The sequence below is a fragment of the Nocardia thraciensis genome (genome assembly GCF_054782435.1).
The window spans coordinates 1-228,391 of the sequence record NZ_BAAGSM010000033.1; the positions used below are offsets into that span (position 1 = coordinate 1).

The following is a 228,391-nucleotide window of genomic DNA, read 5'->3' on the forward strand; positions in this document are numbered from 1 at the left end:
ACCGGACGCAACCCGGTCCCATGCTCATGGCAAACCGGTGGTCCCTTCAGGCTGGCAGCCGACAGTAGAGCTGGCCCACGTTCTGTGTGCTCCTCCACGGGGGGTCGTCGTCGTGACCAGAGCGATCGCCAAGACTTGAGGCGCTCGGCGATTGGCTGATAGTGCGTTGGGTGGGCTCGATGGGCCTTCCTCCGTCATTGCCGATGGACGGAGCACAGCCCGGTCCCCATCCGCCCGCGATCACGGGCCCAGGCAACCTAGCGAACCCAGTCCCACCCAGCGGCACAACCACTTATCAGGGCGCGGCCGAGCCAGCCAGAGGGCTGACACACTGGGTCGCACGTGACGACCGGCAACCTACGAGCTTCCCTGCAAGATCGAGCGAACTATGCGGCCATCACAGCGCGAAGTCGGCTTCGATCACTAACCTGCCGACAAGAAGATGCTGGTCGGTCCTGTTCCCATCTATATCGCGCCCCGCCGAAGGCACGGGAGGGAACTGCATTCGAGCAGTTCGAACGCAGTACTTGAAATCATGAAGGAATTGAGCTGACAAGAACCCCCAGGTTACGTGTCGCAGGTTCGAATCCTCGGGGTTGCTGACAGTCGGCACCGCGGGTGGACGAGTTGGCCGTGCCGGTCATCCAGCTCACGGACGACCCCGCGGATCCGGAAGCTAAGGGTTGGGGTCGATGTAGAGGGATTGGATCAGGTCCAGCATTTCGGCGTGGTACAACGCGTCCGGGCGGTGTGTGAGCGGGGTGAGGTGCCCGTGCACCTCCAGGGCGACCAGTCCGTGCATTCGCCCCCACATGCGCAGTGCGAGAGCCAATACCGCGGGCGGCAGGTCGGGAAACTGCGCGCGGGTGCGGTCGACGAGGACATCCTCGTAGTCGGACCACGAGGTCTCGATCGTCTGTGTTGCGGCGGCGCGCGGCCACACTGCCGCCGCTAGGCCGACGAATCCGGCGCCGACTCGGCAGGCGGCCTCGGCTGCGGGTCCATCGTGCGGTCGTCGGTAGCCCGGGACGGCGTCGGCGTAGATCAGCCGGAACCCCTCCGGGTTGGTGATGGCCCAGTCACGAAACGCCTGTGCCCACGCCATGATTCGTCCGGCGGCATCGGACTCCGGCACACCATCGCGCGCGGTCTCGAGTTGTTTGCGCAGGTCTTCGAACACCTGCGCGCTCAGCGCGGTGAGCAGGTCGTCGCGGCTGTTGTAGTAGGAGTACAGCCCGGCCGGGGTCATGCCCATCTCCCGTGCGATGGCGTGCAACGTCACCGCGCCCGGCCCGCCATCCCTGAGCAGTCGTATCGCGATCGCCTCGATCTCGTTCGTGGTCTGTGCTCGCAAACGAACTCGCCGAGTCGTCGTCTCGCTCACGGTTGACACTCTAGCCCACCGAGTCGAACAAACCACGCGACGACAGAACGGCATTTAGTTGCTAAATGGCATGTGTGGCGGCCCAATCGAGCGCTCCGAGCGCCCCGTACTGGGATTCACATCGTTACAGGTCTCAGCGACAATGGAACGCGCGCTGCCGCAGCGAATCGGACCATTCCGGAAGGGGTCCCGAATTGTTCGACGCAGGTGGCCCAACGGCGCCGATAGCCTCGCCAGGACAAATTTCGACCTGGCGCTATGGCCACAGCGTGGGAGCAGCCATCGACCATCGCGCGGACCGCCTCGCAAACTGAGGTCCATTGGCCGAACCGGAGCCATGCTCAGTGCACCCGGCCCTTCGTGTTGGTGCCGCACTCCAGCAGGACTCGGGGATCTGCCGATGAGCGCTGTCCTCGAATTCGGCGAATTTCGGCATGTCTGCGCGTTCAGGCCAATGGTCACGGATCCACTTCGGCGATGAGGGGAGTCCATCGCCCAGGGCGAGGGCGCGTCGGCGCCGATTTCCCCAGTGCCGATGGCTGTCGGCGAGCCGCGCGATCCCGAGCGTGATCGCGGAGTCTGCGGAGAGGCTATGGTACGTCAAGGTGGGCGTCCCGTTGTGCTCGCCTGTCTCGGGCCAGGCTTTGGATCTGCCCTGCATGGATATCGTTCACCCACTCCCAGCCGGATTTGGCTGAGGGACCGAGCCGTGGATCGTCGGGAATTCGGCCGTCCCGCAGGGCATGAATGTACGCGCGGTCCTGGTCGATCCGCGCGCGTACCAGATCAGGTCCGCAGACAGAACCGTGACCAGGGATAAGAACATCGACGTCGCCTGCCATGTCCTCGAGCAGCCGCAGCCCGACCAGGTAGTCCTCAATCGGGTCGTTGGTATTGCTCGAGTCGTCGAGCATCGGGATCAGGACATCCGACAGCATGTCGCCGGCGACGAGAACCCTGCGTTCCTCGATCAACAGCCCCGCATGGCCCGGGGCATGGGCTGGATGCTCGATGATCCGCACTCGAGGACCGTCCCACGGAATCTGCACCGTTGTGGCGGGCAGACCGGTAATGAGGCCGTACAGGTCCAGCGGTATGTCCTCGGCGATCTCCAGCGGTAGCCCTTCGGTGACGCGGGCCTTCCAGTTCGGGTTCGACAGCACATCTCGCATGAACACCGCGCAGCGGGCGGTGCCGTATCGGGGCGCGCGGCCAAGTTCGGCGTGCCAGAGCACGTGGTCCCAGTCGGGGTGCGTCGCGAAGCCCGCTACAACAGGCTGGCCCAAGCCGCGAAGATCGCTTGCGAGGCAGGCCATTTCGCCGCCCGTAATCCCGGGGTCGACGAGCAACACACCAGCCCGACCTTGCACGACAACGGTGTTGTTCTGGAGTAACTCGCTCTGGTGGACCAGTACGCCCTCCGCAACCTGCGTCAGCATGTGGTTCCTTCCGCCTGGGCCACCGCGGCCGTTGCCCGGACGCTCGTGCCGACCGGAGGTCGTGTCTCCCGGATCCGTGCACGCCGCCGCTGTGTTTCTACGGCCATCTCGACAGCTCTCCCCGGTCCGGCTATGGTGTGCGTCACACGCTACTACATGGCGTTAGGTTAGTTAATGCCATGCAGTAGTTCGATATTCACCGGAGTAGGTCAGCTGGACGGTAAGAGGGGCTGGTTGCCAGATCGTGTGCCGTGCAATGACTTTCGGTGACCTTCGATCGGCGGGCCCGTCTACCGGTGTAGCGGGCACTGTGTGCCGGCGTGACGAGTGGAGGTACTCCAATGACCGGGACCGAACCGCCGTCATGTCGACGAGGTCGACCTGCACATCGCGCCGATCCTGCTCGGCGACGGTATCCGGTTGTTCGACAACCCCGCGCGCTGATCTCCTTGTCCCAGACCGACAATAGGCCATCGTGCCGTCCGCTCCAGCAGACTGCCAGTCGGATCGTGGTCGGCATCGACCGATGGATGTGCGCCGGAAACTGTTCCGAACGTCGGCCTTCCCGGCCGGTCGTGCCATCGTCGTCGCAATCCGGCGCCAGCGATAGCCCGCGCGGTGAACCTCCCGCTTGCTGAATGGCATCTACTAACTGAACGCCATATAGTAAGGTGTGGGGCACGTGACAGACCGCCTTCACGAAAGCCTTGTGGCAGCGCATATTTCGCGTTTGTGTTCTCGTGCAATGCGATGGTTTGTCGCTGGGGCGGCGGGCTGCTGTCGCCGTGCTGAACCGAAGGGGATCGGACAATGTCGATGCGGTGGGGCGCCGAGGTAGCGCGAAGCGGGCGGCAGGTCCAGCCGATCGGAGCACTCGGCGTCTGGGCTATCACCCTGGTCGCGGGCGCCGTCGCCATGATGTTCGTCAGCACGGTCTCCGACTGGGTCACTCTCGCCGACTTCGAGCGGAGTTGGGAAGAACGGCAAACGACACGCCAGGAGTGGCGATCCAACAGCTGGATCACCAACGGCGGACAACTGATACAACTGGCAGCGGGAATCGTGTTCATCACCTGGCTGTGGCGCGCCCGCAGCAATGCCGAAACACTATGCCGCGCACGGCATCGACTCCCCATCGGCTGGGTGATCGGCGGCTGGATCTGCCCGGTGGTCAACCTCTGGTTCCCGCACATGATCGTGGCCGACGTGCTGCGCGCGAGCGACCCGCGAACACCGGCCGACGAGTCCACCCTCCGAGGCCGCCCCGCCGGGCCGCTGGTCACCGTATGGTGGCTGTCCTTGGTAACGGGCTCGGCACTCGCATTCCTGGCCCTGATACTGAGCGTGCCGACAATACGAGTCGAACAGACCGGTGACTACCTCATCTACGGATCCGCCCCACTGGGCGGATTCGGCCTGATCGCAGTGAAACTGTTCCAAGCGATCGCAGCCACGCTCGCCGCACTGTGCCTGGCCACCATCATCACCCGAGTCCGACGCTGGCAAGAAAACCGCACCAACCACCAATCCGCTCACCCCGGTAGCAGCCCGGCACCGGCGACACACAACCCAACCACCGCACCGGCAGCGACGACGCCGACCGCTGAGGTCACCCCACAATCTTCACCCGATCATCGAGTCCCCCAACCCGACTCGGCGCCGGTCAACGAGTCCGGTACACCCGCGGCCGAGCCGACGGCGCAGATCCTCGCGGCGCCGACAGCGGATGCGGTCGGCCGAACAGGTCCTTCGCACGGGGTCGGTCGAGAGCGAGCAGGCGAGGGGGCGCCGTCGGCCGGTGCGGAATCGCCACCATCAGTGGCTCGTGCCGTGACCGCGTTCGGCCCACTGCCCGAGGCAGCGGTCAGGGATGTGGGAGCGCGGGTCGCCGCGAGGCTGGCCGGAATTCACGCCTTGGGTCTTGTGCACGGCGATCTGCGTCCCGACACGGTGTATCTGTCCCCGGAGGGCCCGCGGCTCGGCAAGGCACGTCCCCGCGAGGAGACATCCGGGTTGCGCCCTGCCGATGACGTGGCGGCGCTGGCTACGGTGCTGGTGGTCGCCTCGACCGGACACGGGCCGTTCGAATCCGGTGGGCTGGAGGCGATCTCACCCGAGGTGCGGTTCCTGCTCGCCGCGTGTATGTCCGACGATCCCCACCTTCGGCCGACCGCTGCCGAACTGGCGCAAGCCCTGACCACTGTGGCTCCGCCAGCTGCCGCAGCGCCAACGCCGGAGCCCGGGCTGCAGCCGATGCCCGGCGCGTCGACCGCGCAACGGGTTCGTCGGCGCACCGTGTTGGCCGCCGGTGGGGTCGGGGCGGGTGTACTCGGCGCCGGTGGTCTCCTCACCGCTCTGGCAGTCCGGGAACGCACGCGGCCGTCGACTCCGCCACCCCCGCCGGGCTCCGTGCTGTGGAAGACCGATATCGGCGCGATGATGACGGAATTCGGATCCGATATCCCTGAACGCCCTGCGGTGCTGGGGAATTCGGTGTTCGCGGTGAGCGTCGACGGCACGGTGTTTGCGCTCGACGCGGCGACCGGTGCGGTGCAGTGGAAGGCTGGGATAGGCGGACGGTTCAGCCATTCACCGGTCGCCGCGGGCGGTAGAGTGTTCGTACACACCGGTTCTCGCGGTGTTATCGCACTCTATGCCGCCTCCGGTGTGGTCGCCTGGGAGGCTCCCGACTACGGTTCCCCGGTCTATACCGACGGCACGCTTGTCTTCACCGGCAGAGACGATCTCGACAAGAATGGCTTGGCCGCGCTGGATGCCGCGACCGGGACGGAGCGGTGGGCAGCGCTGGACGGACGCCGATACTCCGCGCGCACGATGGCCGTCGCCGACGGGCTGCTCGCCGTGCCCACAGATGACAGGGTGCTGTGCGTATTGAACTCCGCGACCGGCAGTCTTCGATGGCAAGTCCCGGACGTGGGCGCCGCCGACCCGACCCCCGTGGTCGGGGTCGGGCGGGTCTTCACATCCCAGGCCACCAAGGCCTACGTCTACGACGCCGCCAGCGGCGCCCCGTCGTGGGAGAGTTTCGACGCCGACTTCGAAGCCGCCACCGCCGCCGGTGACGGCCTCTATCTGCTGCGCCTCGACCGTGTCAGTGCGCATGCCGCGGCTACCGGCGGCCTTCGCTGGCAGGTTCAGGATGACGGTACCCGGCTGGAAAATATTGCGGTGGTAGGGAACTCGGTATTCGTCACCGGCGACCGGCAACTGCGCGCCCTCGACGCCGCGACCGGTGCGGAAAGGTGGCGCTACGTCAATCCATTCAAACTCTCGGCAGCGGCCATCAGCAACGGAATCGCGTATCTGATCGGGGACGACCGTCACATCCACGCCATCCGAACATGATGCCACGTACGAGTTGAGGAGAGCGTAGATGTCGGCTGGATCTGACGAGGGCGCCGATACTGTGAGACCGGTTGAGCCAGACCGTGGTTCGCCGTCGGCAGCACAGCTCATAGCTGAACGCGGCCCGCTTCCCGAAGCGACAGTCCGGTCGATCGGGACCCACCTCGCAGAGGACCTGGTGAGCATTCACGAGCTGGGTTTGGTTCACGGTGGCATCCGCCCGGAAACGGTGTACCTGAACCCGCAGGGCCCCCGGCTGGGCACCGCTCGCTCCGCCAGCGAAATCGGCGCTGCGGAAGCGGGCGACGATATCGCCGCGTTGGCAGCGGTGCTGGTGTTGGCCGCGACCGGCCACGGTCATTCCGAAACCGGCGGCCTGGACGCAGTCTCTCCCGAACTCCGGTTCTTGCTGGGCGCCTGTCTGTCCGCGGACCGCAACCTCCGGCCGACTGCCGCCGAGCTCGCACGGGCGTTGTCCGCTCGGATCCCCGACGCTCCGCTCGGACCACCGGCGCCACTGCCATCATCCGATACGGCCACACCGGCAAGAAGCGGGTTGAGTCGTCGCACGCTACTGACGGGTGCGGGCGTCGGCCTGGGTGTGCTCGGTGCTGGTGGGCTCATTGCCGGTCTCGCCGTCCGTGAACGCAGCCGCGAGTCGGCTTCGCCGCCCGGAACCGTGTTGTGGAAGACCGATATCGGCGCCGCGATGAGCGACATGAGCGATCGCGATAAACGTGAGCCGCCCGCTGTTCTGGGAGATTCGGTGTTCGCGGGAAGCGTCGACGGCTCGGTATACGCCCTCGATACGGCCACCGGTGCGGTGCGCTGGCGAACGCCGATCGGGCAGGACGCACCGATCTACGCCCCGATCGCGGCTGCCGGCAGGGTGTTCGTCTCGCATTCGCTGCGAGGTCTGTGCGCACTCGACGCTGCAACCGGGGCGATCCTGTGGGAGAAGGACGGTTACTACGGCCGCCTCGCCACCGACGGGACGCTGGTTTTCAGCCGGGGCCCGAGAAGTTATCGAGGAGTCAATGCCTGGGACGCTGCCTCGGGGGCGCTGCGGTGGGTCGCGATCCCCGACCGTGGGACCGACATGTTGGCGCCCACCACTGCCGACGGACTGCTCGCTATGACAGGTGATCACTTTCTGTACATGGTCTCCGTTTCCACGGGTACGTTGCTCTGGCAAACCGGTCCGCCAGGCTTGTACTTCAGCGGCGCCAATAGGCCGATACTCGGGGGAGGGCTGGTTTTCGCCTGGTCGAGTGGTGCTCATCAGGTCTACGACGCGCTCGGTGGCGCGCCTCGGTGGGTGGGCGTCAAAGAGCCGTTCGACGATGTCGTTGTGGTCGGGGATACCGCCTTTCTGATGGGTCGGAGCGTCGAGGCGCGTATCACCGGAACCGGAGCGGTCCGCTGGAGCCATCCAATCCCTGAGTCCAAAGCGCTTGCTGTGGCCGCAGATACGGTGTTCGTCACCCTGACCAGGCAGCTACGCGCGCTTGATGCCGCCACCGGCGAGGAAAAGTGGCGGTACAACCACCCAGTCGAACTGTCCAGAGCGGCGATCGCGCACCGCACCGCATACCTGATCGGCGACGACCACCACATCCACGCCATCCGAACCTGAGCAGCCAGCGAGCATTCGGCCGTGACCCCGGTTCATGCGGCCCGCCAGTCACCGTGACCTGTAACACGGCGTGGTGACGTCATTGTCCGAATGCCCACGTCACCATATGCGGGAACTCTTCTCGCCAGAACGAATCGCCGTGCGCTCCGGCTCGCTCGGTCATGACGACGTCTGTGCCGGCGTCGTGCAGCGCGGTCGCCCATCGCGTCGCGTTTGCGAGGAAGAACGGTTCCGACGTACCACCGACGAAGTACCCACGTGGAAGCGGATTCGGCAGCACCGCGGGAGGCTGGTAGCCAGCACCTGGCGAGGCGCAGAAGACCACACCGTAGACATCGGGATGGCGAAGCCCGAGGGCGAGCGCCAACTCTCCACCCGCCGAGACTCCGAACACTGCGGTGCGCTCGTGGGGCAGCGCTACCGCGAACCGCCACCTTGTCCACCGACGGACGTCCTCGACGAAGAACCTCTCATGTGCTGCGAACCGGTCCGGGTTGAAGCCCGGAGAGTACTCGTGGAGCCGGAGCGTCTCATCGGCCAGCCGGTGAATACCGACGACCATTGTCGACGGCACGTCGACTGCTTCGAGAAGTTCTCCCCAGCGCGAGATCATCTGACCGTCACCGGCGAACACGATCGCCTCTGGCGGTTCGGGAGGGACATACACCGTGACCTGCCGTCCGCCATCGAAATCGAACATCTCGGTAACGAAATCTCCTGAGACGTCGCCGACTATATGGTCATCCACAGTCGATATCCGACCGCCGAAAGACGGGGATGTCAATTGATGCGGGATCGGTGTTCCAGGCGACCTCCGTTCCCGAAGGTAGGCCTGGGCTGTCGGAGGGTTTCGGTGGGGTGATGTCGGCGGGGCGTTCGAGCAGCTTGCCTTGTAGCACAGGGCGCGCCGGCGCGGACGAGCCTCGGCGGCCGACTGTCGCGACCGACCACGCTCCACATCCCATGCCAACGCCCGACTCGGTCACTTACGGAACCGATGGTCGGACACGATGCCGTCTGCGAGATAGTCGAGAACTGCCGTACCGACCTCGACTGCTGTGTGACTATGCCGTCGATGTTTCACGCGGAGCTGCCGTAGAGGCCGCGTCGAGTTGCTCGCGCTCGAGGGCGGTGGCGACCGCGGTGCCGATGCGGCACAGTGCCGCCAGATCGTGCGGCTCGAGCTCGTCGATCAGGTATTGGCGAACCGCGGCGACGTGCCCCGGAGCGGCCGCCACAACCGCTTGGTAGCCGGCCTCGGTGAGCATTGCAACGGTGCGTCTGCCGGAGCCGGGAACGCGGGCCCTGGTGAGCATTTCGCGCTTCTCCAGCCGCGCAGCGACATGCGACAACCGCGACAACGACGCCGCGGTCCGCGCGGCCAGATCGCTCATCTGCAGCGTGTGATCAGGCTGTTCGGACAGGACCGACAGCACCATGTACTCGAAGAAGGTCAGCTCGGCCTCGCGTTGCATCCTCGCGTCGAGGGCAGCCGGCAAGCTGATCATGAGCGCGGAGTTGGCCAGCCACGCCGCCCGCTCATCGTCGTTCAGCCATCGCGTACCGGCATGCGGTTCAGCGGGTTCCCCTGCGCTGGAAACCTCTTCAGCCGCCGTTCCCGCGGCCGCCGGAGTGTTCCGCGGTCGCCGGCCTCGTTGCCCATTCGTGCCAGCTGCCGTACTCGCCATGGGGTCAGCTTAGCCGGACTTCTTGACAGGTCAAGTTTTAGGGTGTAGTTCTTGATTCATCAAGTTCTTCGCGCTGCCAGCTGATCACGTAACCCGTCGGCGGCGCTGTGTGTCGCCGGAGCCGTTACCCGTCTGTCGGCGGCACCGAAATCGGTTTCGTACCGGAGTGCGGAACCTGCGAGTGGATCCAGGAAGGGACAACCCGATGCAGTTCACATCGCTGGGCGGGATGGAGGTCTCGCGCATCGGCCTCGGAACCATGGGGATGTCGGCGTTCTACACCGGCGCCGGCCGGGACGAGGCCGAGTCGATTCGTACCATTCGGCGCGCCGTGGATCTCGGCGTCACACATCTGGACACCGCCGAGGTCTATGGGCCCTACCTCAACGAGGAATTGGTGGGTCGCGCCGTCAAGGGCCGCCGGGACAATGTCGTTCTCGCGACCAAGTTCGGCCTGATCTCACACACCGGCCGCCCGGGCCCGGACAGCACACCGGCCAGCCTCAACGCAGCTGTCGATGGGTCGCTGCGCAGGCTCGGAACCGACTACATCGACCTGTACTACCAGCACCGGGTCGACCCCGACACTCCCATCGAGGAGACAGTGAGAGCGTTGAGCGAGTTGGTGGCCGCGGGCAAGGTGCGCCGTATCGGGCTCTCCGAGGCAGCCGCGGCGACGATCCGCCGGGCCCATGCGGTTCATCCAGTGGCAGCCGTCCAATCCGAGTACTCGCTGTGGACCCGGGACCCCGAAACCGAAGTGCTACCCACATTGCGGGAGCTCGGGATCGGTTTGGTCCCCTACTCGCCCCTGGGGCACGGCTTCCTCACCGGTCATATCCGCTCCCTCGATGGCCTCGACGCCGCCGACTGGCGTCGCACCAACCCCCGGTTCACCGGTGAAAACCTCACGCGCAACCTGCGCATCGCCGATGAGGTACGCGAAGTCGCCGACGACATCGATGCCACGCCCGCACAGGTCGCGCTGGCCTGGTTACTCGCACAGGGCGACGGCATCGCACCTATCCCGGGGACCACGCGTGTCGACCGGCTCGAGGAAAACAGCGCCGCCGACGGTATCCGGCTCACCGCCGATCAGATCGCCCGGCTGAACAACCTGCCACCTGCGTCCGGTGAACGACATGCGGAGCCCGACATGGCAGCCATCGACCGTTGAAAGTGTGCGGCTGCGTCCCGTCGCCGCTGTCGGCGGCCTGCGCGGCTCGCTCGTGCGACCCGCGCTCAGACGGTCTCGGAGCCGACGTGGGCGCAGCTCAGCTCTGTCCGCGCGGTGATACCGAGCTTGGCGAACACGTTGCCGAGATGGTGACCCACCGTTCGGTGGCTGATCCGCAACTGGGCGGCGATTTCGCGATTCGTCAGCTGCTCGGCGGCCAATCGGGCGACCCGCTGCTCTTGGGCGGTGAGTCGGTTCACCTCCCTGACGTCCGGGCTGCCCCGGCTTCCCGGGGGGCCGGTGAGGTCGTGCTCGCGCTGGGCACGGCGGCGCAGCGGCTCGGCCCCGAGCCGATCGAACAACTCGGCGGCGCCCGCGAGCTGGATGCGCGCGTCGGTCCGCCGACGGGCGCGCCGCAACCACTCGCCGTAGAACAGTTGCGCGCGAGCGTGCAGAAGCGGGTTCGACCGGGCATCCGGCACGTCCAGCGCGGCCCGGAAGGCACCCTCGGCACCGGGACCGCCGAGGAGCGCTCGACCGGTATGCGCGGCGGACCGAGCCCACGGCGCTCCGGTGCGCCGAGCCCAGGCTTCGAGTGCCCGCACCCGTTCATCCGCGATCTCGTGTCTTCCGATGTGCACTGCTGCCTCGGCGGTGTCGAGAGCGGCCAGCAGCGCATAGGTCGAGTGCGCCGCGTCATGCCCCGGCTCGGCCAGTCGGATCAGGATTTCCAGCGCATCTTCGGGATGCTCGTGGAACAGGAGCGCCATACCGTGGTTCCAGTAGGCGGCCGCGCTCAACGCTCGAACACCCTGTGGGAGTGAAGTATTCAGAGTGCGGGCGGTGACCTCGGCGACCACACGCTCGTCACCACGGGCGGCAGCGAGCCAACCCAGGCAGTTGCGGCATTGGGAGGCGATGTGATCGGCGCCCATATCCTCCGCCAGCCGCAGCCCTTCGATGGCCGATGATTCTGCTTCTGCCCAACGACCGGCGAAGTTGTCGAGCATCGCGGTCCGCGCCAGCGCGCCGGCGAGCCGGGCATGCTCGGAAGTGCGCCGCAGATAAGGGATTCGGCGGCGCAGCGCATCGCCCATCGGCCTGCCGATACCCCAGGCCAGCCCGAGTGGTGTCGGCGGAAGCAACCGCAACATCGTGGCCCGGGCCCGCGCGACCATATCCTCGGCATCGGGCACAGCGGCCGATGCCGAGGCGACGGGTACGTCGTCACTCCACCAGGTCAGCACAGCGGGTAACGCGGCCCGATTCGCCGTGTCGAGCCCGAGCGACAGCTCGGCCGCCCGGGCCTGCAGATCGCCACGCCCGGCCGACCAACCGGCGCGCATGGCCATCGTGCCCAGTTCCAGCGCCGTGTCCGGATCCGCTACCCGAGCCATATCGGTGATCAAGTAATGGTGCGCCAGCTCGGGCATACCTCGGGCGAGTTCGATGACGCCTCGCAAGCCCTGGCTACGCCGGGCGATATGAGCGCCGGGCGCCAGCCGTTGCGCGTCATCGAGCAGGCGCTCGGCGGTGGCCACCCGCCCGGCATCCCACGAAACCCGCGCCGCCGCAGCGAGTCGTTGGGACGCGTCGAGCGGTGCGGGCGAGAGTTCGGCGGCGCAGCGCAACGCCCGTACCGCCGCAGTCGTGTCCCCGCGGAGCCGGGAGCGCTCCGCGGACCGTTCGAGCAATATCGCGACGTCCTCGTCGCGGTCATGCGCCGCGGCGGCGAGGTGCCAGGCGCGATTCTCCGCATCGTCCGGCAGCGACGCGGCCAATGTACGGTGTGCCCATCGTCGTGCCGCGGGACCACACCCTTCGTAGACAGCTGCGCCGACGATGGGATGCCGGAACCCGACTCGGTTGCCGGCGACGTGGAGCAGACTCGCGTTGGTCGCCTCCTCCCAGGCGGCCTCATCAGCCCCCGAAGCACAACCGGCTCGCTGCACCGTGAGCCGGTCGCCGTGGTCCTCGGCCGCCGCGAGCACGGTCAGCAGCTGAGCCGCGGGGCTGAGAGCCTCGATCCCCGCGCGGAAGGCCCGCTGCAGGCGGGGTCCGACAAGTCGGCATTCGCGATCCTGCCGGCACTCCGGGTTGTCGCGGGCACCCCCGAACACGGCCAGTTCCTCCAACGCCAGGGGATTGCCGCCCGCCTGTTCGACCATATGCTGAACCGTCGGCCTGTCGGTGTAGGGCGCCACGGTCGTCAGAAGCTGCCGTGCGCTCTCGTCGTCGAGGCCCGCTACCCGCAGATCGGGTATGCCTTCCCACGGCCGGGTAGCCGGGTCACTGTGATCGGCGAGCACGACAATCACGGGATCGGCCCATGCTCGCCGAGCGACAATTCCCAGGCACAGCGCGGTGTCCTGATCGAGCCACTGCCCGTCGTCCACCACGACGAGCACAGGCTGCTGTTCGGCAAGCCCGCCGAGTAATGCGAGCACAGCCGAGCCGACCAGCAGCCGGTTCACCGGCCCACTGCTCGACGCGAGCGCATCCCGCAATGCCGCGGCTCGACCCGCCACCGACGACTCGACGTGACCGGCCAGCGGCCGCAGCAGTCCGTGCAGCCCTGCAAAGGCCAGATCCGACTCGGGCCGGGTGGCTCGATAGCTCAGCCGGAGAAGATCCGCAGCCTGATCGTGAATGTATCGCAGCAGGGCGGACTTTCCGATACCAGGCTCGCCCCACAGCGCGAGCGCGCCACCGGTCCCGGCGCGGGCCCGCGAGAGAAGTTCGTCGAGAACCGCGACTTCGTCTCGCCGCCCGAACAATTGCGCCGAGCCTGCCGGTGGGGGAACTCCGCCAGTGCGCCCGCCGAGGGTATGCCCTGTCACGCCGCGCGTTCGGACCGGACGAGCTCGCGGGCTCGCGGCGCGACCTCATGGCCGAAGAGGTCCAGGTCAGCAGGGTCGTCGGAGGCCAGGATGAATCCGGAAATTCCGTACTGGAGGGCGAGGTCGGCGATGTGTTCAGCCCAGTCACCGGGAGTTCCGTCGAACATGCCGCCGCCGGCGCCGCCGGTGAACCGGCCGCTCAGGTTGAGCGTACGGGTGACCGCGGTGGGCTCGCGACCGGCGGCGGACGCTGCCTCGTCGATCTGCTCGTTCATCGCCTCCAGTGCTGCGGGGCCGGCGGGCAGGTAGCCGAGCGAGGGCAACCAGCCGTCGGCGATCCGGCCGGTCAGTCGCAGCATGCGCGGCTTATAGGCCCCGATACGTATCGGTATCGGGTGGGCGGGCGCGGGTCCTCGCTTCGCGCCCGCCACGGCATAGAACTCTCCCCGTAATTCGAGCGGGCCCGTCTCGTCGGTGGCCCACAGCCCGCGGATCACCCCGATGGCTTCCTCCAACGCCCGTACGGCGTCTCCCGGCGCAAGCCGCCGGCCACCCATCGCGACGATGCCGTCCCAGAACGCGCCGGCACCGATACCCAGCTCGATCCGTCCACCGGTGAGCCGGTCCAGGCTCGCGGCGGCGCGGGCCAGCACCGCCGGGGGGCGCAACGGAAGACTCAGCACATTGCCGCTGATCCGGATTCGTTCGGTGCGCGCCGCAACGTACGACATCAAGGTCCAGGTGTCCTGGAACGCCGCCTGGTACGGGTGGTCCTGAAAGCTGACGAGGTCGAGCCCGGCCCGCTCGGACGTCAGGGCCAGCTCGACCGGCGCCTGGGGCGGGCGAGCGACGGGGGTGATGAAGCTGCCGAACCAAAGGGCGTGGCCGTAGTCGGTCATCGGTCTCTTCCTCCTGAGGTATTCGCCGCGGGAGTGAGGGCGAAGTTGTCGCCGAACACACCCTCGGGGTCGTAAACGGTCTTGAGCTCACGCAACCGGGACAGAGTTCGTGGGGGCCATGCCTCGGCGAGACGTCCGGGCCGGAGGCTGGACTCGAAGCTGATGTAGAGACCATCGAGGAAGGGGCGCAGGCGGTCCCATGCCTCGTCGACCACCTCGTCGATACCGCCCATCACCACGAGCGAGAAGTTCGCGTCGCGGTGAGCGTAGGCGGTGGCATCCGTGGGGATATCGGCGACGGCCCCGCCGACCGAGCGGAGCTGGAACCATCCGATTGCACCGCTGCGGAGCACGCGGCCAGCCGCCGCGGCGAACTGCGGGGTGATGTGCCGGAGCAGACCGCTACGGGAGACCGGTTCACCGTGCGAAACCGGTGCGTCGTCGCTCGCGTTGTCCATCACGCCCGCATAGGACGAGATAACGACGTCCTGGGCATACAGTGGCGAGATCGCCGCCAGCGGCTCCAGCCGAGCGAGTACCGTTTCGCGATCCGCGGCGTCGACCATGGTGCGACTCAGCGCCAATGCCGGTCGGCCGGCCCGCGGAGGGGGCACGATGACGAAGCTGGTGAGGTCCCGCGGTGAGTTCTCGACCACGCGACCCCACTCGACGAGATAGCGTTCGAGGTCGCTCGCGTCCTGAGCGAGCTGGGCGAATGCGACCGGTCCGACTTCGTCGGCCTCGAACTCGAACGCGGTAACGATCCCGAAGTTCGCCCCCGCGCCCCGAACAGCCCAGAACAAATCCGAGTTCTCCGAATCGCTGGCCCTTACGGCCGAGCCGTCCGCGAGCACGATCTCCACGGCACGCAGGCGGTCGATGGTCAGCCCGTGCCCGCGCGCGAGGTACCCGATTCCCCCCGCCGTGGCGAGGCCCCCCACTCCGACGCCGCCGTAATCGCCCGAGCTCAACGCCCAGCCGTGCGGCTCCAGCGCGGCCGCCACCTCGGCCCAGCGCGCCCCCGGCCCGATGCGCACTCGCCGCGTCTTCTCGTCGAGCACCTCGATCGTGTTCATCAGCGATACATCGATGACGATTCCGCCGTCGTTGGTGGAACGTCCGGAGATTCCGTGTCCGGCACTTCGGCGAGACAGGGGTACGCCGGGGTGCCGACGGGCGAACGCTACCGCCTGTGCCACCTGCTCGTTCGTCTCGCAAGATGATCCCGGGCGCGCCGCCCCGAAGGTATCCGGACCGCAGCCGCGCATAGGCCAAGTCTCCGGGCTCGACAACCTCGGCCATTTCCGATGGAACGCCGTCGTAGTCGATCCCGGGACGACGCCTGGCAAGCGCTGCGGATCGGCGTACCCGTGCGCTCGACCACTCGGGCGGCAGGGCTGCCGCCGTGGCCGCCCGCAGGGCGGGAACGACCTCGGTCGCGAACGTGACCGCGACGCCTCGATCGGCGGTGTCGAGCACAACCGTGCCCACTCCGTGTTCGACGACGAGTGGCAGCAGATCGGTCACCCAGTCGGCGGCGGTGCCGGTGAATATGCCTGTGCGCTCCCCGAAGTCACCTCGGATCGTCACCCTCCTGCGGATCTCGCGGGGATCGCGACAGGCCTCCCGCGCCGACTCGTCGATTACCCGGTTGCCCGCTGCCAGTGCGGCGATATCCTGCCCGCTCGTCGACCATTGGTCAGCTTGCTCGCCCACGAGCCGCAACACATTTCGGTCCTGGCCATCCACGACGATCGGCACGTCGTGGGCGGGTGCCGACTTCTGCGCCCCAGCGAGCCGGTAGAAGCGGCCGGCGAATCGGCCGAGGCCGCGGTCGAGGACATTCCACAGCTCGCGGACGACGTGGATCGCCTCGCCGAGTGCCGCGTCGGTGTCCTCGGCCGGCCACCCCGCCTCGCGCCCCGGGCTCATCGTCGCGGAGTCGGCCGAGGCCGGGTCCGCCGGGAGAATCAGATCGACTCTGCCTTCGCTGAGGTGGTCCAGGCTTGCGACGGCCCGGGCGAGCATCGCCGGTTGGCGGGTCGGCATTGCTTCCACCGACAATCCGAGCGAGCTCGTGGTCGCTGCAATCCACGACGACACGGTCCACGGCTCGAGGTCGGAGCCGTCGGTGGTGCCGGCCGGAACGACGAGCAGATCCAGCCCCTGCTGTTCGGCAAGGCCCGCCCATTCGACCGGACAGCCTCCGCGACCCGCGTCGGTAGGCATCCGCAGCCCGAATTTCAGGCGGTGTCCGTAGTTCACAGCGCGTCATGTCGGGCGGGGCGTGTGTTCATGACAGAAGGGTGCACACCAACAGCCACGGACAACAAGTGGGAGGTGACCTAGTCATAAAAACTGACTCGCTCTGGTATTCTTGCCGAATGGCCAGTCCCCAACCGTCCGGCGAATCCTTCACTCCCCCCGGCCAGAATCGGCCGGACACCTACGAGCACATCGACGACGACGTGTGCCGCAGTTTCCAGCGGTCGGTCGAGCTAGTGGGCAAGAAGTGGACTGCCGCGGTGCTCTTGGCGGCGATGCGGGGGGCTCGCCGGTTCATCGATTACCGCTCACGGATCACCGGAATCTCGAATCAGCTACTGTCCCAGCGTCTCCGCGAACTCGAGGGCCACCAACTGATCGAGCGAGTCGTGGTGCCGACGACACCGGTCCAGATCCTGTACCGGCCCACCGAACGAGGCGCCGACCTGATGCGTGTTCTGCACCCCCTCGTCGAGTGGAGCGCCACGAACGAGGAATGAGAATGCGTCCCAGCTCGTGACCTCACCTGAGCGGACGAGCGTCAAAGGCCTCCCGAGGGTCTACCGCACAATCAGCTCTCGCCGCTCACGCACCCAAATGAACACGATTCGGGAGAGTGGCGGATCCGGTGACCGATTCGCGGTTGACGGATGATCTTTACCCTCGAATCGAGTCCGGCGCCCGAACTCATCGGGCTCGGCCGCCACGGACCGCGCCCGGCTCGGTGACCTGCGACCCGGACGGCGTCTTGGCCGACAGCTTCTCCCCACCCGTCCCGTGACCCGGATGTGAGCACACGATGACCGACTACGGACACGATCCGATCTTCGGCTGCTTCGTCACCCCCGCCGCGCGGCCGCCGCAGCGCCCGGTCGAGGTCTCGGTCGTCGCGGAACGAGCCGGGCTCGACCTCGTGACGCCGCGCGCACCCAGCGAATCCGGATCTGCGCCCACGTGCTCAACCTGCCGTTGCGCCCGCCCTCGGTCCTCGCCCGCGCCGCCGCGAGCCTGGACCTGCTCAGCGACGGCCGAGTCGAGATGGGCCTGGGCGCCGGCGCGTTCTGGGCATTGATCAGTGCCCCGCTCGGGCGCGAACGAGGAGACGAAAAATGTCCATGTCCGGCGGACGGCAGATTTCGAGAGGAGCGGTTATGAGTGGTGTGGTGCGGCTCTACCGGCATGGTGGCCCTGACCAGCTCGTGTACGAGACCGAAGCGGTGCGCAGCCCCGGTGTGGGAGAGGTGCTCCTGCGTCAAGAGGCCATCGGCGTCAACTTCGTGGATACCTACTTCCGCAGCGGCGCCTTCCCGCTCCGCGCTCTGCCCGCCGTGCTCGGCGGCGAAGGCGCCGGCGTCGTCGAGGCGGTCGGTCCCGAGGTGTTGCTGGTCGCAGCAGGCGACCGCGTCGGCTACTACTTCTCACCCGGTGCCTACGCGGCGAAGCGCCTGATCGCCGCGGCGGACCTGATCCCGCTTCCCGCGGATATCCCGGCGCGAGAAGCTGCCGCACTGCTCGCCAACGGGCTCACCGCATGGGGGCGGCTGCACCGGGTGTACCACGTCGAGCCCGGCAGCGTGGTCCTGGTCAGCGGAGCGACCGGCGGGGTCGGCTCGGTACTCGCGCCGTGGGCCGAGCATCTCGGTGCGACGGTCGTCGCGCTCGTCTCATCGCCCCCTCGCATTTCTGCCGCACGTGCGCTCGGCCTGCAGCACGTCGTCGTCGCCGGTACCGGCGAACTGAAGAAGACGATCGACGAGCTCGGCGCCGGCGTGGACGTGTTCTACGACACCGTCGGACGCGCTACCTTCGCCGAGGCGGTGTCCGTTCTCCGCGACGGCGCCACCCTCGATCTTCTCGGTGCGGCATCCGGGCCACCGGAGCTGGACACCGCAGACCTGAAGCGCAGGGGCATCACCCCGACGCAGTCGCCGGCCGCCAAGTACCTACCCGACCGCGCCACGGTGCTCACCGCGGCCGGCGACCTGTTCGCCGCCTGGCATGCCGGGGTTTTCCGAAACCGCCCGATCCGGACCTATCCCCTGTCCGAGACGGCCTCGGCCCACCGGGACCTGGAAGCGCGCATCTCCGAAGCCGCAATCGTCCTCCTGCCGGAGAGCAGCGCCCGATAGCCCGGGCGCGTCGCGCGGGCCGCGAAGCCATCCGGGTAGCGGCCGGCTCGCGGGCTTGAGTATGCCGCTGCGGCACAGTGTTCGATCAATACGTAATCGAGTGCAGGAACCGAGCGAACTGGAGACCGAGCATGACCGGAGACCCGACCGACCAACGGCCTGAGCTGATCGATATCGAAAGGTTCTTCGCCGACCCGCAGTTCGCGAACCCCTCGATTTCCCCCGACGGCACCCGCATCGCCTACCTCTCCCCACACCGGGGCCGACGTAACGTCTGGGTCCGCGGCGTCGACCAGACCCATGACGATGCCGTCCCGGTCACCCACGACACCCGACGCGGGATCACCACCTACTACTGGAACGACGACCCCCGCTGGCTGCTCTACCTGCAGGACACCGACGGAAACGAGGACTGGCACCTCTTCCGCGTCGACCTCGACGACCCCGGAGCGCCCGCCGTCGACCTCACTCCGCTGGACCCGGGTTCGCGGGCGCTGGACGCGGAACCGCTGCCGTCGGTACCCGGCAGTGTGCTGGTGACGATGAACCGGCGCCCGCTGTTCTTCGACACATTCCGCATCGACGTCGCCACCGGCGAAACGACCCTGCACCTCGAACAGGACGATCCGACCGCCGCCGTCCTGCTCGACCGCCGCGGTGAACCCGTATTCCACACCGTGCTCGCCGCGGACGGCACCGTCGAGATCTCCGCGATCGACCCCACCGGGGAGAAGCGGCCACTGCGCCGGCTCGGTGGCGCCGAACACCCGATGGGTGTCTACCCCCAGCAGGTCACGGCTGACGGGAAAGGACTGCTGGTCGGGTCCTTCCAGGACGGCGACGACCTGCGGTTGGTCCGCATCGACCATGAGACCGGGGCGGACACCGTCGTCGCCGCGGTCGACGGCCACGACCTGGATATCAGTGGGATGATGCTGCCTGGCGTGCTCCCGCCTCCTGTCCACAACTATCGGCGTACCGGCGAAATATTCGCCGCCCGCTTCGTGGCCGACCGATCCCATATCGAAGTCCTCGACCCCCGATTCGCCGAAATCTATGCCCAGTTGCGGAAACTGTCCGACGGCGTGCTCGGCACCTTGTCCGGCGACGACTCGGGACAGCGCTGGATCGCCACCTTCGTCCACGACCGCGACCCCGGTGTCACTTGGTTCTACGACCACACCACCGGCGAGGCCCGGTTGCTTTTCCGTGCCTACCCCGATCGCGACCCGAATACCCTGGCCCGCATGCAACCCGTCGATTTCCCGGCCCGCGATGGGTTGCACCTGCACGGCTACCTCACCCTGCCGGTCGGTGCCGAGCCGCGGAACCTTCCGCTGGTGCTGGCGGTGCACGGCGGGCCCTGGTACCACGACTCCTGGGGGTACAGCCCGGACGCGCAGTTCCTCGCCAATCGCGGCTACGCGGTACTGCAGGTGAATTTCCGCGGCTCGCTCGGCCACGGGAAACGCCACGTCACGGCCGCGATCGGTGAATTCGCCCGTGCGATGCACGACGATCTGATCGACGCCGTCGAATGGGCCGTGGACCGCGGCTACGCCGATCCCGACCGCCTCGGCATCTACGGCGGCTCCTACGGCGGGTACGCGGCCCTCGTCGGCGTCACCGTCACGCCGGACCGCTTCGCCGCCGCTGTCGACTATGTCGGCGTCTCCGATCTCGCCAATTTCCTGCGCACCCTGCCGCCGTTCACCCGGGCCCTCAGCGTCAACAATTGGTACCGCTACGTCGGCGACCCGGACATCCCGGAGCAGGAAGCCGATATGCTCACCCGGTCCCCGATCACCATGGTCGACAAGATCCGCACCCCGCTGCTGGTCGCCCAGGGCGCCAACGATGTCCGTGTTGTCCGCGCCGAATCCGACAATATCGTCGCCCGGTTGCGCGAGCGCGGTGTCCCGGTCGAATACTTGGTCGCCGACGACGAGGGACACGGCTTCGAGAACCCGGAGAACCGGATCATGCTGTATCGCGCGATCGAACAGCACTTCGCCCGCTACCTCGGCGGCCGCAGCGCCGACCGGCCCGAACCGCTCGCGGTGAGCAAAGACCTGGCCAGGTGACAGCCGCCGCGCCCGGAGTCGGCGACGGCGCGGCCGCCCTGCTGTTCGGATGTGTTCCTAGAAAGTCACATCCTTGCAGTTCAGAGCACCTTAAGGCCGAGCACCTCTCCCGGGTTTCAGAGATGGGAGTTCATTCGGTCGGGGCGGGACAGATGCTGCCGATGACCTGTTTCAGCGGCCCGTCTGATCGCTTCGAGCACCCGGTGGCGATCGAGTGCGACCGCGAAGTCCGGCGCATTGGCGGTTCCGTCGCGGAGGTCGGCGGCGAACTGGGCGTAGAGGCGGGCGACTCCCGCTGCGGGTGCGTCGAGTTGCAGGTCGGGAGCCGCATAGGCGGGAGGGACCTGTAGCACTTGGACAGGCTCGCTGCCGCGGCGCAACGTGATGGTGAAATCGGTGAAATGGATGTAGCCCGACGCCGACTCCACACGCAGACTGCCCTCGGTGCCCTGGATCTCCCATACCGTCGCCGAGCCGGCAGACTGCCCGCCGCTGTAGTGCAGCGAGGTGACGATCGCGCCTTCGAGAACGCCGGCGACGACGATCTCATCTGGCGCGTCCCTCGGCAGCGACGCGCCATCGGAGAGGCGGACGCCGTCACCGCGCTGGTTGGCCACGACGGCGGACAGACTCTCGAACGTGCCGAGCACGCGCGCGAGCGGTTCGAGCCCGTGGCCGAGCATGATACTCAGCAGCGTGGCGCCATGCTTTGCGCGAGCCATATACTCGACCGGCGGGTCATATCGGCCGACCCACATGTCGTCGGCCAAATGCGCTCGGATGCTCGTGCTGAGCGGCTTGCCAATCACGCCTTGCGCGATGAGGTCGCGAAGGAAGAGGATCGGCGGGTGCAGGCCACCCTGCAACCCGACAACCGTCCGCAGCCGCCGCTCGCGGGCAAACCCCTCCAGCGCTTCGGCTTCCGAAAGGTTTCTTGCGAGAGGCCATTCGCAATAAACCATCTTGCCCGCGGCCAGCGCGTCGGAAACAATCTGCTTGTGCTCCGGCACCTTGACCGCAACCACCACCAGGTCGACCTCCGGTCGCACGACCAGAGCCTCATGTGTGTCGAAGGCGAGATCGGCGCCCAACCGACGAGCGGTCGCGTTCGCGCTCTCCATACGAGTCGTACTGACGGCGCGGATCTGGAATGCGTCGAGCGCCTGCAGCGCCGGGACGTGAGCAATTCCGCCCCAGCCCCGATCGGCACTAGCCCCGATAAGGCCGACGCCGATCCGGGTATTTTCTGAATTCAGCATATAGGGTGCTCCTGCCTTGTGCAGCCCCGGCAAATGCTCCCCGGACTGCGTCACGATGATTCGTTTCCGGACAAAGGCGTGGACACTCGAGCTCACCATGGCGAGCGAGCAATAATTGCCGTTCGCGTAGCGACCGCGGGGTTTGAGCCCGAGTGACCCAGGCGCAGGTTTACACCTGAGCCCAGTGGGCCTCGAGTTCGCGCGCGACATCGGCCGGACGCTCTATCATCGGCCAGTGCGAGCTGCGCAGCTTGAAGACGGCACGTGCGCGTGTGGCATTACCGAGCTCGTCGGCGAAGCGGTGCGGAAGAAACGGATCGTCCAGGCCCCAGATCACTAGCGCTGGTGCGGTCACGTTGCTCAAACCTGGCTTCCACTCCGCCCCGACCTCGATCGCCGAACGGTAAAGGGCGAGAATGCTTGCTCTCATAGTGGCATCGAGATGCCGGACCGATTCGTTTGCCGCGTCGCGCGGCATCTGCGCCTCGTTGAGGCTTGCTGCGAACGCCTCGAGGTCGAGGTCCGCCATCCATTGCTCGCCCTCGCCTGGCGTTTGCCAGATCTTGGCAAGATAGTGCCACGGATACTCCGGATCGATCGGTCCGCTGATGCCTGTCCATGTCCGCACCAGATCCGGTCGGAGAGACGCGAGACGGCCCGTGAGCAGAGACCCCCAATCATGACCGACCAGGTCGACGGGTTCGCCGATTTCTTCGATCTTCTCAATAAGCCAATCGAGATACTCTTCTTTCGTCGACGTGAATCCCGCTGGTAGGGGTACGCCAAACCCGGGGAGATCGATCGTCACAATATCTTCGCGTTGAAGATAGGAACGGACAGTGTCCCAAAGCCGGTGGGTATCAGGTACACCATGAACGAGGACTGCAGGCATTTCGGATTCTCCAATTGATTGTTGTCGTGGTTGAATGGCCGGTCGGCCGAGTCAGGGAAGGAGGATGACTTTGCCGTGGGTGTGGCCCGTGGCCATACGCCGTGAGCCTCAGGAACCCTTCAGCGGGTCCGAACCTATGCCGGCCGCCCGTGCCCGCGGATCGGTCGCCGTATCCGTCACGGCAGTAATGCACGGCGCCTCAGCGCCGCAGAGCGAACTGACGCGCCAAGTTCCGCTCTTAAAACTTGACGCGTCAATAAGTGGGTCTAGGATGTCCTCAGGGCTCCGACTCGGGGAGTCCACAGCCGCAGTCGCGGGCGCTGCGCCCACCGATGCCGGGGCTGTGCACTACACGACGACGACAACCCGGGAGTCGACGATCATTTCGACCGACGCGGGAGCGATGGCCGTCGAGGACGGCATTTTCAAGATCAAGGCATCGAGCGGGGAAGTGCTGGCCGGAACGGAGCTGTCGTTCCGCGTGGACGACTTCGTGTTCCCGATCGCCACCGAGATTCGCGACCGGACCGCCACTTTGACTCCCCGGTTCGATCTCGCCCACGCCACCTATAGGCCGGTGGCCCTGCCCTATGAGGATCAGGCCCCGTTCAAAACCCCCTACGATCGCGAACTGGCCGCCTGGTCTCGCATGACCAGCACCATCAGTGCGGGAGCCACGATCGGAACTCTCGTCGGCGGGATCGCCGGTGGCGCCGTGGGCTGCGTGCTCGGTGGTATCGCGGGCGCGACCGTGGCCGCCGCCACCATCGTCGGCATGTTCGGGCCCTTCGTGCCCGCGGCGGTGGTCGGCTGCCTCGGCGGCATCGTCGCCATCGGCGCGCTGGGCACCCTGGCCGGACAGATCCTGGTCACCGCCCCCGTGGCGATCCTGGCCGCGGCGCAATACTTCACCACCATCAACCAGCCGTTCATCCCGGCGCCGGGTAAGTAACAACGCAGGGCGCAACTGCACCGAGGGGTGGCACAGTCACGCGGTGCCACCCCTCTGTTCTGAAAGTTGTTGCCTGCGTTGACAGGTGGAGTGTCCCCCAGCGGAGCAGCGGTCGGTGGGTCGACTCGGCGCTGCCGGGAAAGCCCGCCGATCGGCGGGGCGGAAACCGAAACCTGACGGATGGTCCGCCGCCCGCCGCGGCGGCGACATTGTCCGTATGACCTCGACCAAGCCGCCGCAGGAGATACCTCCGCTGCCCGCAACCCCGCCCGAAGACGCCGCGCCGGGGCCCTCGACAGCGCGGCTGGTCGGGGTGGACCTGGCCCGGGCGCTGGCGGTGTTCGGCATGTACACCGTGCACGTCGGGCCCCCGCTGTCGGCCACCGACGGTGTCGGCAGTTGGATTCGATACCTGGCCGAGGGCCACTCCTCGGTGCTGTTCGCCACCCTCGCCGGGTTCTCACTCCTGCTGATCGCCGGGAGGCGGAAACCGAAGACCGGCCTGGCGGGCCGACAGGCGAAAGCCCGGATCGCGATCCGCGCTCTGATTCTCATCGCGATGGGCACCGCCATGACGATGGCCTACGGGGACGTGGTGATCCTGGCCATCTACGGCGTGTTCTTCCTGCTCGCCCTGCCGCTGGTCCGGCTGAGCGCCAAAACACTCGCGCTCGTCGCGGCCGCGCTCGCGCTCGTCACACCGCAGCTGGCATTCGTCCTGAGACCACTACTCACCGAACCGATCCGGCAGAGCATCGACGCCTACGACCCGCTCGAGAAGCTCAGCGGCGTAGGCGTGCTCGATCTGCTGCTCACCGGCATGTACCCGACGATCACGTGGATGCCGTTCGTCATCGCCGGCATGGCGCTGGCCCGCCTCGACCTGGCCGCCACCGCGGTGCGGGTGCGGGTGGCCGCACTCGGCGCCGCCCTCGCCCTGCTGGCATATGGCATGTCCCGGCTGCTGGGCGGTCCGGACGCGCTGAAGAGTATGGCGGAATCCATGCCGGGTAGCGATGCGTTGCCGCCCGCGGCGGGCAGCGGGGCGTTCCCCTCCCAGGGAGCCTCGTCGCTGTTGCTGGCCGGACCGCACAGCGGCACGACATTCGACATCGTCGGCAGCGTGGGCGTCGCGCTCCTGGTGATTGTGGGCGCGCTGGCAGCGATGAACAGACTGGCGTGGCTGCGACGCCTGGCGACGCCGCTCATCGCCGTGGGCGCCATGTCCCTGACCGCCTACGTCGGCCACTTCGTCGCCATGTCCGCGCTGTCCATGTCCGCCGGGCCCGGCGGCGACCACCAGACCTCCTGGGTGCCACTACTCGTGCTGATCCTCGCAGTCACCGTGTTCGCCACACTCTGGTCCCGCTACTTCCGACGCGGACCCCTGGAATACCTGCTCAACACCGCCACCAAACCCGCGAAACACATCCGCTGAGCCCTCCCTGCCGGGTGACGCGCCGCATGCGTCACCCGGCCTACTCGTCGTTCAGGACGTCGAATGCCAACAGCCCGAACACAATCGAGGTCGTCCCGCAGGGCCGACCCGCCGACCTCAGCGGACCGCGGCCCGTTCCTCGATCCGCAGCGCGCGCACCAGTTCGCGGACAGCTCATCGGTTTCCACCAGCTCGGCATGCGAGCCCTGGGCGCGAATACGGCCGTCCTGCAGCACCACGATGTGGTCGGCGTCGACGACCGTCGAAAGCCGGTGCGCCACAGTGATTACGGCACCCACCTGCGCCCGCTGACGGATGCACTCGTGAATCGCTGTTTCGGTGATGCCGTCGGCATGCACGGTCGCCTCGTCGAGCAGCAGCACATCGGGTGCACCGAGCAGCGACCGCGATGCGCTGGCGTAACGGTGACACGCGCTGTGCCTGATTCACAGCGCATCTCCGATTCTGCGGGCTCGTTGTCCGCGGAGGAACCCGCCGAGTGGAGGTATCCACTCCCGCCGATGGCGGGGTCGAGTACCGTACGAATGGGCGGTGAAACATCGAATAACGTTGGCGGACCGCCGAATTGCCGGTGCATTGCGGGATCGCTGCCGATCTGCACGTGCACCGACACTGTGAATTCAGCCGCGTGGCAGCCGCAGTTCGACGCGGAAACCACCATCGCCGGTGCGACCGCAGTCCAGTTGTCCATCCAGCAGTTCCGCACGCTCGGCCAGCCCGATGAGACCGTGACCCGATCCGGGCAGCGGAATCGCGGTCCGGGTGGGCGGTGTGTTCGCGACGACTACACCGAGCCGGTCCGCCTCGGCGAACAAGCGGACTTCGGCGGTGGCGCCGGGGGCATGCTTGCGGACGTTGGTCAGCGCTTCCTGAACCGTCCGATAGATCGCGCGCTGTGCCGCGCCGGTGATGTCGGCGGGCAGGGCGCCGGTCAATTCCACTGGCAGACCGCTGGATTCGATGAGTGTGTGCAGGTCCGCCAGCGTCGGCTGGGGTGTGAGCTCGGTGCTGTTGCCGCCCGATGCCCGCAGCAGCGTCACCAGATGCCGCAGTTCCTCGAGCGTGGTGACACTCAGTTCCCGGATCGTGCGTGCCGCATCCCGAGTGCCGGAATCGGGTGCGCCGACCATCAACGCCCCGGCCCGCACGGCGATCAGACTGACCTGATGGGAGACGACATCATGCATCTCCCGGCCGATCTGCGCCCGTTCACGGGCCAGCACGGCCTGCGCGTGCAACCGTCGTTCGTGATCACGCGCCTCTTCGATTTCCACCAGCCGCTGCGCGAGTTCGTCTCGTGCGCGCACCAATTGGCCGAAGAAGACCGGTGCGACGGCCTGCCCCACCGCGTACGCGGTGTAGGCGATGGCGTCGGTGCGCAACGGCTCCGCGAACGGGCTCGGCACCGCGATCGCGACGGCGACCACGGCCGCGCAACCCAGCGGCACCACTCGATCGGCGGACTGCTTCGCCACGGTGTAGAGGGCGATCGCGGGCGCGACGACGATTTCGGTCAGCGCCGCCGCCGGCAGCGTCAACACGAACGCGAGCAACGGCCACCGTCGCCGGAAAACCAGCGCGGCACAGGCGATCACGGCCATCCCAAGATCTTCGGGCTCACGATGAGCGCTGCCCAGCCATGCGTCGACCACCGCGATCGCCACCAGTGCGGCGTCGCTCAGCCACCGTGGTGGCCACCCGCGCGGCATCATCGTTGCTCGGGTGACCCGGTGAGCAGTCCGGCGCGCTGCGCTACCAGCGCCGCCTGCACGCGGCTGCCGACCCTCAACTTGGTCAGGATCGCGCTGACATAATCCTTGACCGTTCCCACGCTCAGAAAAATCCGCTGGCCGATCTCCGCGTTGGACAACCCCCCGGCCAGTAGCACAAGCACCTCGCGTTCCCGGTCGGTCAGAGCATCGACGCGCGCGACCTCGGCGTCGGAGGCGGCCATTCGGCCCAGCGCGTTGTCCGCGTGCAGCAGCGTCGCGGCCGCCTTCGGCGACATGACCACACCACCCGCGGCCAGCGTGCGGACCAGTTGCGGCAGCTGGTCCGGCTCTGTGTCCTTCAACAGGAAACCCGCCGCACCGGAACGCAAAGCGGTGACGATGTATTCATCGGTGTCGAAGGTCGTCAGCATCGCCACCACCGGCGGCTCGCTCATCGCCCGCACCTCGCGCAGCACGGCCAGCCCGTCCACCTCCGGCATCCGGATATCCAGCAGCACCACATCCGGACGCTGTGCACCGATCAGCTCGACGGCACCGCCACCCGCGCTCGTCCCCACTATCTCGATATCCGGCGCCGTCCCGAGGATCGACTCGAACCCGGACCGCACCAACGCCTCGTCATCGACGATCACCACCCGAATCATGCAATGACCTGCTTCGCTGTCGTATCGAATGTGCCCGTGCTGAACCACGCACGACGGTACAACCCCAGGCTCATCAAAGACTCCGGTCTCGGCAACACGCCGAGTGGCGATCGAATCCAGCCGAACGACGCATCGTTCCAGCCACTCGGCGGATTGTTATCTGTACCGCTCATGCTGATTACAACCGCAGGTCTCACATTCGAGTCGTCGTGGTTGACAATTCCCGCCCAGGCGATGTCTTCGGAAAATTGGCGACGGCAGACCGCCGGGCTCCCCCAACAGGCCGAAACACAGCCCGCCGTTCCGCAGGAACATGAACCGTCCCGGGTTTGGGCGCGGTCCAATGCATAGCGCCGGGGGTGGTGGGTAGTGCGTGGTTGTGGCACGAACGCCACAGCAAGCGACACCTGATGATCGTGAAGGAGGTTCAGCAATGGCTGACCAGAACAATCCCGGTCAATTCGGTAACCGCACGGACACCGAGGAGCAGGCCAGCCGCGGCGGCCAAGCCAGCACCGGAAGCTTCGGCGAACGCAACGCCGCCGACCCGCACGAGGCGGGTCGCAAGGGGGCCGCTGCGCAGCCCACCGAGGCCAAGTCTCAGGGCGGGCAGCACAGCCACGGTGGCCACTGACGGCCGTAAGGCCGCACTACGACGGCTATAAGAGCCGAACACGATGCCGGGCGGCGTCTACCGCCCGGCATCGCCGTGCTGAATCTATTTCTGTGTCGCCGCCTAGCTCACGGAAGGCCTGCGCCAATCGTTGGACGTTGAACGCTCGATCGCCAGCTGAACTTATGTGTTTACGCACCCGCGCATGTTTAGCCCGGTGTCAGGGGGTATTGCGCGGGGGTTACTCGTTTGGGCGGTGCGCTCGCACTCGGATCCGTGTGGAGGAAATGTGTCGCAGGTGACCATCGGCGTACTGGCCGACCCGGATCTGCCGGCGCGGCTCGCGCAGCATCTCGCCGATGACCTGCCGGAGGCGTTGCACGATTGTGGAGGAGACAATGCGACATGGCAGATCGAGGTCCTGGGCGACCCGTTCGAGGCGATGCACCCCGGCGACGACTATCTCATCGACAAGGCGCGCCACCATGTCCGCGACACCTCCTGGGATCTGGCACTGTGCCTGACCGACCTGCCATTACGCGACGATGGGGGCGTGATGGTCGCCACCGTCGACAGCGAACGTCACGTGGTGCTCGTCTCCGTGCCTGCGCTGGGCGGCCTGCGGCTGCGGCACCGGCTGACCGAGCTCGCATTGGCCGTCATCGGCGCGGTCCGGCAGCGACACCGGGTATCGGACGATATCTCGGAGATCCTCGCGGCCCGGTTACCGCGGGGTATGCGCGCTCGGCCCGGTGACGCGACCGGCGAAATTTACGTGCACCGCGCTCGACTGCCGGGCGTCGCCACGTTGCTGGCGGGCATGGTGCGTGCGAATCGGCCGTGGCAGTTGATTGTCGGGTTGTCCAACGCATTGGCGGGTGCGCTGGCCGGCACGGCCTTCGGCGTGCTCTATTCCAGTATCTGGCTGTTGGCCACCGCGCTCGGTCCGGTGCGGTTGACCGCCGTCACCGTCGCCGCGCTCACGACCCTGATCGTGTGGACCATTGCGGGACACAGCCTGTGGGAGCGGCACGTCCCCGGCAGGCTCCGACCGCGCGACCCCGACCGCGCGCTCCGCAATGCCGGCACCCTCACCACCGTCGCGGTCGGCGCCGTCACGTTCTTCACCGTTCTCTATCTGCTCGCGCTCGCCGCCGTCGCGGTGGCGATCCCACCCAGCTATCTGGCAACCGTATTGGCGCGTCCAGCCGAGGCGCGGGACTACTTCACCATTGCGCTGATGGCCACGGTGCTCGGCACCATCGCAGGCGCGGTCGGGTCGGGTCTGGAGGACGACGTCACCGTCCGCAAGGCCGCCTACGGGCACCGCGAACTCGAACGCCGCCGCCGCGCCGAGCAGCTCCGCGACACCCCGGATCCGTGACGAGACGACCGTCCCCGCTCCGTTCCGCCGGATGGCAGCAGACCCCGTCGCGACTGCGGGAGTTCGCCCCGGGTGTCGATGTGCGGCTACCCGGCGGCCGATGCGTCAACCCTCGCCCGGCCGGGGCCCGGATCCCGGTCGGTGCCTTCCTCGACCTCGTCGAACTCGAAGTGCAGCGATTCGACGCAGCGGTCGAATTTGCGTCTCATTTCCGATTCGCTGTCGGCGCCGATGAAGATGTCCGCCAATTCGTAGCTGTAGCTGTCCTGCGCGGGAAGTCCGGACAGTCGTATCCCCTCGGCGGGCACCACATCGATGGTCACACCGGGAATCTCGCGTTCCAGCCGGTCGATTTCATCGCCGGTGGGGACGCGTGTGACGCGGGCGTCGGAGAACTTGCGGTAATACCATTTCGCGGCGATCTTGTAGCGGCCCTGGCCGCGCGGCAGAGCGGGGTCCAGCCCCAACCCCAGCCGGATCATGCAGTGGTGGTTGGGTATGCCGTCCACGGCTGCGAACAGTTCGGCGTGGGATTGGGAATGCCGTGCGTTGATCTCGAGCACCGATACCCGGCCGCTGTCGGGGTCGCAGAAGAATTCGATACTGAACATGGAGTTGTTCAACCCCATCTGCGTGATGATACGTTCTGAGATGTCGAACATCCGGGCCACCGTGTCGGGCGGCAATTGGGACGGATACTGGTGTCGCAGGAAGCAGGCGGTATCGGGATAGTTGACAGAGTCCAGGGCGCCGTTGAGGACGACTTTTCCTTGGTGCACATACCCTTCGGTGGCCGCCTGCACTCCGGCGAGCGTCTCCTCGGCCAGGCAGGCCTGGCCGCCGACCTCCGCGATCTCTCTGGGCAGCTGGATCTGATCGAGAATGAATTCGAACGGCCTGCCGACCCGGGCCACCCCCTCGCGAATCCGGTCGACGGCCTCATGGAATTCGCCGTCGTCGTGGACATGGAAGGCCAGCTCCGAGGAGAAGGATTTGACCGGTTTGAGCCACACCGGAAATTCCATGCCGCTCGGCAACCGGGGCTCACCCTCTAGGTCGACGATGCCGAAACGTGGCAAATCATCGAGTACCTTGCTTTGTTCGAGCCGACTCCAGTATTTGTGCTCGCACTTGACCACCGCTTCGAGTTCGGTGCTGGGCAGGCCGAGCGGTTTACACAGCATGGGGACGAGCGCGGTGACCGGGAAGTCCCAGTAGCCGACGATAGCGCCGATATCACCGTCGAATGCGTCTAGTATCCCCTGCGCCTTGTGGAGCAGGTCCTCGACCGGGATCTCGCCCTCCTGGCACTCTTCCACACTCAGCAGAGGGTGGTACCGGAGCTTTCCGGCTCCGGGAATCTGTTCCAGGGTGCGGAGATTGCTCTCGTCCAATGCGATGACGAAGATGTCGGTGTTTTCCATGGGCCTATCTCGCTTCCTGCACAAGCCTGGTCAGTTGCTGCATCGCGTGTCGTGCTTCCGGGATGTCGGAGAGGAGCCAAGCGTGGAACATGCCCTCGTATTCGAAGTAGTCGAGGTCGACGCCTTCGTCCGCGCAGCGCGCGCGAAAGCGGCGAGCGTCGGCGAGCAGCACATCGCGGGTGCCGATGAACAGGCTCAAGCGCCCCGGCGTAGCAGCGGGCGCGAACAGCGGGCTGATCGCCGGATCCGCGCGGTTCTGCCCGCCCGCGTACAGCCGTCCCGCCTCGGCCAGGCCCGCGACGCCGAGGTAGGGGTCGCGGGGGTCGATGTCCTCGGCCGCTGGATCGGACATGGTGACGTCGAGCCACGGCGAGATCATCACTACTTCCTTCGGTCCTGTCTCGCCCGCCGCGGCGATCGTGCGTGCCAGCACCAGCGCGAGCGCTCCGCCGGCCGAATCACCCATGAACACCTTGTTTTCCGGGGCGGTGGCGGCGAAAGCCCGGTCGTGCGCGGCGGTGACCATGGGGACGGTGTCGCCAGGATGGTGGTGCGGCGCGAGCGGGTAGAGGGGCACGGTGACCGTACACCCGGTCCGGTCGACCAAGCGCGACAGGAACTTCCAGTGATCGCGCTGGATCTGATGCACGTACGCGCCGCCGTGCAGGTAGAAGACGTGCCGGGAACTGCTGCCGTGCCGGGGACGGATCGTGAAGACCGGCCGTCCGTGCACCTCCCACTGCGTCACCCGATGACGTCGGCCCAGCATCACCGGCGGCCTGTCCCGCCGGGGCCGCTGGCTTCCGGCGATGCTGTGGCGCAGCGCTTCCGCGGAGGCGAAGGTCCGCTTGGCGCCGGTCAGCCGCAGCGCCGTGATCAGCATCCGGGCCCGGAGGCTGAGCGTCCCGGACTCCCGATCCGTCTGTCGCTGGATGTCAGACATGGTCACGAGGGATCCTCCGCTTCCAGTTCCGCGAGTACGTGCGCTGCTCGCCCTCGAACCCGTCGAGTTGTGCGTGCACAACGAAATCCGTTGGCGTGCAAGTGACGTGAGTGCGAGTTTCGGTTCTGGTCAGCCAGTCGCCGCGGGAGAAGGTCATCGACCACAGGGTTTCCGCTGTGGCGGAACAGAAGTCGTCGGCCTGCCAGCGGTAGTGTTCGCGCACCCGGCGGTCCACCAGCAGGTCGTGCTCGTCGAAACGCACCAGCCCGGCGTCTTTCACGATGTTGAGCGCCGAGTGGTAGTCGATCAGATCGCGAGATACGGTCCATTTCTGTTCGCCGGGGGTGATCTGGCTGGTGGGCATCGGCTCCGAGCCCTCCGGAGGACCGAACGGCTGCGGCGGGATCTCGTCGGACTCCGCGACCGGCCGGATCGGCAACCGGAGACTGCTGCCCTCGGTATGGACGGTCAACCGCGCAGGCTCCGGCGGCGGCCACGCCAGCGGCCAATACGACGACGACACCGACAACCGGATCCGGTGCCCGGCGGGAAAGGCCTGTGCCACCGCGTTGAGCTGCACGGTGACGCGGTACCGCTCGCCGGGTTCCACCGGACGCGGCTCGTCATGACCGTTCCGATGGGTCAGATTGAGCAGGCCGTAGGTGACGCGGGTCGCCCGGCCGTCGGGGTCCACGTCGGACAATCTGGCCGCGACCATGGCGACCGGTTTGTCGGCGGACACCTCGAGGATCACGACGGGCGCGCCCAGGATTTCGCAGCGCTCGGTCAGCTCGCCGGTGTCGAACACCAGTGAGCCGCCGTCCTCCTCACGCTGGTCGTACGGGAGATCCGGCGGTGCGCTGTAGGACGCCCACTTCCCGGCGAACTGACCCACCGACAACGGCGACTCCAAACCCAGATCCGATGCCGGTAGATCTTCCCCAGGACACCCGATCCGATATCTGGCCAGCGGATACTCGACGGTCCGCAGATGCGGCGAGGGCCAGCTCGGTTCGCCGACCCACCGGCCGGGCCGGTCCTCGTAGGCCGTCGACGGTGGCACGCTGTCCTGCATCCAGGTGTAGAGCATCGGCCCGTCCATCACACCGTTGTCGATATCCCGCAGCCAGTGGTCCCACCAGCGCACCACCTCCTGGAGGTAGCCGATGGCCGGGCCCGGCTCGCCCAGGTGCGGATACTTGTGCGACCAGGGACCGATCAGTCCCTTGCGTGGCACGTCCAGATGCGCGAGCAACCGGACGACCGCGTTGGAATACCCGTCGGCCCACCCACTCGAGGCCAGCACCGGGATCTGGACATCGGCGTAATCCTCACACACCGACGCTCGCCGCCAGTACTCGTCGCGACGCTGATGCTCGAGCCAGTTCGCCGCCCACAGGCTGCAGTTTTCCAACCGCTCGAACCACATCTCGCGCCAGCGATCGCCAACCAGCGCGGGATCGGGCGGCAACGTGCTGTAGGCGAACATGGTCGCCGACTCGGCGATATTGTCCGACAGCAGCGCGCCGCCCATGTAATGCATGTCGTCGGCATAGCGATCGTCGGTGAACGACGAGATGACGATGGCGCACAAGCCAGGCGGCCGCCGCGCCGCGACCTGCAGGGAGTTGAACCCGCCCCAGGAGATCCCCATCATGCCCAGCCGACCGTCGCACCACGGCTGTTCGCCCATCCACGCCAGGACATCCTCGGCATCGCGATGTTCCTGCTCGAGATATTCGTCGGCGAGCACGCCCTCCGATTCGCCGGTGCCCCGCAAATCGACTCGCACACAGGCGTACCCGTGCGCGGCCATGTACGGATGATGGATCGAATCACGCACCGCGGTGAGATCCCGTTTGCGGTAGGGAATGTACTCCAGCACCCCCGGAACCGGTTGGTCGTCCGCGGCGGTCGGCCGCCAGACCTTGGCCGCCAGCCGTGTCCCGTCCGCCATCGGGATCCACACGTGTTCGTCCACGGTGACCTGCCGAGGCAGCGACGTTACCGTCCGCATCCGCTTCCTTTCCGTGGGGGCGCGTATCCGCTCGGCTACCCGTTCGTCGGCGGGCTACACAACGCCGCCTACATCGCCGGTTTCGCGCCCGTTGCGGGCTCGCGCTCGGAAAGGTTGTCGCACAACAGTTCCGGCGACGACCGCGCGATATCATCGCTGGGTACGCATTCGTTTCGGGAGTGATACGAACCAGGTGCGCTTTCCCGCCGGTCGGCGGGCGTCGGGCGGGCGCTGCAAACTTGGATTCAGGGTGTCGGGCGGAGTACCTCGCGGCTTTGTGTGGCGGCGCGCAGGATGCTTTCGCTGAAGAAGTCGCTGAAGCGGGCCATGTCCTCGAGGCGCGTGCCGGTGGGGGTGTCGCTGCCGAAGATGTCGACGCCCTGCCGCGTGATCTCGGCGAACTGGGCCATTCGGCGGGCGCTGTCGATCGTCGACTGGTACCAGACGTTGTTGTCGACGATGTAGCGGACGCGTCGGCGTTCGTCGGATTCTCGGCGGACGAGACCCTGGCTTTCCAGGAATTTGATCGCCTTGGAGACCGAGGGCGGGCTGATCTGGAGGCGATGCACGAGTTCGGATGCGGTGAGGCTGCCCGCGTCGGATGTGAACAGGCAGGTCAGCACCCGGGCCATTGTTCTGGACATGCCCTGCTGGATGAGCAAGGTGGTGAAGGTTTCCTCGTAGTGGCGCACGGCTTCGGCGTCGCGGCCGTGGCCCGGCGCCTGCGGCCGCCGCTTGCGGGGGACGGTCCGGGCGCGCTGGTGAGCGCGGCGTTCGGTGGCGCGTTGGGCCAGGTCCGCGCGGTAGGCCGTGGGGCCGCCGTTTCGCATCACCTCACGGGTGACCGTCGAGGTCGGGCGGCCGAGGCGGCGGGCGATCGCGGCGTAGGAGAGGTTCTCGGTCAGTCCCAGTGCGATCTGCTTGCGGTCGGCCTGGGTGAGCCTGCCTCCCGACATCGCGATCTCCTCGGTGCTCATCGTGCTGGTCCTGATCGCTCACGGTAGCGACGTCCGATCGTTCATCGCAACGAGGTCAGGTGATGCGTTGCGTTAGCTCCACGGCCATCGCAACAAATTTACGGTGGTTAGCTGGGTTTATATGGTTATTTCGCCGAGCAATTCGTTGCCCATGTTTGGAAAGCTACGTAGCGTTTCGACTGTCAGGAAATCGGACCCCCCAGCGCGAGACCCCAAGAGCTACCAGGAGCAGGACAGATGACGCACGACAGCATTTCCCCGACCGATTCGGTCTGGACCGGCATGGTGCCAGTCGATGACACGGCCCTGGCCGTCACCGACACCGGCGGGCACGGGGTCGCGGTGCTCTACGTCAATGGTCACGTCGCCAGCCAGCGGAACTGGCGACGCGTGATCGCCGAGCTCGGGCCGCAGTGGCGCCACCTCACCTACGATATGCGAGCCCGCGGCAAGTCGAAGACCTCGGCGGACTACTCGTTCGCCGCCAACGTTGCCGACATCGACGCGGTTCTCGCGGCCAGAGGAGTGCACCGGGCGGTACTGGTGGGCTGGTCATACGGGGCGTTCGTCGCGGCACACTGGGCCAGCCGCAACCCTGATCGCACCGTGGGCGCGGTCTTGGTCGACGGCGCGCAACCGCACGACTGGATCGATGAGATCGATATCGAGGGCATGCGCAAGATGTGGCGGCGGTTGAGTTGGGTGCTGCCGCTGCTGCGCCCGCTCGGGATGGCTCCGCGGATGACCGCAGAACAGATGGCCGACAGCAACATCGAGGCCGGGGAGATCGCACGCGAGCGCGAACTGGGGCCGGTGCTGGACAACATCACCGCCCCGACCCGGTATGTGAACGCCTCGGGCGCATCGTTCGGCAGCAAAGGCGACGAGCAGGAACGCATCCGCGCCAGCCTGTACGAAGTCGTCGAACGCAACTCCAACATCGAGATCCACGCGAAAGTGCACAGCAACCACGGCAGCATTCTGCGCAAGGACTTCCCCACGATCGCCGAGGCAGTCCGAGTGGTGGCCAGTGCGAAGTAGTCCCCCATTCTCAGCGAAAGCTCCTGTTGGGCACGCATCCGCGCAGTCGCCAAATCCCTGGCACACGAGCTGCACTGGCTGCCGGACTGCTGGGCATTCTCGGCCTCGCGGGCGCCAGGTTCTCACACCGGAGGTGAAAACTCTTGGGCATCGCGGGTCGTGCGCTCGCGCAGCGAGGTGTGGCCGACGGTCCAGTTCTCGAGCAGGTGCCGATCGAGGCGGTCTTCGAGCAGGTTGGTCGCCTGGATGCCGAAGACGATCGATTCGGCCAGGGCGGGCTCCTGTTTCAGCAGGTCACCGAGCACATCTCGGCGCATGACCTGTTCGTGCACCGCGTCGGCCTCGACGTGCTCGCTGTAGAAGCGCACACAGGCCGGGTCGGCGCCGAGGCTGCGCAGCAGCTCGACCATCCGCCGGGCCGCCGGTGGCGAGGTGATCTCGACCGTCGCGAAATGTCCGACCAGCGCGCCCCGCCACGACCGGTGCAGGCCGAACAGCGACATCATGTTGACCAGCGCCAGCATCGGCGCCGGAACCTCATCCAGATAGTGCAGGTAGCCGGGCCGCAGACCCGCACCGGCGAGCAGGTCGGCGAACAGTTGCGCGTGCACGCGGTCGCCGCGGCCGCCGCCGAACTCGTCGAATTCGACAGCGACCAGAGCCGCCTTGGCGTGCCCGCGCAGCCGGGGAATCACCCACGCGTATGGGTCGGCCTCTTTGAGATGGTAGATCGACCGGTGCACGAAATATTCACGCACATGCCACCATTCGCCGCTGTCACGCAGGAACTTGCCCACTCCGGCGACCTCCGCGGGCGCGGTGACCAGTCGGCCCAGCTCGGTGTCGAGGTCATCTCCTCCGGCGACATCGTCGTGGAGCGCGGCCAGGAAGGGCGCCTCCAGCCGGGCTCGCGATCGCAGCACCCGCGGGTCCCATTCCAACCCGGGATCCACCGACCGGAAGCCGTGGTAGTGCAGCTCGTAGCACAGCTGCAACGCCAGCTGCAGATCTTCGCCGTACGGGTCAGTCCCGGCGACATCCACTCCGGCGCAGTCACTTTCGCCACGCAGCAGGTCCAGCACCCCGCGGGACAATGGTCCTCGCGGCGACGGCAGGAGGGGTGCGATCGGGTCGAGGTCGGCGGCCATATCGATCATGCCCAGGACCCCGTGGCGGCCGCGGAGTCGGAGACGGTGAAGTCGAGCCCGAAGTTGTTGAAGGTCAGGGGAAGCGGCTTGTCCGGAGTCGGTCGCGGTTGTGAGCGGAGCCCGAATTCGAGCCGGGACAGCAGTTGCGCCAGATATGTACTGGTGACGAAGAGGACGAGATTTCGCCCCGGACAGACGGCCGGGCCCGCGCTGAACGGCACAAGCTGTGGGTACCGCTCGGCGGTGCCGTCGAGCCAGATCTCGGGGGCGAAATCGTCCGCGAACGGCAACAGATCCGGATCGCGGTGGAAGGCGGGCGCGGTGATCAGCACCGTCGCGCCGGGCGCGGTGGCGAACCGGTCGGCGCCGTCGCGCCAGGAGGTCTCGGCCGTGAGTTCCCGCAGGATGACGGGTGTGGTCGGCCACAATCGCACCGACTCCAGGACGCACGCCCGCAGATACCGCCGCAGGCCGGGCCGGTCCGGATCGGCGGCGTCCTCCCTCGCCTCGGCACGGTGGCGCGGATGGGTCGCCAGCACCGCCAGCGCCCTCGTGACGGCGATACCCGCGGCGTCGAACGCGAACAGCCAATGCGGAATCTGACCGACCGGATCGACCGCGCCGCGACTGGGCGCGCGCGCCAGTTCGCCTGCGAGACTGTCGGGTTCGGCGTTCTCGACATAGCGGCTCAGCCGGGCGGTGAACCTGTCCCGGCGCCGGCGCCGCGGCGGCACCAGAAACGACCAGTTCGCGGCCGAACGCAGCCGCCACAGCTCGTCGGTGAGCGCATGATCGTCACTTGCCGCGGCGCCGAGTGTCAAGCGCCGGACCAGTTTCCACCACGCGGTCGTGAACCGCGCGGCGTCCACGTGCCCCTGCCGCAGCACCGAATCGGTGAACTCGCGCGCCTCCTCGGCGACGATCTCCGCGAACGGATCCGCCAACCGGTGCATCGGGGAGCCGGTATCGAGAGCTGCCTCGTTCAACGCGCGGCGTTGTTCGCGCATCGGACCGTCGGAGACCAGCACGCCGTGCGGCTGGAACTGCCGCAGCGCCGCGACCTTCTCCCGGCTGGCCGGGTGGAACGGCGTCGGCGCGCCCCGCAGCACGGTACCGACGTCCTCCGGATCGAGGACGACGATCACCCGCCGACCGGGGAGTGCCAATTCGATTGGGCCGCTGCCATATTCATGTCGCAAGCGGCGGATCCGCGTCAGTGCCCGGCGATCGGCCTGCGTTCGCTCGAGTAGTCCCATCACGGGCCGTCGGCGGGCGATCACACCGGATGCGACCGCGGCGAATCCGAGATCGGCGAGGACGGCTCCGGCACGCGGTCCGGTGATCCTGTGGGCGGCACTCATCTCTTCCTCCCGGCTCGTTCGCTTCAATGGCCCTGCTGGTCGGTCAGGGCCAGGCCCTCCTTCGCCTTGATCCGCCGATGTTCCACCGCAAGCCAAGCCACACCGGCGATCCCGCATACCGCGGTGGCCACCGCCGCGGCGATCGTCCGCCCGGTGAAGCCGTACCCGGCCGCGGTCAAGGTCGAGGCCAACGCGACGATGGCCAACGCGCACAGCACGATTCCCGGCATGTTGTAGCCGTCTTCCAGGCCTTCGCCCGCGTGACCGCGCGTCGTGCGCGCCTGGTCCGGGAAACGTACCGGTTCCTGGACGGGCCGCTGTATCACAGACAATCTCCCCGCATCCTGCGGCATCTCGCGCCTCCGTTCGCCGTCTACGACCGCGGCGGCACACCTACCCGCGCCCACGGCGTCGAGACCCCATGGCAGCGGCGCCGACCGCGACCCTTCACCACGCGCATACCCGCCATCCACGGTCCAAACCGGCGTACCGCGCGGCGGATTAACCAAGCCGATCCGGGTATCCGCCGAACATGATCGTTCTTCGCGCACCCGGCGTGTACAGACCGCAAGCCGATACCGCTCTGCTGATGCGGGCAATCACAGCCGCCGCCCTGCCGAGCGGCGGACGCGTCCTGGACGTGTGCACAGGGACCGGTGCCGTCGCATTGCACGCGCTCCGGACCGGCGCGCAACACGTCACCGCTGTCGATGTCTCACGGCTGGCCCTGCTGTCGGCGTGGCTCAACAGCCGCCTGCGCGGCGTGCGGATCGAACTGCTGCACGGCGAGTTCACGCGCGTACTCGCGCGCCGCCGCTTCGATGCGGTGCTGGCCAACCCGCCCTACGTGCCCGGTCCCAGCCCCGTGCCGTCCGATGGCCCGACCCGAGCCTGGGAGGCGGGCCCGACCGGCCGGTCGGTGCTCGATCCCCTCTGCCGTACGCTGCCGAACCTGCTGACCCGGCGCGGAACGGCACTGATCGTGCACTCCGCACTCAGTGGCCCGGACCAGACGCTGCACCGGCTGCGTGCCTGCGGCCTGAAGGCCGCGATCGTGGCCCGGGAGACGACCGGTTTCGGCCCGGTGCTCAGGGACCGCGCGTCCTGGCTGGAATCGGCCGGGCTGATCGAGCCCGGCCAACGACACGAAGAGCTGGTGGTCATCCGTGCCGACCGAACACGCTAAGTATCGCCGCGTCACCCTGACCGAGAACGGCCCGGCATTGATCGAGGGTCCCGTGGAACTGGTCACCGCCGACGGCACCACGATCCGCTGCGACCGCTTCCTGGTCGCCGTATGCACCTGCCGCCGCTCGCGGATCTACCCGCTGTGCGACACCAGCCACCGTCGACGGCGCCGGACCGACGACCGCCGATGACACCGCGAGGCCGACCGCGCCGAACCGCGCGACGGAAGGAAGGACCACGATGGCAACGCTCACCGCTTTCGCACTGGTGTGCACGTTGAAACAGTCTCCGCAGCAATCCAGCAGCGTCCTGATCGCCGACCAACTGCTCGACGAATTCCGCGCACACGGAGTGACAGCCGAATCGGCACGCGTCGTCGATTACGCCGTGCACCCCGGCATCACGGCCGACGAGGGGAACGGCGACGAGTGGCCGCAGCTCCGCCGCCGCATTCTCGAGGCCGACATACTCCTGGTCGCCACCCCGACCTGGGTCGGTCACATGTCGTCCATCGCCCAGCGCGTCCTGGAGCGGCTCGACGCCGAACTGTCCGACACCGACGATCAGGGCCGCCCTCGAACACTGGGCAAGGTCGGCGCCGCGGCGGTGGTCGGCAACGAGGACGGCGCCCACAAAGTCATCGCCGACCTCTTCCAGGGGCTCAACGACATGGGCTTCACGATCCCGGCCCAAGGCGCCACCTATTGGAACGGGGAGGCCATGAGCGGCACCGACTATCTGGATCTGAACGAAATCCCCTCCGCCGTGAAATCCACCAACAGCGCCCTGGTCCGCAACGCGGTCCACGCGGCCCGGCTGCTGCGCTCCGACCTGTACCCTCCCTACAGCTGACGAGCCGCGCCGAGGCATAGCAATTCCAGCGCCTGCAGTGCGGTTCGGTCCACCACCTCACCCGGCGTACCCGCGAATCGGCGATGCTCCGTGCGGGTACCGGCGTCCGTCGCGACGGCGAACCATACGTGGCCGGGAGGTTCGCCGTCCTGGCTCCCGGGACCGCCCACCCCGGTGACGGCCACGGCGATATCCGCCCGCATCAGCGATCGCACTCCCCGCGCCATCGTCGCGGCCGCTTCGGCGCACACCGGCGAGCATTCCGGCATGCCCAGCACCCGGCGCTTGACCTCGGTGGCATAGGCCACCACGCCGCCCCGAAACCAGTCACTCGCCCCGGACGCTGCTCCCAGCGCCGCCGCGATCCGTCCCGCGGTCAAGGATTCGGCTACCGCCACGGTCAGGCCCGACCGGCCGACGCACTCGGCCAAGTCGCTGCTTCGCGCCAGGTGTTCCATATCCAGCGCGTACCCGATCTCGTCACGACTACCGGAACCGTCGAGTCCCGAGCGCGTCGGGTCGGGCGCGACTATCTTTCGTCCGGGCCCCGATCACGGTCGTGAACGGTGAGCAGCAGATGGTCGAACCGGGTGCGCTGCTGGGCTGTCGGACCGCCCGCGACGCAATTCATATCGTGAACCAGCCAGGTCGCCAGGTCCCGCAGCTTGGTGTTGGTTTCCTGGGAACGCCAGCGCAGTACCCCGAACGCCTGCCCGGCACTGATGTCGTAGACGAACATCAGCACACCTTTGGCTTGCTCGATGACCGCACGGGCCTCGATGAGTTCCGGCAACGTCTCGTCGAGGGTCTCGCGGCGGTTGTCGTCGAAGGCCTCGGTGAGATCGATGTAGTACCCGAGCGTGCCGACGGTGGCGCCCGCGTCGTCGAGGAGCCGCCCGCCGACCACGAGCACGTCCCTGACCAGGCCGGTGGTATCGACGATGCGATGGCGGCTGCAGAACGGTTCACCGGTCTCGACCGCCGTTGTCAGTGTTGCCTCGACCCCGGCGCGGTCGTCGGGGTGTTTGTGCGACAGCAGCAACTCGGTGGTCGGTTCGACCTCCCCCGGCGCGTAGCCGTGCAGAGCCGCCACCTCGTCGGACCAGACCCAGCGCTGATCGGCGAACCAGAACCGGAATTCCCCGATCCGCTGCAGCCGACCCGCGGCCACGCGCTCGACCGAGCCGTGGGACGCGGGGGCTCCGCCAGCGTCTTCGATCACCAGCCCAGTATTGCGCCCGACCTCGCCGACCGCTACGTCGGCTCACGGCCGACCGGCGGTGTCGATCCCCAGCCCTCCTGTTCGTCGGAGTCGCGCTACCTCATATCGAGGTAGCGGCGGCTACTGCTCGTCTCCTGCCTCGTCGGCGGCGGCCGATGCCTTGTCCAGCTCCTTGCGCAGCCGGGCGGCTGCCGCGTCGTCACCCGCGTCCTCGGCGGTTGTGATGTCCTGACGGAGCTGGGCGACGATGTCCTGGAATGCCACGAATACCACCCCTTTCTATACGGCTTACGTACTGCGGATGTCCCGTCACCCAAGATCGAAACCCGCAGACGACCGCCTCGGTCAGCGGAAGTACGGGTAGTCCTGCACCCAGTGGAACCCGCGGTTGCGGAGGGTGAAGCTGTCGAGGTCCAGGCGGTCCAGGGTGATCACCACCGCGCGATCGTGCAGGGTGCCGCGCAGCGCCAGCCGGTCGGGGGCGGGGCGCTCGGCGGACAGTCGAGCAAAGGGTGGCCCATCCCCAGCTGCCCGGCGGTTCGCATCGACCGTGGTGAGCTCCAGCTGCCCGCCGGGGAGGAAGACGGCTCGCGCTCGCACGAGTTCACCGTTCATCCGCTGATAGGTCGCGTCCTCCGGATCGTCGAAAACGATTCGCTGCCAACGGTTCTCGTCGGTCGTCAGCGGCGGCACGGGCTGACCGTCGAGGGTGAAGTCACGAACGTCCCAGATACCGTACAACTCCGACTTGGGGCTCGCGGCGCCGTACTGGTCCTGCCAGATCACCCAGCGGTCGTACCCGTCGCCCAGCGCGACCGAGAGGCACAGCGCGATCTGACACCAGAGCGCGACGCGGTTCTTCCGAGCGTCGGCGAACAGCGCGGGCGGCGTCAGCGGCGCACACGCGCGTTGCCGCAAGAAGACATCGGCCAGTCGCGGCAGGTACGGGGCCAGCAGGACCAGGCTGATCAGCAGCAGATGCGCGGCGAGCAGCTTTTCCGGGATATCGAACGTCATGTTCATCAACAGGATTTGGGCGGTACCCGCCAGGCTGACCACGGCGCCCAGCACCGCGGTCCGGGGTATGAACAGCAGCAGCCCGGCCACGACTTCCACCGCGCCGAGGGCCATCTCGTAGGGATACGAGCTGCCGACCTGTAGCCACAGCACCGAGGCCGGGCTCAGCTCGCCGTACGGCTGCAGCAGCTGCGCCAGCGTCGGGCCCGGCATCTGGGTGGGAATCAGCTTGGCGAATCCGAACGACAGCATCTGCCCGCCCAGGCACAGCCGCAGAAGCAGCGTGCACCATGCCAGCAGTCGAGGATGCGCGGTCCGACGGTCGAGGAACGTCCACACCGCGGTCGCCACGACCGCCACGACCAGGATCACGAGCACCAGCACCCACATCGCCGTCTGGTCTCCGGCTCCCGAATCCTCGTGCAGCACAGCGTCGGTCCCGAAGAACGTGCTGCCCACCCAACCGGTTACCGGATCGGTCAGGGTGAAGAACCACGGCCCGCTGTGCTTGCGCACCCAGCGTCCGAGCAGGCCCAGCAGCGCGAACGGGATAAAGGGAACGAGCAGACAGAACAGGCCGAAATAGATCGTGCAGAAGCGGAACGCGATTCGCGTCGACGGATGCCAGTTACGTTGTGCAACAAGGGTCTCGACTGCCGTTGCCGATCGATCGGGGCTCATGCCCACAAGTCAAGGCGGCGGCCCGTTGCCGACGTGTATGCGGTTTTCGATATGCCGCCGATATGCGCGTCATCCGCCGGTTCGCAGCGTCGCGGCGGGCAGTTGCGCGGTAACCCGCAGCCCGCCGCCGGGCCTCGGGGTGAGACCCAGCGCCCCGCCGTGCGCGCGGGTGATGCTGTTGGCGATCGCCAGGCCGAGGCCGACACCCGCGTGGTCGCCGTGAACGCGTTCGGTCCCGCGCTGAAACGGCTCGGTGAGCGTGGAAACAACAGCGGGACCGAGCTTCTCGCCAGTGTTCTCGACGGTGAGCACCACCATGTCGGACCGCGCGACGGTCGTGATCCACGCGGCTCCGTCTGCGGGCAGATTGTGGACGATCGCGTTGTGCACGAGGTTCGTCACCAGTTGCAGCAGGAGCGCGTGTGAACCCACGGCGATGGCGACCTCGCCGGAGGCCTCGAGGCGGACGCCCCGCTTCTCCGCGAGCGGAAGCAGCGTCTCGGTGGCTTCCTCCGCCAGCAGCGACACGTCGACGGGTTCCCGGCTGAAGGACCGCCCGTCGGCGCGGCTCAGCAGGAGCAGTGCCTCGGTCAGGTTGATCGCCCGGGTGTTGACGGCGGAAAGGAGGGCGAGCAGTTCCCGGGTGTCGCGGTTCGGGTCGTTGTGGGCCACATCGAGCAGCGTCTGCGTGATCGCGAGCGGAGTGCGCAGTTCGTGCGAGGCGTTGGCCGCGAATCTCCGCTGTTCGGCGCTGTGTGCTTCGAGCCGTGCGAGCATCGTGTCGAAGGCGTCGGCGAGTTCGCGCAGCTCGTCCTGGCGCCCCGGCAGCCGGATCCGGTGGGCCAGCGATCCGTCCGCGGCCGCGCGGGTGGCGGCCGTGATGCTCGCCAGCGGCGCGAGCATCCAACCGGCCAGCAACCAGCCCCCGGCGAGCCCGACCACCAGCAGCAGGATCAGCACGATGACCATGAACGGAGCGAAGCCGCGCAGCAGCGCGCGCTTATCGATCCAGAGGCTGCCGGTCGCATTGATCGCGTCGGCGGGTATGAATTGCAGGTAGAAGACGCATACGGCGACGAACAGCGCCATACCGACGATCACGATGAACGCGGCGTAGCTGAGGGTGAGTTTGAGGCGAACGCTCAAACCCGGGGCTCTGTTCACGTGTCCGCCGCCAGGTGGGGCTCGTCCCCGATGATCAATACGCGCATGCTCTCGATGCTAGAAACTCGTACATATCGCCGACGTACCGAAAATCACCTACGCCCCGGCAACACGACGGCGCCTTGACTGGCAGCGTGAACAGATATTCGACAGTACGAACCAGGAACCGCCGCCGGCTCGGCTTCGCCGCCCTCGGCCTGGCCGTCGTGACGGCGGCGATCGCGGGAATTCTCTTCCAGCACCGTGGCGCGACGGCCGAAGGCTCCCTCCCGAGCGGCGTATCGGTGTTCGACGACCGGTATCCCGGCGTCGCCAACCTCGACCCCGAGTTGCTCGGGGCCCTGCGCGAGGCGGCGGCGGATGCCGACGCCGAGGGCGTCGAGTTCTACGTCAACAGCGGCTGGCGGTCCCCGGAGTATCAGAACCAGCTGCTTCGGAAGGCTGTGTCCGAATACGGCTCGGAACGCGAAGCCGCTCGCTGGGTCGCCACCGCCGAGACCTCCGCCCATGTGGCCGGGCAGGCGGTCGACATCGGGCGCACCGACGCGGCCGCCTGGCTGGACGAATACGGCGCGCGATACGGCCTGTGCCGAATCTACCGAAACGAGCCCTGGCACTTCGAATTTCGCCCCGAGGCGATCGACTCCGGGTGCCCCCTCATGTACGACGACCCGACGCACGACCCGAGAATGCGACAGCGACCATCGCAGCGGAACGCGACCGTGCCCGAGTCGGCAGACCGTGTGCCCGGCGACGCTCCGGACCACTGGGCGGTGGCGTCGGCCCCGGTGATGTGGGAATAGTGGGATGGATGGCCAATGGCCCTACCACGCCATGCAGTTCCGCACCGACGTCTCCGAGCTGTTGGAATCCCCGACAGCAGAACATATTTGACCATCGATGCGCGGCACCGATGAATTTCGTGTGGATCCGACGTCGATACCGCTGAGTACACCGACTGCGGTGGCCTGTGCCTGGACCGTTCCAGCGGGAGCAAACACACGGAGGCAACGATGAGCGTCGACAACCCCACGCACGAGCGAACGGGCGCGCCCAGGGTGTCGGTGGCGGGGGCGAGTATCGCGGGGCCCGCGCTGGCCCACTGGCTGCACCGGCGAGGGGCCGAGGTGACCGTGGTGGAGCGGGCTCCGGAACTGCGTCCCGGTGGGCAGGCGGTGGACGCGCGCGGGCTGACCAAGGAGGTCATCCGGCGAATGGGCCTGGATCCGGCGGTGCGCGCGGCCCGCACCCGGACCATCGGCGCACACACGGTGGACGGTGACGGGAACGTGCTGGAGACATACCGCGTGGACGACGACGGCGGCGACGGGTACATCGCGGAGATCGAGATCCTGCGCGGCGACCTGTCGCGGATCCTCTACGACGACACTCGCGACGATGTCGAATACATCTTCGGCGACCGGATCGCCGAACTCGCCCAGGACCCGGACGGGGTCGACGTGGTCTTCGCGGGCGGTGCGCGGCGGCGCTTCGAGCTGGTGATCGGAGCGGACGGACTGCATTCGGCCTTGCGCGCCATGGTTTTCGGGCCGCACGAGCAGTTCGTCCATCACCTCGGGCACGTGCTCGCCTTCTACAGCGTGCCCAACGAGTTCGGCCTGGACGAGTGGCTACTCGAGTGTCAGGACCGGGAGTCCGGGCGCTCGGCGCTGTTGCGACCCATCCGGGACGCCACCCGCGCGATGTCCATGTTCTACTTCGCCTCCGCCGAGTTCGATGTCGACCACCGCGACGTCGCGGCCCAGAAACGCCTGCTCCGCGAGCGGATGGACGGCTTCGGCTGGTTGACCGAGGGGATCCTCGCCCATCTGGACGACACCCCGGACTTCTACCTCGACCAGGTCGCCCAGGTCGTGATGGATCGCTGGTCGACCGGCCGGGTGGGGCTGCTCGGCGACGCGGCGTTCAGCTCTTCTCCCATGTCGGGCCAGGGCACCGGCCTGGCCCTGGTCGGCGCCTACGTGCTGGCCGGGGAACTGGCTGTCGCCGGGTGGGATCCGACGACCGGGTTCGCCCGCTACGAGGCGCGGATGCGCTCGTTCGCCGAGGCCAACCAGGAGATCGCCCGATTGAATGCCCGCACTCGCGACATCCCCGGGCCGGACGCCGAGCCGAGCCCCGACTTCACCGGAGAGTGGTTCGCCGAGCTGATCGAGCGCGCGATCAACGGCGTGGAGCTGCCCGACTACGCGGCGGTACCGGATTCCGGAGCCCCGGCCGCACCGCTGGTCGACTCCACGACCGGGCCGTAGGCGGCGCATCGGCCGGGTCGCGCCGTTCGATGGCGGGCAGTCGCTGCTCGCGCCGGGCCAGGATGATCATAACCGAGGGAAAGAGCAGGTCGCAGACCAGAACTCCGCCGGTGTTACCGGGAGCGTGGTCGCCGTGGGCGAACCATTGGTAGACGTGGCCGATCAGCGCACCCCACAGGAATATTCCGGCGCCGAGGCCGATAGTGACGCGCTCGCGGGCGGTGGCCGAGGACGAGGCGGCGCGGAAGCCCATCACGGCGAGCCCGAGGTTGGCGAAGGCGATCTCGAACTGGAACGGGGACGGGGTGAAGCCGATCGCGGTGGCCATGGCGCCGGGGGCGGTGAGGAACGCGATCAGTATCCAGACCAGCGGAAAGGCGGATTGGGCGGCGTAGGGCATCTCGTTCACACCAATGAGTCTTTCATGGTTAATATTAACTCATCAAGACTCTCCAGGGGTTACCGGGACGGTTCGAGAAGCTTGGCCAGCAGCGCGGTGTCGCGCAGGTAGCGCTCGTACGGGAAGCCCGCTTCGACCAGGGCGTCGCGCAGTTCGTCGTGGAGCGGTTTTCCGCTGGAATGGAAGGCGGCGCGGCCCGCCTCGGTGGTGCCGACCAGTCGGCGCCGCCCGTGCGCGGGGTCGGGGTCGACCCGCACGAATCCGGCCGCCTCCAGCGGGCGCAGGGCCCGGCTGACGGCCGGATCGGATACCGACAGCGCCTGTGCCAGCTGATGCTGAGTCACCGGCTGGATATCCTCCAGCGTCCCCAACAGCCGTATCTGGCTGTAACTCAGCCCGCCGGAGTCGTCCACGCGTCGCCGCGTGGCCTCTCCGAGCAGGAATACCACGCGATGCAGCAGGTCGCCGAGTCCGTCATCCACGGCGCGAGAATACCAGTGTCTTGACCGGTTAATATTAGCCGCGCAACCCTTTCGGCCGGGCGGCCACATATCACACCGCGGCCCTATTCCTTGTCATACCAAGGGATTACATTCAACGAGAAATCGGCCGGTAGCTTCGGTCCATGACGACATCGGCCTTGGTTCCAGAGTCAGTTGCACGATCGTCGCGGCGGGGGGCCGAGGGTGATTACGCCCGACTGCTGCGCCGGATCTCCGGGGCTGGGCTGATGGAGCGGCGGCCCTTCTACTACGCGGTGCGGCTCAGCCTCGTCGGGTCGGCGTTCGTGGGTGGCTGGGTGGCGTTCTTCGTCGTCGGGGACTCGTGGTGGACGCTCCTGGTGGCGGCGGTCATGGCCGTGACGTGCGCTCAGGTCGCCCTGGTCATGCACGATGTCGCGCATCGGCAGGTCTTCCGGCTCCGGCGGCCGACCGAGATCGTGGGCCGGGTCGTCGGCAACGCCGGGATCGGGCTGGCATACGGGTGGTGGCAGGACAAGCACACCCGGCATCACGCCAATCCGAACCACGAGGAGCTCGACCCCGATGTCGCGCCGGACATTCTGGTGTGGTCGCGGCGGCAGGCGCGGGCCGGTCGTGGCCTGCCTCGGCTGATCGGGAAGGCGCAGGCGTTCCTGTTCTTCCCCATGTTGCTGCTGGAGGGCCTGAACCTGCACGTGTCGGGCGTCCGCGCGCTCACGAAGCGGTCCGTCAAACACCGCGCGCTGGAGGGCGCGCTGCTCTTCGGCCACTTCGCCGCCTATCTCGCGGCCCTGTTCGCGATCCTGCCCGCCGACAAGGCCTGTGCTTTCCTCGTCGTCCATCAGGCACTGTTCGGCCTGTACATGGGCTGCATCTTCGCGCCGAATCACAAGGGCATGCCGACCCTGACCGGCGACGACCGCCCGGACTACCTCCGCCGACAGGTGCTGACCTCTCGTAATGTGCGGGGCGGCGTGCTGATCGACATCGCCCTCGGCGGGCTCAACTATCAGATCGAGCACCATCTGTTCCCGAGCATGCCCACGCCGAATCTCCGTGCCGCCCAGGCGATCGTCCGCGACTACTGCGCCGAGATCGGCGTCCCGTACCACGAGACGGGACTGCTCGCCTCGTACCGCGAGGCGCTGCAACACCTGCACCGCGTCGGCGCACCCCTGCGCGGTGAACAGCACGTCGGGTGAGCAGACCGGCCGGCTCTCACCCCACGAAGAAGCCGACGAGGGCGTCGGCGATTCGGCCGGGGGCGTTCTCCGTCGGAATGTGGTCCGCCTCCGGGATGCGGACGAGCGTGGTGTGCGGGATCTCGCGCGCGAACTTCTCGGCGTACTCCACCCGCTCGAAGCTGTCGTCCTCGCCCCAGATCAGCAGCTTGGGCGTCATCGACCGCCGCAGCGCGGGAACCAGGTCCAGCGTGTAGCGGCTGTCGGCGGCGCTCGCCAGCGCCAGCCAGGAGCGGCGGACCCGCGCATCGGTCCACGGGTCCACGTACTCGGCGATCAGCGACTCGGTGGCGGCGCCGGCGAGCGCGGACGTCACCGCCTGCCGCCGGGCGGTGAGAATGTCGTCGGCGGCGGAGCTGTCCCGGAAACGCGCCACGTGCGGTGCGGGCCAGGAGTCGTAGGACACCGAGTTGACCAGGGCCAGCCGTGAGATCCCCAGCAGCTCATGGGCGAGCAGGTGCTGGGCGACGGCCCCGCCGATATCGTGCGCCGCCACGGCGATCGGCCCGCAGATCGGCAGCGCGGCGGCGAATCGCACCACCCACTCGGCCAGGGCGGGGACGGTGGCCGTCTCCACTGTGAGCTCCCCTCCCGATCGGCCCAGCCCGGGGAGGTCGACCGCGACGGGCCGCAACCCCGCCGCCGCCAGACGACCCAGCACCGGTTGCCACACCCGGCTCCAGTACGTCCCGTGCAGCAGCAGCACCGGCGGGCCGCCCCGTCCCGCGGTCAGGTAGCTGGCCGGGTGGCCGTCGACCTCGACCGTGGTCCTCCGCACGCCCGTCTCCGTGGTTCCAGTCATGAGACCACTGTGTCCAAGGCCCCGCCCACCGGCCAAGTGGCCGAAAGGACATGTTCCATCAATTTTCTGCCACACTCCGGCGTCGGGCTCTGTCAGCGGTCGTATCAGGTCGGCATCAGGGCCGTATCAGCCGGGCCCGCGACAGTACTGCCATGAACAGCACAGCAATTGCGGCCTCCGGGCTGCGAAAGACGTACGGGGACAAGATGGTCCTCGACGGCATCGACCTGAATATCGGCGCCGGTTCGATCTTCTCCCTCCTCGGCCCGAACGGGGCGGGCAAGACCACGACGGTCAACGTGCTGACCACGCTGCTGCGGGCCGACGGCGGCACGGCACGCGTCGCCGGGCACGATATCGCGACCGAAACCAAGGCGGTGCGCGCGGCGATCGGCGTCACCGGTCAGTTCGCGGCGGTGGACGAACTGCTGACCGGGGAAGAGAACCTCCAGCTGATGGCGGACCTGCACCGGCTGCGCGGCGGCGACAGCAAGCGCGTGGTCACCGAACTGCTGGAACGATTCGATCTGGCGGAGTCGGCGCACAAGCGGGCCGCGACCTACTCCGGCGGCATGCGCCGGAAGCTGGACCTGGCGATGACGCTGGTCACCAAGCCGGACATCGTATTCCTGGACGAACCGACCACCGGACTCGATCCGCGCAGCCGCCGCACGATGTGGGAGATCGTGCGGGACCTGACCGCGGGCGGCGTGACGATCTTCCTCACCACCCAGTACCTCGAGGAAGCCGACCAACTGGCCGATCGCATCGCGGTGCTGGACCAGGGCCGCATCGTCGCCGAGGGCACTCCCGAGGAGCTCAAGCGCCGCGTGCCGGGCAGCCACGTCCGGCTCCGATTCACCACCGGCGCGGAACTGGATGCGGCACAGCGGATGCTGCCCGGCGCCACCCGCGACGACGAGGCCCTGGCGCTGCGCGTGCCCGGCAACGGCGGCACGAAATTCCTTCGCCACCTGCTGGATCGGCTCGCCGAATGCTCGCTCGAGGCCGAGGAGGTCTCGGTCCACACCCCCGATCTCGATGACGTTTTCCTTTCCCTGACCGGACACTCGACCACGGAGGTTGTCGAAAAATGAGCACCATCACAGCGTCCCTGGCCGATTCGTCGATCATGTTGCGGCGCAACTTCAAACACACCGTCCGGACTCCGGTCACCCTCTTCAACGCCGCCCTGATGCCGGTCGTGATGATGCTGATCTTCGTGTACGTCTTCGGCAGCGCCTTCGATGTCGGCGCGGACTACATCGACTACGCGACACCGGGCATGCTGCTGCTGGCCGTCAGCTACGGGTTGTCGGGCACCGCGGTCTCGGTGAGTTCCGATATGGCGAAGGGCATCATCAACCGGTTCAAGGTCATGGACGTCTCCCGCGGAGCCGTGCTGACCGGACACGTCGCGGCCACCATCGTCACCAACGCGGTGGCCGTCGCGGCCGTCATCGGCGTGGCCTTCGCGCTGGGGTTCCGGCCGTCCGCGACCGCGCTCGACTGGCTGGGCGCGATCGGCGTCATGGCCGCGACCTCGTTCGCGGCGGCGTGGCTCACGGTCGCGGCGGGTATGGCGGCGAAGACCCCGGAGTCCGCGGGCATGGCCGTGGTGCCGCTGATCATGCTGCCCTTCCTGAGCAGCGCGGTCGTCCCGGCGGACAAGATGGGGCAGGGTGTGCGGCAGTTCGCGCAGTACCAGCCCTTCACGCCGATCATCGAGTCGCTGCGCGGGTTTCTCGGCGGCCAGCCCTCGGGCGGCTACACCGCGGCGGCGCTCGCCTGGTGCGCCGGGTTCGCCCTCGTCGGCTATCTGTGGTCCCGCGCCACGTTCAACAAGCGAGCGTAGCCGCGACCAGCTCGTGTGGATCCGCCTTCGCACCCTCCGCCATCGCCTCGGTGAAGCTCGCTTCGCCGAGGCGATGGCGTGCTGTCCGCTCGATCCGCGCCCAGTCCGGCAGGGAACGATCGGGCAGCCCGCGGACCTCGGTGGACGCCGCGAGCAGCCGCACGGCCTGCCGGTCCTGCTCGGCGCGCAGCGCCAGGTCCGCGATCCCGACGAGGACCCGGGCCGTGAGGGGTGCGAAACCCGCCTCGGTGGCCGCCCGGAAGGCCGCGGCGTGGTGCTCGCGGGCCTCGTCGAGATCGTCCGCGACGTAGCCGAGCAGACCCCGGACCTGCGCACGGACGTTCGCCAGCTCGGAATCGTCGCCCAATATTGTTGTCGCGGTATCGATTTGGCGATACACCCGCTCGGTGTCGCCGCTCCAGCGGGCCAGCTCCGCCTTCTCCAGGGCCAGCATGGCCAGGGCGCTGGGCCAGGCGGCCCGACCCGCGTAATGCTCCGCCTCGGCCAGAGCGGCGGCGCTCGACTCCGGGTCGTCCAGCAGCCGGTACAGCTGCGCCTGCCGCGATCGAATCCGAGCGACGTCCTCGAGCGTGCCGACTGCGGTGACCACCGTGATCGCCTGGTCGAAAAGCTCACAGGCGGCGGCGAATTCGCCGCGCCCGGCAAGTCGATCCGCCAGTTCGGTCAGCGCGAACGACATCCCCCAGCGCTCGCCGAGGGCACGGAATTCGGTGAGCGCCGACTCGAGATATTCGTCCGCCGCCTGTCCGTCCCGGCCGACCACGATCCGCATCCGGCCCATCTGCAGGCGGGCCAGGGCGCGCACCCAGGGGTCGTCGTCGGTGAGCTGTGGTTCGAATGCGGTCAGCATCGCGTCCGGGCCCTCCAGCAGGCGTTCCAGCGCGCCGATCAGGCCCATCGTCGGGTGCCGGGCCGCGCTGTGCCGGTCGAAGCGGGATGCCTTGCGGATCCAGCCCTGCAGCTGGTTGGCGTCGTTCGGGCCGGAGGACAGGAAGTGCACCACCAGCGCGTACACGGTGGCCCGGGTCTCGTCCTCCACCTCGCCGGGCAGTTCGGCGGCCGCGGTGATCAGCTCCAGGCCCTCCGCCTTGTGCCCGCCGAGCCACCAGTACCACCCGGCGGCGCCCGCCAGCCGCATCGCCTCGGCCGCCTCGGCCGCCGCGATCGCGCCGCGCATCGCCGCGGCGATGTTGTCGTGCTCGGCGCCGAGCGTGGCAAGCCACCGCACCTGCTCGGCGCGGCGCAGGTGCGGTTCCGCGGTCGCGGCGAGATCGGTGAAATACGAAAGATGCGCTCGGCGTGCGAGTTCCGCCTCCCCTGACTCCGCGAGCCGGTCCCTGGCGTACTGCCTGATCGTGTCGAGCATCCGATAACGCGGCGCGGTACCGTCGTCGACGGCGAGCAACAGCGATTTCTCGGTCAGCGCGGTCAGCAGCTCGAGCACCTCCCACTGCTCGACCGACGTATTGCCCTCTCCCCCAGGCTCTCCCGGCCCACTCGCGGTGTTCGGCCCACCCGTGATCGGACTGCCGCCCGCACTGGCCCCGCCCCCCGGTCCCTGGGGGCCGTTACCCGCTGCCGCGCAAACCCGTTCTGCCGCTTCCAGACTCGCGCCGCCGGAGAAAACCGCGAGCCTGCGCAGCACCATGCGTTCGGCGTCGGTGAGCAGTTCCCAGCTCCAGTCGACGACCGCCCGCAGCGTCCGGTGCTGCGGGATGGCGGTGCGGCTGCCGCCGGTCAGCAGGCGGAACCGGTCGTCGAGGCGGTCGGCGAGCTGTTCGAGGGACATGGTGCGCAGCCGGGCCGCGGCCAGTTCGATCGCCAGCGGAATCCCGTCGAGCGCCCGGCACACGCGGGCCATGGTCGCCAGTGCGCGGGGATCGGCGCCGAGATCCTTGCGCACCGCACCGGCGCGGTCCCGGAACAGCGCGACGGCCGGTGCGGCCGCGATCTCGGCGGGGTCGGCGGTCGCGGCGGGCAGCGCGAGCGGCGCGACCTGCCATAGCGCCTCGCCGGTGATGCCGAGCGGTTCGCGGCTGGTGGCGAGGATCCGCAGCCCCCGGCATTCGCCCAGCAGCCGGTGCGCGAAGGCCGCCGCGGACTCGATCACGTGCTCGCAGTTGTCCAGGATGACCAGCGTCTCGCGGTCGCGGATGGCCGCGATCAACCGGTCGATCGGTTCCGCATCGGGCGATCCGCCGAGCAGCGCGTCCCGGAGGCCGAGCGCGGCTAGCGCCGACTGGGCGAGATCTCCGTGCGCGCCGACCGCGGCCAGTTCCACCAGCCAGGCCCCGTCCGACAGGTCGTCGAGCATGGTGCGCGCGGTTTCCAGGGCCAGCCGGGTCTTCCCGGACCCGCCCGGCCCGGTCAGCGTGGTCAGCCGATGGGCGGCGATGAGTTCACGCACCACCGCGATATCGGCGCGCTTGCCGACGAAGCTGGTCAGTTCGGCGCGCAGGTTCGTGCGGCGGTCTTCCTTGCGCGCACCCACCTCGCCGCGCAGCAGTGCGACGTGCAGTTCGGACAGCTCGGGCGAGGGGTCCGCACCCAGCTCGTCGGCGAGTGCTTCGCGCGCCCGCTCGTACACGACCAGCGCCTCGTTCCCGCGGCCCGCCGCGCCGAGCGCGCGCATCAGCGCCGCGACGAGCCGTTCCCGCAACGGGTCCCGGGCCACCAGCTCGGTCAGCTCGGAAACCAGCTCCGCGCCCCGGCCGAAACGGATCTCCGATTCGTACCGATCCTCCGTCGCGGCCGCGCGCAGGCCCTCGAGGCGGGTGATCACCGCGTCGAAGGCCTCGCTGTCCTGCACGCCGACGTCCTGCATGGGCGTACCGCGCCAGAGGTCGAGCGCCTCGCGCAGCAGCGCGGCCCGGTGCGCGTCGCCCCCGCCGCGGGCCTGCTCGAGGAGCTGTTCGAACCGCACGGCGTCGACGGCGCCGGGCGCCACCGTCAGCCGGTAGCCGCCCGCCTGGCCGTCGAGCGAACCGTCGGGCAGCAGCCGCCGCAGCCGGGATACCAAGGCCTGCAGGGCATTCGCCGCATCGGACGGCGGCTTCTCACCCCAGATCCAGTCGACCAGGGTCGTTTTCGGGACCCTGCGCCCGGGTTCGAGCGCGAGCGCGACCAGCAGCGCCCGCAGCCGGACTCCCGGCACCTCGATCGCTCCCCCGTCCTCTGCTCGGATGTCGAGCGGTCCAAGCATTCCGATCTGCACCGACCCATTCTGCCGCAGCGCCGTCCGCTGGTGTCAGGTGCGTATCAGGGCGGTATCAGCGGGGTTGGCGACAGTACTCGCATGAACAGGGAGATCCGAGTGGACCGTGAGCGCTGCATCGGCTCCGGGATGTGCGTCATGACCGCACCCGAAGTATTCGATCAGAGCGACGAGGACGGCCGGGTGCTGTTGCTGGACTCCACGCCCGCGTCCGACCGGGATGCGGCAGTCCGCGAGGCCGTCCTCCTATGCCCGTCCGACGCGATCAACCTCGTCTCGAAGGCCTAGAACCCTATTCCGGCCGGTGGGCCGGACCCCTTATCCCCACTATTCGAACAGGAGAATCCGATGACTGCTCCCGTCCCCCACGGCCTGCCCGTCGAACGCACCGCGGGTCCCTTCAATCCTCCAGCCGAGATCAGCCGCCTGCGCGACGCCCGACCGGTCAGTCCCCTGATCTTCCCCGACGGCCACGAGGGCTGGCTGGTCACCGGCTACGACGAGGTCCGCAAGCTGATGGCCGATACCCGGTTCAGCTCCCGCCAGGACATCGGGATCGTCCACTCGGTGGAGGACAACCCGGACATGCCCGTGCAGACCGAGCCGTCCCCGCAGATCCCGGGCCTGTTCGTCGCCATGGACCCGCCGGACCACACCCGGTTGCGGCGCAAGCTCATCGGCGCCTTCACGGTCAAGCGCATGAAGCAGCTCGAGGAGCACATCGTCGAGATCACCGAGCGGCGGCTGGACGAGATGGCGCGGCTGGCCCCGCCGGTCGATCTGGTCACCGAGTTCGCGCTGCCGGTGCCGTCGCTGGTGATCTGCGAACTGCTGGGCGTCCCGTACGAGGACCGGGCCACCTTCCAGGTCAACTCCGCCAAGTTCCTGGTCCGGGAGCAGTCGCTGGAGGAGAAGATGGGCGCCTACGGCGCGATGACCACCTACCTGGCCGGACTGGTCGTGAGCAAGCGCGCCGAACCCGGCGAGGACATCCTGTCCGACCTGGCCCGCGACGAGGACCTGAGCGTCGAGGAGCTGACCGGCATCGCGTTCCTGCTGCTACTCGCGGGTCACGAGACCACCGCGAACATGCTGGGACTGGGCGCCTTCGCGCTCCTGGAGAACCCCGAGCAGCTCGCCGAGCTGCGCGCCGACGCGGAGCTGGTCCCCGAGGCCGTCGAGGAACTCCTGCGCTATCTCTCGGTCGCCGACATCTTCTACCGTTACGCGACGGAGGACATCGAACTCGGCGGGGAGACGATCGGCAAGGGTTCGACCGTGGTCGTCTCGCTGCTGGCCGCCAACCACGACCCGCGCCGCTTCCACGAGCCCGACGCCCTGGACATCCATCGTCGGGCGCGCGGCCTCGTCTCCTTCGGCCACGGCATCCACCAGTGCCTCGGACAGCAGTTGGCCCGCATCGAGATGCGCGCCGGATTCGCCGGTCTGGTGCGCCGGTTCCCGACGCTGCGGCTCGCTGTGCCCGCCGACGAGGTGAAGCTCCGGACAGACATGAATATCTATGGCGTCCACGAACTTCCGGTCACCTGGGCGTAACCGTTCCGGTAGCAAATCAACCCGAATCGCAAGGAGCACAAGCCATGTCCACGTTCACCACCCCGGAGCCGATCGCCCTCAGCGTCGAGGTGCTGTCCGGCACCGTCACCGTCATCGCCTCCGACCGCGGCGACACCGTCGTCGACGTCCGTCCGGCCGACGCGTCCAAGAAGGGCGACGTACGCGCCGCCGAGCAGACTCGCGTGCATTTCCGCGACGGCGCCCTGACCGTACGAACGACGAAGGACTGGCGGACCCACACCCCGTTCGGCGGCAATCCGACGATCGAGGTAACCATCGAGGTCCCCACGGGCTCCCGGCTGAAAGCCACCACCGCTGTCGGCAGACTGCTGGGCACGGGCGCACTGGGCGAGTGCGACCTGGAGGTCTCCGCCGGAGACATCATCCTCGAACGCCCACTGGACTCGGTCACCGCGAAGGTCGCCAAGGGCGACATCCGCATCGGCGAGGCCACCCGCGGCAACCTGCTCCTGGAAACAATGATGGGCGAACTCGAGGTCGGTATCGCCCCGAGCAGCGCGGCCCGGCTGGAAACCAACGCAACCTACGGCACCGTACAAAACCGAATGGGCCCCGTCGCCCGCACACAGAATAGCGGCGAGACCGTGCACGTCCACGCACGAAACGCCTACGGCAACATCATCATCCACCACACCACCACCGTCTAACACACCACGGCCCGTTCCCGGGCCGCCGCGATCCTCATGGGCCATGATCGGGCCGTTCATCCCGCCGTCGCGATCGGGGGTACGCCTCATCCGAACCTCTCGGCGGGAGACGCACACGCGTCGTTGTATTCGGTCGGAATACCAACGGCGACGAACAAACTCGGGCCATTGGAGAAGAGCAACGCTGTCGTCGGAGAAGGTCAGCTGAATCGATTGGACCGCATCCGCGAACTTCTCCGGCAGCGGTAGTTGACCTGCTCGCGGATCGAGCCCACCCTTTTCGACAGCCTTGGCGCCTACCTCTTGTGGGGTCAGTACGCGCGCCCGGAGTCCGGTCGGATGTGGCGAGCATCCACCAGGGCCTGGTAGGCGGCGCGTTTGCGTGGGCAGTCTTCCCGGCGGCAGGTCCGGTGCTGTTGCATGGCGCGGTGGGCCTGCGGCACGGTGAAGGGCCGGCCCGGCGCGGTGTGCGTGTAGGTCACGATCTCTCGTGTGTTCGTGGGCGCCTCGCCGAAATCGTCGGTCTCGTCGTCAAAGTCGTCGCGTAGCAGTACTTTGACCACCCCGCCGAAGATCACGACGACGGCGATGAGGACCAACCAGACAGTGGCGGTGTTCATGGCTGTCCGACCTGACAGGGGAACATCGTCCAACGGGCGAAACTCATTCGGGGTGTGATGGTTTCGACGTCGACGATACACATCAGCGTTCCGGTTCGGAGGGCGTGGCATGAGTGGCATGACAGTGGCATCTGGAGTGCACTCCGCCCTCCATCGAGCCCCGTGGCGGCGCTAGTGGCATTGGGGTGGCATCGTGCGCACATGAGCGCGGCGGGGGCGTGGTTGGTGGCAGGCTTGGTGGCATGTCGGTGACCACGGGAACACTGATCAGACAGTTGCGTGTTGCTAAGGGTTGGAGTCAGGGCAAGCTGGCCGGCGAGCTGTCCAAGGTGTCGGGGTGCAACATGACCCGCGAATACATCTCGCGGCATTGGGAATCGGGCAAGACCGAGCCGTCTTGGTTCTGGCCGAGTCATCTTGCGACGGTGCTGGATTGCCCGCCGGAGCTGTTGGAGGCGGATGTGAACCGTCGCGAATTCTTATCGCACCTTGCCGCTACGTCGGTAGCGCCGGTCGTGGCGTCCGATCTTCTGTCGCAAGGGTTTTCGACGCGACTGCATTCGACCGGCCCCAGCGTGGAGGCGTGGGAGGGAAAACTAGCCCAGTACGGCACGGATTACATGAGCCAAGGAGCGGCGCAGATACAGCAACGCCTCGCCGCTGATCTGGTTGTGCTGCAACAGCAGTTGGACTCGCCACGCATGTGGGCCGTAGCGGCACGGCTGATGACCCTGTTCGCCAAGACGTATCCGGGTAGCGATGGAAACAAGGCGATTTCCTGGTACCGAATGGCCGCCGAGGCGGCCGACCGATCCGACGACGCGAACGTACGGGTGTGGGTGCGGGGCCGAGCGGCTATAGCGCTCGGCTACGAAGGCGCTTCGCTACCTGTGGCGCACCGGTTCGCCGATCAAGCTCTAGCCATCAGCGACCGGCACAGCCTCGGGCGTTTGAACGCGATCTGGGGAAAGGCGCACGCGACAGCGATCCAGGATGATGTCACGACGGCGCGACAGCTGATCGACACCGGGCGACGCGAGTTCGACGTGTCCTACAGCGAGGAACAAACATCGGACTACGCAGTGCCCTGGTGGCGCGTGAACGTCTTCCTGAGCCTTCTAGCGGCGCGCATCGGTGACGAGAAGATCGCAGTACAGGCGCAGGTCGACGCCGGTCACGACCTCCCGCCTGAATTGCCTCGATTCGCGACCCATCTAGAGATGCACCGCGGCCTCATGCTGGTTCGTGCCGGAGACCGTGAACAAGGGGTGAGGCTGGCCCGCGCCGCACTCGACGCCCTACCGCCTGAGAAGCACTCGCTGACACTCCGGATGCTGATGGAGGAGATCGCGGGGCCGGAACGCAACGGCGTGACGTAGCCCGGGATACGCCCACAGCGGCCGGTGCGGATATCGAACCCGCTCAGTCGCTTCCGGGCGGTACGGCGGGATAGAACACGCAGTACATGCGTAGTTGGGTGTCGGCGATGATGGTGTGGCGTTCGTGCTTGTCCAGGAGATACATGGTGCCCGGAGCCAGGGGGTAGGTGACATCGTTGTCGCGGTCGAGCAGGGTGCCGGTGCCTTCGATCAGCCAGACGGCCTCGACGTAATCCGGGTAGTGCAGCGGGGTCTCGGTGCCGGGCGCGACCGTTGTCTCGTGGTAGGAGAATCCGACCTGGTCGTCGGAGAGGATGATTCGCTTCGAGGTCCAGGTGTCGGTGTCCACCTGGCGGTCGGTTCCGGTGATGTCAGCGGTGGTTCTGACGATCATGGTCGGCTCCCTTCTCCACGGTGTGCAGGAAGTCCAGCAGTTCGTCGACGGCCCGGCGGGCCTCGGGAATGTTCTTCATGATCCAGTTGTGCGGCATGCCGGGATATTCGCGCAGATCGACGGGCACGCCCGCGAGATCACCGAGTTCCTTGATGCGGCGGGCGTCCGGCAGCAGGATGTCGCGGTGGCCGATGAAGACGACGACCGGGGCGAGCCCGGAGAGGTCGGCGAAGGCCGGGCTGACCTCCGGATCGTCGAGCGCGCGCTCGCCCGCGTACCACCGGCCCGCCTGTTTCAGGCCCGCTACGCCGAGCTCCGGGTCGCGGTCGTCGAGGGTCAGCGAGAGCGGGTCGTCGGTGGCCAGATCGATCCACGGGGAGAACAGCGCGAGGGCCGCGGGTTGCGGCTGACCCCGCTCGCGCAGGTGGCGGGCCAGGGTGAGCGCGAGGGTGCCACCGGCCGAGTCCCCGAACACGATCCGGTTCCGAGCCGCGGCATCCGCCATGACCTCGGCGTACGCCTTCTCGATCATGGGGATGGTGGACCGGTGGTCGTACTCGGGCGCCAGCGGATACATGGGCATGGAGTAGGTGCACCCGAGCCGGTCGATCATTCTGGCCGCGAAGCGCCAGTGGTGCGCCTCGGGCGCCTCGACGAAACCGCCGCCGTGCATGTGGAAGATGTGCCACGGCGACGCGGGTCCGCCCGCGGGGGTGAGGGTGTAGACGTCGTGATCGTCGATCACCCGGCGGCTGACCTGGTACGAGTCGGTCACGCGCCGGGGCGGACGGGAGCGTTCGGGCGCTTGATGTTCCGGTAATCGCTTACGCATGACGGCGGGCTCGGCGTAGAACCGCTTGTTCCGCTGCCACCGCATCCGCGCGATCACCGCCCTCGCACGCCATGACGGCATAGCCCCTCCTTCCCTGCGGCGGCCACGATCTTCGGCTACCCGCTCGACCGCTGCGCAATCATCGCCCCGCCGATGCCCCGTCCGCCGACCATTGCCTGTGGCCGGAAGTACGGATACGCTCTCCACAGTCAGTGAACAGTCGTGCACTATTAGAGATCGACTGGAGCGTGAAGATGAGTCGACAGGGGACCGAGGTCTGGTCGGATCTGGCGCGTCGCTGCTCGCGGGCGATGACCGAGGAGGCGGGCTGGGCCTCGGAATTCGCCCGTGAGGTGAAGGCGGCCACGGCGATTCGCCTCCGGCGGGCGAACCGCTCGGCGTGCCGGGCGGCGGCGGATGTCGAAGGGGAGTTGCACGACCTGAATCGGGAGATCGTGGCGCTGGCCCTGGGCGCCCTGCGCGCACGGTCGGATCGGCGCCGCCGAGTACGGCACGGATAACGGTGCACAGCTGTGCACCATTGGTCGGTGACCCGCCGAAATCCGGCCGGTTTCCGGCGGGTCACCGATCTTCGGGGATCGAGAAGTGCTTGTATGCGTGAATCGGGTATGCCGGGTGTGGCATGCCGATATTCATGCGGTACAGCACAATCCGAGGAGATTCGATTATGCGTAGATCCCGCTTCATCCACCGTTTGGCCGTGACGGCCGCCGCCGGGCTGGTCGTGGCCGGTCTGGCGAGTGCTCCCGCCGCCGCGGATCCGGCGCTCGAGTTCACGAGCGCCGTACAGCACCTGCGGACGGCGGCCGCCGGTAACCCGGCCGCCGAGCAGGCGGTGGACCGATTGATCGCGTCGGCGCCGGGCGCCGTCGACGTGGCCCTGCCCGCGCAGCCGTTCCAGATTCCGGCGCAGTCCGATATCGGCCGCGGCGGCGGCCCCGGCGTCTACGGTTCGGGAATCGCGCTGGGCCTGGACGGATTCCGGTTCGGGTTCTTCGGCGGCCCCGGCACCATCGCGCCGAATCAGGCCGGTGCGAAGCTCGAGGTGGTGTGGATCAATCTCGCCAACTTCCGCAGCGGAACCAATCTGCTCATCGAGCACAACGACGTCCCCGTGGATACCACCATCCGCACCGCGGTCCTGGATCCCGGCCCCGGCCCGGTCGTGGCAGCGGTCTACGGCACGCTGTGGCACCGCTGGTCGGTGCCGGTGAGCGATGCGAATCCCGATGGTTTCCAATATCAACTCGGCACCATCTCGGTTCCGTCCTTCGGCGCCGTCTACAACTGATACCCCCGACAGTGGCGGCGCCCGGCCCTTCCGGTCGGGCGCCGTCACGGCATTCGAGGGCCGTCGTGCGGCTGCGCCGCGGCTACCCTTCTCGGGTGTCCCCGACGTTCATCCCCGCCCGAACACTCGCCGCGCTCTGCGTCTCAGCGCTGACCGCGGCGCTCGCAACGCTGGCGACCGCACCGGCCGCCACCGGCGAGACATCCGGCGGCCCAGGGGAATTGGTATCGATCACCGCACCCGCGCCGGAGGCCACCCCGCGGATGCCACGGCCCTCGCGCTGTATTCGGTGTCCGGCCTGCGAACTTCTTTCCCGCAGTTGGATATCGACGCCTACCTGACCGACGCGGGCCGTTACTGGGTGGACCGTTCCGAGCAGGTGTGCGATTCCGAGCTGGCCGACGAATTCGCCGCGGCCCCGATCGTTCTCGGGGACATGTTCGCACAACCGTTGGCCGCCTTGCCCGATGCGCCCAGGCTGTTGCGCGAGCACATGGGGATCCCGGTCACCGGCTACGACCGGCCGGTGTTCATCGGGCAGGGCTGGTTCGACACGCAGTCTCCCGCACCCGGAACCCTCGCCGTCGCGGCGCAGATACGGGCGAACGATCAGCCCGTCACCCTCCGCACCTACCCCGCCGACCACAGCGGCACCCTGCGGCCGTCCCTCGCCGACTCGATACCGTTCGTCCGCCGGATTCTCCCGCCGGGCCGTCCGTAGCCCGCCGTCACACAGACGAACCGACTGCGGGACCGTACCGCGCGACATACGCGTCGATCTCGGCGAGGTATCCGTCCCGCCGCGCCTGCGCAATCCACGAGGCCCGGAAGGAGTTTCGCGCCAGTTCCGCCAAGCGGTCGGTGGAGAGCCCGGCGTGCTCGGCCAGGGCCAGGTAGTTGTCGGCGGCGTAGGCGCCGAAGTAGGCGGGATCGTCGCTGTTCACGGTGACGAGCAGGCCGCGCTCCAGCAGGCCGGTGATCTCGGCGGCCTTCATCTGCGTGGTGACGAAGGAATTGGAGACCGGGCAGCAGGTGAAGGCGACGCCCCGGGACTCGGCCAGTTCGACCAGCCGATCGTCCTCGACGATATTGGTGCCGTGGTCGAGGCGGTCGACGCCGATGTCCTCCAGCGCCTGCCGGATGTGCTCGACCGAGTTCTGCTGGTCGATATCGCAGTGCATGGTCAGCAGGAAGCCCTCGCGACGGGCCCGGTCGAAGACGGCCGCGAACTTGCTCGGCGGATTCCCGCGCTCGTCGGAATCGAGGCCGACGCCGAGGATCCAGTCGCGGTAGGGCAGCGCCTCCAGCAGCGTCGCCATCGCGTACTCGGCCGAATAGTCGCGCAGGAAGCAGAGGACGAGTTCGGCGGAGATCCCGAACTCTCGCCGGGCACGCACGATCGCCGAGCGGTACCCGCCGATCACGGTGCCGAAGGGCACGCCGCGGCCGGTGTGGGCCTGCGGGTCGAAGAACATCTCCACGTGGCGCACGCCCTGGGCGTGGGCCCGGCACAGGTATTCGTAGGCCAGATCGTGAAAGTCCGGCGCCTGCCGCAGCACCCGCATGGCCGGGTAGTAGACCTGGAGGAACGAGGTGAGGTCGTGGAAGTCGTAGGTCTGTTTCACCTCCTCGACCGTGCGCTCCGGCAGCTCGATGCCGTTGCGGCGGGCCAGCCGGAACTTCAGCTCCGGTTCCAGCGTGCCCTCCAGGTGCAGGTGCAGCTCCGCCTTGGGCAGGCCGCGCACGAACTCCGCGAGATCACTCGGCATACCCTCCATGATCACCCATCGCACCGGAATTCGTCGCATATCGCGAGGTAGGACCGGAACTGTCCGATATGGTGGTCAGCATGGGTTCATGACCGAACTCTCGCTGCGTGCCTTGAACCGGACCCTGCTGCTGCGGCAATTCCTGACCGAACGGGTCTCGATGCCCGCGGTCGATCTGGTCCGGCACCTGGTGGCCGTGCAGGGGCAGGAGCCGAACTGGCCGTACGTGGGCCTGTGGGCGCGGCTGACCGGATTCCGGCACGAAGACCTCGAATCTCTGCTGCGGGACCGGAAGGTGGTGCGCTCCACCATGATTCGCCGGACCGTGCACCTGTCCACCGCCACGGACTTCCGCTGGCTGCACCCGACGATGCAGCCGTACGTCGAAGCGATGCTGCGGATGCCCTACTTCTCCGACGAGATCGCGGGGATGGATCTCGACGAACTGGCCGCCACCGGCCGGGAACTGCTGACCGGAACCACCCCGACCCGGCGCGAACTGGGCCGCTTGCTGGCCGAGCGGTTTCCGCGGCGGCGCCCGGGACGCCTCGCGCAATCCGTCGGCGTGCTGATTCCGCTTGTGCACGTGGGCGATTCGGGCGATTGGGGCAGGTGGCGCACGCGCTACGTCTCGGTCGCCCTGGCCGAGGAGTGGATCGGCGAACCGATGGCATCGCTGCCGCAGCCGGAGACGATGGTGCTGCGCTACCTGGCCGCCTTCGGCCCGGCCAGCGTCGCCGACATGCAGGCCTGGGCGGGAGCCACCCGCCTGGCCGAGGTGGTGCGGCGCCTGCGGCCGCGGCTGCGGACGGTCCGCGACGATGCGGGCCGGGAGCTGTTCGATCTCCCGGACGCACCCCTGGCCGACCCCGAGCTGCCGGTGCCGGTGCGGTTCCTGCCCGCCTTCGACAACGCGCTGCTCGGCCACAGGGATCGCCGGCGGATCATCAGCGACGAGGACCGCGCCCGGATCAACAGGGAGGCCTCGGCCGGTGTGCCGATGTACCTGGTCGACGGATTCGTCCACGGCCGTTGGGATTTGGACGGGTCGACGCTGCGCATCACGCCGTGGCACCCGCTGTCCGCCGACGACGAGGCCGCGGTGCGGGCCGAGGCCGAGCGCCTGCTGCGGTTCGTCGCGCCCGATGCCGGGACGATCGCGCTGGGGTCGGCCCCCAGGGCGTCTCGGTGACGTTCGCGACATGGCGAGCAGCCAGGCCGTTCATCTACTATTTACGTACGTAGATAGTAGATGCTCAATGGCGAGCAGAAAGAGGCGAGTCCCATGGCACGAGTTCCTCGCACGATCCTCACTCTCTCCGCGGTCGCCGCGCTGGCGACGGCGGGCCTGGGCCTCGGGGCCGGAGTCGCCGGGGCGGACGTCAGGACCTCGGGGGCCCGGCCTGCCGCGGCCTGCCTCTGGGACGGCAACGCCCACGCCACGGGATCGACCGTCGTCGCGGGTGGCAGCGACTATGTCTGCGGCACAGACGATCTCGGCGCCTACTGGTTCGGCGGTTCGCCTACCGACCGGCCCGACACCGTGACGTCGCCCGGTTCGCGCACGGATCCCGCCGGGCGATTCAGCCCGGGCGCCCGGCAGCCCGGCACCAGCTACAACGACTACTGCGTCGGCAGTCAGCTGATCCCCGGCACCGAGGACGTGTTCCAGGTCGTCCGGGCGCGCGACGGCAGGCCGTTCTGGAAGGCCGCCGCGCCGATCTCGCAGTGGCGCTTCGATTCCGGAGCCGCCCGCCCCGAGCCGACCTGGCGCACGCCCGCTTCCTGCTACGAGGACAACCTGATCTGATCGGGCACCGCCCCGGCGGGTCAGCGAGCGCGGTTCAGCTCGCCGAGCAGCCGCCAGGTCCGGCGCTGATCCTCCGGAGTGGTCAGATCGGTCTGGGAGAACACCACATCCGTCGCACCGGCGGCGAAATATTCCTTGATGCGGGCCGCGACCGATTCCTCGTCGCCGATCACCACCAGCTCGGCGGCCCGGGACACCCCGGACAGTTCGCTCATGCGGGCATAGGAGGGGATGTCGTCGTAGAACGCGGTCTCCCGGGCGGCCGCCTCGCGTGCCCGATCCACGTCGGCGGTGACGACACCGGGCACCAGGGCGACAATGCGCGGCCGGGCCCGGCCCGCCCGTTCGGCGGCCCGGACGATCGGCGTCACGACGTGCTCGCCCAGCGCCCGCGGACCTACGAGGAACGGCAGGGTGCCGTCGGCCAATTCCCCGGTGGCGCGCAGCGCCTGCGGACCCATCGCGGCGACCAGCACCGGCGGTGGCGGCTCGGCGCCCGCCACGGTCGCGGGCATCGGGGTCGCCGCCGTCACCGTTTCGCCTCGGAATTCGGTTGTGCCCGTGGTGAATACGTCGTTCAACACGGTCAGGAACTCACGCAGCCGGGCGATCGGGCGGTCGAAACCGACACCGAACACCGGCTCGGTGAACTGCGCCGCGCCCAGGCCGAGGCCGAGCGTGAACCGCCCCCGCGCCGCCGCCTGGGCGGTCTGCGCCGCGCTCGCGATCAGCAGCGGGTGCCGCGCCGAGATCGGCACCGCGGACGTCCCCACCTCGAGTCCGGGAACCTCGTGCCCCACCACCGCGGACAGCGTCACGGTGTCGTGCGAGAACAGCTGGCCGAACCACAGCGAACTCAGTCCGGCCGTGGCGATCTCCCGCCCGACCGCGACGGCCGCGTCCACGGCGTTGTCGGAGGCATCGAGCGGGGCGGGCGACAGCGCGATTCCGATACTCATTCCCCCGCCAACCATCGGGACCCGAGACGGGATTCCGGCAGGACCGATTTCCGCTGATCGAGCCGGACTATCCGGCACCTTCCCGCTGCTCCAGCCCCACGGCTTCCAGCAGCTCCCGCCGGTCCTGTACCAGCCGCGGATTATCGGCCGCGGCGGCCTCCATCAGATCGGCCAGGCCGTCCGCCAGCGCGTTGAGCTTCTGCTGCACCGCGGCGTCGGACCGACGCTGGGTGTTCTGCAGCAAGGCCACCAGCAGGAACGTGATCACGGTGGTGACGGTGTTGATGATCAGCTGCCAGGTGTCGAGATCGGTCAGCCAGATCGTCGGCGCCCACAGCACCACGATGAGGGCGCAGACCGTGAAGAACCATGCCTGCGACACCCGGCCGGCAACCACCGTGGCGAACCTGTCGAAGACCCGAGGGCCGGGGTCCGACTTCGGACGGCAGGACGGCGTCTCCGTGCCGAGAGTTGTTGTCCGACATCGTTCCTCCTGCTTGTCGCGGGATCCGCGCCCTGCTCGCACGCCGCGGCGGACGTTGCCGAGGTACCCGGGCCACGGCGCGCGAAACGCACTCCGATTGCTCCGCGTGTGCTCGAGATGCATCGCCATTGGCGCACCGCTAGTTTCGGTGGGGACGTTTTTGCCCTGAACCGGTCGCCCGGTTCGCCTAGCAGTACTGCCTGATGGAGGAAACACCGTGCGCATCCTGCTGGTCGCCAGCGCATTCAACAGCCTCACGCAGCGGGTGCACACCGAGTTGCGGGACCGCGGACACCGGGTCGGTGTCGAGTTGGCGCTGGGTGACGATCTGCTGCGCGCGCGGGTGGCCCAGTTCGGACCGGACCTGATCCTCGCCCCGATGCTCACCACCGCGATTCCGGAGGACATCTGGTCCGCGCACACCGTGCTGATCGTGCATCCCGGGCCGATGGGCGATCGCGGCCCGTCCTCGCTGGACTGGGCCCTCAGCGAGGGCGCGGCGGAGTGGGGCGTCACGGTGCTGCAGGCGGTCGCCGAGATGGACGCGGGCCCGATCTGGGCCAGCGAACCCTTCGCGGTAGGGCCGCACGGCAAGAGCCAGCTCTACCGCAACGAGGTATCCGACGCGGCGGTGCGCGCGGTGCTGCTGGCGGTCGAGCGCTTCGCCGACGGCCGGTTTACGCCCGAGCCGCTCGACTACGACCGACCCGACGTGCGCGGGCGGCTGCGCCCGTACCACCACCAGCGCCATCGCCGCATCGACTGGTCGGCCGACGACACCGCCACCGTGCTGCGCAAGCTCCGCGCCGCCGACTCCCAGCCCGGCGTGCTGGACGAGCTGTTCGGGCGGGAGTTCTTTGTCCACGGCGGGCACAACGAGGACCGGCTGCGCGGCTACCCGGGCACGATCGTCGCCACCCGCGACGGCGCGATCTGCCGGGCCACCGTCGACGGCGCGGTGTGGCTGCCGCAGTTGCGACCGCGCCGCACCCCCGGTGGCCCCGTGACGTTCAAGCGTCCCGCCACCGACGCGCTCGGGCCCGACCTGCTCGCCGGGGTGCCGGAGGTCGGGGTCACGCCGTTCGAGGCGGCCTCCCGCGACACGTGGTCGGAACTGCGCTACCGCGAGCACGGCGAGGTCGGCTACCTGGAATTCGCGTTCGCGGGCGGGGCGATGAGCACCGGCCAGTGCCGCCGCCTGCTGGCCGCCTACCGGCAGGCGTGCGAGCGTCCGGTGGACGTGCTGGTACTCGGCCCGGACCGCGACTTCTTCTCCAACGGCATCCACCTGAACGTGATCGAGGCGGCCGACGATCCGGCCGCGGAGTCCTGGCACAACATCAATGCGATGAACGACCTGGTCGAGGCCATCCTGACCACCACAGACAAGCTGGTGATCGCCGCGGTGGCCGGGAACGCCGCCGCCGGTGGCGTGATGCTCGCGCTGGCGGCCGACGAGGTCTGGTGCCGGGAGTCGGCGGTGCTGAATCCGCACTACCGACTGATGGGCCTGCACGGATCGGAGTACTGGACCTACACGCTGCCGCGCCGGGTCGGCGCCGAACAGGCGGACCGCCTGACCCGCGAGACTATGCCGGTCGGGGCCCGCGCGGCCGGTCGGCTGGGCCTGGTCGACCGGGTCGTCTCCGGCGGACCGGCCGAGTTCTGGAACCGGGTGCGCGGCGAGGCCGAGAACCTGGCCGCGGCGCCGGAGTTGGCGGACCGGCTGGTCACGAAGAAGCGGCGCCGCGCCGCGGACGAGGCCGCCAAGCCGCTGGCTGCCTACCGGGATTACGAACTGGCGCAAATGCGCCAGAACTTCTACGGCGAGCACGAGCCGTACCATCGACTGCGGCGAAACTTCGTGCACAAGGTGCGTCCCCAGGTCACCCCGACCCACCTGCTCGCTTGAGCCGATGCCCCGGCGTTGCGAAGCTTGCACAATGCAATCCCCAAGATCCACCCACTTGAACTATCGTCCGGTAACGGATTGATTACCGCTTTTGCCCCACTTGGAGAACGCAGTGCTGGAGCTCGACCATTTCAACCACGGCCTGTTGACACCCATCCTGGCCTATCTCATGTCTTTCATCGGCTCCGTGCTCGGCCTCCGCTGCGCCGTCCATGCCCGCTCGTCTCGCTGGCCCGGCGGCTGGCTGGTCGCCGCGGCGGTGGCGCTGGGTGGTTGCGGCATCTGGGTCATGCACTTCACCGCCATGCTCGGGTTCTCCATCCAGGGGATGACGCTGCGCTACGACGTGCCGCTCACGCTGCTCAGCGCGGCCATCGCGATCGTGGTGGTGTGGATCGGGCTGTCCATCGTGGTGCGGGTGCGGCGCGAGATCCTGGCCCTGCCGATCGGCGGCGCCATCACCGGCGTCGGGGTGACGGCCATGCACTACCTGGGCATGTCGGCCATGCACGTGGGGGCGCACGTCGAGTACGACATCACGCTGGTCGCGCTGTCCGTCGTGATCGCGGTGGTGGCGGCGACCGCGGCGCTGTGGTTCATGCTGCACGTGCACGGCTTCGGGGCGACGCTCGGCGCGGCGGTGATCATGGGCCTGGCGGTGTGCGGCATGCACTACACCGGCATGGCGGCCATGAGTGCCCAGCACGGCAACCACGGCGCGGTGACCAAGGGCGTCGAACCGGTGCAGCTGCTCACGCCGCTGATCATGACCGTCACGCTGATCACCATGATGTTGATCGTGCTGGTCGGCCTCGCCGAGGTCGACGCCCCGTCCCGGCGCGACTCCGACGCCGACGAGGAAGCGCTGGTCGACAGCGGCCGCAGTTGGCCGCGCCTGGACCCGTACTCCGAGGCGCCGAGGCCGGCTCCGGCCCCGCAGCAGCCGGTTCCCACGGCGGTCAGCTTGCGGGCCGCCAGCCGCGCCGCCGACCACCATCCGGGCGGCTCGCCGCGGTAGCGTGACCGAAATGCCCAGTGCCGCATAGCCCTCAGCCCCGCCCGGTGTGAGGGTGGGCGGAGGGCTGTGCTGAAATCACTGTGGACGCGTGATGGACAGCGACAACGAAGGTCACTCCCGATGGGCAAAGTGTGGCGCCGCAGGCAGCCGGACGACGACTACGGCCTGCTGGTGACCGTGGCAACGGTCTTCGACGAGGTCACCGCCGCCGACGTGCGGCAGTTGCTGCGCGAGCACGGCATTCGGTCCACCCAGGCCGGGACCGGCCGGGGCCGCCACCGCAGGCGCATCCTCGTCTTCCCCGAGGACGCGGGCCGCGCCTACGACGTGCTCTTCCTCCACACCACCTGAGCACACCCTCGTCACTCCGCGCGCACGCCCAGCTCATTATTTCCGCGCGCACGCCCCGCCCACTATTTCCGCGCGCACGCTCAGCCATTTTTTTCCACGCGCACGTCCAGCCCATTATTTCCGCGCGCACGTCCGGCCCATTCTTTCCGGCGTGCTCTTGGCCGGAATCCCCTCTCGCACAGGCGTACTCACGTCCCTCGGCGCGAATCCCGCCCGAGTTCGGCGAGCCGGTGCAGGACGGGTAACGCGGACGACAGCGCGCGGCGTTCCTCGTCCGACAGGTCGGCGAACAGCGGCCGCAGGTGTTCGACTCGGTCGGCACGGCGCGCCGCACCGATTCGCCGCCCCGCGGCGGTGATGTCCACCAGCGCGGCGCGCCGATCGGTGGGGTCCGGGCGGCGATCCACCAAGCCCTCGCGCTCCAGCCGCCCGATGAGCTGGGTCAGTCCGGGCTGGCTGATCTGCTCGGTCTTCACCAGGTCCGACAGGCGCATCGGCCCAGCGGAGGCGAGGGTATCCAGCACCGACAGCGTCGTGAACGACAGCCGTTCCGCGGTGGGCAGCCGGATATAGAAGCGGTTGAAGTTCTCGAGCGCCGTCGCGAACACGTCGACATCCAGGTCGTCGGAGGTGTCGTCCATGCTCGAAATATATCCGATACTTATATAAATTACTTATGTATACTCCGTGTCGAACCCTCGAATCACAGCGGGAGCCACGATGAGCCGACACACGAGCGCCACCCACGTCTCCGAGCCGGGATCTTTTCCGTTGCGGCCCACACCGATTCACGTTACCGACGAGGTGCTCGACGACCTGCGGCAGCGCCTGGCGCTGACCCGCTGGCCCGAGGACGCCGGCAACGAGGACTGGTACTACGGCGTGAACCGCGCCTATCTGCAGGGCCTGGTCGACTACTGGCGCACGGAGTACGACTGGCGGGCCGCCGAGGCGCGCATCAACGCCTACCCGCACTATCGGGTCGAGATCGACGGCGTGCCCATTCATTTCATGCGCCGCCCGGGCGCCGGGGCGAATCCGACACCGCTGATCCTCACGCACGGCTGGCCGTGGACGTTCTGGCACTGGTCCAAGGTGGTCGACCCGCTGGCCGATCCCGGAGCGTTCGGCGGCGATCCGGCCGACGCGTTCGACGTGATCGTCCCGTCGTTTCCCGGGTTCGGATTCTCCACTCCCCTGCCGGGCCGCCCTGACATGAACTTCTGGAAGGTGGCCGACCTGTGGCACCTGCTGATGACGCGGACGCTCGGCCACGCGAAGTACGCCGCCGCGGGGTGCGATGTCGGTGCGCTGGTCACCGGGCAGCTCGGGCACAAGTACGCCGAGGAGCTGTACGGCATCCATATCGGCTCGGGCCTGAAGCTGAGCCTGTTCAACGGCGACCGGGCGTGGGATTACAGTGGCGGGCAACCGATTCCGGAGGGTCTGGCGCCGGAGGTGCACGAGCGGATCCTCGAGTTCGACCGCCGCTTCGCCGTCCATCTCGCCGCGCACATGCTCGACTCCAGCACGCTGGCCGTCGGGCTGTCGGACTCGCCCGCCGGAATGCTCGCGTGGATCCTGCGGCGCTGGAAGTCCTGGAGCGACAACGGCGGCGACCTCGAGAGCGTCTTCGGCGCCGACGAACTACTCACGCACGCAACGATTTTCTGGGTGACGAATTCGATCGGGACCTCGATCCGCACCTACGCCAACAACAACCGCTATCCGTGGGCTCCGTCGCACGATCGGTGGCCCGTGATCGAGGCGCCCACCGGAATCACCTTCGTCGGCCACGAGAATCCGCCGGGTGTCACGACCGATCGCCGGGTCGAGCACTTCCTGGCAAGTGACCGAGCCGCCTGGTACAACCTGGTCAATCCCACGGCCCACGATCGCGGCGGCCACTTCATTCCGTGGGAGCTGCCCGGCGAGTGGGTCGACGATCTGCGCCGGACCTTCCGCGGGCGGCGGTAGCGCGGTCAGAAGCGGCGGGCGCCGCTGGCGGGCATCTCCGACAGGTCCGACATCACCACGCCGGTGCTGTCGGTGCTCGCGTGGATCACCTTGCCGTCGCCCGCGTACAGAGCGGAGTGGCCGCCACCGTAGAACGAGACCAGATCGCCGCGCTCGAGTTCGTCCAATCCGACCGGGGCGCCGGTAGAGAGCTGCCCTTGGCTGGTGCGGGGCACGTCGACACCAGCCTGGCCGTAGGACCACTGCACCAGGCCCGAGCAGTCGAAGGCGTCCGGGCCCGCCGAGCCGTATCCGTAGGCGGCGCCGAGCTTCGATTCGGCGGCCTCGACCGCGAGTTCGCCGCGGCTCTTTTCGGACCTGGCGGCCGGGGCCGCGGGCGCTCCGGGATCGTTCATTCCCGGGGCGGGGAGCATCGAACGAATATCGACTCCCGGGAGGGCCGACTGTAGGCCGTTCACCATTCCGGTAGCCACAGAATTCGGATCGGCCACATTATCGGGAATGCCCGCCGATTCACCCTCGTCGCGAGTCGAAATCATTGTTCCCGGAATTTCCGCTGGTGTCTGTACCTCGATCGATCCGATTCCCGGAACGGACACCGGCTCCGCCGGTGCCTGTCCCGTGGTCAACAGTAGGGCGCCCAGCGCACCGAGCACGACCGCCAGCACCCACCACAGCATCCGCCGCAGATAGCGGATATATCGGACTTCGTCGGTTCCAGTCATGATGCGGTCCTCCGATCCTCTCATCGAGAGCCGAGTGGCCCTCGAACAAGTTCGAAAAACTTCACCGTGCACTTACCAAGCGGATCCGAGGTGCCATGATTCGCCCGCCGCAATACGAATGCAAGGAAATAAGATGGATAAAGTGATAACAAGCCGATAAACAATCGGTAACCAACAGATCTCGAAGAAATGCCCCGCATCGGATTGTTTTCCGATGCGGGGCATTTATATTCGAACTCAGACGGTGATCTGCTCCTCGATCTCCGCCGCCACCGTGCGCAATTTCGCGGCGAATTCCCGGGCCGCGGCGGGATCACCGATGGAGCCCTCGACCACCCGGCGCGTCAGGGCGGCCAGCCGGGATTCGACGGTGCTGAACAGATCTACCGGGGATGCGGGCCGATCCTCGGACACCTCACCGCGCACCCATGCCTGCAGCCGCCGCACCGCCTGATCGGAATCGAAACGCTCGGGCAGCACGGCCACGGCCTCGCGCAGCTTGCCCGCGGTGATTTTCACCTCCGCGGCCGCGAGCGTGGCGTAGACGGTGACCGCGGCCTGTTCGCCGTGCGATGCCGCCACCGGCAACAGCTCCCGGATCTGGCCCTCGTTGATGCCCGGCGCCATCGGATGCAGCTTGGCGGCCAGCGGCCACGCCCGAATCAGCTTGTGGGCGTAGGAGCGCTGCATATCCCACCGCTGCTCGACATAGTCGTCGAAGGTGGCGTAATCGCTGCGGTACAGCCGCCCGTCGCGCACGATCTGCAGCGCGCGACCGGCCGCCCAGAACGCCAGGCGCAGCGTGCCGATCGAACTCTCACAGGCCGACAGCTGGGCCTGCTCGCCGTCGCTGAGCGGCCCGTCACCGGCGGCGGGCAGCGGCATGGTCAGCACGTTCTCCGCCGGGCCCGCACCGGCCGGGACCACGGTCAGGTTCCGTTCCGACCGCCGCCATTCGGCGTCGCGCAGCGGCGAGAGGGGCGGAGTGTGCTCGGCGGTGTCGGCCAGCGGATCGACGGCGACGGCCGCATTGCCGACGGACTTGCCGCCGATCATGGATTTCCTGCGTTGCGGAGCCATCAGGCGGGCACCTCCAGCGCGACGCGGGAGGGGCCGACCGATTCGTCGCCCACGTGCCGATATCCACCCAGATCGTGCGGTGGATTCTCCGCGCCCTCGCCGACTTCCCCATCGGCGGCCTCGCGGTACCACTTCCACGCACTCACATAGGATTCGAAGACCTCGTATCCGGCGTCCTCCCCCTGCCCGCGCTGGGCGCGATATTCGGTGGAGACGTTGACGCCCAGTGTCACCACCAAGGGCTTCGGCAGGTCCAGTGATGCGGCAGAATTCGTCACGAACGTTCCTCCTTTGGTGAGGAGAGCAGCACTGTGCACCGACCAGTCTTACACGGATGTCATTCGAAGCCGCAGATTCATGCACTGCCTCTCCCGGTGTGTGTCCAATTGGACACGCCCCTTCGGGACCGAGCCACAACGCGCACCTCTCGACGCCTACACCGACTGCTCCCGCTGTCATTCCGGACGTGCTAGAGCAGGGCGTTGAAGGTAGTCAAGGAAGTTGTCCATTGTTGCTCTAGGCGGTTGCCTCGCTACAGTGGCACCGTGCATCGAATCTTCAAGTCCACTCCGCCCCCCGCCGCCTGAGCGGGGTGGTTCACGAGCCGGGCGGTTGTCTGCCGCGCGGCCGTTCCATAGCACCGGATGGTCGGATCACCGAAGCATCGGATCACCGTAGTCGCTGATCGCAGTACCAGCGCGCGCCCGATAGCGGTACCGACAGCAACTGCCCCGCGTCGTCGTCATCCCTTCCTTCGACGCAGGAGCACCATCACCATGTCTGTGGACACCGTCGCGCCCGCGCGCGACCGATCCGCGGCGGCCTTGATCGCCGCCGGAATCCTCTGGGGCACCGGCGGTCTCGCCGGATCCCTGCTAGCCGACCAGGCGCGGCTGCATCCGCTGTCCGTGGCGGCCTACCGGCTGCTGCTGGGCGGCGGGCTGGCCGTCGCGCTGCTCGCCGTCTCCGGCGGCCTGCGCGCGCTGCCGCGCACCCGAGCCGCCACCGGCCGGGTCCTGCTGACCGGCGGGCTGCTCGGCTGCTTCCAGGGCAGTTATTTCGTTGCCGTGCACTATCTCTCGGTCAGCATCGCGACCATGGTGACCATCGGGATGCTGCCCGTGTTCGTGGCGCTCGGCGCGGCGGTGCGCGATCGGCGGCGGCCCGCCGCGATCACCCTGCTGTCCATCGGCGTCGCGGTGACCGGGCTGGTGCTGCTCACCTGGTCGCCGGGCGCCGGTGCGGGCGGCTGGCGTCTGGGGGCGGGTATCGCCTTCGCCCTGCTCGCCGCGGCCGGATTCGCGACCCTGACGCTGATCACCACCACGCCCGTGCCCGGCCTGGACCCCTTGCGCACCACGGCATTCGGCATGCTCACCGGCGGCCTGCTGCTCACTCCGGCGGCACTGGGGTTCGGCATGGCGCTGCCGATGCGCCCGAGCGTGCTGCTCACCGCGGCCTACCTCGGCAGCGCCCCGACGGCCATCGCCTACACCGCGTACTTCCGCGGGTTGCGCACCGCCGCACCGGTTTTCGCGGCGCTGGCGGCGCTGTTGGAACCGCTGACCGCGGCGCTCCTGTCGGCACTGCTGCTCGGCGATCGGCTCGGTGGCCTGGGGTGGTGCGGCGCCGGTCTGCTGATCTGTGCCCTCGCGATCAGCTACCGGCGATAGCCGAAGTCCGCACCGGCAGCAGGTCCCCCTCATTTCGGACCTGCTGCCGGTGCGGCTGCTCACCGAAGCCAACGAGTACCTCCAACTCAGGGGGTCGCCGGGGACAACGGGGCCTCCAGTTCAGGAGACCGTTGGCGAATCCGTCGGCTCGCCTCCCCGCGCCAGCAGGGAGTGGCGGCGGCTGTAGCCGAGGTAGATGACCAGGCCGAGGGCGAACCACACCGCGAAGCGGGCCCAGGTCTCCGGCTTCAGGTAGGTGATCAACCAGATCGAGAAGCCGATGCCGACCAGCGGCACGATCGGCATGAGCGGGGTGCGGAAGGTGCGGGGCAGGTCGGGCTGCCGGTAGCGCAGCACGATCACCGCCGCGCACACCACCACGAACGCCAGCAGAATGCCGATATTGGTCAGCTCGGCCGCCTCCGCGATCGGCAGAAACCCGGCGATCAGCGCGGAGATGATGCCCGCGATCCAGGTGATGCGGGTCGGCACGTGGCGGGTCGGGTGGGTCTTGGCGAACCACTGGGGCAGCAGGCCGTCCCGGCTCATCGAGAACCAGATGCGGGTGACGCCGAGCATGAAAGTGAACAGCACCGTCATGATGCCGACGATCGCACCGGCCGCGATCAGGCTGCCCAGGCCGGGCAGCCCGACCGACTCGAACGCCGACGACAGTCCGCTCTTCGGATTGATCTCCGTGTACTTCTGCATGCCGGTCAGCACCAGGCACACCAGCACGTAGAGCACCATCGAGATCGCCAGGGAGATCAGGATCGCCTTGGGCAGATGGCGTTTGGCGTCCACCGACTCCTCGGCCGCCGTCGACATGGCGTCGTAGCCGAAGACCGCGAAGAACACCGTCGACGCGCCGGTCACCGCCCCGCCGAAACCGAACGGGAAGTACGGGCTGTAGTTGCCGTTCTTGATGTAGAACGCGCCCGCCACGATCACGATCAGCACCACCACGACCTTGATGCCGACCACGACGGTCTCGAACCGCGCCGCCGCCTTGATGCCTCGGGTGAGCAGGAACGCGATCAGCAGGCACAGCAGCGCCGCGAACAGGTCCACCTTGTGCCCGGCGCCGGTGCCCGGCGCGCCGAGCATCCACACCGGCAGCGTGACGTCCAACTGCTCCAGCAGGAACGAGATGTACCCCGAGATGCCGATGGCCACGACCGCGACGATGGCGGTGTACTCGAGTAGCAGATCCCAGCCGATGAACCAGCCGACCGGTTCGCCGAGCACCGCGAAACCGTAGGTGTAGGCGGATCCGGCCTTCGGGATCAGGCCCGCGAACTCGGCATAGGACAGCGCCGCCGCGGCACTGGCGATACCGGCGATGAGGAACGAGATCAGGACGGCGGGGCCGGCCTTCTCGTTGGCGACCGCACCGGCGAGGGAGAAGATGCCCGCGCCGATGATGCCGCCGACACCGATGGCGGTCAGCTGCCACAGGCCGAGGGCCCGCTGCAGGCCGCCGGAGGGCTCGTCGTCGATCAGCTCGATGGGTTTGCGGCGGAAGATCTCCCGCATCGCTGAACTAGCTGGCATGTGGTTGCTCCTTGTACTACCGGTTCGGGGCAGTGTAAATGTGAGCGATAACACGCCTGTTGTCCAGCTCCATGAATGAACGTCGCGGATTTCATTCGGCCGAACAAAGCCGGAGGGCGGGCGGGGTATGCATCCGGCGGGCGGCTCAGGCAGGTTCGCTGCCCCCGCCGGCCATCGGACCGTCCACTGCCGGACTCACCGCGCACCTCCCGCGGGTATCGCCGCGAGGGCCACCGTGATGTTGTCGCTGCCCCCGCCGTGCAGCGCGACCTCGACCAGGTCGCGCGCGGACCGCAGCGGCGCCGACGCGGTCGCGACGGCGGCCAGCCCGGCGGGATCGGGCAGGTAGTTCCACAGTCCATCGCTGCACAGCAGCAGCGCACCCGGCCCGCGCACACGCAGCGAGTGCACGGCCGTCTCGGCGGGAACGAGCTCGGAATCGGCGCCGAGCCAGCGCATCAGGGCGTGTGCCCGGGGATCCCGCATCGCGGTCTGCTCGTCCATGCCGCCCGCGTCGACGAGCAATTGCGCGTAGGAGTCGTCGGCGGTCAGCCGTCGCGAGGCCACGCTGTCGCCGGGGCCGTCGCCGCGCAGCCAATATGCCCGGCTGTCACCGACACTCGTCACAGTGATCTCGAATTCCCCGCCGCCGCAGGCCTGTAGCACCGCCGCGACGTAGGTGCACGAGGGCGAGTGACCGTCGGCGATCGACACCCCGCGTACCGCCTCGAAAGCGGCCTCCAGACCGTCGATCACGGCCTCGGCCGCGGTGCGGTCCGCGGCGAGCGCGGCCAGGCAGGCATCGACCCCCGTGCGGGCGGCCGTGCCTGATGCCACCTGCGGGTCGTCGGAGGTCGATACGCCGTCGCACACCGCGATCACGATCGTGGGTCCGGAGGCGTCGTCGAGGACCGCCGCCGCGACCGCGTCCTCGTTGCGCGCGTGCGCGATTCCGCGATCGGTGATCAACTGCACCACGCCCAGATCGGCCTCGGCGCGGTCGGGCGGCCGGTGCCGTGCCCCGCAGCCCGCGCAGTAGCGGTCGTCGAAATCCGTTCGGCCGCACTGATCACAGGCGGCCGCCGGGTCGATCGCGAGATCGGGCAGCGCGGTCCGGTGCACGGCCAGTTCGCGGCCACACTGCTCGCAGAATCTGTCGGCCGCCCCGATGCGCTGCCCGCATCCCGGACAGTGCAGCCCGGTTACCAATTCACCCACAAGCACCCCATTCCCTGCGTGGCGAAGTCGGCGCCTTCACAGCGCCGACCTCGGACGGATCGCGTTGGCGCGGTCGAGAAGTTCGAACCGCGCCCACATGTCTCGGCGACGGTCAGCACACGCATCGGCCTCGCCTACCCCGTGTAGCGGGGAGTCGGGGCTCCCGGGGAGGGGCCGAGCGCGTCGAGGTGTTCGGCGTAGAGGCGCTGCCAGGAGCCGTCCGCGCGCAGCCGGTCGAGGACGCCGTTGACGAAGCGCACCAGATCGGGCTCGCCCTTGGGCACCCCGACCGCGTAGTTCTCGAACCCTAGGCCGTCGCCCACCACCTGCAGGTTGCGGTCCTGCTCGGCCAGCCCGATCAGGATCGACTCGTCGGTGCTGATCGCGTCCACCTGGCCCTGCTGCAGCGCCACCAGGCAGTCGGTCCAGTTGTCGACGCCCAGCACCGTCGGCCGGTTCGACAGCGTGAACAGCGGCCGGGAGGAGTTGGAGCCGAAGGTCACGCACACCCGCCTGCCGCTCAGGTCGGACAGCCCGCGAATGCCGGAGGTCCGCGGCGCCAGGATCCGTTGCGCCGCACGGTAGTACACGCTCGAGAAGTCGACGTCGCGGCGCCGCTCGCAGGTCACGGAGAAGGTGCGCACGACGAGGTCCACCTGCTTCTGCTGCAGGGCGGGCACCCGCTCCGCGGTCGACAGCGAGCGCAGCTCGATGCGATTCGCATCGCCGAACAGCTCGCGCGCGATCTCGCGGGCCAGGTCGATATCGAAGCCTTCCAGCTGCCCGGTGGCAGGATTGCGGAATCCGAACAGATAGGTGTTCTGGTCGACGCCGACGGTCACCCGTCCCTTCGCGAGGATCCGCGCGAGCGCCGAATCCGGCGGCAGCGCACCGGATCGCGGGCCCGGCCGCAGGCTGGCCTCCGCATCGCACCCGCTGTCGGGAACCATCGGGTTCGTGATCTCGCGGGCCTTCGGCGGCAGCGGGTTGACCGGGGACACGGGACCGGAGCGCGGCACGGCCGCATCCGCACCACAACCGGCCAGCAGCGCCACCGCGGCGACGGCCAGTACCGCCCACAGTGCCCGCCGGTGCGGGTTCGGCAGGGCGCTCACAGGAACTCCTTCAAACGCGGCCAGAGCCCGGCGACCACCCCGGCGGCCGCGACGACCATCAGCGCCAGTGTGCCCACGGCGGCGCCGATCCAGGCGTCTCCGGCGGAGTCGATCTGTTGGCGCAGTTGCACCCTGGACCCGTCCAGCCCGGCGCGCAGCGAGCCGTCCAACTCGGCGAAGCGCAGGGCCGAGGACTCCGGCCCGGTGCCGATGGCCTGCTCGACGGCGGCCGGGTAGTTGGCCGCGTTGTAAAACTCGAGTTGTCGCTGGTGACCGGCCGACCATTGCGAGAACTGCTGCTGCATGGGCGAATTCGGCGCGGAGACGCTCGCCAGCTCGTCACGCAGCCGCGCCGTCTTGACCTTGAATGCCTCCTCGGTCTCCTTGGTGTCGCCGCGGGTGATCAGTTCCAGGGTCTCGTCCGTGCGGGCCTGCTGCGCGAGAATCCGCGCCTGCGCCAGATTTTCGCTGCGCGCCGCGGGCCCGCCCGAGCCGGTGTCCACCGCGTTGTGCGAGACGACGGCGGCGATCAGGATCCACAGCAGCACCAGCGCGGCCGCGGCGGCGCCGGCCACCACGCCGAGGTTGTAGCGGCGATTGGTGCGCCGCAACAGGATTCGGGATACGAAGACGGCACCGACGATGGTCACCACCAGCAGGATCAGCGAGAACCACGGCAGGCCGGTGATCGCGGGCTGGTCGGCCCGCAGCGCGGCATGCCGCTGGTCGGTGAGTTTCGCGGCGCTGGGCAGCAGGGAACTCTGCATCAGGCCGGACGCCTCGCGCAGGTAGGCCGAGCCGACCGGGAAGCCCTGCCGGTTGTTGGCCCGGGCGGACTCCACCAGGCCGGTGTACGCGGGCAGGTCCGCCGCGATGCGCGCGGCCACCTCCCGGGTGTGCGCGTCGCCCGCGGTCGCCGTCGCCAGCGCATCGGCGGCATCGGCCAGCGCCTGCTGGTACTGCCCTCGGATCTGCGGCGATTCGATGCCGCCGGACAGGAATGCGGTGGCCGCCGAGGCGTCGGCCGCGGACAGCGCCACATACAGCCGCTGTGCGGCATCGGCCAGCGGTTCCGAACGCTGCAGGGCCGCGTCGCGCCGAGCGGTCTTGCCGCTCAACTCGTTTGCGCTCACCAGGCCGGTGACCAAGCACAGCAGGACAGCCGCGAGAGCGATGGCGACAATCGCACCGGGCGTCGTCGCGGCGAATCGCCGCAACCATTCCGCGCCGTTGCGGACCGTCGCCGGTAGGCGAAGTCCCAAACTCCCTCCCCCTCATCCTTGTCACGCGAGGCACCGGGCGTTCATCCGACGCGGAGAGAGGCAGCGCGAATATCTCTCGGCGTGCCCGGCGGTCGCGCCGGAGTCTCGAACGCGATCGTACGGGAGCGGAATCCGATTCGCTGCTCGATCGCGGCCGCACCGAAACCGAGACCGAATGGCAAGAAGATCGCCACCATTTCGGCCCGCAACGCGCCGGATCCGGCGTAGAGTACCGAGCTGTCTTCCGAGCCCACTGCCGTGGCTCGATCCTCTTTTACGAACTGTCAGGGTGAGAGCGATGCCCTTTCTGGACCGCCGCGAAGCCGGGCGACGGCTCGTCGAACGCCTGCGCGCATTTCGCGGTCCGGACACCGTCGTACTCGGGTTGCCGTGCGGCGGTGTGCCGGTCGCGTTCGAGGTCTCCTCTGCGTTGCGTGTGCCCTTGGATGTCGCGGTGGTGTGCAAGCTCGAGGTGCCCGGCCGACCGCGGCTGGTCTTCGGTGCCGTCGCCGAATCCGGTGCGCGCGTGGTAGACGACGATCTGGTGGTGCGCGCGTTCATCACCGCGCCGGAACGGGCGCGGGTGGAACGCCAGGCGCGAGAGACGGTGCTGCGCAACAGCGCTCGACTACGGCGCGGTCGCCGGCCGATGCCGGTGGCCGGGCGCACCGTGATCCTCGTGGACGACGGGGTGACGACCGGGAATGCCGCGCGGGCGGCGTGCGAGGGGGCGCGGGCACAGGGCGCGGCACGGGTGGTCTTCGCGGTCCCGGTGGGATCCTGCCGCCCGATCCGGGCCCTGGCGAGCTACGCGGACAACGTCGTCTGCCTGGAGACGCCGGCGCTGTTCCACACCCTCGGCCAGTGGTACCGCCACTTCGACGAGGTCCCCGAGCAGACGGTGCGCGAGCTGCTGAACCGCGCGGCCGACCAATTGCGGGACCAGCCGCCCACCGAGCCCATCAGAACCTCCTGAAACAGGTTCTAGACACTTTCGACGATTTGTCTTATCTTCGAGACATGCAAGGCAATGTGTCTCACGCGGCTCGGTTCCGGCTCCGCTCGGGTGAAACCTGGCGCGATCCCTGGACCATGTACGCCGCATTGCGCGAGCACGACCCCGTCCACCACGTGGTCCCCGAGGGCCGCGAGCACGAGGACTACTACGTGCTGTCGCGCTACGCCGACGTGTACGAGGCGGTGCGCGACCCCGAAACCTTCTCCTCCGCACAGGGTTTGACCGTCGACTACAACAACCTGACCGAGATCGGACTCGGTGCGAACCGGCCCTTCGTATTCACCGACCCACCGGATCACACGCTGTTCCGGCGGCGAGTGGCCAAGGGTTTCACGCCGCGCCAGGTGCAGGAGATCAGTCCGGCCGTCCGGGAATTCGTCGTCGAGCGCATCGAACGACTGCGCGCGAACGGCGGCGGCGATATCTCCGCCGAAGTGTTCAAGCCGCTGCCGACCATGGTCGTGGCCCACTATCTCGGTGTGCCGGAGGAGGACAGGTCGAAGTTCGACGAATGGAGCGAGGCCATCGTGGCGGCCTCGGCCATCGGCGGCGTGCTGCAGGCACAGGCCGCGGTCGGGGAGCTGACGCAGTACTTCGCCGGGCTGGTCGAACGCCGCCGCGCGGCGCCGGGTGACGACACCGTCTCCCATCTGCTGGCCTCCGGCCGGGCCGCGGACGGCGACGTGGGCGGCGTCCTGCAGATCCTCGGTTTCGCGTTCACCATGATCACCGGCGGCAACGACACGACCACCGGAAATCTCGGCGGCGCGGTGCAATTGCTGACCGAGTACCCGCGCGAGCGGCGGCGGCTGCTCGACGATCCGGACCTGATACCGGGCGCGGTCGACGAGTTCCTGCGGCTCACCTCGCCGGTGCAGGGGCTGGCGCGCACCACCACCCGCGACGTCGAGATCGAGGGCGTCACCGTCCCCGCGGGCCGCCGCGTGCTGCTGCTGTACGCCTCGGCCAACCGCGACGAGCGCGAATACGGTTCCGACGCGGGCCGACTCGATGTGACGCGGCGGCCGCGCAACATTCTCACCTTCGGCAACGGCAACCACCACTGCCTCGGCGCGGCCGCCGCGCGGATGCAGGCCACCATCGCGCTGCGGGAACTGCTCGCCCGCTGCCCCGACTTCACCGTCGATCTCGACGCGGTGCGCTACACCGACGGCAACTACGTGCGCTGGCCGGTCAGCGTCCCCTTCCGGGCGGCGGCGTGAGCGGGCGGGGAGTCGACCCGGCCGAGCGCATTCTCGACGCCGCGGCCCGCCTGTTCGCCGAGCGCGGCGTGGCCGCGTCCGGAATGGCCGACATCGCCAAGGCCGCCGGGTGTTCGCGGGCCACGCTGTACCGGTACTTCGACAGCAGGCAGGCGGTCCGGCTGGCCTTCGTACACCGCGAGGCGCGGCGAATCGGGGCGGCGGTGCTGCGGACCACCGACGCGATCGAGGACCCCGGGGAGCGCCTCGTCGCGGGGGTGCGGGAGGCCCTGCGCCTGGTGCGCGCGGATCCGCTGCTGATCGCGTGGTTCCGGCCCGGCGACGCCGGACTCACCGGCGAGATCGCGGCGACCTCGGAGGTGATCACGGCGATCGCCGGCTCGCTGTTCGCCTCGGAAGACCGTTCCGGACAGCAGGATTCGGTGCTCGCGGGCTGGCTCACCCGGATCATCGTGTCGCTGCTCGCGGTCCCGGGCCGCGACGAAAGGGAGGAGCGGGCCATGCTGGAGCGGTTCGTCGCCCCGCTGGCCGTCCGGGCGCGGGCCCGCACCGACTAGCGGCAGACCGGCAGCACGCGGGGCTTGCGCGGACGTGCACCGACCCACAAGGGTGGTGGTATGGATTCGCTGATCATGTCCGCCCGTGATATCGAGTTCCTCCTCTACGAGTGGCTGGACGTGACCGGGCTGACGACCCGAGAGCGCTACCGGGAGCATTCCCGGGAGACCTTCGACCAGCTGCTGCGGCTCAGCGGCGAACTCGCCGCGAAGTACTTCGCGCCGCACAACCGCGACGGCGACCTGCACGAACCCACCTTCGACGGCGAGAAGGTGCACCTGCTGCCCGCGGTGAAGCGGGCGCTCGACGCGTTCAACGAGGCCGGATTCGTGGGCGCCGCGATGGACGAGCGGGTGGGCGGGACGCAGCTGCCGCATACCGTGCTCACCGCCTGCATGGCATGGTTCTACGCCGCCAATGTCGCCACCACCAGTTACGCCATGCTGACCATGGGCAATGCGAATCTGCTGGCGGCGCACGCCTCCCCGGAGCAGATCGATCGTTTCGTGCGGCCGATGCTGGCCGGGCGCTACTTCGGCACCATGGCGCTGTCGGAGCCGCAGGCGGGTTCCAGCCTGGCCGACATCACCACCAAGGCGGTGCCGCAGGACGACGACAGCTACCGGTTGTTCGGCCGCAAGATGTGGATCTCCGGCGCCGAACACGAGCTGTCGGAGAACATCGTGCACCTGGTGCTGGCCCGAATCCCCGACGCACCGGCGGGCACCCGCGGCATCTCGCTGTTCATCGTCCCGAAGTACCTACCGGCCGAGGACGGTTCGGCGGGCGAGCACAACGACATCGTGCTGGCCGGTATCAACCACAAGATGGGCTGGCGCGCAACGGTCAATACCGCACCGGTTTTCGGCGACGGCGCCTTCACCCCCGGCGGGCGGCCCGGCGCCGTCGGCTATCTCGTCGGCGAACCCCATCGCGGCCTCGCCTACATGTTCCACATGATGAACGAGGCCCGGCTGGGCGTCGGCCTGTCCGCTACCGCCCTGGGCTACACCGGGTACCTGAAGTCGCTCGACTACGCCCGCGGCCGCCCGCAGGGCCGCCCGATCGCGAGCAAGGGCCAGGCCACCCCGCAGGTTCCGATCGTGCGGCACCCCGATGTCCGGCGCATGCTGCTCGCGCAGAAGGCCTATGCCGAGGGCGCGCTCGCGCTGCAGCTGTACTGCGGCACGCTGATCGACGAACAGCGCAGCGCCGCAACCGATGCCGAGCAGCAGCGCGCCACCACCCTGCTGCGGGTGCTGACCCCCGTCGCCAAGAGCTGGCCCAGCCAGTGGTGCCTGGCCGCCAACGATCTGGCCATTCAGGTGCACGGCGGCGCCGGTTACACCCGGGACTACGACGTCGAGCAGCACTACCGCGACAATCGCCTCAATCCGATTCACGAAGGCACACACGGGATTCAGAGCCTGGACCTGCTCGGGCGCGCGGTCACCGCCGACAGCGGCGCCGCGCTGACGCTGCTGCTCGAGACCATCGGCGGCACGGTGGCGGCGGCCCGCGCCACCGCCGACGGCGAACTGGGCGACTACGCCGATGCGCTGCAGCAGGCGGCCGGTCGCGTCGCCGCCACCACCGGCCTGCTCTGGAAGGATATGAACCCCGATGTGGCGCTGGCGAATTCGTCGGCGTACCTGGAGGCGTTCGGGCACGTGGTCCTGGCCTGGATCTGGCTGGAGCAGGCCGTCGCCGCGCACGGCCGCAGCGGATCGTTCTACGACGGCAAGCGCGCGGCGACCCGCTATTTCTTCCGCTGGGAACTACCCCGCACCACACCGCAGTTCGACTTGCTCGATTCGCTCGACCGCACCACCCTCGATCTCGACGACGCCTGCCTGTGAGTCGACTCGATCGGGAATCTCCAGCCCACCTGACAGATTGAGAACGCCGTCATCGGGGTAGCCATGAAGATGAAGCGCGCCTTACGGCCGGTGGAGCGGCCGGGGCGGCGCTTGCGCGACTACCCGGACCCGCACCGTCTTTGTCGCTTGCGACAACACCAAATACATTCGGTGCTAGGGTGATACGCATTCAATCCCACGGTGGCAACGACGCCTGACCGTACCCGTACTGGGCCTCCGGCCCACCCGGTATAGGCGGAACCGATGGATCTTCTCAACCCGATCGATGCAATCTTCCTGGCGACCGAATCGCGCGAGCATCCGATGCACGTGGGCGGTCTGCAACTGTTCGAACCGCCCGCCGACGCCCCCGCCGACTTCGTCCGCTCGATGTACGCCGAGGCGCGGGCGGCGACCGAGGTAGAGCCCCGCTTCCGGCGTCGCCAGCGCCGCATCCTCGGCGGCTTCTCCAGCGTGGTCTGGTCGCACGCCGACGATATCGATCTCGGCTACCACCTGCGCCGCTGCGCCCTGCCCGCGCCCGGCGGCAGCACCGAACTGCTCGATCTGACCGGCCGACTGCACTCGTCGCTGCTCGACCGGCATCGGCCGCTGTGGGAGGGGCGGTTGATCGAGGGCGTGTCCGGGGGAAGATTCGCGCTCTACGTCAAGGTCCATCACGCGCTGATGGACGGGGTGTCGGCGCTGCGGCTGATGCAGCACACCCTCACCGACGACCCCTACGACGCGCGGCTGCGCGCGCCGTGGACGATCGGCCGATCGGAGCGCGACGCCGATCCGGAGGCGGTCGAGGGGCTGTGGGATCAGTTGCGAAAGACGTTGCCGCGCATCGCGACCGGGATCGGCGCCACGGCGTCGGCGGTGCGCGCCGTGACCGAGGGACGGCTCGAGCTGCCGCTGTCGGCGCCGCCGACGATGTTCAATGTGCCGATCGGTGGCGCGCGCAGCGTCGCCGTGGGTTCCTGGCCGCTGGAGCGGGTGCACGCCGTGCGCCGCGCGACCGGCACGACGGTCAACGATGTCGTGCTCGCGATGTCGGCAGCCGCGCTGCGCGCCTATCTCCTGGATCACGATGCGCTGCCGGACAAGTCGCTGACCGCGATGGTGCCGGTGAACGTGCGGCACACGGCCGAGCCGCAGTCCGACGGGAACATGGTCGCGGCGCTGCTGTGCAATCTCGGTACCGATATCGCCGATCCGGCGCGACGGCTGCACGCGATCAGCACCTCGATGCGACATTCCAAGCAGGTGTTCCAGCAACTGCCGCAGTTGGAGGCGATCGCGCTGTCGGCGCTGCTGATGTCCCCGCTCGGCATGACCCTGGTGCCGGGGTTCCAGGCCCTGCCGCGGGTCCCGTTCAACCTGGTGATCTCCAACGTGCCGGGCCCGCGCAAGCCGGTGTATCTGCAGGGCGCCCGGCTCGACAGCAACTACCCGCTGTCCATCCCGTTCGACGGCCAGGCCGTGAACATCACCGTCACCAATACCGCCGACACCCTGGACTTCGGCCTCGTCGGATGCCGCCGCTCGGTGCCGCACCTGTCCCGGATGATCGATCACCTGGACACCGCGCTGCAGGAGCTGGAGATCGCTACCGCATAGGCCCGCGGAGGTGCTCGTCCCCGGGAAACCGCGTGCGCGGCTGCTCGATGACCACGGTCGGCTCGGCCGGGCGCCCGGGCCACGGGCGCTCGGCCAGGACCGGGAACTGCCCGGCGTGTCCGTGCCGAATCTCGGCTATGCGCATCACCTTTCGGCGCGTGAGGAACCAGCCGACGATCAGGACCGGGACCACGATCAGGACGAAGGCGGCGACGGCGGCGCGCTGCACCCGGCTGCCGGTGCCCGCCATCAGAACGACCACGCTCGCGAGGAAGACCAGGGCCGCCACGCTCGTGTACGGTGTTCCGGGCAGGCGGAACTTCGGGCGGAACGCGATCCCCTGGCGCCATCGGTACCACAGCCGCAGCTGGCACAGCAGCACCACGGTCCACGACACGATGGTGCCGAGTGCCGCCACGTTCAGGACGATTTCGAACGCCTGATCCGGCACCATCGCGTTGAGTGCGACCCCGATCAGCGCGATCGCCCCGGTGGCGAGGATGCCGACGTAGGGCACCCCGCCCGCCGACATCCGCGCGGCCACGCCGGGGGCGCTGCCGTTCATCGACATCGATCGCAGAATTCGCCCGGTCGAGTACAGCCCAGCGTTCAGACTGGAGAACGCGGCCGTCAGCACGATCACATTCATGACCGATCCGGCCGCCGGAACCCCCAGACCCGCAAAGAATGTCACGAAGGGGCTCTCGCCCGGCCGGAAGGCCGTGTAGGGCAGCAGCAGCCCGAGCAGGATCAGGGAGCCGACGTAGAACAGCGCGATCCGGGAGATGACGGAGTTGATCGCCCGCGGCATGACCTTCTCCGGCTCCTTCGTCTCACCGGCGGCGATGCCGATCAATTCCACTGCGGCATAAGCGAATACGACACCCGTCGTCGCGGTCACCAGCGGCAGCGCCCCGGTCGGGAACAGCCCGCCGTGCTCGGCGATCACCCCGACGCCGGTGTCGTCGCCGCGAATCGTGAAGCGGCCCGCGAGGAATACGGTGCCGATGATCAAAAACCCGCTGAGCGCAATGACTTTGATCAAGGCGACCCAGAACTCCAGTTCGCCGAACCACCGCACCGACACCAGATTCGTGCACACCACCACGATCAGCGCGACCAGTGCGAGCACCCAGTGCGGGACGACAGCGATCGGCTGCCAGTACCGGAAGTACGTCGCGATGGCGGTGATGTCGACGATGCCAGTCATGCACCAGTGGAAGAAGTACGTCCACCCGACCGCGAAAGCCAGCTTCTCCCCGTAGAACTCACGCGCGTAGGAGACGAACGACCCGGCGGACGGCCGGTGCAGCACGAGTTCCCCGAGCGCCCGCAGGATGAAGAAGATGAACACCCCGCACACGCCGTACACCAGGAACAGGCCGGGCCCAGCGCCCGCCAGGCGCCCACCCGCCCCGAGAAACAACCCGGTGCCGATCACGCCGCCGATCGCGATCATCTGCAGCTGTCGCGTCCGCAGCGACCTGCGATATCCGGCATCCTCCGCATGCAGCGCGTCCGCCAGCGCCGACAGCTCCACAGGTCGCCGCGCTGAGCTCATGACCAGGCCTAACTGTGAGACAAATCATGTCGCAAAGTAATGTACCGTCATGTAGCGGTTCATTCAACAGCGGGAGCCTCACCCCTACTCAGCGGCCGCGCGCTACTTGGTGGGCGGCGTCACCCCGAACGCGGCGGCCACGTCATCGAGCATCCGATCGGCGGCCTGCACCCCGATGCCCGACATCCAGGTCTCATCCGGCACCTCGAACACCTTGCCGCCCTTGACCGCTCGCAGATCACGCCAGAGCGGCCCACTGGTGAACCCGGCCTTCTCGGTCTTGCCCGGATCATCGATGGTGGCCACGAAGAGGGCGTCGGCGTCGGCCTGGTCGACCTGCTCCGGGCTGATCTCCCGCATGACCTTCTTGGGGTCGGTGGACTGCTGCGCCACCGGTCGCGGCAGTCCGATGTCCTGCAGCACGACCCCGCTGAACGAGTTGCTCATGTACAGCCGCGTCGGCCCGGCCAGGAAGCGCACCACCGAGACGGTCGGCAGGACGCCGCCGTTCCCCGCTCCGATCGCCGCGCCGACGGCTGCCGCGCGGTCCTCGTACCGCCGCAGCGCGTCGGCGGCCTGGCGATCGAGCCCTAGCGCCTTCGCGTGCACCGCCAGATTGGCTTTCCAAGGGCCACCGGTGTTTTGGGTGAATACGGTCGGCGCGATGCCGGACAACTTGTCGTAGATCCGCTCGTGCCGAACCTTCGACGACAGGATCAGATCGGGACGCAGCGAGGCGATCCGCTCCAGGTTCGGCTCTGGCATCGGGCCGACATCCACCACGCCGTCGACCTTTCCGGCCAGGTAGTCCGGAAAACCGCCACGAGGCTTGGCGTGCGACACCACGGCTCCGACCGGAGTGACACCCAGCAGGGTGGCCGAGTCGAGTTCGCCGGTGTCGAGGACCACCACCCTGGCGGGCGGCCGCGGGATCGTCACCTGCCCCATCGGGGTGTCCAGGGTGCGGGGAAAGCTCGCCGGATCCGCGGCGGATACCACCGAACCCGCTGTGACAGTGTCGTTTCCGCACGCCGCCAGCCCGGAGACACCGAGTGCGGCCGCGGCCAGCGCGGCGACGAGCCGGTGGCATCCGCGCGTGCGTGAGCGCCTGGTGGACATCGGTGGTCCTCACTTCCGGATAGTCGTGCTCGGCCGCGCGGCCCGGCTGCGCGGAATCACCAGGGGCGTACCGGTTTCGGGGTCGGGAATCACCCGGCAGTCGACGCCGAAGACGGTGCGGACCAACTCGGCGTCGAGCACCTCCCCCGGCGCACCGGCCGCCGCCACCGCACCGGAGTCCAGGACCACCAGGTGGTCGGCGTAGCGGGCGGCCTGCCCGAGGTCGTGCAGCACCATGACGACCGTCCGGCCCGCGGTGGCGTGCAGATCGGCGATCAGGTCGAGCACCTCGAGTTGATGGCGCAGATCCAGGAAGGTGGTCGGCTCGTCCAGCAACAGCAGGTCGGTGTCCTGCGCGAGCGCCAGCGCGATCCAGACCCGCTGGCGCTGACCGCCGGAGAGCCGGTCGACCTGCTGGCCCCGCAGCTCCGAGGTCCCGGTGCGGCGCAAGGCGTCGAGCACGGCCCGCTGATCGTCGGCCGACCAGGGGCGCAACATCCGCTGGTGCGGGTACCTGCCCAGTCGCACCAGCGCCTCGACCGTGATCGACTCGGGCGTGAGCGGCTGCTGCGGCAGCAGGCCGAGCCGACGGGCGAGCGTGCGCGCCGACATCCGGTGGATATCCGCGCCGTCCAAGGTGACGGTGCCGCCGGTGGGGCGCAGCAACCGCGAAAACCCGCGCAGCAGTGTGGATTTGCCGCAGGCATTGGGACCGACGATGGCGGTCACCGCGCCGCCGGGCAGCTGGAGATCCATGCCTCCGATCACGGATCGCTCGCCGTAGTTCAGCACCAGCCCCTGCGCCGCCAGGATATCGGCGCCCGCTTGTCCGGCGTCGAGCCCGTCGCGTTTCCGAATACTCATGCGCTCCTCCGATGGGCCGGGCCGCTCTCCCGCAGCATCAACACGAGCAGCCAGGGCGAGCCGATCGTGGCGGTCATGACGCCGACCGGCACGCTCGTCGGCAGCGCGTGCGCCGCGACGAGGTCGCATCCGAGCAGCAGGGCCGCACCGGCCAGTCCGGTGACGATCAATCCGAGGGCGGTCGGCGGGCCGGTCAGCAGTCGCACCAGGTGCGGTACCGCGAGGGCGACGAACGCGATCGGCCCGGCGAGCGAGGCCGCGAGCGCCGCCAGCGCAACCGCGCTCAGCAGCAGCCGAATTCGCGCCGACGATGCCGAAATGCCCAGCGCCCCGGCCGATTCGTCGCCCAGATCCAGCGCGGCCAGCGTGCGGTACTGCGCGAACACCAGCGCCAGCACGACCACGCCGCCCACCGCGGCGATCTGCACCTCCGGCCAGGTCCGGCCGTAGAGCGAGCCGGTGGTCCACTGCATCGCCGAGGAGGCCAGTTCGCGGGGAAACCGAACCACGAGCAGGTTCACGGTGGCGGCCAGCCCGGCTTGCACCGCCAGGCCCACGAGCACCAGCCGGGTGACGGGAAGCCCCGCACGGCGGCCCAGCACCGCCAGCAGCACCCCGGCGAACAACCCGCCGCCGAGTGCGGCGAACGGGATCAGCCGCTGCCCCGCGCCGAGGGCGAGCACCAGCACCGCTCCGAGGGACGCACCGCCGGTGACGCCCATGACATCCGGTGAGGCCAGGGGGTTTCGGAACAGCCGCTGCAGCACGGCCCCCGCGACCGCTAGGCCCGCCCCCGCGATCACCCCGGCCACCATGCGCGGCGCCCGGAACTGCTGGACGACGTACACGGTTCCGGGGTCGCCGAACCCGAACGTGGCCCGCAGGGCGGCGCCGGCCGGCACCGCCATCTCGCCGACCGACAGCGCGACCGCCGCGAGCGCCGCCGTCACGACCACCGATCCCGCCCCGAGCAGCATGGCGCTCCGGCGGCGCCGGTCGTCGACGCTCGGCGTAATTTCCTTGCCGGACAATATCTTTCGTGACCCGCGGGCGGGGCGCAGCACCGTATTCATCGACCCGCTCCGCGGCGAGCCAGCACGACCAGCAGGGGCGCGCCGAGGAAGGCGGTGATGATGCCGACCTCGACCTCCGAGGGCCGCGCCACCAGCCGCCCCGCGATATCGGCCGCCAGCAGCAACACCGGGCCCGCGATCAGGCACCCGGGAACCAGCAGCCGATGGTCGCCGCCGACCAGCAGGCGGACCAGATGCGGCGCCGCCAATCCGATGAACGAGATCGGCCCCGCCACGGCCACCGCCGACCCGGCCAGTAGCACCACCGCCACCATTCCGGCGAGGCGGATGCGCGCGACGGGCATGCCGAGCGCGGTCGCGGCCTCGTCACCGAGGGCCAGCGCATTCAACGCCGGTGTGATCGCGAGGCCGATGGCCGCGCCGAGTACCAGCGTCGGCAGCATCGGCGCCAGCGCGTCGAGGCCGCGCCCGGCGATCGATCCGGCCAGCCAGAACCGCGCCTCGTCCAAGGTTCTTTCGCTGAACAGCAGTACCGCCGACGTCCACGAGACCAGTAACAGCTGCAGCACCGTGCCGCCGAGGACCAGACGGACCGGGTCGAGGTCGCCCGTCCGCCGCCCCAGCGCGAGGGTGAACGCCGCCGCACCGGCCGCACCGGCGAAGGCGAAGCCCACGTACTGCGCCGGGTGGGTCAGCCGTAGCGCGAAGATCGCGACCACCACCGCGAGCCCGGCGCCGGCGTTGATGCCCAGGGTCGTCGGCGCGGCCAGCGGATTGCGGGTGGTTCCCTGAACCACCGCACCGGCCAGGCCGAGCGCCGCGCCGATCACCAGGCCGACCAGCGTCCGGGGCCAGCGCAGACCCGTGACCACCAGCGCGTCCCGGCCATCACCCAGCCCCAGCAGGGCCTCGACCACCGTCGGGACCGGTACCGACCGGGCGCCGACCGCCAGGCTGAGCACCACGCACAGCAGTAGCGCGGCAAATCCGATGGCCAGCACCGGTATGCGGAGCCACGACCGCACGGCGCCGGTCGAGCCTGTCGAGGTCACCGGGCGCCACTATTTCGCGGGCTTGAACGGCTGGTTGATCGTGGTGAAGTACTGCGCGAGGGCGGCGATGGCGACCGGCGCCGTGACGAAGAGCTGACCGGCCACGGTGCCCAGCGCGCCGATCGCGATGATGCCGCCGAGGCAGCCGACCACGGCGGCCGGAATGAACGGGCCGAACATTCCGACGATGGTGGCGGCCGCGACCGTCGCACCGGCGATGCCGCCGAGCACGCAGCCGACGGCGGCGCCGCCGAGACCACCCACCACGGTGCCAATGGTGGCGCCGGTGGCGACCGTGTCCTTCAGGCGGGTGAACGCGTCGACCTCCCGGTCGTAGGGCGTCTTCCACGGCGCCTGGTCCTCGAAGGGCAGGGCGACGGGACGGTAGGCCGCGTGCTCCAGATCGAACTTCGGGGTCAGCCGCGCGGTGTTATCGGTGATCTCCGCGGCGATCGGGAAGACGAAATCGTCTACGCGGAAGCCGAGTTCGGTACCCGCGACGGTGGTGCCGTCGTCCGCCTTGATCTTGAAGATGCCACCTTCGTCGACCATCGAACCGGAGTCGGTCCGGATGACGGTCGAGGCGCCGTCCACCGCCGCGGTGTAGTTCACCACGCCGCTGTTCGCCGCGGACTCGTTCACCGCGGGCGCGGCGTGGACGGCGCCGGCGGTGATACCCAGCGCAGCGGTCAACAGCGCCGACGTGGCGGCGAACTTCCTCAACATTCTTACTTCCTCACCTTCGGCTGGACATCGAGTGGCACACCCGGCCGAGGCGCAGTCGGTCCGCGGTGACCTTGATATGTGACGCAATATGTGACGCCATTTGACGGTACATACTTTAACGGCACTCTGTCTAATGTTCAGAAGGCGTTCATCACCGTAGCGGCACCGACCCGGAACCGCACGGATGCCGGGTCGTACTGTCTGGGAAGTATTCGCCGGACGAAAGGGATCGATGTGCAGGCCGACTGGCCCGAGCTCCGCAACCGATGCCTGCTCACCGAGGACGAGGCGATCCTCGCGCTGAACAAGCCCGCCGGGATCTCGGTGACCGGCGAGCGGCACGACACCGACATCGTGGAGCTCGCGGCCGAGCACGACGAGCGGTTGTATCCGGTGCACCGCATCGACAAGGTGACCTCGGGCCTGGTGCTGCTGGCCAAGGAGTTGGCCGCACACGGGCAACTCACCCGGCAGTTCAACAAGCGGACCGTCGGCAAGACCTATCTGGCGATCACCGCGTCCACCGGACTGCCCGAGCACGGCGTCATCGAGTTGCCGCTCGGCGTCGGCCGCAAGAATCGGGTGCGCATCGCCGCTCCGCGCGACCGCATCGTCCGCGACGGCGACCTGTGGCGCGTCGACGAACGAGATCTGTTGGCGGGCAAGAACTATCCTTCGCGCACCGAGTTCACCACCGTGCTGCGCACCGAGGCCTGCACGGTGCTGGCGGTGCGCCCGATCACCGGGCGGCGCCACCAGATCCGCGTACACCTGGCATGGATCGGCCACGCCATCGCGGGCGATCCGCTGTTCGACAAGTCCGGCTCCTGCTCGCGCACGCACCTGCACTCGTGGCGCCTACGCCTCGAGGCCTCCTGGCGGACGCCATCCGAGCTGACCCTGGAAGCCCCTCCGGGACAAGACTTCTGGACGGTCGGCACCACATCGCTCACCGACGGCCCCGCCGCCCTGCTGAGCGGCCAGTAGCACGCCGCTCACCGCGGTGGATTCCGGCCGAAAGCGTGCCGGAACGACGATGGCACTCAGGCGGACAGGTCGAAGCTGATCACGACCCGCCGTGGTGTGATTCGCGCGCCACACGGTGAGATCTATGCACTCTCGCTATATTCGGTGGCGCGTCTCATGCAGACGTGACAACACCGGGCGATTTACCCTGGAACAGTGCCAGACCAGGCACGCTCGGGCGCAACGGCGCGATTCCCACGAGAAAGCGAACGCCGATGATTGTGTTGGCACAGCTCAGCGACACCCACTTCGACCTGCACGCACACAACACCGAACGGGCCGAACGGGTGATGGCGTACCTCGCCGACCTGCCGCACCGTCCCGACGCGATCCTGGTCACCGGGGATATCACCGATTCCGGCAAGGTCGAGGAGTACCAACAGGCCCGGGCCGCACTGCTGGCGGACGTCCCGGTGTCGGTACTGCCCGGCAATCACGACGATCGCGCCAATCTGCTGGAGGTGCTGTTGCGCCGCCCGGCCTCCTACGAGCCGATCAACCAGGCGCTGCGGCTGGACGGGCTGACGGTGGCGCTGCTGGATTCCACCATCCCGGGCGAGGGCGGCGGCGAACTGACCGACGGCACCTACGCCTGGCTGACCGATCTGCTGCTGGAGACGCCGGACGAGACCGCGGTGCTGGTGGCCATGCATCATCCGCCGATGCCCATGTACAGCACGGTGGTCGACCCGATCCGGCTGGCGAACCCGCAGCGGCTGGAGCGGATCGTCGCCGACGACGACCGCATCCTCGGCGTGATCACCGGGCACATGCACTCGATGGGCGCCACCCTGTTCGGCGGGCGGCAGCTGGTGGTCGCGCCGAGTGTGGCCTCGCAGATCGGCGGCGAATGGGAGGTCGGTGCGCCGGGCCAGGTGCCGATCGACTACGCGCCCGATCCGTCGCTGGTGCTGCACGTGGTCGACGGGCGCCGCCTCACCTCCATCGTGCGCACCGTGCCGATGGGCGGCAGGATCGCAGTGCAGCCGAACTGAATTGGACGCCACATGATTCGCAGCGCCGCCGGGCACGGTCAGCTGCTGCGGACCGCCCCGGCCCGGCCGTTGGACGCCGCCCGCTCCCGGCGGTAGGCGGACGGCGTCGTCCCCGTCCATCGCTTGAAGGCGTAGATGAATGTCGACGCCTCCGCGTACCCGAGCCGAATCGCCACATCGCTCACCGAAAGCGGTGTGGCGGTGAGCATTTCCTCCGCCAGGGCGCGGCGCACCTCGTCCAGGAGCGCCCGGTAGCTGGTGCCCGCGGCATCCAGGTGGCGGCGCAGCGTCCGGGTGCTCACGTTGAGATCGCGTGCCACGGCGTCGATTCCGGGCGGCGCCGCGAAGCCGTCCACCCCACCCCGGGGCATCAGCCGCTCGCGCACCTCGGCCGCGATGCCCGTGCGGGCGCGGCGCCGGTGCACCAGATCCCGGCACTGCGCCAGGCACATGGTCCAGGTGTGCTCATTGGCTTGCGGCAGTGGCTGTTCCAACATCGCGGGAGCGAGCGAGAACAGATTGCGCGGGCGTCCGAAGCGCGGCCGCACCCCGATGATCTCCGCGAGCTGATCGGCGTACGGCGGTTCCGGATAGTCGAATTCGGCGCGCAACAGCCGCAACGGACGGCCCAGCAGGTCGATCATCACCTGATGCATGGCCAGCACGTCGCGCTCGACCAGGAATCGCCGGACGTCCGCGGGCACCAGCTCGTCGTGCACCTCGGCGACGAATTCGTCCGGCTCCCAGCGGGTTACCGGGATGCAGAAGGTGAAGCTCAGTTCCAGGAAACGCAGCGCGAACGAAATCGCCTCGCCGAGTGTGGGACTGGATACGCAGGCGAAGCCGAAGATGCCGAAGGTGGTGATGCGGTAGCGGCGGCCCACCTCCACGCCGAGGGACGGGCGATCGGGCAGGGCCCGCACCAGGTTGCGGATCACCGCGAGTTCGGTGTGCGCATCGATCTGGGCGTCCGGGTCCGCGAGGTCGGCCTCGGACAAGCCGGTGCCGCGCAGCATGCGGGCGGGCGGCACATCGTGCTCGCGGGCGTAGCCGACCATGAGCGCCACGCTCGCCACGCCCCGCGGGAAATCCCAGTTCCGAATGCCGGGGTGTTGCACGGTTGCCATGAGCCGATTATGGCCGAATATGTCGATCAGGGTGTGTGCCTCTCCCTAAAGTAGAGGGAACTCGAACGATGTGAGGAGCACCATAATGCCCGCGACAACGCCGTCGGTCATCGTCATCGGCGCCGGATTCGGCGGCCTCGGTATGGCGATGGAATTGCAGCGCCACGGCTTCGGCGACTTCACGATTCTGGAGCGGGCCGCCGACCTGGGCGGGGTGTGGCGGGAGAACACCTACCCGGGCGCCGCCTGCGATGTGCCGTCGCCGCTGTACTCGTTCTCCTACGAGCCCCGGGCGGACTGGCCGCACCGCTACTCCGGGCGCGCCGACATCCACGCCTACCTGCACGCGATCGCGGACGAGCATCGACTGCTGGAGCGGATCAGGTTCGGCTCCGAGGTCACCGAGGCGGTCTTCGGCGGCGGCCGGTGGACGGTGCGCACCGCGGGCGGCGCGGAGTTCACCGCCGACGTGCTCGTCTCCGCGGTCGGCCAGTTGTCGCGGCCGCGGCTGCCCGAGATCCCTGGGCGAGAGTCGTTCCGCGGCCCCTCATTCCACTCCGCGCAGTGGGACCACACCGTGGACCTGGCGGGCAAGCGCGTCGCGGTGATCGGAACCGGCGCCAGCGCGATCCAATTCGTACCGGCGATCCAGCCCGAGGTGGCGCGGCTGACGCTGTTCCAGCGCACGGCCGCCTGGGTGGTGCGGCGCACCGACCGGGAGTACCGGCCCATCCACCACGCCCTGTTCCGGCACGTGCCGGGTCTACGTCTGGCACAACGACTCTGGGTGTGGTGCTTCCTGGAATTCTTCGCCCTCGGCCTGGTCGCGGCGCCGCCGATCCGCACGATCGCCACCTGGCTCGGCCGCTGGGCCCTGCGCCACGATGTGCCCGATCCGGTGCTGCGGGCCAAGCTGACCCCGGACTATCCGGTGCTGTGCAAGCGCGTGCTGTTCTCCAACGAGTACTACCCGGCGCTCACGCGGCCGAATGTCGACGTGCAGACCACCGCGATCGCCGAGATCGTGCCCGAGGGCGTGCGCACTGCCGAGGGCACGGTGCACCCGGCCGACGTCATCGTGTACGGAACGGGCTTCAAGGGCACCGAATTCCTTTGGCCCATGCGGATTCTCGGTCGCGACGGCATCGCGCTGGACGAGGTCTGGGCCGGTGGCGCCCGCGCCTATCTGGGGATGGCGGTGCCCGGTTTCCCGAATCTGTTCCTGATGTACGGGCCGAACACCAACCTCGGGGTCGGCTCGATCGTGTACATGATCGAGTGCCAGGCCCGCTACATCCGACAGGCCCTCGCCCTCCTGGCCGATCGCCCCGGCCGCTGCCTGGAGGTCCGCCCCGGCCGCGCCGCGGAATTCGACGAACACACCCAACGCCGCCTGGAACGCACCCCATGGACCCGCTGCACCAGTTGGTACCGCACCGCCGCAGGCCGCATAACCAACAACTGGCCCGGCACAGTCACCCCCTACCGCCTCCGCACCCGCAAACTGAACCCCACCGACTACACCCTCACCCCCACCTCGCCCTGATCACCAAGAGAGTTCACCGCACTGGCGGGCGGTGTCGGTGCGCTCCACTTGGAGGGTGGCGTGTTCTATGTGGAAGTTGTCGGCGAGGACGCGTTGGGCGGAGCGCAGGATTTCGTCGCTGTCGTGGGCGGCGGTGGTCGTCAGGTGGGCCGAGGCGACCTCCATGCCGGAGGTGAGTGTCCACACGTGCAGGTCGTGGACGTCGGCGACGCCGGGGAGGGACTGCAGGGCGGCGGCGATCCGTTCGACGTCGACGCCCTCGGGACTGTGCTGGAACAGGATGCGCAGCGAGCGCCGCGCCAGCACCCAGGTGCGCGGCAACACCCACAGCCCGATCAGCACGCCGACGATCATGTCGGCGTAGGGCCAGTGCGTGAGCAGGGTGATCGCCGCGGACAACAGCACGCCCACCGAACCGATCAGATCCGCCAGCACCTCCAGATACGCGCCGCGCAGATTCAGGCTCTCCTCGGCTCCCGAGCGCAGGAGCAGCAGCGAGGCGATATTCGCCACCAGACCGAGCGCGCCGACGATCAGCACCGGCAGTCCGGGTACCTTCGGCGGCTCCCCCAGCCGCACGATGGCCTCGTACAGCACGTAGGCCGCGACCGCGAACAGCAGCACCGCATTGGCCAGCGCCGCCAGCACCTCCGCGCGGTAGTAGCCGAACGTGCGCGAGAAGGTCGGGCGGCTGCGCCTGGCCAGCAGGATCGCGGCCAGCGCCATCACCAGGCCGAATACGTCGGTCACCATGTGCGCGGCGTCCGACAGCAGTGCCAGCGATCGAGTCAGGACGGCCGTCACGACCTCGGCGACCAGGAAGGCCACACCGATCCCCAGCGCGAACACCAGCCGATGCAGATATCTGCCCGAGGCGCTCTCCGGCGCGGCACCGTGCGCGTGATCATGCCCCACAACCATCCAACCTATGCCGGACAGCCACGTATGCAAACGAGACACGATCCGCGCACGGTCGACGACCGGGCAGTCACGCGCGAGGTAGACCACTCGCGCCGATCAGGCCGCCGCCCCCGGATGCACGAGTCGTTCCCGCACCCCTTGCGCATTCCCGCACGCCTCGCACAGCCTTGCAACCGGTGCGTGAACCAACCAGGGGTGCGAGTAGCGCTGACCCGAACCACGCCGGGGCCGAACTGGCAGACTTGACCCGTGACCGCTCCACCCCCGCCCGGCGACGGGCCGCCCTTCGGACCCCGCGGCGAGCCGCGGCCCGGTGCGAGCGGCCGACCGTCCGCCGAGCACGGTGGCGCGTCGTCCACCGAGCACAGGAGTCGATCGCCCATCGAGCACAACGCCCCGCCCGCAGATCACCGGCCCGAGCGGCCCGCCGGACGGAGCGGCCGGTCGACCGGGCACGGGGCGGCGACCGGCCCGCTGCGCCCCGTCGAACTCGCCACCGCGGCGGTGCTCGGCGGCGTCACCGTCGGCCTGGTGACCATCGGGTCGGTGATTCCGTTCGCCGCGGCCCTGAACCTGGTCGCCGCGGTGCCGATGGGACTGCTCGCGCACCGCTACCGACTGCGCGCTACCTTCACCGCCGCCGTCGCCACCACGCTGGTGACGTTCGTCGCGGCCGGACTGGTGCCCGCGGTCGCCGTGGTGAGCGTGGCGACGATCGGCGGTATCGTCGGCACCGTCAAGCGCCGCCGCGGCGGACCGGCGGCGGTGCTCGGGCTGTCGATCCTCGCGGGCCTTGCCTGGTCGGCGGTGTCGGTGGGGTGGCTGTTGATCTTCAGCACCGCGCGCAACCTGCTGTTCGACAACGTCCGCAACGCCTCGCGCGGCGTACAGAAGCTGGCCGCCCGGGCGAACCTGGACTCGTTCGGGAACGCCGTCGCCGACTTCGCCGATCTGGTGCTGCGCTGGTGGTGGGCGTTCGCCGCGGGCGGGGTGCTGATCGGAATCGTCGCGACAGCGCTGTTCTCGTGGTTCGCGCTGGGGTCGGTCCTCGACCGGCTCACCTGGCTGCCCGGCGCGGATCGGCTGGACGCGCCGCTCGACGATCGCCCGGTCGCGCCGCTGCCCGTGACGCTGCGCCGGGTCTCGTTCCGCTATCCGGACGCGCGGACCGACGCGCTGTCCGGGATCGATCTCACCGTCCGGGTCGGCGAATTCGTGGCCGTGGTGGGCCACAACGGATCCGGGAAGTCCACGCTGACCCGCCTGCTGGCCGGTCGCCCGCCGACCGGCGGCACGGTCGAGCGGCCCGGCTCGGCGGGGCTCGGCCTGCTCGGCGGCACCGCGCTGGTCCTGCAGCGGCCGGAGAGCCAGACGCTGGGTGTGCTGGTCGCCGACGACGTGGTGTGGGGCCTGTCACCCGAACTCGCCGCCCAGGTCGATATCGAGGCGCTGCTGACCGAGGTCGGCCTCGGCGGCCTCGGCGGCGCCGAAACCGCCACCCTGTCCGGCGGCCAGCAGCAGCGTCTCGCCGTCGCCGCGGCCCTGGCGCGCAGACCGGCGCTGCTCATCGCCGACGAGGCCACCTCGATGATCGATCCCGACGGCCGCCGCGAGCTGGTCGCGCTGCTGTCAGGGCTGCCCGAACGCCATCCGATGGCGGTCGTGCTGGTCACTCACCACGAGGCCGATGCGGCGGCCGCCGACCGCGTGGTGCACCTGTCGGGCGGCTATCAGGTGGACCGGCTGCCGACCTGGCCCCGACCCGTACGCGACCCGCGGCGGCGGCCGATGGGCGAACCGCTGCTGGAACTGCGCGATGTGCGCCATACCTACAACCGCGGAACACCGTGGGCCGCACCGGCGCTGCACGGCGTCGACCTCACGGTGCGGCGCGGGGAGACACTGCTGGTGGTCGGCGGGAACGGCTCCGGCAAGTCCACTCTGGCCTGGATCATGGCCGGGCTGACCGTGCCCACCTCCGGCCGCTGCGAACTGCGCGAGGGGCGCGGCGTCCGCCCGGTGCATCGGCGAATCGGCGCGGTGGAGCTGGCCTTTCAGCATTCCCGGCTGCAGTTGCAGCGGCAGACCGTGGGCGCCGAGATCGAGGACTGGGGCGGCAGCGGGACGGGCTCCGGCGCGGTCGGCCGGGCACTGGATGCCGTGGGCCTGGACCGGGCGCTGGCGCCGCGGTCGATCGAATCGCTCTCCGGCGGCCAGGCCAAGCGGGTGGTGCTGGCCGCGATCGTGGCCGCCCGACCCCAGGTGGTGGTGCTCGACGAGCCGCTCGCCGGGCTCGACCCGCAGGGCCGCGCCGAGGTGGTGGAACTGCTGGCCCGGCTGCGCGATTCGGGGCTGACCCTGATCGTCATCTCGCACGACGTGGTCGATATGGCCGCCGTGTGCGACCGGACCGTGCATCTGAGTTCGGGCCGCATCCTGGAGACGGCCCCGCAGTCGGCTTCCGCCGTCGAGCCGCAGGCCCCCGCGCCCGTGGCCGAACAGACCGCCGCGTCCTGGGCGCGGCTGCACCGCCCCGACGCCACGGGAGACCCGTCATGAGCGAGCGACCAGACAACGCGGCCACCCGGGGGTCGTGCCCGCGCGCCGGGGAGGCGGGGACATGAGCACGGTGCTGTTGCGCGAGGTCCCGGTCGACAGCCCGATCCACCGGCTGTGGGCGGGCACCAAGATGATCGGGGCGTTCCTGATCAGCCTGCTGCTGATGCTGTTGCCGTCCTGGCCGGTGCTCGGGGTGACGGTGCTGTTCCTGGTGGCCGTCGTGCTGACGGCCCGGCTGCCGCTGGGCGCGTTGCCGCGGCTGCCCTGGTGGTTCTGGGGATTGCTGGCGGCGGGGGCGCTACTCAATGTGCCGGTCGGCGAGGCCGCGGTGTTGCGATACGCGCAGGTCACATCGTTCGGTCTGATCCTTGTCACCAGTTCGTTCCTGATCGCCTGGACCACGCCGATGGGTGAGATCGCCCCCGCGCTGGCCACTTTGGGTGCGCCGCTGCGCAAACTGCGGGTGCCCGTGGACGAATGGGCGGTGGTGGTCGCGCTCACGATGCGCGGCCTGCCGCTGCTGCTGGACGAGATGCGCCTGCTGCGCGCCGCGCGCAGGCTGCGGCCCAAGGACTCCGCGCTGCAGCGGGCGGCGGTCAATCCGCTGCTCGATATCCTCACCGCCGCAATGGCGGTCGCCACCCGCCGGGCCGGCGAACTCGGCGAAGCCATCACCGCGCGCGGCGGCACCGGGCAGCTCACCGCGCGCCCCGGCGGGCCGGGCCTTCGGGACGCCGTGGCGCTGATCATCGTCGTGGTGGTGTGCGCGGGCGCCGTCCTGATCGATCTCGTGATGTAGGGCAAACCCACCGGTCGGACGAAATATCTTCTCCCGAGGGAATTTTCGGGGGGTAGACGCGACTGGTAAAGGTATGGTTACAGAGTCGGTCAGCCGGGTCGACGGCTCCGCGCGCAGCAGGGGTGAGACAGGGGTGTCGATCGAAGCGCGCGTCCGGGGAGCTTCCGACGTTTTTATCCTGATGACGATGGGAACAACCGAAAATGATTCTGCGCAAGTTCACCGCTGCGGCGATACCGGTGATCATGGGGGCAGCCGTTGGGGGCGGCGCCGCCCACGCAGCACCCGCCACACTCGAGGTGCGGTACGAAACCGCCTTGGCGGGCAATACCGTTCACACCACACTGCACGGCGGATTCTTCCAAGTGGCGGGCGATGAGCGCACGGTGGACATCAAGTCCGCCGCGGGTGAGACGCTGGTCACGCTCCCGCTGTCGTTCCGGCAGGACGGCCTGGAATACCCCCTGCCGCACCAGGTGCGCGCGGACGGACGGGTACTGGAACTGACGGCGGTCAAGGAGGTGGCCGCGGCCCGCCCGATGCAGGTCACGCCGGTGGCATCGCTGGAGGAGAACCAGCGCGCTATGGAAGCGTTCGGGTCCCAATTCGGACTCGCCACCGCGATCGGCGGATTCATCGGCACCGCCCTCGGCGCGCTGGTCGGGCTCACCGGCATAGTCGCCGGGCCGGGGGTCGTTGCCAGCGTCATCGCAGGGGCCGCGATCGGCGGCATCATCGGCACCCTGGTCGTCGGCGGCCCGGCCTTGATCATCGCCGGGATCGACCTGACCAACACACTGTCCGCCCCGCCCGGCACGACCAAGTGGATGGACACCACCGGCCGCTGAGCCCCTCCGCGGCCGCATCCCGAGCTATCCGGTTTCCGGGTCGGAACGGGGTGCGGCTGCTCAGCGCACCACACATCCCGAAACCGGCGGCACCCCCGCGAATCGGTCGGAAAGGAAATTCATCCCGCCGAACGCCTCACCGATGGCCGCGCCGTTGTGCGACGGGAACGGTGAATGAACGGCGGTGAGCGTGGCGCCCCGGGCGCAGTAGCTCGCGACCAGTGCACTGAAACCGGCGACGGGGATCACGTCGTCGGTGACGCCGTGGTAGAGGTACAGCGGCGCGTCGGGTACCGAGCCGCCGAGTTCGTGCGGATCGGCCGTGGCCCGAAATGCCGGATGCGCCAGCAGGTTCGGGACCGTGGAGAGGTCGTCCACGCGCGCGCCCGCGTACTTCGGGACAAGGTCGGATCCGCAGGCCGCGGCATTGTCCGCCAGGAGTGCCCGCCCGCGGTCGTTCAGCAGTTCGAGCAGCCCGGAGTCGGGGTTGTTGCGGGCCAACGCGATCAGGATCAGGACGGCCAGCCCCGCCTGCACGCCGCCGTCGACGCGCTGCGCTATCGCCGGGATGTCCGCCGGGACGCCACCGGCGCTGATCCCCGAGAACCACACGTCCGGGGCGTATTTCGCGCGCAACTGTGCGGCCCACAGCGTGGCGAACGCGCCACCCGAATATCCCCATGCCCCGACGGGACCGCCGCCCGCACCGGCGGGTGGGAACGATCGCGCGGCCCGAATCCCGTCCAGCACGGCGCGCCCGGCGGTCACGCCGTCGAAGAATCGCGACTGCGGCCCTTCGTAATCGGAGACCACCACCGCCCAGCCGCGCCGCAGCGCCTCCATCAGGAACGGCACGTCCAGCATGGTGTTCACGACGCCGAAATCCCGTGCGCCGCGCAAGGCGAACGACGGCGCGCACCGGGTACCCAGACTGTCCTCGGGCACCTGATACGACAGCAGTGGCCGCGGGCCCGCCCAAGGCACGGGCGGCACGAGCACCGTGGCAACGTCGAGCAGCGGGCCGTCGGTGGAATCGGTGGTGCGATACCGCAACTGCCACGCCGACACCGGAACCGGCAGATCGAACAGCGGGATGGCGCGGGCGCCGAGTACCGCCCCGTTGGGTTGCGCCGCGAGATCGGCGGGCGCCGCGTAGAACGGATCGTTGTCGGGGATCGGAATATCCGCCCGCGCAACGGGTGCCGACAACAAGGCCGACAGTGCGGTCACAGCGACAGCGAGCACCGCCGTCCAGCCACGACGAGCGGAGCGTTGCCGCGACGCCGCGCCGACAGTCGGTGAACTTCTCGATATCCGCCACGGCACACCGAAACCTACCGCGCGGCAAACTATTTCCTGAAACGTCATCGACGTGCGCCCGGTTCTCATCGTGCCTCCGCGTCACCCAACCGACGCGCGGGGACACCGGCGACGGATCCGCGCCGACCGCTCCACATCATCGGGCCCACTACCGTAACCCCGGCAAACATGCAGGTCAACGACCATTGCCGCACTGTGTCCCAAGTGGGACACCGACACCCGTTCCGTAACCGCACCCACCCCCGGACGCAGATCGCCCACGGCCGCCCGCGCACCCGTGTCGCCGACGCACCGGCCGCGGGTGTGCTGGTTACGCTCGGCGGGTGAAGATATCGGCGCGGGAACTGCTCGGCGAACTGCTGGACGGCGGGTCGTTCGTCGGCTGGGATCGGCCGCCGGTCGAGGTCGACGCGAGCCCGCGGTACCGGGCGGACCTGCGGGCGGCGGCCGAGCGTGCCGGTACCGACGAGTCCGTGCTGACCGGGGAGGGGAGGCTGCGGGGGCGGCGGGTGGCCGTGATCGCCTGCGAATTCGGCTTTCTCGCGGGGTCGGTCGGGGTTGCCGCGGCCGAACGCATCGTGACGGCGGTCGAGCGGGCCACCGCGCTCGGGCTGCCGCTGCTGGCCTCGCCGACCTCGGGCGGCACGCGGATGCAGGAGGGCACCGTCGCCTTCGTGCAGATGGTCAAGATCGCGGGGGCGGTCGCGGCACACAAGTCGGCCGGGCACCCGTACCTGGTGTATCTGCGCGACCCGACGATGGGCGGCGTCTTCGCGTCGTGGGGTTCGCTGGGCCACATGACATTCGCCGAACCGGGTGCCCTGATCGGCTTCCTCGGTCCGCGGGTCTACGAGGCCCTGTACGGACAACCTTTTCCGGAAGGCGTGCAGACCGCGGAGAACCTATACCGAAACGGAGTAATCGACGGCGTGGTCCCCGTTCGGGTGTTCCGCCGCATCGCCCACCGCGTACTCAACGTCACCACCGGCGGGCTCGGCACGGGGTTCGATGACGGTACGAATCGAATCCGTGGCGATCGACCCGAACAGCCCGGCGCGGAGCCGGGTGGTGCACGTGGCTTCGAATCGCCTTCCGGTGCGGAACAGAGTGCCCCACAACGTGACTCGGGCATCGAGGCGACGTGGCAGGCGGTCACGATCTCGCGCCGTCCCGAGCGCCCGGGCATCCGGCAGTTGCTGCGGCACGCCACCGATCGGGTGCCGCTCAGCGGGACGGGGCAGGGCGAATCGGACCGGACCGTCGTACACGCGCTGGCAAGGCTGCGTGGGCAACCCTGCGTGATCTTCGGCCACGACCGGGCCGGGCAGACCGGCGAGAACACCATGGGACCGGCCGCCCTGCGGGAGGCGCGGCGCAGCATGCATCTCGCGGCGGAGCTGCGACTGCCGCTGGTCCTGGTCATCGACACCGCAGGCGCCGCCCTGTCGCGCGAGGCCGAGGAACGCGGCCTGGCCCCCGAAATAGCCCGCTGCATAGCCGATCTCGTCACCCTTGAGACGCCCACCATCTCGGTGCTGCTAGGCCAGGGCAGCGGCGGCGGCGCCCTGGCGCTGCTCCCGGCCGACCGCGTATTGGCCGCCCGGCACTCCTGGCTGGCGCCGTTGCCCCCGGAGGGCGCCAGCGCGATCGTCCACCGCGACACCGCCCACGCCCCGGAACTGGCTGCGGAACAGCGCATCAGCGCCACCGACCTACTGGCGGACGGCATCGCCGACCGAATAGTCCCCGAACACCCCGACGCCGCAGCCGAACCCGTCGACTTCGCCCGCCGCATGATAACCACCCTGGCCGACGAACTGGCCACCCTACGATCCCTCCCCCGACACGAATTACGAATCACCCGCCAAACCCGCTATCGACGCCTCGGCCTACCGAAAGACGCCGCGCCCCAATAACACCGCAACAAAAGCCCGCTTCACAGCATCCACTCCGGCACACTCCACACCTACCCCCGGCCCGATCCACCACATCCACCCCAGCGCGATTGACCACGTCTAATCCCGGCGCGATCCACTACGTCTATCCCGGCGTGCTTTTGGCCGGGATCCACTCCCGGACGTCATGGATTCCGGCCAAGAGCGCGCCGGAATGACGAGATGTAGCGCACCGGAACGACGAGAAGTAGCGCACCGGAACGACGAGAAGTAGCGCACCGGAACGGCAAGAAGTAGCGCACCGGAACGGGGGTGGGCGGCGCGACGGAATGGGATGGGTGCGGGGCGGATGTCAGGGCTCCGGGTCAGGGTCGGGCTGGGTCCAGCCGAGGATCAGGCCCGGGGCGCAGCCACCGGCCAGCAGGGCGGCGAGCGCCATGGCGCCGCCGGCGTAGGCCGTGCGGAACGCCTCGGCCTCCGGAAACACCGCACCCGCGGCGATCAGGTACAGCAGCGGCACGAGGGTGAGCGACTGCGTCAGGGTGAGCCCGATCGAGCGGGCCGTATTGCGCTGGGCGATCTCGAATTCGTCCAGCGTCGGCGTCGGCGCGCTGTCCTGCCGCTGCGAGACGATCCGCAGCATGGTCCATGCCGGAAGGAAGACCACCGCGGCGGGCAACCAGATCAGCGGCGCCCACCGCAGGTCGAACGCGCACAGCACCCCGACCACGAACAGCACCGCGACGGACGCGGCCACCGCGACCACCAGCGCCCGCCGCCGCGCGCGGCTGCGCCAGCCCGGCAGCATTCCGGAGGTCCGCTCGTCGTAGACCAGCCAGCGGCGGACCCGGTAGTCCTGATAGCGGTCGAGCAGGGTATTCGCCGGAGACGTCATGGCTGTCCTTTCGCGCGTTGGTAGACCTCGGCCGAGAGCGGGGTGAACTCGCTGCGCGAGAACACCGCCTCGACGGGGAGCCCGAACACCTCGCAGATCCGCAGCGCCAGGTCGAGGCTCGGATAGTGGTCGCCGCGCTCGAGCGCGCCGATCGTCTGAACATTGACGTTCACCGCCTCGGCCAGCGCGGCCCGGCTCATCCGATGCTCGGCCCGCAACACCGCGATCCGGTTGTAGATCGGGAGGGTTTCACCCCTTCTCACTGGACTCACACAACAGAGTGTTGTAAAAACCCAACACATTGTCAAGCGCTCTCGAACACGCTCGGAGGGTTCGTTGACGGGTCGGCAAACCGCTTCTACGGTCGGAACGGTGACCTTTCGCAGCGAGACCAGCGCAGTACCGTCGATCGTGCTGAACGACGGGAACGTGATCCCGAAGCTCGGTTTCGGTGTGTTCCAGGTGGCCGAGACGGAGGCATTCGACGCGGTGACGACGGCCCTGGAAGTCGGGTACCGCAGCATCGACACCGCCATGGTCTACGGCAACGAGGTCGAGGTGGGCCGAGCCATCCGGGAGTCCGGGCTGCCGCGTGACGAGGTCTTCCTCACCACCAAGCTGTGGAATTCCGACCAGGGCTACGACTCGACGCTGCGCGCGTTCGACGCCAGCATGGAGCGCCTGGGCCTGGACTATCTGGACCTCTATCTGATCCACTGGCCGGTCGCGGGGGCCGACCGATTCGTCGACACCTTCCGGGCGTTCCAGGCGCTGAAGTCCCAGGGCCGGGTCGGCTCCATCGGGGTGTCCAACTTCCACCGCGATCACCTGCAGCGGGTGATCGCCGAGACCGGCGAGACCCCGGCGGTCAACCAGATCGAGCTACATCCCAGCCTGGCCCAGCCGGAGCTGCGCGCCTTCCACGCCGAACACGGCATCGCCACCGAGGCGTGGAGCCCGCTCGGCCAGGGCGCCGAACTGAAGGATCCGACGATTGCCCAGGTCGCCTCCGAGGTCGGCCGCTCCCCCGCCCAGGTGATCATCCGCTGGCACCTGCAGCTGGGCAATGTGGTCATCCCGAAGTCGGTCACACCGGCCCGCATCCAGGAGAACTTCGAAGTCTTCTCCTTCGAGCTGACCACCGAGCAGATGCAGGTCATCACGGCCCTCGACACCGCCACCCGCGTCGGCCCCGACCCGGACGTCTTCGCCGCCGGGTTGGAGGACTGAGCAGGCCGTACGGGTTGGAGCACCGAGCAGGCCGCCAGGTTGGAGGACTAAGCCGGCCGTCAGGTTGCAGGACTAAGCCGCCCGCCAGGTTGCAGGGACTGAGCAGGCCGTCAGGTTGCAGAACTAAGCCGGCCGCCAAGTTGCAGGACTAAGCCCCGCCGGCCTGGCTTACTCTCCCGCACCCCGCACTGATCGCCGCACCCGCTGCAAGCGATGCGCGGGGTGCGTGCGCATGTGCGGGGTGCGTCATCGAGGGCTGGTGGTGAGGTCCAGGTGGGTGGTGAGTTCGGTGGCGGCGGCGCGGCCCGCGCGGTTGGCGCCGATGGTGCTGGCTGAGGGGCCGTAGCCGAGCAGGTGGATGCGGGGGTCGGCGGCCACCTGGGTGGCGAGGCGGCCGGTCATGGTGATGCCGCCGCCGGGGCCGCGCAGGCGCAGGGGCGCGAGGTGGTCGAGGGCGCTGCGAAAACCGGTGGCCCACAGGATGATCTGGGCGGCCTGGAAGCGGCCGTCGACCCAGCGGACGCCCTCGGGCTCGATCCGCTGGAACATCGGATGCCAGTCCAGGGCGCCTCTGGCACGCGCGGCCCGAACCCGATCGTCGACGGGCAGCCCGGTCACCGACACCACCGACCGCGGCGGCAACCCGCGCCGCACCCGGTCCTCCACCGTCGCCACGGCCAGTCGGCCCGCCTCCGGCGTGAACGGCCCCTCCCGCCACCGCGGCTCGGTCCGCGACACCCAGGTCGTGGTCGTCACCCGCGAGATCTCATCGAGCAGCTGCACCGCCGAAACCCCGGCCCCGACCACGACGACGTGTTTGCCCGCGAACTCGTCAGCGGTGCGATAGTCGTGCGCATGCAGTTGCCGTCCCGCGAATGTCTCCGCACCGCGGTAGTACGGGATGAACGGCTTCTCCCAGGTCCCCGTGGCGTTGATGATCCCACGTGCCCGCACGATCGAACTCGGCGAACCACCCGGCCCCGAGTCGGCGCCCGACCCCGCCACTCCCCCGGGGCCGATCCGTGCACCCGAGCCCGAACCCCCTGCCGCACCGGACAATTCACCCCCGGCACCAGGCAGCCCGTCGACTCGTGCCGTCTCGGTCTCGGCGTGCAACAGCCCGTCCACCGCCTGGTCGGGGCAGGTGGAGGCGGTGGCGCGGTCGCACACCACCCGGACCGACATCGGCCGATGGACCCGCAGGTCGAAGCGCTTCTCGTACAGGTCGAAATAGTGCGGGACCGCGGTGGCGGCCTGCGCGTTCTCCGAACCCTCCGGCAACGTCTCGGCAAACGACAACCCGGGCAGATCGTGCACCCGGTTCACCGTACTCAGCGTCAGCGACAACCAGCGGAACTGCCAGGCCCCGCCCGGCCCCGGTGCGTGATCGAGAATGAGGAAGTCCTGCTCGGGCCGCAATCCGAGCCGCCGCAGGTGGTAACCCGCCGATAATCCGGCCTGTCCGGCGCCGATCACCAGGATCTCGAAATCGGGTGCGGTCACCGCCGCCACGGTACGCGGGGTGCGTCGAGTGCGGGCACTCAACCTCGAGCCGCATACAGTGAAGGTATCCAGGGACCGTACGGACGGGGAGGTCAGATGCTCGGAGTCAGTCGCGATGGCGACGTGGTCACCATCGAACTGCAGCGCCCGGAGCGCCGCAACGCCCTCAACGACGAGTTGGTAGGGCAGCTGCGCGAGGCCGTGACGACCGCTGCGGCCGACGCCCGGGTCATCGTCCTCACCGGCCAGGGCTCGATCTTCAGCGCGGGCGCGGATCTGTCCGGCGTGTACTCGCGGACCTTCCTGGACGCGCTGATGGAGATGCTGCGCATCCTCGAGACCGTGCCGGTGCCGGTGATCGCCGCGATCGAGGGCGGCGCCCTCGGCGCGGGCGTGCAGCTCGCGCTGGCCTCGGATCTGCGGGTCATGAGCCCCGACTCCTACGTCGCGATCCCGGCCGCGAAACTCGGCATCTCCGTGGACCGCTGGACGATTCGGCGGCTGGTGTCGCTGATCGGCGGCGGTCCCGCACGCACCATGCTGCTGGGCGCCGAGCCCGTAACCGCTTCGGACGCATACACGTTCGGCTTCGCCAACCGGATCGGCACGCTCGCCGACGCGCAGGCGTGGGCGAAGTCGATCGCCGAACTGGCCCCGCTGTCGCTGCGGCACATGAAACTGGTGTTCAACGACGACGGCACCCGCGACGAGGACACTCCCGAACAGCGAGAGGCCTTGGAGACGGCGTGGCATAGCGACGACGCCAAGGAGGCGCGACTGGCCCGGGAACAGAAGCGCGCGGCGAAGTTCGTGGGGCACTGATGGATACGAACCTCCTCCGCACCGCCGCACGCCGGGCCGCCCTGGGCGCCGCCGGAGCCGTTGGCCTGACCTGGGCACTGCGCGCGGCCCGCGGACTGCCGGAGGCGATGGGCGCGTCGGTGACCGCGATCGCACCGCTGGCGGCCAGGTCGGCGAGCTACCGCAACCGGCAGTTCCACAACACCGAGCCGAGTACCCAGTTCGCACCGGGATCCGGTCTGTCGCTGTTGTTCTCGGCCCTTACCCGCAACGGAGTGGGACGCCCCGTGGGCGAGATCCCGCTCGCCACACCGGATATTCCGCCGCAGGCGGGCGAGCTGGCGGTCACCTGGCTCGGGCACGCCTCGGCACTGCTGGAGATCGACGGGTACCGGGTGCTCACCGATCCGGTATGGAGCGAACGGGTTTCGCCGTCGCCGACCATCGGTCCCGTCCGCCTGCACCCGACGCCGATTCCGCTGGACGAGTTGCCCCCGGTCGATGCGATCGTCATCTCGCACGACCACTACGACCATCTGGACCGAGATACGGTGCGCGCCTTGACCGCCGCGCAGGAGGCGCCGTTCGTCGTGCCGATCGGCATCGGGGCGCATCTGCGCAAGTGGCGGGTGCCCGAGCGCCGGATCATCGAATTGGATTGGGGCACTTCGGTTTCCCTACCTGACCAGGGTGACGAACGTGGCGGTGACCTGGTGATCACCTGCGCCGAGGCCCGGCACTTCTCCGGCCGGGGGCTGGTCCGCAACACGACCCTGTGGGCCTCGTGGGTGATCGCGGGACCGGCGCGTCGCGTTTACTTCGGCGGCGATACCGGGTACACCAAGGCGTTCGCGGAGATCGGCGCGACGCTGGGCCCGTTCGATCTGACCCTGCTGCCGATCGGCGCGTACGACGTGCACTGGCCGGATGTTCACATGAATCCGGAGGAGGCGGTGCGTGCCCATGCCGACGTGTGTGTCGGCAACCCGCGGCACGGGCTGCTGATCCCGATCCATTGGGCGACGTTCAACCTGGCCTTCCACGGCTGGTCGGAGCCGGTTCAGCGGCTGGTGGCGGCGGCCCGGGCCGCGGGAACACCGGTGGCCGTCCCGCTGCCCGGCCAGCGGATCGATGCGAATGCGGTATCGCCGCAGGTCTCGTGGTGGGAGGATGTGCGTTAGGGCGGCGGCGTGCGCGACCCGTCGCCGGTGATCCAGCCGAAGACCGATGAGTTAGGAGTAGGACCGATGAGTCTGATGGACACGCTCAAGGGCTTGGTCGGCAAGGGTAGAGAGGCGGCCGCCGAGAACGCCGAGAAGATTCACGGCGCGGTGGACAAGGCCGGATCCTTCATCGACGAGAAGACCGGAGGCAAGTACTCCGACAAGATCGAGAAGGGCACCGAGAAGGTCAAGGGCGCCATTCCCGAGCAGGACCAGGCGCCCGGTGGCCAGGGCGAGGCGACGCCGCCGCCCGCGCCCCCGGCGCCGGAACCCGCCCCGGCACCGGAACCGCCGATCGATCCGGACAAGCCCAAGGGCTGACCGATCGCTGCGACGGGCCGTTCGGCGTCTCGATGCCGGGACGCGAGCGGCCCGTCGCCGTCTCCGCGGCGGCTATCTGTCGGTATGGGCCTCTAGACTTCGAATATGGTGTCCCGCCGCCGGTTCGGGAGTATCGAGGTTGAGCTGAGCAACCTCGACAAGGTGCTGTACCCGGCCACCGGCACCACCAAGGGCGAGGTCATCGACTATTTCACCGCCATCGCCCCCGCCCTGCTCCCGCATATCGCGGGCCGTCCGGTCACCCGTAAGCGCTGGCCCAACGGCGTCGACGAGTCGTCGTTCTTCGAGAAGAATCTGGCCACGCACGCACCCAGGTGGATCCAGCGGCACACGGTCGAGCATTCCGACCGCCGCGTGACCTACCCGGTCATCGACTCGGTGGCAGGGATGGCTTGGCTGGGGCAGCAGGCGTCGCTGGAAATCCATGTGCCGCAATGGCGTTTCGTCGACGGCGAGCGCGGCCCGGTCACCCGGCTGGTCTTCGATCTGGATCCCGGCCCCGGCGTGGAGCTGGCGGATTGCGCCCAGGTGGCGCTGTGGATCCGCGATACCGTGCGCGATGCCGGTCTGGACGCCTACCCGGTGACCAGCGGCAGCAAGGGCGTACACGTCTACGTCCCGCTGGATCGGGAGCTGAGCCCCGGCGGCGCGTCCACGGTGGCCAAGCAGGTGGCCACCGGCCTGGAGAAGCTGCACCCGGAGCTGGTCACGGCCACCATGGCCAAGGCGGCCCGAACGGGCAAGATCTTCCTGGACTGGAGCCAGAACAACCCGTCCAAGACGACCATCGCACCGTATTCGCTGCGCGGCCGCACCTATCCGACGGTCGCGGCACCGCGCACCTGGGAGGAGATCGAGGACCGGAAACGCCTGCGGCACTTGACCTTCGACGAGGTGCTGGCCCGCTGGCGCGAACACGGCGACGTGCTGTCCGGGCTCGACCCCCCGCTCGGCGAACAAACGCCCGACCCGCTGACAACCTACCGCTCGATGCGTGACGCGGCCCGCACCCCCGAACCGGTCCCCGCCGGGCCCCCGGCCGAGAGCACGGGCGACCGCTTCGTGATCCAGGAGCACCACGCCCGGCGGCTGCACTGGGACGTCCGGCTCGAACGCGGCGGGGTGCTGGTGTCGTGGGCGGTACCGAAGGGGCCGCCCACCTCCCCGAGCGAGAATCGCTTGGCCGTGCACACCGAGGACCATCCGCTCGAGTACTTGGAGTTCCACGGCTCCATCCCGAAGGGCGAATACGGCGCCGGTGAGATGACGATCTGGGATTCGGGCACCTACGAGACCGAGAAGTGGCGCGAGGACGAGGTGATCGTGCGCCTGCACGGCGCGCGGGTCGAGGGCCGCTTCGCCTTCATCCAGACCAACGGCAATCAGTGGCTGATGCACCTGATGAAGTCGGAAGCCCCTGCGGAGCAACCGATTTCGAGCCGCAAGTCCGCACGACCCGCGGAGTTCCCGCACGGCCTGACCCCGATGCTCGCCACCACCGGAGATGTCTCCACGCTCGACGGCGAGGAGTGGGTATTCGAGACCAAGTGGGACGGTTTCCGCCTGATCGCGGAGATCGAGGGCGGCACGGTCACACTGCGCAGCCGCGCCGGAAATACGGTCACCGGCCGCTACCCGCGCCTGGCCGCCCTGGGCCGTGAGCTGGCGGGCCACGATGTGGTGCTCGACGGCGAGGCGGTGGTCTTCGACGATCACGGCGTCGCGAATCTGGGCCTGCTGCAGGCCGACGCGGCGCGCGCGGTGTTCGTCGCATTCGACGTGTTGTATCTGGATGGCACGTCGCTGGTGCGCAAGCGCTTCTCCGACCGCCGCCGCGTACTCGAGGCGCTGGCCGGGCGGGCGCCGTCGCTGGTGGTGCCGCCGCAGCTCGACGGCCCGGGAGCTCAGGCGCTGCACTACAGCCAGGAGCACGACATGGAGGGCGTCGTCGCCAAGCGCAAGGATTCGGTGTATCTGCCGGGACGGCGTGGGCAGGCGTGGGTCAAGACCCGCAACTGGCGCACCCAGCAGGTGGTCATCGGCGGCTATCGGCGCAGCGACGCACGACAGTTCGCGTCGCTGCTGGTCGGCGTCCATCACGAGGGGCGGCTGTTCTACGTGGGCCGGGTCGGCACCGGTTTCAGCGAACAGGAGATGGCCGAGCTGTCCACGCAGCTACGCCGCCTGGAGCGCAAGACCAGCCCGTTCGAGAACGACCTCACCCCGGAGGAGCGCAAGGACGCGGTCTGGACCTCGCCGAAGGTCGTCGGCACCGTCCGCTACATGAACTGGACCGAATCCGGCCGCATGTGGCACCCGGCCTGGATCCCGGCCACCGACTGAGACGCCGGACCGACGGGCCTACTCGCCGCGCTCCAGCAGCGGCACGATCGTGTCGATATCCGTCACGACCGCGTTGCCCTGGAAGGCGAAGTCGTCGAGCGCGCGGGCCATGGCCTCGTTGTCCTTGCCGCCGCAGGCGTCCTGGATGACCACCGGTACGAAGCCGAGGTCGGTGGAGTGGGTGACGGTGGGCGCCACGCCGATCTCCAGCGCCACACCCACGATCGCGTAGGACACGATGCCGAGGTCGCGCAGCACCGCGGCCAGCGGCGTGCCCTCGAACGCCGACATCGAGGTCTTGTCGAATACGGTCTCCCCCGGCCCGGGCTGCAACTGTGGCACCAGCTGGAAGCCCGCGGTATCGCGCTGCAGGATCGGTTTCAGATCCTCCACCGAATCCACGCCCTGCCAGGCCATCGCCAGCCGCAGGGCGTACACCCCGCTCAGTCGGGGCGGTAGGAACATGTGCCGCAGGAAGATCACGGGATAGCCGCCGCGACGGGCCGCCTGGACCACGCGTTCCACCCGGGCGATGATCTCCTCGCCGTCGTCGAGTTGCGACAGCACACCGACCTGCATGTCGTAGACGATGACCGCCATCCGCCGGGGCGAGCAGAGTTCGCCGAGGTTCTCCGGAATATCCAAGCCGTTCCCCAGCCGCACCGCGCTTCTCCTTCTGCCACAACCCTTTCGGAGCAACCCTACCGGGAATCCGATACGGCGCAGCGACTTACGGCGTAACCATGGTTCGCCAAGCCCTCACATGGGCATGACGACATGGCGATGTGTCGTCGCACCGGAAGCGATCGCCGCCCGGTTGTTCCGTGCCCGCTGCGGCCGAAAATCCGCAGCGAACACTGAACAACGGGCGGCGAGGCGACCACATCGACCGAGGTAATCCACCGCAGTGCCGGAACCCGCTGCGGTGCACTACAACTCAGGCCCGCTGCGCGGGCTAGTACCCCTGCACGACCTTGCGTAGCGCGTACTCGGTGACCGAGACCAGAGCCTGCTTCACCGGCTCGCGCCTGCGGGCGTCGATCGACATGATCGGCACGTCCGCGGGCACCGCCAGCGCCTGCCGGATGTCTTCCAGGGGGTACCGCGGCGCGTCGTCGAACTCGTTGATGGCCACCAGGAATGGCAGGCTGCGCGCCTCGAAGTAGTCCACCGCGGCGAAGCTGTCCTCCAGTCGGCGGGTGTCGACCAGCACCACGGCGCCGATGGCGCCGCGGATCAGGTCATCCCACATGAACCAGAAGCGGTACTGGCCCGGCGTGCCGAACAGGTACAGCACGAGGTCGTCGGCGAGGCTGATCCTGCCGAAGTCCATCGCCACCGTGGTGGTGTTCTTCGTCGGCACGGCGGCCAGGCTGTCGACGCCGACACTGGCATTGGTCACCAATGCCTCGGTGCGTAGCGGAACGATCTCCGATACGGCACCGACCAAGGTCGTCTTTCCCACACCGAAGCCACCCGCGACCACGATCTTCGCCGAGGTGGGCTTACTGGTTCGCGTATCGACCTGGGCCGTCGAATCAAATACGCCGGAGTCCACTGAGAACCCTTTCGATCAGCTCGCGACGTTCATCGTCGCTCGAATCGTCTTTCAAAGTCGCCGAAACCCGCACATGACCGGCCTCGATGAGGTCGGCCACGAGCACTCGGGCCACCCCGATCGGAATACCCAGTCGGGCGGCCAATTCTGCGACAGACGGCGATTCTCTGCACAACTCCACGATTGACGTCTCGATGTTGGTGAGCTCGAACTGCCGCTCTAGGGCGACCGGATGCGATGCGACGAGCGCCTCCAACGCCAACTCGACCGTCGGCCGCGTACGACCGGCGGTCAGTGAGTACGGGCGAACGAGGCTGGGCTCGGCACTCCCCATGCGCTGGTTGTCTATGTCCATCCCACCATCAGGAACCCATCGTGACGCGAGGTGTGGCCTGAACTGTCTGGCCCACGCGCTCGACCAGCAAGGCCATCTCGTATCCCACTTGTCCGATATCGCAGGACGTATTCGTGAGGACCGCCAGATAGGAGCCGTCGCCGACCGCCATCAGCAATAGGTAGCCGTGCTCCATCTCGACTACCGACTGCAGTACCGTGCCGCCTTCGAACAGGTTCGACACACCGACCGAGAGGCTGGCGAGCCCCGCGGTCACTGCAGACAGCTGTTCGGCACGGTCTACGGGCAACTGAGCGCTCGCGGCCATCAACAGACCGTCCGCCGAAACCAGCACGGCATGAGCGACGCCCGGAACCTCGTTGGCGAAGTTCGAAACCAGCCAATCCAGCTGACGGTTCGTACCACCTAGATCGGGGTTCATCGGTCTCCTTTATCTCCGGTTAGGTTCATTGCTCTCATTGCGCGGCCATCCCGAACGCCTTGCTGGTGACGACTCAGACTTGACCTGATGGATTCTGCGTCACGACTCGGTGTGCGATCGGCCTTTCCGATGACACCGCCGGGAACCAGCCGATTACCCGGATCGCGTTGCGGCAATCCCGCTGCCGTCCGCTTTTCCGGCTCGGCCTCCACGGCCCGGCGGGCGGCTTGCCAGCCTTCGTCACCCGGTGATTCGAAGGAGGCGGCCACCTGGGACCGGTCCGAATTCGGATCCGACAGCCACGCCGACATCATCTCGGCGAAAATCGGCGTGCCGCCCATCACCGAATCGGTGTCGTCCGCGGGCTGCAGCCGGGTCTGGAAGAACGAGGCGGTCTTCTCCGGATTCGACTTGAAGCTGTGGCGGCCCGGCTCGCGCACCTCGCCGGAGCCCGAGTCCGCGGACTTGTCGCCCTCGGCATGCGACGGTTCCCGTTGCGGCAGGCTCAGTCCCGGAGTCGGGGCCGGACGCGGCGGCAGGCCCGCACCAGGTTGGCGCTGCGGCAGGTTGAGCCCGCTCGACGCCGCCGCCGACCCCGGCGAGCGCTGCGGCAGACCATTGCGCCCGGACTCACGCTGGGGCAGACCACCACTCGACTCACGGTGAGGCAAACCACCAGCCGAATCACGCTGCGGCAAACCACCACTCGACTCACGGTGAGGCAAACCACCAGCGGAATCACGCTGCGGCAAACCACTCGACTCACGCTGGGTGGACTCGCGCTGGGGCAAGCCACCACTCGACTCACGCTGGGGCAGACCACCACTCGACTCGCGCTGGGGAAGACCACCACTGGACTCGCGCTGGGGCAGACCACCGCTGGACTCGCGCTGGGGAAGATCACTGCCGCCCGCATTCCGCTGCGGCAGGCCGTTGCCGCCGGGCTGCCGCGACGGCAGGCCGGGGCGACCCGAATCCCGTTGCGGCAGGCCGTTCGCGGCCGATTCGCGCTGCGGCACTCCGGGGGCACCGGGTTCGCGCGGCGGCACCCCGGCCGCGCCGGACTCGCGTCGCGGCAGGTTCGGTGCGGACCGCTCGGGCGGGGCGCCTTCGGGAGGCGGCGACGCGGGTGAGCGCTGCGGGAGACCGGTCGCACCCGAACCCCGCTGCGGCAGACCACCACCGCGCTGCGGCAGGTCGCCCCCGCGCTGCGGCAGACCGCCACCCGGCTCGCGCGGCGGCGGGCCGCCACCCTCGCGCGGCGGCGCGCCCTCACGCGGCGGCAGCCCGCCACCGGCCTGGCGCTGCGGCAGCCCCGTCAGCCCGGAGGGCCGGGCGGGCTGCTGCCCACCGGGGCCGGGCGCCCGCTTGAGCATGTTCGCGGCCAGTCCGGCCTGCGGCTGCGCGGAGCCACCGCGCTGCGGCAGGTTCGCACCGGGCTGCGCCGCCGGTGCCTGCGGGCCCTTCGCGCCCGGTTCCCGCTGCGGGAGACCGGTCTTCGCGGCGTCGGCGGGGCGGCCGTCGGGCCCGGCCACGTTCTGGCGGACGGTAGGGCCGTTCGCGCCGGGCTGACGCTTGGGCAACCCGGGCGCCGAGGTGCCGGGGCTGCGCTGCGGCAGCGCGCCGTTCGGCGCGGCGGTGCCGTTCACCGGGGCGCCGTTGGCGGCCGCCGGACGTTCCCGATCGGCCCCGGGACGGTCGGCCCCGCGGTCGGCGCCGGCCGGAATCGGCCCGCTCCCACCGGGATCCACGGTGACCATCATGTTGCCGCTCGGCGTGCGGGTGACCCCGCGCATCTGCATCGACGACGGCGCCTGCCGCTGCGGCGCGGGAGCCTGCGGCGTGGGCTGCTGCGCCGGGATCTGCACCCCGACGCCGCCGGGCGTCACGATGAGCGGCTTGGGCACGTGCACCGTGACCGTCACGCCCGGATCCCGGGCGGTGTCGAAGGTGGGCCGCAGCCGCACGGTGAGCCCGTGCCGCTCGGCCAGGCGACCGACCACGAACAGGCCCATGTGGCGCGCGGTGTCGGGACCGACCTCGGCGACGTTCTCCAGGCGGCGGTTGATCTCCGCCATCTCCGCGGGCGGCATGCCGATACCACGGTCGGCGACCTCGATCAGCAGGCCCTGATCATGCGCCTGCGCGAAGGTGAACTTGACGTCGGTCTCCGGCGGCGAGGCACGCAGCGCGTTGTCGAGCAGCTCGGCGAACAGGTGTGCCAGGTCGGAGGCGGCCGGTTCGGTGATGGCGCCGCGCGGGGTGGCGCCGAGCTTCACCCGCTCGTAGTCCTCGACCTCGGAGATGGCCGCACGCAGCACGTCGGCGATCTCGACGGGCGCCGTCTTGCCGCGGCGCTGTTTCGGCGTACCGGCCAGAATCAGCAGGTTGTCGCCGTTTCGGCGCATGCGGGCGGCGAGATGGTCCAGCCGGAACAGGTTCTCCAGCAGCCGCGGGTCCTTCTCGTCGTACTCCATCGCCTCGATGAGCGAGAGCTGATGGTCGACCAGAGATTTCGACCGCCGCGCCAGGGTCTCGAACATGTCGTTGACCTGGGTACGCATCGCGGCCTGATCGGCGGCCAGGCGCAACGCCTGCCCGTGAATGTCGTCCACGGCACGGGCGAGCTGGCCGACCTCCTCCTCGGTGTGCACCGGCATCGGCTCCAGCGGCACGTCCTCCGGGCTGGCGCCGTCGCGCAGCCGCGACACCTCGTGTCCGAGGTCGTGCTCGGCGACGCGCAGCGCGGCCAGGCGCAGCTTGCGCAGCGGGACGATCATCGAGCGCGCGATGAGCACCGCGAGCACGAGGGCCGCGAGGATGGTGGCGATCACGATCACCGCGTACCGGATGGCGCCGGTGCGGGCGTCGTCGGCCAGCCCCTTCACCTGCGCGTCGATCTCGGTGGTCGATTGGCCCACGATCTTCGTGTAGTCGGACAGACTGTCCAGTACCGATTGCCGCAGGTCCTGGATCGGGATCTGGCCCGCCGCCGCCTGTGGCCCGGTGACCAGCTGCAGACGAGTGTTGACCAACTGGCTCAGGTTGGCGATGGTCGGGTCACCGTCCGGGAAGCGATTGGTGAGAATGCTCAGCATCTGCCGCTCGGTATTGGCGGCGATCTGCATGTCGCGCAACCCGTCCTTGGGGTTGCCGCGCAGCGCGACGGCCATACCGGCGGCCTCGGAGACCATCACCGCACGGGTGTTCAGCGAGTCGACCAGGCGCAGCTTCGCCGCCTCGACCCCGGGATCGGAGATCGTCTGCACGATCGCCTCCACCGTGCGGACGCTGTTCAGGCGGATCGTCTCTTCCTGGTTCAGGGCTTCCTCGACCGTGGGGGTCGGCGCCTTGCCGCCCTGGCGAACCGCCTTCGCCCCGTTGATCATTCCGTCGATGGCGGCCCGCCCGCCGGGCACCCCGTCCAGTCGCGGCGCCGCCTTCTCGGCGGATGCGATGGCGTTGTCGAGCTGTGTCAGGTCGGCGTCCTGCACCAGCGACTGGCCGGGGCCGATCATGACCATCTGCTCACCGGAGACGACGGCCGCCGCGGCGCTCAGGCCGGTGACCGCCGGGATGGTCTGCACGTGCTTGACCGCGGTGTCCAGTTCACTGGAGTCGCTGAACTGGGCCGCGATCCTGGAAGCACCGAGCACCACCGCGACGAGGAGGGGGACGGCGAGGACCGCCGTGACCTTCCAACGCAGGTCCCAGTTACCAAGCGCCCAACGCTTCCTACCGGACCTAGCGGCGTCACGCATCTCCACTCACTTTCCAAACTGGCCCCGGCCATGCGCCACCAGCGAGCCTCCCACGATCTCGCGCTGGGCTCGACAGACGGAGCTGGCCGAGAGCTGCGGCTGGCCGAGAAATTGCGTCCATGACGGCCGACATATGTGGCATGCGATTCTAACGGATCAATAACTTCTTGTGTGACCTGTTGGCAACGTCCAGCCGTTGACCTGCCTATTCCAGACAAAATCAAAGGTCGCGGCGCCCGCCCGGACGTCGCGTGAAGTCTGCCACAATCGGGCTGATCTATCGAGGCGGGCATCGATGCGAAGCAGGGAGTCACACGGTTGAACGCGAAGCAGGAGTACCGGCCCACCTACCAGACCAGCCTGGTCGATCCCGCCGACTTCTGGCGTACCGCCGCAGAGGCCATCAGCTGGGATGTTGCACCCACACAGATCCTCGACAGCACCGCCCGCCCGACGGCTCGCTGGTTTCCCGATGCTCGCCTCAACACCTCCTACAACGCACTGGACCGGCATGTGCGCGAACTCACACCGGAAGCGGGCTCGACGGGCTCCGAATCGACGGATTCCGAACTCCCGCCGCCCGGCGGTCGCGCGCACCAACCCGCCCTAATATACGACTCCGCTATGACGGGCGCCACAGTCGTCTACACCTACGCCGAGTTGCTGGACGAGGTCGCCCACTTCGCCGGCGCGATGCTGCGGCTGGGGGTGCGCACCGGCGATCGCGTCGTCATCTATATGCCGATGATCCCGGAATCCGTGATCGCCATGCTGGCCTGCGCCCGGATCGGCGCGGTGCACTCGGTCGTGTTCGGCGGGTTCGCCGCACACGAGCTGGCCGCCCGTATCGACGATGCCGAGCCGGTGCTGATCATCACCGCCTCGGGTGGCCTGGAGCCCGGTAAGCGCATCGAGTATCCGCCGATCGTGCTGCAGGCACTGGACCAGGTCGAGCGCGCCTCCCCCCGGAACGTCGTGGTCAAGCAGCGCAACGGCTTTCCGACCATCCGGTTCGCCGCGCCGCAGCCCGCCACCGAGCACCTGCCCGGCTCCTCGGAGACGGTTGCCGCGCAATGGCTGGACTGGGAGGACATGGTGCGCGACGCCGAACCGGCCGAGCCGGTCTCGGTCGCGGCGACCGATCCGCTGTACATCCTCTACACCTCCGGGACCACCGGAAAGCCGAAGGGCGTGGTGCGCGACAACGGCGGCCATGCCGTCGCGCTGTCGTGGTCGATGCGCAATATCTACGACGTCCGGCCCGGCCAGGTGATGCTGACGACCTCCGATATCGGCTGGGTGGTCGGGCATTCCTACATCGTCTACGCGCCGCTGCTGGTCGGCGCCACCACGGTGCTGTACGAGGGCAAACCGGTCGGTACGCCCGACGCTGGAACCTACTGGCGCCTGGTCGACCGCTACGACGTCGACGTCATGTTCACGGCGCCGACCGCGCTGCGGGCGATCCGGCGCGCCGATCCCGAGGCCGCGATCGCCAAGCGCAACGACCTGTCGACGCTGCGGGCGCTGTTCTGCGCCGGTGAGCGGCTGGACCCCGCCACCTTCGAGTGGACCCGCGACACGCTGCTCGCCGACCAGCCCGGGTGCCCCGTGGTGGACCACTGGTGGCAGACCGAGACAGGCTGGCCCATCTGCGCGGATCCATTGGGGCTGCAGGAACTTCCCGTCAAGCCCGGTTCCGCCTCCGTGCCGGTGCCGGGCTACCGGATCCGGGTGCTCGACTACGAGGGCGACGCGGTCGCGGCGGGCACCGAGGGCAACATCGTGATCGGGCTGCCGCTGCCACCGGGCACGCTGACCGCCCTCTGGGGCGACGACGACAGATTCGTCCGCTCCTACCTGTCCGCCTTCCCGGGCCACTACCTGACCGGCGACTCCGGATTCTTCGACGAGGACGGTTACCTGTTCGTCCTCGGCCGCAGCGACGACGTGATCAATATGGCCGGGCACCGGCTGTCGGCGGGCGGCATCGAGGCCGCGGTCGCCGGGCATCCCGCGGTGGCCGAATGCGCGGTGATCGGCGTCCCCGACGAGCTGAAGGGCCAGCGGCCGATCGCCTACGTGGTGCTGAAGGCGGGCCGGGGCGGCGGGCCGGGCGAGGACAGGTCGGCGATCGACCTGGCTCGGCTGCGCGCCGAGGTGATCGAGCGGGTGCGCGAGCAGATCGGCGCCATCGCCACCCTGCACGACGTGACCGTGGTCGCGGCGCTGCCGAAGACCCGGTCCGGAAAGATCCTGCGGCGCAGCATCCGCCAGATCGCGTCGGGCGAGAGCCCGGAGATGCCCGCCACCATCGAGGATCCGTCGGTATTGGTCGCGCTCGAGGATCAGATCCTCGCCAGCCGGGCCGCCGAGCAGCGGGGTGGCGAGACCGTCCCCGAGCCGGACGCCAACGATTCGACCGACACCCCGGCCGACGGTCACACCGCCGTTCGGTGACGGCCCTCACAGATTTCTCAGTGTCGGCTTATCCGACGATCAGAACCCGGCCCTAGCGTCGAAGCGTCCGTCGCACTCGGCGGTCGAGTTCCGACCCGAAAGGCCTCACCATGACCTCGTTACGTGCCCGCCTCACCGGCGCCGTCCTGACCGTCGGCGGCCTCGCTACGGGCGCCGCCCTGCTCGTCCCCGGCACCGCCTCCGCGGACCCGACCCAGATGCTCGCCCCCCTGCTGAACTCGGACTGCACCTTCGCGCAGGTCGACGCCGCACTGCACGACAAGAACCCGCAGCTGGCCCAGCAGCTCGATGCCAACCCGCAGCAGAAGGCGGTGCTGCAGCAGACCTTCGACAAGCCGGTCGAACAGCGCCGCGCCGAGGTGCAGCAGTACTTGAACGAGCACCCGGAGGCGGCCCAGCAGGCGGAGACCGATCCGCGCGCCGCCGGTGCCAGCCAGACCATCCAGGCCGTGGCCGATTCTTGCCACAACTACTGACCGCCCCGCCGTCCCCGGCACGCTCCGCCACTGTCATCCCGGAATGACGGTGGGGGAACATGGCCCGCCCTGCGCGTTGCGCGGGCGGGCCGGACCCTCTTGTCCAGGCAGAATGGATTGTTGTGACGAGCGAGCGTGAGACCCCCAAGGTGCTGCTGGTCGACGACGACGAGGATCTGCTGGCGTCGGTCGAGCGGGGGTTGCGGCTGTCCGGGTTCGCGGTGCTGATCGCTCGCGACGGCGCGGAGGCGCTGCGCTGCGTGAGCGACGACGCGCCGGATGCGATCGTGCTCGATATGAACATGCCGGTGCTCGACGGGGCCGGGGTGGTCACGGCGCTGCGGGCGATGGGCAACGAGGTGCCGATCTGTGTGCTGTCGGCGCGCAACTCGGTCGGCGACCGGATCGCCGGACTCGAGTCCGGGGCCGACGACTATCTGGTCAAGCCGTTCGTGCTGGCCGAGCTGGTTGCCCGGATCCGGGCGCTGCTGCGCCGCCGCACCGATACCGCCGCCGCCCCCGCCACGCCCGGCGCGATCACCGTGGGTCCGTTGGAGATCGACGTCGCGGGCTATCGCGCGCTGCTGCACGGCCGCGAGATCGAGCTCACCAAGCGGGAATTCGAGCTGCTGTCGACCCTGGCCCGCAACGCGGGCGTGGTGCTGAGCCGGGAGCGGCTGCTGGAGCTGGTGTGGGGCTACGACTTCGCCGCCGACACCAATGTGGTCGACGTCTTCGTCGGCTACCTGCGCCGCAAGCTGGAGACCGACGGCGCCCCGCGCCTGCTGCACACCATCCGCGGCGTCGGCTTCGTGCTGCGGGCGCCGAAATGACCGGCGGCGTGGCCGAATCCACTCGCACTCGCCGACGCCGGTCGTACTCGCTGCGCACCCGCGTGGCCGGTGCGGCGGCGCTGGGCGCGATCATCATCACCGCCGTCCTGAGCTGGGTGTCGCTGCGCGCGCTGGAACGCAACAACCTGGCCCAGGCCGATCAGGAGCTGACCATCGCCTCGCGCATCGTGCTGATGCAGCCGGTGATCGCGGTCGGCGTGCTGTCGCTGGTCGGGCCGAACGACGACATCGCGGTCACGGTCCGGGAGCACGGCGATGTGGTGTCCTCCACCAGCGTCCGGCTCCCGGATTCGGAGCCGGGCTCGCAGACGCTGACCATCGACGACACTCCTTTCCGGGTGCTGACCACCACCGAGAACCAGCCGCCGGGCCGCACGGTGTCGATGGCGATCCCGCTGACCGACGCCTACCACGCCACCGCCGAGCAAAGGCGCTGGGTGCTGGTCGCCGCCGGGCTCGCGGTGGCGGCCGCGGCCGGGCTGGGCTGGGTTTTCGGCGGGCGTGCGGTGCGTCCGATCGTGGACCTCACCCGGCAGGTGGGCGCGCGCAGCGGCACCGGGGAGCCCGAGGCCGCGGTCGGCAGCTCCGGCGTCCGCGAGGCCGAACAGCTTGCCGAGGCGGTGAATTCGCTGCTGGAGCGGGTGCACCGGGCGCAGGCCGAGACCGCGGCCGCGCTCGATACCGCGCGCGACTTCGCGGCGGTCTCCGCACACGAACTGCGCACCCCGCTCACCGCGATGCGCACCGACCTGGAGGTGCTGCGCACCCTCGACCTGGACGAGGCGCAGCGCGCGGAGATCCTCACCGACCTGCAGCGCAGCGAGGGCCGGGTGGAGGCGACGCTGGCCGCGCTGGAGCGGCTGGCCGCCGGTGAACTCACCAACGACGAGGACCACGTCGAGACCGATGTGGGCGATCTGATCGACCAGTCCGCGCACGACGCCATGCGGCACTTCCCCCGGCTGACCGTGCGTATCGACACCGACCCGGAGCTGGTCACCCGCGGCCTGCCCACCGGCCTGCGGCTGGCGGTGGACAACGCGCTGACCAACTCGGCCCGGCACGGCGCCGCCACCGAGGCGCTGGTGTCGGCGCACCGCACGCCCGACGGATTCATCGTGATCTCCGTCGACGACAACGGGCACGGCATCCCGCCCGACGAGCGCGCCGCGGTGTTCAAGCGATTCTTCCGCGGCAGCCGGGCCAGCAAGGGCGGCTCCGGCCTGGGCCTGGCGCTGGTCGCGCAGCAGGCCCAATTGCACGGTGGACGAGCGTTTTTCGACGACGGGACGCTCGGCGGTGTCCGCCTGGTGCTGATGTTGCCGGACCGCGGCGCGGGGTTCGACACCGAGACATCTTGAACGCCATGATCTTTCGCTGATCCGCGACCCTTACCGAATCCACAGGGAAGCGCCAGTACCGCACCATCTCGAACCTCTACGGTCTGGGTGTGGTCGGAAAACGAAATCGCTGGATCCTGGTCGTCGCGGTGCTGCTCATCGCCGGTGCGGCGACCGGTGGCGCACTCTGGCTACGCCAGTCCACCCATGCCCCCGCCGGTATCGCCATCGTGAACGCCGACACCGGCACGACCGGCGCCAAGATCGTGAAGGGGCTGCAGGACGGCGGCATCCACGACTGGACCGTCGCCGCGCCCCACCAACTGAGCACCGACGACTACGCGGCGGTGGTCACGCTGCCCGCGGACCTGTCCTCCTCCCTGGCCACGCTGGCCTCCGCCAAGCCGCAGCGCGCGCAGGTCACCGTCGACACCAACGCGCACGCCGACGCGAACCTGGTCAACGACGCCGTGAACGAGGTGACCCGCCGGATCTCCGCGGCGGGCGTGGACCAGGCGCTCGCGGCCGTCACCACGGCGCGCGGCTCGGTGCAGCAGGTGGCCTTCACCACGCAACTGCTCGGCGCCGGGGTGCAGTTGGCGGCCGACGCCTCCGGGCAGTTCACCGGCGGCGCCGACGAGATGCTCGGCTTCCTGAACACCGCCAAGGACGGCGCCGGTCAGCTGACCTCCGGAATCGACCAGCTCAACAGCGCCCTCGGGGCCGCGACCACGCAGGCGAACAGCCTCGCGGGCGCGCTGGACGCGACCGGCGTGACGATCGGTCAGGTCTCCGGCACCGCCACCGCGCTCAGCACCGGCCTGCACCAGGTACTGCCGCTGATCCGCGCGCTGCCGTTCGCGGACGACCCGGGACTGGCCGACATCACCGGCAAACTCGAAGCGCTGCAGGGCATCTCCAGCCAGGCGAGTACCCAGCTCGCGGGCTTCGCCCAGCTCACTGGATCGAGCACCGACCCGAACACCCCGGTGAGCGCGCTGCTGCGCGACGCCGCGACCCGGCTGTCGGAGGCCGGGGCGCAGCTGAACCAGGGCGCCCAGCTGGCCCGGCAGGTACCGCAGCTGGCCGATCAGGGCGCCGCCCAGCTGACCGGCGCGATCCAGGCGCTGACCGGCGGCGTGCAGCAACTGCAGCAGATCGTGTCGAATCTGAACACGCAAACGGGCAACGCGCTCAATGCGTTGCCCGTGCGCAGCAGCAATCAACAGTCGGCGATCGCGACGAACCTCAGCGATCCCGTGGAGATCGTGCGGGACTAGCTCGACGGGGAGAATCAGCCGGCGTTCAACAGGTCGATGATGAAGACCAGCGTCTTGCCCGACAGCTGGTGGCCCGCGCCCTCGGGGCCGTAGGCGAGCTCCGGCGGGATGGTGAGCTGGCGGCGGCCGCCGACCTTCATCCCCGGAATGCCGTCCTGCCAGCCCTGGATCAGGCCGCGCAGCGGGAAGGTGAGCGATTCGCCGCGATTCCACGAGGAGTCGAATTCCTCGCCCGTGTCGTACTCGACGCCCACGTAGTGCACCTCGACCGTGCCGCCGGGCACCGCCTCGGGACCCTCGCCCTCGACGATGTCCTTCACCACCAGCTCAGTGGGCGCGGGGCCCTCCTGGAACTCGACTTCGGGCTTGGTCATGCGTCCTCTTCCGTTCGATGGATTTGCCGACACACAGTTTTCACCATAGCGGCCCCGGCGAAACCACCCGGCCGCACGAAGCGCTGGTGCGCGGCGGTCCGCACCGCTGTGCGCAGCGGGAACCGCGGTCGGCGGGCGGTCCCGGAGTCGGCGCGTCGCGAGCAGGGCATGATGGATGCCCGTGGCCGCAGTGATCGACATCGACGACCCCGCGGATCCCCGGGTCGCCGATTTCCGGGATCTCAACTCCGCGGATCGGCGGCCGGATCTGCCGGGCCGCAAGGGCCTGGTGATCGCGGAGGGCGTGGTGGTGGTGCAGCGCATGCTGGCCTCCCGGTTCACGCCGTTCGCGCTGCTCGGGGTGGGCCGCCGGTACGAGTCGCTGGCGGCGGATCTCGCGGGGGTGGACGTGCCCTACTACCGGGCCACCGCGGAGGTGATGGCCGAGGTGGTCGGCTTCCACCTCAATCGCGGGGTGTTGGCCGCCGCCCGGCGGCCGCCGGAACTGTCGGTGGACGAGGCGCTGGCCGATGCCCGCACGGTGGCCGTGCTGGAGGGCGTCAACGACCACGAGAACATCGGCTCGATCTTCCGGAACGCGGCGGGGCTGGGCGTCGGCGCGGTACTGTTCGGCGATCGCTGTGCCGATCCGCTGTATCGGCGGGCGGTGCGGGTGTCGATGGGGCATGTGCTGCGGGTGCCCTTCGCGCACCTGCCATGCTGGCCCGAGGGGCTGGAATCGTTGCGTGCCAAGGGTTTCCAGATCATCGCGCTGACGCCGGACCCGGCCGCGGCGAACCTGGCCGCCGCGACGACCGGCGCGCGGGCGGCGCTGCTGCTCGGCGCCGAGGGCCCGGGCCTGACCGAGGAGGCGATGCGCGCCACCGACGTGCGGGCGCGCATTCCGATGACCTCCGGCACCGACTCACTGAACGTGGCCACCGCTGCGGCGCTGGCCTTTTACGAAAGGGTCCGCATCTCGTGAATCACCCGCACGGACCCGAGCCGACGCCGTGGGCGGCCGGGCTGGCCGTCGCGAGCCTCGTCGCGGTGCTCACCGCCGCCGGGGTGTTCTCGTTCGGCAGCGCGCTGGCCCACGTGCACTGGGTACTCGCCGTCGTGGTGAATGTGGTTGCGGTAGGCGGCGCGACACCCACCCTCTGGCGCTGGCGCCACACCCCGGTGACGCGATGGGTACTGGGCGGAATCGGCGCTGGGGTACTACTCGGCTGGACCACCTTGCTGATCTCCGCAGTCTCCTCCTGACCAGCTGCCCCCCACGTCATTCCGGCATGCTTTTGGCCGGAATCCCCCTCACGACACCCGGTCCCGCCCGCGCAACCAGCCGAACCAGCGTTTTCCGTTGTGTTCCGGGACCTTCGGCTCCTCCGGGACGATCGGCGGCGGCGCCTCGCCCTTCGGATAGAGGCTGAAACCGCAGACGGCGACGTCGGTCGGTTTGAGCGCATCCTCGCAAGTCGCTCCGCGATAACGGAATCCGAGCCATTCGAGGTTCGCCTCGTCGGCGAAGGCGGGCGGGTCGAACGGCAGGATCTGCGGATCGGGTAGCTCGCCGGGCTGCAGTTGCACCGGATGCTCACCGGCCCAGTAGGGCCGCTCCCACACCAGCGGCAGGCCCTCGTCCTCGAGAATGGAGACCCGGGTGGCGCTGAACGCACGGCGGAATTCGCCACGCTCCCAATGCGCGAACGCGCCCCAGCCGTGCGGAATGTCGTAGGAGACGAGATAGGTGTGCTCGGAGGCCAGCGGCCGCACCAGCAGGTCGGGCAGCTGCGTCGGGTGGCCGAGCGCGGCCTGCGTGGTGCACACGACCGTCACGCCGGGATAGCAGCCGATGTAGATCGATCCGGGATCCGGCCCGGCCCACACCTTCAGCGTGCCCGAGGCCGCCGGGACCACGTCGCGCTCGGGATTGAGCTGCTTGGCCAGTGCCAACGCCGCCTCGGGATCCGGATCGGGGTGTTCGCGGAGCACCGCCACCGGATCGGGGTCGTCGACGTACCAGAGGGACGAAGCTGTAGACGGCACTTCCGACACCTCCCGATCCTCGTACGAGTAAGCATAGCTACTCACGAGCAAACATCAGGACCCCGACACCGGCCCCAACTCCCCGACCTGCCCGATGCCCGCCCGGAACGCACTGGGGGCATACGAAAAATCTACTCCCCCAACACCCGAAAACACCGCGCTTCGCACCCCGGCCGCGCGTGTCAAGGCCCCTTCCCCTCATTCATCCATCATTACCCGGCGCGCTTTTGGCCGGGATCAGTGACCGGAGCTGCGGACTCCTAATAGCACGTCTTCCCAGGACGGCATGGGGGCCTTGCCGTTGCGCTTGGAGCGGGGCTTCTGACCGGCCGGTTTCGCGTTCGCTGGCTTACCGGACTGCGCGGATTGCGTCGAGCGCTCCGGCGGGGCGCTCGCGGCCGGGGCGGCGGGCGCGGCGGGCTCGGCGGGTTCGGTCGGCGCCGAATGCGGCGGTGCGGTAGGGGAATTCGCGGCCGGTGCCGCCGTGGCGGTGCCGGGCCCGGCGGGGGGCGGCGTGGCCGGGGCGGGCTCGGACGGCGCCGCGGCGGCGGTGCTCGTGCGGGCGGCGGTGCCCGCGGCGGCGACCGGGATCGCGCCGCCACCGACCGCGGCGCGCCGCTCGAAGTATTCGGGCTCGCTCGCCTCGGCGGCGATCGGCGCGGATTCGTGCGCGGCGGGCGCCGGATCCTCGGGGGCGAACTGGGCGGGCTCGGGGGCGCTGGACGCGGCCACGACCGTATCGACCGGCGCCGATTCGTCGGCGGACTCCGGCAGGATGGTGGCCAGCCCGCGCAGCGCCCGGCCGAAATCTGGGTCGATCAGATCGGTGGCGGGATCGTCCAGCGGGGTGACCGAGCCGCCGTGGGCGTCGGGCTGGAAGCGCCAGTGCGCGGCGATCACCGATCGGCCCGCCTGCCACTGCAATTGGGCCACCCAGTGGCCCTTCTCGTCCTTCCAGGCGTCCCATTCGGCGATATCGCTGTTGTGCCCGCGCTCGGCGAACGCGGCGGTGACGACATCGAGGAGCGTCTCCACGGCCGGGCCGTCGCTGCGGACCGGATGCGCGCGCTGGGCCAGTTCGGCCGCGCGGGCCCGCTCCAGCAGCACCGGGTAGGCGAAGCGCTCCACCCGGGAGGTCGGCATGCCCGACTCCTCGGTGACCTGTTCGACGGAGGCACCCGCACGGATACGGGCCTGGATATCGCGAGGACGCATCGTAGCTTCCATTTCGATCTCTATCTGGCCGAATCGGGCAAGGTCGCCGCGGGCGGCGGCACGCAATTTCTCGTCGGCGGCAAGCCGATACTTCACGCCGGTCTCGGTGTCGACACACACGATGTGCGCGGAATCGGGCGTCAATCCGATCACTCGAAGTTCACGCACCGTTACCTCCTTATCGCTGCGTCGATCACAGCCAGGCTCGCCACACCGCCCACGTTCTGGAACAGTAGTGCACTTCTGAGATTCATGTGGCAAGACACGCGCGCGGAAATCTGTGTACAGGGTCCCGCGCGCGCTAGTCTGCTCTATTCACTTCTTAGCGTGTTCTCACCCGATTCGCTCGACAACCCAGTCGATGCAGCGGGTCAGCTGAGAGACGTCCTCGGGGTCGATGGCCGGGAACATGCCGACGCGCAACTGGTTGCGGCCCAGCTTGCGGTACGGCTCGGTGTCCACGATCCCGTTGGCGCGCAACACCTTCGCTACCTGCGCGGCATCCACCGACTCGGCGAAGTCGACGGTGCCGACGACCTGCGAGCGATGCGCCGGATCGGCGACGAACGGCGTGGCGAATTCACTCGACTCGGCCCACGAGTACAGCCGCGACGAGGAATCCAGCGTGCGCTTGACCGTCCAGTCCAGGCCGCCGTTGTTGTTCATCCACTCGATCTGGTCCGCGAACAGCAGCAGGGTGGCCAGCGCCGGGGTGTTGTAGGTCTGGTCCTTGGAGCTGTTGTCGACGGCGATCGGCAGCGACAGGAACTCGGGGGTGAATCGGCCCGAATCCTTGATCTCGGCAACGCGTTCGAGGGCCTTGGGACTCATCAGGGCGACCCACAGCCCGCCGTCGGAGGCGAAGCACTTCTGCGGTGCGAAGTAGTAGACGTCGGCGTCGGTGATGGTGACCGGCAGGCCGCCCGCGCCCGAGGTGGCGTCGATGGCGATCAGCGCGTTCTCCGAACCGGCCGGGCGCTGCACGGGCAGCGCGACGCCGGTGGACGTCTCGTTGTGCGCCCAGGCGATCACGTCGGCGGTGGGGTCCGACACCGGCTCCGGCGCGGTGCCCGGGTCGGTGGAGACCACGATCGGATCCTCGATGAAGGGGTTCTTCTTCGCCACCGCAGCGAATTTCGAGCTGAACTCGCCGTAGGTCAGGTGCAGCGAGCGCTCCCGGATCAGGCCGAAGGCGGCCGCGTCCCAGAACGCGGTGGTGCCGCCGTTGCCGAGCACCACCTCGTAGCCCTCCGGCAGCGCGAACAGTTCGCGCAGTCCGGAGCGCACGCGCGCCACCACGTCTTTGACCGGCTTCTGGCGGTGGCTGGTACCCATCACCGAGGCGCCGACCTCGACTAGGGAGCGCAGCTGCTCGGGCCGGACTTTGGACGGGCCGCAGCCGAACCGTCCGTCGGCGGGCTTGAGATCGTCGGGGATGGTCGGGAACGCAGCGGTCATGGCCACCAGCCTAAAGGCTGGCCCCAGGCCCGAATGCGGGTGGGTCACCGGCGTCGCCGGGCCCATGCCGCAGTAATTCGCACGACCGTATTACCGTGGCGCACGACACAGACGGCTACCGTGGGGCCATGAGGAGCAAATCGTGAGCACAGGGTGTCGGCCGCGGCCGCAAGCCTGCGAGACGCGGGCATGAGCGAGAGCAGCGAGCGAGCAGACAACACGGCCGCCCCGGCGGCCGAGACGGAACCGAGCGGCGAGGTGACGGCGTGAGCACGGCCGCGCGGCACGGGGTCGCGGCGCGTCCCGTCGCACCTGTGGGCGACGCCGTACAGGCCGGCCGCATCGCCGCGGCTGAACAGCGTGCGGACGACCGCCCGGGCGGCGCCCAGACCTCGTCCGGCGAATCGGCGATCCGACGACGCACCGTGCTCGACCGACTGGCGAAGCGGCTCGAAGCGCACGGGTTCACCTTCCGGCACGGCGCCCTGTCCGCGGCCGCGCAGCGGGAACTGCTGATCCGCGGGCTGCCCGGCTCCGCCACCGTGCTGGGCGTGCGGCCCCGCCGCACCGAACCCGGCCACCGGTTCTGGGTGCGGGTGCAGGCCGAGGGGCAGCATCCCTACGAGACCCGGGTGCGCCAGCGGGTCAGCGAATCCGATCTGGAGCTGATGCAGCCCGGCGACGTGGTCGGCTGCCGGGTGGATCCGGGCGACCGCGAACGGGTGGTGCTGTACGTCCCGAACCCCGAGGAGGCGACCCGGGTCAGCATCGCGAAGATCCTCGCCGGCGGCCGCCGCGCGGATGCGACGGTGCTCGCCGCGACCCCGGTGGCCGCCGACTACAGCGGCCGCGACGATCCGGTCCTGCGGCTGGACCTGGAGCTACGGGCCTGGGACGAGCCGCGGCCGTGGTGGGTGCGCATCGTGCAGCCGGTGCCGCTGTCGGCCATCCAATTGGTCGACCTGGGAAGACATTTGGAGGTCGCCTTCTTCACCGTCGACCGAGGCGAGTCGGTGGCCGTGGACTGGGATGCCTCCGAGTCCTGACCCACGTCGTTCCGGCGGAAGTGCCAGGGCAGCTTCACGAATTCGTAGCCCTGGGCGCGCAATCCTCGTCGACGGCCTGCTGCGGCGAATCGGTGCCCGGCGACCAAAGTCACCCCCGCCGCCATCAGCCGCCGCCGCGAGATCCCGACGTCGAACCCGCGACGGATGCTACGCGATCCCGGCAAAAGGCCCGCCGGGAAGAGCACGCCGGGAAAGTGGTGCGGTACTGCCTATTTGCGGGTCACGGAGTCCCAGCCGACGACCGACTCCGGTTTGCGGGGGGCGGGGCCGGTGTAGATGGCGGCGGGGCGGACCAGCTTGCCCAGCTTCTTCTGCTCCAGGATGTGGGCGCACCAGCCGGCGGTGCGGCCGCAGGTGAACATCGCGGGCATCATGTGCGCGGGCACCTCGGCGAAGTCGAGGATCACCGCGGCCCAGAACTCGACATTGGTCTCGATGGCGCGGTCGGGCCGACGCTCGCGCAGTTCGGCCAGCGCGGCCTGCTCCAGCGCCGCGGCCACCTCGAAGCGCGGGGCGTCCAGCCGCTCGGCGGTGGCGCGCAGCACCCGGGCGCGGGGATCCTCGGCCCGGTACACCCGGTGGCCGAAGCCCATCAGCTTCTCCTTGCGATCCAGGATGCCCCTGACCAAAGCCCGTGCGTCCCCGGACCTCTCGACCTCCTCGATCATCGGCAGCACCCGGGCCGGGGCGCCGCCGTGCAGTGGGCCGGACATCGCGCCGATCGCACCGGACAGCGACGCCGCCACGTCCGCCCCGGTGGAGGCGATGACGCGGGCGGTGAAGGTGGAGGCGTTCATGCCGTGCTCGGCCGCCGAGACCCAGTAGGCGTCGATGGCCTCGATGTGCCGCGGGTCCGGATCGCCCTTCCACCGCACCATGAACCGCTCGGTGATGGTGTCGCACTCATCGATCTTCTTCTGCGGCACGGCGGGCTGGTAGATGCCGCGAGCGGACTGCGCCACATACGACAGCGCCATCACCGACGCGCGGGCCAGGTTCTCCCGGGCGGTGTCGTCGTCGATATCCAGCAGCGGCTGGTAGCCCCAGATCGGCGCGAGCATGGCCAGCCCGGCCTGCACGTCGACGCGGACGTCACCGGTGTGCACCGGCAGCGGGAACGGCTCGGCAGGGGGCAGCCCGCGCCCGAACTCACCATCGACCAGCAGCGCCCAGACGTCGCCGAAGGTCACCCGGTTCTCGACCAGGTCCTGGATGTCGACACCGCGGTAGCGCAGCGCGCCACCGTCCTTGTCGGGCTCGGCGATGTCGGTGGTGAAGGCCACCACACCTTCCAGGCCGCTGACGAAATCGGGTGGTACGGCGGGGGCCGCAGCGCTGGCAGTCATGTTGTGACTCTCCTTGCAATTCGGGCCGCACGATCTGTGGGCGACCACGCTGTGTTCGAATCGGCGCTCGAGGCCCCCGCATTTCCCCACGTTGCCGCGTCGGGCCGTGGACCGCTCCCGCCGAGTCCGATACGACGCCGGGGCGGACGTACAGGCTGCCGCCTGCCGGGCCGGACGCGCGCGTCGATCAGTAGGAACCTTAGTCCCTCTGCTACTGCGGAGTAACGTCTGGTCCATGCGCGACGAGCAGAATTCACCTGGATCGGCGGCGCGGCCCGAGGCCGCCGAGATCGATCCGGCGCTGCGGGCGCACCTGGACATCGCCGCGATGCGCGCCGAGTACGGCGGCGGTTCGACCGGTGCGGCCGGATCGGACACCGACCTGGACGAATCCTGGCTGGCCGACGGCTGGGAACCGCTGCTGCGGGTGTGGATCGAACAGGCCACGCGCGCCGCTATCGCCGAGCCGAATGCCATGGTGCTGGCGACCGTGGAACTGACCGACGCCGGGCCGCGGCCCGCCTCGCGGACGGTGCTGTGCAAAGGCCTCTCGGGCGAGGGTGTGACCTTTTACACCAATTACGATTCCGGCAAGGGTATGCAGCTGTCCGAGGTCCCCTACGGTTCGATCACCTTCGCCTGGCCCGCCCTCGGACGCCAGGTGAATCTGCGCGGCCCGGTAGGCACGGTGGCGCCCGAGGCGACGTCGGTGTACTGGCGGTCGCGGCCCCGCAATTCGCAGCTGGGCGCCTGGGCCTCGCAGCAGTCGCGGCCGGTGGCCTCGCGCGCGGAACTGGACCGGGCGCTCGCCGATGTCACCGACCGCTTCGAGGGCGTGGAGCAGATACCGGTCCCCGCGAACTGGGGCGGCTATCTGCTGCGGCCCGAACAGGTCGAGTTCTGGCAGGGGCGGCGCAGCCGATTGCACAACCGGATCCGGGTGACGCTGGAGGCGGGCAGCACCGACCCGGCCGCGATGAAGGTCCAGCGTCTGCAGCCCTGACGAATGGTCGTCACACCGCTTGTAATCATGGGATGACTTACCGAAAATCGGTGACCATGCGTCAGACCATCCCGCTACTGTTCCGCCGGTGAAGCTTCTCGCGGATACCGCGCCGCTCCGCAACACCGACTACCGCCGCCTGTGGACGACCGGCATCGTCACCATGATCGGCGCGCAGCTGTCGGTGGTGGCCGTGCCGCAGCAGATCTTCGAAATCACCGGCAGCTCAGGCTATGTCGGCCTGGCGGGGCTGTTCGGCCTGGTACCGCTGGTAGCCTTCGGCCTGTGGGGCGGGGCGCTGGCCGATGTGATGGACCGGCGAAAGCTGTTGCTGATCACCAGCACCGGCACCGGACTGACGGCCCTCGCGTTCTGGGTTCAGGCGGCGGCCGGACTCGGGAACGTGTGGATCGTGCTGGGCCTGTTCGCGGTGCAGCAGGCCTTCTTCGCGGTGAACCAGCCCACCCGCGCCGCGATCATCCCCCGGCTGCTCTCCCCCGACCTGCTGCCCGCCGCCAATTCGCTCAACATGACGGTGATGCAGTTCGGCGCGATCGCCGGGCCCGTGCTGGCCGGTGCGCTGATCCCGCTGACCGGGCTGTCGATGCTCTACCTACTCGACGCGATCGCGCTGCTGGCCACCCTGTGGGCGGTCTGGCGGCTCCCGTCGGTTCCGCCCACGGGTACCCAGCGCCGGGCGGGCCTGCGGACGGTGGTCGAGGGCTTCACCTATCTGGCGACGCAGCGGATCCTGCTCGCCTCCTTCGTGGTGGACATCATCGCGATGGTCTTCGGCATGCCGCGGGCGCTGTTCCCGCAGATCGCCCGGGACAGCTTCGGGGATCCGGCGAGCGGCGGCGTCGCGCTGGGCCTGCTGTTCGCGGCGATCTCGGCGGGCGCGGTGGCGGGTGGCGTGTTCTCCGGCTGGCTCACCCATGTGCGGCGGCAGGGCCTGGCCGTCATCGTGTGCATCGTGCTGTGGGGTGTGGCGATGATCGGCTTCGGGGTGGCGATCGGCGCCACGGGGCACGGCCTGTCCGTGGGCGCGGGACTGTGGATAGCCTTGGCCTGCTTGGCCTTCGGCGGCGCCGTCGACATGTTCTCGGCCGCGCTGCGGACCACCATGCTGCAGCAGGTCGCCACCGACGAGATGCGCGGGCGGCTGCAGGGCGTCTTCATCGTGGTGGTGGCGGGCGGCCCGCGCATCGGTGATGTTGCCCACGGTTTTGCGGCCGCGGCGCTGGGTACCGCCGTAGCGGCGGCCGGGGGCGGGGCGCTCGTCGTGATCGGTGTGCTGATCGCCGCGCTGGCATTCCCGGCATTCGTGCGATACCGGGTCGCGCGCGCCCACGCCGAGGTCCCGACCGCGTAAGTGGGCACGTCAACCGTGGCCGACAGCCGCTCGACCCGCCCGCGGATCCCGGCGCCTCCGGCCGAGATCGCCCGGTCCACCCGAGGCCCGTCGCGCCCTTACCACGCGACCCCGCTCCACCTCACCTCGCGCGCGGGTGACCGTGAGGTAGTTAACGCCCACCCTCGCTAATCATGTGGACCAGCCAGCGGCTAGCGTTGGTGTAAGCGCATCGGACGCCGACCGCACCCGGCGCCTACGGTTCTAGCCTGAGAGGGATCCTTCCGTGCCCGCTGAGAACAGCATGAACGTCGACATCGACGGCAAGCCGGTACTGTCCTACCCCGGTGGCGAATACCCCATGTCGGTCACCAAGGCCGCCGAGGGCAACGACGGGATCGAACTGGGCAAGCTACTGGCCAGCACCGGATACGTCACCTACGACCCCGGTTTCACCAATACCGCCCCGACCAAATCGTCGATCACCTATATCGATGGCGAGGCCGGGATCCTCCGCTACCGCGGCTATCCGATCGAGCAGTTGGCCTCCAGCTCGAACTTCATCGAGGTCAGCTACCTGCTCATCTACGGCGAGCTGCCGACCCAGGCCCAGCTCGACGACTTCACCGACCGGATCCGGCGGCACACCCTGCTGCACGAGGATCTCAAGCGCTTCTTCGACGGCTTCCCGCGCAACGCGCATCCGATGCCGGTGCTGTCCTCGGCGGTGAACGCGCTGTCGGCCTACTACCAGGATTCGCTGGATCCCCGCGATCCCGAACAGGTCGAGCTGTCCACCATCCGCCTGCTGGCCAAGCTGCCGACCATCGCGGCGTACTCGTACAAGAAGTCGGTGGGCCAGCCGTTCCTCTATCCCGACAACTCGCTGTCGCTGGTGGAGAACTTCCTGCGGATGACCTTCGGCTTCCCGGCCGAGCCCTACGAGGTCGACTCCGAGGTCGCCGCGGCCCTGGACATGCTGCTGATCCTGCACGCCGACCACGAGCAGAACTGCTCCACCTCGACCGTGCGCCTGGTCGGCTCCTCCGACGCCAACCTGTTCACCTCGGTGTCCGGCGGCATCAACGCGCTCTGGGGCCCGCTGCACGGCGGCGCCAACCAGGCCGTGCTGGAGATGCTCGACGGCATCAAGGAGCAGGGCGGCGACGTCAAGGAATTCATCCGCAAGGTCAAGAACAAGGAAGACGGGGTGAAGCTGATGGGCTTCGGACACCGCGTCTACCGCAACTACGACCCGCGCGCCACCATCGTCAAGAAGACCGCCGACCAGATCCTCGGCAAGCTCGGCGTGCAGGATCCGCTGCTCGACATCGCCAAAGCCCTCGAGGAGGCCGCGCTCACCGACGACTACTTCGTCGAGCGCCGCCTCTACCCGAACGTCGACTTCTACACCGGCGTCATCTACCGCGCCATGGGTTTCCCCACCCGCATGTTCACCGTGCTGTTCGCGATGGGCCGCCTGCCCGGCTGGATCGCGCACTGGCGCGAACTACACCGCGAGCCCCTGAAGATCGGCCGCCCGCGCCAGATCTACACCGGCTACGGCGAGCGCAACTACAGCGACATCGACGGCCGCTGAGACCCGAACGACACGCAACCCGCTTCCGTACCACGGGAGCGGGTTTCGCGCGTTGGTGGTCAGGTTGGTCGCCTGCCTGCCGGAGTTCGTCAGGGGCTGACATCGCGTCGTAACCAGGAAATTGCCTGGGCGTCCACCAGACTGTGGAAATGGCCGCGCAACCGCCCGCGCCCGGTATCCGCCGCCGCATGCCGCCCTGGCTCCCCCGGGCCATGGTGCTGGCGTTCGTCTTTCTCGCGCTGCGGGCCGAAGCTGCGGCGCACGATGTGCTCGCTGCTGCCGCCCGCCCGGCAGGACACCGTGCTGCACGCGTGGGATCTGGCGATCGAGAAGACCGGCGGCTACCTGTACTCCCGCGCGCTGCTCGCGGTGATCTCGGCCGTCGCGCACGGCGCCTTCCTCGCGATTCTCGGGCTGCCGAACGCGGTGGCGCTGGGCATCTGGTTCGGCGTGATCGCCTCGTTCGTGCCGACCGTGGGCACCTACCTCGCGGGCATCCTGCCGGTGCTGGTGGCGCTCACCATCCGGCCGATCGACGCGCTGTGGATCGTCGTGTTCACGATCGTCTACCAGTGGTTCCAGGACTATCTGTTGCAGCCGCGGATCACCCAGCGCACCGTGGACGTGCACGCCGCCATCGCGCTGCTGGCGGTGCTCGCGGGCGGGGCCCTGCTGGGCGCGGTGGGCGCGCTGCTGGCCATCCCGGCCACGGCGACCGTGCAGGCATTCTGCAGCGAATACGTGAAACGCTATGAGGTGTCCGAGGATCCACGCATCGGGCGCACCACCTCGGCCCGCAAGCGCCGCCGTCGAGCCGCGGCCGCCACTGACAGGCCGGACGAATAGCGTTGCGGTGTACGAGCTGTCGACAAGGCGTTGTTAAGCCGATGTGAAGGCCCGGGCCGCACAGTTACCTCAGCGAGGCCAACCACCTCGCGACACCCGGTCCGCACCGTGCCCACCGGTGCGGACCGGGCCCAGATTTCGCGAAGGGCGAGGTTCGGACGCACGGATCGGCCGGTGCGGGCAACGGCGCCCGCACGACAATGGAGTCGGGCCGCTTCGTGCTCCGCACCGCCGGTGAAAATCGGGTGCGCCCGCCGGTAACCCGTGCGATCGTCGAACCATGGCGACCGCATCCGACATCACACTGAGGACCGCGACCGAGGCGGACCTTCCGGCCACCGGGACCCTGCTGGGCAACGCGTTCGGCGGGCCGCTCCCGCCGGAGGTGGCCGATGTCTACGCCGAGCAGGGTCTGCGGATGTTTCCGCTGGAACGCCGGATCGTGGCTGTGGATGGGGGTCGGATCGTCGGGAACACCCAGGACACGACGATGACACTGACGGTGCCGGGCGAGCGCACCATCGACGTGAGCGGGGTCGCCGCCGTGGCGGTCGCGCCCACGCATCGGCGGCGCGGCATCCTGCGCGCGATGTACACGCGCCTGCATGAGCGGACCGAGGCCGCGGGGCTGCCGCTGACCATCTTCACCGCCAGCCAGGGGACCATCTACGGGCGGTTCGGATACGGCCCCGCCGTGCTCGAGCATCGCGTGCGGATCGATCGGCGATTCGCCGAATTCCTGCCCACCGCACCGGATCCCGGCGGTGTCGAGCTGCTGGCGGCGGACGACGCGACCCCGCTGCTGCCGCAGATCTACGACCGCTGGCGGCGGCTGACGCCGGGCGCCCAGATCCAGCCCGAGGCCGCCTGGACCCGCAAGCTCGCGCACTGGCGCAGCGGGCACGGGCTGTTCGCGCTCGTCCATCCGGACGGCTACGCGCTGTACCGGCACGAGCACCCCGAATCCGGATCCACGGCCGAGGTCGTCGAGTTCCGGGCGGTCACCACCGAGGCTCATGCGGCGCTCTGGCGGACCCTGCTCGGCCTGGATCTCGTGCAGACCGTCGAGGCCACGCTGAGCCCCGAGGATCCGCTCCCCTACCTGCTCACCGACCCGCGGCTGGTCCGCACGACCGGCCGCTACGACGGATTGTGGGCCCGGGTCATGGATGTTCCCGCCGCCCTGTCGGGTCGTGGGTACTCCGACGATCTGGACGTCGCGCTCGGCGTGCACGACCCGTTCCGCGGCGCGGGCGGCACCTTCGCCCTGCGGGTCCGCGACGGGATCGCCGAATGCGCCCCCACGACCCGCGCCCCGGACATCGAACTCGGCATCGACGTCCTCGGCAGCCTCTACCTCGGCGCCTACCGCGCCCGCACCTTCGCCGCGGCAAATCGCCTGCAGGCCAAGGATTCCGAGCATCTGCGCGCCGTCGACCGGGCCTTCGCCTCGGACCGCGACGCGGCGCTCGGCTGGTTCTTCTGACCCGGCGAGGTAGTGGCCACGCGCCGCGGGGGCTGGCATGCTGGGGATGTGACGTTGATCCGGTTCGTCCTGAACGTGCTGTGGCTGGTGTTCGCCGGTTTCTGGATGGCGCTGGGCTACCTGCTGGCGGGGATCATCTGCTGCATCCTGATCGTCACCATCCCGTTCGGCATCGCCTCGTTCCGGATCGCCGGGTACGTGCTGTGGCCGTTCGGGCGGACCACCGTGGAGAAGCCGGGCGCCGGTACGCCCTCGCTCATCGGCAACGTGGTCTGGGTGATCGTGGCGGGGTGGTGGCTGGCGCTGGGGCATCTGCTCACCAGCATCCCGCTGTTCGTGTCGATCATCGGCATCCCGTTCGGCTGGGCGAACCTGAAACTCATCCCGGTATCGCTGATGCCGCTGGGCCGCGAGATCGTCCCCAGCGATCAGGCGTTCGTCGCGCGGTACTAGCCGACCGGCGGCGTTCCGGCTATTCCGATTCCGCCACAATCTGTTTCATGATGCCGACCGCGTCGGACAGCACCTTCAGCTGCTCGGGGCTCAGTCCCGACAGCTGCTCGGTCATCCACGCTTCGCGGGCGTTGTTCTCGTCCCGAATCAGCGCCAGGCCCGCGTCCGACAGCGACACGATGATCTGGCGGCCGTCGGTGGGGTGCGGCTTCCGTTCCACCAGTTGCAGTTCCGACAGCGAGGCGATCACCCGCGTCATCGACGGCGGCTGCACCCGCTCCTTGGCCGCCAGCGCACCCGGCGTCATCGCGCCTTCGCGATTGAGAGTCGCCAGCGCCGACAACTGGGTCAGCGAAATCTGAGCATCGACGCGGCGGCCCCGCAGATGTCGCGTCAAGCGCACCACCGCCAGCGAGAGCTCGGCCGCCAGCGCACGTATGTCGGAAGGCGTTGTCACAGAGGCAAACGATACGGGACGCTCCACACGGGAGACGCCCGTTCACGCCGTATGGTGGACATCGTGACACAGAACGTCCCGGAGATTCCGCCGCGCCTGACCGATCCGCGGCCGGTGCTGGCGGTGGGAACCGCGCTGTGGGCGATCGCGACGATAGCGGTGTGGCTCGTCGACCGATGGGCCGAAGCGCGCCCGATCTGCCTGATGGGACTGGCGGTCGGGTTGCTCGGCTACACCATCTTCGTAATACAGCGGCGGGGCGCCCGGCGCGGCGACAAAGGCGCTCAGACGGGGCTCCAGAGGCTTTGACCCTCGCCTCCGCAGGGCGACTCCGACAGACTTTTACGGCGCGCGAATTGACTGTTCGGCTCCTTGCCGCTTAACTGCGTTGAGTGTCCTCCCGATTGAGCGTCGAAGAACGACGAGCCCACCTTATCGAGGCGGCTATCGGCCTAGCCGAAAAAAAGGGCGTGGCGGGTGTCACCACGCGCGATGTGGCTCAGGCAGCCGGTGTTTCGCTCGGTGTGGTGCATTACTGTTTCGAAAACAAGGACGCGCTGATGACCGAGTTGGTCAAGGCGTTGTCGATGGAATTACGCGATTCCGTCGAGACCAACGAAACGGTATGGCAGGACGTCGGAAGTGGAAAAGAATCGCTTCAAAATTTGGTTCGAGCAAGCCTCGAACTTCTGTGGTTGAACATAGAAGCCACCCCCGAACGACAGTTGCTGACCTACGAGACCACCACCTACGCACTGCGCGAAAGTGAACAAACCCCGGCGAAACTCGCGATCGCGCGCGAGCAGTACACATTCAACGACTCCACCGTCGCCGACGTTCTCGAACACGCCCGCGACGCCACGGGCACCGAGTGGCGCGTGCCGGTCCAGACCCTGAGCCGCTTCACGCTCTCCGTCATCGACGGCATCGTGCTGCGCTGGCTGGTGGACAACGACAGCGCCGCGGTCCGTGGGCAACTCGACCTGCTGGCGGAGATGGTCACCAGCTACGCGCGGTAGGGCTGCTCGAAATCGTTGTGAGGCAACCACTTTCAGCTGGCATCGCAGATCAGGACGCCGGGGCGGGCTGAATCTGCACATGCGTGGTGGATCCGTCTCGCCACCACGGGACCTCGACCACGGCCGCGTAGGCGCCCGACAGCCGCACCCGCAGGCGATCGTGCACCACGAGTTCGCCGTCCAGGGGCGGCAGGCCGAACTGCAGGCGCAGCACCACGCCCAGCGGTTCGGCCGCCCACGTGCTCGCCCGGCCCGCGCCGAGCACCTCGGCGGTGACGGCCTCGGACACCAGCGGCAGGTCGAGCAGGGTCGCCAACGCCGGCGCGGAGTCGATGTCACCGACCACCAGCCGATCCGGCGAGACGGCCAGGCCGTACCAGGGGCGATCCAGCACCAGCGCGTCGGCGGGATCGATCACCGCGCCCGACAGCGCGCGCACCCGCGCGGGCAGCTCCAGCGCGTCCAGGTCGAGGCGGTCCAGGGCGGCCGCCAACCGGTGGTGCGCCTGGGAAATCGCCTCCGGGGACGGGGTTTTCGCGGAATCGGCGAGCGCATCGAGCACCGTGGCGGCCAGCTCCGCGGTGATCGTGTCCGGATCCGCCAGCACGGCGCGCAGCGCGTGTAGGTCGGCGGGCGCGAATCCGCCCAATTCCGGTAGCAGATCGGCGAATACCGGATCGGCGGGATCGCGAAACAGGCCGAGCGGCGTCCCGCCGATGCGGGCGTGACGACGCAGCCACCAGGTGGTGTAGCCGTCCCGGTCGGCGAGCAGGCGCCGCGTCGCGGGTTCGGACAGCAACAGCCGCAGCGCATTCGGCCAGGCGGCCTCGTCCACCAGATCCAGGTCACGCACCGCCGCCAGCTCCGGCGGATCCTCGGGCAAGCCCTCCCACCACCGCTCCTCGTCGTCGAGGTGATGGTCCGGGCCGACCGGATCGTCCTCGGAGACAACGGAGAAACCCCAGCCGACGCCGAGCGCGCGCAACACCGCGGCGCCGTGCCGCTCCACGAACTCGGAATCGACCGTGCCGAACGGAGAGTCGGCGACCAGCACACCGGCGAGCGGCGCCTCCGGCAGCAACAGCTCGTCGGCGGGCAGCAATTCGCCTGTGTCGTCCGGCAATTCGAGCAGGCCGAGCCAGGACGGCAGGGCGGCCGCGCCGGGGTCGGCGGGCGAGACCACCTGTGCGGCCAGGCGCAGCACCGCGTCGACGGTGTCGGGGCCGCCCGGCTCGTGCTCCAATTCGGCTCGCAGCGCGGGATCCTCGAGCAGATCCGCGGCGGTGACCGAGCGGGCGCCGAGGCGGCCCAGCAGCGGATGCGCGGCCTCCGGGTGCACCAGCCGCGCCCAGTGCACCGGGATCGGCGTCTCCAGTCGGTCGTCCAGGACGACGGTGCGCGGGCCGGTGACGAGACGGCCGTCGGCCAGCGGCACCGCCAGCGCGCCCAGCTCCTCGACCGACAGCGGATCGGTGACGAACGGCTCCAGCGCGTCGTACAGCGAGTACCACCACCGCGGAGGACGTTCCAGCCCGATGGACAGCTCGGCGATGCGGGCCAGGCCGATGCGGTGCACGTCGAGGACGGCCAAGGTATCGGCCCCGGTGCGCCCGGAGAGTTCCGGAACGACCAGCGGCCCGAGGAAATCGTTCAGCCGCTCGGCCAGTTCCGGCGTGGCTCCGGTGAATACGCTGGCGCGCCGCGGTGCGGCCGTGGCGTCCCGCGATCCGGCGTCGACAACGGGCAGCCACGGCGCGCTGCGCAGTTCGGCGATGACGGCCTCGCGCAGCGCCGCATCGGCCGCGCTGCGCGCGAAGCCGGGCGCCGGGACCAACACCAGCCGATCGCGGGGCGGCAGGGCGCGGGCGAATTCGGCGTAGCCGTCCGCCAATTCGGCGAGGCGGGCGCCGGGCAGCAGGCGACGGCGATCCGGTTGCATCGGGATATCGGCGACCAGCAGCGCCGGTAGCGACAGCTCCTCGTCGGAGCGGGTGGGCGCGCGCAGCACATCGGGTTCGGCGGGACGCGGTCGTCCTTCGCGGACGGGCAGCAGCCAGCGGGCGCGGTCGGCCGGGAACTGCCACCAGACCCGCTCGTCGCGCTCGGGGCCGGTGATCCGCAGCTCCTGCAGCCCCGCGCCGAGTTCGGCCACGGCACTGGTGATCTCGTCGCCGCCCACCCGGATCGTCCGCAGCGCGGGCAGTTCCAGCAGCAGGTCGGCCGCCTCCGCGCGCATCGCCGCCAGCAGCGCCTCGGCGTCCACGGCGGCGCTCACACGCACGACGATCTCGCTGTCGAAGCCCGCGGCGGGCGCTGTCGCGATCGGCCATGCCAAGCGCAGCACCGGCGGCGCGAAGTCGCCCTCCGGGATGCGGATGCCGTTGCCGCGCAGCTCTTCCCGGGTATCGGACCGGGAGAAGCGCAGCGATCCGGTGGTGGAGCGGAACTCGACCTCGTCGCCCACCGTCAGCACGGCCGTGAAACCCACGCCGAACCTACCGACCGTGGATGCCGCGCCCAGCTTCGCCGAGACCCGCAGCGCGGTCAGCGCGTGCACGCCGGAGACATCCAGTGGCACACCGGTATTGGCGACGTGGAGGGAGGGGCCGTCCAGCCACGCCACCAGTCGTCCGGGCGTCCCCGCCTTGGCCGCGGCATCGGCCGCGTTCTGCGCCAGTTCGGTCAGCAGCCGATCCCGATACCCGGCTCGCACCAGATCGGCCTCGGTGGCCGCGTCCTCACGCAGCCGGGTCGGCGAATCCCGCCAGGCGGCCAGCACCCCCGCGCGCAGCGCCGTCGTCTCGAACGGATCGGCATCCACCCCGGCGCCGCTCAGCGCTCCCCCGCCGCCCCGGGCTCGCCGCGCCGCACCCGCACCGAAGAGACGGCCCAGGCATCGCTGTACCGCGCATGTTCCGCGGCTCCGCCGTCCCGGTCGGCCTCGCCGCTCTCCCTGCCCGCCTCATCCGAATCCGCACCGGCGGAAAGTGTTTCAGCATCCTCGACGGCGGCGGCCTCAGCGGTCACGCCGTCTGCTGCGGGAGCGCCGGCGAGGATGTCCGAATCCGGCGCGTCGACTACCGGTTCACTCGCGGCGCCGGTCGACACGGCCGACCCGGCATCGTCCGATGCGGACTCGGCACCGACGACGCTCTCGGCCGTCGAATCCTGCTCCGCTCGCGCGTCCTGCCGGGCGTCGGTATCGGCGGGCGTCGGCGTGGCCTGTTCTCCCGCGATCTCGGCGCCCGCTGGCTTGCGGAGGTCCGCGCCGGGGACCACCTCGACCGCGGCATCGTCGTAGGCCTCGTATAACGGCGATCCGCTGTACGAGGACGGCGCGACGGTATCCGAGTGCGCGCCGCAGCCGTACTCGTTGTGCACGACACGCCCGTCGGCGCCCATGGCATTGGCGCACACGCCGAAGGCCGCGCGCAGCGCACCGGCCAGCGGCACGTAGAAGCCGCACTGGCCGCAGGTCGACGGCGCGGCGCGGGCCATATCGGTCTCGGGGCCGTACTCGGAGTACCAGCGTTCACCGGCCTCCTCGCGACCCTCCCGGCTGAGCACCTGGCTGCGGCCCAGGCCGAGTTCCTCGGCCACATCGTCGACGACCGGGTCGCCGGACATCAGGTAGCCGGGCACCAGCCGTGGGTCGTGCGGCGGCGGCGCCAGCAGGTCGCCGGGCGCCAGATCGCCGGGGCGGACCCGTTGGTCCCACGGCACGAATTCCGGCGCGACCAGCGCATCGGGCCCGGGCAGCAGGGCCGACTCGCTCACCGTCGCGCGCTCGGCCTCCGGGGGCGCCGCCACCACCACGGCCCACTGCCAGCCGTGATAGCCGGGCAACGTGGCCTCGAAGTGGTGGGTGGCCGCACACTCGTCCTCCGCCGACACGCCGAGATGCTCGCCGACACCCACCGGCTGCAGCTCCGCGAGCGCACGACGGGCCAGGTCGACCGCCTCCGCAAGGATCGGTCGCACTCCGGACTCCGAAACAGACACTGCGCTCACGCCCTACATTTTGCCGTATGAACCGCAAACATCGTGCGTGGGCCGCGACCGGGCCGATCTTGCTGGCCTTGCTGGCGCCCGGAACCGCCGCCTGCGACAGCGGCGACACCACCCCGCGCATGCGTGTGGAGGTGGTCTCGACCAGGCCACACGACCCGGACGCCTTCACCGAGGGGCTGGAAATCGATGGCGACACGCTCTACGAGAGCACCGGCCTCGAGGGCCGTTCCGATGTGCGCGCCACCGATGTCGCCACCGGTTCACCCCGGGCCCGCGCCGCGCTGCCCGAGGAGTACTTCGGCGAGGGCGTCACCCGGGCGGGCGACACCGTGTGGCAACTCACGTGGAAGGACGGGGTGGCGTTCGCGCGCGACCCCGCGACCCTGGCCGAGCGCGGCCGCGCCCGCTACGACGGCGAGGGCTGGGGACTGTGCACCCGAGGCGATCGCATGGTAATGAGCGACGGCAGCGACACCCTCACCTTCCGCGACCCGGTCTCCTTCGCCTCGACCGGAACGATCCGGCTCGGCGCCCACCGTGGCGCGCGGCTCAACGAACTGGACTGTGCCGCCGACGGTTCGGTCTACGCCAACGACTGGCCCACCGAGCACATCCTGCGCATCGATCCGGGCACCGGCGCGGTGCTGGCCGATATCGACGCCTCGGGGCTGCTGTCCGAGGGCGAACGCGAGGACGCCGACGTCCTCAACGGCATCGCTCAACTGCCCGGTACCGACCGGTTCCTGATCACGGGCAAGAACTGGCCCACGATGTTCGAGGTGCGATTCGTCCCACAGTGAACGAGCACAACCGCCGCCCCATAGACTCGACATGTGGCTGCCTCCCGCGATTCCTCCGGAACCGATCCAGGTCCGTGGGACGGCGAGGAGAATCCGCTCACCCGGCGACACCCCGGCTACGACCGGTATCCGCCCCCGAGTACCCCGTCCCGCCGTCCGCTGCCGCCGCTGCCCGATCGCGGCGGCGAGTCCGACGTACCCGAATTCGTGACGCGCCGGATGTCTTCCGGCCAGCCGCCGCGCGACCTGCCGCCGCAGCAGACCCCGGAGCCCCAGCCCGAACCGGCGGCCGACACCACGGAATTCGCGGGCCGCCAACGGGCCCCGCGCAAGCTGACGGTCACCCGCGTGGTGGCGATGCGCAGCCGGGAGCTCACCGAGAAGGGTTTTCACACCTTCCAGCGCGCGGCCAAGGCCGACGGCGCCGACGAATCCGGGCTCACCGCACTGGTTTACGCGACAATGGCCAACTTCGCCCTCGACGCCGCCATCGCGGTGGCCCTGGCCAACACGCTGTTCTTCTCCGCCGCCTCCGCCGAATCCAAGTCGAAGGTGGCGCTGTACCTGCTGATCACGATCGCCCCGTTCGCGGTGATCGCGCCGCTGATCGGTCCGCTGCTGGATCGCCTGCAGCACGGCCGCAGAGTGGCGCTGGCCAGTTCGTTCGCCGCGCGCATCGTGATCGCGCTCCTGCTGATCTTCAATGTCGACACCTGGGCGCTGTATCCGCTCGCGCTGTGCATGATGATCCTGAGCAAATCGTTCTCGGTGCTCAAGAGCGCGGTCACGCCCAGGGTCCTGCCACCCGATATAGACCTGGTGCGCACCAATTCCCGGCTCACCGTGTTCGGCCTGGTGGGCGGCACGCTCGGGGCGGGCGGCGTGGCCGGTCTCGTGGCCGCGGTCGCGGGCTCGCCGGGGGCGCTGGTGTTCGCCGCGCTGATCGCCGCCGCCGGCGCGTACCTGAGCCTGCGCATCCCGTCCTGGGTCGAGGTCACCGAGGGCGAGGTGCCCGCGACGCTGGGCTATCACGCCGACACCGCGGTACCCGACTCCGGGCAGTCGTCCGCGGTCAAACCGAACCGCCGCCGCCAGCCGCTGGGCCGCGCGGTCGTGACCGGGCTGTGGGGCAACGGCGCGATCCGGGTGCTCACCGGATTCCTCACCTTTTATGTCGCCTTCGTCGCGAAGTCGACCGAGCACCGTCCGGTGCAGCAGGCGGCGATGCTGGGCGTGGTCGGCGCGGCGGCGGCGGTCGGCAACTTCGTCGGGAATGCCTCGGGCGCCCGCATGAAGCTGGGCCGCCCGTCGCTGATCGTGGTGGTGTGCGCGGCCGCGTGCACGGGCGTCGCCCTGTTCGCGACCATCACCGACAACCTGCTGGGCGCGGCGGTCGCCGCGCTGGTCGCGTCCGGAGCCAGCGCGTTGGCGAAGGTGTCGCTGGATGCCTCCATCCAGGACGATCTGCCGCCCGAGTCGATCGCGTCCGGATTCGGGCGCTCGGAGACCGTGCTGCAGCTGGCCTGGGTGGTCGGCGGCGCGGGCGGCGTGCTGCTGCCGACGGAGTTCTGGAAGGGGTTCGCCGTCGTCACCGCGGTGCTGGCGGCGGGGTTGATCCAGACGTTCGTGAGCTACCGTGGGCATTCGCTGCTGCCCGGCTGGGGCGGTAACCGCCCACAGCACGCGAAGCAGGAAGTTCCCGGGGGCGCCGGCGATTCGCCGTACCCGGCCGCCCCGAGCTGATCCGACCCACCCGACGAGCGACAGGACATACGCGCCATGACCAAGCCCAGTACCCGCACGATCCTCGCGCTGGCGACGGTGGCGGTGCTCGTGGTGGTGGCCGTCATCGCCGGAGTGGTGGCCGTGGCGGTCCGCGATGCCGCCGAACCCGAGCCGGAGATCACCGCCTACGCCCACGGCGCCTCGGCCACCGTGCCGCCGTATCGCTACTGCACGGTGACGCAGTCCGACAGCAACGGGCAGCTCGGCCTGAACTGCCGCGAGAGCGCCACGACCGTCACCCTCGAGACGCGCCCCGGCGATCCGCTGCAGCTATCGCTGCCGCGCCACATCGCCGACGCGCCCTGGGTGATGGTGCTGGAGTACGCCCTGCCCGACGGGACCGACGTACAGCGCCTGACCTCGTACCGGGACTACGCCGAGGGCACGCTCGCGATCACCGTGCCCACCCGCCCCGAGCCCGACCTACGGCTGGCCGGGGTCGAGGTGCAGCTCGTGGTCCCGACCCGCGACGAGACCGGAGCCGAATCGTTCGCGCCGTACCAGGCCTGGTCGATCCGAACGTCCTGATTCCGGCCGAAAGCGCGCCGGAAACACGAGAACCTCAGTGGTCCAACTCCCTGGCCACGCCGCGCACGACCTCGGCGATGCGCTGGGCGGTCTTGCGGTCGGGGTATTTGCCCTTGCGCAGGTCCGGCTGCACCTTCGCGTCCAGCAGGGTGATCATGTCCTCGATCATGCCGTGCAGGTCGTCGGGGGCCTTGCGGGGATGGGCCGCGGGCTCCTTGCGGGTCTGGGCGCCGCGCACCGAGGGCAGCGGCTCCAGCAGCTTCAGGCTCAGCGCCTGCGGGCCGCGGCGACCCGCCGCCATCCCGAATTCCACCCGTTGCCCGGGTTTCAGCGCTTCGACACCCTTGGGCAACGCGGACGACCGAACATAGACGTCCTCACCCTCATCCTGGGAAAGGAAGCCGAAGCCCTTTTCGACGTCGTACCACTTCACCTTGCCGGTCGGCACTGCGCTCACCCGTTCGTCATCGATGCCCGGACCTCCCGGGCACAACCGTTGTCCCGGAATCGATTCCGGAACATTCTCTGTGCGAAAAGAACGCGCCCTACACAGTTATGCAGGACGCGATTGCTATCGAGTCTACCCCGGTGCCCATACCCCGAGCACACCAGTTTTACGGTGCAGTAATGCCCAACCCTCCCTCGCACCGCCCGTCGCGCAGGCCCCGCGATCCGCTGATGATCGTGGCGCTGCTCCTGTTCGCGGTCGGCGTGCTGGCGGTCGTCGCCATCTTCCTGACGCCGATCCTGACCGACTACGAGCCCGGACTGTGGCTGTACCTCGTCGCCATGACCGGCACGCCGCTCGGACTGCTCCTCGCCGTGGTGTTCGCGCTGTGGTCCGGCCGCCGAGCTCGCTAGTCAACGCGGTATCTGCCCAGTACCTTCCCGTCATACACATGTGATCTTCATCACATAACGGAAGGGTCACGGCATGGTCACGGCTGGCACTCGGCCGGGACACGCCGCATCCACCTGCACAGACGCGGAGCCGAAGCCGTTGCGCCAGAGCGTGACCCGTCCGTACACGCCGGTTACCAAATAGTGATTTTTAGCGGCGATCGTCGTACGGTCTAACGCAGCCGGGAGCAGTCCCGGCACCACCGGCCCGCCGCACCGAGCCTCGCCCCGCGGGTACGGACCCCGACGGAACCAGGGGCGAGGGCGGGGAACCCACGTTCCCTAAGCAGGGAAGCGGGAACGACCGGCAACGATCGCTCCCTTGGGGTGAAGCCCCGGCGCACCGCGAGGCGCGCCAGGGCCGGACGGCCTCTCAGTCCGAACCCGACAGCTCACCTCGCAGGCGCGTACGAGAGGAAGACGACCCGATATGAGTGGACGCCATCGCAAGCCGACCAACACCGGCCGCACCGTCGCCAAGGTCGCCGTCACGGGCGCGATCGTCAGCGGCGCGGGTATCGCTCTCGCCGGGAACGCCTCCGCGGCACCCGATCAGGAGTGGGACCAGCTCGCGCAGTGTGAGGCCGGCGGCAACTGGGGAATCAACACCGGTAACGGATACCAGGGTGGCCTGCAGTTCTCCCCCAGCACGTGGAAGGCGCACGGCGGCACCGAATACGCCGCGACCGCCAACCAGGCCACCCGCGAGCAGCAGATCGCCGTGGGCGAGAAGGTCCTCGCCTCGCAGGGCTGGGGCGCTTGGCCCTCCTGCTCTTCCCGCCTCGGGCTGAACGGCAGCCCCGAGACACGCACCGCGCCCGCCTCTCCCGCCGAGACCCCGCGCTGGAACCCGACCGGCGAGACCCAGGCCCTGCCGCAGGAACCGGCCCAGTCGTCGGCCGACGCCTCGCAGCAGGTCTTCCAGGCCGTCGACAAGGCGCTCAGCATCGCCCAGGCGCAGGGCATCCAGGTGCCGCAGCCCGCGATCGACGTGTTCAACGCCGCCAAGGCCAACAACGTGAAGCTCGACCCAGCCGTGGTCGACTTCTTCGAGGCGAACAAGGGCATGCTGCCCCAGTAAGGCAAGTCTCCTCATCCGGCCGACAACATGGCCCCGCATCACCTACGACAAGGCCCCCGCATCACTGAGATGCGGGGGCCTTGTCGTAATGCGGTCAGCGGTTGATGACCGTGTGCGGATGCACGTACGGCACCTCGTCGGCAGGCACCGGAAACTCGGTGTCCTCGCCGTAGGGCGAGAGTCCACCGGAGCGGGTCGACGACAGCTCGGTGACCGCGTGGTCACCGTTGGCCACCTGCGGCCAACCATTGTCGACATAGGGTTTCTTCGATTTGTTCACCACGACCTCATTCTGGCATGGAACCGATCATCCGACGCCGGCCGGCAACGGGTGGTGTACGCGACCCAGCGGCCCACGACGCCCGGCCGTACGCTGGATGCGATGACCACGACCGACAACGCGCCCCGGGCCGGGGACGATCACCCCGCGGCACCCGGCGGCCAGGGTTCGGCCGATGGCGACACGCTCGCCGACTGGCTCGCCGCCCGCACCGACGACGATCTGGTCACGCTGCTCGAGCTGCGACCCGATCTGGCCGTGCCGCTGCCGTCCTCGATGTCGGTGCTGGCCGCCCGCGCCGAACAGCGCGCCTCGGTACTGCGCGCGACGGACGAACTCGACACGCTGGAGTTCGCGGTCATCGAGACCCTCGCGGTGCACGGCGCCGCCTACCCCGGCCGCCGGGCGACGCCGCTCGCCCGCGCCCGGCTGCACGAACTGCTGGGCGACCGCGTCCCAACGGCGGCCATCGACGCCGCCGTAGGGCGCCTGACCGCGCGCGCCCTCGCCTGGGGCGCCGACGAGCTGTACCTGGCGGCCTCGGCGAAGGATGCGCTGCCGTGGCCGCTGGGCAGTACCACCGAGATCCCGGACGCCCTCACCGAATCGGAAATCGTTGCCGCGCTGGGTGACATCGGCCCCGCCGAACGAGCCCTGCTGGACAAGCTGGCCACCACCGGGCCGCGCGGCCGCACCCGCGACGCCGCGCCCGACGCACCGCCGGATCGTCCCGTCCCCCGGCTGCTCACGCTGCGGCTCCTGGACCGTGTCGACGACGAGACCGTCGAGCTCCCGCCCGCGGTCGGCCAGGTGCTGCGCCGCGAACCGGTAACCGATCCGCACGCCCTGCAGCCACCCCGGCCCGAGCCGGACAAGCACGCCGCCGCCGACAGCAACGCGGCGGCCGCCACCGAGGCGGGCGAGCTGCTGCGGCACTGCGCCGACATCGTCGAGGTGCTGGAGCAGGCTCCCGCGCCCGCGCTGCGATCCGGCGGGCTGGGCGTGCGCGAGCTTCGCCGCATCGCCAAACAGACCGGTATCGACGAGACCCGGGTGGGCCTGCTGGCCGAGGTGCTGTCCGCGGCGCGCCTGCTGGACAAGGGAATTCCGGAACCGGCGCCGCCGTCCGACGCCGTCGACGACTTCTGGGCGCCGACCGCGGCCGCGGACGGCTGGCTGGACGGCCCCGCGGCCCGCCGCTGGGTGGTCCTCGCCGCCGCCTGGCTCGAGCTGGACCGCTTCCCCTGGATGATCGGCCAGCGCGACGCCAACGACAAACCCCTGGCGGCCCTGTCGCTGGAACTGCGCAATATGCACGCCGTCCGGGATCGCCGCGCCATCCTCGACCTGCTGGCCGAGCAGCCGACCGGAGCGGCGCTGTCGCCGTCCGATATCGCCCGCGTGCTGGCGTGGCGGCAACCGCGCTGGCGCAGGCACTTCCGCACCGACGCGGTCGAGCGCACGCTGGCGGAGGCGAACGCCCTCGGGCTGATCGGCCGCGGCGCGCTCACCTCGGCCGGGCGGGCGCTGCTGCACGGCAGCCCCGACGGCGCCGAGGCGGAGATGGAGTCGGCGCTGCCCGCCCCGGTGGACCACGTGCTGGTGCAGGCGGACCTCACGGTGATCGCGCCGGGGCCGCTGGTGCCGGATCTGCAGAGCCGCGTCGCGCTGGTCGCCGACGTCGAATCCGCGGGCGCCGCAACGGTGTACCGAATCGGCGAGGCGTCGGTGCGGCGCGCGCTGGACGCGGGGATGACTGCGGCCGAACTGCACCAGCTGTTCTCCGCGCACTCGCGCACGCCGGTGCCGCAGTCGCTGACCTATCTGATCGACGACGTCGCCCGGCGGCACGGCCGCCTCCGTGCGGGCATGGCGCAATCGTTCGTACGCAGCGAGGATCCGGCGCTGCTGGCCGAGGTGCTGGCCACCCCGGTCGCCGGACAGCTGGCGCTGCGGGCGGTCGCGCCGACCGTGGCCGTCTCGCAGGCGCCGCTCGGCGAGGTGCTCGAACAGCTGCGCGGCGCGGGATTCGCTCCGGCGGGCGAGGATTCGTCCGGTGCGATCGTCGACCTGCGCCAGCGTGGCACCCGCATCCCGACGCGGACCAATGCCCGGCAGTCGTGGCGCCCGACGCCGCCCAGCACCGAGCAGCTGCGACTGCTCGTATCCGAACTGCGCGCGGGCGAGAAGGCGGCGCGGGCGCGATCGGGCCAAGCGGTGCGGTCCGACGGCACCCGCACCAGCACCGCGGCCACCATGGCGCTGCTGCAGCTGGCGGTGCGGGTGCGGCGCCCGGTGCACATCGGCTACGTCGACGCCCAGGGCGTCGCCACGCAGCGGGTCGTGGAGCCGATGAAGGTCGCGGGCGGGCAACTCGATGCGCTGGACTCGGTGACCGGCGCCGTGCGGCACTTCATGCTGCATCGCATCGCGTCGGTGGCGCTGGTCGATCAGTGAGCCCGGCTAGCCTTTCGGATTCGCCAGGCAGAACGTGGTCTCGGGCTCGGACAGCAGCAGGAAGGTCGAATTCGCCGCGCACATCGACTCGTCGGAGCGGCCGTCGATCCGGGCCACCACCCGCACGGTCGCCTCGGGCGCCGCGCAGTCTGCGAAGGTGAAACCCGTAACCCGGTCCTGGTGGTAGCAGCTGCCCTGTTTGAGATTGGGGGCCAGGCACAGGAACGCGGTGGTGCCGCCGTGGAAGGTCTCCTCGTAGGAGGTGTACTCGGCGCCGCAGTCCCGCTTGCCCTGCGAGGCCGACATCACCGTGTAGACGGCCCGGTCGGACGAGCAGTCGACCGGCTCGGTCCGGGAGTCGACGGTCGAGCCCTCGAGGACGTCGACGCAGTCGCCGATCTGTGTCCGGGCGGTATCGGACCTGCTCGCGCTCTGCAGGGTCGAGCACCCTGCCGCCGCCAGGGCGATCGGCACCAACAGCGCCGAGACGAGGCGGCCACCCGCGGTTCCCATAGGCCGAAACCTTTCTCACCCAACCGTTCAGTTCGGTCCGTGATCGCGGTGAGAATACCCGCCGACGCCTCGGCGCAGTGGCAAACGGATCAGTGGAACATGCCCATGCCGTACATCCCCAGCAGCTGGAGGTTGAGCATGCGGGGCAGGAAGCCGGTCAGCAGTTGAAATCCGAGAAGGTTCACGAGGGGTGCCTTTCACGCTTCACCCGCACGAAATGCGCGGTTCGTGATCTTACGTCGACATCATCGGTGGGATCGTTACGCTCGGCAACATGACGCTCGAGGAGGTCACCGACCGGCTCTACGCACTTGACCCCGCCGAGTTCGTCGCGGCGCGCGACGAGCAGGTCAAGGCGGCGCGCGCGGACGGCAACAGACAGCTGGCCACGGCGATCGGTAAATTGCGACGGCCGACCGTCGCGGCGTGGGCGGTCAACCTGCTGGCCCGCGAGGCGCCCGACGAGGTCGCGTCGCTGCTACAGCTCGGCGCCGCCCTGCAGGACGCGCAGCGCAGGCTCTCCGGGGAGCAGCTGCGCAGCCTGACCACCCAGCGGCAGCAGGTGGTGAATGCCTTGGCGCGCAAGACCGGTCAGCTGGCGGCCGAGCACGAGCGCCCGCTCGGCGAGGGGGTGCTGCGCGAGGTCGGGCAGACGCTGCACGCGGCCCTCGCCGACCCCGGCGTGGCCGAGGAGGTGCGCACCGGAACGCTGACGACCGCGGCCAACTACGAGGGCTTCGGGCCGGAGGGCCCGGCGCTCGCGGCGGTACCTGACGCGACCGCGCCGAAACAGCCCGCGCCGGAACGCAAGTCGGCCCAGGATCGCGCCGAGGCCGCCCGGCAGGAGTTGGACGACGCCCTCGAGGCCCTCGAATCCGCCCGGGAGGCACAGACTTCCGCCCAATCCGACCTCGACACCGCCACGACCCGATTGCATGAGGCGGACGATCGCATCGCATCCCTGCGCGCCGAACTGGACCGCGCCGAGGAACAGCGCCGCTTCGCCTCCGCGAGCGAACGCTCCGCCCAAGAGGCACTGCACAAGGCCGAACGCCAACTGGAACGAGTCGAACGCTGGGTGGAGAAGTCACGCACCCGAGTACCGGAGGAGTAAGGCCCACCCAACCGCCGTTCCGGCCATATACGTACCTCCACGTCCACTTCCAGCACGCGTGCCCCGCCGTCCCACTTCCAACACACGCCCGCCGCCCCTCCAGCACACACGCCCCTACCCCCTCATCCGGCACACCCTACTACCTCGTTCCCGACACGCCCCACCTCCCGATCCCGGCACACCCAACTACCTCGTTCCCGACACGCCCCACCTCCCCATCTCGGCACACCCAACTACCTCATTTCCCAACACGCCCACTTCCCCATCCCGGCACGCCCCACCTTCCCATCCCGGCACGCCCCCAGCTCCTCATCCCGGCATGCCCTACTTCCTCATTTCCGGCATGCTCTTGGCCGGAAACCTCAGTCGCGCAACGTCGCCGGGTACAGGTGCTCGTCCGGCGGAATCTCCGTACCGTCCAGCCATGCCGCGAAGAATCCGGACAGGTCGATCCCTGTCCTGGACTGCATGAACTCCCGGAATTCCGGCATCGAGGCGTTGCCGTAGGCGTGTGCCCGCACGAACTCGGCGATCGCGGGGAAGAAGACGTCGTCGCCGACGAGGTTGCGCAGGGCATGCAGGAACAGCGGGCCCCGGTAGTAGACCGCGGTGAATTCCTTTTCGGCACCGGGGTTTTGCAGGCGCGTCTCCCACCGCTCGGGTGCGTCCCGGAACTTCGCCACGGTCTCGCGATACAGCGCGTCGACATCCTCGCCCTCCTTGCGCTCCGGCCACAGGTAGTCGGCGGTATAGCTGGCGAAGCACTCGTTCAGGCAGACGTCCGACCACTGCCGCACCGACAGCGAGTCACCCCACCACTGATGGGCGTTCTCGTGGACGAGCGTGTTGAGATCGGTCCACGGCGCGTAGGTCGGCCGGGTCTGGGTTTCCAGCGAGATCTTCAGATCGGTGTCGATGTAGATCCCACCGGCACTGTCGAACGGGTATGGGCCGTAGAGCGATTCGAGGAAGTCGAGCACCTCGGGCAGGCGCTCCTCCAGTTCCCGGTGCTTCACCGCCTGCGGGGCGAACGCGCTGACCAGCGGCGTGCCGTCGGCCCGACGCTGCTCCAGGAACTCGAACCGGTCGATGGCGACGGTGGTGAGGTAGCCCAGCGTCGGATGCCGCACCGCCCACCGCACGGTCCGCTTCGCGCCCACGGCCGCGTCGCTTACCTTCAGCCCGTTCGAAACGACATCCCACTCTTGTGGAACCGTCACTGTCAGATCGAAAGTTGCCTTGTCCAAGGGTGTGTCGTTGAGCGGGTACCACGTCGTGGCCGAATGCGGCTCGCCCGCAACGAAAGCGCCGCCGCTGGGCGAGAGCGTCCAGCCGTTGCCCGGGTTGTCGCCCTGGGTCCCGGCGTATTCGACGGTCACGGTGAACGGCAGTCCGGGCAGCACCGGCACCGCCGGGGTGACGGTCAGCTTGTGCTCGCCCTCGCGGGCGAATCCGGCCGGGAGATCGTTCACCGAGACCTTCGAGACCTTGGGGCCCGCGAAATCCAGGGAGAACATCCGCAGCGCCTGCGTCGCAACGGCATTCACCCGCGCGGTGCCCGCCAGTCGATGACTGGGCGGGTCGTAGTCGATCGCGAGAGCGTAGTGCTCGACCTGATATCCGCCGTTGCCGTCATCGGGATAGTAGGGGTCGCCGAGCCCGGCGGCACCCACGAACGGGTCGGCCGCGGCCCGCGCCGACGCGGGCTGTCCGACCATCGGTGCGACCGGGGCGGCCGCGACCAGCAGTCCGGCCGCGAGGCAGCGCAACCAAGTGTGTGAAGCCATGCAGCGAGCCCCTTTCCGGCACGGGCGTGCCGACCGTCGCTCGATGCTAGTGGGCTCAATGGCTGGTGCCCGAGACCGCCACGCTCGCGCCCATGCCGATGATCATGACGCCGCCCGCGCCGCCGACGGCCTCCAGCCGCTTCGGCGAGCGGGCGAACCAGTCGCGGGCGGTACCGGCCAGCAGCGCCCACAGGCTGTCGGACACCAGCGCGATGACAAGGAACACCACGCCGAGAATCAGCATCTGCACGGGTATCGGCCCCGCCGCCGGATCGACGAACTGCGGCAGCACGGCGGAGAAGAAGATAATCGCCTTCGGGTTCGTCACACCCACGAGGAAGCCTTGCCGGAACACCCGGCGATTCCGCGCGGGCTGCCGGGTCACGTTCGACATCGCCGCACGCAGCGACCGTCGCTCCCGGATGGACTGCACACCGAGATAGATCAGGTACAGCGCGCCGGTGAACTTGACGATGTTCAGCGCGATCGACGACGCCGCCACGAGCGTGCCGAGACCGGCCGCCACCAATGTCAGCACCACCTGCACGCCGCAGGAATGACCGGCCACCGAGATCAGTGCCGCCCGCTTGCCGTCGGTGAGGGCGCGGCCGATCGTGAACAGCACACCCGGGCCGGGAATGACGATGAGGACCGTGGCCGCGACCAGAAACGTCAGCAGATTGGTGACCGGTAGCACCACGTCAGTCTATTGAGGGCCGCAACCCCGCGGGACGGATTCGATCAGCCCCGAAGTTCCCCGGGCAACTGCTGCGGATCCAGCAGCAGCCGTTTGGAATCCACCTTCCGCACCTTCTCGGCCAGGGCGAGATTGTCGGTCAGCAGCTTCCATTCGACGTCGCTGATCGCCGCGCGGGCCCGGTCGATCTCCGCCATGTCCCGGGTGCCCCAGGCGATGGGCATGGCGCTGACCGCCTGGCGCAGATCGCCGACCGACCGCGGTGCGCGATCGGCGCGCACCGTGACCGCCGGGACCTGCTCACCCGGCCACTGCCGATGGCCCGGGAGCGCCCGCACCACCCGGGTGATCAGCGCATAACGCGGGTCACAACCGGGCTTGGCGATATTGACCAGCGCCAGCAGAGTGACGCCGCGGGAGTGCTTGTCCGACACCACCGCGGGCACCAGGTCGCCCTCGGCGTACAGCTTCTCGATGCGGGAGCGGTACGGCGTCCACACCGCCACGAACAGCGCGATGATCGTGCCCAGCGCGAAGGCGACCGCGAGCAGGAACGAGTACGGGTGGCTCAGCCAGATCAGGCCCGCGGTCCCCAGCCCGAGCACGATGGCCGCGGCGAATCCCAGGATGCGCAACCGGCGGATGGACGCGAGCACTTCGTTCACCGCTCGCGCGTGGTCGCGGTCCACCGCGAATTCGAAGCGTCGCACGTCTCATGTCCTTACCATATGCGGAGGCCGTCTCTCCGGTAAACAGTCTACGGTGACGCGGCCCGCCGTTATCCGATCGCCGGACCCAGCAGGTCGTCCGCGTCGGTGATGCGGTAGGCATATCCCTGCTCCGCGAGGAAACGTTGCCGGTGCGCGGCGTATTCGGCGTCCAGGGTGTCACGCGCGACGACGGAATAGAAGTGTGCCTGACCCCCATCGTGTTTCGGGCGCAGCAGCCGCCCGAGGCGCTGCGCCTCTTCCTGGCGGGAGCCGAAGGTCCCCGAAACCTGCACCGCCACAGATGCTTCCGGCAGGTCGATGGAGAAGTTGGCGACCTTGCTCACCACCAGCACCGGAATCTCGCCGTTGCGGAAGGCGTCGAACAGCGCCTCGCGTTCCTTGTTGCGGGTGGAACCCTGGATGACCGGGGCGTTCAGGTGCTCGCCCAGTTCGTCCAGCTGGTCGAGATAGGCGCCGATCACCAGGCTCGGGGCGTCCTTGTGCCGGGCCAGAATCGACTCGACCACCGGGAGTTTCGTGCGTGCGGTGGAGCACAGCTTGTAGCGCTCGTCCGGTTCGGCGGTGGCGTAGCTCATGCGCTCGGCGTCGGTGAGCGTCACTCGCACCTCGACGCAGTCGGCCGGGGCGATCCAGCCCTGCGCCTCGATGTCCTTCCACGGCGCGTCGTAGCGCTTGGGGCCGATCAGCGAGAACACGTCGCCCTCGCGGCCGTCCTCGCGGACCAGGGTGGCCGTGAGGCCGAGGCGACGGCGCGACTGCAGGTCGGCCGTCATCCGGAAGACCGGTGCGGGCAGCAGATGCACCTCGTCGTAGATGACCAGGCCCCAGTCGCGACTGTCGAACAGTTCCAGGTGTTTGTACTCGCCCTTGGTCTTGCGTGTGATCACCTGGTACGTGGCGATGGTGACCGGGCGGACCTCCTTGCGCTCGCCGGAGTACTCGCCGATCTCCTCCTCGGTGAGCGACGTGCGCGCCAGCAGTTCGCGCTTCCACTGCCGCCCGGCGACGGTGTTGGTGACCAGGATCAGCGTGGTGGCCCCCGCCTTGGCCATCGCGGCCGCCCCGACCATCGTCTTCCCGGCGCCGCACGGCAGCACCACCACGCCCGAGCCCCCGGCCCAGAACGACTCCGCCGCCATCTCCTGGTAGTCGCGCAAGTGCCATTCGTGAGTGCCGAAGTCCAGCTCGATCGGGTGGGCCTCGCCGTCTACGTACCCGGCCAGGTCCTCGGCGGGCCAGCCGATCTTCAGCAGCATCTGCTTGATGCGCCCGCGCTCGGAGGGATGCACGATCACGGTGTCGTCGTCGATGCGCTCGCCGAACATCGGCTGGATCTTCTTGTGCCGCAGCACCTCCTCCAGCACCGCCCGGTCCAGGCTCACCAGTACCAGCCCGTGCGCCGGATGCTTCACCAGCTGCAACCGGCCGTACCGGGCCATCGTGTCGACGATATCGACCAGTAGCGGCTGCGGCACCGCGTACCGCGAATAGTTGACCAGCGCATCGACCACCTGCTCGGCATCGTGCCCCGCCGCCCGCGCATTCCACAGCGCCAGCGGCGTCACCCGATAGGTGTGCACATGCTCGGGCGCGCGCTCCAACTCCGCGAACGGCGCAATAGCCTGCCGCGCGGCATCGGCCTGCTCGTGGTCGATCTCGAGCAGCAGTGTCTTATCGCTCTGCACGATGAGCGGTCCGTCGGTCACGGCGCCTCCTGAGGATTTCGGGCCGTGGTCCATTGTTCCCGATCGGACCGACACGACCGCGCGAGCCGCCCATTGTTCTCTATGGGCGCAGCTCGCGCGGCCTGGCGGGGTGGTCGGAGGATGAAGAAACCGGCCATGCCGCCCAGGACGGCGCCGACGACCAGGGTTCAGGACCTACGGCAGATCCCCTCCGGCCACCCGTCCGCCGGTCCCACCGGATCGGTGGCCAGGCGTCCCGCGATCCACACATCGCGCCGCCGCCCGCGCTGTTCACCGCCGAGGCGAAGCAACCCCTCGTAGCGGAAGCCGGTCCGGCGCGCGACGGCGGCCGAGGGGTGGTTGCCGACCATGGCGCGCCATTCGATGCGCTGCAGGGCCATCCCGTCGGACCTGAACCCGAAATCGCAGGCCAACCGCACCGCCCGCGTCATCAGGCCGCGCCCTCGCACCCGCGGACTCAGCCAGAAGCCGATCTCGGCGGCCGCACTCTCGTGGCCGCCGTGCAGCACCATGCCCATCACGCCGACCATGCCTACGACCGGCCCGTCCACCGATTCCCGCACCGCCCAGGTCGGCCGGGCGGCGTCCCAGCCCGGCGCGACGATCTCGGCCAGAAACATCTCCGCGTGCTCGCGGCGATACGGCACCGGGATAGTGGTCCACTCCCCGATGGACGGCTCCTGACAGCACTCCACGATGGCGTCGATATCGGCCGCGATCGGCCGCGAGAGCCAGACCGTGCCGTCGCTGAGCCTGGTGTCCACCATGTCGCCATGCTGTCACGCGGGCGGTGTGCGGACCCAATCCTTTTCGCTGCCGGGACCGCTGGTCGAGGCGATATCGACCCGACCGTAGAATCCCGACAATGGTTGCCGCTCTGCTCGCCGATCTCTTCGAATCCCATCGGGCGCACCTGCTCTCGGTGGCCTATCGGCTGACCGGCAGCGTGGCCGACGCCGAGGACGCGGTGCAGGAGAGCTGGCTGCGGCTGGCCACCGCGCGGCAGTCCGAGATCGAGGACCCGCGCGCCTGGCTGACCACGGTGGTGAGCCGAATCTGCCTGGACCGCCTGCGCAGCGCGGCCGTGCGGCGGGAGACCTATGTCGGCGAATGGCTACCGGAGCCGGTGGTCACCGCCACCAAGCCGTCGCAGCAGCCCGACCCGCTGGAAGCCGTTGTCCGCAAACAGGACTGCCGCCTCGCCGCGCTGGTGGTCCTCGATACGCTGACCCCGCCGCAGCGCATGGCCTTCGTCCTGCACGACGGCTTCTCGGTGCCGTTCGACGAGATCGCCGCCATCCTCGACATCTCCCCCGAGGCCGCCCGCCAGCTCGCCACCCGCGCCCGCAAATCCGTTGCCCGCCAACCGGAACCAGCCCCGGACGCCGAGCACACCGCCGCGGTCCAGAAGCTGCTGGAGGCGCTGTACTCCGGCGATCTCGCGTCGGTGGTGGCGGCCCTGCATCCGGACGCCGTATTCACCGCCGACGCGGGCGGTACGACCCGCACGGCGATCCGGACCATCGTGGGCGCGGAGAAGATCGCCCGCCTGATCATCGCGCTGCAGCGCATGTACGGCTTCGACCTGCTCGGCCCGGACGCGGTGGCCTTCGAATTCGTCAACGTGAACGGGCAACTGGGTGCGCTGCTGCCCGAACGCGCACCGCGCGACGGCATCCCGGGCACGCCCGCCCGCGTCATCGGATTCACCGTCCGCGACGGATTGGTCTGGGGCACCTACGATCTGGTCAATCCGGCGAAGCTGCGCGGTATCCGGCTGCCGCGGTAGCCCGGCGGACCAGCCGCCGACCTTGCCCGGCATGTCGTACTGCCTTGACGATCCTCGCACATCCAGTACTGCCTGGCGCACCGCTCAGGCCGCGTCGCCGAACCCGTCGTAGTCGATGCCGAGCAGTTCGCACACCGCGCGCAGCTCGGCCACGTGCTCTCCCGGGATGGCGTGAATATGGTTGGCGCCGAAGCGGTTCAGGAACTCACCGGCATCGACGTGCAGCCGTGCGAAGGCGTGCGGCCACTCGAAGGTCGACATCCGCATCATCGCCTCGTTCGTCGCGGCGTCGTAGTGCTCGAATTCGCCGCGCATGACCTGCATGCGGTAGCGACCGTCGAGGCGGGTGAGCCGGGCCAGCGTGAACTCCCCCGGCGCGGCCAGATGATGCACCGCGGCGCCGCCCGCCGGGAAGAAGAACACCTCGGGATAGAGATGCGTCTTGGCCAGATTCTCCAGCGGGTCGTCGGAGCGGGCGGCGAACCAGGTGGCGTGCTGGCCGGAATTGCACAGATCCCAGACGTCCTTGTCGGCGTGGTAGTGCCGGACGTCGGCGAACAGCACCGGCGTGCCGGACAGCCCCTTGAGCAGCTGCATCGTCAGCGCCGCGTCCATATCGGATTCGGTCGAGGTGACGTGGGTGGGCTTGGGGCCGTCCCAGTCGTAGGGGTCGTTGAGGAAGGCCTCGGTGATGTCCATCGTGGCGAAGTGGTTGGTCAGCTCGGGCTGGCCCTTGATGCCGGAGAAGTCCAGGCGCCACTCGGCGATTAGCTCGGTCATCGCGTAGTAGGAACGGATCTGGCGTTCCAGGGTCTCGGGGGTGAGGCTCTTGCCGTCGTAATGCACTCCGGCGGCGTTCTTTTCGAGCCACTCCCGGGCGCCGCGCACGCGGCTCGCCTCCACCAGATCGCTGCGACGCACCAGCTCCCACTGATCGATCTCCTCGACATCGACGCCGAAGGTGCGCATCCACTGGTCGGTATTGGCGACCGCGGTGTACATACCCATCGGGCGGCCGCCGATGCGGCCGAAGGTCGACCCGCGCAGCGCTTGGGTGGCGGCGGCCGCGCGGACCCGCGTCAGAATCCGGTCCCGGGTCGCCGGATCACCGATATCGCCCCACGCGCGGGTGTGACGGCGGCCTACCTGGTCGAGAGCGCCACCGGCGGCGAGCATTCCGACCATCCCGGGCTGCACCGGGTCCAGCCCGCCGAGCAGCAGCAGCGGTCCGCTGGTGGCCTCCGCCGCGAGCATCGTGAAATGCGGGAAAGCCCATACGGCGTAATGGAATACGGTCAGGTCGACGCGTTGATCGGCAAGCCACCGGGCCTGGCTGGTGGCCAGCTGGTTGTCGCTCACCGTCTCCGCGACGACGACCTCGTGCCCGGCCTCGCGCAGCGCATCGGCCACGGTCGCCGCCGACTGTGCGATGAATCCGGTGATGCCCTGGTGTACGAAGTCGCGTCCGTCGGACATCGACAGCAATCCGATGCGAGCCATTTCGGCCTCCTCGCCCCCTCGGTGGGGTGCCCCACCCGAGTGTGACATGGATCTCAGAAAACGATTTCTCGCTACCATAGGTTCGTCGGGTCGAGCCGGTCAAGGCCGGATTCTCGAGTTCACGGCGCGCGAAGGTGGTGAGGCATGGCGGTGACGATCCGCGAGGTCGCGGCGCTCGCGGGTGTCTCCGCGGCCACCGTGTCCCGGGTTCTCAACGGCGATCCGCGCGTCGCCGAGGATTTGCGCGAGCGCGTCGATGCCGCCGTGGCGAAGCTGGGCTACCGGCCCAACAGCCAGGCCCGCTCGCTGCGCACCCGGGCGACGAGGGTGCTGGGCCTGATCATCGCCGATATCCAGAATCCGTTCTTCACCGCGCTGGCCCGCGGTGTGGAGGACGCGGCGAGCGAGCGCGATTACTCGGTGGTGCTGGCCAATTCCGACGAGAGCCTGGACAAGGAGCAGCGCTATCTGGAGGTCGCCGCGGCCGAGCGCATGGCGGGGGTGATCCTGGCCCCGTCGTCCACCACGGCCAGCCGCATAGACGCGCTCACCGATCGCGGCATCCCGGTGGTGGCCATCGATCGGCGCCTGCGCCGGGCCGATATCGACAGCGTCACCGTGAACAACCAGAAGGCGGCGCAGCAGGCCGTGGACCATCTCGTCGCCGCGGGCGCCCGGCGCATAGCGATGATCACGGGACCCGCCGACGCCTCGACGGCGACCAGCCGCCTGGCGGGCTATCGCGCCGCACTGCGCGCCGCCGGGCTGCGCCCCGACCCGGCCCTCGAGGTGCGCGGCGACTATCGCATCGAGGGCGGGCGCGCCGCCGCCCGCACCCTGCTCGCCCGCCCCGGCCGTCCCGACGGCCTGTTCGTCGGCAACAACCTGATGATGGTCGGCGCCCTGGCGGCCCTGGCCCAGGCCGGGGTCACCTTCCCCGACGACCTGCTGCTGGCCGGATTCGACGAGATGAGCTGGGCTGGCTTCGCCCCGCCGATCACCCTGGTAGAACAGCCCAGCTACGAAATCGGCCGCCGCGCGACCGAACTCCTCCTCCGCCGCGTCTCCGGCGACCACTCCCCACCCCAGCGCCTCGTCCTCCCCGCCCACCTCCGCCCCCGCGCCAGCACCCACCGCCCCGCCATAGCCTGACTCCCCGCCCCCTCGCACCCCGCGCACATTCGCGCACCCGCCACAGCTGCTGCAACCCGTGCGGGAACACGCACGAGGTGCGAGAACAACCGCACACACCACGGCCCACCGCACGCGCATCGACCCCGTCTGCGCCACGGGACAAACTCTTCGCACCCCGTGCACGTTCGCGCACCCGCTGCAGTTGCTGGAGGCGGTGCGGGAAAGGGCGCGGGGTGCGGGAACGGGCGTGGGGGTGGGTTGGGGGGCAGGTTACGTTGGTGCGTATGGAGGAGAGTGCGACCGTGGCTCGTTTGCGTCCGTTCGGGGCGACGATCTTTGCCGAGATGACCGAGCTCGCCGTCGAGCACGGAGCGGTCAATCTGGGGCAGGGGTTCCCGGATACCGACGGGCCCGCGGCCGTGCTGGAGGCGGCCCGCCAGGCCATCGCCGATGGCGTCAATCAATATCCGCCCGGGCGCGGCATGCCCGGGCTGCGGCGGGCGATCGCGGCGGATCGGGCGCGGCGCTACGGCATCGACTACGACCCCGGCAGCCAGGTACTGGTGACCGTGGGCGCCACCGAGGCGATCGCGGCCTCGATCCTCGGGCTGGTGGAGCCGGGCGAGGAAGTGGTGCTGATCGAGCCGTACTACGACTCCTACGCCGCGGCGGTCGCATTGGCCGGGGCAACCCGGCGCACCGCCCGGCTGATCCCCGACGGCACCGGATTCGCCCTCGACATCGACAGCCTGCGCGCCGCCATCACCCCGAGAACCCGGATGCTGCTGCTGAATTCGCCGCACAACCCGACCGGTACCGTACTCGGCCGAGGCGACCTGATGGCCATCGCCGAACTGGCCCGCGAGCACGACCTGCTGGTGGTGACCGACGAGGTGTACGAGCACCTGACCTTCGACGGCCACCAACACATCAGCATCGCGACACTGCCGGGCATGTTCGAGCGCACCGTCGTGATATCCAGTGCCGCAAAGACTTTCAGCGTCACCGGCTGGAAGATCGGCTGGGCCTGCGCACCCGCCCCGCTGATCGACGGCGTGCTCGCGGCGAAGCAGTTCCTCACGTTCGTCGGCGGCGGCCCGTTCCAGCCCGCCGTCGCCCACGCCCTCGAACACGAGATGGCCTGGGTCGCGGCGCTGCGTGATTCGCTGTCGGAGAAGCGAATCCTGCTCTCCCAGGCGCTATCCGACGCCGGGTTCGATGTGAAGCGAAGCGACGGCACCTATTTCGTCTGCGCCGACATCTCCGCACTGACCGACCACGACGCCCACACCTTCTGCCGCGAACTCCCCGAGCGCCTGGGCGTCGCGGCCGTCCCCCTGAGCGTCTTCGCCGACGACAAGAACTCCTGGAACCGCCTGGTGCGCTTCGCCTTCTGCAAACAGGACAGCACCCTCACCGAGGCAGTCCGCCGCCTCCACACCGCACATCCCGCACGGTCGACGACCCCCTGACTCGACCACCGAACTTTCCCGCGCCCCGTATCGACTCCCGCACGGGATGCGGGGACGTGCGCGGGGTGCGCGCAGGGGGTTCAGGCGGGGACGGGGCGGGCGCGGTCGGTGGCGAGGAGGACGGCGATCACGCCGAGCATGGCGCCGGTAACCCAGCGCTGGATCCGCAGCCAGAGCGGGCGGCCGCCGAGGAAGGCGGCGATGGCGCCGGAGCCGAGCACGATCAGTCCGTTCACCAGCAGCGCGACCGTGATCTGCACGGCGCCCAGGGACAGGCTCTGCAGCCACACCTGCCCGCGCGCGGGCACCACGAACTGCGGGATCAGTGCCATGTACATGATCGCGATCTTCGGATTGAGCAGATTGGTCACCAAACCCATCGTGAACAGCCGCCGCGCGGGATCGGCGGGAAGTTCGGACGGCGTGAAGGCCGACATCCCGCCGGGCCGCAGCGTTTTCCACGCCAGCCAGGCGAGATAGGCGGCGCCGGCGAGCTTCACCGTCAGATACAGGCCCGGCACCACCGCGAAGATCGCCGTGATCCCCACCGCGATCGCCACCAGGTAGATCAGGAATCCCACCGCGACCCCGGCCAGCGAGACGAACCCGGCGCGACGCCCCTGAGAGACCGTCCGCGACACCAGATACACCATATTCGGGCCGGGGGTGAGCACCAGTCCGAGCGCGGCCGCCGCCACACCCGCCACCGCGGTCATCTCGATCATGACGCCTATGCTGCTACGGCGGTCCCGCGGCTGTCACGAGCCAGTTCGCGACCGGTGGACCCCCTGCCGCCGCCAGCCGCACCCCGGCTATCGAGCCGGGATGTGCGGCAACGGGATTCGGGTCAGTCGCGCCGGGCGGCGACGGCGTCGGCGAGGCGGTCGAGCTGGATGGCGGTGGTGTCCCAGTCGAGACAGGCGTCGGTGATGGACCGGCCGTAGGCGAGGTCGGCGGCGCGTCCGAGGGTGAGGTCCTGCCGACCGGCGGCCAGGAAGCTCTCCATCATCAGCCCGACGACGCTGCGGTCCCCGGCGGCGAGCCGCTCGGCGATATCGGTGACGACGTCGACCTGCTTGGTGTGGTCCTTGTTGCTGTTGCCGTGACTGGCGTCGACCACGACCCGCTGCGGCAGCGACGCCTTCTCCAGGCGGATGCACGCCTCGGCCACCGAGGCCGCGTCGTAGTTGGGGCCGGTGCTGCCGCCGCGCAGGATCACGTGGCAGTCCGGATTGCCGACGGTGCGGATCAGCGCCGAACGCCCGTCCAGGCCGGTGCCGGGGAAAACGTGGCTGGCCGCGGCGGCGCGCACGCCGTCGACGGCCACCTGCACGTCGCCATCGGTGCCGTTCTTGATGCCGACCGGCATCGACAGCGCGCTGGCCAGTTGCCGGTGCACCTGACTGGCGGCCGTGCGAGCCCCGATCGCACCGTAGGAGACCAGGTCGGCGATGTACTGCGGGGTGATCGGATCGAGGAATTCGCACGCGACCGGCAGCCCCAAGGCGGTGATGTCCACCAGCAGCCGCCGCCCGAGACCGAGGCCCGTGTTGATGTCGAAGGTCCCGTCCAGGTGCGGATCGTTGATCAGGCCCTTCCATCCGAGCGTGGTGCGCGGCTTCTCGAAGTACACCCGCATCACCACGTGCAGCCGGTCCGACACCTCGGCGGCCTTGGCGGCCAGCCGCCGGGCGTAGTCCGTCGCGGCCTCGGGATCGTGCACCGAGCATGGGCCGACGATCACCATCAGGCGGTCGTCGGAGCCGTTCAGCACGTCGACGGTGGCCTGGCGGCCGGCGCGCACGGTCTCGGCGAGCGCCTCGTCGATCGGGTGGTCACGCCGCACGTCGGCGGGCGACAGCAGCGGGCTGATGCTCAGGGTGCGCTGATCGTCGAGATCCGCGACGGTCCCGGGTTTCGAGGGCGCATCGGCATCGGCGGCGTGGGTCATCGTGGGTTCCTTTTCTCAGGTCGACCCACCGAGAGCGCTTCCCGTCGAGCCGACTGGTCGTCCGGCTCGGGGTGGGAGAAGGTCAGCGCGGTTCACCGACCGGCCCACCCGGGGCCGGCTTCGTAAACCAGAAATACGCGCGCTGCACGATCGCGACTGTACCAGCCGCTGTCGCGCGCCTGAACAGATGCCCGACCGCCCGTGAGAACCGCCACACCCGTTCCCGACGCATGCGAGGCCGTGGACCTACCCGAACATCCCCGGCTCGTAGCTGCCTGCCGGGATACGCGAGATCACGTTCAGCCGGTTGTAGGCGTTGATCAGCGCGATCAGCGAGATGAGCGCGGCGATCTGATCGTCGTCGTAGTGCTTGCGCACCAGCGCCCAGGTCTCGTCGCTGACGCCGTGATGGGCATCGGCGAGGCGGGTGCCCTCCTCGGTGAGCGCGAGCGCGGCCCGCTCCTCGTCGGTGAACACGGTGGCCTCGCGCCAGGCGGCGACCAGATTGAGCCGCACCTGGGTCTCGCCCGCGGCCAGCGCGTCCTTGGAGTGCATATCGGTGCAGAATCCGCAGCCGTTGATCTGGCTGGCGCGCAGCTTCACCATTTCCTGGGTGGCGTGCGGCAGGGTCGACTGGTCGATCACCAGTCCGACATTGCCGACTCGCTTGACGACCTTCGCGCCGATCTCGTTGGCGTACAGGTTGAATCGGGGTTCCATCGCTGTCTCCTGACCTCGGGCCGCGGGGGCGCGGCGTCCGTATATGAAGGCGACGGCATGGCACCCCGAGCTGTGACAGCGACGGAAGGTGACCTGTGCCACAAACGGCCGATAGGTCAGCGGCGAGAGAAGGGGTAGGTGACCTTGGTCAGTTGCTCCGACAGCTCCCACAGCCGCCGAGCGGTGACCTCGTCGCGGGAGGCCGACGAAGATCCGCTGCGGCCGGGGTATCCGCGCAGGCCGCGCATTCCGGTGGGCCCGTAGAACGCGCCCGGCTCGATCTCGGCGGTGGCGGCGAACAGCGTTGGCAGCGCGCCCATCTCGGCGCTCTGAGCCAGCACCCGATTGCCCACCGCCATGATCCGATCCAGGAACGATTCGGTATGCGACTGCAATTCCGTTGCGGCATAACCGGGATGGGCCGCCACCGACACCTTGGCCGAACCGGCCGCGGTGAGCCGCCGCTGCAGTTCGTAGGCGAACATCAGATTCGCCAGCTTCGACTGGCCGTAGGCCTGCCAGCGTTCGTACCGGCGGCGTTCCCAGTTCAGGTCGTTCAGGTCGATCTTGCCGATCGCGTGCGCGCCACTGGAGACCGTGACGATCCGGTCGGTGATCTTGTCCAGCAGCAGGCCGGTCAGCGCGAAATGCCCGAGATGGTTTGTGCCGATCTGCATTTCGAAGCCCTCGGCGGTGCGGCGCAGCGGCACCGCCATCACCCCGGCGTTGTTGATCAGCACATCGGCGCGCTCGACCGATTCGGCGAACTGCCGAACCGATACCAGATCGGCCAGGTCCAAGCGGCGCACCTGGGCTCGCTCACCGAGCGAGTTCGCCACCGCGCGGGCCTTCACCTCGTCGCGGCAGGCCATGATCACCTGCGCACCGGCCGCGGTCAGCGCCCGGGTGGTCACCGCGCCGAGCCCGCTGTTGGCGCCGGTGACGATGAACGTGCGGCCACTCTGACCGGGGATGTCCGAAGTGTCCCAACCTGTCACGAAGACGAGTCTAGAGCGGTGACGCCCCGCCGTCTCCCGCCCGGCGGATGCGATCGTTCGGCAGCAATTAGCCCCCAATTAGCCCGAATGGTGATTCGGCCCGAAAGCGGCGTGTCCGGGCCCGAATGAACGCTACGTACCACCGACGATTGTACGGTCCGGCAGTATGGACACGATCATCTTCGCGGGTTTGCTCGCGGTGGTGGTGATGCTCTACCGGCAGCGGTCGCGCCGCTCGGTGCTGGCCGGATGGTGGATCGTGCTCGTCCTCACCCTCATCCTGCTGCGGCACCACATCACCAGTTCCCTCGGCCTGGGCCTCACCTGATGACCGCCGCGACCGAAGCGACGACACCGGCCGCCGGGCGACGGGTTCCTGGCCGCGGTCATCGCGATCAAGCTGGTCGCCGTCTTCCTGGAGGAGGGCTTGCACTGGTTCCTGCCCGACGACCCGGAGCGGTACCAGCTCTTCTACGACCTGCGCATCCTGAGCTGACCACGGTACGGTCCGACGCCGTGAGATAGGGTTGCCTAACCTATATGGCAGCGACCCAGTACCACCGTGAGCGTGAGGCAGTACCGATGACAGCGACACCCATCAGAAATCACCGCGACGGCTTCGTGCCGATGCCGGACGAGTTCGCCGAGGCTTATCGCGCCGCCGGGTACTGGACGGGGCAGCCGCTCGGGGAATTGCTGCGCGCGGCGGCGCGGCAGTGGCCCGACCGCCCGGCGCTGCACGGCAACAACGGCACTCGCACCTACGCGGAGCTGGACTCCGAGGCGGACCGCATGGCGTACGGCTTCGTGGCGCTGGGCATCACGCCCGGCGACCGGGTGGTGGTGCAGCTGCCGAACGTGCCCGAATTCGTCCCGGTGTTGTTCGGACTGCTGCGGGCGGGCGCCATCGCGGTGCTGACACTGCCCGCGCACCGCCGCGCCGAGATCGAGCATCTCACCGAATTGTCCGGCGCCGTGGCGTATATCCTCGCCGACCAGGCGGGCGACTTCGACCTTCGCGCGCTGGCGGCCACCGTCGCCGAACAGGTGCCGTCCCTGCGGCATGTGCTGGTGCTGGGCGAGGCCGGGCCCTTCACTGACCTGAATTCGATTCCCCGCGACCATGGTTCACTGCCCGAGCCGGATCCGAGCGATATCGCCCTGATGCTGGTCTCCGGCGGCACCACCGGCCTGCCCAAGCTGATCGCCCGCACGCACGACGACTACGCCTACAACGCCCGCGCCTCCGCCGAGGTCTGCGCACTGGACCCCGACGACGTGTATCTGGCGAGTCTGCCCGCGGCACACAACTTTCCGCTGGCGTGCCCCGGCATCTTGGGCGTCATCGCGACCGGCGGTTCGATCGCCTTCACCGCCGACCCGAGTCCGGAGACGGCCTTCGCCGCCATCGAACGCCACCGGGTGACGGTGACCGCCGTGGTGCCGCCGCTGGCGCAACTGTGGTGCGCCGCAACCGAATGGGAGTCGGCCGACCTGTCCTCGCTGCGGCTGCTGCAGGTCGGCGGCGCCCGGTTGGCGGAGGTCAACGCCCGCGACGTGGAACCCGCGCTGGGCGTGCGGCTGCAGCAGGTGTTCGGCATGGCCGAGGGCCTGCTCAACTACACCCGCCTCGACGACGACATCGACCTCGTGTGCACCACCCAGGGCCGTCCGCTCTCCCCCGCCGACGAGGTGCGCGTGGTCGACGGCGACGGCAACGACGTGACCGACGGCGAGGAGGGCGAGCTGCTCACTCGCGGCCCCTACACCATCCGCGGCTATTACCGTGCGCCGGAACACAATTCCCGCGCCTTCACCCCGGACGGCTACTACCGCAGCGGGGATCTGGTGCGGCGGCTGCCCAGCGGGCACCTGGTCGTCTCCGGCCGGATCAAGGACGTGATCAACCGCGGCGGCGAGAACGTCTCCTGCGACGAACTCGAGGAGCATCTGCTCGCCCACCCGGCCGTCCGCCACGCCGCCGCGGTCGGACTGCCCGATCCCGTGCTCGGCGAGAAGGTCTGCGCCATCCTCGTCGTGGACGGCGACCTGCCCACCCTCGCCGAGATCAAGCAGTTCCTCACCGACCGCGGCCTGGCCGCCTACAAACTCCCCGACGTCCTGCGCCAGGCCGACACCCTCCCCGTCACCGCGGTCGGCAAGATCGACAAGAAGGCCCTCCGCGCCCAGGGCTGAACGACCCGGCTGAACGACCCACCCGAGGTCAGGCCTCCACCACGTAGGGCGCTACGCTGCCCAACTTTTCGCAGGTTTCCTCGAATTCGCGGTCGGGGGTGGACTGGGCGACGATGCCCGCGCCCGCGCGCAGCCAGGCGCCCTCGGCGGTCTGGTAGACCGCGCGCAACACCAGGGTGGCCTCGAGCGCGCCGGTCGGCGAAACCGTCACCACCGCACCGGAGTACAGGCCGCGCGGATCATGATCGAGGCGGAAGACCGCGTCGACGCCGTCCCGCTTCGGAATGCCGGACGCGGTGACCGAGGGAAAGAGCGTTTCCAGTGCGTCCCAGGAGGTTCGGCCGGGCTCGAGGCGGCCGCGCACGGTGGAGGCCAGGTGCTGCACGCTGCCGCGCTCGCGCACGGCCATGAAGTCCGATACCGCGGTGGTTCCGGGCACGGCTACCGCGGCGATCTCCGCGAACGAGGTCTGCACCGAAATCGCGTGCTCCACGATCTCTTTGGGATCGGAGACCAGATCCGCGCGGGCCGCCCGGTCGGCCTCCGGACCGCGCCCGAAGGCCCGGGTTCCCGCGAGCGGCTCCGTGGTCACCACGCGCTCGCCGTCGACGGCGGCCACCAGTTCGGGGCTGAACCCGGCCGCCTCCAGCACGCCCAGGCGCAACAGGAACGACCGCGCGGGCGTGTTGTTCGCCCGGCCCAGCCGATAGGTCGCGGGGACGTCCACCACGAACGGCAGCTCCACCTTGCGCGACAGAATCACCTTTTGGTATTTGCCGTCCCGGATCTCGCCGACCGCCTCGGCCACCCGGTTCCGGTAGGCCGTGGGATCGATGGTGATATCGGCCTGACGCGGCAGCGGCAGCGCGGAACCCTGCGCGGCGGCGACGAGTTCGTGAATCTCGGCGGCCTCGCCCGGCGTGGCGCCGGCAACCCGCACACCGGTCGCGTCGATCCGCACCTCGATGCGAGGAATCATCAGATGCGCCAGCGGCGTGCGCTCCGGCAGGTGCGCGGTCGCCGCCAGCGACCAGGCGCAGAACTCGAACCCGATCCAGCCGTAGGTGTTCCGCCCGGACAGCGGCAGCGCCGCCAGCGCCCGATCGATCACCTCCGCCGGGCGGCCCGACCACGAGGTCGCCGTGGCGCGGCCGTCCCACGCGACACGCAGTTCGTGCGCATCGAGCTCGACGCTGCCGATCGGATCGGCCGCGAAGACCCACTCGCCCGGCCGCTCGTACATGACGTACTCGCCGAAACGGTCGGCCGCCGCCAGCGCCGCTACCGCCGCGGCCGGATCCTCGACCCCTCGGCTCACCGTTGTGGATGTCGCCCCCGGATCGTTTTCATACCCGATCAGCACTCGCTCGTCCGTGGTCGACACCATTCCTCCAAGGTTATGCTTACCTTACTTTAACTGGTGAGGTTAGCATTACCTGTCTTGGTAGTCGTTGTGCCGACGGGCACACTCTCCGCCTCAACCTCCTGCGCAATGGGCGCGAACCGGGCTTCAATGGGGAACATCACTTGATGAAGGGTTCCCGCATGATCGATGACCGCGCCGATGTTCCGACGGCGACGCCCGAGACCGCACCGAACTCGGTGGTCGCGCTGGTGGACGCCGCCTCGCCGACCGAACGCGAACTGATCGGCGGCTGGCTGGCCGAGGGCGGTGTCGCCGCGGAACTCGGTGTCGACGCGCCGGTGACCCAGATCGACCTGGACGCGGCGCCGGTGGCGGCCCGGCTGGTCGGGCGGCTCGACGACCCGCTGGTGGTCCCCGTCCGGGTACTGTGGCTGCCGCCGGAGCGAGACGGCGTGCGCCGCATCACCTTCGCCGACCTGGCCACCCTGTCCAACCCGCGGAAACCGCACCGGCTCCTGCAGCGCCGCCTGATCGCCAAGGCGCCGGACCGCCACCTCGTGCTCACCGGGCAGCCCGCCCGGCTCAGCGAGCTGCGCGCGAACAACGCGGCCGTCGCCGGTACGGCGGAACCGTTCGCCCGCGCCATCGTGCGCGCCGGGATCGTGGCGCTCGAGCGGGCCGAGCGCGCCGTGATCGGCGACCGGTACAAGGTGCCCCGGCTGGTCGCCGAGGAGATCCTCGACTCGCCGGAGTTCCTGCGCCGCCTCGACGCCATCGCCGGACATCTCGGGACGGGCCCCCGCGAGGTGTACCGGCGCGCGGAAAAGGCGCTGCAGGAACTGGTCGCGGCGCAGAGCCGCCTGGTGTCGGACCTGTTCACCCAGGCCATGCGCCCGGTGCACGCCTCCACCTGGAAGGTCGACTGCGATCCGAGCGGGCTGGCGGCGCTGCGGCGGCTCAACCGCCGCTACCCGCTGGTGTTCCTGCCCTCGCACCGCTCCTACGTGGACGCCTTCGTGCTCGGGGATACGCTGGCCCGCAACGACTTTCCACCCAATCATGTGATCGGCGGCGCGAACCTGCGCTTCTGGCCGATCGGCCCGATCGCGCGCCGCACCGGAACCGTGTTCATCCGCCGCAGCTTCGGTGACGACGAGGTGTACAAAGCGGTGGTCGAGGAGTACTTCGCCTACCTGCTGGCCAAGCGGTTCAACCTGGAGTGGTACTTCGAGGGCGGCCGCACCCGCACCGGCAAGCTGCGCCCGCCCCGCTACGGCCTGCTGAATTACCTTGCGGCGGCGATTCGCTCGCGCCGTGTCGACGATGTGATGCTGGTTCCCGTGTCGATCACCTACGAGCGGCTCAACGAACTCGGCGCGATCGCCACCGAGCAGTCCGGCGGGGCCAAGAAACCCGAGGGCCTGACCTGGCTGGCGCGCTATGTCCGCAGCCAACAGCATTCGGCGGGCCACGTGTACATGCGATTCGGCGCGCCGCTGTCGGCGCGGGAACGCCTTGCCGCACACGGCGATCCGCTGGTCCCCGATCCGGGTCCCAGCGCCGCGGCCGACGCGCCCGAGCGCGATCAGGAACGTAAGGCGGTCCAGCGGCTGGCCTTCGAGGTCGCCGTCGGGATCAACCAGGTCACCCCGATCACCGTCAACGCACTGGTCACCCTCGCGCTGTTGGGCGTGCACGAGCGCGCCCTCACCCTCGGCGAGGTGCGCCGGGTGCTGGAACCGGTGCGCGACTACATCCGGCGCAGCGAGCTGCCCGGTGGCGAACTCGACACGCTGCGTGACGATCACGGGCTGGCCGTGGTGCTCGAGCAGCTGTCGCTGGCGAAGGTGGTGACGGTCTATCGCGGCGGACTGGAGCCGGTGTACTCGATCGAGGCCGGGGCGCATCTCGAGGCGGCGTTCTATCGCAACAGCGCGGTGCACTGGTTCGTCAATCGCGCCATCCTCGAACTGGCCATCCTGGCCGCGGTGGAGGCGCCCGAGGGCGAGCAGCTGCAGGCGGGCTGGGATACCGCCTTCCGGCTGCGCGATCTGCTGAAGTTCGAGTTCTTCTTCCCCGAGCGCGCCGAGTTCGCCGACCGGATGACCGCGGAGATCCAACTGGTGGACAAGGATTGGAAGCAGCGCACCGCGGGCGGCACGGTCGGCGCCGACGTCCTGGCCACGCTGACCGAGACCGGATTCATCATGGCCCACCGGGTCCTGCGCTCGTTCTTCGACGCGCAACTGGTGGTGGCGGACCGGCTGGCCGCCCGCGACGGCGCGGTGGCGCCGCAGGACCGCAAGCAGTTCATCGACGAATGCCTGGCCGTGGGCCGCCAGATGCTGTTGCAGCAGCGCCTGCACAGCACCGAATCGGTCTCCTCCGAATTGTTCTCCACCGCACTGAAACTCGCCGACAATCACGGCCTGCTCGAGGCGACGTCCGACGGCGCGGAGCTGACGGCCCGTCGCCGCGCCTTCGCCGACGAGCTGCGCACGATCGGCGCCCGCATCTCGCGCGCGGCGGCCCTGGACCCGTCGAACCGGCTGGAGGTGTCATGACCCAGTGGACCGTCGACGAGGCCGTCGCCGCCATCGGCTCCGGGCCCCATGGGCCGCGGATCGCCGCGATCTTCGATTTCGGCGGCACCGTCGTGCACGGCTTCACCCCGCGATCGGCCCTCCGGCGCCTGCTGCGCCGCCGCGATGCCCCGCGCGTCCTGGCGGATTCCCTGCTGACCAGCATTCGCGGCGCCCGCGGCGAGGGCGAGTACGAGCGGTTCCTGCAGCGCGTCATGCACCTGTGGGCCGGGCGTTCGGAGCAGGACCTCGCCGCACTCGGGGAGCGACTGTTCCGCGGAACGATCTACGGCCACCTGTATCCGGAGGCGTGGCGGCTGATCCGCGCGCACGAGGCGGCCGGGCACACCCTGATCCTGGCCACCTGCCTGACCCGCTTCCAGGTACTGCCCGCGGCCGCCGAACTGGGAATCGAGCACGTGCTCTACACCCCGATGGCCACGCAGGACGGCGTGCTCACCGGGTACGTGGACGACAAGCCGCTGTGGCGCAGCGGGAAGGCCGATGCGGTGCGCCGCTTCGCGGCCGAGCGGCGCCTCGACCTGAGCGACAGCTACGCCTACGCCGACGCCGCGCCGGACCTCCCGCTGCTCGAGCTGGTCGGGCGGCCGCGCGCGGTGAATCCGGATCCCCGCACGGCGATCGAGGCGGGCGAGCGCGACTGGCCCGAACTCGGCTTCCGGCCCCGCGCGGCGGCCGGGGCCGGTGACATCGCCCGCACCGCAGCGGGTTTCGCGGCCCTGCTCGGCGGCGCCGCGCTCGGGGTGGCGGCCCAGGCGCCGACTCGCGAGCGGCAGCGCATGGCCGACGCGATGATGCGCCGCGCCGCCGGCGCCACGCTGCGCGCCACGGGGGTGCGGGTGCGAATCACCGGCGCGGAGCACGCCCGCGACGCACGGCCCGCGGTGTTCCTGTTCAACCACCAGAGCCAGTTCGACATGGTGGTGCTGGCCGAGGTGCTGGGGTCGGGGTTCACCGGAATCGTGAAGAAGGAGGTCACCGGCAACCCGGTCTTCGGTCCGCTGATGCGGTTCGCCGGTGCGACATTCATCGATCGCGCCGATACCGCGGGCACACGGGCCGCGCTGGCGCCGGTGGTGGAGACCCTGCGCGGCGGGCTATCGATCGTCATCGCGCCGGAGGGCACCCGATCGCTGACACCGCGGGTGGGCCCGTTCAAGAAGGGGGCGTTCCATATCGCCGTCCAGGCCGGTGTGCCGATCGTCCCGGTGGTGATCCGCAACGCGGGCGAGATCGCCTGGCGCAATTCGGCGATCGTGCGCAAGGGCACCGTCGACGTGGCGATACTGCCGCCGATCGACGTCAGCGGCTGGGATCCCGGCGCGATGGATGCCGAAATCGAGCGGGTCCGACAGCTTTTCGTGGACACCCTGCTCGACTGGCCCGCGCCCGAGCCGCTGCGGCAGCGCTAGACGGAGCGTCCGAACAGCAGCTTCCACGGCATCAGGGCCGATTCCAGCTGCACCTTGAGGCTCATCTTGGAGGCGCCCTTGGTGCGCTCCTCGAACCGGATCGGCACCTCGGCGATCGCGATGCCCTGCTTGATGGTCCGGTAGTTCATCTCGACCTGGAAGGAGTAGCCGTTGCTGTGGATCGAGGCGACGTCGATGGCACGCAACGTGTCGGCCTTCCACGCCTTGAACCCGGCGGTGGCGTCCTTGACGCCCAGCCGCAGGATCAGGTTCACGTAGAAGTTGGCCCAGGCCGACAGCGCCTTGCGGTACCACTTCCACTCCGAAGCGGTCGAGCCGCCCGGGACGTACCGCGAGCCCAGCACCACACCCGCGTCGGAGGTCTCCAGCTTGTCCAGCATGGCCGGGATCACCTCGGCCGGATGCGACAGGTCGGCGTCCATCTGGATGACGATGTCGGCGCCTTCGTCGAGCGCCTTGGTGATACCGGCGATGTAGGCGCGGCCGAGCCCGTCCTTCTCGGTCCGGTGCAGCACGCTCACGACGCTGGGCAGTTCGGCGGCGAGCTTGTCGGCGACGTCGCCGGTGCCGTCCGGCGAGCTGTCGTCGACGACCAGGACGTGCAGGTCGGAGACCGGTAGCGCGGTCAGCCGCTCCACCGCCACCGGCAGGTTCTCCCGCTCGTTGTAGGTAGGCACCACCACGGTCACCTTCACAAGTCGCCCTCCGCTCGATTCGACCCGATTCTGCTCACCCGCGCGCGTGCGGGCACGATTCTGCTCATGGAACCGTAGCCCACCGCCCCGAACGCGGACGAGTTAGCTCAGTGGTCGTCGCCCCGGTCCGCACGCTCGTTGCGTTCGCGGACTATCTCGAGGGCCCGTTCCGCGGTCGCCCGGTCCGGATAGGGCCCCATGCGGTCGGCGAACCAGCACCGCTTGCCCTGCTCGGGGCGGTGGTGCTTCAGGCAGTAGTACCAGGCATCGTCGGATTCACCCATGCCACCAGCATCCCACTCGTCCGGGCCGCCCGCGCCCGACACGCGTGGCGTACCCGCCGACCGCGCCCCTTGTCCGGCGATACTGCTCGGATGAGCGGATCCGCCCACGAGTCCGACGAACAGGTGCCCGCCTGGGCCCGCCGCACGGCGGGCGAGTCCCGGATGGTGGCCACGGCGGCCGTGCTCGCCACCATCGCGCTGCAAATCCTGCTGCCGAATCAGTTCACGCCGAATCCGCAATGGCTGGGCCCCGGCCTGGAGTTGCTGTTGCTCGCCGTGCTGTTGGCGGCAAACCCGACCCGGATCAATCGGGAGGAGAACTGGCTGCGCACCTGCAGCCTCGTTCTGGCGACCGTACTCGGCCTCATTACCGCATGGTCGGTCGACCGTTTGGTGATGGGCTTGATCGATGGTCAAGTCAGCAACAATCCCGGCGCCCTGCTGGGTTCCGGCGCCGCGATCTGGCTGACCAATGTCGTCGTATTCGCGCTCTGGTATTGGGAATTCGATCGCGGCGGCCCCGCCGCCCGGGCCCACGCCCGCAACCCCTATCCCGACTTCCTGTTCGTCCAGATGCAGAACCCCGACTTGACCGCCCCCGACTGGGAACCTCAATTCACCGACTACCTCTATATGTCGTTCACCAATGCAACGGCCTTCAGCCCCACAGACGTCATGCCCATGTCCCGCTGGGCAAAGACCACAATGATGTTCCAATCGGCCATATCCCTGATCACCATGTCGCTGGTGATAGCCCGCGCAGTGAATGTATTGAAATGAAGGACTCACGCGGACACTTAGAAAGACATATCAACAAAATGCCCCGACGAGGGGGCGAAGCCCTCCCGGGCTGGGGTGTGGGGGCCGCGCCCCCACAAATCAGCTTCGAACAAGGGAGAGAACCGCCAGGTTCCCGAACAGGGAACCCCTGAGAAGGTGGCCAAGGCCGGGATCGAACCGGCGACCTTCCGCTTTTCAGGCGGACGCTCGTACCAACTGAGCTACCTGGCCGGAGGCACCCGTACCGAATGCCTAGCTTGTCTTGCGACCCTGACGGGACTCGAACCCGCGACCTCCGCCGTGACAGGGCGGCGCGCTAACCAACTGCGCCACAGGGCCTTGCTCTGCTCTCAACGGTGTCGCCACCGTACCCCCTACGGGATTCGAACCCGCGCTACCGCCTTGAAAGGGCGGCGTCCTAGGCCGCTAGACGAAGGGGGCCCGCCGGATCTCTCCGGACCGTTTCTCAACGGCTTCCGTTGGGAGCCCGCATAGCTTATGACAGCTCGATCGTGAAACCCAAATCGGCTGGTCAGGGTGCCGACCGGCGGGACCCGTGTTGCACGCCTCAGCCTCCGAGGTCCTCCATCCGCGCGGACGCGCGCCAGCCGATGCGCCGGAACTCGTCGAGCCACTCGGGAGTGGCCATGGATTCGACGATGACCTCGAGCGCCTCGGTGAACCGCGACCGCAGGTCGATACCGCCGCCGAGCAGGTCGATGATGTAGCGCTGACCGGTCAGCGCGGCGGCGAGGGTGCGGGTGAACCGGTCGGGGTCGGCGTCGGGCCGCAACTGCTTCTGGTCGACGGCGCGCACCGCGAGCAGCCGGGTGGCGCGCCCGAGGATGCGACCGCCCCCGGCCTGAACGTCGCGGTAGAACTCCGGTTCGATGATGAGCCGGAACTCGGCCTGGATGATGATGTCGTTCTCGAGCCGCAGCGCGATCTCGTCGACCATCCCGTGCAGCACGTCCAGGGATCCGAGATCCGTTCTGGTGAGCCATCTTTCCGTGGTCGCGCGGTAGCGTTCGACCGCGGCGCCCAACACCGCGCGCGCCAGATCCTCCTTGGAGTCGAAGTGGAAGTACATGGCGCCTTTGGTGGCGCGCGATCCCTCCAATATGCGGTTGAGCGATGCCGCGGCATAGCCGCTCTTCCCGAATTCAACGGCGGCGGACCTGATGATCGCCGCACGTGTCCGGCGGGCCCGCTCTTGCTGCCGTGCCATGCTCGAAACGCCTCCGAAGCTACTTGCCGTCGGAAGGACCCCCGTGGGGAGCAGCCCTCGACGCGAAGTTATACGATTTTCAAATACTTCAACTCGGGCTACCGCCCGGTTTTTCAAACTTTTGGTACGAAACTCGCGAGAAAACCTGAAACACGCTGGCTGGTATAGTTCTCGGCGCCCGGGTGCGCCGCAGGGGGTGCGCACCCGGGCGTTTTCTTCGTCTCGGATCTGCCTCCTGCGACGCAATCTCCAGGGCGTCGCGATCGGGTCTGACCGGTCGCGACATCGTCGGGCACATCAACCATAGGCCGAATCCCATCCCGCCGGGGTACTCCCGGTTCTTTCGGAATTCACCAAGCGGTCACCGTACCCCGAATCCGTACCCACCGTAGGGCGTACCGGCGAGTCAGTTCGCCGGATTGCGTTTCCCGGGTACTGGCAAATACACGGCTACCGGATGGGGGATTGGTTCCTTTCGCGAATTCCGCCGCGCCCCAGCATCGTTCATCCCCGGGTCGGCTCCACCCCGGCGACCCGCCGCCCACCGAACACATCCGCCCCGGTCCCCGTCGTCCCCCCGGACGATCCGCCGACACACTCACCTCCGCTACCAATTACGTTGCCACGCACCACGATTGGTTGATATTTCCATACTTCCGCTCTCAAACAAATTGGGAACCAAGGCGTTTGCCCCCAACTTCGGGGGGTTGCCGGGCCCGGGCCCGCGTCTCAGGGCGTATCGCTCGACACCCCCGCCGCGTATCACTCGCGCGCACAGCAGGTCCCGCCCGCCGCCCCGAGGTCCGTTCATCCCGCCCCGCGGCGTCGGTCCACTCCCCCCGGCGGCAACGAACCGCTGCCACTGCCCCGCCACGACACCCGCCGCCCGGGGCCACAGCCCGGCCCGGCGGCCGAATGCGCACGCCGACAGCACAACCGGCCCCGCACCGCCCGCACCGGCCACCCACCCGCGGCGAAACCGTCGAACTCGGGACGCCGAGCGGGTAGCCAGCGCAAACACCGGCGCCGGGATACCGGTTACCGCTCGCGCACCCGGCACATTAGACTTGCCATCCGCGCCCCTATAGCTCAGTTGGTAGAGCTACGGACTTTTAATCCGCAGGTCCCAGGTTCGAGCCCTGGTGGGGGCACCTTTCCCGAGGGCCGGAGCGGCAGTCGCTCCGGCCCTCCGTCGTCCGCCGATCACGACCTGGCAAATCCTCCGCGTTCGACCGGGCCGCTCGCCTACTGTTGGCACATCCGGTGGCTACCGGTCCATCCCACGAGAGGGGCTTCAGCCATGAATTCGTTCGATGACCTGCTCTCCCAAGTTCCGATCGGACAGCTCGCCGACAAGCTCGGCGTGGACGAGGCGACCGCGTCCACTGCGGTGCAGACCGCCCTGCCCGCCCTGCTCGGCGGCCTTCAGGCACAGACCGGCAATCCGCAGCGGGAACAGACCGTCCGGGGCCTGGTCGACCGGCATCAGGACGACGGGCTGCTGGCGGGTGGCGTCGATATCGAGCAGGTCGACGCGGCTTCGGGCGAACAGATCGTGGACAACGTCTTCGGACAGGAGAAGGACACGGTCATCAACGCGCTGGGGGCGACCGAGGGCTCCGGCGGCAACGAACTGGTCGCCAAGGTGCTGCCGCTGCTGGCCCCGATCGTGCTCGCGTATCTGAGCAAGCAGATGACGAGCGGGTCCGCCGGGGCGGGCACACCGGCACCGGCTCCAAGCGCCGGGGGCGGCGGCCTCGGCGACATTCTGGGCGGATTGCTCGGCGGGGGCGGCAAAAGCGGTGGCATCGGCGGAGCGATCTCGGACGCGCTGGGCAAGAACGCCGGGGGTACTCTCGGAAACATCCTGGGTGGACTGCTCGGCGGCAGGCGCTGACACCGGGCCCGGTCCGGCCGCCGCGACGTGCGGCGGGCGGCTTTTCGCGACCGGGCTAACACTTCGCGTCTGGGAACGATAGTCAGCACGGCGCGGCCCGGACGCATAGACTCGGAACCGTTGTACCCGTCCCGACGTCGCCATATGAGTTCCATCACGGACACTGTGAAGTCACCCAGATGCGTTTCGCATCACACCTACGGTGCCGTAAGGTATGGGCCGCGGCGGCACGGCCAAGGGGGACTGACGAGCAAGAGAGTGCACGACACACCGAAGGGCAATGTATATGGCAAGGGATCTGACTCAACTCGAACTGCTGACGGAGTTGGAGCCGGTTGCCGCGCAGAACGTCAACCGGCACCTGTCGATGGCCAAGGAATGGCACCCGCACGACTACGTGCCGTGGGACGACGGGCGTAACTTCGCCGCGCTGGGGGGCGTGGATTGGGACCCGTCGCAGTCGCAGCTCGGTGAGGTCGCCAAGGCGGCGATGATCACGAACCTGCTGACCGAGGACAACCTGCCCTCCTACCACCGCGAGATCGCCGAGAACTTCTCCCAGGACGGCGCCTGGGGCACCTGGGTCGGACGCTGGACCGCCGAGGAGAACCGCCACGGCATCGTCATGCGCGACTACCTGGTGGTCACCCGCGGCGTCGACCCGGTCGCCCTCGAGGAAGCCCGGATGATCCACATGACCAACGGCTTCGCCTCGCCCGCCGAGGCCGACGCCGGGTTCCTGCACTCGGTCGCCTACGTGACGTTCCAGGAGCTGGCCACCCGCGTCTCGCACCGCAACACCGGCAAGGTCTGCGACGACCCGATCGCCGACCGCATGCTGCAGCGCGTCGCCGCCGACGAGAACCTGCACATGATCTTCTACCGCAACATGTGCGGCGCGGCCCTGGACCTGTCCCCCGACCAGGCGATCGAGGCGATCACGCTGATCCTGGAGCACTTCCAGATGCCGGGCGCGGGCATGCCCAACTTCCGCCGCAACGGCGTGCTGATGGCCAAGCACGGCATCTACGACCTGCGCCAGCACCTGGAAGATGTCGTCCAGCCGGTGCTGAAGAAGTGGAAGATCTTCGAGCGCAACGACTTCACCGCCCGCGGCGAGCAGACCCGCGAGCGCCTGGGCCTGTTCCTGGAGAAGCTGGGCCAGGACGTGCTGAAGTTCGAGGAGCAGCGCGACCGCATGCTCGCCCGCGAGGCCGCCAAGCGCGAGCGCCAGCTGGCCTCCAGCTCCGCGAGCTGACCGACCACCCCCGCCTCTCCGGGCCGAATGCCGTTCCGGAGCGGCGGGTTACTTTCCCCTGCTGACGACGGTCTCCGTGACCACCCGCGACAGCTTCGCCGGATTGCGCACGATGTAGACGCCGGTGACGAGACCGTCGTCGATCCGCATCGTCACCACGTTGTCGATCCGCCCGCCGAGCCGGACGATCAGGGCCGGGCAGCCGTTGACCTGCGCGGGCTCGGCCATAACCGAATCTCCGAACCGGTCCGCGAGCAGACCCGCCAGGCGAGCCACCCGGCGGGCTCCCACGACCGGCCTGCGCACGGCGTGCGCGACTCCGCCGCCGTCGCCCAGCAGGACCACGTCGGGCGCCAGAATATCCAGTAGCCCTTGCAGATCGCCCGTCTCGACCGCGCGTCGGAACGCGGCGAGCGCGACGCGGGTCTCGGCCGGGGAGGCGACCCCGCGCGGCCGCCGCGCATCCACGTGCGCCCGCGCCCGATGCGCGATCTGGCGAACCGCGGCCGGGCTCTTGTCGACGGCGTCCGCGACCTCGGCGTACCCCAGATCGAACACCTCGCGCAGCACGAATACCGCCCGCTCGACCGGCGTCAGGGTCTCCAGCACCAGCAGCATCGCCATCGACACGCTGTCGGCCAGCTCGACGTCGTCCGCCACGTCCGGCGCGGTGAGCAGCGGTTCGGGCAGCCACGACCCGACGTAGGACTCCTTGCGCCGACTCAGCACGCGCAGCCGGGTGAGCGCCTGGCGCGTAGTGATTCGTACCAGGAAGGCACGCTGGTCCCGCACCGCGTCCAGATCGACGCCCGCCCACTGCAACCAGGCCTCCTGCACGACATCCTCCGCGTCGGCGGCCGAGCCGAGCAGTTCGTAGGCGACCGTGAACAGCAGGTTGCGGTGGGTCACGAAGGCCGCCGTGGCGCGGTCCGGATGTGCGTTCGCCCGCGCGCGGCGATTTCCCGCGGCCGTCGATATGCCGGTCATGGCTGGTTCCCTTCGTCACGCCCTCCCTCCTCCGGAGACACCGCTGCCCGCCGCCGTGTGACACCGGACCGCCGCCGAGACCGGTGGCACGCATCACAGACACCGGCTGTCACAACGCCGGGGGTGCCGGGCGACTTATGCCCGTTCAGCGACCCCGAGGAGGAGGACGATATGAAGGTCGTAGTTGTGGGCGCCGGTTACGCGGGCATGATGGCGACGAACCGGTTGGCCAAGAAGGTGCGTGAGGCCGAGATCACCGTCATCAACCCGCGGCCGGAATTCGTGCCGCGGGTGCGGTTGCACCAGCACATCGCGGGCACCGGCGATATCGCCGCACCGATCACATCGCTACTGCGAGAAGGAATTACGGCACGCGTCGGCAATGTCGCCAGGATCTCCGACGGCGCCGTCGCCCTCGACGACGGCGAGCAGTTCGCCTTCGACTACGCGTTCCTCGCCGTGGGCAGCACGGTGCGGCCGATGCCGGGCACGATCCCGGTGGGCGTGTGGGAGAGTGCGGAGCGGGCGCGCACGGCGTGTGCCGTCCTGCCCGCGGGCAGCCTCGTCACGGTGGTCGGGGGCGGACCGACGGGCATCGAGACGGCGGCCGAGATCGCCGCCGCCCGGACGGATCTGCGGGTGCGCATCGTCGGTTCGGCGGTCGCCGGGAGCTTCTCACCCGGTGCGCGCCGCCGGATACGCGCCGGACTGGAGCGGCTGCGGGTCGACATCGTCGACGACGGCGTGACGAAGGTGGTCGCGGGCGACGGAGAATTCGACGGCATCGTGCACCTTCGGTCGGGACGGGCGTTCGCCTCCGAGCTGAGCCTGTGGGCGATGGTCTCGGGCGTTCCCGATCTCGCGGCGCGCAGCGGTCTCGCGGTGAACCAGGAGGGCCGCGCCCTCGTCGACGAGTTCCTGCGCAGCGTCACCGATGAGCGCGTCTTCGCCGTCGGCGACTGCGCCGCGGTGCCCGGCTCCCGCTTCGCCTGCCAGACGGCCGGGCCGCAGGGAGCGCACGCGGCCGACACCTTGGCCCGGATCATCCAGGGCCGCAAGCCCAAGCCGTATTCCATGGGCTACGTCGGGGTCGGCGTCAGCCTCGGACGCAAGGATGCCGTCGTCCAGCTCACCCGGCGCGACGACACACCCCGCCGCGCCTACCTCGCCGCGGGTTCGGCGGTGCTGCTCAAGGAGGCGGCGTGCCGGGGCGCGGAGTACGGGGCGCGCACGGGCGCGGCCGCCTGGATGCCCGGGCCCGCAGCAGCCGGAGCCCCGTAGACGATGACACCGGGTTCGAGAGCGGGTGAGCGGGCCCACTGCGGTCGATTTGAGAGACTGGAGACCATGACCGTCGCGACCGAGACCCAGACCGGCCTGCGGATCGGGCCCTACCCGCTCGATCCGCCGGTGGTGCTCGCACCGATGGCCGGGATCACCAATGTCGCGTTCCGGACGCTCTGCCGGGAGTTCGGCAGCGCCACATCGCTGTACGTCTGCGAGATGATCACCGCGCGCGCCGTCGTGGAGCGCGATCCGAAGACCATGCACATGATGGCCTTCGGCCCCGAGGAATACCCGCGCTCCGTGCAGCTGTACGGCGTGGACCCGAAGACCATGGCCGAGGCCGTCGAGATCATCGTCGGCGAGAACCTCGCCGACCACATCGATACGAACTACGGCTGCCCCGTGCCGAAGGTGACCCGCCTCGGCGGGGGCGCCGCGCTGCCGTACAAGCGGCGGCTGTTCGAGTCGATCGTGCGCAGCATGGTCGCCGCCGCCGAACCCGCGGGAGTGCCGGTTACGGTGAAGTTCCGCATCGGCATCGATGACGACCACCGCACCTATCTCGACGCCGGGCGTATCGCCGAGGCCGAGGGCGCGGTGGCCGTCGCGCTGCACGCCCGCACGGCGGCTCAGCGCTACTCGGGCGCGGCCGACTGGTCGGCGATCGCCCGGCTGAAGGAGGCCGTCACCACCGTGCCGGTGCTCGGCAACGGCGATATCTTCAGCGCCGACGACGCGCTGCGCATGATGGCCGAGACCGGCTGCGACGGCGTGGTGGTCGGCCGCGGCTGCCTCGGGCGCCCCTGGCTGTTCGCCGAACTGCAGGCGGCCCTGCGCGGCGAACCGGTTCCCGCGGGCCCGAGCCTGGGCCGGGTCGGCGAGATCCTGTACCGCCACGCCGCCCTCCTAGCCGACCACGACGGCGAGCACAAAGGCCTTCGCGACCTGCGCAAACACATGGCCTGGTACCTGATGGGCTTCCCGGTCGGCGCCGAACTGCGCCGCGCCTTCGCCACGGTCTCCACCCTGACCGAACTCCAGGACCTGATCGGCAAACTCGACCCCACCGCCCCCTTCCCCAAGGACGCGGAAGGCCCCCGCGGCCGCCAGGGCTCCCCCGGCAAGGTAAGCCTCCCCCACGGCTGGCTCGACGACCCGGAAGACACCGCCGTCCCCACCGCCGCCGACGTCATGCACTCCGGCGGCTGAGGCAACGGTTCGTCGGCCATTTGGAAAGAACGGGTGCCGAAACGCCTCCGGAACGGCCCTGAGCCGGTCAACACAGCATCGTAATGTCGGTGGGGCGAATTTGCGGCGATCGATTGGCGGGTGGCGTTCGCGTTCGCGCGAACTGGGCAAACGGGTTGGTCTCCGGCGGAGGGGCCGGCGAACTCGACCAGATTCCAGCAAACAAATAGCACCCTTGACTGTGCAATCCCGACCTGCCCCGTTGTAGCTGAATCGTTATCATGACGGGAACCGGTGATGCTGTGCGCCTTCGAGCGCTTCACCCACGCTTGGGTACACATCGGATCCGGGTGGTCGACGACGAGCAAAGTGAGGTTCCTTGGTGGGTGACGACGAACGGCGCGGGCAGGGGCCCGGGCCCGGTGGTCGCGCACCGTGGGAGCGCTATCCTGCCCCGGACGGTGACGAGGATCCTTCCCCACGCCGCAGTCGCCACGCCGACGACTCCGCAGGCTCGACGGGCGGCCCGATCACCGTGCACGATCTCGTGCAGCGGGTCGACAACGAGCGCGAGCGCGGGCGGCGCCGCCGACGGCCCCCCGAGCCCACACCCGATGCCCCGCCGCCCAGCCGCCGTCGCCGCACCGAACAGCCGCCCGCCGCGCGCGCCACCCCGCCTCCGAGCCCGCCGGTTCCGGGTCCGCCGCCGCCGCGGCCGAAGCCACCGGCCGCACAGCGCCCCGCACCCAGCTCTCCAGCAGCGCAGCGTCCCGGGCCCAAGCCGCCCGCCGCGCAGGCTCCCGCCTCCAACCCCGGGGCCGCTCGGCCCGCGCCCAAGCCACCGGCCGCGCAGGCTCGCGGCCCGATGCCCGGCGCCGACGACCGCCCGACCGATACCGTCGCACCCGCGCAGGCGGGCCCAGCCGCCTTCCGCGCGCCCGCGGGGGACACCTCGGCGCGGGCGGCGGGCCCGGCGGTCGATCCCGCCACCGACAAGCTTCCGGTTCCGGAATCGGAGACCCCGGCGGAGCCTCCGGTCGATCGGGCCGCCCCCGCGGCCCGGCCGAAGTCCGTCGGCGCCCAGCCGCTGTCCCGGCTGGCCATGAGCAAGCGGCGCCGCCAGCGGCGGCTGCGGCTGGTGGCCCGCGCGTCGACCGCGTTCGCCGCGGTGCTCGCGCTGGTGATGACGGGCGTGGGCTGGAATTACCTGCGCGCCACCGACAACGGCTTCACTCAGGTCTCCGCGCTCGACGAGAAGTCCGACGACATCGTCGATCCGGGCGGCCAGCTGGGCGACGAGAACTTCCTCATCGTCGGCACCGACACCCGGGCCGGTGTGGACGGCAACGTCGGCGCGGGCACCACCGAGGATGCCGAGGGCTCCCGGGCCGACACGGTCATGCTGGTGCACATTCCCGAGAACCGGCAGCGCGTCGTCGCGGTGTCGTTCCCGCGTGACCTCGACGTCACCCGGCCCGCCTGCGAGGGCTGGGACAACGAGAAGGCGAAGGGCACCGGCGTCCAGTTCCCGGCGGCCAACGGCGACAAGCTCAATGCCACCTACGCGCTCGGCGGACCGCAGTGCCTGACCAAGGTGATCCAGAAGCTGGTCGGACTGCGCATCGGCCACTTCGTCGGCATCGACTTCAACGGCTTCTCCTCCATGGTCGACACCATCGGCGGCGTCGAGGTGTGCACGCGCAAGCCCCTGGTCGACGACGAACTCGGCACCATCCTGCCGAATGCGGGCAAGCAGGTGCTCAACGGCCCGACCGCGCTGGACTACGTGCGCGCCCGCCACGTCTACGGCGAGGAGCGCAGCGACTACGACCGCATCCACCGCCAGCAACTGTTCTTGTCCTCGCTGCTGCGCGGCGCGCTGTCGAGCAAGGTGCTGTTCGACGTCGGCAAGCTGAACGGCTTCATCAACGCGTTCTCCAGCAGTGCCTTCATGGACGGCGTCGGCACCAAGGACCTGCTCATGCTGGGCCGCTCGCTGCAGAAGGTGGACGCCGGGGCGATCACCTTCCTGACGGTGCCCACCGCGGGAACCACGTCCTACGGCAACGAGATTCCGCGCGAATCCGACATCAAGGAACTGTTCCAGGCGGTCATCGACGACCAGCCGCTGCCGGGCGAGAAGAAGGCGCCCGAGCCGAGCAAGGCCGCCGCCCCGGCCCCGGCGCCCAAGCAGCTGACCGCGGCCGATCCGAGCACGATGTCGGTGCAGGTCTCCAACGGCTCGGGCAGTTCGGGCCTCGCGAACACCACCGCGACCAAGCTGTCCAACCAGGGCTTCCAGATCTACAGCACCGGAAACTACGCGGGCGGCACCATCCCGACCACCAGGGTGCGCTACTCGTCCGGGCACGAGTCCGAGGCCGCCACGGTCGCGTCCGCGATCCCGGGCGCGACGATGGAGGCCGCCTCCGGACTGGGGAGCATCGTGGAGGTCGCGCTGGGCTCCGACTTCGCCGGAACGGTGAAAGCGCCGACCCCGTTCGGCAATCCACTGCCGGAGATTCCGACCGCCTCCAGCACGGGCGCCTCGGGCGAGACTCCGACCACACTTCCCTCCGACCTCGAGCACGTCAACGCCGCCGACGACACGTGTAAGTGAGCACCCGCCCACCTGCGCGATTCCGCTAGTTCCGGGCAACACCGATGGTTCACCCACAGTTCGTGACTTGGTCAGCGCCGGGAACTAATGTTTGGTTTTATGCGTGTCATCTACAACGAACAAATGGCCGATCTCGCCACAATGCTGGGCAAGATGGCCGGTCTCGCGGGCTCCGCGATGGAGCGGGCGACACAGTCGCTGCTGCAGGCCGATCTGCCGCTCGCGGAGCAGGTGATCTCCGAGCACGACCAGATCGCCGAGATGATCACGCAGGCCGAGGAGAAGGCGTTCGCGCTGCTGGCGCTGCAGGCTCCGGTCGCGGGCGACCTGCGGCAGGTGATCAGCGCCATCCAGATCGTTTCGGACGTGAATCGGATGGGCGCGCTGGCGCTGCACGTCGCCAAGGTGACCCGCCGCCGCCACCCGAACCACGCCCTGCCGGAGGCCGTCAACGGCTACTTCGCCGAGATGGGCAGAATCGCGGTGAATATGGGCGCCGCGGCCAAGGAGGTCCTGGAGACGCGCGACCCGGAGCGGGCCGCGCAGCTCAACCAGGACGACGAGGCGATGGACGACCTGCACCGCCACCTGTTCACGCTCCTGATGGACCGGGAGTGGAAATACGGGGTGGCCGCCGCGGTCGACGTCACACTGCTGGGCCGCTACTACGAGCGCTTCGCCGACCACGCCGTGGAGATCGGCCGCCGGGTCGTCTTCCTGGTGACAGGCGAGCTGCCGCCCGACCCGGACGCCGAGAACCTCTGATAGACGCGGTCGGCGCAGCCGTCATCAGACCGCGCAGGGCCGGAGCGAATGCGATACGCCTAGACCTCCGTATCGCCGCCCTTCCGCCAGGCGAGCAGCGGTGAGACCCCGCGCTCCGGCTTCCAGGGCAGCAGCACCGCGACCAGGATCGCGCAGACCATCAGCGCCCCCACCGCCAGGTGGGAGGCCGCCTGGGCGCCCTCGAGCGCCGCGACCTTCATGGCGTGCACGAGGTCGGCCTTCGGCTGGGCGAAGAACGGGCTGATCGGCGCCTTGACGATCTCGATCACGCTGATCGGGGTGTCGCGGGCGATGCTCTTCTGATCGGAGTTCATGATCGCGGACGGAATCGCGTCGATGCGAGCCCCGACCCGCTCGGAGTAGATCGAGGTCATGATCGAGCCCAGCACCGCCACGCCGAGGGTGCCGCCGACCTCGCGCGTGGTGTCGTTGACCGCCGATCCCGCGCCGGCCTCCGCCTCCGGAACCGATCCCATGATCGAGGCGGTCGCCGGTCCCTGCACTACGCCGAAGCCGACGCCCATCAGCACCATCGATACGAGAACCGGTCCCAGGTAAGGGGTTTCGACCTTCACCTCGCCCGCGACGTACATGCCCGCCGCCAGCAGCACCAGACCGAACAGGATGGTCGCGGTGGTGCCGATGCGCTGTGCCACCAGGGTGGCGGCCGGTGCGCCCAGCCCGACCGCCGCGGCGAAGGGCAGCGAGTGGATCCCGAACTCCAGCGCGCTGAACTCCTTCACGCCCTGGAAGTACTGGGTGATCAGGAACAGGAATCCGAAGGCGCAGAAGTAGGACACGGTGATCGCCAGCGCGGGCACCGAGAACCGGCGGATCCGGAACAGCCGCACGTCCAGTACCGGCGATTCCACCCGCAGTTCCCAGGCGATATAGGCCACCAGCAACAGCAGCGAGATCGCGTAACCGGTCATGCTGCGCCCGGCCAGCCAGCCGTACCCGGGCGCCTCGATGATCGTCCACACCAGCGTCGTGACCGCCACCAGCGACAGCACGATGCCGACGACGTCCAGGCGCCCGGTGTGTTCGGCCCGCGACTCCGGTACCACGACGAGCACGGCCACAATGGCGATCAGCGCGATCGGCACATTGATCCAGAACACCGAATGCCAGCTGAAATACTGCAACAGCCAACCCCCGGTTACCGGACCGATCGCCACCGCGACGCCCGCCATGGCCGTCCACAGCGCGATGGCCCCGGCGCGGGCCCGGGCCTCGGGGAACAGATTGATGATCAACGCGAGCGTCGCCGGGAACACCGCCGCCGCGAACACGCCCATCCCGGCCCGCGCCGCGATCACCTGCCCGAGCGTCGTCGACAGCGCCCCCACGGTCGACATGGCGGCCACGCCCACCAGACCGACGATCATGATCCGCCGCCGCCCGAACCGGTCGCCGAGATGCCCGAGGGCTAGCAGCAGGCCCGAGAACGCCAAGGTGAAAGCGTCGACGATCCACTGCAACCCGCTCATGCGCGCCTGCAGCTGCACCGCCATCGACGGCAGCGCCACATTGACCAGGGTGTTGTCGAGCACCACGAGCAGTTCCGCGAGACAGATCGCGAGCAGGGCCAGCACCCGTACCCGGGCCCCCGGTGTCGCGCGGAGCCCAGAGTGCGGGCTCGCCGTTGATACCGCCATCCGACGCCTCCTACCTATAACGATCGGTTTAGTTGACTCGAACAGTATCCGTTACGCGAAGTTGCACACAACCGACCGTGGTAGGAGACGATCCAGCTAACACCGGGCACAGGAATGTGATCCCGAGCACATGCGCGTCTGCGCAAACAAATGACCCCGGCCCTTCGGACCGGGGTCGTGAAGGCGTTGCCGCCCAGGGTTACCCGAAGCGGCCGGAGATGTAGTCCTCGGTCTCCTTGCGGGCCGGGTTGGAGAAGATCTTCTCCGTCTCGTCGATCTCGATCAGCTTGCCCGGCTTCCCCTGCGCCTCCAGGTTGAAGAACGCCGTCTGATCGCTCACCCGCGCCGCCTGCTGCATGTTGTGCGTGACGATGACGATCGTGTACTCCTTCTTCAGCTCGGCGATCAGATCCTCGATCGCGAGCGTGGAGATCGGGTCCAGCGCCGAACACGGCTCGTCCATCAGCAGCACATCGGGCGACACCGCGATGGCGCGCGCGATGCACAGGCGCTGCTGCTGACCGCCGGACAGGCCGCCGCCGGGCTTGTCGAGGCGGTCCTTCACCTCGTTCCACAGGTTGGCGCCCTTGAGGGACTGCTCGGCGACCTCGTCGAGCTCCTTCTTGTTGCGCACGCCCTGCAGTTTCAGCCCGGCCACCACGTTGTCGCGAATCGACATGGTGGGGAACGGATTCGGGCGCTGGAACACCATGCCGATCGTGCGGCGCACGCCCACCGGGTCGATCTGCGAGCCGTAGATGTCCTCACCGTCGAGCAGCACCGCGCCCTCGACGCGCGCGTTCGGGGTCACCTCGTGCATGCGGTTGAGGGAGCGCAGCACCGTGGACTTACCGCAACCCGAGGGACCGATGAAGGCGGTGACGCTGCGGGGCAGCACGGTCAGCTGCACATCGGCGACGGCGTGGAACTTGCCGTAGTAGATGTTGAGATCTTTGACGTCGATCCGCTTGGCCATGTCGTATTCCGTTCGCTTCTATCGGTTCCGGGTGAGCAGCTTGTTGACGACCGCCGCCCCGAGATACAGCAGCGCGATGATCGCGATCAGGGTCAGCGCCGCGCCCCACACCCGCCAGCGTCCGGCGGGCTCCGGGTTGGCCAGCTCCTGGTAGATCAGCAGCGGCAGCGACGCCATATTGCCGTCGAAGAGGTTGGTGTTGATCGACTTCGAGTAACCGACCAGCACCAGGACCGGGGCGGTCTCACCCATGACGCGGGCGACCGCCAGCAGCATGCCGCTGATCATGCCGGGCAGCGCGGTCGGCACGACGATCCGAATGATCGTCTTCCACTTCGGGATGCCCAGCGCGTAGGAGGCCTCGCGCAGTTCGTCCGGTACCAGCTTGAGCATCTCCTCGGTGCTGCGCACCACCACCGGAAGCATCAGCAGCACCAGCGCCAGCGCGACCGCGAAGGCGCTCTGCGGCGCGCCGAGCGTGGCGATCCAGAGCGCGAAGACGAACAGCGCGGCGACGATCGAGGGCACCCCGGCGAGGATGTCGACCATGAACGTGGTGGTCCGGGCCAGCCAGCCCCGGCCGTATTCGACCAGGTAGATGGCGGCCATGATGCCCAGCGGCACCGCGATGATCGCGGCCACGGCCGACTGCACGATGGTGCCGTAGATGGCGTGGTACACGCCGCCGCCGTACTGGTCGGGCAGCACACCCTTCTGCGAATTACCCCACCAGTTGCTGCTGGTGATGGCGTCGAAGCCCTTGCTGAGCACCAGGATCAGCACCCAGCACAGCGGAATCAGCGCGATCGCGAAGCACAGCCACATGACCGCGGTGGCGGCGTGGTTGCGGACGCGGCGGCCGGTGCTGATCTGCCGGAACGCCGGAGCCTTGACCGGGCGGTCGAGGGTCGTTGTCGCCATTACCCGTTCACCTTCCCACCGGCCGCGATCCGAGCCAGCGCGTTGACTACGAAGGTCAGCGCGAACAGCACGAAGCCGGCGGCGATGTAGGCGCCGGTGGGCAGCGCCTGACTGAATTCCGAAGCGGCCGAGGCGATCTTGGAGGCGAAGGTGTATCCGCCGTCGAACAGCGACCAATGTCCCGCGGACGCCGCGGTGCGCAGCACCACCAGGACCGCGATCGTCTCACCGAGCGCCCGCCCGAGTCCGAGCATGGATCCGGCGATCACACCGCTGCGGCCATAGGGCAGCACGGTCATCCGCACGACTTCCCACTTGGTGGCGCCCAGCGCCTGGGCCGCCTCGATATGTGCCCGCGGGGTCAGGTTGAAGACCTCGCGGCTGACGGAGGTGATGATCGGCAGGATCATCACGGCCAGCACCACACCGGCGGTGAAGATGGTCCCGCCGCCGCTGATCGACACATTGCCGGTCTTGAACAGGAAGAACCAGCCGAGGTTGTCGTTGAGGAATTCCTGGAACGGTGCCAGCCTCTGCGCCAGCACCAGAAAACCCCAGAGACCGAAGACGATCGAAGGCACCGCCGCCAGCAGATCCACGACGATGGCGAACGGCCGAGCCAGCACCTTCGGCGCGTACTGCGTCAGGAACAGCGCGATACCGACACCTAACGGCACGGCGATCACCAGCGCCAGCAGCGAACTCAGCCCCGTGACCATGAACAGGTCGCGAATGCCGAAATGCATGTCGTTGGCGTTGGTGACATTGAACTCGGCGCTGGTGAAGAAGTTGGCCTTGTTCTCCGCCACCGACGGCACCGCCCGGATCAACAGGAACAGCGCGATCAGTGCGATGGCCGCGACGATGGTCGCGCCGGCGGCCGTGGCCAGCGAGCGGAAGATGAATTCCGCGCGGGCACTGTGGGCGCCGCGTCCGCGTTGCGCCGGTTCGGTGCTGGGTTCACTCGGCATAGTGGCAGTATCTCCGCCGGTCCGCGGGCCGGTCGATTCCGGCCGGTCCGCGGCGGTGACTTCGTCGTGCACGGTCATTGGGGGCTACGCAATCAGGCGATGGCGTTGATGGCGGTGGTCAGCTTGGTCTTGAACGCATCCGGGATCGGCACGTAGCCGGACTCGTCGAGCCCCTTCTGGCCGTTGTCGGTCGCGGAGGTCAGGAACGCCTTGACGGCCTTGCCGGTCTCCGGGTCGCTGTACTTCGAGCAGACGACCTCGTAGGTCGGCATCAGGATCGGGTACGCGGCCGGATCGGTCGGCTTGTAGAACGAGGTGGTGTCGATGACCAGGTCGTTGCCCTGACCGCTGATCTTCGCGGCCGAGATGGCCGCGCCCGCCGACTGCACGTTCAGCTCGACCGGCTTGACCGCCGCGTCGGTGATGATCTGCGCGACCGAAAGGTTCTGCGACTTGGCGAACGACCACTCGTTGTAGGTGATCGAGTTCTTGGTGTTCTTGATCGCGGCCGAGGTGCCCTCGTTGCCCTTGGCGCCCTCGCCGACGCCGCCGGTGAACGCCTTGCCCCCGGGCTTGCCCCAGGCTCCGTTGGAGGCCGAGTCCAGGTACTTCTGGAAGTTGTCGGTGGTGCCCGACTCGTCACTGCGGAAGATGACGCGGATCGGCTCGGCGGGCAGGTTGGCCTTCTGGTTCAGCGCCTTGATCGCGGCATCGTCCCAGCGGGTGATGGTGCCGTTGAAGATCTTGGCCGCGGTCGGACCGTCGAGCACCAAGTCGCCCACGCCGTCGATGTTGTAGGTGATGGCGATCGGGCCGAACACGGTGGGCAGGTTCCACGCGGGGGAACCGCAGCGGGCGGCCGCCTTGTTGGGCTCGTCCTTCTTGGCGTCCAGCGGCGAGTCGGTGCCGCCGAAATCGGTCTGGCCGCCGATGAATTCGTTCACACCCGCGCCGGAGCCGCTCGACGTGTAGTCGAGCGTCTGGCCGTCGCAGTTCGTCTCGTAGGCGGCGACGAACCGGTCCATCGCGTTCTTCTGGGCCGACGAGCCGCTGGCCTTCAGGGCCTTCTTGCCACCACAGGCGACGTCGACCTTGGCCGCGCCCGCGGTTTCGGTGGTGTTGTCGTCACTGCCGCAGGCCGTCAGGGTCAACGCTCCCGCCGCGGCCATTACGCCGAGCAGAGCGCCACTGCGCTTGAGATTCACCTATTCCTCCGGGAATCGCCTAGTACACGCCCGGTCCCTCAACAACCGGACGGGTGCCGTGTGGTGGCCGTTCGCCAGCGAACTCGCGCACCAGGCAGCGAGTGCTGCCCATAAGTAACGTAGGGTCGGCCGGTTGACAGTTGGACCTGGCCAAGTGAACGGCGGGTGAACAACCCGGCGCGATTGCGTCCTAGCGATGTGACATTTGCCGCAGTGTTACTCGCGTCATCCCGGCCAAGAGCGCGCCGGGAATTCGTGAGGCTGATCAACCGGGAATTCATGAGGCTGGTCGAGCGGCTCAGCGCGCGGCGTACGCGGCGTCGACGTGCGCGGTCCCGAAGCCGAGCCGGGTGTAGGTGCGCACCGCCGCGGTGTTGTCGGCCTCGGTGTAGAGCAACGCCTCTCGCAGGCCCCGATCGCGCAGGTAGTGCAGCCCGGCCAGCGTCAGCAGTCGGCCCAGCCCGCGACCCTGGGCGGCGGGATCGATGGCCACCACGTAGACCTCGCCCGCCGGGGGGTCCTCGTCGGTGTGCACCTTGGTCCAGTGAAAGCCCAGCACCCGGCCCGGGTCGGCGGGATCGACCGCGATGAACAGGCCTTTCGCGTCGAACCAGGCCGACTCCCGGCGCACGGCGATATCGGATTCGCCCCATCCGCCCTGTTCGGGATGCCAGTCGAATGCGGCGTTGTTGACCCGCAGTAGCTCGGCGTCGTCCTCGGGGCCGGCGTAGGTGCGCAGCGCAATTCCCTCCGGCACCGCCAACTCCGGTAGCTCCGAAGTTGCCAGCGGCCTGCGCATCTGCCACAGCTCGCGGGCCACGGTCAGTCCGAGGCGCCCTGCCACCGCCTTGGCGGGAGCCAGATTTCCGTGCGCCCACACCCGCGCACCGGTCCCGCCCCCGGCCAGCACGGTCGATACCAGCGTGGCGCCGATGCCGCGCCCGCGCTGCCGCGGATCCACCACCGCCTCGGCCATCGCCGGGTGTTCCCCATGGGCCGGAACGAGATTCGCGTACCCGAGCACCTCGCCGTCCAGCGCCGCCACCAGATGGCGGGCCGGCGTCGAGGAGTCCAGGGACAACACCGCCTGCTCGGAGACCGGCGCGACGCCGTCGGCCGCGGTCGCCCGATCCAGGACGTCACGGATCTGCCGCGACGTATCGCCCGAAACCTCGTCGACCCACCCCGTCACCGCCCGCGGATCTACGCTCCGCTCCCCACGCTCACCCACGCCGCCACCTCCCGTCGCTTCGCATGCCGTCCGACCTCGCGCCCACGATCACCAGAACACATGAACGCCCCGCCATACTCCCCCATGCCGAGCGGGCTCGAATCCGACGTCGCCACGGTCCGCCGCGGGCCGACACGAACCGGGCACAGACCTGCCGAAAGCGTGCCGGGGCAGGCCGGAGGCGGCGCCGCGGTCAGGAGATCGGTTCGTCGGTGGCGAGGGACGAATCCCCCGGGCCGTCGGAGTCGTCGGGGAAATTGGTCGGTTCGCCCTTGCCGCTGGTGCGCGACGGGCGCACGGCCTTGTAGCCGACATTGCGGACCGTGCCGATCAGCGACTCGTACTCGCTGCCGAGCTTGGCGCGCAGGCGCCGCACGTGCACGTCGACCGTGCGGGTGCCGCCGAAGAAGTCGTAGCCCCACACCTCCTGCAGCAGCTGGGCCCGGGTGAACACCCGTCCGGCGTGCTGGGCGAGGTATTTGAGCAGCTCGAATTCCTTGTAGGTGAGGTCGAGCGGGCGACCGCGCAGGCGCGCGGTATAGGTGCCCTCATCGATCACCAGTTCACCGAGGGTGATCTTGCCGGTGTTCTCGGGGCTGGCGGCGCCACCGTTGCGCGCCACCAGCAGTCGCAACCGCGCGTCCAGCTCGGCGGGGCCGGTGCCGGGCAGCAGGATGTCGTCCAGTCCCCAATCCGCGTTCACCGCGACCAGACCGCCCTCGGTCAGCACCGCGACCACCGGCACCGAGGACCCGGTGCTGCCGAGCAAACGGCACAGTCCGCGGGCGGCGGCCAAATCGGTCCGGGCATCCACCAACGCCACATCCGCAGTGCCTGCCTCCAGCAGCGAAGCCACCTCGGTCGGCGCGGGCCGAACGTTGTGAGGCAGTAACGCGAGCGACGGCAGCACCGACTCCGGATTCGGGTCGGAGGTCAGCAGGAGCAGCTCCACCAGCTCTCCTCCCAATCTGGCATGTCCGCGGCAACCTCGGTGTCATTCGCGAATTCATGCTCGTCCGCATAGGTAATTCGTGCCTACATTAGCGTGTCCAGGCCAATGACCACGCATTCCAGCCAACCGACGCACGGTCGGGCGCGGCCCTCGGCCGGCTACCGGCCCGGCGGCGCCCGTCGGGAAGTAGCGCGGCGGTGGCATCGACGCCCAACCTTTCAGCCGGACGCACCGGTCTTTCCGGATATGCACTCGAAGAATCGGCAGTCGAAAACAGCGCTTTCGTCGGACGGCACCCCACTGGTCTACGACATTCGTGGCGACGGTCCGGTATTGCTCTACATCACCGGCGCCACCTGCTTCCGCAATTTCCGCCCCATCGTGTCCGACGCGAAGACATTCGCCGCGGACTTCACCGTATGCACCTACGACCGCCGCGGACGGGGAGACAGCGGCGCGGGCCTGCCTTACAGCATCGACCGCGAGATCGATGACATCGAGGCGATCATCGACGCCGTCGGCGGCGCCGCACACCTCTACGGGCATTCCTCCGGGGCGGTCCTCGCCCTGGAGGCCGCACTGCGGATCCCGCACAAGGTGGAGCGCGCCGTTGTCTACGACGCGCCGTATGTGCACGACGAGACGGAGCGCACCTCGTATGCCGCACTGTCGGATCGGGTCGAACTGCTCCTGCGACGCGGCAAGAACGGCCGAGCGGTACGGGAGTTTCTGTGCGGGATCGGAATGCCTCCCGCCTTCGCCTACCTGCTCCCTGCCATGCCCGGGTGGAAGACCATGAAGGCCCTCGCACCCACGCTGCTCTACGACATAGCGCTGACCGCGGACCTGCCTCCCCTCGAGCGCCTCGGGAAGATCAACCTGCCGGTGCGCGTGGTCGCGGGAGAGAAGAGCCCAGCCGGTCTGCACCAGGTCGCCGAGCAGTTGGCCGCCGCCATACCGTCATCGACCTGTCGGATACTTCCGGGCCACAACCACATGGTCGGCGCCGAGGCGATGGCATCGATCCTGCGAGGTTTTCTGCTGGATCGATGAGACCTCCGGCGAATCCTTTGTAGCACGCGTGCGTTAAATAGACTGCGGCGGCTGCTATAACTGTCCCTGTGCCGAAGGTTGTGGATCCCGAACAGCGACGTCGGCTGGTCGCCGATGCCGTGTTCCGCGTGGTCCGGCGCGGCGGCATCGAGGCGGCATCGCTGCGAAATATCGCCGAGGAGGCCGGATTGGCCATCGGTTCGGTCCGGCACTATTTCGACGGACACGACGAACTGCTGGTCTTCGCGATCCGGGAAATGGTCGACCGGCTGACCGGCCGCGTCCTCGCGCATGCGGAGGCGCTGGGTCAGCTCGCGTCCGGCGAAGAGCGAGTGCGGCGGACGGAGACGCTGCTGGCGGAGTTCCTCCCGCTGGACGAGCAGCGCTTCGGCGAGGCCGTCGTCTGGCTCGAGTTCGCCACCGCGGCGCGCACTCGCCCGCATCTACAGCCGCACTCCCAGCGCCTGCACCACAGCATCCGCGCGCTCATCGGCACCATCCTCGCTCGCGCCGAAGCATCCGGACGCCTGCGCCCGGGCCTGGACCTCGCGATCGAGACCGAGCGACTGCGCGCCGTGCTCGACGGACTCGCGATCGCCGGTGTCCTGAACCCTGAGGCCATCCCGCCGACGGTGGCATCCACCGTGCTGCATACCCATCTGATGAGTTTGCTCGCAGACGAACCGGAGACCGACGGGCGAGGCTAGCGCCCGCCCCAGCCGCCTCACCGAAGCGCAGCAGATAGTGGCATGGCTGTGCTAACTTATTTCGCACGGCCATGCGAAAACGGTGTGACCATGGCGTACAGCGCCCGGTTGTCGTATGCCGACGTCGTGAAAGAAGGAAAGTGTGTCGTTCGACGAGTTGCTGCTCGAGGTCATGGCTTCGACACACGACAGATTGCTCGCGGCCGTGACCAAGCGGGTCGGTAACCGGACCGACGCGGAGGACATCGTGCAGACCGCGCTGCTGCGTGTGTACCGGACCAAGCCGGACATCGCCGAGGCCGACAAGCTGCGTTCCTACCTGTGGGTCGCGGCGATGAACCTGGTGCGGGACTCCTGGCGTCGTGCCGCCGATGCCCGCCGACGAGACGATCCCTGCGGCGATGAGCGCCTGGCCCTGCTCGCCGAGCATCCCGGGCCGACCATCGACGACGTGGTCGCATTGCGCCATACGGTCCTCGCCGCACTCGGCACGCTGCCCCCGCGGGAACGAGAGGCTCTGATCTCGAGAACCTTCCGAGACAACACCTACGCGGAGACAGCCCGGATAATGGGTGTGTCGACGGGCACCGTGAAGGGATACGTGCACGATGCGCTGGCACGGGTGCGGGTGCGGCTCGAGGCGGTCTGATCCCGCGTGGCGACGGATATCGGGGAGCCCGGGCGGACGGATGACGACTGCGACGGCAAAAGGCCGACGCTGCCGCATCGACTACTGTGTCAGCCGAATATGCTGAGCGCCTGACCCGACCCGCCCGACGGCGAGCCCGTCAGGCGCACGCAGCACCTTGACATCATGACCTGCGAAAATAGGTTTAGGTAGCAACATGGGCGAGGAATTCTCCACGCACTCCGCGATCGGCGAAAGGTCGTGGCGCGGTGGGGCCGCGCGCAAGGTCGTCATCGGTGTGCTGCTCGTGGTCGCGCTCGCGGTGGTCGTCGACTTCACCGCCGCGGCGTATTCCGAGTACCGCGTCTCGCGATCGCTGCGCGCGGGCGGCGACCTGCGGGCCGATCCCGAGGTGACCATTCACGGCTTCCCCTACCTGGCCCAGGCGCTGCGCGGCGAATATCGCAATGTCGTTATCCGGGCGCGCGCCGATCGGCCCGACATCCCCGGTGAGATCATGGTGGAGACCACGCTCAACGGGGTGCACCTGCCGATGGGCGACCTGATCGACGGGAATATGCGGTCGGTACCGGTGGATCGGGTGGCCGGGCGCATGCGCATCGAACCGGTCGAACTGGGCCGCCTGTTCAACATCCCCGACCTGCAGCTGACCGGGCCCCCCGCGGACAAGTCCGACGGCACCGGCGGCTCCGGCGGCACGGGGTCGACCACGCAGGGCGCCTATATCCTCACCGGCACCATCCCCGTCGGCGCCGATTCGACCGCCAGCGACAGCACCACCACCGATTCCGACAAGGTCAGCGTCGCGGTCAAGGTCAATCTGCTGCTCGACGGCGACCAGGTCCGCATCATCGCCACCGACCTGTACCGCGACAAGAGCGACACCACCATCAGCACCACGACGACCCGAGCCGACCTGGACAAGGTCGCGGTGCTGGCTCGGTTCACCCGCACCATCGACACCAGGGACCTGCCCTTCGGCGTGCATCCGACGAAGGTCGAGGCCCTCGGCGGCAACATCATCGTCGAAGGCGAGGGCGAGAACATGACGATCGATATGGACAGGTTTGCCCGCCCATGACCGAGATCACGATCCTGGTGCTGGTGCTGGCGGCCGCGCTCGCCGTGGGACTGCTGCTGCGCCACCGGTCCGGCCGCGTGCGCGCCGCCGCGGCCGAACCGGTCGACACCGACACCGACACCGACACCACGGTGGCCCGCGACCGACTGCTGGCGGCCGTCGGCGTCACCGGTTCGGCGCCCGCGGTGCTGCATTTCTCCGCCGACTGGTGTGGCCCGTGCGAGGCCGTGCGCCGGGTCGTCGCGGGAGTCGTCGCCGATCTCTCCGACGCACCGCAACCGCCGCTGGACATCGAGGTCGATATCGACGACCAACCCGCGCTGGCCAGGGAACTGAACGTGCTGTCGCTGCCGACCACCTTCATCTTCGACGCCCGCGGCCGCGAGCAATTCCGCATCTCCGGCGTCCCGAAGGCGACCGACTTGCACAGCGCCATCACCCCGCTGACAGCGGCGGCCTGACGCTCCCGGAGGTGTGTTCACGCATGCCCGACGCCGCTCAGTGACTCGAGTTACGAACCCCGGGTCCAATTCCCCGGCCGAATTGGGTAAACTGCTACTCGTGCAAACCCGCCGAGAGCTGATGCTCACCCGACGCCGCACAGTAGATCTGTGCCGCCTCGGCGGTTGTTGCTGCCTCTGCATGTAGCCGGTCGGCCTTTCGTTCCCCTTCTGACGCCGACCGGTTCCCACCGCGTGAGTGATCTCCCGATCCCCCGGTGATCTGACACATCCCTGACAGATAAACCCGTGCAGCGCAGGAGTTTCTCCGATGTCCCACAACAGTCCTACCCCCGACAGCCTGACCGGGCAGACACCGACGGGCCGCGTGGACGTCCGCGGCCCGCGCTTCGCCGCCTGGATCACCACTGGCGTCCTCGTGCTCGTGCTGGTCGCTTCGGCCTTCTCCGCTCCCCTCGCCGCCGTGCTGATCGCGCTGCAGGCGGTGGTCTTCGGCCTCGGCGCGTACTACGGCCCGCGCCGCAGCCCGTACGGCTGGGTGTACGCGAGGTTCGTCGCCCCCCGAATCGGCCCCGCACCGGAGACCGAGCCCGTGCCGCCGCTGCGCTTCGCGCAACTGGTCGGCGGCGTGTTCGCGGTGCTGAGCTTCGTCGGCTTCGTCGCCGGCAGTACCGTCGTCGGCGCGATCTTCGCCGGCTTCGCGCTGTTCGCAGCGTTTCTGAACGCGGCCTTCGGCATTTGCCTGGGTTGCCTGCTGTATCCGTTCGCCCAGCGGCTGATCCCCAAGTCGGCCGCACCGACCAACTCCCCCTCCTAGCCCGGCAAAGTAACACCGAAAGGAACAACATGGCTCGCTCCGATGTCCTGGTCTCCGCAGACTGGGTCGAAGAGAACCTCAACGCCCCCGGCGTGGTCGTCGTCGAGGTCGACGAGGACACCTCCGCCTACGACACGGGCCACATCGAAGGCGCCGTGAAGCTCGACTGGAAGTCTGACCTGCAGGATCCGGTTCGGCGTGACTTCGTCAACCGGGAGCAGTTCTCCGACCTGCTGTCGGCGCGCGGTATCGGCAACGACGACACCGTGGTTCTCTACGGCGGCAACAACAACTGGTTCGCCGCGTACGCGTATTGGTACTTCCGGCTGTACGGCCACCAGAACGTCAAGCTGCTCGACGGCGGCCGCAAGAAGTGGGAGCTCGACGGCCGCCCGCTGTCGCGCGATGCGGTGAGCCGCCCGGCCACCTCCTACAAGGCGGGCGAGCAGGACCTGTCGATCCGGGCCTTCCGCGACGACGCCATCGCCGCCATCGGCACCAAGAACCTGGTCGACGTGCGCTCGCCCGACGAGTTCTCCGGCAAGATCCTGGCCCCGGCCCACCTGCCGCAGGAGCAGTCGCAGCGTCCGGGCCACATCCCCGGCGCCATCAACGTCCCGTGGTCCAAGGCCGCGAACGAGGACGGCACCTTCAAGTCCGACGAGGAACTGGCCGCCCTGTACAAGGAGGCGGGCCTCGACGGCGAGAAGGAGACCATCGCCTACTGCCGCATCGGCGAGCGCTCCTCGCACACCTGGTTCGTGCTGCAGGAGCTGCTCGGCCACAAGAACGTCAAGAACTACGACGGGAGCTGGACCGAGTACGGCTCCCTCGTCGGTGCACCGATCGAGTTGGGAGCTTAAATATGTGCGCAGCACCTACCCAGGGCCAGGCCCTACCGGCCAATGTCGACACCGAGAAGGAGACCGTCCTGACCGGTCGCGTTCTCGACGCCGACGGCAACCCCGTCGGTGGCGCGTTCGTGCGGCTGCTGGACTCCAGCGACGAGTTCACCGCCGAGGTCGTCGCCTCGGGCACCGGTGACTTCCGGTTCTTCGCGGCGCCGGGCGACTGGACCATCCGCGCGCTGTCCTCGGCGGGCAACGGCTCGGCGGCCGTGCAGCCGCAGGGCGCGGGCATCCACACCGTGGACGTCGCGGTGGCGAAGTAGCCAGACCACCCGTCATTCCGGCGGACGCCGGGACCCACGGCGACACGGCCCCGGGAGTCGAATACTCGATTCCCGGGGCCGTTTTCGTCTCGGTCCCCACGGGTCGATAGACTTCGAAACGTGGTCCTTGCCTTCGAGATTCTGCTTGTTCTCGTCTCCGTGCTGATCGCCTGGTTCGGTCTGTACGTCCTCTACCGGCTGTTCACCGAGTCGTGACAGAGTCGGCGCACGAGAACGTCGACAAACAAACCGCGAACGGGGCGCCCGAGACGCCGGTCGGTCGCAAAGGCGGTGACGCCCGCCGGGGCGGCGCCGCCGATGACGCGCGCCGCAGCGGCGATCAGGCCGTCACCGACGCCGCCGAGCGGGCGAAGTCCACGGGTGCCCGCAATATCGAGCAGTTACCCGGACTGCCGCTGCCCGAGGACACCGCCAATCTGCGGCAGGGCCCCGATCTGAGTTCCTCCATGCTGGCGCTGCTGCCGCTGGTGGGCGTCTGGCGCGGCGAGGGCGAGGGCAATGATCCCGAGCGCGGCGACTACCACTTCGGCCAGCAGATCATCGTCTCCCACGACGGCGGCGACTATCTGGCCTGGGAGTCGCGCTCCTGGGTGATCGACTCCGACGGCAAGTACGTGGGCCCCGATCTGCGCGAGAGCGGTTTCTGGCGGGTCGGCATCGATGGCGACGACGAGGTCATCGAGCTGCTGCTCACGCACAGCTCGGGTGTCGTGGAGCTGTTCTACGGCCAGGCCCTCACGCAGTCGTCCTGGGAGCTGGCGACCGACGTGGTGATCCGCAGCCAGTCCGGTGCGGTCGTCGGCGGCGCCAAGCGCCTGTACGGCATCGTCGACAGTGGCGACCTGGGCTACGTGGAGGAGCGAGTGAAGGCGGACGGCGCCCTCGAACCCCGCCTGTCGGCCCGGTTGCAGCGCTACATCGGCTGAGTCCCAGCCCCCTGAAAAGGAACGACCCCCGAGCCTTACCGCGGAGGTGTGAACCTCTCGCGGTCCCGGTCGGACAAACCGGGGACTCGGGGGCCGGGTGGCTGCCTTGGATTCAGCTCGGCACTCGCGCGAACGAGAATCCGTTTGCAGCGGTGGCGCCTAGCTCGCAGCCACCTCACGTGTCCTATGAATGTCCATTCTTCGAACCACCTCCTTTCCCGTGTACCGATCAATCTAGTGGGCGGTCCGACGGTCGGCAACGGATTTTCGCGGGCGGCAGAACAGCAGGTCAGAGGGAATTTCCCAGACCCGTGTGGAGTTCGCGACACACCGCCGGATTCGACCGCCGAGCCGAAAGGTCATGCGGCCGAGGACCGCACCGCCACCCGGCCCTCGGAATCGACCTCGACCACGGTGTCGGCGTGATGGTCCGGCGGGAGCTGGTGGGTCACGACCACGACGGTGCGGTCCGGCGCCACGAGCCCGCTGTGCTCATCCAGAAGGGCACGCAGTAGATCGGCTCCCGATTCCGCTTCCATGTGCTCGGTGGGCTCGTCCAGCAGGAGTATGCGGGCCGGAGAGAGCAGCGCGCGAGCGAGCAGGATGCGGCGGCGTTGTCCCCCCGAGACCGCGGTCGCGCCGCCCACCAGTTCGGTGTGCAGGCCGTCCGGCAGGCTGTCCAGCCACGGGCCCGATCCCACCGTGCGCAGGGCTGTTTCGGCCTCCGGCTCGGTGAGGTCGCCGCGGGCCACGCGCAGGTTCTCCAGCACGGTGGTGCCGAAGATGTGCGCGTCCTCGGCGAAGAAGGTGATGCCGGGCCGCGGGGTGTCGAACAGGCCCGCCCACCGCATCAGCAGCGTGGTCTTACCGCCACCGCTGGGACCCGTGACCGCGATGCGCCGCCCCGCGGGCAGCTCGGGATACGTATTCGGATCCGGCACATCCCCTGGATCGGCCCGCGACCGCCGGGCGCTGTCCGGACGCCCCCGCCTGAACCGTTGCTGCCGCGACCGGGCGTTCCTCACCTGCTCGACCTCGGTGATCCGGCGCAAGGCGGCACGACCGTTACTCAGCGCCTGCACCGCGGCAGGTAGTACGGCGACCGCCTCGAACGCCGAAAGGGGCAGCAGCACAAGCACACTCAGCGCCATCGGGGTGATGCCGCCGGGCGGGGCGGGCTGCAACGGGCCGGACGGGGCGCCGGTTCCGCTGCCGTACAGCAGGATTCCGATGAGCAGCGCGCCGAGGACGCTGACACCGATCGACAGCGGTGTCGCGGCCGCGGCCCAGGCGCTGTGCGAGGCGGCGCGATCCTCCGCCGCGACGGCCCGCTGCCCGGCGCGGCCCGCGTCGGCGAGCGCGCCGCCGAGACGTCCGGCCACCCGCAGTTCGGGGGCGTGATCGAGCACCGTCACCGCGGCGGCGGTGAACTCCCGGCGGTCGTCCCGCACCGCCTGCTCGGCCTCCCGCGCCGCCCGCGCGGACAGCCAGGGCGCGAAGATCCCGGCGACGGCCAGCGCCAGCGCCAGCACGGCGGCGGCGGGGAGTGAAATGGTGGCCAGCAGCCCCACCGCGGCGACCGAAAGCACCACCGCCACGGCGATCGGTACGACAGCCCGCACCACCACAGCACCGAGATCATCGATGTCGCTGCCTATTCGAGTCAGCAGGTCACCGCGCCGCAGCAGCGCCGGGTCCGTCTCGTGAACGGACTTACCTGCCGAGCTGGTGGTGAGGTTGGTGCGATTCGGGCGTGGCAGGGCGATCCAGAGCGTCGCATCCGTCGAGCCGGGGGCGTGATCGCGGAGCCGCGGAGTCAAGATATCGGCCCGGGCCAGCGCCGAGTACACGGTCGTCCGCGCGGCGGTCATGGCTCGCAGCGCCACATCGTGGGTGGCCAGTCGCTCCAGGTACCGGCACAGTCCGCGCGAGATGCCCAGTGCCCGAACCGCGACCACCGCCACGCTCAGATCCAGCACCGGCGGCATCTGCCAGGCCCGCGCGATCAACCACGCCGCCAGCGCCGCCAGTCCCAGCCCGCTCCCCAGCGCCAGCGTCCCCCACCCCACCGATACCGCGATCCGCCACCGCGACAGCTCCAGTAGCTCCCGCACCCGCCGACAGTCGTCCAGCGCCTCCCTCATCGCACCACCTCTCGGATGCCCTCGGCGCGCTTCGCATCGGCTCCGTCGTGACGCGGAGCCTCGAGGTCGGCGACACCGAGGTCGGAGTTGTTGCCCCCGCGCCGATCCGGCGCCATGCCCGCATCGGTGGCACCGGCGCGGACTTCGACGACGTGGTCGGCCACGGCGAGGACGGTGGGGCGGTGGGCCACCACGACCACCGTCGCACCGGCGCGGGCCCGGGCGGTCAGGGCGGCGAGGACGGTGGCCTCGGCGGCATCGTCGAGGTGGGCGGTGGGCTCGTCGAGAAGCAGCACGGGGCGATCGGCGGCGAGCACACGGGTGAGGGCCAGTCGCTGGCGCTGTCCCAGCGAGAGTCCTACGCCGCCCGTGCCGACGACGGTGTCCCAGCCGTCTGCCAACTCGTCCAGCACGGCGTCGAAACCGGTTGCGGCACAGGCGACCTCCAGGCCGCTGACCACTCGCGCGGGGCCGGTCGCGGGAGTCTCCGGGCGTGCCCCGAACAGTTCCAGGTTCTCGCGCAGCGTGCCGGGCAGCAGTACGGGCCGCTGCGGCAACCAGGCCACCCTGGCCCACCAGCATTCGGAGTCCAGCTCGGGCACCGGAACACCATCCACGGTCACCTCGCCGCGATCAGGCGCTACGAGCCCCAGGATTGCTTGCAGGGCAGTGGACTTGCCGCAGCCGTTGGGCCCGGCGATAACGTTGACGAACCCCGGACGCAGCACCGCCGAAAGATCATCGGGTGCGTTGCCGTCGCGGCCGCGCACGGTCAGGTCGCGAAACTCGATGACCCCCTGAGCTTCTCCGATATCGCGACGCCTCGCGCGGGCCGGACTCGGGTCGCTCGCAGATCTCAACGGCTCACCCGCGGGCTCCAAGACAGCGAAAGCCCTTGCGGCGGCGGCCATTCCGTCCTGTGCGGCATGGAATCGCTCGCCTACCGCCCGCAGCGGCAGATACACCTCGGGTGCCAGAATCAGCCCCAGCATGCCCGCGTACAACCCCATGTCGCCGAATACCAACCGCATACCGATCGACACCGCCACCAGCGCGACACACAGCGTCGCCAGCAGCTCCAGCACCATCGACGACAGGAACGCCACCCGCAGCGCCGACATCGTCCGAGCATGTAGCGACTCCCCCAGTGCCCGCACCCGGTCCCGCTGAGTCCATTGCGCGGCCGGTACGCGCGCCTGGTCGGCCAGGCCGCCCGGCGGCTTCTGCTTGCCGTCCTCTCCAGGGTCCTGCTCGGGCGGAGACGCCGAATTGCCCGTGGCCGTTCCCGATTCGCGCCCCAGGGCACGAAGCGTCGGCATGCCCGCGAACAGGTCCAGTAGTTGATCGGACAGCCGCGTGGTGGCGGCCAGGGTGTCGGCGGCCCGCCCCTGCGTCATCAGGCCGATGAGAATCATGAAGATCGGGATCAGCGGCAGCGTCACCAGGATGATCGCCCCCGCGGTGAGGTCGTGGGCGGCGATGACCGCCAGCACGATCGGCGGCACCAGCACCGCCAGCAGCAGGGCCGGGAGGTATCCGGCCAGATAGGCCCGCAGCCCGCTCAATCCGCTGCCGACGACCACCGCCAGTTCCGTTCGGCGCACATCCAATTCGCGCGGCGGCAGGTCAGCCCCGGCGGCCAGCACCGCCTGTTCCAGCTCCGAGACCACCCGCGCGCCCGCCCGATGCGCCAGGCGCGACTGCCACCAGGTCGCCGCGGCCCGGCAGCCGACCGCGACCGCGAACACCGCCAGCTCGACCGTCCACGCGCCGAGCGTCCGGCGCCCCGGATCGGTGATCACCCCCGCGAGGACCCGCGCCAGCGTCAGCGCCGCCACCACGATGCAACCGGTGATCACCAACGAAAGCAGAACGCTGACAACGAGATACGGGCGCGCCGAGCGGGCATACCGCCACAGGCGCGGGTCCACGGGTCGAGCCACGACTCAGCTCCTCGGCGCGCCTACGGTCCGGCCCTCGAACGGCAGACCGATCGACGGGGGAATCTGATCGGTGGTGAGCCGCTTGCGGAACACCCAGTACGTCCAGCCCTGATAGATCAGCACCATCGGCGTCAGGATGACCGCGCACCAGCTCATGATCTTCAGCGTGTAGTGCGTGGACGAGGCGTTGTCGATGGTGAGGTTGTAGGCCGCATCGATGCTCGACGGCAGCACATTCGGATACAGCGAGCCGAACAGCAGTACCACCGCGCCGACGATGGTCAGCGCGGTGCCGAAGAAGGCCCAGCCGTCGGCCTTGGTCCCGTGCTCCTTACCGTCGCCCAGATACAGCGCGGCACCGGCCAGCACCAGTCCGACCACCGCCAGCGCCACCATCGCCCAGGTCCAGCCCTTGCCGTGCGCGAACTGGGTCCACAGGCCGAACGCCGCGACGGCGACCGTGGTCGGAATCCACAGCAGCCGTTCGAGTTTCACGGCGTCGGTGCGGATGTCGCCGCTGGTCTTGAGGCTCACGAACACCGTGCCGTGCAGCAGGAACAGCAGCAGCGTGGTCAGGCCGCCCAGCAGGCCGTAGCCGGTGATCATGCCCCACAGCCCGCCCTCGATCCGCTTGTCGGCGTTGAGCTGCACCCCGTGCACGATATCGGCGAACGCCAGACCCCACGCGAAAGCCGGTATCCACGAACCCAATCCGATGCCGATATCGGCCCAGAACCGCCACTTCGGATCGTTGATCTTGCCGCGCCATTCGATGGCGCAGGCCCGGGTGATCAGGCCGACCAGGATCAGGAACAGCGCCAGGTAGAACCCGGAGAACAGGCTCGCGTACCACTCAGGGAACGCCGCGAACATCGCGCCGCCCCCGACCAGCAGCCACACCTCGTTGCCGTCCCAGACCGGGCCGATCGTGTTGAGCAGCACGCGCTTTCGGGTCTCGTCGCCCCTGCCGAGGATCGGCATCAGCATGCCGACCCCGAAGTCGAAGCCCTCCAGCACGAAGTAGCCGGTGAACAGCACGCCGATCAGCAAGAACCAGAATTCGGGCAGACTCATCATCGGCTCCTAGTAGGCGAAGGACAGCTTTTCGACGGGTTCGGCGGCACCGGCGCCCTCGGCCGGTGCCGTCACGTGTTCCTCGGGTCCCGCGACCACATAGCGCCGCATCAGATAGAACCAGGCCACCGCGAGCATGCCGTAGATCAGCGTGAACCCGATGAGAGTGAACAGCACCATGGCCGCCGAGTTCCCGGACACCCCGTCCTGCACGATCATTCGCAGATTCAGGTCACCCGTCGGGTTGGGCGCGACCACCCAGGGCTGGCGGCCCATTTCGGTGAACACCCATCCGGAGCTGTTGGCCAGGAACGGAGTCGGGATGGCGATCAGGCTGAGCCAGGAGAACCAGCGCTGGTTGGGCACTCGGCCGCGCCGGGTCACCCAGAATCCGACGAGCGCGATGGCCGCCGAGCCGATCACCCACCCGATCATGGCGCGGAACGACCAGTAGGTGACGAACAGGTTGGGCCGATAGTCGCCGGGGCCGTACTTCTCGTTGTAGCTGGCCTGCAGATCCTTGACGCCGTCCAGCGTCACGTCGCTGAACTTTCCCTCGGCCAGGAACGGCAGCACGCCCGGCACCTCGATGAGGTGCGTAACGCTGTCGCAGTTGTTGTGGGTACCGACGGTGAGGACGGAGAAATCGGGATCGGTCTCGGTGTGGCACAACGATTCCGCCGACGCCATCTTCATCGGCTGCTGCTTGAACATCAGCTTGCCCTGGGCATCCCCGGTGATCACCAGCGCCACGCCCGCGACGACGATCACCCACATACCCACCAGACCGGCGGGCCGCCACAGGTAGCGCGCCTCGGCCATCTTGTGCTCGTCGCCGGAGCGGGCGTTGCGCACCATCCACCATCCGGCGATACCGGCCATGAACGTGCCCGCGGTGATGAAGGCCCCGGCCACCACGTGCGGGAACGCCGCCAGCGTGGTGTTGTTGGTGAGCACCGCCATGATGCTGTTCAGCTCGGCGCGACCGGTTTCGGGGTTGTAGCGCGCGCCGACCGGGTGCTGCATGAACGAGTTGGCGGCGACGATGAAGTACGCCGAGGCGTTGACGCCGATCGCGACCATCCAGATCGTCGCCAGGTGCACCCATTTCGGCAGCCGCGTCCAGCCGAAGATCCACAGGCCGAGGAACGTCGACTCCATGAAGAAGGCGACCAGCCCCTCCAAAGCCAGTGGCGCACCGAAGATGTCGCCGACGAAGCGGGAGTACTCGCTCCAGTTCATCCCGAACTGGAACTCCTGCACGATGCCGGTGGCGACGCCGAGGGCGAAGTTGATCAGGAACAACTTGCCGAAGAATTTCGTCAGCCGATACCAGCGGTCCTTGCCGGTGACGACCCATGCCGTCTGCAATCCGGCGACCAGCGGCGCCAGCCCGATGGTGAGCGGCACGAAGATGAAGTGATAGACGGTGGTGATTCCGAACTGCCACCGCGATACGTCGACTACATCCATGACCGCACCTCCTCCTGCCGTACTACGACATGTCGTAGTAAAGGCTACGCCGAGGAACCCACGGATCAATGAGTTCTACGCCACGACACTCCGGGAGATTTGGCTGCGCGATAACAGCTGCTTTCCTTACCCCCAGTCGGCTACATTCCACGACCGGGCGACGCCCCGATCCACCATCTCCGCGATCTCCGGCGCGCAGTCCGGCGGCGACATCCGCAGGCCGTCCAGCGTGGCCACGCGCGCGGCCAGCGTGACGCTCCCCAGTAGCCAGATGCTGTCCGCGGTAATGAGATCGGCGGTGAAGAAGGATTCGTAGCGGCAGTCCCACCCGGCCTTCTCCGCCTCGGCATACAGCGCCCGCTGCGTGATACCCGGCAGCACGCCGTTGCGGGCGGGCGGCGTGATGAGCTGTTTGTCGCGCTGGATGACCACGGTCGACCGCGGCCCCTCCAACACTCGGTGCTCGGTGCTGGTGTAGATGACATCGTCGGCCTCCATGCGCGCGGCGAACCGCAGCGCCGCCATATTGGTGGCATACGACAGCGTCTTGGCGCCCATCAGCAGCCACGGCGCATTCGGCGCGAGATCGACGGAGATGCCGCGGGACAGGGTGATGACCGAGATGCCTTCCGCCCGGGCCTTGTTCACGCGCTCGGGCACCGGCACCACGAGGATGTAGGCGGTGGGCGACGCGGCCGGTCCGGACGGCTTGCGGGAGGCGGCGCGGGCGGTGGCTTCGACGCTGTCGCGGCCGCGGGTCAGGATCATCCGTAACTGGCCCTCGCGCTCGCTGCCCCACTCCTTGGCCGCGGTCTCCGCGGCGGTGCGCCACTGCCCCAGATCCGGCTCGGGCAGGTCCAGCGCCTCCGCCGAACGCCGCAGGCGCGCCAGATGCAGTTCGATCGCGCACGCTTTGCCGTCGCGTAGCAGCACCGTCTCGAAAATGCCGTCACCGCGCAGCGCACCGATGTCGTCCGCACAGAGCAACGGCTCGTCCGGATCCCGGACGGTGCCGTCTAGAGTCACCAGAACTCGATCCACCATGCGCAGCAGCCTAGGCGAACGGGCGGTTCCACGAGGGGGTACCGAACCTCCGGTAGGTAACCGTTCACCCAATCCTGAGATCAGATAGGTCCGACCGACCAGGTTGGTGATCGATGCCACCCGGCGCCGTTGCAGGCGGCGCGATTGTGCAGGGCATACAGTGGATGTGTGTCCGTGGTCCTTCCGCCCAGTCCGTTGTCGACAACTCCGGGCGCCGTCCCGGGCCCGCCGGAGTCGCCCGACGCCGCGGTGGCGTGGCATTACGGGGATCCGTTCGGAGAACAACGCGCGGCCGCTCAGGGCGCGGCGGTGGTGGACCGGTCCCACCGGTTCGTCCTCACCAGCACCGGCGCCGAACGGCTGACCTGGCTGCACACCATCTCCAGCCAGCACGTCGCCGAGCTGGGCGATCGCCGGTCGGCGGAGAACCTCGACCTGGATCTCAACGGCCGCGTCCTGCATCATTTCGTGCTCACCGATGTCGACGGCACGCTGTGGATCGATACCGAGGGTGAGCGCGGCCCGGGGCTGCTGGAATTTCTGCAGAAGATGGTGTTCTGGGCCGACGCCAAACCGGAGGCCGCGCCGGGGTACGCGGTGCTGAGCCTGCTCGGGCCGAAGGCGCAGGGGGTGGCCGACGCGCTCGAACTCGGACCGCTCCCCCCGACCTACGCCGCGATCTCCCTGCCCGAGGGCGGCTTCCTGCGCCGCATGCCGTGGCCGACGGAGGACTCCTTCGACCTGGTGATCCCGCGTGACAGCCTGACCGACTGGTGGGCGCGGCTGACCGGCGCGGGCGCGGAACCCGCCGGACTGTGGGCCTTCGAGGCGCTGCGGGTGGCGGCGCTGCGCCCGCGGATCGGCGTCGACACCGACGACCGGACCATCCCGCACGAGACCCGCTGGATCGGCGGGGTCGCCGAGCACGGCGCGGTACACCTCGACAAGGGCTGCTATCGAGGGCAGGAGACGGTGGCGCGGGTGCACAACCTGGGCAAGCCGCCACGCCATCTCGTGCTGCTGCACTTGGACGGATCGGCCGATTCGCGCCCGGCGAGCGGTGATCCGGTGACTGCCGGGGGTCGCTCGGTGGGGCGGCTCGGCACCATCGTCGACCACTACGAATTCGGGCCGATCGCGCTGGCTCTGGTCAAGCGCTCGATACCGGCGGACGCGCGGCTGGAGGCGGGCGAGATGGCCGCGTCCATCGACCCGGACTCGATGCCGTCCGACGACGAGCCGCAGGCGGGTCGGATGGCCGTCGAGCGGTTGCGCGGGCGATGAGCGACCTACCCGCGGTGGCCCCCGCCGGGCCGGCGCGCGCGGCGCCGTCGAGCCGGCCCGGGGCGACGGGGACCGTGCTGGCCGTCTGCGTCGTGCACGCCGAACTCGAGCTGTCGCCGAAGGTGAGCCGGGTGGGCCGCACGGCCATCGACAAGCGCCCGGTCGCGCACCGGGTGGCGGTGCGGCCGCTGGGGCTCGAGGGCGACCACGTGTGCGACACCCGCAATCACGGCGGCTCGCACCAGGCCGTCTACGCCTATGCCGAGGAAGACGCCCGCCGCTGGGGCGACGAACTGACTCGCACGCTGCCGGCGGGCTGGTTCGGCGAGAATCTGCGGATCTCGGGGCTGCCGGTGAGCGACGCGGTGCTCGGCGAGCGCTGGTCGGTCGGCGGCACCCTGCTCGAGGTGAGCGCGCCGCGGGTGCCCTGCGCGACCTTCCAGCACTGGTCCGGTGAGCGGTATTGGGTCAAGCGATTCACCCTCCGGTCGGACACCGGCGCATATCTGCGCGTGCTGTCCGAGGGAGCCGTCGGCGCGGACGACGAGGTCCGCGTCGAGTACGTCCCCGAGCACGGCGTGACGGTCCGCGACGTGTTCACCGGCGCCGACCCGGACCGACTGGACCTGCTGCTGGCGACCGAACCGACCATCTCCGAGGATGTGCGCATGCAGGTCGACCGCCACCGCCGCCGAACCACGAGCCGTTCATGAGGATGACCCCGTATTTCCGGCACGCTTCCGGCCGAAGTCCACAGCAGGATGAGACGGATCCCGGCCGAACCCACGCCGGGATGACGAGAATCGGCGAGGTGCGTTCATGAGCGTGGACTTGGTCGAGGTGGTCCGCTCCGGGTTCCGGGAATGCGTGCATCGCGGCTCGCTGGTGATCCTCGAGCCCGATGGGGAGCCGGTGGTCGCGCTCGGCGAGGTGCACCTACCGATCTTCCCGCGTTCGACCAACAAGCCGATGCAGGCGATCGCGCTGCTGCGCAACGGTTTCGAACCGATCGACGCCGCCGAGCTGGCCATCGCGACCGCCTCCCATTTCGGCGAGCCCGACCACGTGGCCCTGGTGCAGCGCCTGCTGGACCGCTTCGGCTTCGCGGAGAAGCAGCTCGAATGCCCGCCCGACCTGCCCGTCGACGAGGTGGCCCGGGCCGAGGCGCTGGCGGGCCGCGACCGCGCCGAGGCCGCCCGCCGGATCTATATGAACTGTTCGGGCAAACATGCCGCGATGCTGGCCACCTGCGCCATCAACGACTGGCCGACCGAGGGGTACCTGGACGCGGCGCATCCGCTGCAGCGGGCGGTGGCGGCCACCATCGCCGACATCACCGGCGAGCCCGAGACCGATCTGGGGATCGACGGCTGCGGCCTGCCGATCGTGCCGGTGTCGCTGGTGAATCTGGCGCGCGCGTACGGATCGTTCGCGACGGCCGCCCCGGGCACCCCGCAACGCCGGGTCGCCGACGCGATTCGCACCCATCCGCGAGTGATTTCGGGCACGGACGGGCCGGATCTGCTCACCATGCGGTCGACCCCCGGCCTGGTGTGCAAGATCGGCGCCGACGGGGTGCACGCGGGCGCGCTTCCGGACGGCCGCGCGTTCGCCTACAAGATCGATGACGGTCACGATCGCGCCCGGATCCCCCTGACGCAGGCAATTCTGCAGCGGATGGGCGCAGAGCGGACCGACGTGCACGCCACCCTCGCCGCGTCGGCGGTGCTCGGGGGCGGCGCCCGGGTGGGCATCATTCGGGCAATCCCCGGAGTGCTCTGACTGCGGCCCGGAAGACGCGACAACCCGGCAAACCCGGGCAGATCGGGAGTCTTCCCCCACTCCTGGAAGCGAGACCGCCGGACACACGCTAAAGTGTCTGTCAGGAAGAGTATTAATTCGAACGGGGCCGCCAAACCACCCCAGGCCGCCCCGCAGTGACGCGAGGGGGTCAGCCATGGGCCGTGGCCGGGCTAAGGCAAAGCAGACCAAGGTCGCACGCGAGCTGAAGTACAGCTCGCCGTCGACCGACTTCGCGAGCCTTCAGCGCGAGCTCTCGGGGGGACACTCCCGCGACTCGCAGCGGAGCGGCGTGCTTTCCGATGAGCACGACGCGGACGACTCGCTGCCGCGCTGGGAGGACGACGAGGACCACGACGACTGGCGCCGCTGATTCGGATCGACGTACGAAGGGGGAGGCCTGAGGGGCCTCCCCCTTCGTACGTCGCCACGGTTTCAGTGCCCGGTTGTCCGCGTCCCCGCGTCACCCGTTGAGGCTCGTCGGCTCGCCCCGCGAGCCGCAGGTTCGCCGCACACCGGATGTTCCCGACCTCCCCGGGTCGGGGACGTCGTGCGTGCCTGGGCAGTACACCTAGAACCGCGGGTGCTCCCCCACCAGCGACACCCGTTCACCGTCGCTCTCCTTGGCCTTCTTCACCGTTCCCAGCGTCCAGCACTCGATGTGCCGCGCGGTGAGCACCGCCAGCGCCCGCTCGGCGTCCTCCGGCGCGACGATCGCGACCATGCCGACGCCCATGTTGAAGGTCTTCTCCATCTCGACCCGTTCGACCCGTCCGCGCTGCGCGATCATCTTGAACACCGGCGCGGGATTCCAGGTGCCGCGGTCGATTTCGGCCACGAGGCCCGCGGGCAGCACCCGGGCCAGGTTGTTGGCGAGCCCGCCGCCGGTGACGTGCGAGAAGGTGCGCACGTCGGTCTCGGCGACCAGAGCCAGGCAGTCCTTGGCGTAGATCCGGGTCGGCTCGAGCAGTTCTTCGCCGAGGGTGCGGCCGAATTCCTCGACCTGTCCCGCCAGCGACATCCGGTCGATCTCGAGCAGGACGTGGCGGGCGAGACTGTAGCCGTTGGAGTGCAGGCCCGAGGAGCCCATCGCGATCACGACGTCGCCGGGGCGCACCCGGTCCGGCCCGAGCACGGCATCGGCCTCGACCACGCCGACGCCGGTGGCGGAGATGTCGTAGTCGTCGGCGCCCATCAGGCCCGGATGTTCGGCCGTCTCGCCGCCCAGCAGCGCACAGCCCGCCTTGACGCATCCCTCCGCGATACCGGACACGATCTGCGCCATCCGTTCCGGCACGACCTTGCCGACGGCGATGTAGTCCTGCAGGAACAGCGGTTCGGCGCCGCAGACCACCAGATCGTCGACGACCATGGCGACCAGGTCCAGACCCACGGTGTCGTGCTTGTCCATCGCCTGCGCGATCGCGATCTTGGTACCGACCCCGTCGGTGGAGGAGGCGAGCAGGGGCTCGCGATAGTCGCCCTTGAGCGCGAACAGTCCGGCGAAGCCGCCGAGTCCACCCTGCACCTCTGGCCTGGTGGCCTTCTTGGCCAGCGGCGCGTACAGCTCGACCGCGCGGTCACCGGCCTCGATGTCCACGCCGGCCGCGGCGTACGAAGCACCGGCGTCGCGGCCGTCCACACCGGCGCCAGTCGGGGTCTGCTCAGTCATTTTCGGGGAAAGCTCCAAACCGAATCGGCGGATAGATGCCTGATCACGCTACCGGAGTCGGATAACGGGACTGCACCGGTATTGGCTTGACCGCTCGACAATCCGGGCAATTTCGACGGCGAATCATTGACGTACATACGGTATGTATGTAAGTCTGAGTCGACCTGGACAGCACACACCCGGGAGGCACCATGGGAATCAGCAGCACACTCGGCCCCATCCACGAGCTGGACCTGCCGGGCGGCCGGATCCGCTATCACGACACCGGCTCCGGGGCGCCGGTCGTCTTCGTGCACGGTTTGCTCGTCAACGCGGATCTGTGGCGCGATGTGGTGCCCGGCGTCGCCGCGGCCGGGCACCGGTGCATCGCCCCCGATCTGCCCTTCGGGGCGCACTCGATTCCGGTGCCCGACGCGGACCTGTCGCCTACGGGCGCCGCGGATCTGATCGCGGCCTTCCTGGAACGGCTGGACCTCGAGGACGTGACGCTGGTGGCCAACGACACTGGCGGCGCGATCGCGCAGATCCTGCTGACCCGCGACCGGTCCCGCATCGGACGCGTGGTGCTCACCAACTGCGATGCCTACGACAAGTTCCTGCCGCAGCCGTTCACGGCGCTGCCCCGGCTGGCCGCGATACCCGGCCCCTTCCGGAGCCTGCTGGAGCTGATGCGGTTCCGGCCCGCGCAGCGGCTGCCGATTGCCTTCGGCCTGGTGACCAAGCGGCCGGTGCCGCCGGAGTTCGCCGACTCCTATCTCCTGCCGAGCCGGGGGTCCGCGGCCATCCGGGCGGATCTGTACCGGTTCGTCCGCGGCATCCACAAGCGCTACACGCTCGCGGCGGCGGAACGCTTCCACACCCTCGATCTACCCGTGCTGCTTGCCTGGGCGCCGGAGGACAGGGTGTTCAAGGTGTCGTTCGCCGAGCGACTGGCCCGCGATCTGCCCGACGCCACCCTGCGGCTGATCGATGACTCCTACACCTTCAGCGCCGAGGACCGGCCGGAGTTGCTCACCGAGTTGATACTGGAGTTCACTCGGCTGCATGCCACGCCGTAGCCAGGAGGATCGTTCGCGCACCACCAGGGCCGCGCTCGAGGAGGCCGGGCGCCGGCTGTTCGCCGAGCGCGGCTACGCGGGTGTCTCGGCCGAGGAGATCGTCTCCGCGGCCGGGGTCACCCGCGGCGCGCTGCACCACCACTACGGCGATAAGCGCGGGCTGTTCCTGGCCGTTCTCGAGCTGGTCGAGTCGGAGGCCACCGCGGAGGTGACCCGGGCGATCGAGTCGCTGTCCGGGGCGGCCGATCCCGCCGATCCGGCCGCCACCGTCGCGGCCATGGGCGTGGGCCTCAACACCTTTCTGGAGGTGTGCCAACGCCCCGAGGTCGCCAGGATCTCGATGTCGGACGCCCCCGCGGTGCTGGGCTGGCCCGCCTGGCGCGAGATGGAGGCGAGGTACGGCCTGGGCCTGATCACCGACCAGCTGGAACAGGCCCGCGCGGCAGGCCTGATCGCCGACGCCCCGATTCGCGTACTCGCCCAACTCATCCTCAGCGCGGTAACCGAGGCAGGCATGATCGTCGCCCACGCCCCCGACCCCGACACCGCCCGCACCGAGGCCCAACAATCCCTCATGCTCCTGATCAGCGGCCTACTCCGCCTCCCCGAAACCCCCTGAGATACAAGCGGCGAGCACCCGGTCCTATCGTCCGGCACCGACCGGCCGGGTGCTCGCCTAGGGTTGTGCCGCCAGTTCGTCGGCTCGCCCCCGACACGGCGCGACGACACAACCCGGCTCGGGATTACCCGCTGTGGTCCGTGGCGAAAAGTGCCGCCGAGGCCGCGCGGCGCCGGCGTTGTTCCACGGGGTCGGGGACCGGGACGGCGGCGACCAGACGCTGCGTGTATTCCTGGGTGGGGTGGCGCAGGATTTCGTCGCGGGTGCCCTGCTCGACCACGGAGCCGTTGCACAGCACCGCGATTCGATCGGCCAGTTGATCCACCACGGCCAGGTCGTGGCTGATGAACAGGCAGGCCCAGCCGAATTCCCGCTGTAGTTCGGCGAACAGCTCGAGCACCCGCGCCTGCACCGAGACGTCCAGGGCGCTGGTCGGCTCGTCGGCGATCAGCAGGTCCGGGTTGAGCACCAGGGCGCGGGCCAGGCTGGCCCGTTGCCGCTGCCCGCCCGAAAGCTCGTGCGGGTAGCGCTGTTCGGTCCCGGTGGGCAACTGCACATCGTCGAGGAGTTTGCGCACCCGGACCCACAGCGCCTCACCATGGGCGGCGCGGTGCACCACCAGCGGTTCGGCGACACACTGCCCGACGGTCAGCCGCGGGTTCAACGACGTTGCGGGATCCTGGAATACGAATCCCAGCCTTTTGCGCAGCGGCCGCAGCTGCCGTTCGGACAGCCCGGTCACGGGAGTGCCGTGCATCGCGATCGTGCCCGACGAGGGGCGCTGCAGCGCCGCGACGCACCGGCCGATCGTGGTCTTGCCCGATCCGGATTCGCCTACCAGGCCGAGGGTTTCGCCGCGGCCGATGGTCAAGCTCACGTCATCCACGGCGCGGAAGGCCGGGCGGCCCAGCGCCCCGGGGAATTCCACCACGAGATCGGTCACCTCGAGCACCGTCTCCGGCCGTTCCACCGACTCCGCGGCGGGTCGTTCGGCCGCCGTGGTGGGCGCGGCCGCATCGACCCGCGGCGCGACGGGCGACACCGGGCCGGATGTCGGCCGCAGCCCGGCGCCCAGATGCGGTACCGCGGCGAGCAGATCCCGGGTGTACTGCTGCTGGGGATCGGCGAAAAGGTCGTCGACCGGCGCGGTTTCTACGACGCGCCCGGCGCGCATCACCACCACCCGGTCGGCGAGGTCGGCGACCACGCCCATGTTGTGCGTGATGAGCACGATGGCGCTGCCGATGCGATCGCGCAGATCCCGCAGCAGTTCCAGGATCTCGGCCTGCACGGTGACGTCCAGGGCCGTCGTCGGCTCGTCGGCGATGATCACCTTCGGCTCGCAGGCGATCGCGATGGCGATCATCACGCGCTGCTTCTGACCGCCGGACAGCTGATGCGGGTAGTAGTCGACCCGGTGCTCCGGATCCGGCAGCCCGACCGTGCGCAGCAGTTCGATCGCCCGCGCCCGGGCCTGTTTGCGGCCCGAACCATTGTGTGCGCGAAGGGCTTCGGTGAGCTGATAGCCGACCGTGAACAGCGGGTCCAGCGCGGCGCCCGGCTCCTGGAAGATCATCGAGATCTCGCCGCCGCGCACCGCGGTCAACTGCTTCTCGGTCATCGATGTGATCTTGTTGCTGCCTATGGCGACCAGGCCGGTCACCCGGGCGGTCGAGGGCAGCAGGCCGATCGCGGTGCGGGAGCTCACCGACTTGCCCGATCCGGACTCCCCGACGATGGCCAGCACCTCGCCGGGGCATACCTCGTAGGACACATCGCATACCGCGTCGACCGGGCCCGCGTCGGTGGCGAAGGTGACCGACAGCGACTCGATGGCCAGGGCGGCCGTGCGGTCCAGGGACTCAGTCACCGGTGGCCTCCTTCGGTGCGGCGGCGGTGGCCGCGCGGCGGGTGCGCAGCAGCGGATTGAGCACCTCGTTGAGACTCTCCCCCACCAGCGTCATCCCGAGCACCACCAAAACGATGGCGACGCCGGGGAATACACCGGTCCACCAGATCCCGTTGGACACGTCGGCCAGCGCCTTGTTGAGGTCGTAGCCCCATTCCGCCGCCTGGGTGGGCTCGATGCCGTAGCCGAGGAAGCCCAGTGCGGCCAGGGTCAGGATGGCCTCGGAGCCGTTGAGCGTGATGATCACCGGCAGCGACTGGGTGACATTGGGAAAGATGTGCCGGAACAGGATGCGCCGGACCGGCGCCCCGGTCACCCGGGCGGCGTCGACGTAGGGTTCGGTCTTCACCGCGAGCGTCGCGTTGCGTACCACCCGGAAGTACTGCGGCACGAAGATCACCGTGATCGCCACGGCGGCCGACAGCACGCCGCCGAAGCTCGACGAATTGCCCCCGGCCACCACGATCGACACCACGATAGCCAGCAGCAGGGTCGGGAAGGCGTACATGGCGTCCATGAACAACGTCAGCACCCGGTCGACCCAGCGCCCGGCGTATCCGGACACCAAACCCAAAGGGACGCCGACGAACAGCGACAGCACCAGCGATACGGCTATGACCCACAGCGCGGTGCGCGCCCCGAACAGCACCCGGGAGAATACGTCCTCGCCGCGCACCGAGGTCCCGAACCAGTGCTCCGCCGAGGGCGCCTGCTGCCGGGCGAAATCGACTTCGTCCGAGGAGGTCTGGGCGAAGCCGTAGGGCGCGATCAGCGGCGCGAAGAGCGCCACGATCACGAATACCGCGATGAGCGCGAGACCGAAGATCAGCGTCACCCGCTGCAGTCCCGAGGTCATCGAGAACAGCCGCAGGCCCGGAATGCCCCGGCGCGGCCCGGGCGGAACGACGACGGGTTCCGCCAGCAGTTCAGGTGCAGTCATCTAGAACCTCACCCTCGGATCGATCAGCGCCACGACGACGTCGACGAGGAAGCTCATCACCGCCACCACCAGCGCCAGGAAGGCCACGATCCCTTGCACCGCAACGAAATCGCGGGCCTGCAGATAGCTCGCGAGCTGGTAGCCCAGGCCCTTCCACTCGAAGGTGATCTCGGTCAGCACGGCGCCGCCCAGCATCATGGCGATCTGCATGCCCATCACCGTGACGATCGGAATCATGGCGTTGCGGAACGCGTGCCGCCCGACCACCACCCGCTCGGTGAGCCCGCGCGCCCGCGCCGCGTCGACGAAATCGCTGCGCAGGGTCTGGATCAGGTTGATCCGGACCAGCCGCAGGAAGATGCCCGCGGTGAGCAGACCCAGCGCGATCGCGGGCAGGATGGCGTGCTCCAGCACGTCGGCCAGATATCCCATGTCGCCGTAGAGGATCGCGTCGATGGTGAGGATGTTCGTCTTCGGCGAGACGTGCTGCAGCGCCAGTTCCACATTGGTGCTGGCCCGGCCCGCCACCGGCAGCCAGCCCAGCTTGACGGCGAAGATCAGCTTCAGCAGCAGGCCGACGAAGAACACCGGGGCCGCGTAGACCAGGATGCCGAACAGCCGCAACCCGACATCGGAGGCCTTGTCGCGGCGCCGGGCCGCGTAGCGCCCCAAGGGAACTCCGACCAGGAAGGCCACCAGCAGCGCCCAGAACACCAGCTCCAGCGTGGCCGCGCCGTAGCTGGCGACGATATCGCTGATGGCCCGATTGTCGGTGGAGCGGCCGAAATCACCACGCAGCAGCCCGGTGAGATAATCCCAATATTGGCTCAGCACAGGCCGATTGAGCCCGGCGGCCTCCTTGCGGGCCTCGATCTGGTCCGGTGGCAGCCGCCCGCCCAGGGCGGCGCTGATCGGATCACCAACGACCCGCATCAGGAAGAACACGACCGTCACCAGAATCCATGCCGTCGGCACGATCAGCAGCAGCCGCACGCCCAGGTAGCGCAGCAGCACCCCGTACCGGGATCGGCTGCCGCGCCGCGCATTCCGAGGAGCAGGAGCCGGTGCGGGCGGCTCCTGCTCGGTTACGGCGGCAGTCACTTGCTCAGCACGCTGTAGCGGAACTTGGTGGACGGATCGAGGGTCGCCTCGGTGCCCTGGACGCCCTTCGTGGTGATCGCGATCTGCTTACCCGACAGCAGCGGCAGCGTCGAGATGTGCTTGTCCGCCAGGTCGCGCTGCACCTGCTCCAGGATCTTCACCCGCTTGGCCTCGTCGGGCTCGGTCACCTCCGCGGTCAGCTGGGCGGTGATGGCCGGATCCTCGAAGTGGTTCTGCAGGAAGTTGTTCGGCGCGAAGAACGGGGTCAGGTAGTCGTCCGGATCCGGATAGTCGGGGAACCAGCCCAGCTGGTACACCGGATAGCCGTCGCGTGCCCGCTCGTGCTGGTAGGTCACCCACTCGGTGGACTGCAGGTTGATCTTGAACAGGCCCGTGGCGTCCAGCTGGCTCTTGATCGCCGCGTACTCCTCGGAGCTGGAGCCGCCGTAGTGGTCCGGGTTGTACTGCAGGTTGATCTCGACCGGCGTCGGAACACCCGCGTCGGCGAGGAACTTCGCCGCCTTCTCCTTGTTCGGCTTGGCGCCGTAGATGTCCTTGAACGGCTCGGTCGCGCCGGTGAAACCCTGCGGGATGGGCGAATACGCGGGAGTGAAGGTGCCCTTGTAGACATCCTTCGACAGCGCGTCGCGATCGACGCTGGCGGCCATGGCCTTACGGATGGCGAGCTTCTGCTCCGGGGACCCGCCGGGCATGGTGTTCATGTTGAACACGATGTAGCGGAGTTCGCCGCCGAGGCCCTCGTGCACCGCGACCTTGTCGTTGCCGCGCAGCGACTCCATATCGGTGGGGCTCAGGCTGCGGTAGGCGACGTCGATGTTGCCGTTCTGGATGTCGAGCTTCAGGTTCTCGCCGCTGGCGTAGTACTTCGTCGACACCGAGCTGGTCTTCGGCTTGCCGAGGATGCCGTTGTAGTCCGGATTCGCCTGGTACTCGACGAGTTTGTTCTTGTCGTAGCTGGTGATCGTGTAGGGCCCGGAGTAACCCTTGGCCCTGACGACCGAATCGTCGTCCACGAGCTTGTCGGGCGAGAACACCGCCTCGTCGACGATCGGACCGGCCTGTGTCGCCAGGATCGACGGGAAGGTCTGGTCGTTGGCGTTCTTCAGGGTGAAGGTCACCGTGTGGTCGTCGACCACCTCGGTGCGGTCCAGGTGGGTCAGCAGCGCCGCCGGTCCGTTCGGGTCGTTGATCTTGACCATGCGGTCGAAGGAGAACTTGACGCTCTTGGCGGTCAACGGATTTCCGTTGGCGAACTTCAGTCCCTTCTTCAGCGTGCAGGTGTACACGGTGGGCTGGGTGAAATCGCACTTCTCCGCGGCATCGGGCTCCGGCTTGGTCTGGCCGGGCGCGAAGTTCATGACGTGCTGGTAGATCTGGGTCTCGGGAACATAGGAACCCTGATCGTAGGCCGCCACCGGATCCAAGGAGAAGATCTTGTCGGTGGTGCCGATCACCAAGCCGCCGCCGTCACCGCCGCCCCCGGTGCGCCCGGACCCGCACCCCGCCACCGCGAGTAGCGCCAGGCCCGCCATCCCTACTGCCGCAACACTTTTCACCCTGGCGCCGGGCACGCGGCTCCTCCGAGCCGCCGACGCCGGTGAAGCCGAAAACCGCATGACTGTCCTCATCTCGCAACGCGGGCGCGCCCGAGGCCTGGATCACAGGCCGGGCGCGTACGCGGTGAACTTCGGTATGGCGGGGACAGTACCGCCGGGCCGTTGCAAATATGTTGCGTTTCGCAACAATTAATGGTCGTAAGTCCAAAAAGCGTCGGTGCCGGGGTGTTTGCACAGGAACCATTGCAGGCTGCGCAATCCCGTGGCCGACCGCCAGCCGGGACAGTGCGCAACTATGTTGCAGGCAGGAGATGGGCGATCGGAGCGTCAGGGGCGGCTGAGCGCGCTCGCATTCGCGTTGTCGCCCAACAGTTCCGACTCCCGCTTGCCACCGAGGATGCCCTCCAGCACATTCTTCCCGATCGCCGCCTCGGTGGGCAGCGGAATCGGGTAGTCGCCGTCGAAGCAGGCGCTGCACAGCCGGGACCGGGGCTGCTCGGTGGCCGCGATCATGCCCTCCAGCGAGATGTAGCCGAGCGAATCGGCACCGATGGAACGCCGGACGTTCTCCACCATCTCGTCGAGCGACTCGGTGTCGTCGGGGCCCGCGCCGTTGGCGATCAGCTCCGCGCGGGAGGCGAAGTCGATGCCGTAGAAGCAGGGCCACTTCACCGGCGGCGAGGCGATGCGCACGTGGATCTCCAGCGCGCCGGCCTCCCGCAGCATCCGGATCAGCGCGCGCTGGGTGTTGCCGCGCACGATCGAATCGTCGACCACGATCAGCCGCTTGCCGCGGATGACCTCGCGCAGCGGATTCAGCTTGAGCCGGATGCCGAGCTGGCGGATGGTCTGGCTGGGCTGTATGAAGGTGCGGCCCACATAGGCGTTCTTCATCAGACCCTGGCCGTAGGGGATATCCGAACCCTGCGCGTACCCGACCGCGGCCGGGGTACCCGACTCCGGCACCGGGATCACCAGATCGGCGTCGACCGGATGCTCCCGGGCGAGGCGGCGGCCGATCTCGACGCGGGTGCCGTGCACCGAGCGGCCCGCGATGGTGCTGTCGGGGCGGGCCAGATAGACGTATTCGAAGACACAGCCCTTGGGCTCCGGATTGGCGAAGCGCAGCGAGCGCACGCCGTCGGCGTCGATCGCCAGGAGTTCGCCCGGCTCGATATCGCGCACGAATGAGGCACCCACGATATCGAGCGCGGCGGTCTCGCTGGCAACCACCCAGCCGCGGTCGAGGCGGCCCAGGCACAGTGGGCGCACCCCGTGCGGATCGCGCGCGGCGTAGAGCGTGTGCTCATCCATGAAGGTCAGGCAGAAGGCGCCGCGCAGCGTCGGCAGCAGCTCCATGGCCGCCTGCTCGACGCTCTTGTCGGCGGCGGCGTGCGCCAGCAGCGCGGTCATCACGTCGGAGTCGGAGGTGGCCGACATCGAGCCGTCGGATAGTCGGCCGCCGACCAGTCCGCGTTCGCGCGCCCGGGCGGCGAGCTCGGCGGTGTTGACCAGATTTCCGTTGTGCCCCAGGGCAAGTCCGGTGCCGACGGCGTTGGTGCGGAAGATCGGCTGGGCGTTCTCCCAGGTGACCGAGCCGGTTGTGGAGTAGCGGCAGTGGCCGATGGCGACGTGGCCGGGCATGGCGGCCAGGGTCTGCTCATCGAATACCTGGCTGACCAGGCCGAGGTCCTTGAACACCAGCACCTGCGAGCCGTCGGCGACGGCGATGCCCGCCGCCTCCTGGCCGCGGTGCTGCAGTGCGTACAGCCCGTAGTAAGTGAGCTTGGACACATCCTCGCCCGGGGCCCAGACTCCGAAGACGCCGCACTCCTCGCGCGGCTCGTTCTCGGGCTGGTCCGCGGGGGGCGTATGTAGGGTCACCGTTTGCTCCCTGTTCGGCGGGCGGGGGGCACTGATCAGTCTACGGGTCATTCCCGCGAAACCTCGCGCGGGATCACCCGGTTGGCGGGCCGGTTGCTGCTACCGTTCGACCGTGGCGACGACGGACGGTTCGGAAGTGAGTCCTCCCCGGCGACACCTGACCCCGCTCAGGTGGGCGTTCCCGGTGATAGTGATGACCCTGCTGGCCTCGCTGCTGGGCGTGATGTATCTCGACTACGTCGTCGATCCTGAGGAGAACCTGCACGACTTTCCGGTGGCGCTGGTCAATCAGGACGTCGGTGACAAGCTCGGCGCACCCGGCCAGGAAAAGGTGGTCAATTTCGGCGACCAGGTCGCCCAGGGGCTGCAGCAGGCGGTACCGGCCGACAAG

At 69.0% G+C, this 228,391-nt stretch carries 203 protein-coding genes, 4 tRNA genes, 4 pseudogenes and 1 riboswitch (1 of these 212 cut by a window edge); of the genes and pseudogenes, 105 read left to right on the top strand and 106 right to left on the bottom strand.

Annotated features, from left to right (window positions below; genetic code table 11):
* Positions 1 to 676: 676 nt before the first annotated feature.
* Positions 677 to 1,384: a TetR/AcrR family transcriptional regulator gene (locus tag ACYVLQ_RS21130; protein ID WP_460699240.1), complete on the bottom strand. Its 708-nt coding sequence runs from the start codon at positions 1,382 to 1,384 to the stop codon at positions 677 to 679.
* 590 nt (positions 1,385 to 1,974) lie between these two features.
* Positions 1,975 to 2,823 (bottom strand): MBL fold metallo-hydrolase, encoded by an 849-nt coding sequence (locus tag ACYVLQ_RS21135; protein ID WP_460699241.1) that lies wholly within the window; start codon positions 2,821 to 2,823, stop codon positions 1,975 to 1,977.
* An 810-nt stretch (positions 2,824 to 3,633) separates the two neighbouring features.
* On the opposite strand from ACYVLQ_RS21135, the gene ACYVLQ_RS21140 reads away from it, so the two are divergent.
* A complete protein-coding gene (locus tag ACYVLQ_RS21140) occupies positions 3,634 to 6,189 on the top strand; it encodes an outer membrane protein assembly factor BamB family protein (RefSeq protein WP_460699242.1) in 2,556 nt (851 codons plus the stop codon).
* Positions 6,190 to 6,517: 328 nt separating this feature from the next.
* Positions 6,518 to 7,825, top strand: a complete 1,308-nt coding sequence (locus tag ACYVLQ_RS21145; protein ID WP_460699586.1) for an outer membrane protein assembly factor BamB family protein — start codon at positions 6,518 to 6,520, stop codon at positions 7,823 to 7,825.
* 79 nt (positions 7,826 to 7,904) lie between these two features.
* Here ACYVLQ_RS21145 and ACYVLQ_RS21150 read toward each other — a convergent pair whose 3' ends face one another.
* Together ACYVLQ_RS21150 and ACYVLQ_RS21155 are read right to left on the bottom strand one after the other, a co-directional pair.
* Positions 7,905 to 8,609 (bottom strand): alpha/beta hydrolase, encoded by a 705-nt coding sequence (locus tag ACYVLQ_RS21150; protein ID WP_460699243.1) that lies wholly within the window; start codon positions 8,607 to 8,609, stop codon positions 7,905 to 7,907.
* A gap of 280 nt (positions 8,610 to 8,889) precedes the next feature.
* Positions 8,890 to 9,333 (bottom strand): MarR family winged helix-turn-helix transcriptional regulator, encoded by a 444-nt coding sequence (locus ACYVLQ_RS21155; protein WP_460699244.1) that lies wholly within the window; start codon positions 9,331 to 9,333, stop codon positions 8,890 to 8,892.
* A 385-nt stretch (positions 9,334 to 9,718) separates the two neighbouring features.
* Here ACYVLQ_RS21155 and ACYVLQ_RS21160 point away from each other — a divergent pair, with 385 nt between their 5' ends.
* On the top strand, positions 9,719 to 10,690 hold the full coding sequence (locus ACYVLQ_RS21160) for an aldo/keto reductase (RefSeq protein ID WP_460699245.1): 972 nt from the start codon (positions 9,719 to 9,721) through the stop codon (positions 10,688 to 10,690).
* A 65-nt stretch (positions 10,691 to 10,755) separates the two neighbouring features.
* On the opposite strand, the gene ACYVLQ_RS21165 is transcribed toward ACYVLQ_RS21160, so the two are convergent.
* The 4 genes and pseudogenes from ACYVLQ_RS21165 to ACYVLQ_RS21180 form a co-directional block, all read right to left on the bottom strand.
* Positions 10,756 to 13,467, bottom strand: a complete 2,712-nt coding sequence (locus ACYVLQ_RS21165; RefSeq protein WP_460699246.1) for an ATP-binding protein — start codon at positions 13,465 to 13,467, stop codon at positions 10,756 to 10,758.
* A gap of 59 nt (positions 13,468 to 13,526) precedes the next feature.
* Entirely contained in the window at positions 13,527 to 14,429 is a 903-nt protein-coding gene (locus ACYVLQ_RS21170) for an LLM class flavin-dependent oxidoreductase (protein WP_460699247.1), read from the bottom strand.
* Positions 14,426 to 15,697, bottom strand: coding sequence for an FAD-binding oxidoreductase (locus ACYVLQ_RS21175; RefSeq protein ID WP_460699248.1), 1,272 nt, complete (start codon positions 15,695 to 15,697; stop codon positions 14,426 to 14,428). The genes ACYVLQ_RS21170 and ACYVLQ_RS21175 overlap by 4 nt, the downstream gene beginning before the upstream one ends.
* Positions 15,698 to 16,025: 328 nt before the next feature.
* Positions 16,026 to 16,658 (bottom strand): annotated as a pseudogene (locus ACYVLQ_RS21180) (LLM class flavin-dependent oxidoreductase); the annotation flags it as partial.
* Positions 16,659 to 16,813: 155 nt separating this feature from the next.
* On the opposite strand from ACYVLQ_RS21180, the gene ACYVLQ_RS21185 reads away from it, so the two are divergent.
* From ACYVLQ_RS21185 to ACYVLQ_RS21200, 4 genes are all read left to right on the top strand, one after another.
* On the top strand, positions 16,814 to 17,194 hold the full coding sequence (locus tag ACYVLQ_RS21185) for a winged helix-turn-helix transcriptional regulator (protein WP_460699249.1): 381 nt from the start codon (positions 16,814 to 16,816) through the stop codon (positions 17,192 to 17,194).
* A 454-nt stretch (positions 17,195 to 17,648) separates the two neighbouring features.
* On the top strand, positions 17,649 to 17,849 hold the full coding sequence (locus ACYVLQ_RS21190; protein ID WP_460699250.1) for an LLM class flavin-dependent oxidoreductase: 201 nt from the start codon (positions 17,649 to 17,651) through the stop codon (positions 17,847 to 17,849).
* A complete protein-coding gene (locus ACYVLQ_RS21195; protein WP_460699251.1) occupies positions 17,846 to 18,823 on the top strand; it encodes a zinc-binding dehydrogenase in 978 nt (325 codons plus the stop codon). Before ACYVLQ_RS21190 ends, ACYVLQ_RS21195 begins: the two co-directional genes overlap by 4 nt.
* A gap of 131 nt (positions 18,824 to 18,954) precedes the next feature.
* Entirely contained in the window at positions 18,955 to 20,907 is a 1,953-nt protein-coding gene (locus tag ACYVLQ_RS21200; RefSeq protein WP_460699252.1) for a S9 family peptidase, read from the top strand.
* Between the two features lie 116 nt (positions 20,908 to 21,023).
* Here ACYVLQ_RS21200 and ACYVLQ_RS21205 read toward each other — a convergent pair whose 3' ends face one another.
* Together ACYVLQ_RS21205 and ACYVLQ_RS21210 are read right to left on the bottom strand one after the other, a co-directional pair.
* The gene (locus ACYVLQ_RS21205) at positions 21,024 to 22,166 is read right to left on the bottom strand and encodes a Gfo/Idh/MocA family protein (RefSeq protein WP_460699253.1); all 1,143 of its coding nucleotides are present in this window, start codon (positions 22,164 to 22,166) and stop codon (positions 21,024 to 21,026) included.
* Positions 22,167 to 22,335: 169 nt separating this feature from the next.
* The gene (locus ACYVLQ_RS21210) at positions 22,336 to 23,058 is read right to left on the bottom strand and encodes an alpha/beta fold hydrolase (RefSeq protein ID WP_460699254.1); all 723 of its coding nucleotides are present in this window, start codon (positions 23,056 to 23,058) and stop codon (positions 22,336 to 22,338) included.
* 271 nt (positions 23,059 to 23,329) lie between these two features.
* Between ACYVLQ_RS21210 and ACYVLQ_RS21215 the strand changes: the two genes are divergently transcribed.
* Positions 23,330 to 24,010: a hypothetical protein gene (locus ACYVLQ_RS21215; RefSeq protein WP_460699255.1), complete on the top strand. Its 681-nt coding sequence runs from the start codon at positions 23,330 to 23,332 to the stop codon at positions 24,008 to 24,010.
* Positions 24,011 to 24,227: 217 nt separating this feature from the next.
* Entirely contained in the window at positions 24,228 to 25,448 is a 1,221-nt protein-coding gene (locus ACYVLQ_RS21220) for a DUF418 domain-containing protein (protein WP_460699256.1), read from the top strand.
* Positions 25,449 to 26,089: 641 nt separating this feature from the next.
* Here ACYVLQ_RS21220 and ACYVLQ_RS21225 read toward each other — a convergent pair.
* Positions 26,090 to 27,181: a sensor histidine kinase gene (locus ACYVLQ_RS21225; RefSeq protein ID WP_460699257.1), complete on the bottom strand. Its 1,092-nt coding sequence runs from the start codon at positions 27,179 to 27,181 to the stop codon at positions 26,090 to 26,092.
* On the bottom strand, positions 27,178 to 27,846 hold the full coding sequence (locus tag ACYVLQ_RS21230) for a response regulator (RefSeq protein ID WP_460699258.1): 669 nt from the start codon (positions 27,844 to 27,846) through the stop codon (positions 27,178 to 27,180). The genes ACYVLQ_RS21225 and ACYVLQ_RS21230 overlap by 4 nt, the downstream gene beginning before the upstream one ends.
* Positions 27,847 to 28,279: 433 nt before the next feature.
* On the opposite strand from ACYVLQ_RS21230, the gene ACYVLQ_RS21235 reads away from it, so the two are divergent.
* Positions 28,280 to 28,480 (top strand): hypothetical protein, encoded by a 201-nt coding sequence (locus ACYVLQ_RS21235; protein WP_460699259.1) that lies wholly within the window; start codon positions 28,280 to 28,282, stop codon positions 28,478 to 28,480.
* Positions 28,481 to 28,748: 268 nt separating this feature from the next.
* Positions 28,749 to 29,843 carry a hypothetical protein gene (locus ACYVLQ_RS21240; RefSeq protein WP_460699260.1) on the top strand — a complete coding sequence of 365 codons (1,095 nt, stop codon included), beginning with the start codon at positions 28,749 to 28,751 and terminating at the stop codon, positions 29,841 to 29,843.
* Between the two features lie 86 nt (positions 29,844 to 29,929).
* Here the strand turns inward: ACYVLQ_RS21240 and ACYVLQ_RS21245 are convergent, their stop codons facing one another.
* The 4 genes from ACYVLQ_RS21245 to ACYVLQ_RS21260 all read right to left on the bottom strand — a co-directional run bounded on the left by ACYVLQ_RS21245 (position 29,930) and on the right by ACYVLQ_RS21260 (position 35,204).
* Complete coding sequence (locus ACYVLQ_RS21245; protein WP_460699261.1) at positions 29,930 to 31,267, bottom strand: ATP-grasp domain-containing protein; 1,338 nt, start codon at positions 31,265 to 31,267, stop codon at positions 29,930 to 29,932.
* 4 nt (positions 31,268 to 31,271) lie between these two features.
* Positions 31,272 to 32,210 (bottom strand): alpha/beta hydrolase fold domain-containing protein, encoded by a 939-nt coding sequence (locus tag ACYVLQ_RS21250; RefSeq protein WP_460699587.1) that lies wholly within the window; start codon positions 32,208 to 32,210, stop codon positions 31,272 to 31,274.
* A complete protein-coding gene (locus ACYVLQ_RS21255) occupies positions 32,203 to 34,227 on the bottom strand; it encodes a CocE/NonD family hydrolase (RefSeq protein ID WP_460699262.1) in 2,025 nt (674 codons plus the stop codon). The genes ACYVLQ_RS21250 and ACYVLQ_RS21255 overlap by 8 nt, the downstream gene beginning before the upstream one ends.
* A gap of 245 nt (positions 34,228 to 34,472) precedes the next feature.
* On the bottom strand, positions 34,473 to 35,204 hold the full coding sequence (locus tag ACYVLQ_RS21260) for a GbsR/MarR family transcriptional regulator (protein ID WP_460699263.1): 732 nt from the start codon (positions 35,202 to 35,204) through the stop codon (positions 34,473 to 34,475).
* A 237-nt stretch (positions 35,205 to 35,441) separates the two neighbouring features.
* Here ACYVLQ_RS21260 and ACYVLQ_RS21265 point away from each other — a divergent pair, with 237 nt between their 5' ends.
* Positions 35,442 to 36,245 carry an alpha/beta fold hydrolase gene (locus ACYVLQ_RS21265; RefSeq protein ID WP_460699264.1) on the top strand — a complete coding sequence of 268 codons (804 nt, stop codon included), beginning with the start codon at positions 35,442 to 35,444 and terminating at the stop codon, positions 36,243 to 36,245.
* A gap of 122 nt (positions 36,246 to 36,367) precedes the next feature.
* On the opposite strand, the gene ACYVLQ_RS21270 is transcribed toward ACYVLQ_RS21265, so the two are convergent.
* Genes ACYVLQ_RS21270 through ACYVLQ_RS21280 form a run of 3 tightly spaced genes read right to left on the bottom strand, consistent with a single transcriptional unit; the run spans position 36,368 to position 39,080 of the window.
* On the bottom strand, positions 36,368 to 37,402 hold the full coding sequence (locus ACYVLQ_RS21270; protein WP_460699265.1) for an iron-containing redox enzyme family protein: 1,035 nt from the start codon (positions 37,400 to 37,402) through the stop codon (positions 36,368 to 36,370).
* The gene (locus ACYVLQ_RS21275) at positions 37,399 to 38,754 is read right to left on the bottom strand and encodes a cytochrome P450 (RefSeq protein ID WP_460699266.1); all 1,356 of its coding nucleotides are present in this window, start codon (positions 38,752 to 38,754) and stop codon (positions 37,399 to 37,401) included. Before ACYVLQ_RS21275 ends, ACYVLQ_RS21270 begins: the two co-directional genes overlap by 4 nt.
* 23 nt (positions 38,755 to 38,777) lie before the next feature.
* Positions 38,778 to 39,080, bottom strand: coding sequence for a hypothetical protein (locus ACYVLQ_RS21280; protein ID WP_460699267.1), 303 nt, complete (start codon positions 39,078 to 39,080; stop codon positions 38,778 to 38,780).
* Positions 39,081 to 39,286: 206 nt separating this feature from the next.
* On the opposite strand from ACYVLQ_RS21280, the gene ACYVLQ_RS21285 reads away from it, so the two are divergent.
* From ACYVLQ_RS21285 to ACYVLQ_RS21295, 3 genes are read left to right on the top strand one after another with little or no spacing between them, the layout of a single operon-like run.
* Positions 39,287 to 39,940: a HemK2/MTQ2 family protein methyltransferase gene (locus ACYVLQ_RS21285; protein WP_460699268.1), complete on the top strand. Its 654-nt coding sequence runs from the start codon at positions 39,287 to 39,289 to the stop codon at positions 39,938 to 39,940.
* Entirely contained in the window at positions 39,921 to 40,133 is a 213-nt protein-coding gene (locus ACYVLQ_RS21290; RefSeq protein WP_460699269.1) for a CDGSH iron-sulfur domain-containing protein, read from the top strand. The genes ACYVLQ_RS21285 and ACYVLQ_RS21290 overlap by 20 nt, the downstream gene beginning before the upstream one ends.
* A gap of 49 nt (positions 40,134 to 40,182) precedes the next feature.
* On the top strand, positions 40,183 to 40,794 hold the full coding sequence (locus ACYVLQ_RS21295) for a flavodoxin family protein (protein ID WP_460699270.1): 612 nt from the start codon (positions 40,183 to 40,185) through the stop codon (positions 40,792 to 40,794).
* On the opposite strand, the gene ACYVLQ_RS21300 is transcribed toward ACYVLQ_RS21295, so the two are convergent.
* From ACYVLQ_RS21300 to ACYVLQ_RS21320, 5 genes are all read right to left on the bottom strand, one after another.
* Complete coding sequence (locus tag ACYVLQ_RS21300; RefSeq protein WP_460699271.1) at positions 40,785 to 41,252, bottom strand: CinA family protein; 468 nt, start codon at positions 41,250 to 41,252, stop codon at positions 40,785 to 40,787. The genes ACYVLQ_RS21295 and ACYVLQ_RS21300 overlap by 10 nt on opposite strands.
* A 71-nt stretch (positions 41,253 to 41,323) precedes the next feature.
* Positions 41,324 to 42,016 (bottom strand): PAS and ANTAR domain-containing protein, encoded by a 693-nt coding sequence (locus ACYVLQ_RS21305; RefSeq protein ID WP_460699272.1) that lies wholly within the window; start codon positions 42,014 to 42,016, stop codon positions 41,324 to 41,326.
* A 120-nt stretch (positions 42,017 to 42,136) separates the two neighbouring features.
* Positions 42,137 to 42,280 (bottom strand): hypothetical protein, encoded by a 144-nt coding sequence (locus ACYVLQ_RS21310; protein ID WP_460699273.1) that lies wholly within the window; start codon positions 42,278 to 42,280, stop codon positions 42,137 to 42,139.
* An 81-nt stretch (positions 42,281 to 42,361) separates the two neighbouring features.
* Positions 42,362 to 43,714: a DoxX family protein gene (locus ACYVLQ_RS21315; RefSeq protein ID WP_460699274.1), complete on the bottom strand. Its 1,353-nt coding sequence runs from the start codon at positions 43,712 to 43,714 to the stop codon at positions 42,362 to 42,364.
* 69 nt (positions 43,715 to 43,783) lie between these two features.
* On the bottom strand, positions 43,784 to 44,860 hold the full coding sequence (locus ACYVLQ_RS21320; protein ID WP_460699275.1) for a sensor histidine kinase: 1,077 nt from the start codon (positions 44,858 to 44,860) through the stop codon (positions 43,784 to 43,786).
* Between the two features lie 152 nt (positions 44,861 to 45,012).
* Here ACYVLQ_RS21320 and ACYVLQ_RS21325 point away from each other — a divergent pair, with 152 nt between their 5' ends.
* Complete coding sequence (locus ACYVLQ_RS21325; RefSeq protein WP_460699276.1) at positions 45,013 to 45,681, top strand: M15 family metallopeptidase; 669 nt, start codon at positions 45,013 to 45,015, stop codon at positions 45,679 to 45,681.
* A gap of 210 nt (positions 45,682 to 45,891) precedes the next feature.
* Positions 45,892 to 47,151, top strand: a complete 1,260-nt coding sequence (locus tag ACYVLQ_RS21330; RefSeq protein WP_460699277.1) for an FAD-dependent monooxygenase — start codon at positions 45,892 to 45,894, stop codon at positions 47,149 to 47,151.
* Here ACYVLQ_RS21330 and ACYVLQ_RS21335 read toward each other — a convergent pair.
* Together ACYVLQ_RS21335 and ACYVLQ_RS21340 are read right to left on the bottom strand one after the other, a co-directional pair.
* Positions 47,063 to 47,551, bottom strand: a complete 489-nt coding sequence (locus ACYVLQ_RS21335) for a DUF6790 family protein (protein WP_460699588.1) — start codon at positions 47,549 to 47,551, stop codon at positions 47,063 to 47,065. The genes ACYVLQ_RS21330 and ACYVLQ_RS21335 overlap by 89 nt on opposite strands.
* Before the next feature lie 59 nt (positions 47,552 to 47,610).
* Complete coding sequence (locus ACYVLQ_RS21340) at positions 47,611 to 48,033, bottom strand: MarR family winged helix-turn-helix transcriptional regulator (RefSeq protein WP_460699278.1); 423 nt, start codon at positions 48,031 to 48,033, stop codon at positions 47,611 to 47,613.
* Positions 48,034 to 48,176: 143 nt separating this feature from the next.
* On the opposite strand from ACYVLQ_RS21340, the gene ACYVLQ_RS21345 reads away from it, so the two are divergent.
* Positions 48,177 to 49,235, top strand: a complete 1,059-nt coding sequence (locus ACYVLQ_RS21345) for a fatty acid desaturase family protein (RefSeq protein ID WP_460699279.1) — start codon at positions 48,177 to 48,179, stop codon at positions 49,233 to 49,235.
* 16 nt (positions 49,236 to 49,251) lie between these two features.
* On the opposite strand, the gene ACYVLQ_RS21350 is transcribed toward ACYVLQ_RS21345, so the two are convergent.
* The gene (locus ACYVLQ_RS21350) at positions 49,252 to 50,076 is read right to left on the bottom strand and encodes an alpha/beta fold hydrolase (RefSeq protein ID WP_460699280.1); all 825 of its coding nucleotides are present in this window, start codon (positions 50,074 to 50,076) and stop codon (positions 49,252 to 49,254) included.
* A gap of 152 nt (positions 50,077 to 50,228) precedes the next feature.
* On the opposite strand from ACYVLQ_RS21350, the gene ACYVLQ_RS21355 reads away from it, so the two are divergent.
* Together ACYVLQ_RS21355 and ACYVLQ_RS21360 are read left to right on the top strand one after the other, a co-directional pair.
* Positions 50,229 to 51,173, top strand: coding sequence for an ATP-binding cassette domain-containing protein (locus tag ACYVLQ_RS21355; RefSeq protein ID WP_460699281.1), 945 nt, complete (start codon positions 50,229 to 50,231; stop codon positions 51,171 to 51,173).
* Positions 51,170 to 51,931, top strand: coding sequence for an ABC transporter permease (locus ACYVLQ_RS21360; protein WP_460699282.1), 762 nt, complete (start codon positions 51,170 to 51,172; stop codon positions 51,929 to 51,931). The genes ACYVLQ_RS21355 and ACYVLQ_RS21360 overlap by 4 nt, the downstream gene beginning before the upstream one ends.
* Here ACYVLQ_RS21360 and ACYVLQ_RS21365 read toward each other — a convergent pair.
* Positions 51,915 to 55,166 carry a BTAD domain-containing putative transcriptional regulator gene (locus tag ACYVLQ_RS21365; RefSeq protein ID WP_460699283.1) on the bottom strand — a complete coding sequence of 1,084 codons (3,252 nt, stop codon included), beginning with the start codon at positions 55,164 to 55,166 and terminating at the stop codon, positions 51,915 to 51,917. The two genes, ACYVLQ_RS21360 and ACYVLQ_RS21365, sit on opposite strands and share 17 nt — an antisense overlap.
* 81 nt (positions 55,167 to 55,247) lie before the next feature.
* On the opposite strand from ACYVLQ_RS21365, the gene ACYVLQ_RS21370 reads away from it, so the two are divergent.
* Genes ACYVLQ_RS21370 through ACYVLQ_RS21380 form a run of 3 tightly spaced genes read left to right on the top strand, consistent with a single transcriptional unit; the run spans position 55,248 to position 57,412 of the window.
* Positions 55,248 to 55,454: a ferredoxin gene (locus ACYVLQ_RS21370; protein ID WP_460699284.1), complete on the top strand. Its 207-nt coding sequence runs from the start codon at positions 55,248 to 55,250 to the stop codon at positions 55,452 to 55,454.
* A 60-nt stretch (positions 55,455 to 55,514) separates the two neighbouring features.
* Positions 55,515 to 56,723, top strand: a complete 1,209-nt coding sequence (locus ACYVLQ_RS21375; protein WP_460699285.1) for a cytochrome P450 — start codon at positions 55,515 to 55,517, stop codon at positions 56,721 to 56,723.
* Positions 56,724 to 56,767: 44 nt separating this feature from the next.
* On the top strand, positions 56,768 to 57,412 hold the full coding sequence (locus tag ACYVLQ_RS21380; protein WP_460699286.1) for a DUF4097 family beta strand repeat-containing protein: 645 nt from the start codon (positions 56,768 to 56,770) through the stop codon (positions 57,410 to 57,412).
* Positions 57,413 to 57,723: 311 nt separating this feature from the next.
* Here ACYVLQ_RS21380 and ACYVLQ_RS21385 read toward each other — a convergent pair whose 3' ends face one another.
* Positions 57,724 to 58,065 carry a hypothetical protein gene (locus ACYVLQ_RS21385; RefSeq protein ID WP_460699287.1) on the bottom strand — a complete coding sequence of 114 codons (342 nt, stop codon included), beginning with the start codon at positions 58,063 to 58,065 and terminating at the stop codon, positions 57,724 to 57,726.
* 209 nt (positions 58,066 to 58,274) lie between these two features.
* On the opposite strand from ACYVLQ_RS21385, the gene ACYVLQ_RS21390 reads away from it, so the two are divergent.
* Positions 58,275 to 59,411, top strand: a complete 1,137-nt coding sequence (locus tag ACYVLQ_RS21390; RefSeq protein ID WP_460699288.1) for a helix-turn-helix transcriptional regulator — start codon at positions 58,275 to 58,277, stop codon at positions 59,409 to 59,411.
* Between the two features lie 43 nt (positions 59,412 to 59,454).
* Here the strand turns inward: ACYVLQ_RS21390 and ACYVLQ_RS21395 are convergent, their stop codons facing one another.
* Positions 59,455 to 59,805, bottom strand: a complete 351-nt coding sequence (locus tag ACYVLQ_RS21395) for an ectoine synthase (RefSeq protein ID WP_460699289.1) — start codon at positions 59,803 to 59,805, stop codon at positions 59,455 to 59,457.
* Positions 59,783 to 60,718 carry an alpha/beta hydrolase gene (locus ACYVLQ_RS21400; protein WP_460699290.1) on the bottom strand — a complete coding sequence of 312 codons (936 nt, stop codon included), beginning with the start codon at positions 60,716 to 60,718 and terminating at the stop codon, positions 59,783 to 59,785. The genes ACYVLQ_RS21395 and ACYVLQ_RS21400 overlap by 23 nt, the downstream gene beginning before the upstream one ends.
* A 173-nt stretch (positions 60,719 to 60,891) precedes the next feature.
* Between ACYVLQ_RS21400 and ACYVLQ_RS21405 the strand changes: the two genes are divergently transcribed.
* The 3 genes from ACYVLQ_RS21405 to ACYVLQ_RS21415 all read left to right on the top strand — a co-directional run bounded on the left by ACYVLQ_RS21405 (position 60,892) and on the right by ACYVLQ_RS21415 (position 62,670).
* On the top strand, positions 60,892 to 61,158 hold the full coding sequence (locus tag ACYVLQ_RS21405) for a hypothetical protein (RefSeq protein WP_460699291.1): 267 nt from the start codon (positions 60,892 to 60,894) through the stop codon (positions 61,156 to 61,158).
* A 167-nt stretch (positions 61,159 to 61,325) separates the two neighbouring features.
* The gene (locus tag ACYVLQ_RS21410; RefSeq protein WP_460699292.1) at positions 61,326 to 61,949 is read left to right on the top strand and encodes a hypothetical protein; all 624 of its coding nucleotides are present in this window, start codon (positions 61,326 to 61,328) and stop codon (positions 61,947 to 61,949) included.
* Between the two features lie 289 nt (positions 61,950 to 62,238).
* Positions 62,239 to 62,670, top strand: a complete 432-nt coding sequence (locus ACYVLQ_RS21415) for a hypothetical protein (protein WP_460699293.1) — start codon at positions 62,239 to 62,241, stop codon at positions 62,668 to 62,670.
* Between the two features lie 7 nt (positions 62,671 to 62,677).
* On the opposite strand, the gene add is transcribed toward ACYVLQ_RS21415, so the two are convergent.
* Entirely contained in the window at positions 62,678 to 63,718 is a 1,041-nt protein-coding gene (gene add, locus ACYVLQ_RS21420) for an adenosine deaminase (RefSeq protein ID WP_460699294.1), read from the bottom strand.
* Between the two features lie 88 nt (positions 63,719 to 63,806).
* Here add and ACYVLQ_RS21425 point away from each other — a divergent pair, with 88 nt between their 5' ends.
* Both ACYVLQ_RS21425 and ACYVLQ_RS21430 read left to right on the top strand, forming a co-directional pair.
* Positions 63,807 to 64,910, top strand: a complete 1,104-nt coding sequence (locus ACYVLQ_RS21425) for a winged helix DNA-binding domain-containing protein (RefSeq protein WP_460699295.1) — start codon at positions 63,807 to 63,809, stop codon at positions 64,908 to 64,910.
* A 93-nt stretch (positions 64,911 to 65,003) separates the two neighbouring features.
* Positions 65,004 to 65,528 carry a hypothetical protein gene (locus ACYVLQ_RS21430; protein WP_460699296.1) on the top strand — a complete coding sequence of 175 codons (525 nt, stop codon included), beginning with the start codon at positions 65,004 to 65,006 and terminating at the stop codon, positions 65,526 to 65,528.
* Positions 65,529 to 65,548: 20 nt separating this feature from the next.
* Here the strand turns inward: ACYVLQ_RS21430 and ACYVLQ_RS21435 are convergent, their stop codons facing one another.
* A complete protein-coding gene (locus tag ACYVLQ_RS21435) occupies positions 65,549 to 66,487 on the bottom strand; it encodes a TIGR03564 family F420-dependent LLM class oxidoreductase (RefSeq protein WP_460699297.1) in 939 nt (312 codons plus the stop codon).
* A 67-nt stretch (positions 66,488 to 66,554) separates the two neighbouring features.
* Positions 66,555 to 66,972 (bottom strand): annotated as a pseudogene (locus tag ACYVLQ_RS21440) (low affinity iron permease family protein).
* 216 nt (positions 66,973 to 67,188) lie between these two features.
* Between ACYVLQ_RS21440 and ACYVLQ_RS21445 the strand changes: the two are divergent.
* From ACYVLQ_RS21445 to ACYVLQ_RS21455, 3 genes are all read left to right on the top strand, one after another.
* Positions 67,189 to 68,883 (top strand): hydrogenase maturation protein, encoded by a 1,695-nt coding sequence (locus tag ACYVLQ_RS21445; protein ID WP_460699298.1) that lies wholly within the window; start codon positions 67,189 to 67,191, stop codon positions 68,881 to 68,883.
* Between the two features lie 112 nt (positions 68,884 to 68,995).
* On the top strand, positions 68,996 to 69,901 hold the full coding sequence (locus ACYVLQ_RS21450) for an MHYT domain-containing protein (protein WP_460699299.1): 906 nt from the start codon (positions 68,996 to 68,998) through the stop codon (positions 69,899 to 69,901).
* A 120-nt stretch (positions 69,902 to 70,021) separates the two neighbouring features.
* A complete protein-coding gene (locus tag ACYVLQ_RS21455) occupies positions 70,022 to 70,252 on the top strand; it encodes a hypothetical protein (protein ID WP_460699300.1) in 231 nt (76 codons plus the stop codon).
* Positions 70,253 to 70,440: 188 nt separating this feature from the next.
* On the opposite strand, the gene ACYVLQ_RS21460 is transcribed toward ACYVLQ_RS21455, so the two are convergent.
* Complete coding sequence (locus tag ACYVLQ_RS21460) at positions 70,441 to 70,893, bottom strand: MarR family winged helix-turn-helix transcriptional regulator (RefSeq protein WP_460699301.1); 453 nt, start codon at positions 70,891 to 70,893, stop codon at positions 70,441 to 70,443.
* Positions 70,894 to 70,972: 79 nt separating this feature from the next.
* On the opposite strand from ACYVLQ_RS21460, the gene ACYVLQ_RS21465 reads away from it, so the two are divergent.
* A complete protein-coding gene (locus ACYVLQ_RS21465; protein ID WP_460699302.1) occupies positions 70,973 to 72,229 on the top strand; it encodes an epoxide hydrolase family protein in 1,257 nt (418 codons plus the stop codon).
* Between the two features lie 5 nt (positions 72,230 to 72,234).
* Here ACYVLQ_RS21465 and ACYVLQ_RS21470 read toward each other — a convergent pair whose 3' ends face one another.
* The 3 genes from ACYVLQ_RS21470 to ACYVLQ_RS21480 all read right to left on the bottom strand — a co-directional run bounded on the left by ACYVLQ_RS21470 (position 72,235) and on the right by ACYVLQ_RS21480 (position 74,312).
* Positions 72,235 to 72,954, bottom strand: coding sequence for a C40 family peptidase (locus tag ACYVLQ_RS21470; RefSeq protein WP_460699303.1), 720 nt, complete (start codon positions 72,952 to 72,954; stop codon positions 72,235 to 72,237).
* Positions 72,955 to 73,191: 237 nt separating this feature from the next.
* Positions 73,192 to 74,034 carry a hypothetical protein gene (locus ACYVLQ_RS21475; protein WP_460699304.1) on the bottom strand — a complete coding sequence of 281 codons (843 nt, stop codon included), beginning with the start codon at positions 74,032 to 74,034 and terminating at the stop codon, positions 73,192 to 73,194.
* Positions 74,034 to 74,312, bottom strand: a complete 279-nt coding sequence (locus tag ACYVLQ_RS21480) for a hypothetical protein (protein WP_460699305.1) — start codon at positions 74,310 to 74,312, stop codon at positions 74,034 to 74,036. Before ACYVLQ_RS21480 ends, ACYVLQ_RS21475 begins: the two co-directional genes overlap by 1 nt.
* Before the next feature lie 498 nt (positions 74,313 to 74,810).
* On the opposite strand from ACYVLQ_RS21480, the gene ACYVLQ_RS21485 reads away from it, so the two are divergent.
* Positions 74,811 to 75,707 carry a DMT family transporter gene (locus tag ACYVLQ_RS21485; protein ID WP_460699306.1) on the top strand — a complete coding sequence of 299 codons (897 nt, stop codon included), beginning with the start codon at positions 74,811 to 74,813 and terminating at the stop codon, positions 75,705 to 75,707.
* Between the two features lie 120 nt (positions 75,708 to 75,827).
* Here the strand turns inward: ACYVLQ_RS21485 and ACYVLQ_RS21490 are convergent, their stop codons facing one another.
* The 4 genes from ACYVLQ_RS21490 to ACYVLQ_RS21505 form a co-directional block, all read right to left on the bottom strand.
* The gene (locus ACYVLQ_RS21490; RefSeq protein WP_460699307.1) at positions 75,828 to 77,261 is read right to left on the bottom strand and encodes an amino acid permease; all 1,434 of its coding nucleotides are present in this window, start codon (positions 77,259 to 77,261) and stop codon (positions 75,828 to 75,830) included.
* 195 nt (positions 77,262 to 77,456) lie between these two features.
* On the bottom strand, positions 77,457 to 78,479 hold the full coding sequence (locus ACYVLQ_RS21495; protein WP_460699308.1) for a PP2C family serine/threonine-protein phosphatase: 1,023 nt from the start codon (positions 78,477 to 78,479) through the stop codon (positions 77,457 to 77,459).
* Positions 78,480 to 78,613: 134 nt separating this feature from the next.
* On the bottom strand, positions 78,614 to 79,585 hold the full coding sequence (locus ACYVLQ_RS21500; protein ID WP_460699589.1) for a glutamate ABC transporter substrate-binding protein: 972 nt from the start codon (positions 79,583 to 79,585) through the stop codon (positions 78,614 to 78,616).
* A gap of 5 nt (positions 79,586 to 79,590) precedes the next feature.
* Complete coding sequence (locus ACYVLQ_RS21505) at positions 79,591 to 80,856, bottom strand: hypothetical protein (RefSeq protein WP_460699309.1); 1,266 nt, start codon at positions 80,854 to 80,856, stop codon at positions 79,591 to 79,593.
* Positions 80,857 to 81,154: 298 nt separating this feature from the next.
* Between ACYVLQ_RS21505 and ACYVLQ_RS21510 the strand changes: the two genes are divergently transcribed.
* The 5 genes from ACYVLQ_RS21510 to ACYVLQ_RS21530 all read left to right on the top strand — a co-directional run bounded on the left by ACYVLQ_RS21510 (position 81,155) and on the right by ACYVLQ_RS21530 (position 87,137).
* Entirely contained in the window at positions 81,155 to 81,832 is a 678-nt protein-coding gene (locus tag ACYVLQ_RS21510) for a phosphoribosyltransferase (RefSeq protein ID WP_460699310.1), read from the top strand.
* Positions 81,833 to 81,876: 44 nt separating this feature from the next.
* Positions 81,877 to 83,097 (top strand): cytochrome P450, encoded by a 1,221-nt coding sequence (locus ACYVLQ_RS21515; RefSeq protein WP_460699311.1) that lies wholly within the window; start codon positions 81,877 to 81,879, stop codon positions 83,095 to 83,097.
* The gene (locus ACYVLQ_RS21520; protein ID WP_460699312.1) at positions 83,094 to 83,654 is read left to right on the top strand and encodes a TetR/AcrR family transcriptional regulator; all 561 of its coding nucleotides are present in this window, start codon (positions 83,094 to 83,096) and stop codon (positions 83,652 to 83,654) included. Before ACYVLQ_RS21515 ends, ACYVLQ_RS21520 begins: the two co-directional genes overlap by 4 nt.
* A 60-nt stretch (positions 83,655 to 83,714) precedes the next feature.
* Positions 83,715 to 85,514, top strand: coding sequence for an acyl-CoA dehydrogenase (locus ACYVLQ_RS21525; protein ID WP_460699313.1), 1,800 nt, complete (start codon positions 83,715 to 83,717; stop codon positions 85,512 to 85,514).
* A gap of 264 nt (positions 85,515 to 85,778) precedes the next feature.
* Positions 85,779 to 87,137 (top strand): WS/DGAT/MGAT family O-acyltransferase, encoded by a 1,359-nt coding sequence (locus ACYVLQ_RS21530; RefSeq protein WP_460699314.1) that lies wholly within the window; start codon positions 85,779 to 85,781, stop codon positions 87,135 to 87,137.
* Here the strand turns inward: ACYVLQ_RS21530 and ACYVLQ_RS21535 are convergent.
* The 6 genes from ACYVLQ_RS21535 to ACYVLQ_RS21560 form a co-directional block, all read right to left on the bottom strand.
* Positions 87,127 to 88,698 carry an amino acid permease gene (locus tag ACYVLQ_RS21535; RefSeq protein WP_460699315.1) on the bottom strand — a complete coding sequence of 524 codons (1,572 nt, stop codon included), beginning with the start codon at positions 88,696 to 88,698 and terminating at the stop codon, positions 87,127 to 87,129. The two genes, ACYVLQ_RS21530 and ACYVLQ_RS21535, sit on opposite strands and share 11 nt — an antisense overlap.
* Before the next feature lie 102 nt (positions 88,699 to 88,800).
* On the bottom strand, positions 88,801 to 89,817 hold the full coding sequence (locus ACYVLQ_RS21540; RefSeq protein ID WP_460699316.1) for an ABC transporter substrate-binding protein: 1,017 nt from the start codon (positions 89,815 to 89,817) through the stop codon (positions 88,801 to 88,803).
* A 9-nt stretch (positions 89,818 to 89,826) separates the two neighbouring features.
* Positions 89,827 to 90,681: an ABC transporter ATP-binding protein gene (locus tag ACYVLQ_RS21545; protein WP_460699317.1), complete on the bottom strand. Its 855-nt coding sequence runs from the start codon at positions 90,679 to 90,681 to the stop codon at positions 89,827 to 89,829.
* Entirely contained in the window at positions 90,678 to 91,754 is a 1,077-nt protein-coding gene (locus ACYVLQ_RS21550) for a FecCD family ABC transporter permease (RefSeq protein WP_460699318.1), read from the bottom strand. The genes ACYVLQ_RS21545 and ACYVLQ_RS21550 overlap by 4 nt, the downstream gene beginning before the upstream one ends.
* Positions 91,751 to 92,767, bottom strand: coding sequence for a FecCD family ABC transporter permease (locus ACYVLQ_RS21555; RefSeq protein ID WP_460699319.1), 1,017 nt, complete (start codon positions 92,765 to 92,767; stop codon positions 91,751 to 91,753). Before ACYVLQ_RS21555 ends, ACYVLQ_RS21550 begins: the two co-directional genes overlap by 4 nt.
* 9 nt (positions 92,768 to 92,776) lie before the next feature.
* Positions 92,777 to 93,493, bottom strand: coding sequence for a hypothetical protein (locus ACYVLQ_RS21560; RefSeq protein ID WP_460699320.1), 717 nt, complete (start codon positions 93,491 to 93,493; stop codon positions 92,777 to 92,779).
* Positions 93,494 to 93,727: 234 nt separating this feature from the next.
* On the opposite strand from ACYVLQ_RS21560, the gene ACYVLQ_RS21565 reads away from it, so the two are divergent.
* Both ACYVLQ_RS21565 and ACYVLQ_RS21570 read left to right on the top strand, forming a co-directional pair.
* Positions 93,728 to 94,480, top strand: coding sequence for an RluA family pseudouridine synthase (locus ACYVLQ_RS21565; protein ID WP_460699321.1), 753 nt, complete (start codon positions 93,728 to 93,730; stop codon positions 94,478 to 94,480).
* A 254-nt stretch (positions 94,481 to 94,734) separates the two neighbouring features.
* The gene (locus tag ACYVLQ_RS21570; protein ID WP_460699322.1) at positions 94,735 to 95,514 is read left to right on the top strand and encodes a metallophosphoesterase; all 780 of its coding nucleotides are present in this window, start codon (positions 94,735 to 94,737) and stop codon (positions 95,512 to 95,514) included.
* A 38-nt stretch (positions 95,515 to 95,552) separates the two neighbouring features.
* On the opposite strand, the gene ACYVLQ_RS21575 is transcribed toward ACYVLQ_RS21570, so the two are convergent.
* Complete coding sequence (locus ACYVLQ_RS21575) at positions 95,553 to 96,641, bottom strand: AraC family transcriptional regulator (RefSeq protein ID WP_460699323.1); 1,089 nt, start codon at positions 96,639 to 96,641, stop codon at positions 95,553 to 95,555.
* 85 nt (positions 96,642 to 96,726) lie between these two features.
* On the opposite strand from ACYVLQ_RS21575, the gene ACYVLQ_RS21580 reads away from it, so the two are divergent.
* Entirely contained in the window at positions 96,727 to 98,187 is a 1,461-nt protein-coding gene (locus ACYVLQ_RS21580) for a flavin-containing monooxygenase (RefSeq protein ID WP_460699324.1), read from the top strand.
* Here ACYVLQ_RS21580 and ACYVLQ_RS21585 read toward each other — a convergent pair whose 3' ends face one another.
* On the bottom strand, positions 98,188 to 99,102 hold the full coding sequence (locus ACYVLQ_RS21585) for a cation diffusion facilitator family transporter (protein WP_460699590.1): 915 nt from the start codon (positions 99,100 to 99,102) through the stop codon (positions 98,188 to 98,190). It lies immediately after the preceding gene.
* 480 nt (positions 99,103 to 99,582) lie between these two features.
* Here ACYVLQ_RS21585 and ACYVLQ_RS21590 point away from each other — a divergent pair, with 480 nt between their 5' ends.
* The 3 genes from ACYVLQ_RS21590 (at position 99,583) to ACYVLQ_RS21600 (ending at position 103,314) form a co-directional block, all read left to right on the top strand.
* A complete protein-coding gene (locus ACYVLQ_RS21590; protein WP_460699591.1) occupies positions 99,583 to 101,667 on the top strand; it encodes an ABC transporter ATP-binding protein in 2,085 nt (694 codons plus the stop codon).
* Between the two features lie 61 nt (positions 101,668 to 101,728).
* Complete coding sequence (locus ACYVLQ_RS21595; RefSeq protein WP_460699325.1) at positions 101,729 to 102,466, top strand: CbiQ family ECF transporter T component; 738 nt, start codon at positions 101,729 to 101,731, stop codon at positions 102,464 to 102,466.
* Between the two features lie 203 nt (positions 102,467 to 102,669).
* Complete coding sequence (locus tag ACYVLQ_RS21600) at positions 102,670 to 103,314, top strand: ammonium transporter (protein ID WP_460699326.1); 645 nt, start codon at positions 102,670 to 102,672, stop codon at positions 103,312 to 103,314.
* A 60-nt stretch (positions 103,315 to 103,374) separates the two neighbouring features.
* Here ACYVLQ_RS21600 and ACYVLQ_RS21605 read toward each other — a convergent pair whose 3' ends face one another.
* Entirely contained in the window at positions 103,375 to 104,544 is a 1,170-nt protein-coding gene (locus ACYVLQ_RS21605) for a lipase family protein (RefSeq protein WP_460699327.1), read from the bottom strand.
* Positions 104,545 to 104,957: 413 nt separating this feature from the next.
* Between ACYVLQ_RS21605 and ACYVLQ_RS21610 the strand changes: the two genes are divergently transcribed.
* Positions 104,958 to 106,550: a carboxyl transferase domain-containing protein gene (locus tag ACYVLQ_RS21610; protein WP_460699328.1), complete on the top strand. Its 1,593-nt coding sequence runs from the start codon at positions 104,958 to 104,960 to the stop codon at positions 106,548 to 106,550.
* Between the two features lie 331 nt (positions 106,551 to 106,881).
* Here ACYVLQ_RS21610 and ACYVLQ_RS21615 read toward each other — a convergent pair whose 3' ends face one another.
* Together ACYVLQ_RS21615 and ACYVLQ_RS21620 are read right to left on the bottom strand one after the other, a co-directional pair.
* Positions 106,882 to 107,424 (bottom strand): hypothetical protein, encoded by a 543-nt coding sequence (locus ACYVLQ_RS21615; RefSeq protein ID WP_460699329.1) that lies wholly within the window; start codon positions 107,422 to 107,424, stop codon positions 106,882 to 106,884.
* Entirely contained in the window at positions 107,421 to 107,696 is a 276-nt protein-coding gene (locus tag ACYVLQ_RS21620; RefSeq protein WP_084520457.1) for a helix-turn-helix transcriptional regulator, read from the bottom strand. Before ACYVLQ_RS21620 ends, ACYVLQ_RS21615 begins: the two co-directional genes overlap by 4 nt.
* Positions 107,697 to 107,796: 100 nt before the next feature.
* Here ACYVLQ_RS21620 and ACYVLQ_RS21625 point away from each other — a divergent pair, with 100 nt between their 5' ends.
* Entirely contained in the window at positions 107,797 to 108,654 is an 858-nt protein-coding gene (locus tag ACYVLQ_RS21625) for an aldo/keto reductase (RefSeq protein WP_460699330.1), read from the top strand.
* Positions 108,655 to 108,900: 246 nt separating this feature from the next.
* Here ACYVLQ_RS21625 and ACYVLQ_RS21630 read toward each other — a convergent pair whose 3' ends face one another.
* A complete protein-coding gene (locus ACYVLQ_RS21630) occupies positions 108,901 to 110,157 on the bottom strand; it encodes an NAD(P)-binding domain-containing protein (protein ID WP_460699331.1) in 1,257 nt (418 codons plus the stop codon).
* 96 nt (positions 110,158 to 110,253) lie between these two features.
* On the opposite strand from ACYVLQ_RS21630, the gene ACYVLQ_RS21635 reads away from it, so the two are divergent.
* From ACYVLQ_RS21635 to ACYVLQ_RS21650, 4 genes are all read left to right on the top strand, one after another.
* On the top strand, positions 110,254 to 110,979 hold the full coding sequence (locus ACYVLQ_RS21635) for an enoyl-CoA hydratase (protein ID WP_460699332.1): 726 nt from the start codon (positions 110,254 to 110,256) through the stop codon (positions 110,977 to 110,979).
* Positions 110,979 to 112,139, top strand: a complete 1,161-nt coding sequence (locus ACYVLQ_RS21640; RefSeq protein ID WP_460699333.1) for an MBL fold metallo-hydrolase — start codon at positions 110,979 to 110,981, stop codon at positions 112,137 to 112,139. Before ACYVLQ_RS21635 ends, ACYVLQ_RS21640 begins: the two co-directional genes overlap by 1 nt.
* Positions 112,140 to 112,205: 66 nt before the next feature.
* Entirely contained in the window at positions 112,206 to 112,502 is a 297-nt protein-coding gene (locus ACYVLQ_RS21645; RefSeq protein ID WP_460699334.1) for an antitoxin, read from the top strand.
* A gap of 105 nt (positions 112,503 to 112,607) precedes the next feature.
* Positions 112,608 to 114,866, top strand: coding sequence for an ATP-dependent DNA ligase (locus ACYVLQ_RS21650; protein WP_460699335.1), 2,259 nt, complete (start codon positions 112,608 to 112,610; stop codon positions 114,864 to 114,866).
* Between the two features lie 18 nt (positions 114,867 to 114,884).
* Here ACYVLQ_RS21650 and ACYVLQ_RS21655 read toward each other — a convergent pair whose 3' ends face one another.
* The 5 genes and pseudogenes from ACYVLQ_RS21655 to ACYVLQ_RS21675 form a co-directional block, all read right to left on the bottom strand.
* Positions 114,885 to 115,529, bottom strand: coding sequence for a cysteine hydrolase family protein (locus ACYVLQ_RS21655; RefSeq protein ID WP_460699336.1), 645 nt, complete (start codon positions 115,527 to 115,529; stop codon positions 114,885 to 114,887).
* A 292-nt stretch (positions 115,530 to 115,821) separates the two neighbouring features.
* Positions 115,822 to 116,424 carry a GTP-binding protein gene (locus tag ACYVLQ_RS21660; protein ID WP_174556957.1) on the bottom strand — a complete coding sequence of 201 codons (603 nt, stop codon included), beginning with the start codon at positions 116,422 to 116,424 and terminating at the stop codon, positions 115,822 to 115,824.
* A complete protein-coding gene (locus tag ACYVLQ_RS21665) occupies positions 116,405 to 116,779 on the bottom strand; it encodes a DUF742 domain-containing protein (protein WP_024800684.1) in 375 nt (124 codons plus the stop codon). Before ACYVLQ_RS21665 ends, ACYVLQ_RS21660 begins: the two co-directional genes overlap by 20 nt.
* A gap of 7 nt (positions 116,780 to 116,786) precedes the next feature.
* Complete coding sequence (locus tag ACYVLQ_RS21670) at positions 116,787 to 117,200, bottom strand: roadblock/LC7 domain-containing protein (protein WP_011207200.1); 414 nt, start codon at positions 117,198 to 117,200, stop codon at positions 116,787 to 116,789.
* Positions 117,201 to 119,107: 1,907 nt separating this feature from the next.
* Positions 119,108 to 120,961: pseudogene (locus ACYVLQ_RS21675) on the bottom strand (sensor histidine kinase); the annotation flags it as partial.
* Between the two features lie 318 nt (positions 120,962 to 121,279).
* On the opposite strand from ACYVLQ_RS21675, the gene ACYVLQ_RS21680 reads away from it, so the two are divergent.
* From ACYVLQ_RS21680 to ACYVLQ_RS21700, 5 genes are all read left to right on the top strand, one after another.
* Complete coding sequence (locus ACYVLQ_RS21680) at positions 121,280 to 123,421, top strand: AMP-binding protein (RefSeq protein WP_460699337.1); 2,142 nt, start codon at positions 121,280 to 121,282, stop codon at positions 123,419 to 123,421.
* A 110-nt stretch (positions 123,422 to 123,531) separates the two neighbouring features.
* Entirely contained in the window at positions 123,532 to 123,918 is a 387-nt protein-coding gene (locus tag ACYVLQ_RS21685) for a hemophore-related protein (RefSeq protein ID WP_460699338.1), read from the top strand.
* Between the two features lie 122 nt (positions 123,919 to 124,040).
* Entirely contained in the window at positions 124,041 to 124,751 is a 711-nt protein-coding gene (locus ACYVLQ_RS21690; protein WP_460699339.1) for a response regulator transcription factor, read from the top strand.
* 8 nt (positions 124,752 to 124,759) lie between these two features.
* Positions 124,760 to 126,133 carry a sensor histidine kinase gene (locus ACYVLQ_RS21695; protein WP_460699340.1) on the top strand — a complete coding sequence of 458 codons (1,374 nt, stop codon included), beginning with the start codon at positions 124,760 to 124,762 and terminating at the stop codon, positions 126,131 to 126,133.
* Positions 126,134 to 126,222: 89 nt separating this feature from the next.
* Positions 126,223 to 127,392 carry a YhgE/Pip domain-containing protein gene (locus ACYVLQ_RS21700; protein ID WP_460699341.1) on the top strand — a complete coding sequence of 390 codons (1,170 nt, stop codon included), beginning with the start codon at positions 126,223 to 126,225 and terminating at the stop codon, positions 127,390 to 127,392.
* 14 nt (positions 127,393 to 127,406) lie between these two features.
* Here the strand turns inward: ACYVLQ_RS21700 and ACYVLQ_RS21705 are convergent, their stop codons facing one another.
* The gene (locus ACYVLQ_RS21705) at positions 127,407 to 127,766 is read right to left on the bottom strand and encodes an FKBP-type peptidyl-prolyl cis-trans isomerase (RefSeq protein WP_460699342.1); all 360 of its coding nucleotides are present in this window, start codon (positions 127,764 to 127,766) and stop codon (positions 127,407 to 127,409) included.
* A 181-nt stretch (positions 127,767 to 127,947) separates the two neighbouring features.
* Between ACYVLQ_RS21705 and ACYVLQ_RS21710 the strand changes: the two genes are divergently transcribed.
* On the top strand, positions 127,948 to 128,751 hold the full coding sequence (locus ACYVLQ_RS21710; RefSeq protein ID WP_460699343.1) for a TrmH family RNA methyltransferase: 804 nt from the start codon (positions 127,948 to 127,950) through the stop codon (positions 128,749 to 128,751).
* Complete coding sequence (locus ACYVLQ_RS21715) at positions 128,748 to 129,032, top strand: DUF2537 domain-containing protein (RefSeq protein WP_460699344.1); 285 nt, start codon at positions 128,748 to 128,750, stop codon at positions 129,030 to 129,032. Before ACYVLQ_RS21710 ends, ACYVLQ_RS21715 begins: the two co-directional genes overlap by 4 nt.
* A gap of 48 nt (positions 129,033 to 129,080) precedes the next feature.
* Here the strand turns inward: ACYVLQ_RS21715 and ACYVLQ_RS21720 are convergent, their stop codons facing one another.
* The 3 genes from ACYVLQ_RS21720 to serC all read right to left on the bottom strand — a co-directional run bounded on the left by ACYVLQ_RS21720 (position 129,081) and on the right by serC (position 132,488).
* Positions 129,081 to 129,815 carry a DUF6928 family protein gene (locus tag ACYVLQ_RS21720; RefSeq protein WP_460699345.1) on the bottom strand — a complete coding sequence of 245 codons (735 nt, stop codon included), beginning with the start codon at positions 129,813 to 129,815 and terminating at the stop codon, positions 129,081 to 129,083.
* Positions 129,816 to 130,052: 237 nt separating this feature from the next.
* Entirely contained in the window at positions 130,053 to 131,198 is a 1,146-nt protein-coding gene (sepH, locus tag ACYVLQ_RS21725) for a septation protein SepH (protein WP_460699346.1), read from the bottom strand.
* A 165-nt stretch (positions 131,199 to 131,363) separates the two neighbouring features.
* Positions 131,364 to 132,488, bottom strand: coding sequence for a phosphoserine transaminase (gene serC, locus ACYVLQ_RS21730; protein WP_460699347.1), 1,125 nt, complete (start codon positions 132,486 to 132,488; stop codon positions 131,364 to 131,366).
* A gap of 266 nt (positions 132,489 to 132,754) precedes the next feature.
* Here serC and ACYVLQ_RS21735 point away from each other — a divergent pair, with 266 nt between their 5' ends.
* Positions 132,755 to 133,534, top strand: a complete 780-nt coding sequence (locus tag ACYVLQ_RS21735) for a hypothetical protein (protein WP_460699348.1) — start codon at positions 132,755 to 132,757, stop codon at positions 133,532 to 133,534.
* 230 nt (positions 133,535 to 133,764) lie between these two features.
* Here ACYVLQ_RS21735 and ACYVLQ_RS21740 read toward each other — a convergent pair whose 3' ends face one another.
* Positions 133,765 to 134,901, bottom strand: coding sequence for a citrate synthase 2 (locus ACYVLQ_RS21740; RefSeq protein WP_460699349.1), 1,137 nt, complete (start codon positions 134,899 to 134,901; stop codon positions 133,765 to 133,767).
* Between the two features lie 235 nt (positions 134,902 to 135,136).
* On the opposite strand from ACYVLQ_RS21740, the gene pdxH reads away from it, so the two are divergent.
* The 6 genes from pdxH to ACYVLQ_RS21770 all read left to right on the top strand — a co-directional run bounded on the left by pdxH (position 135,137) and on the right by ACYVLQ_RS21770 (position 141,640).
* Entirely contained in the window at positions 135,137 to 135,904 is a 768-nt protein-coding gene (gene pdxH, locus ACYVLQ_RS21745) for a pyridoxamine 5'-phosphate oxidase (protein ID WP_460699350.1), read from the top strand.
* 88 nt (positions 135,905 to 135,992) lie between these two features.
* A complete protein-coding gene (locus ACYVLQ_RS21750) occupies positions 135,993 to 137,276 on the top strand; it encodes an MFS transporter (RefSeq protein WP_460699351.1) in 1,284 nt (427 codons plus the stop codon).
* A gap of 265 nt (positions 137,277 to 137,541) precedes the next feature.
* Positions 137,542 to 138,855 carry a citrate synthase gene (locus ACYVLQ_RS21755; protein ID WP_460699352.1) on the top strand — a complete coding sequence of 438 codons (1,314 nt, stop codon included), beginning with the start codon at positions 137,542 to 137,544 and terminating at the stop codon, positions 138,853 to 138,855.
* A 252-nt stretch (positions 138,856 to 139,107) separates the two neighbouring features.
* Positions 139,108 to 139,701, top strand: coding sequence for an AI-2E family transporter (locus ACYVLQ_RS21760; RefSeq protein WP_460699592.1), 594 nt, complete (start codon positions 139,108 to 139,110; stop codon positions 139,699 to 139,701).
* A 280-nt stretch (positions 139,702 to 139,981) separates the two neighbouring features.
* Complete coding sequence (locus tag ACYVLQ_RS21765; protein WP_460699353.1) at positions 139,982 to 141,187, top strand: GNAT family N-acetyltransferase; 1,206 nt, start codon at positions 139,982 to 139,984, stop codon at positions 141,185 to 141,187.
* A 57-nt stretch (positions 141,188 to 141,244) separates the two neighbouring features.
* Entirely contained in the window at positions 141,245 to 141,640 is a 396-nt protein-coding gene (locus tag ACYVLQ_RS21770; protein WP_460699593.1) for a YccF domain-containing protein, read from the top strand.
* 19 nt (positions 141,641 to 141,659) lie between these two features.
* On the opposite strand, the gene ACYVLQ_RS21775 is transcribed toward ACYVLQ_RS21770, so the two are convergent.
* Positions 141,660 to 142,097 (bottom strand): MarR family winged helix-turn-helix transcriptional regulator, encoded by a 438-nt coding sequence (locus ACYVLQ_RS21775; RefSeq protein ID WP_460699354.1) that lies wholly within the window; start codon positions 142,095 to 142,097, stop codon positions 141,660 to 141,662.
* A 51-nt stretch (positions 142,098 to 142,148) separates the two neighbouring features.
* Between ACYVLQ_RS21775 and ACYVLQ_RS21780 the strand changes: the two genes are divergently transcribed.
* Together ACYVLQ_RS21780 and ACYVLQ_RS21785 are read left to right on the top strand one after the other, a co-directional pair.
* The gene (locus ACYVLQ_RS21780) at positions 142,149 to 142,406 is read left to right on the top strand and encodes a DUF2530 domain-containing protein (RefSeq protein WP_460699355.1); all 258 of its coding nucleotides are present in this window, start codon (positions 142,149 to 142,151) and stop codon (positions 142,404 to 142,406) included.
* 95 nt (positions 142,407 to 142,501) lie between these two features.
* Positions 142,502 to 143,116, top strand: a complete 615-nt coding sequence (locus tag ACYVLQ_RS21785) for a TetR/AcrR family transcriptional regulator (RefSeq protein WP_246011720.1) — start codon at positions 142,502 to 142,504, stop codon at positions 143,114 to 143,116.
* A gap of 49 nt (positions 143,117 to 143,165) precedes the next feature.
* Here the strand turns inward: ACYVLQ_RS21785 and ACYVLQ_RS21790 are convergent, their stop codons facing one another.
* Together ACYVLQ_RS21790 and ACYVLQ_RS21795 are read right to left on the bottom strand one after the other, a co-directional pair.
* Positions 143,166 to 145,937, bottom strand: coding sequence for a sacsin N-terminal ATP-binding-like domain-containing protein (locus tag ACYVLQ_RS21790; protein WP_460699356.1), 2,772 nt, complete (start codon positions 145,935 to 145,937; stop codon positions 143,166 to 143,168).
* Between the two features lie 305 nt (positions 145,938 to 146,242).
* Positions 146,243 to 147,097 (bottom strand): annotated as a pseudogene (locus tag ACYVLQ_RS21795) (DUF3027 domain-containing protein); the annotation flags it as partial.
* Between the two features lie 47 nt (positions 147,098 to 147,144).
* Here ACYVLQ_RS21795 and ACYVLQ_RS21800 point away from each other — a divergent pair.
* Genes ACYVLQ_RS21800 through ACYVLQ_RS21810 form a run of 3 tightly spaced genes read left to right on the top strand, consistent with a single transcriptional unit; the run spans position 147,145 to position 150,240 of the window.
* Positions 147,145 to 147,927: a glutaminyl-peptide cyclotransferase gene (locus ACYVLQ_RS21800; RefSeq protein ID WP_460699357.1), complete on the top strand. Its 783-nt coding sequence runs from the start codon at positions 147,145 to 147,147 to the stop codon at positions 147,925 to 147,927.
* 33 nt (positions 147,928 to 147,960) lie between these two features.
* Positions 147,961 to 149,670: an MFS transporter gene (locus ACYVLQ_RS21805; RefSeq protein ID WP_460699358.1), complete on the top strand. Its 1,710-nt coding sequence runs from the start codon at positions 147,961 to 147,963 to the stop codon at positions 149,668 to 149,670.
* A gap of 36 nt (positions 149,671 to 149,706) precedes the next feature.
* Positions 149,707 to 150,240, top strand: a complete 534-nt coding sequence (locus ACYVLQ_RS21810) for a DUF2771 domain-containing protein (RefSeq protein WP_460699359.1) — start codon at positions 149,707 to 149,709, stop codon at positions 150,238 to 150,240.
* 34 nt (positions 150,241 to 150,274) lie between these two features.
* Here ACYVLQ_RS21810 and ACYVLQ_RS21815 read toward each other — a convergent pair whose 3' ends face one another.
* Complete coding sequence (locus ACYVLQ_RS21815) at positions 150,275 to 150,688, bottom strand: cold-shock protein (protein WP_460699594.1); 414 nt, start codon at positions 150,686 to 150,688, stop codon at positions 150,275 to 150,277.
* Positions 150,689 to 150,867: 179 nt separating this feature from the next.
* On the opposite strand from ACYVLQ_RS21815, the gene ACYVLQ_RS21820 reads away from it, so the two are divergent.
* Both ACYVLQ_RS21820 and ACYVLQ_RS21825 read left to right on the top strand, forming a co-directional pair.
* Positions 150,868 to 151,101 (top strand): hypothetical protein, encoded by a 234-nt coding sequence (locus ACYVLQ_RS21820; RefSeq protein ID WP_460699360.1) that lies wholly within the window; start codon positions 150,868 to 150,870, stop codon positions 151,099 to 151,101.
* Between the two features lie 273 nt (positions 151,102 to 151,374).
* A riboswitch (cyclic di-AMP (ydaO/yuaA leader) is annotated at positions 151,375 to 151,561 on the top strand.
* A gap of 9 nt (positions 151,562 to 151,570) precedes the next feature.
* Positions 151,571 to 152,221, top strand: coding sequence for a resuscitation-promoting factor Rpf1 domain-containing protein (locus ACYVLQ_RS21825; RefSeq protein WP_460699361.1), 651 nt, complete (start codon positions 151,571 to 151,573; stop codon positions 152,219 to 152,221).
* Positions 152,222 to 152,315: 94 nt separating this feature from the next.
* Here ACYVLQ_RS21825 and ACYVLQ_RS21830 read toward each other — a convergent pair whose 3' ends face one another.
* Positions 152,316 to 152,504, bottom strand: coding sequence for a hypothetical protein (locus tag ACYVLQ_RS21830; RefSeq protein ID WP_460699362.1), 189 nt, complete (start codon positions 152,502 to 152,504; stop codon positions 152,316 to 152,318).
* Between the two features lie 99 nt (positions 152,505 to 152,603).
* Here ACYVLQ_RS21830 and ACYVLQ_RS21835 point away from each other — a divergent pair, with 99 nt between their 5' ends.
* The gene (locus ACYVLQ_RS21835; protein ID WP_460699363.1) at positions 152,604 to 154,958 is read left to right on the top strand and encodes a helicase-associated domain-containing protein; all 2,355 of its coding nucleotides are present in this window, start codon (positions 152,604 to 152,606) and stop codon (positions 154,956 to 154,958) included.
* A 6-nt stretch (positions 154,959 to 154,964) separates the two neighbouring features.
* Here the strand turns inward: ACYVLQ_RS21835 and ACYVLQ_RS21840 are convergent, their stop codons facing one another.
* On the bottom strand, positions 154,965 to 155,471 hold the full coding sequence (locus ACYVLQ_RS21840; RefSeq protein WP_460699364.1) for an LppU/SCO3897 family protein: 507 nt from the start codon (positions 155,469 to 155,471) through the stop codon (positions 154,965 to 154,967).
* Between the two features lie 274 nt (positions 155,472 to 155,745).
* On the opposite strand from ACYVLQ_RS21840, the gene ACYVLQ_RS21845 reads away from it, so the two are divergent.
* Positions 155,746 to 156,585 carry a hypothetical protein gene (locus ACYVLQ_RS21845; RefSeq protein ID WP_460699365.1) on the top strand — a complete coding sequence of 280 codons (840 nt, stop codon included), beginning with the start codon at positions 155,746 to 155,748 and terminating at the stop codon, positions 156,583 to 156,585.
* 362 nt (positions 156,586 to 156,947) lie between these two features.
* Here ACYVLQ_RS21845 and ACYVLQ_RS21850 read toward each other — a convergent pair whose 3' ends face one another.
* From ACYVLQ_RS21850 to ACYVLQ_RS21870, 5 genes are all read right to left on the bottom strand, one after another.
* Complete coding sequence (locus ACYVLQ_RS21850) at positions 156,948 to 158,372, bottom strand: M1 family metallopeptidase (RefSeq protein WP_460699366.1); 1,425 nt, start codon at positions 158,370 to 158,372, stop codon at positions 156,948 to 156,950.
* Between the two features lie 55 nt (positions 158,373 to 158,427).
* Positions 158,428 to 159,069: a LysE family translocator gene (locus tag ACYVLQ_RS21855; protein WP_460699367.1), complete on the bottom strand. Its 642-nt coding sequence runs from the start codon at positions 159,067 to 159,069 to the stop codon at positions 158,428 to 158,430.
* A 44-nt stretch (positions 159,070 to 159,113) separates the two neighbouring features.
* Complete coding sequence (locus ACYVLQ_RS21860; protein ID WP_460699368.1) at positions 159,114 to 159,779, bottom strand: DUF3239 domain-containing protein; 666 nt, start codon at positions 159,777 to 159,779, stop codon at positions 159,114 to 159,116.
* A gap of 68 nt (positions 159,780 to 159,847) precedes the next feature.
* The gene (locus ACYVLQ_RS21865; RefSeq protein ID WP_460699369.1) at positions 159,848 to 161,506 is read right to left on the bottom strand and encodes a DNA repair helicase XPB; all 1,659 of its coding nucleotides are present in this window, start codon (positions 161,504 to 161,506) and stop codon (positions 159,848 to 159,850) included.
* Between the two features lie 167 nt (positions 161,507 to 161,673).
* On the bottom strand, positions 161,674 to 162,273 hold the full coding sequence (locus ACYVLQ_RS21870; protein ID WP_460699370.1) for a GNAT family N-acetyltransferase: 600 nt from the start codon (positions 162,271 to 162,273) through the stop codon (positions 161,674 to 161,676).
* 98 nt (positions 162,274 to 162,371) lie between these two features.
* Here ACYVLQ_RS21870 and ACYVLQ_RS21875 point away from each other — a divergent pair, with 98 nt between their 5' ends.
* A complete protein-coding gene (locus ACYVLQ_RS21875) occupies positions 162,372 to 163,295 on the top strand; it encodes a sigma-70 family RNA polymerase sigma factor (RefSeq protein WP_460699371.1) in 924 nt (307 codons plus the stop codon).
* An 84-nt stretch (positions 163,296 to 163,379) separates the two neighbouring features.
* On the opposite strand, the gene ACYVLQ_RS21880 is transcribed toward ACYVLQ_RS21875, so the two are convergent.
* The gene (locus ACYVLQ_RS21880; protein ID WP_460699372.1) at positions 163,380 to 164,795 is read right to left on the bottom strand and encodes an L-fucose/L-arabinose isomerase family protein; all 1,416 of its coding nucleotides are present in this window, start codon (positions 164,793 to 164,795) and stop codon (positions 163,380 to 163,382) included.
* A gap of 144 nt (positions 164,796 to 164,939) precedes the next feature.
* Here ACYVLQ_RS21880 and ACYVLQ_RS21885 point away from each other — a divergent pair, with 144 nt between their 5' ends.
* Positions 164,940 to 165,947: a LacI family DNA-binding transcriptional regulator gene (locus ACYVLQ_RS21885; protein ID WP_460699373.1), complete on the top strand. Its 1,008-nt coding sequence runs from the start codon at positions 164,940 to 164,942 to the stop codon at positions 165,945 to 165,947.
* 266 nt (positions 165,948 to 166,213) lie between these two features.
* On the top strand, positions 166,214 to 167,401 hold the full coding sequence (locus ACYVLQ_RS21890; RefSeq protein WP_460699374.1) for a pyridoxal phosphate-dependent aminotransferase: 1,188 nt from the start codon (positions 166,214 to 166,216) through the stop codon (positions 167,399 to 167,401).
* Positions 167,402 to 167,481: 80 nt separating this feature from the next.
* Here ACYVLQ_RS21890 and ACYVLQ_RS21895 read toward each other — a convergent pair whose 3' ends face one another.
* The 4 genes from ACYVLQ_RS21895 to ACYVLQ_RS21910 all read right to left on the bottom strand — a co-directional run bounded on the left by ACYVLQ_RS21895 (position 167,482) and on the right by ACYVLQ_RS21910 (position 171,070).
* On the bottom strand, positions 167,482 to 168,126 hold the full coding sequence (locus ACYVLQ_RS21895; protein WP_460699375.1) for a LysE family translocator: 645 nt from the start codon (positions 168,124 to 168,126) through the stop codon (positions 167,482 to 167,484).
* 122 nt (positions 168,127 to 168,248) lie between these two features.
* A complete protein-coding gene (locus ACYVLQ_RS21900; RefSeq protein WP_460699376.1) occupies positions 168,249 to 169,352 on the bottom strand; it encodes a 3-deoxy-7-phosphoheptulonate synthase in 1,104 nt (367 codons plus the stop codon).
* A gap of 246 nt (positions 169,353 to 169,598) precedes the next feature.
* On the bottom strand, positions 169,599 to 170,072 hold the full coding sequence (locus ACYVLQ_RS21905) for a carboxymuconolactone decarboxylase family protein (protein ID WP_460699377.1): 474 nt from the start codon (positions 170,070 to 170,072) through the stop codon (positions 169,599 to 169,601).
* Between the two features lie 116 nt (positions 170,073 to 170,188).
* The gene (locus tag ACYVLQ_RS21910) at positions 170,189 to 171,070 is read right to left on the bottom strand and encodes an oxidoreductase (RefSeq protein ID WP_460699378.1); all 882 of its coding nucleotides are present in this window, start codon (positions 171,068 to 171,070) and stop codon (positions 170,189 to 170,191) included.
* A gap of 166 nt (positions 171,071 to 171,236) precedes the next feature.
* Between ACYVLQ_RS21910 and ACYVLQ_RS21915 the strand changes: the two genes are divergently transcribed.
* Both ACYVLQ_RS21915 and ACYVLQ_RS21920 read left to right on the top strand, forming a co-directional pair.
* Complete coding sequence (locus tag ACYVLQ_RS21915; protein ID WP_460699379.1) at positions 171,237 to 171,398, top strand: DUF5993 family protein; 162 nt, start codon at positions 171,237 to 171,239, stop codon at positions 171,396 to 171,398.
* 254 nt (positions 171,399 to 171,652) lie between these two features.
* Positions 171,653 to 173,266 (top strand): (2,3-dihydroxybenzoyl)adenylate synthase, encoded by a 1,614-nt coding sequence (locus tag ACYVLQ_RS21920; protein ID WP_460699380.1) that lies wholly within the window; start codon positions 171,653 to 171,655, stop codon positions 173,264 to 173,266.
* 28 nt (positions 173,267 to 173,294) lie between these two features.
* On the opposite strand, the gene ACYVLQ_RS21925 is transcribed toward ACYVLQ_RS21920, so the two are convergent.
* On the bottom strand, positions 173,295 to 174,650 hold the full coding sequence (locus ACYVLQ_RS21925; RefSeq protein ID WP_460699595.1) for a salicylate synthase: 1,356 nt from the start codon (positions 174,648 to 174,650) through the stop codon (positions 173,295 to 173,297).
* A 161-nt stretch (positions 174,651 to 174,811) separates the two neighbouring features.
* On the opposite strand from ACYVLQ_RS21925, the gene ACYVLQ_RS21930 reads away from it, so the two are divergent.
* Both ACYVLQ_RS21930 and ACYVLQ_RS21935 read left to right on the top strand, forming a co-directional pair.
* Positions 174,812 to 177,196: a glycerol-3-phosphate 1-O-acyltransferase gene (locus ACYVLQ_RS21930; RefSeq protein ID WP_460699381.1), complete on the top strand. Its 2,385-nt coding sequence runs from the start codon at positions 174,812 to 174,814 to the stop codon at positions 177,194 to 177,196.
* Positions 177,193 to 178,647, top strand: coding sequence for an HAD-IB family hydrolase (locus ACYVLQ_RS21935; RefSeq protein ID WP_460699382.1), 1,455 nt, complete (start codon positions 177,193 to 177,195; stop codon positions 178,645 to 178,647). The genes ACYVLQ_RS21930 and ACYVLQ_RS21935 overlap by 4 nt, the downstream gene beginning before the upstream one ends.
* On the opposite strand, the gene ACYVLQ_RS21940 is transcribed toward ACYVLQ_RS21935, so the two are convergent.
* Complete coding sequence (locus tag ACYVLQ_RS21940; protein WP_460699596.1) at positions 178,644 to 179,345, bottom strand: polyprenol monophosphomannose synthase; 702 nt, start codon at positions 179,343 to 179,345, stop codon at positions 178,644 to 178,646. The genes ACYVLQ_RS21935 and ACYVLQ_RS21940 overlap by 4 nt on opposite strands.
* A 125-nt stretch (positions 179,346 to 179,470) precedes the next feature.
* Entirely contained in the window at positions 179,471 to 179,647 is a 177-nt protein-coding gene (locus ACYVLQ_RS21945; RefSeq protein WP_169814410.1) for a hypothetical protein, read from the bottom strand.
* Between the two features lie 90 nt (positions 179,648 to 179,737).
* Here ACYVLQ_RS21945 and ACYVLQ_RS21950 point away from each other — a divergent pair, with 90 nt between their 5' ends.
* Positions 179,738 to 180,427: a hypothetical protein gene (locus ACYVLQ_RS21950; RefSeq protein WP_460699383.1), complete on the top strand. Its 690-nt coding sequence runs from the start codon at positions 179,738 to 179,740 to the stop codon at positions 180,425 to 180,427.
* 157 nt (positions 180,428 to 180,584) lie between these two features.
* On the opposite strand, the gene ACYVLQ_RS21955 is transcribed toward ACYVLQ_RS21950, so the two are convergent.
* From ACYVLQ_RS21955 to ACYVLQ_RS21970, 4 genes are all read right to left on the bottom strand, one after another.
* Positions 180,585 to 180,658 (bottom strand) — tRNA-Phe (locus ACYVLQ_RS21955).
* A gap of 34 nt (positions 180,659 to 180,692) precedes the next feature.
* Positions 180,693 to 180,766, bottom strand: a tRNA-Asp gene (locus ACYVLQ_RS21960).
* A 29-nt stretch (positions 180,767 to 180,795) separates the two neighbouring features.
* Positions 180,796 to 180,868, bottom strand: a tRNA-Glu gene (locus ACYVLQ_RS21965).
* A gap of 127 nt (positions 180,869 to 180,995) precedes the next feature.
* Positions 180,996 to 181,655, bottom strand: a complete 660-nt coding sequence (locus tag ACYVLQ_RS21970) for a TetR family transcriptional regulator (RefSeq protein WP_460699384.1) — start codon at positions 181,653 to 181,655, stop codon at positions 180,996 to 180,998.
* Between the two features lie 1,078 nt (positions 181,656 to 182,733).
* Here ACYVLQ_RS21970 and ACYVLQ_RS21975 point away from each other — a divergent pair.
* The 3 genes from ACYVLQ_RS21975 to ACYVLQ_RS21985 all read left to right on the top strand — a co-directional run bounded on the left by ACYVLQ_RS21975 (position 182,734) and on the right by ACYVLQ_RS21985 (position 184,810).
* Positions 182,734 to 182,806, top strand: a tRNA-Lys gene (locus ACYVLQ_RS21975).
* A 149-nt stretch (positions 182,807 to 182,955) separates the two neighbouring features.
* Complete coding sequence (locus ACYVLQ_RS21980; RefSeq protein ID WP_460699385.1) at positions 182,956 to 183,552, top strand: DUF937 domain-containing protein; 597 nt, start codon at positions 182,956 to 182,958, stop codon at positions 183,550 to 183,552.
* Positions 183,553 to 183,838: 286 nt separating this feature from the next.
* Positions 183,839 to 184,810, top strand: coding sequence for an acyl-ACP desaturase (locus ACYVLQ_RS21985; RefSeq protein ID WP_460699386.1), 972 nt, complete (start codon positions 183,839 to 183,841; stop codon positions 184,808 to 184,810).
* A gap of 48 nt (positions 184,811 to 184,858) precedes the next feature.
* On the opposite strand, the gene ACYVLQ_RS21990 is transcribed toward ACYVLQ_RS21985, so the two are convergent.
* Positions 184,859 to 185,797, bottom strand: a complete 939-nt coding sequence (locus ACYVLQ_RS21990) for an RNA polymerase sigma-70 factor (RefSeq protein ID WP_460699387.1) — start codon at positions 185,795 to 185,797, stop codon at positions 184,859 to 184,861.
* 171 nt (positions 185,798 to 185,968) lie between these two features.
* Between ACYVLQ_RS21990 and ACYVLQ_RS21995 the strand changes: the two genes are divergently transcribed.
* From ACYVLQ_RS21995 to phoU, 4 genes are all read left to right on the top strand, one after another.
* Entirely contained in the window at positions 185,969 to 187,078 is a 1,110-nt protein-coding gene (locus ACYVLQ_RS21995) for an NAD(P)/FAD-dependent oxidoreductase (protein ID WP_460699388.1), read from the top strand.
* Between the two features lie 66 nt (positions 187,079 to 187,144).
* The gene (dusB, locus tag ACYVLQ_RS22000) at positions 187,145 to 188,293 is read left to right on the top strand and encodes a tRNA dihydrouridine synthase DusB (protein WP_460699389.1); all 1,149 of its coding nucleotides are present in this window, start codon (positions 187,145 to 187,147) and stop codon (positions 188,291 to 188,293) included.
* A 361-nt stretch (positions 188,294 to 188,654) separates the two neighbouring features.
* A complete protein-coding gene (locus ACYVLQ_RS22005) occupies positions 188,655 to 190,892 on the top strand; it encodes an LCP family protein (RefSeq protein WP_460699390.1) in 2,238 nt (745 codons plus the stop codon).
* A gap of 99 nt (positions 190,893 to 190,991) precedes the next feature.
* On the top strand, positions 190,992 to 191,657 hold the full coding sequence (phoU, locus tag ACYVLQ_RS22010; protein ID WP_460699391.1) for a phosphate signaling complex protein PhoU: 666 nt from the start codon (positions 190,992 to 190,994) through the stop codon (positions 191,655 to 191,657).
* 59 nt (positions 191,658 to 191,716) lie between these two features.
* On the opposite strand, the gene ACYVLQ_RS22015 is transcribed toward phoU, so the two are convergent.
* The 7 genes from ACYVLQ_RS22015 to ACYVLQ_RS22045 all read right to left on the bottom strand — a co-directional run bounded on the left by ACYVLQ_RS22015 (position 191,717) and on the right by ACYVLQ_RS22045 (position 199,592).
* Positions 191,717 to 193,336: an MFS transporter gene (locus ACYVLQ_RS22015; RefSeq protein ID WP_460699392.1), complete on the bottom strand. Its 1,620-nt coding sequence runs from the start codon at positions 193,334 to 193,336 to the stop codon at positions 191,717 to 191,719.
* Positions 193,337 to 193,535: 199 nt separating this feature from the next.
* Positions 193,536 to 194,312 carry a phosphate ABC transporter ATP-binding protein PstB gene (gene pstB, locus ACYVLQ_RS22020; protein WP_460699393.1) on the bottom strand — a complete coding sequence of 259 codons (777 nt, stop codon included), beginning with the start codon at positions 194,310 to 194,312 and terminating at the stop codon, positions 193,536 to 193,538.
* An 18-nt stretch (positions 194,313 to 194,330) separates the two neighbouring features.
* On the bottom strand, positions 194,331 to 195,233 hold the full coding sequence (gene pstA, locus ACYVLQ_RS22025; protein WP_460699394.1) for a phosphate ABC transporter permease PstA: 903 nt from the start codon (positions 195,231 to 195,233) through the stop codon (positions 194,331 to 194,333).
* Positions 195,233 to 196,204 carry a phosphate ABC transporter permease subunit PstC gene (pstC, locus tag ACYVLQ_RS22030; protein WP_460699395.1) on the bottom strand — a complete coding sequence of 324 codons (972 nt, stop codon included), beginning with the start codon at positions 196,202 to 196,204 and terminating at the stop codon, positions 195,233 to 195,235. Before pstC ends, pstA begins: the two co-directional genes overlap by 1 nt.
* A gap of 92 nt (positions 196,205 to 196,296) precedes the next feature.
* Complete coding sequence (pstS, locus tag ACYVLQ_RS22035; protein WP_460699396.1) at positions 196,297 to 197,409, bottom strand: phosphate ABC transporter substrate-binding protein PstS; 1,113 nt, start codon at positions 197,407 to 197,409, stop codon at positions 196,297 to 196,299.
* A gap of 298 nt (positions 197,410 to 197,707) precedes the next feature.
* Positions 197,708 to 198,640, bottom strand: a complete 933-nt coding sequence (gene mshD, locus ACYVLQ_RS22040; protein WP_460699397.1) for a mycothiol synthase — start codon at positions 198,638 to 198,640, stop codon at positions 197,708 to 197,710.
* A gap of 193 nt (positions 198,641 to 198,833) precedes the next feature.
* Positions 198,834 to 199,592: a winged helix-turn-helix transcriptional regulator gene (locus ACYVLQ_RS22045; protein ID WP_460699398.1), complete on the bottom strand. Its 759-nt coding sequence runs from the start codon at positions 199,590 to 199,592 to the stop codon at positions 198,834 to 198,836.
* Positions 199,593 to 199,838: 246 nt separating this feature from the next.
* On the opposite strand from ACYVLQ_RS22045, the gene ACYVLQ_RS22050 reads away from it, so the two are divergent.
* The 9 genes from ACYVLQ_RS22050 (at position 199,839) to ACYVLQ_RS22090 (ending at position 206,478) form a co-directional block, all read left to right on the top strand.
* A complete protein-coding gene (locus ACYVLQ_RS22050) occupies positions 199,839 to 200,645 on the top strand; it encodes an alpha/beta fold hydrolase (protein ID WP_460699399.1) in 807 nt (268 codons plus the stop codon).
* 68 nt (positions 200,646 to 200,713) lie between these two features.
* Positions 200,714 to 201,352 carry a TetR/AcrR family transcriptional regulator gene (locus tag ACYVLQ_RS22055; RefSeq protein ID WP_460699400.1) on the top strand — a complete coding sequence of 213 codons (639 nt, stop codon included), beginning with the start codon at positions 200,714 to 200,716 and terminating at the stop codon, positions 201,350 to 201,352.
* A gap of 142 nt (positions 201,353 to 201,494) precedes the next feature.
* Positions 201,495 to 202,001, top strand: a complete 507-nt coding sequence (locus ACYVLQ_RS22060) for an RNA polymerase sigma factor (RefSeq protein ID WP_460699401.1) — start codon at positions 201,495 to 201,497, stop codon at positions 201,999 to 202,001.
* 196 nt (positions 202,002 to 202,197) lie between these two features.
* Entirely contained in the window at positions 202,198 to 203,082 is an 885-nt protein-coding gene (locus ACYVLQ_RS22065) for an LmeA family phospholipid-binding protein (RefSeq protein WP_460699402.1), read from the top strand.
* Positions 203,079 to 203,543 (top strand): thioredoxin family protein, encoded by a 465-nt coding sequence (locus ACYVLQ_RS22070; RefSeq protein ID WP_460699403.1) that lies wholly within the window; start codon positions 203,079 to 203,081, stop codon positions 203,541 to 203,543. Before ACYVLQ_RS22065 ends, ACYVLQ_RS22070 begins: the two co-directional genes overlap by 4 nt.
* 310 nt (positions 203,544 to 203,853) lie before the next feature.
* Positions 203,854 to 204,360 (top strand): DUF4395 domain-containing protein, encoded by a 507-nt coding sequence (locus ACYVLQ_RS22075; protein WP_460699404.1) that lies wholly within the window; start codon positions 203,854 to 203,856, stop codon positions 204,358 to 204,360.
* 29 nt (positions 204,361 to 204,389) lie between these two features.
* Positions 204,390 to 205,223: a sulfurtransferase gene (locus ACYVLQ_RS22080; RefSeq protein ID WP_460699405.1), complete on the top strand. Its 834-nt coding sequence runs from the start codon at positions 204,390 to 204,392 to the stop codon at positions 205,221 to 205,223.
* A gap of 2 nt (positions 205,224 to 205,225) precedes the next feature.
* Positions 205,226 to 205,531 carry a DUF1416 domain-containing protein gene (locus ACYVLQ_RS22085; protein ID WP_280261214.1) on the top strand — a complete coding sequence of 102 codons (306 nt, stop codon included), beginning with the start codon at positions 205,226 to 205,228 and terminating at the stop codon, positions 205,529 to 205,531.
* A gap of 212 nt (positions 205,532 to 205,743) precedes the next feature.
* Entirely contained in the window at positions 205,744 to 206,478 is a 735-nt protein-coding gene (locus ACYVLQ_RS22090; RefSeq protein ID WP_460699406.1) for a heme-binding beta-barrel domain-containing protein, read from the top strand.
* Positions 206,479 to 206,837: 359 nt separating this feature from the next.
* On the opposite strand, the gene cydC is transcribed toward ACYVLQ_RS22090, so the two are convergent.
* The 5 genes from cydC to ACYVLQ_RS22115 all read right to left on the bottom strand — a co-directional run bounded on the left by cydC (position 206,838) and on the right by ACYVLQ_RS22115 (position 214,156).
* A complete protein-coding gene (gene cydC / locus ACYVLQ_RS22095; RefSeq protein ID WP_460699407.1) occupies positions 206,838 to 208,622 on the bottom strand; it encodes a thiol reductant ABC exporter subunit CydC in 1,785 nt (594 codons plus the stop codon).
* Entirely contained in the window at positions 208,619 to 210,565 is a 1,947-nt protein-coding gene (locus tag ACYVLQ_RS22100; protein WP_460699408.1) for an ABC transporter ATP-binding protein/permease, read from the bottom strand. The genes cydC and ACYVLQ_RS22100 overlap by 4 nt, the downstream gene beginning before the upstream one ends.
* 3 nt (positions 210,566 to 210,568) lie before the next feature.
* Positions 210,569 to 211,639: a cytochrome d ubiquinol oxidase subunit II gene (cydB, locus tag ACYVLQ_RS22105; RefSeq protein WP_460699409.1), complete on the bottom strand. Its 1,071-nt coding sequence runs from the start codon at positions 211,637 to 211,639 to the stop codon at positions 210,569 to 210,571.
* Between the two features lie 9 nt (positions 211,640 to 211,648).
* Entirely contained in the window at positions 211,649 to 213,112 is a 1,464-nt protein-coding gene (locus ACYVLQ_RS22110; protein ID WP_460699410.1) for a cytochrome ubiquinol oxidase subunit I, read from the bottom strand.
* Between the two features lie 126 nt (positions 213,113 to 213,238).
* The gene (locus ACYVLQ_RS22115) at positions 213,239 to 214,156 is read right to left on the bottom strand and encodes an aminodeoxychorismate lyase (protein WP_460699411.1); all 918 of its coding nucleotides are present in this window, start codon (positions 214,154 to 214,156) and stop codon (positions 213,239 to 213,241) included.
* Positions 214,157 to 214,324: 168 nt separating this feature from the next.
* Between ACYVLQ_RS22115 and ygfZ the strand changes: the two genes are divergently transcribed.
* The 4 genes from ygfZ (at position 214,325) to ACYVLQ_RS22135 (ending at position 217,613) form a co-directional block, all read left to right on the top strand.
* A complete protein-coding gene (gene ygfZ, locus ACYVLQ_RS22120) occupies positions 214,325 to 215,440 on the top strand; it encodes a CAF17-like 4Fe-4S cluster assembly/insertion protein YgfZ (RefSeq protein WP_460699412.1) in 1,116 nt (371 codons plus the stop codon).
* Complete coding sequence (locus ACYVLQ_RS22125) at positions 215,437 to 216,153, top strand: MOSC domain-containing protein (RefSeq protein ID WP_460699413.1); 717 nt, start codon at positions 215,437 to 215,439, stop codon at positions 216,151 to 216,153. The genes ygfZ and ACYVLQ_RS22125 overlap by 4 nt, the downstream gene beginning before the upstream one ends.
* A gap of 106 nt (positions 216,154 to 216,259) precedes the next feature.
* A complete protein-coding gene (locus ACYVLQ_RS22130; protein WP_460699414.1) occupies positions 216,260 to 217,222 on the top strand; it encodes an asparaginase in 963 nt (320 codons plus the stop codon).
* A gap of 175 nt (positions 217,223 to 217,397) precedes the next feature.
* On the top strand, positions 217,398 to 217,613 hold the full coding sequence (locus ACYVLQ_RS22135; protein WP_280265583.1) for a DUF3073 domain-containing protein: 216 nt from the start codon (positions 217,398 to 217,400) through the stop codon (positions 217,611 to 217,613).
* Positions 217,614 to 217,811: 198 nt separating this feature from the next.
* On the opposite strand, the gene purM is transcribed toward ACYVLQ_RS22135, so the two are convergent.
* Complete coding sequence (gene purM / locus ACYVLQ_RS22140; protein WP_460699415.1) at positions 217,812 to 218,912, bottom strand: phosphoribosylformylglycinamidine cyclo-ligase; 1,101 nt, start codon at positions 218,910 to 218,912, stop codon at positions 217,812 to 217,814.
* A gap of 191 nt (positions 218,913 to 219,103) precedes the next feature.
* Between purM and ACYVLQ_RS22145 the strand changes: the two genes are divergently transcribed.
* On the top strand, positions 219,104 to 219,970 hold the full coding sequence (locus ACYVLQ_RS22145) for an alpha/beta fold hydrolase (protein ID WP_460699416.1): 867 nt from the start codon (positions 219,104 to 219,106) through the stop codon (positions 219,968 to 219,970).
* Positions 219,957 to 220,589 carry a TetR/AcrR family transcriptional regulator gene (locus ACYVLQ_RS22150; protein ID WP_460699417.1) on the top strand — a complete coding sequence of 211 codons (633 nt, stop codon included), beginning with the start codon at positions 219,957 to 219,959 and terminating at the stop codon, positions 220,587 to 220,589. Before ACYVLQ_RS22145 ends, ACYVLQ_RS22150 begins: the two co-directional genes overlap by 14 nt.
* A gap of 124 nt (positions 220,590 to 220,713) precedes the next feature.
* On the opposite strand, the gene ACYVLQ_RS22155 is transcribed toward ACYVLQ_RS22150, so the two are convergent.
* From ACYVLQ_RS22155 to purF, 5 genes are all read right to left on the bottom strand, one after another.
* Entirely contained in the window at positions 220,714 to 222,459 is a 1,746-nt protein-coding gene (locus ACYVLQ_RS22155) for an ABC transporter ATP-binding protein (protein ID WP_460699418.1), read from the bottom strand.
* Positions 222,452 to 223,438, bottom strand: coding sequence for an ABC transporter permease (locus ACYVLQ_RS22160; protein WP_460699419.1), 987 nt, complete (start codon positions 223,436 to 223,438; stop codon positions 222,452 to 222,454). Before ACYVLQ_RS22160 ends, ACYVLQ_RS22155 begins: the two co-directional genes overlap by 8 nt.
* Complete coding sequence (locus tag ACYVLQ_RS22165; RefSeq protein WP_460699597.1) at positions 223,439 to 224,452, bottom strand: ABC transporter permease; 1,014 nt, start codon at positions 224,450 to 224,452, stop codon at positions 223,439 to 223,441.
* Positions 224,453 to 224,535: 83 nt separating this feature from the next.
* Entirely contained in the window at positions 224,536 to 226,092 is a 1,557-nt protein-coding gene (locus ACYVLQ_RS22170; protein ID WP_460699598.1) for an ABC transporter substrate-binding protein, read from the bottom strand.
* 351 nt (positions 226,093 to 226,443) lie between these two features.
* Positions 226,444 to 228,051 carry an amidophosphoribosyltransferase gene (gene purF, locus ACYVLQ_RS22175; RefSeq protein ID WP_460699420.1) on the bottom strand — a complete coding sequence of 536 codons (1,608 nt, stop codon included), beginning with the start codon at positions 228,049 to 228,051 and terminating at the stop codon, positions 226,444 to 226,446.
* 142 nt (positions 228,052 to 228,193) lie between these two features.
* Here purF and ACYVLQ_RS22180 point away from each other — a divergent pair, with 142 nt between their 5' ends.
* A protein-coding gene (locus ACYVLQ_RS22180; protein WP_460699599.1) for a YhgE/Pip domain-containing protein crosses the window boundary here: on the top strand, positions 228,194 to 228,391 show its beginning. The gene runs 1,047 nt beyond the window's last position; only the first 198 of its 1,245 coding nucleotides appear in the window; it begins with the start codon at positions 228,194 to 228,196; the stop codon falls past the right edge of the window.

What these genes read in the sequence shown, in the direction of transcription:
- ACYVLQ_RS21135 (WP_460699241.1), bottom strand. Translation starts at nt 2,823, where the DNA reads ATGCTGACGCAGGTTGCGGAGGGCGTACTGGTCCACCAGAGCGAGTTA.
- ACYVLQ_RS21140 (WP_460699242.1), top strand. Translation starts at nt 3,634, where the DNA reads ATGTCGATGCGGTGGGGCGCCGAGGTAGCGCGAAGCGGGCGGCAGGTC.
- ACYVLQ_RS21155 (WP_460699244.1), bottom strand. Translation starts at nt 9,333, where the DNA reads ATGATCAGCTTGCCGGCTGCCCTCGACGCGAGGATGCAACGCGAGGCC.
- ACYVLQ_RS21160 (WP_460699245.1), top strand. Translation starts at nt 9,719, where the DNA reads ATGCAGTTCACATCGCTGGGCGGGATGGAGGTCTCGCGCATCGGCCTC.
- ACYVLQ_RS21170 (WP_460699247.1), bottom strand. Translation starts at nt 14,429, where the DNA reads ATGACCGACTACGGCCACGCCCTTTGGTTCGGCAGCTTCATCACCCCC.
- ACYVLQ_RS21175 (WP_460699248.1), bottom strand. Translation starts at nt 15,697, where the DNA reads ATGCGCGGCTGCGGTCCGGATACCTTCGGGGCGGCGCGCCCGGGATCA.
- ACYVLQ_RS21185 (WP_460699249.1), top strand. Translation starts at nt 16,814, where the DNA reads ATGGCCAGTCCCCAACCGTCCGGCGAATCCTTCACTCCCCCCGGCCAG.
- ACYVLQ_RS21195 (WP_460699251.1), top strand. Translation starts at nt 17,846, where the DNA reads ATGAGTGGTGTGGTGCGGCTCTACCGGCATGGTGGCCCTGACCAGCTC.
- ACYVLQ_RS21200 (WP_460699252.1), top strand. Translation starts at nt 18,955, where the DNA reads ATGACCGGAGACCCGACCGACCAACGGCCTGAGCTGATCGATATCGAA.
- ACYVLQ_RS21205 (WP_460699253.1), bottom strand. Translation starts at nt 22,166, where the DNA reads ATGCTGAATTCAGAAAATACCCGGATCGGCGTCGGCCTTATCGGGGCT.
- ACYVLQ_RS21210 (WP_460699254.1), bottom strand. Translation starts at nt 23,058, where the DNA reads ATGCCTGCAGTCCTCGTTCATGGTGTACCTGATACCCACCGGCTTTGG.
- ACYVLQ_RS21215 (WP_460699255.1), top strand. Translation starts at nt 23,330, where the DNA reads ATGTCCTCAGGGCTCCGACTCGGGGAGTCCACAGCCGCAGTCGCGGGC.
- ACYVLQ_RS21220 (WP_460699256.1), top strand. Translation starts at nt 24,228, where the DNA reads ATGACCTCGACCAAGCCGCCGCAGGAGATACCTCCGCTGCCCGCAACC.
- ACYVLQ_RS21225 (WP_460699257.1), bottom strand. Translation starts at nt 27,181, where the DNA reads ATGATGCCGCGCGGGTGGCCACCACGGTGGCTGAGCGACGCCGCACTG.
- ACYVLQ_RS21230 (WP_460699258.1), bottom strand. Translation starts at nt 27,846, where the DNA reads ATGATTCGGGTGGTGATCGTCGATGACGAGGCGTTGGTGCGGTCCGGG.
- ACYVLQ_RS21235 (WP_460699259.1), top strand. Translation starts at nt 28,280, where the DNA reads ATGGCTGACCAGAACAATCCCGGTCAATTCGGTAACCGCACGGACACC.
- ACYVLQ_RS21245 (WP_460699261.1), bottom strand. Translation starts at nt 31,267, where the DNA reads ATGGAAAACACCGACATCTTCGTCATCGCATTGGACGAGAGCAATCTC.
- ACYVLQ_RS21250 (WP_460699587.1), bottom strand. Translation starts at nt 32,210, where the DNA reads ATGTCTGACATCCAGCGACAGACGGATCGGGAGTCCGGGACGCTCAGC.
- ACYVLQ_RS21255 (WP_460699262.1), bottom strand. Translation starts at nt 34,227, where the DNA reads ATGCGGACGGTAACGTCGCTGCCTCGGCAGGTCACCGTGGACGAACAC.
- ACYVLQ_RS21260 (WP_460699263.1), bottom strand. Translation starts at nt 35,204, where the DNA reads ATGAGCACCGAGGAGATCGCGATGTCGGGAGGCAGGCTCACCCAGGCC.
- ACYVLQ_RS21265 (WP_460699264.1), top strand. Translation starts at nt 35,442, where the DNA reads ATGACGCACGACAGCATTTCCCCGACCGATTCGGTCTGGACCGGCATG.
- ACYVLQ_RS21270 (WP_460699265.1), bottom strand. Translation starts at nt 37,402, where the DNA reads ATGATCGATATGGCCGCCGACCTCGACCCGATCGCACCCCTCCTGCCG.
- ACYVLQ_RS21275 (WP_460699266.1), bottom strand. Translation starts at nt 38,754, where the DNA reads ATGAGTGCCGCCCACAGGATCACCGGACCGCGTGCCGGAGCCGTCCTC.
- ACYVLQ_RS21285 (WP_460699268.1), top strand. Translation starts at nt 39,287, where the DNA reads ATGATCGTTCTTCGCGCACCCGGCGTGTACAGACCGCAAGCCGATACC.
- ACYVLQ_RS21295 (WP_460699270.1), top strand. Translation starts at nt 40,183, where the DNA reads ATGGCAACGCTCACCGCTTTCGCACTGGTGTGCACGTTGAAACAGTCT.
- ACYVLQ_RS21300 (WP_460699271.1), bottom strand. Translation starts at nt 41,252, where the DNA reads ATGGAACACCTGGCGCGAAGCAGCGACTTGGCCGAGTGCGTCGGCCGG.
- ACYVLQ_RS21315 (WP_460699274.1), bottom strand. Translation starts at nt 43,714, where the DNA reads ATGAGCCCCGATCGATCGGCAACGGCAGTCGAGACCCTTGTTGCACAA.
- ACYVLQ_RS21330 (WP_460699277.1), top strand. Translation starts at nt 45,892, where the DNA reads ATGAGCGTCGACAACCCCACGCACGAGCGAACGGGCGCGCCCAGGGTG.
- ACYVLQ_RS21335 (WP_460699588.1), bottom strand. Translation starts at nt 47,551, where the DNA reads ATGCCCTACGCCGCCCAATCCGCCTTTCCGCTGGTCTGGATACTGATC.
- ACYVLQ_RS21345 (WP_460699279.1), top strand. Translation starts at nt 48,177, where the DNA reads ATGACGACATCGGCCTTGGTTCCAGAGTCAGTTGCACGATCGTCGCGG.
- ACYVLQ_RS21350 (WP_460699280.1), bottom strand. Translation starts at nt 50,076, where the DNA reads ATGACTGGAACCACGGAGACGGGCGTGCGGAGGACCACGGTCGAGGTC.
- ACYVLQ_RS21355 (WP_460699281.1), top strand. Translation starts at nt 50,229, where the DNA reads ATGAACAGCACAGCAATTGCGGCCTCCGGGCTGCGAAAGACGTACGGG.
- ACYVLQ_RS21360 (WP_460699282.1), top strand. Translation starts at nt 51,170, where the DNA reads ATGAGCACCATCACAGCGTCCCTGGCCGATTCGTCGATCATGTTGCGG.
- ACYVLQ_RS21370 (WP_460699284.1), top strand. Translation starts at nt 55,248, where the DNA reads ATGAACAGGGAGATCCGAGTGGACCGTGAGCGCTGCATCGGCTCCGGG.
- ACYVLQ_RS21375 (WP_460699285.1), top strand. Translation starts at nt 55,515, where the DNA reads ATGACTGCTCCCGTCCCCCACGGCCTGCCCGTCGAACGCACCGCGGGT.
- ACYVLQ_RS21380 (WP_460699286.1), top strand. Translation starts at nt 56,768, where the DNA reads ATGTCCACGTTCACCACCCCGGAGCCGATCGCCCTCAGCGTCGAGGTG.
- ACYVLQ_RS21390 (WP_460699288.1), top strand. Translation starts at nt 58,275, where the DNA reads ATGTCGGTGACCACGGGAACACTGATCAGACAGTTGCGTGTTGCTAAG.
- ACYVLQ_RS21395 (WP_460699289.1), bottom strand. Translation starts at nt 59,805, where the DNA reads ATGATCGTCAGAACCACCGCTGACATCACCGGAACCGACCGCCAGGTG.
- ACYVLQ_RS21400 (WP_460699290.1), bottom strand. Translation starts at nt 60,718, where the DNA reads ATGCCGTCATGGCGTGCGAGGGCGGTGATCGCGCGGATGCGGTGGCAG.
- ACYVLQ_RS21405 (WP_460699291.1), top strand. Translation starts at nt 60,892, where the DNA reads ATGAGTCGACAGGGGACCGAGGTCTGGTCGGATCTGGCGCGTCGCTGC.
- ACYVLQ_RS21410 (WP_460699292.1), top strand. Translation starts at nt 61,326, where the DNA reads ATGCGTAGATCCCGCTTCATCCACCGTTTGGCCGTGACGGCCGCCGCC.
- add (WP_460699294.1), bottom strand. Translation starts at nt 63,718, where the DNA reads ATGCCGAGTGATCTCGCGGAGTTCGTGCGCGGCCTGCCCAAGGCGGAG.
- ACYVLQ_RS21425 (WP_460699295.1), top strand. Translation starts at nt 63,807, where the DNA reads ATGACCGAACTCTCGCTGCGTGCCTTGAACCGGACCCTGCTGCTGCGG.
- ACYVLQ_RS21430 (WP_460699296.1), top strand. Translation starts at nt 65,004, where the DNA reads ATGGCACGAGTTCCTCGCACGATCCTCACTCTCTCCGCGGTCGCCGCG.
- ACYVLQ_RS21435 (WP_460699297.1), bottom strand. Translation starts at nt 66,487, where the DNA reads ATGAGTATCGGAATCGCGCTGTCGCCCGCCCCGCTCGATGCCTCCGAC.
- ACYVLQ_RS21455 (WP_460699300.1), top strand. Translation starts at nt 70,022, where the DNA reads ATGGGCAAAGTGTGGCGCCGCAGGCAGCCGGACGACGACTACGGCCTG.
- ACYVLQ_RS21460 (WP_460699301.1), bottom strand. Translation starts at nt 70,893, where the DNA reads ATGGACGACACCTCCGACGACCTGGATGTCGACGTGTTCGCGACGGCG.
- ACYVLQ_RS21465 (WP_460699302.1), top strand. Translation starts at nt 70,973, where the DNA reads ATGAGCCGACACACGAGCGCCACCCACGTCTCCGAGCCGGGATCTTTT.
- ACYVLQ_RS21470 (WP_460699303.1), bottom strand. Translation starts at nt 72,954, where the DNA reads ATGACTGGAACCGACGAAGTCCGATATATCCGCTATCTGCGGCGGATG.
- ACYVLQ_RS21475 (WP_460699304.1), bottom strand. Translation starts at nt 74,034, where the DNA reads ATGGCTCCGCAACGCAGGAAATCCATGATCGGCGGCAAGTCCGTCGGC.
- ACYVLQ_RS21485 (WP_460699306.1), top strand. Translation starts at nt 74,811, where the DNA reads ATGTCTGTGGACACCGTCGCGCCCGCGCGCGACCGATCCGCGGCGGCC.
- ACYVLQ_RS21490 (WP_460699307.1), bottom strand. Translation starts at nt 77,261, where the DNA reads ATGCCAGCTAGTTCAGCGATGCGGGAGATCTTCCGCCGCAAACCCATC.
- ACYVLQ_RS21510 (WP_460699310.1), top strand. Translation starts at nt 81,155, where the DNA reads ATGCCCTTTCTGGACCGCCGCGAAGCCGGGCGACGGCTCGTCGAACGC.
- ACYVLQ_RS21515 (WP_460699311.1), top strand. Translation starts at nt 81,877, where the DNA reads ATGCAAGGCAATGTGTCTCACGCGGCTCGGTTCCGGCTCCGCTCGGGT.
- ACYVLQ_RS21525 (WP_460699313.1), top strand. Translation starts at nt 83,715, where the DNA reads ATGGATTCGCTGATCATGTCCGCCCGTGATATCGAGTTCCTCCTCTAC.
- ACYVLQ_RS21530 (WP_460699314.1), top strand. Translation starts at nt 85,779, where the DNA reads ATGGATCTTCTCAACCCGATCGATGCAATCTTCCTGGCGACCGAATCG.
- ACYVLQ_RS21535 (WP_460699315.1), bottom strand. Translation starts at nt 88,698, where the DNA reads ATGAGCTCAGCGCGGCGACCTGTGGAGCTGTCGGCGCTGGCGGACGCG.
- ACYVLQ_RS21540 (WP_460699316.1), bottom strand. Translation starts at nt 89,817, where the DNA reads ATGTCCACCAGGCGCTCACGCACGCGCGGATGCCACCGGCTCGTCGCC.
- ACYVLQ_RS21545 (WP_460699317.1), bottom strand. Translation starts at nt 90,681, where the DNA reads ATGAGTATTCGGAAACGCGACGGGCTCGACGCCGGACAAGCGGGCGCC.
- ACYVLQ_RS21550 (WP_460699318.1), bottom strand. Translation starts at nt 91,754, where the DNA reads ATGAATACGGTGCTGCGCCCCGCCCGCGGGTCACGAAAGATATTGTCC.
- ACYVLQ_RS21560 (WP_460699320.1), bottom strand. Translation starts at nt 93,493, where the DNA reads ATGTTGAGGAAGTTCGCCGCCACGTCGGCGCTGTTGACCGCTGCGCTG.
- ACYVLQ_RS21570 (WP_460699322.1), top strand. Translation starts at nt 94,735, where the DNA reads ATGATTGTGTTGGCACAGCTCAGCGACACCCACTTCGACCTGCACGCA.
- ACYVLQ_RS21575 (WP_460699323.1), bottom strand. Translation starts at nt 96,641, where the DNA reads ATGGCAACCGTGCAACACCCCGGCATTCGGAACTGGGATTTCCCGCGG.
- ACYVLQ_RS21580 (WP_460699324.1), top strand. Translation starts at nt 96,727, where the DNA reads ATGCCCGCGACAACGCCGTCGGTCATCGTCATCGGCGCCGGATTCGGC.
- ACYVLQ_RS21595 (WP_460699325.1), top strand. Translation starts at nt 101,729, where the DNA reads ATGAGCACGGTGCTGTTGCGCGAGGTCCCGGTCGACAGCCCGATCCAC.
- ACYVLQ_RS21600 (WP_460699326.1), top strand. Translation starts at nt 102,670, where the DNA reads ATGATTCTGCGCAAGTTCACCGCTGCGGCGATACCGGTGATCATGGGG.
- ACYVLQ_RS21615 (WP_460699329.1), bottom strand. Translation starts at nt 107,424, where the DNA reads ATGACGTCTCCGGCGAATACCCTGCTCGACCGCTATCAGGACTACCGG.
- ACYVLQ_RS21635 (WP_460699332.1), top strand. Translation starts at nt 110,254, where the DNA reads ATGCTCGGAGTCAGTCGCGATGGCGACGTGGTCACCATCGAACTGCAG.
- ACYVLQ_RS21640 (WP_460699333.1), top strand. Translation starts at nt 110,979, where the DNA reads ATGGATACGAACCTCCTCCGCACCGCCGCACGCCGGGCCGCCCTGGGC.
- ACYVLQ_RS21645 (WP_460699334.1), top strand. Translation starts at nt 112,206, where the DNA reads ATGAGTCTGATGGACACGCTCAAGGGCTTGGTCGGCAAGGGTAGAGAG.
- ACYVLQ_RS21650 (WP_460699335.1), top strand. Translation starts at nt 112,608, where the DNA reads ATGGTGTCCCGCCGCCGGTTCGGGAGTATCGAGGTTGAGCTGAGCAAC.
- ACYVLQ_RS21665 (WP_024800684.1), bottom strand. Translation starts at nt 116,779, where the DNA reads ATGGACATAGACAACCAGCGCATGGGGAGTGCCGAGCCCAGCCTCGTT.
- ACYVLQ_RS21670 (WP_011207200.1), bottom strand. Translation starts at nt 117,200, where the DNA reads ATGAACCCCGATCTAGGTGGTACGAACCGTCAGCTGGATTGGCTGGTT.
- ACYVLQ_RS21685 (WP_460699338.1), top strand. Translation starts at nt 123,532, where the DNA reads ATGACCTCGTTACGTGCCCGCCTCACCGGCGCCGTCCTGACCGTCGGC.
- ACYVLQ_RS21705 (WP_460699342.1), bottom strand. Translation starts at nt 127,766, where the DNA reads ATGACCAAGCCCGAAGTCGAGTTCCAGGAGGGCCCCGCGCCCACTGAG.
- serC (WP_460699347.1), bottom strand. Translation starts at nt 132,488, where the DNA reads ATGACCGCTGCGTTCCCGACCATCCCCGACGATCTCAAGCCCGCCGAC.
- ACYVLQ_RS21740 (WP_460699349.1), bottom strand. Translation starts at nt 134,901, where the DNA reads ATGACTGCCAGCGCTGCGGCCCCCGCCGTACCACCCGATTTCGTCAGC.
- pdxH (WP_460699350.1), top strand. Translation starts at nt 135,137, where the DNA reads ATGCGCGACGAGCAGAATTCACCTGGATCGGCGGCGCGGCCCGAGGCC.
- ACYVLQ_RS21765 (WP_460699353.1), top strand. Translation starts at nt 139,982, where the DNA reads ATGGCGACCGCATCCGACATCACACTGAGGACCGCGACCGAGGCGGAC.
- ACYVLQ_RS21780 (WP_460699355.1), top strand. Translation starts at nt 142,149, where the DNA reads ATGGTGGACATCGTGACACAGAACGTCCCGGAGATTCCGCCGCGCCTG.
- ACYVLQ_RS21800 (WP_460699357.1), top strand. Translation starts at nt 147,145, where the DNA reads ATGAACCGCAAACATCGTGCGTGGGCCGCGACCGGGCCGATCTTGCTG.
- ACYVLQ_RS21810 (WP_460699359.1), top strand. Translation starts at nt 149,707, where the DNA reads ATGACCAAGCCCAGTACCCGCACGATCCTCGCGCTGGCGACGGTGGCG.
- ACYVLQ_RS21820 (WP_460699360.1), top strand. Translation starts at nt 150,868, where the DNA reads ATGCCCAACCCTCCCTCGCACCGCCCGTCGCGCAGGCCCCGCGATCCG.
- ACYVLQ_RS21825 (WP_460699361.1), top strand. Translation starts at nt 151,571, where the DNA reads ATGAGTGGACGCCATCGCAAGCCGACCAACACCGGCCGCACCGTCGCC.
- ACYVLQ_RS21835 (WP_460699363.1), top strand. Translation starts at nt 152,604, where the DNA reads ATGACCACGACCGACAACGCGCCCCGGGCCGGGGACGATCACCCCGCG.
- ACYVLQ_RS21840 (WP_460699364.1), bottom strand. Translation starts at nt 155,471, where the DNA reads ATGGGAACCGCGGGTGGCCGCCTCGTCTCGGCGCTGTTGGTGCCGATC.
- ACYVLQ_RS21845 (WP_460699365.1), top strand. Translation starts at nt 155,746, where the DNA reads ATGACGCTCGAGGAGGTCACCGACCGGCTCTACGCACTTGACCCCGCC.
- ACYVLQ_RS21850 (WP_460699366.1), bottom strand. Translation starts at nt 158,372, where the DNA reads ATGGCTTCACACACTTGGTTGCGCTGCCTCGCGGCCGGACTGCTGGTC.
- ACYVLQ_RS21870 (WP_460699370.1), bottom strand. Translation starts at nt 162,273, where the DNA reads ATGGTGGACACCAGGCTCAGCGACGGCACGGTCTGGCTCTCGCGGCCG.
- ACYVLQ_RS21875 (WP_460699371.1), top strand. Translation starts at nt 162,372, where the DNA reads ATGGTTGCCGCTCTGCTCGCCGATCTCTTCGAATCCCATCGGGCGCAC.
- ACYVLQ_RS21880 (WP_460699372.1), bottom strand. Translation starts at nt 164,795, where the DNA reads ATGGCTCGCATCGGATTGCTGTCGATGTCCGACGGACGCGACTTCGTA.
- ACYVLQ_RS21885 (WP_460699373.1), top strand. Translation starts at nt 164,940, where the DNA reads ATGGCGGTGACGATCCGCGAGGTCGCGGCGCTCGCGGGTGTCTCCGCG.
- ACYVLQ_RS21890 (WP_460699374.1), top strand. Translation starts at nt 166,214, where the DNA reads ATGGAGGAGAGTGCGACCGTGGCTCGTTTGCGTCCGTTCGGGGCGACG.
- ACYVLQ_RS21895 (WP_460699375.1), bottom strand. Translation starts at nt 168,126, where the DNA reads ATGATCGAGATGACCGCGGTGGCGGGTGTGGCGGCGGCCGCGCTCGGA.
- ACYVLQ_RS21900 (WP_460699376.1), bottom strand. Translation starts at nt 169,352, where the DNA reads ATGACCCACGCCGCCGATGCCGATGCGCCCTCGAAACCCGGGACCGTC.
- ACYVLQ_RS21905 (WP_460699377.1), bottom strand. Translation starts at nt 170,072, where the DNA reads ATGGAACCCCGATTCAACCTGTACGCCAACGAGATCGGCGCGAAGGTC.
- ACYVLQ_RS21915 (WP_460699379.1), top strand. Translation starts at nt 171,237, where the DNA reads ATGGACACGATCATCTTCGCGGGTTTGCTCGCGGTGGTGGTGATGCTC.
- ACYVLQ_RS21920 (WP_460699380.1), top strand. Translation starts at nt 171,653, where the DNA reads ATGACAGCGACACCCATCAGAAATCACCGCGACGGCTTCGTGCCGATG.
- ACYVLQ_RS21930 (WP_460699381.1), top strand. Translation starts at nt 174,812, where the DNA reads ATGATCGATGACCGCGCCGATGTTCCGACGGCGACGCCCGAGACCGCA.
- ACYVLQ_RS21935 (WP_460699382.1), top strand. Translation starts at nt 177,193, where the DNA reads ATGACCCAGTGGACCGTCGACGAGGCCGTCGCCGCCATCGGCTCCGGG.
- ACYVLQ_RS21945 (WP_169814410.1), bottom strand. Translation starts at nt 179,647, where the DNA reads ATGGGTGAATCCGACGATGCCTGGTACTACTGCCTGAAGCACCACCGC.
- ACYVLQ_RS21950 (WP_460699383.1), top strand. Translation starts at nt 179,738, where the DNA reads ATGAGCGGATCCGCCCACGAGTCCGACGAACAGGTGCCCGCCTGGGCC.
- ACYVLQ_RS21970 (WP_460699384.1), bottom strand. Translation starts at nt 181,655, where the DNA reads ATGGCACGGCAGCAAGAGCGGGCCCGCCGGACACGTGCGGCGATCATC.
- ACYVLQ_RS21980 (WP_460699385.1), top strand. Translation starts at nt 182,956, where the DNA reads ATGAATTCGTTCGATGACCTGCTCTCCCAAGTTCCGATCGGACAGCTC.
- ACYVLQ_RS21985 (WP_460699386.1), top strand. Translation starts at nt 183,839, where the DNA reads ATGGCAAGGGATCTGACTCAACTCGAACTGCTGACGGAGTTGGAGCCG.
- ACYVLQ_RS21990 (WP_460699387.1), bottom strand. Translation starts at nt 185,797, where the DNA reads ATGACCGGCATATCGACGGCCGCGGGAAATCGCCGCGCGCGGGCGAAC.
- ACYVLQ_RS21995 (WP_460699388.1), top strand. Translation starts at nt 185,969, where the DNA reads ATGAAGGTCGTAGTTGTGGGCGCCGGTTACGCGGGCATGATGGCGACG.
- dusB (WP_460699389.1), top strand. Translation starts at nt 187,145, where the DNA reads ATGACCGTCGCGACCGAGACCCAGACCGGCCTGCGGATCGGGCCCTAC.
- phoU (WP_460699391.1), top strand. Translation starts at nt 190,992, where the DNA reads ATGCGTGTCATCTACAACGAACAAATGGCCGATCTCGCCACAATGCTG.
- ACYVLQ_RS22015 (WP_460699392.1), bottom strand. Translation starts at nt 193,336, where the DNA reads ATGGCGGTATCAACGGCGAGCCCGCACTCTGGGCTCCGCGCGACACCG.
- pstB (WP_460699393.1), bottom strand. Translation starts at nt 194,312, where the DNA reads ATGGCCAAGCGGATCGACGTCAAAGATCTCAACATCTACTACGGCAAG.
- pstA (WP_460699394.1), bottom strand. Translation starts at nt 195,233, where the DNA reads ATGGCGACAACGACCCTCGACCGCCCGGTCAAGGCTCCGGCGTTCCGG.
- pstC (WP_460699395.1), bottom strand. Translation starts at nt 196,204, where the DNA reads ATGCCGAGTGAACCCAGCACCGAACCGGCGCAACGCGGACGCGGCGCC.
- ACYVLQ_RS22050 (WP_460699399.1), top strand. Translation starts at nt 199,839, where the DNA reads ATGCACTCGAAGAATCGGCAGTCGAAAACAGCGCTTTCGTCGGACGGC.
- ACYVLQ_RS22065 (WP_460699402.1), top strand. Translation starts at nt 202,198, where the DNA reads ATGGGCGAGGAATTCTCCACGCACTCCGCGATCGGCGAAAGGTCGTGG.
- ACYVLQ_RS22070 (WP_460699403.1), top strand. Translation starts at nt 203,079, where the DNA reads ATGACCGAGATCACGATCCTGGTGCTGGTGCTGGCGGCCGCGCTCGCC.
- ACYVLQ_RS22075 (WP_460699404.1), top strand. Translation starts at nt 203,854, where the DNA reads ATGTCCCACAACAGTCCTACCCCCGACAGCCTGACCGGGCAGACACCG.
- ACYVLQ_RS22080 (WP_460699405.1), top strand. Translation starts at nt 204,390, where the DNA reads ATGGCTCGCTCCGATGTCCTGGTCTCCGCAGACTGGGTCGAAGAGAAC.
- ACYVLQ_RS22085 (WP_280261214.1), top strand. Translation starts at nt 205,226, where the DNA reads ATGTGCGCAGCACCTACCCAGGGCCAGGCCCTACCGGCCAATGTCGAC.
- cydC (WP_460699407.1), bottom strand. Translation starts at nt 208,622, where the DNA reads ATGAGGGAGGCGCTGGACGACTGTCGGCGGGTGCGGGAGCTACTGGAG.
- cydB (WP_460699409.1), bottom strand. Translation starts at nt 211,639, where the DNA reads ATGAGTCTGCCCGAATTCTGGTTCTTGCTGATCGGCGTGCTGTTCACC.
- ACYVLQ_RS22110 (WP_460699410.1), bottom strand. Translation starts at nt 213,112, where the DNA reads ATGGATGTAGTCGACGTATCGCGGTGGCAGTTCGGAATCACCACCGTC.
- ACYVLQ_RS22115 (WP_460699411.1), bottom strand. Translation starts at nt 214,156, where the DNA reads ATGGTGGATCGAGTTCTGGTGACTCTAGACGGCACCGTCCGGGATCCG.
- ACYVLQ_RS22125 (WP_460699413.1), top strand. Translation starts at nt 215,437, where the DNA reads ATGAGCGACCTACCCGCGGTGGCCCCCGCCGGGCCGGCGCGCGCGGCG.
- ACYVLQ_RS22130 (WP_460699414.1), top strand. Translation starts at nt 216,260, where the DNA reads ATGAGCGTGGACTTGGTCGAGGTGGTCCGCTCCGGGTTCCGGGAATGC.
- ACYVLQ_RS22135 (WP_280265583.1), top strand. Translation starts at nt 217,398, where the DNA reads ATGGGCCGTGGCCGGGCTAAGGCAAAGCAGACCAAGGTCGCACGCGAG.
- purM (WP_460699415.1), bottom strand. Translation starts at nt 218,912, where the DNA reads ATGACTGAGCAGACCCCGACTGGCGCCGGTGTGGACGGCCGCGACGCC.
- ACYVLQ_RS22145 (WP_460699416.1), top strand. Translation starts at nt 219,104, where the DNA reads ATGGGAATCAGCAGCACACTCGGCCCCATCCACGAGCTGGACCTGCCG.
- ACYVLQ_RS22150 (WP_460699417.1), top strand. Translation starts at nt 219,957, where the DNA reads ATGCCACGCCGTAGCCAGGAGGATCGTTCGCGCACCACCAGGGCCGCG.
- ACYVLQ_RS22160 (WP_460699419.1), bottom strand. Translation starts at nt 223,438, where the DNA reads ATGACTGCACCTGAACTGCTGGCGGAACCCGTCGTCGTTCCGCCCGGG.
- ACYVLQ_RS22170 (WP_460699598.1), bottom strand. Translation starts at nt 226,092, where the DNA reads ATGGCGGGCCTGGCGCTACTCGCGGTGGCGGGGTGCGGGTCCGGGCGC.
- purF (WP_460699420.1), bottom strand. Translation starts at nt 228,051, where the DNA reads ATGACCCGTAGACTGATCAGTGCCCCCCGCCCGCCGAACAGGGAGCAA.